The 230,686-nt window shown below is 52.2% G+C and carries 217 protein-coding genes, 1 tRNA gene and 5 pseudogenes (2 of these 223 only partly in view); 38 read left to right on the top strand and 185 right to left on the bottom strand.

Translation table 11 applies throughout. The features are described from left to right. The 30 genes from flhB to sucC all read right to left on the bottom strand — a co-directional run. Positions 1-212: the beginning of a flagellar biosynthesis protein FlhB gene (flhB, locus tag NSQ80_RS09025; protein ID WP_127576368.1), read on the bottom strand. 880 nt of this gene lie to the left of the window's left edge; 212 of the gene's 1,092 nt are visible here — the first part of the coding sequence; the start codon lies at positions 210-212; the stop codon falls past the left edge of the window. A 14-nt stretch (positions 213-226) separates the two neighbouring features. Further along, positions 227-1,015 (bottom strand): flagellar biosynthetic protein FliR, encoded by a 789-nt coding sequence (gene fliR / locus NSQ80_RS09020; RefSeq protein ID WP_339302076.1) that lies wholly within the window; start codon positions 1,013-1,015, stop codon positions 227-229. A gap of 12 nt (positions 1,016-1,027) precedes the next feature. Beyond that, positions 1,028-1,297, bottom strand: coding sequence for a flagellar biosynthesis protein FliQ (gene fliQ / locus NSQ80_RS09015; RefSeq protein ID WP_009223019.1), 270 nt, complete (start codon positions 1,295-1,297; stop codon positions 1,028-1,030). Between the two features lie 37 nt (positions 1,298-1,334). Beyond that, the gene (fliP, locus tag NSQ80_RS09010) at positions 1,335-2,102 is read right to left on the bottom strand and encodes a flagellar type III secretion system pore protein FliP (RefSeq protein ID WP_016312434.1); all 768 of its coding nucleotides are present in this window, start codon (positions 2,100-2,102) and stop codon (positions 1,335-1,337) included. After that, positions 2,099-2,635 (bottom strand): flagellar biosynthetic protein FliO, encoded by a 537-nt coding sequence (locus NSQ80_RS09005; protein ID WP_085168984.1) that lies wholly within the window; start codon positions 2,633-2,635, stop codon positions 2,099-2,101. Before NSQ80_RS09005 ends, fliP begins: the two co-directional genes overlap by 4 nt. Before the next feature lie 8 nt (positions 2,636-2,643). After that, complete coding sequence (locus NSQ80_RS09000; protein ID WP_009223016.1) at positions 2,644-3,009, bottom strand: response regulator; 366 nt, start codon at positions 3,007-3,009, stop codon at positions 2,644-2,646. 27 nt (positions 3,010-3,036) lie between these two features. Further along, on the bottom strand, positions 3,037-4,293 hold the full coding sequence (gene fliY, locus NSQ80_RS08995; protein ID WP_028539383.1) for a flagellar motor switch phosphatase FliY: 1,257 nt from the start codon (positions 4,291-4,293) through the stop codon (positions 3,037-3,039). Continuing rightward, on the bottom strand, positions 4,280-5,281 hold the full coding sequence (gene fliM / locus NSQ80_RS08990) for a flagellar motor switch protein FliM (RefSeq protein ID WP_016312437.1): 1,002 nt from the start codon (positions 5,279-5,281) through the stop codon (positions 4,280-4,282). The genes fliY and fliM overlap by 14 nt, the downstream gene beginning before the upstream one ends. Positions 5,282-5,324: 43 nt before the next feature. Continuing rightward, positions 5,325-5,798, bottom strand: a complete 474-nt coding sequence (locus NSQ80_RS08985; protein WP_016312438.1) for a flagellar basal body-associated FliL family protein — start codon at positions 5,796-5,798, stop codon at positions 5,325-5,327. Continuing rightward, the gene (locus tag NSQ80_RS08980; protein WP_016312439.1) at positions 5,795-6,019 is read right to left on the bottom strand and encodes a flagellar FlbD family protein; all 225 of its coding nucleotides are present in this window, start codon (positions 6,017-6,019) and stop codon (positions 5,795-5,797) included. Before NSQ80_RS08980 ends, NSQ80_RS08985 begins: the two co-directional genes overlap by 4 nt. 81 nt (positions 6,020-6,100) lie before the next feature. Next, entirely contained in the window at positions 6,101-6,925 is an 825-nt protein-coding gene (locus NSQ80_RS08975) for a flagellar hook-basal body complex protein (RefSeq protein ID WP_009223011.1), read from the bottom strand. Positions 6,926-7,017: 92 nt separating this feature from the next. Continuing rightward, positions 7,018-7,398 carry a TIGR02530 family flagellar biosynthesis protein gene (locus NSQ80_RS08970; protein WP_009223010.1) on the bottom strand — a complete coding sequence of 127 codons (381 nt, stop codon included), beginning with the start codon at positions 7,396-7,398 and terminating at the stop codon, positions 7,018-7,020. Then, positions 7,395-7,898 (bottom strand): flagellar hook capping FlgD N-terminal domain-containing protein, encoded by a 504-nt coding sequence (locus tag NSQ80_RS08965; protein ID WP_028539385.1) that lies wholly within the window; start codon positions 7,896-7,898, stop codon positions 7,395-7,397. The genes NSQ80_RS08970 and NSQ80_RS08965 overlap by 4 nt, the downstream gene beginning before the upstream one ends. A 32-nt stretch (positions 7,899-7,930) precedes the next feature. Further along, positions 7,931-9,355 (bottom strand): flagellar hook-length control protein FliK, encoded by a 1,425-nt coding sequence (locus tag NSQ80_RS08960; RefSeq protein ID WP_339302075.1) that lies wholly within the window; start codon positions 9,353-9,355, stop codon positions 7,931-7,933. 40 nt (positions 9,356-9,395) lie between these two features. Beyond that, a complete protein-coding gene (locus NSQ80_RS08955) occupies positions 9,396-10,334 on the bottom strand; it encodes a hypothetical protein (protein WP_009223007.1) in 939 nt (312 codons plus the stop codon). 41 nt (positions 10,335-10,375) lie between these two features. After that, on the bottom strand, positions 10,376-10,819 hold the full coding sequence (fliJ, locus tag NSQ80_RS08950; RefSeq protein WP_009223006.1) for a flagellar export protein FliJ: 444 nt from the start codon (positions 10,817-10,819) through the stop codon (positions 10,376-10,378). A gap of 10 nt (positions 10,820-10,829) precedes the next feature. Then, entirely contained in the window at positions 10,830-12,149 is a 1,320-nt protein-coding gene (gene fliI / locus NSQ80_RS08945; protein WP_339302074.1) for a flagellar protein export ATPase FliI, read from the bottom strand. After that, positions 12,130-12,984: a FliH/SctL family protein gene (locus NSQ80_RS08940; RefSeq protein ID WP_339302073.1), complete on the bottom strand. Its 855-nt coding sequence runs from the start codon at positions 12,982-12,984 to the stop codon at positions 12,130-12,132. The genes fliI and NSQ80_RS08940 overlap by 20 nt, the downstream gene beginning before the upstream one ends. Next, positions 12,977-13,993: a flagellar motor switch protein FliG gene (gene fliG, locus NSQ80_RS08935; RefSeq protein WP_036643741.1), complete on the bottom strand. Its 1,017-nt coding sequence runs from the start codon at positions 13,991-13,993 to the stop codon at positions 12,977-12,979. Before fliG ends, NSQ80_RS08940 begins: the two co-directional genes overlap by 8 nt. 11 nt (positions 13,994-14,004) lie before the next feature. After that, the gene (fliF, locus tag NSQ80_RS08930) at positions 14,005-15,588 is read right to left on the bottom strand and encodes a flagellar basal-body MS-ring/collar protein FliF (protein WP_339302072.1); all 1,584 of its coding nucleotides are present in this window, start codon (positions 15,586-15,588) and stop codon (positions 14,005-14,007) included. Positions 15,589-15,619: 31 nt separating this feature from the next. Continuing rightward, on the bottom strand, positions 15,620-15,883 hold the full coding sequence (gene fliE / locus NSQ80_RS08925; RefSeq protein ID WP_232282207.1) for a flagellar hook-basal body complex protein FliE: 264 nt from the start codon (positions 15,881-15,883) through the stop codon (positions 15,620-15,622). A gap of 89 nt (positions 15,884-15,972) precedes the next feature. Next, a complete protein-coding gene (gene flgC / locus NSQ80_RS08920; RefSeq protein WP_009223000.1) occupies positions 15,973-16,422 on the bottom strand; it encodes a flagellar basal body rod protein FlgC in 450 nt (149 codons plus the stop codon). Between the two features lie 6 nt (positions 16,423-16,428). Beyond that, a complete protein-coding gene (flgB, locus tag NSQ80_RS08915) occupies positions 16,429-16,836 on the bottom strand; it encodes a flagellar basal body rod protein FlgB (protein WP_009222999.1) in 408 nt (135 codons plus the stop codon). 392 nt (positions 16,837-17,228) lie between these two features. Further along, a complete protein-coding gene (gene hslU, locus NSQ80_RS08910) occupies positions 17,229-18,632 on the bottom strand; it encodes an ATP-dependent protease ATPase subunit HslU (RefSeq protein WP_339302071.1) in 1,404 nt (467 codons plus the stop codon). A gap of 35 nt (positions 18,633-18,667) precedes the next feature. Then, positions 18,668-19,210: an ATP-dependent protease subunit HslV gene (gene hslV / locus NSQ80_RS08905; RefSeq protein WP_009222997.1), complete on the bottom strand. Its 543-nt coding sequence runs from the start codon at positions 19,208-19,210 to the stop codon at positions 18,668-18,670. Positions 19,211-19,396: 186 nt separating this feature from the next. After that, positions 19,397-20,719: an FADH(2)-oxidizing methylenetetrahydrofolate--tRNA-(uracil(54)-C(5))-methyltransferase TrmFO gene (gene trmFO / locus NSQ80_RS08900; RefSeq protein ID WP_339302070.1), complete on the bottom strand. Its 1,323-nt coding sequence runs from the start codon at positions 20,717-20,719 to the stop codon at positions 19,397-19,399. Positions 20,720-20,787: 68 nt separating this feature from the next. Continuing rightward, complete coding sequence (topA, locus tag NSQ80_RS08895; RefSeq protein WP_339302069.1) at positions 20,788-22,887, bottom strand: type I DNA topoisomerase; 2,100 nt, start codon at positions 22,885-22,887, stop codon at positions 20,788-20,790. A gap of 109 nt (positions 22,888-22,996) precedes the next feature. Next, positions 22,997-24,085, bottom strand: a complete 1,089-nt coding sequence (gene dprA / locus NSQ80_RS08890) for a DNA-processing protein DprA (RefSeq protein WP_028539394.1) — start codon at positions 24,083-24,085, stop codon at positions 22,997-22,999. Positions 24,086-24,183: 98 nt separating this feature from the next. Continuing rightward, complete coding sequence (gene sucD / locus NSQ80_RS08885) at positions 24,184-25,113, bottom strand: succinate--CoA ligase subunit alpha (RefSeq protein ID WP_028539395.1); 930 nt, start codon at positions 25,111-25,113, stop codon at positions 24,184-24,186. A gap of 54 nt (positions 25,114-25,167) precedes the next feature. Further along, entirely contained in the window at positions 25,168-26,328 is a 1,161-nt protein-coding gene (sucC, locus tag NSQ80_RS08880) for an ADP-forming succinate--CoA ligase subunit beta (protein WP_028539396.1), read from the bottom strand. 562 nt (positions 26,329-26,890) lie between these two features. On the opposite strand from sucC, the gene NSQ80_RS08875 reads away from it, so the two are divergent. Further along, on the top strand, positions 26,891-28,510 hold the full coding sequence (locus NSQ80_RS08875) for a YifB family Mg chelatase-like AAA ATPase (protein ID WP_316010549.1): 1,620 nt from the start codon (positions 26,891-26,893) through the stop codon (positions 28,508-28,510). Positions 28,511-28,522: 12 nt separating this feature from the next. Here the strand turns inward: NSQ80_RS08875 and NSQ80_RS08870 are convergent, their stop codons facing one another. The 9 genes from NSQ80_RS08870 to NSQ80_RS08830 form a co-directional block, all read right to left on the bottom strand. Continuing rightward, the gene (locus NSQ80_RS08870; RefSeq protein ID WP_339302068.1) at positions 28,523-28,915 is read right to left on the bottom strand and encodes a YraN family protein; all 393 of its coding nucleotides are present in this window, start codon (positions 28,913-28,915) and stop codon (positions 28,523-28,525) included. After that, a complete protein-coding gene (locus NSQ80_RS08865) occupies positions 28,908-29,213 on the bottom strand; it encodes an EscU/YscU/HrcU family type III secretion system export apparatus switch protein (protein ID WP_339302067.1) in 306 nt (101 codons plus the stop codon). The genes NSQ80_RS08870 and NSQ80_RS08865 overlap by 8 nt, the downstream gene beginning before the upstream one ends. Continuing rightward, complete coding sequence (locus NSQ80_RS08860) at positions 29,210-31,195, bottom strand: flagellar hook-length control protein FliK (protein ID WP_339302066.1); 1,986 nt, start codon at positions 31,193-31,195, stop codon at positions 29,210-29,212. The genes NSQ80_RS08865 and NSQ80_RS08860 overlap by 4 nt, the downstream gene beginning before the upstream one ends. Before the next feature lie 71 nt (positions 31,196-31,266). Further along, positions 31,267-31,887: a ribonuclease HII gene (locus NSQ80_RS08855; RefSeq protein WP_339302065.1), complete on the bottom strand. Its 621-nt coding sequence runs from the start codon at positions 31,885-31,887 to the stop codon at positions 31,267-31,269. A 246-nt stretch (positions 31,888-32,133) separates the two neighbouring features. After that, complete coding sequence (ylqF, locus tag NSQ80_RS08850; RefSeq protein ID WP_009222986.1) at positions 32,134-32,997, bottom strand: ribosome biogenesis GTPase YlqF; 864 nt, start codon at positions 32,995-32,997, stop codon at positions 32,134-32,136. A gap of 68 nt (positions 32,998-33,065) precedes the next feature. Next, positions 33,066-33,680, bottom strand: coding sequence for a signal peptidase I (lepB, locus tag NSQ80_RS08845; RefSeq protein ID WP_028537779.1), 615 nt, complete (start codon positions 33,678-33,680; stop codon positions 33,066-33,068). A 173-nt stretch (positions 33,681-33,853) separates the two neighbouring features. Continuing rightward, positions 33,854-34,198: a 50S ribosomal protein L19 gene (rplS, locus tag NSQ80_RS08840; RefSeq protein ID WP_009222984.1), complete on the bottom strand. Its 345-nt coding sequence runs from the start codon at positions 34,196-34,198 to the stop codon at positions 33,854-33,856. 242 nt (positions 34,199-34,440) lie between these two features. Then, positions 34,441-34,701, bottom strand: a complete 261-nt coding sequence (locus tag NSQ80_RS08835; protein ID WP_085169016.1) for a hypothetical protein — start codon at positions 34,699-34,701, stop codon at positions 34,441-34,443. Positions 34,702-34,868: 167 nt separating this feature from the next. Next, a tRNA-Pro gene (locus tag NSQ80_RS08830) sits at positions 34,869-34,942 on the bottom strand. 251 nt (positions 34,943-35,193) lie between these two features. On the opposite strand from NSQ80_RS08830, the gene NSQ80_RS08825 reads away from it, so the two are divergent. Both NSQ80_RS08825 and NSQ80_RS08820 read left to right on the top strand, forming a co-directional pair. Next, positions 35,194-35,718 carry a stalk domain-containing protein gene (locus tag NSQ80_RS08825; protein WP_339302064.1) on the top strand — a complete coding sequence of 175 codons (525 nt, stop codon included), beginning with the start codon at positions 35,194-35,196 and terminating at the stop codon, positions 35,716-35,718. 123 nt (positions 35,719-35,841) lie between these two features. After that, entirely contained in the window at positions 35,842-36,768 is a 927-nt protein-coding gene (locus tag NSQ80_RS08820) for a polysaccharide deacetylase family protein (protein ID WP_339302063.1), read from the top strand. On the opposite strand, the gene trmD is transcribed toward NSQ80_RS08820, so the two are convergent. The 9 genes from trmD to smc all read right to left on the bottom strand — a co-directional run bounded on the left by trmD (position 36,743) and on the right by smc (position 46,252). Then, positions 36,743-37,567, bottom strand: a complete 825-nt coding sequence (gene trmD, locus NSQ80_RS08815) for a tRNA (guanosine(37)-N1)-methyltransferase TrmD (protein ID WP_339302062.1) — start codon at positions 37,565-37,567, stop codon at positions 36,743-36,745. The two genes, NSQ80_RS08820 and trmD, sit on opposite strands and share 26 nt — an antisense overlap. A 1-nt stretch (position 37,568) precedes the next feature. Then, positions 37,569-38,087: a ribosome maturation factor RimM gene (rimM, locus tag NSQ80_RS08810; RefSeq protein ID WP_339302061.1), complete on the bottom strand. Its 519-nt coding sequence runs from the start codon at positions 38,085-38,087 to the stop codon at positions 37,569-37,571. 138 nt (positions 38,088-38,225) lie between these two features. Next, the gene (locus tag NSQ80_RS08805; RefSeq protein ID WP_009222978.1) at positions 38,226-38,456 is read right to left on the bottom strand and encodes a KH domain-containing protein; all 231 of its coding nucleotides are present in this window, start codon (positions 38,454-38,456) and stop codon (positions 38,226-38,228) included. Between the two features lie 22 nt (positions 38,457-38,478). Beyond that, positions 38,479-38,751 carry a 30S ribosomal protein S16 gene (gene rpsP / locus NSQ80_RS08800; protein WP_009222977.1) on the bottom strand — a complete coding sequence of 91 codons (273 nt, stop codon included), beginning with the start codon at positions 38,749-38,751 and terminating at the stop codon, positions 38,479-38,481. A 39-nt stretch (positions 38,752-38,790) separates the two neighbouring features. Then, complete coding sequence (gene ffh, locus NSQ80_RS08795) at positions 38,791-40,167, bottom strand: signal recognition particle protein (RefSeq protein WP_016312468.1); 1,377 nt, start codon at positions 40,165-40,167, stop codon at positions 38,791-38,793. Positions 40,168-40,217: 50 nt separating this feature from the next. Then, entirely contained in the window at positions 40,218-40,571 is a 354-nt protein-coding gene (locus NSQ80_RS08790) for a putative DNA-binding protein (protein ID WP_339302060.1), read from the bottom strand. Between the two features lie 182 nt (positions 40,572-40,753). Further along, a complete protein-coding gene (locus NSQ80_RS08785) occupies positions 40,754-41,401 on the bottom strand; it encodes a hemolysin III family protein (RefSeq protein WP_339302059.1) in 648 nt (215 codons plus the stop codon). A gap of 103 nt (positions 41,402-41,504) precedes the next feature. Further along, positions 41,505-42,512: a signal recognition particle-docking protein FtsY gene (gene ftsY / locus NSQ80_RS08780; RefSeq protein WP_339302058.1), complete on the bottom strand. Its 1,008-nt coding sequence runs from the start codon at positions 42,510-42,512 to the stop codon at positions 41,505-41,507. A gap of 167 nt (positions 42,513-42,679) precedes the next feature. Next, positions 42,680-46,252 (bottom strand): chromosome segregation protein SMC, encoded by a 3,573-nt coding sequence (gene smc / locus NSQ80_RS08775; RefSeq protein WP_339302057.1) that lies wholly within the window; start codon positions 46,250-46,252, stop codon positions 42,680-42,682. A gap of 179 nt (positions 46,253-46,431) precedes the next feature. On the opposite strand from smc, the gene NSQ80_RS08770 reads away from it, so the two are divergent. Together NSQ80_RS08770 and NSQ80_RS08765 are read left to right on the top strand one after the other, a co-directional pair. Next, positions 46,432-47,844 (top strand): serine hydrolase, encoded by a 1,413-nt coding sequence (locus NSQ80_RS08770; protein WP_339302056.1) that lies wholly within the window; start codon positions 46,432-46,434, stop codon positions 47,842-47,844. 318 nt (positions 47,845-48,162) lie between these two features. Further along, the gene (locus NSQ80_RS08765) at positions 48,163-48,540 is read left to right on the top strand and encodes a hypothetical protein (RefSeq protein ID WP_339302055.1); all 378 of its coding nucleotides are present in this window, start codon (positions 48,163-48,165) and stop codon (positions 48,538-48,540) included. A 2-nt stretch (positions 48,541-48,542) separates the two neighbouring features. Here the strand turns inward: NSQ80_RS08765 and NSQ80_RS08760 are convergent, their stop codons facing one another. Beyond that, positions 48,543-48,701 carry a hypothetical protein gene (locus tag NSQ80_RS08760; RefSeq protein ID WP_339302054.1) on the bottom strand — a complete coding sequence of 53 codons (159 nt, stop codon included), beginning with the start codon at positions 48,699-48,701 and terminating at the stop codon, positions 48,543-48,545. 179 nt (positions 48,702-48,880) lie between these two features. Here NSQ80_RS08760 and NSQ80_RS08755 point away from each other — a divergent pair, with 179 nt between their 5' ends. Continuing rightward, on the top strand, positions 48,881-49,159 hold the full coding sequence (locus NSQ80_RS08755) for a hypothetical protein (RefSeq protein ID WP_339302053.1): 279 nt from the start codon (positions 48,881-48,883) through the stop codon (positions 49,157-49,159). A gap of 118 nt (positions 49,160-49,277) precedes the next feature. Here NSQ80_RS08755 and rnc read toward each other — a convergent pair whose 3' ends face one another. From rnc to NSQ80_RS08705, 10 genes are all read right to left on the bottom strand, one after another. Continuing rightward, the gene (rnc, locus tag NSQ80_RS08750) at positions 49,278-49,976 is read right to left on the bottom strand and encodes a ribonuclease III (RefSeq protein WP_339302052.1); all 699 of its coding nucleotides are present in this window, start codon (positions 49,974-49,976) and stop codon (positions 49,278-49,280) included. Between the two features lie 13 nt (positions 49,977-49,989). Beyond that, positions 49,990-51,228: a beta-ketoacyl-ACP synthase II gene (fabF, locus tag NSQ80_RS08745; protein WP_157273274.1), complete on the bottom strand. Its 1,239-nt coding sequence runs from the start codon at positions 51,226-51,228 to the stop codon at positions 49,990-49,992. A gap of 129 nt (positions 51,229-51,357) precedes the next feature. After that, the gene (acpP, locus tag NSQ80_RS08740) at positions 51,358-51,591 is read right to left on the bottom strand and encodes an acyl carrier protein (protein ID WP_009222968.1); all 234 of its coding nucleotides are present in this window, start codon (positions 51,589-51,591) and stop codon (positions 51,358-51,360) included. A gap of 71 nt (positions 51,592-51,662) precedes the next feature. Next, complete coding sequence (gene fabG / locus NSQ80_RS08735; protein WP_009222967.1) at positions 51,663-52,412, bottom strand: 3-oxoacyl-ACP reductase FabG; 750 nt, start codon at positions 52,410-52,412, stop codon at positions 51,663-51,665. Between the two features lie 136 nt (positions 52,413-52,548). Continuing rightward, positions 52,549-53,487, bottom strand: coding sequence for an ACP S-malonyltransferase (gene fabD, locus NSQ80_RS08730; RefSeq protein ID WP_260071223.1), 939 nt, complete (start codon positions 53,485-53,487; stop codon positions 52,549-52,551). Positions 53,488-53,561: 74 nt separating this feature from the next. After that, a complete protein-coding gene (locus NSQ80_RS08725; protein WP_016312477.1) occupies positions 53,562-54,551 on the bottom strand; it encodes a beta-ketoacyl-ACP synthase III in 990 nt (329 codons plus the stop codon). A 9-nt stretch (positions 54,552-54,560) separates the two neighbouring features. Beyond that, entirely contained in the window at positions 54,561-55,547 is a 987-nt protein-coding gene (gene plsX / locus NSQ80_RS08720; RefSeq protein ID WP_016312478.1) for a phosphate acyltransferase PlsX, read from the bottom strand. Next, on the bottom strand, positions 55,531-56,127 hold the full coding sequence (fapR, locus tag NSQ80_RS08715) for a transcription factor FapR (protein ID WP_028537792.1): 597 nt from the start codon (positions 56,125-56,127) through the stop codon (positions 55,531-55,533). The genes plsX and fapR overlap by 17 nt, the downstream gene beginning before the upstream one ends. Before the next feature lie 257 nt (positions 56,128-56,384). After that, positions 56,385-56,558: a 50S ribosomal protein L32 gene (gene rpmF / locus NSQ80_RS08710; protein ID WP_009222962.1), complete on the bottom strand. Its 174-nt coding sequence runs from the start codon at positions 56,556-56,558 to the stop codon at positions 56,385-56,387. Between the two features lie 59 nt (positions 56,559-56,617). Then, positions 56,618-57,139: a DUF177 domain-containing protein gene (locus NSQ80_RS08705; RefSeq protein ID WP_016312480.1), complete on the bottom strand. Its 522-nt coding sequence runs from the start codon at positions 57,137-57,139 to the stop codon at positions 56,618-56,620. A 194-nt stretch (positions 57,140-57,333) separates the two neighbouring features. Between NSQ80_RS08705 and NSQ80_RS08700 the strand changes: the two genes are divergently transcribed. Then, entirely contained in the window at positions 57,334-58,575 is a 1,242-nt protein-coding gene (locus NSQ80_RS08700) for a nucleotidyltransferase (RefSeq protein ID WP_339302051.1), read from the top strand. Between the two features lie 55 nt (positions 58,576-58,630). Here NSQ80_RS08700 and NSQ80_RS08695 read toward each other — a convergent pair whose 3' ends face one another. Beyond that, entirely contained in the window at positions 58,631-59,659 is a 1,029-nt protein-coding gene (locus tag NSQ80_RS08695; protein ID WP_339302050.1) for a SepM family pheromone-processing serine protease, read from the bottom strand. 179 nt (positions 59,660-59,838) lie between these two features. Here NSQ80_RS08695 and NSQ80_RS08690 point away from each other — a divergent pair, with 179 nt between their 5' ends. Beyond that, positions 59,839-61,059: a nucleoside recognition domain-containing protein gene (locus NSQ80_RS08690; protein WP_323076423.1), complete on the top strand. Its 1,221-nt coding sequence runs from the start codon at positions 59,839-59,841 to the stop codon at positions 61,057-61,059. A gap of 15 nt (positions 61,060-61,074) precedes the next feature. Here NSQ80_RS08690 and coaD read toward each other — a convergent pair whose 3' ends face one another. The 4 genes from coaD to NSQ80_RS08670 form a co-directional block, all read right to left on the bottom strand. After that, positions 61,075-61,587: a pantetheine-phosphate adenylyltransferase gene (coaD, locus tag NSQ80_RS08685; protein ID WP_009222956.1), complete on the bottom strand. Its 513-nt coding sequence runs from the start codon at positions 61,585-61,587 to the stop codon at positions 61,075-61,077. Continuing rightward, positions 61,580-62,182 (bottom strand): 16S rRNA (guanine(966)-N(2))-methyltransferase RsmD, encoded by a 603-nt coding sequence (gene rsmD / locus NSQ80_RS08680; RefSeq protein ID WP_009222955.1) that lies wholly within the window; start codon positions 62,180-62,182, stop codon positions 61,580-61,582. The genes coaD and rsmD overlap by 8 nt, the downstream gene beginning before the upstream one ends. Positions 62,183-62,483: 301 nt before the next feature. After that, a complete protein-coding gene (locus NSQ80_RS08675; protein ID WP_198136135.1) occupies positions 62,484-62,936 on the bottom strand; it encodes a hypothetical protein in 453 nt (150 codons plus the stop codon). Positions 62,937-63,068: 132 nt separating this feature from the next. Next, the gene (locus NSQ80_RS08670) at positions 63,069-63,782 is read right to left on the bottom strand and encodes a glycoside hydrolase family 73 protein (RefSeq protein ID WP_323076420.1); all 714 of its coding nucleotides are present in this window, start codon (positions 63,780-63,782) and stop codon (positions 63,069-63,071) included. 158 nt (positions 63,783-63,940) lie between these two features. Between NSQ80_RS08670 and NSQ80_RS08665 the strand changes: the two genes are divergently transcribed. Both NSQ80_RS08665 and NSQ80_RS08660 read left to right on the top strand, forming a co-directional pair. After that, positions 63,941-64,516, top strand: a complete 576-nt coding sequence (locus NSQ80_RS08665; protein ID WP_339302049.1) for a hypothetical protein — start codon at positions 63,941-63,943, stop codon at positions 64,514-64,516. 103 nt (positions 64,517-64,619) lie between these two features. Beyond that, positions 64,620-65,297 carry a tetratricopeptide repeat protein gene (locus NSQ80_RS08660; protein ID WP_009222951.1) on the top strand — a complete coding sequence of 226 codons (678 nt, stop codon included), beginning with the start codon at positions 64,620-64,622 and terminating at the stop codon, positions 65,295-65,297. 79 nt (positions 65,298-65,376) lie between these two features. On the opposite strand, the gene NSQ80_RS08655 is transcribed toward NSQ80_RS08660, so the two are convergent. From NSQ80_RS08655 to NSQ80_RS08625, 7 genes are all read right to left on the bottom strand, one after another. Next, complete coding sequence (locus NSQ80_RS08655) at positions 65,377-68,538, bottom strand: MMPL family transporter (RefSeq protein ID WP_339302048.1); 3,162 nt, start codon at positions 68,536-68,538, stop codon at positions 65,377-65,379. Continuing rightward, on the bottom strand, positions 68,535-68,984 hold the full coding sequence (locus NSQ80_RS08650; protein ID WP_260071216.1) for a MarR family transcriptional regulator: 450 nt from the start codon (positions 68,982-68,984) through the stop codon (positions 68,535-68,537). Before NSQ80_RS08650 ends, NSQ80_RS08655 begins: the two co-directional genes overlap by 4 nt. A 193-nt stretch (positions 68,985-69,177) precedes the next feature. After that, a complete protein-coding gene (locus NSQ80_RS08645; protein ID WP_260071215.1) occupies positions 69,178-69,615 on the bottom strand; it encodes a GNAT family N-acetyltransferase in 438 nt (145 codons plus the stop codon). Next, positions 69,600-70,286, bottom strand: coding sequence for a ribose-5-phosphate isomerase RpiA (gene rpiA, locus NSQ80_RS08640; protein WP_260071214.1), 687 nt, complete (start codon positions 70,284-70,286; stop codon positions 69,600-69,602). The genes NSQ80_RS08645 and rpiA overlap by 16 nt, the downstream gene beginning before the upstream one ends. A 157-nt stretch (positions 70,287-70,443) precedes the next feature. Beyond that, a complete protein-coding gene (locus tag NSQ80_RS08635) occupies positions 70,444-71,709 on the bottom strand; it encodes an MFS transporter (protein ID WP_323076414.1) in 1,266 nt (421 codons plus the stop codon). A gap of 81 nt (positions 71,710-71,790) precedes the next feature. Continuing rightward, positions 71,791-74,136 carry an RNA polymerase recycling motor HelD gene (gene helD, locus NSQ80_RS08630; protein WP_339302047.1) on the bottom strand — a complete coding sequence of 782 codons (2,346 nt, stop codon included), beginning with the start codon at positions 74,134-74,136 and terminating at the stop codon, positions 71,791-71,793. 222 nt (positions 74,137-74,358) lie between these two features. Next, positions 74,359-75,381: an aromatic acid exporter family protein gene (locus NSQ80_RS08625; protein ID WP_198136145.1), complete on the bottom strand. Its 1,023-nt coding sequence runs from the start codon at positions 75,379-75,381 to the stop codon at positions 74,359-74,361. A gap of 147 nt (positions 75,382-75,528) precedes the next feature. Here NSQ80_RS08625 and NSQ80_RS08620 point away from each other — a divergent pair, with 147 nt between their 5' ends. Further along, complete coding sequence (locus NSQ80_RS08620; protein WP_009222943.1) at positions 75,529-76,071, top strand: hypothetical protein; 543 nt, start codon at positions 75,529-75,531, stop codon at positions 76,069-76,071. Positions 76,072-76,156: 85 nt separating this feature from the next. Here the strand turns inward: NSQ80_RS08620 and NSQ80_RS08615 are convergent, their stop codons facing one another. Together NSQ80_RS08615 and NSQ80_RS08610 are read right to left on the bottom strand one after the other, a co-directional pair. Then, positions 76,157-77,233: an AI-2E family transporter gene (locus NSQ80_RS08615; protein WP_009222942.1), complete on the bottom strand. Its 1,077-nt coding sequence runs from the start codon at positions 77,231-77,233 to the stop codon at positions 76,157-76,159. A gap of 88 nt (positions 77,234-77,321) precedes the next feature. After that, a complete protein-coding gene (locus tag NSQ80_RS08610) occupies positions 77,322-78,398 on the bottom strand; it encodes a lactonase family protein (RefSeq protein WP_232282197.1) in 1,077 nt (358 codons plus the stop codon). Positions 78,399-78,589: 191 nt separating this feature from the next. Here NSQ80_RS08610 and NSQ80_RS08605 point away from each other — a divergent pair, with 191 nt between their 5' ends. After that, positions 78,590-78,946, top strand: coding sequence for a LytTR family transcriptional regulator DNA-binding domain-containing protein (locus NSQ80_RS08605; protein WP_009222940.1), 357 nt, complete (start codon positions 78,590-78,592; stop codon positions 78,944-78,946). 99 nt (positions 78,947-79,045) lie between these two features. Here the strand turns inward: NSQ80_RS08605 and NSQ80_RS08600 are convergent, their stop codons facing one another. After that, positions 79,046-80,038: an aldose 1-epimerase gene (locus tag NSQ80_RS08600; RefSeq protein WP_009222939.1), complete on the bottom strand. Its 993-nt coding sequence runs from the start codon at positions 80,036-80,038 to the stop codon at positions 79,046-79,048. Positions 80,039-80,168: 130 nt separating this feature from the next. Further along, complete coding sequence (locus NSQ80_RS08595) at positions 80,169-81,431, bottom strand: MFS transporter (RefSeq protein ID WP_260071712.1); 1,263 nt, start codon at positions 81,429-81,431, stop codon at positions 80,169-80,171. 105 nt (positions 81,432-81,536) lie between these two features. On the opposite strand from NSQ80_RS08595, the gene NSQ80_RS08590 reads away from it, so the two are divergent. From NSQ80_RS08590 to NSQ80_RS08575, 4 genes are all read left to right on the top strand, one after another. Next, complete coding sequence (locus tag NSQ80_RS08590) at positions 81,537-82,424, top strand: C40 family peptidase (protein ID WP_009222937.1); 888 nt, start codon at positions 81,537-81,539, stop codon at positions 82,422-82,424. Between the two features lie 176 nt (positions 82,425-82,600). Further along, the gene (locus NSQ80_RS08585; protein ID WP_009222936.1) at positions 82,601-83,518 is read left to right on the top strand and encodes a molecular chaperone DnaJ; all 918 of its coding nucleotides are present in this window, start codon (positions 82,601-82,603) and stop codon (positions 83,516-83,518) included. Positions 83,519-83,618: 100 nt separating this feature from the next. Continuing rightward, complete coding sequence (locus NSQ80_RS08580) at positions 83,619-84,671, top strand: LacI family DNA-binding transcriptional regulator (RefSeq protein ID WP_009222935.1); 1,053 nt, start codon at positions 83,619-83,621, stop codon at positions 84,669-84,671. A gap of 102 nt (positions 84,672-84,773) precedes the next feature. Further along, a complete protein-coding gene (locus NSQ80_RS08575) occupies positions 84,774-87,215 on the top strand; it encodes a glycosyl transferase (protein WP_339302046.1) in 2,442 nt (813 codons plus the stop codon). Positions 87,216-87,303: 88 nt separating this feature from the next. Here NSQ80_RS08575 and NSQ80_RS08570 read toward each other — a convergent pair whose 3' ends face one another. After that, positions 87,304-88,824: a DHA2 family efflux MFS transporter permease subunit gene (locus NSQ80_RS08570; RefSeq protein WP_009222933.1), complete on the bottom strand. Its 1,521-nt coding sequence runs from the start codon at positions 88,822-88,824 to the stop codon at positions 87,304-87,306. Continuing rightward, positions 88,814-89,266, bottom strand: a complete 453-nt coding sequence (locus tag NSQ80_RS08565) for a MarR family transcriptional regulator (protein ID WP_260071716.1) — start codon at positions 89,264-89,266, stop codon at positions 88,814-88,816. Before NSQ80_RS08565 ends, NSQ80_RS08570 begins: the two co-directional genes overlap by 11 nt. Before the next feature lie 249 nt (positions 89,267-89,515). On the opposite strand from NSQ80_RS08565, the gene NSQ80_RS08560 reads away from it, so the two are divergent. After that, on the top strand, positions 89,516-90,766 hold the full coding sequence (locus NSQ80_RS08560; protein WP_036643720.1) for a HAMP domain-containing methyl-accepting chemotaxis protein: 1,251 nt from the start codon (positions 89,516-89,518) through the stop codon (positions 90,764-90,766). A gap of 254 nt (positions 90,767-91,020) precedes the next feature. On the opposite strand, the gene NSQ80_RS08555 is transcribed toward NSQ80_RS08560, so the two are convergent. Then, positions 91,021-93,213, bottom strand: a complete 2,193-nt coding sequence (locus NSQ80_RS08555) for an alpha-galactosidase (RefSeq protein ID WP_339302045.1) — start codon at positions 93,211-93,213, stop codon at positions 91,021-91,023. Positions 93,214-93,333: 120 nt separating this feature from the next. Next, on the bottom strand, positions 93,334-94,746 hold the full coding sequence (locus NSQ80_RS08550; protein WP_339302044.1) for an MFS transporter: 1,413 nt from the start codon (positions 94,744-94,746) through the stop codon (positions 93,334-93,336). Between the two features lie 135 nt (positions 94,747-94,881). On the opposite strand from NSQ80_RS08550, the gene NSQ80_RS08545 reads away from it, so the two are divergent. Then, positions 94,882-95,763: a LysR family transcriptional regulator gene (locus NSQ80_RS08545; protein ID WP_260071719.1), complete on the top strand. Its 882-nt coding sequence runs from the start codon at positions 94,882-94,884 to the stop codon at positions 95,761-95,763. Positions 95,764-96,064: 301 nt separating this feature from the next. Here the strand turns inward: NSQ80_RS08545 and NSQ80_RS08540 are convergent, their stop codons facing one another. Further along, positions 96,065-97,186, bottom strand: coding sequence for a DUF4349 domain-containing protein (locus NSQ80_RS08540; RefSeq protein WP_339302043.1), 1,122 nt, complete (start codon positions 97,184-97,186; stop codon positions 96,065-96,067). Positions 97,187-97,373: 187 nt separating this feature from the next. Next, a complete protein-coding gene (gene fabF, locus NSQ80_RS08535) occupies positions 97,374-98,612 on the bottom strand; it encodes a beta-ketoacyl-ACP synthase II (protein ID WP_009222926.1) in 1,239 nt (412 codons plus the stop codon). Between the two features lie 146 nt (positions 98,613-98,758). Between fabF (NSQ80_RS08535) and NSQ80_RS08530 the strand changes: the two genes are divergently transcribed. Both NSQ80_RS08530 and NSQ80_RS08525 read left to right on the top strand, forming a co-directional pair. Further along, positions 98,759-99,610, top strand: a complete 852-nt coding sequence (locus NSQ80_RS08530) for a helix-turn-helix transcriptional regulator (protein ID WP_009222925.1) — start codon at positions 98,759-98,761, stop codon at positions 99,608-99,610. Between the two features lie 84 nt (positions 99,611-99,694). Next, positions 99,695-100,660: an iron-hydroxamate ABC transporter substrate-binding protein gene (locus NSQ80_RS08525; protein ID WP_009222924.1), complete on the top strand. Its 966-nt coding sequence runs from the start codon at positions 99,695-99,697 to the stop codon at positions 100,658-100,660. 72 nt (positions 100,661-100,732) lie between these two features. Here NSQ80_RS08525 and NSQ80_RS08520 read toward each other — a convergent pair whose 3' ends face one another. From NSQ80_RS08520 to NSQ80_RS08470, 11 genes are all read right to left on the bottom strand, one after another. Further along, the gene (locus NSQ80_RS08520; protein WP_339302042.1) at positions 100,733-103,531 is read right to left on the bottom strand and encodes a glycoside hydrolase family 3 N-terminal domain-containing protein; all 2,799 of its coding nucleotides are present in this window, start codon (positions 103,529-103,531) and stop codon (positions 100,733-100,735) included. 124 nt (positions 103,532-103,655) lie between these two features. After that, a complete protein-coding gene (locus NSQ80_RS08515; RefSeq protein WP_009222922.1) occupies positions 103,656-103,970 on the bottom strand; it encodes a hypothetical protein in 315 nt (104 codons plus the stop codon). A 38-nt stretch (positions 103,971-104,008) separates the two neighbouring features. Further along, positions 104,009-104,635 (bottom strand): NUDIX hydrolase N-terminal domain-containing protein, encoded by a 627-nt coding sequence (locus NSQ80_RS08510; RefSeq protein WP_009222921.1) that lies wholly within the window; start codon positions 104,633-104,635, stop codon positions 104,009-104,011. A 25-nt stretch (positions 104,636-104,660) separates the two neighbouring features. Then, positions 104,661-105,452: a lipid II flippase Amj family protein gene (locus NSQ80_RS08505; protein WP_009222920.1), complete on the bottom strand. Its 792-nt coding sequence runs from the start codon at positions 105,450-105,452 to the stop codon at positions 104,661-104,663. Positions 105,453-105,479: 27 nt separating this feature from the next. Then, a complete protein-coding gene (locus NSQ80_RS08500) occupies positions 105,480-105,707 on the bottom strand; it encodes a hypothetical protein (RefSeq protein WP_009222919.1) in 228 nt (75 codons plus the stop codon). 21 nt (positions 105,708-105,728) lie between these two features. Then, positions 105,729-106,235 carry a GNAT family N-acetyltransferase gene (locus NSQ80_RS08495; protein ID WP_009222918.1) on the bottom strand — a complete coding sequence of 169 codons (507 nt, stop codon included), beginning with the start codon at positions 106,233-106,235 and terminating at the stop codon, positions 105,729-105,731. Positions 106,236-106,832: 597 nt separating this feature from the next. Then, the gene (locus NSQ80_RS08490; RefSeq protein ID WP_036643719.1) at positions 106,833-107,354 is read right to left on the bottom strand and encodes an HXXEE domain-containing protein; all 522 of its coding nucleotides are present in this window, start codon (positions 107,352-107,354) and stop codon (positions 106,833-106,835) included. 12 nt (positions 107,355-107,366) lie between these two features. After that, entirely contained in the window at positions 107,367-107,876 is a 510-nt protein-coding gene (locus tag NSQ80_RS08485; RefSeq protein WP_009222916.1) for a GNAT family N-acetyltransferase, read from the bottom strand. A gap of 39 nt (positions 107,877-107,915) precedes the next feature. Then, positions 107,916-108,653 carry a sulfite exporter TauE/SafE family protein gene (locus NSQ80_RS08480; RefSeq protein ID WP_009222915.1) on the bottom strand — a complete coding sequence of 246 codons (738 nt, stop codon included), beginning with the start codon at positions 108,651-108,653 and terminating at the stop codon, positions 107,916-107,918. A gap of 175 nt (positions 108,654-108,828) precedes the next feature. Beyond that, on the bottom strand, positions 108,829-110,301 hold the full coding sequence (locus tag NSQ80_RS08475) for an amino acid permease (protein WP_009222914.1): 1,473 nt from the start codon (positions 110,299-110,301) through the stop codon (positions 108,829-108,831). An 87-nt stretch (positions 110,302-110,388) separates the two neighbouring features. Beyond that, positions 110,389-111,297 (bottom strand): LysR family transcriptional regulator, encoded by a 909-nt coding sequence (locus NSQ80_RS08470; protein WP_339302041.1) that lies wholly within the window; start codon positions 111,295-111,297, stop codon positions 110,389-110,391. 116 nt (positions 111,298-111,413) lie between these two features. Here NSQ80_RS08470 and NSQ80_RS08465 point away from each other — a divergent pair, with 116 nt between their 5' ends. Continuing rightward, complete coding sequence (locus tag NSQ80_RS08465; RefSeq protein WP_009222912.1) at positions 111,414-112,694, top strand: amino acid permease; 1,281 nt, start codon at positions 111,414-111,416, stop codon at positions 112,692-112,694. Positions 112,695-112,756: 62 nt separating this feature from the next. Here NSQ80_RS08465 and NSQ80_RS08460 read toward each other — a convergent pair whose 3' ends face one another. Both NSQ80_RS08460 and NSQ80_RS08455 read right to left on the bottom strand, forming a co-directional pair. Further along, entirely contained in the window at positions 112,757-113,179 is a 423-nt protein-coding gene (locus NSQ80_RS08460) for an NUDIX hydrolase (protein WP_009222911.1), read from the bottom strand. A gap of 2 nt (positions 113,180-113,181) precedes the next feature. Next, positions 113,182-113,577, bottom strand: a complete 396-nt coding sequence (locus NSQ80_RS08455) for a zinc ribbon domain-containing protein (protein WP_083791395.1) — start codon at positions 113,575-113,577, stop codon at positions 113,182-113,184. 405 nt (positions 113,578-113,982) lie between these two features. Here NSQ80_RS08455 and NSQ80_RS08450 point away from each other — a divergent pair, with 405 nt between their 5' ends. Then, the gene (locus NSQ80_RS08450) at positions 113,983-115,077 is read left to right on the top strand and encodes an IS110 family transposase (RefSeq protein WP_339302040.1); all 1,095 of its coding nucleotides are present in this window, start codon (positions 113,983-113,985) and stop codon (positions 115,075-115,077) included. Positions 115,078-115,252: 175 nt separating this feature from the next. Here NSQ80_RS08450 and NSQ80_RS08445 read toward each other — a convergent pair whose 3' ends face one another. The 9 genes from NSQ80_RS08445 to NSQ80_RS08405 form a co-directional block, all read right to left on the bottom strand. Then, positions 115,253-115,759 carry a GNAT family protein gene (locus tag NSQ80_RS08445; RefSeq protein ID WP_339302039.1) on the bottom strand — a complete coding sequence of 169 codons (507 nt, stop codon included), beginning with the start codon at positions 115,757-115,759 and terminating at the stop codon, positions 115,253-115,255. A gap of 17 nt (positions 115,760-115,776) precedes the next feature. Continuing rightward, complete coding sequence (locus tag NSQ80_RS08440; protein WP_157273271.1) at positions 115,777-115,935, bottom strand: hypothetical protein; 159 nt, start codon at positions 115,933-115,935, stop codon at positions 115,777-115,779. 18 nt (positions 115,936-115,953) lie between these two features. Beyond that, complete coding sequence (locus NSQ80_RS08435) at positions 115,954-116,283, bottom strand: cupin domain-containing protein (RefSeq protein ID WP_009222908.1); 330 nt, start codon at positions 116,281-116,283, stop codon at positions 115,954-115,956. A 117-nt stretch (positions 116,284-116,400) separates the two neighbouring features. Next, a complete protein-coding gene (locus NSQ80_RS08430; RefSeq protein WP_009222907.1) occupies positions 116,401-116,904 on the bottom strand; it encodes a GNAT family N-acetyltransferase in 504 nt (167 codons plus the stop codon). Positions 116,905-116,937: 33 nt separating this feature from the next. Continuing rightward, on the bottom strand, positions 116,938-117,099 hold the full coding sequence (locus NSQ80_RS08425; protein ID WP_009222906.1) for a hypothetical protein: 162 nt from the start codon (positions 117,097-117,099) through the stop codon (positions 116,938-116,940). 46 nt (positions 117,100-117,145) lie between these two features. Next, entirely contained in the window at positions 117,146-117,871 is a 726-nt protein-coding gene (locus NSQ80_RS08420; RefSeq protein ID WP_009222905.1) for a YjjG family noncanonical pyrimidine nucleotidase, read from the bottom strand. A 48-nt stretch (positions 117,872-117,919) separates the two neighbouring features. Then, entirely contained in the window at positions 117,920-118,834 is a 915-nt protein-coding gene (locus NSQ80_RS08415; RefSeq protein ID WP_009222904.1) for an AraC family transcriptional regulator, read from the bottom strand. Next, on the bottom strand, positions 118,831-119,724 hold the full coding sequence (locus NSQ80_RS08410) for a pentapeptide repeat-containing protein (RefSeq protein WP_036643718.1): 894 nt from the start codon (positions 119,722-119,724) through the stop codon (positions 118,831-118,833). The genes NSQ80_RS08415 and NSQ80_RS08410 overlap by 4 nt, the downstream gene beginning before the upstream one ends. 74 nt (positions 119,725-119,798) lie before the next feature. Further along, on the bottom strand, positions 119,799-120,254 hold the full coding sequence (locus NSQ80_RS08405) for a DinB family protein (RefSeq protein ID WP_009222902.1): 456 nt from the start codon (positions 120,252-120,254) through the stop codon (positions 119,799-119,801). 93 nt (positions 120,255-120,347) lie between these two features. Between NSQ80_RS08405 and NSQ80_RS08400 the strand changes: the two genes are divergently transcribed. Further along, entirely contained in the window at positions 120,348-121,274 is a 927-nt protein-coding gene (locus tag NSQ80_RS08400) for an IS3 family transposase (protein ID WP_339302038.1), read from the top strand. Between the two features lie 347 nt (positions 121,275-121,621). Here the strand turns inward: NSQ80_RS08400 and NSQ80_RS08395 are convergent, their stop codons facing one another. From NSQ80_RS08395 to NSQ80_RS08335, 13 genes and pseudogenes are all read right to left on the bottom strand, one after another. Further along, entirely contained in the window at positions 121,622-121,873 is a 252-nt protein-coding gene (locus NSQ80_RS08395) for an ATP-binding protein (protein ID WP_311202285.1), read from the bottom strand. Then, positions 121,809-122,780, bottom strand: a complete 972-nt coding sequence (locus tag NSQ80_RS08390) for a HAMP domain-containing sensor histidine kinase (protein ID WP_339302037.1) — start codon at positions 122,778-122,780, stop codon at positions 121,809-121,811. The genes NSQ80_RS08395 and NSQ80_RS08390 overlap by 65 nt, the downstream gene beginning before the upstream one ends. 6 nt (positions 122,781-122,786) lie before the next feature. Continuing rightward, complete coding sequence (locus tag NSQ80_RS08385; RefSeq protein ID WP_311202287.1) at positions 122,787-123,077, bottom strand: hypothetical protein; 291 nt, start codon at positions 123,075-123,077, stop codon at positions 122,787-122,789. Then, positions 123,074-123,578 (bottom strand): annotated as a pseudogene (locus NSQ80_RS08380) (response regulator transcription factor). The gene NSQ80_RS08385 and the pseudogene NSQ80_RS08380 overlap by 4 nt, the downstream one beginning before the upstream one ends. A 13-nt stretch (positions 123,579-123,591) precedes the next feature. Further along, a complete protein-coding gene (locus NSQ80_RS08375) occupies positions 123,592-124,041 on the bottom strand; it encodes a GNAT family N-acetyltransferase (protein ID WP_036643904.1) in 450 nt (149 codons plus the stop codon). A gap of 42 nt (positions 124,042-124,083) precedes the next feature. Beyond that, positions 124,084-124,710, bottom strand: a complete 627-nt coding sequence (locus tag NSQ80_RS08370) for a DUF4085 domain-containing protein (protein WP_260071398.1) — start codon at positions 124,708-124,710, stop codon at positions 124,084-124,086. A 20-nt stretch (positions 124,711-124,730) separates the two neighbouring features. Beyond that, on the bottom strand, positions 124,731-125,195 hold the full coding sequence (locus tag NSQ80_RS08365) for a putative immunity protein (RefSeq protein WP_260071420.1): 465 nt from the start codon (positions 125,193-125,195) through the stop codon (positions 124,731-124,733). Positions 125,196-125,222: 27 nt separating this feature from the next. After that, positions 125,223-125,477 (bottom strand): hypothetical protein, encoded by a 255-nt coding sequence (locus NSQ80_RS08360; RefSeq protein WP_260071399.1) that lies wholly within the window; start codon positions 125,475-125,477, stop codon positions 125,223-125,225. Positions 125,478-125,586: 109 nt separating this feature from the next. Further along, complete coding sequence (locus NSQ80_RS08355; RefSeq protein WP_009222894.1) at positions 125,587-126,219, bottom strand: NUDIX domain-containing protein; 633 nt, start codon at positions 126,217-126,219, stop codon at positions 125,587-125,589. A 38-nt stretch (positions 126,220-126,257) separates the two neighbouring features. After that, positions 126,258-126,902 (bottom strand): alpha/beta hydrolase, encoded by a 645-nt coding sequence (locus NSQ80_RS08350; protein WP_260071400.1) that lies wholly within the window; start codon positions 126,900-126,902, stop codon positions 126,258-126,260. A 158-nt stretch (positions 126,903-127,060) separates the two neighbouring features. Then, positions 127,061-127,630 (bottom strand): GNAT family protein, encoded by a 570-nt coding sequence (locus NSQ80_RS08345; protein WP_009222892.1) that lies wholly within the window; start codon positions 127,628-127,630, stop codon positions 127,061-127,063. After that, on the bottom strand, positions 127,617-128,153 hold the full coding sequence (locus NSQ80_RS08340) for an RDD family protein (RefSeq protein WP_009222891.1): 537 nt from the start codon (positions 128,151-128,153) through the stop codon (positions 127,617-127,619). Before NSQ80_RS08340 ends, NSQ80_RS08345 begins: the two co-directional genes overlap by 14 nt. A 77-nt stretch (positions 128,154-128,230) precedes the next feature. Continuing rightward, positions 128,231-128,737 (bottom strand): GNAT family N-acetyltransferase, encoded by a 507-nt coding sequence (locus tag NSQ80_RS08335; RefSeq protein ID WP_009222890.1) that lies wholly within the window; start codon positions 128,735-128,737, stop codon positions 128,231-128,233. Between the two features lie 214 nt (positions 128,738-128,951). On the opposite strand from NSQ80_RS08335, the gene NSQ80_RS08330 reads away from it, so the two are divergent. Continuing rightward, a complete protein-coding gene (locus NSQ80_RS08330; protein ID WP_036643901.1) occupies positions 128,952-130,199 on the top strand; it encodes an RICIN domain-containing protein in 1,248 nt (415 codons plus the stop codon). 81 nt (positions 130,200-130,280) lie between these two features. Here NSQ80_RS08330 and NSQ80_RS08325 read toward each other — a convergent pair whose 3' ends face one another. The 5 genes from NSQ80_RS08325 to NSQ80_RS08305 all read right to left on the bottom strand — a co-directional run bounded on the left by NSQ80_RS08325 (position 130,281) and on the right by NSQ80_RS08305 (position 136,917). Continuing rightward, on the bottom strand, positions 130,281-130,730 hold the full coding sequence (locus tag NSQ80_RS08325; protein WP_009222888.1) for a PH domain-containing protein: 450 nt from the start codon (positions 130,728-130,730) through the stop codon (positions 130,281-130,283). Between the two features lie 80 nt (positions 130,731-130,810). After that, the gene (locus tag NSQ80_RS08320; RefSeq protein ID WP_260071401.1) at positions 130,811-131,455 is read right to left on the bottom strand and encodes a pentapeptide repeat-containing protein; all 645 of its coding nucleotides are present in this window, start codon (positions 131,453-131,455) and stop codon (positions 130,811-130,813) included. A gap of 48 nt (positions 131,456-131,503) precedes the next feature. Then, positions 131,504-133,744, bottom strand: a complete 2,241-nt coding sequence (locus NSQ80_RS08315) for a DEAD/DEAH box helicase (protein WP_260071402.1) — start codon at positions 133,742-133,744, stop codon at positions 131,504-131,506. Next, positions 133,741-135,087 (bottom strand): ATP-binding protein, encoded by a 1,347-nt coding sequence (locus NSQ80_RS08310; protein WP_009222885.1) that lies wholly within the window; start codon positions 135,085-135,087, stop codon positions 133,741-133,743. The genes NSQ80_RS08315 and NSQ80_RS08310 overlap by 4 nt, the downstream gene beginning before the upstream one ends. Positions 135,088-135,147: 60 nt before the next feature. After that, entirely contained in the window at positions 135,148-136,917 is a 1,770-nt protein-coding gene (locus NSQ80_RS08305) for a TerB N-terminal domain-containing protein (RefSeq protein ID WP_260071403.1), read from the bottom strand. 125 nt (positions 136,918-137,042) lie between these two features. On the opposite strand from NSQ80_RS08305, the gene NSQ80_RS08300 reads away from it, so the two are divergent. Further along, positions 137,043-137,753: a M50 family metallopeptidase gene (locus NSQ80_RS08300; protein ID WP_260071404.1), complete on the top strand. Its 711-nt coding sequence runs from the start codon at positions 137,043-137,045 to the stop codon at positions 137,751-137,753. 10 nt (positions 137,754-137,763) lie between these two features. Here NSQ80_RS08300 and NSQ80_RS08295 read toward each other — a convergent pair whose 3' ends face one another. Beyond that, positions 137,764-138,396, bottom strand: coding sequence for a hypothetical protein (locus NSQ80_RS08295; protein ID WP_260071405.1), 633 nt, complete (start codon positions 138,394-138,396; stop codon positions 137,764-137,766). Positions 138,397-138,404: 8 nt separating this feature from the next. Next, positions 138,405-139,223 (bottom strand): VOC family protein, encoded by an 819-nt coding sequence (locus NSQ80_RS08290; RefSeq protein WP_260071406.1) that lies wholly within the window; start codon positions 139,221-139,223, stop codon positions 138,405-138,407. Between the two features lie 183 nt (positions 139,224-139,406). On the opposite strand from NSQ80_RS08290, the gene NSQ80_RS08285 reads away from it, so the two are divergent. After that, a complete protein-coding gene (locus NSQ80_RS08285; protein WP_260071407.1) occupies positions 139,407-140,141 on the top strand; it encodes an HD domain-containing protein in 735 nt (244 codons plus the stop codon). Beyond that, positions 140,122-140,904 carry a glutamate racemase gene (gene murI, locus NSQ80_RS08280; protein WP_009222879.1) on the top strand — a complete coding sequence of 261 codons (783 nt, stop codon included), beginning with the start codon at positions 140,122-140,124 and terminating at the stop codon, positions 140,902-140,904. The genes NSQ80_RS08285 and murI overlap by 20 nt, the downstream gene beginning before the upstream one ends. An 84-nt stretch (positions 140,905-140,988) precedes the next feature. Here murI and NSQ80_RS08275 read toward each other — a convergent pair whose 3' ends face one another. The 4 genes from NSQ80_RS08275 to NSQ80_RS08260 all read right to left on the bottom strand — a co-directional run bounded on the left by NSQ80_RS08275 (position 140,989) and on the right by NSQ80_RS08260 (position 144,181). Then, positions 140,989-141,534: a GNAT family N-acetyltransferase gene (locus NSQ80_RS08275; RefSeq protein ID WP_009222878.1), complete on the bottom strand. Its 546-nt coding sequence runs from the start codon at positions 141,532-141,534 to the stop codon at positions 140,989-140,991. Between the two features lie 30 nt (positions 141,535-141,564). Next, entirely contained in the window at positions 141,565-142,143 is a 579-nt protein-coding gene (locus NSQ80_RS08270; protein WP_009222877.1) for a hypothetical protein, read from the bottom strand. A gap of 137 nt (positions 142,144-142,280) precedes the next feature. Next, positions 142,281-143,123, bottom strand: a complete 843-nt coding sequence (locus NSQ80_RS08265; RefSeq protein WP_009222876.1) for a hypothetical protein — start codon at positions 143,121-143,123, stop codon at positions 142,281-142,283. Further along, complete coding sequence (locus tag NSQ80_RS08260; protein ID WP_260071408.1) at positions 143,120-144,181, bottom strand: Gfo/Idh/MocA family oxidoreductase; 1,062 nt, start codon at positions 144,179-144,181, stop codon at positions 143,120-143,122. Before NSQ80_RS08260 ends, NSQ80_RS08265 begins: the two co-directional genes overlap by 4 nt. A gap of 233 nt (positions 144,182-144,414) precedes the next feature. On the opposite strand from NSQ80_RS08260, the gene NSQ80_RS08255 reads away from it, so the two are divergent. Then, on the top strand, positions 144,415-145,992 hold the full coding sequence (locus NSQ80_RS08255; RefSeq protein ID WP_260071409.1) for an FAD-dependent oxidoreductase: 1,578 nt from the start codon (positions 144,415-144,417) through the stop codon (positions 145,990-145,992). Between the two features lie 68 nt (positions 145,993-146,060). Here NSQ80_RS08255 and NSQ80_RS08250 read toward each other — a convergent pair whose 3' ends face one another. From NSQ80_RS08250 to NSQ80_RS08235, 4 genes are all read right to left on the bottom strand, one after another. Next, complete coding sequence (locus NSQ80_RS08250) at positions 146,061-150,797, bottom strand: S-layer homology domain-containing protein (RefSeq protein ID WP_339302036.1); 4,737 nt, start codon at positions 150,795-150,797, stop codon at positions 146,061-146,063. Positions 150,798-150,826: 29 nt separating this feature from the next. Further along, a complete protein-coding gene (locus NSQ80_RS08245; protein WP_260071411.1) occupies positions 150,827-152,362 on the bottom strand; it encodes an extracellular solute-binding protein in 1,536 nt (511 codons plus the stop codon). Between the two features lie 106 nt (positions 152,363-152,468). Then, positions 152,469-153,383, bottom strand: coding sequence for a carbohydrate ABC transporter permease (locus NSQ80_RS08240; protein WP_339302035.1), 915 nt, complete (start codon positions 153,381-153,383; stop codon positions 152,469-152,471). Between the two features lie 19 nt (positions 153,384-153,402). After that, a complete protein-coding gene (locus tag NSQ80_RS08235; RefSeq protein ID WP_339302034.1) occupies positions 153,403-154,377 on the bottom strand; it encodes an ABC transporter permease subunit in 975 nt (324 codons plus the stop codon). Positions 154,378-154,703: 326 nt separating this feature from the next. Between NSQ80_RS08235 and NSQ80_RS08230 the strand changes: the two genes are divergently transcribed. After that, positions 154,704-155,033 carry a hypothetical protein gene (locus NSQ80_RS08230; RefSeq protein ID WP_009222869.1) on the top strand — a complete coding sequence of 110 codons (330 nt, stop codon included), beginning with the start codon at positions 154,704-154,706 and terminating at the stop codon, positions 155,031-155,033. An 844-nt stretch (positions 155,034-155,877) separates the two neighbouring features. On the opposite strand, the gene NSQ80_RS08225 is transcribed toward NSQ80_RS08230, so the two are convergent. The 5 genes from NSQ80_RS08225 to NSQ80_RS08205 are packed head-to-tail and all read right to left on the bottom strand — an operon-like array spanning position 155,878 to position 161,368. Beyond that, positions 155,878-157,473: a response regulator gene (locus NSQ80_RS08225; RefSeq protein ID WP_339302033.1), complete on the bottom strand. Its 1,596-nt coding sequence runs from the start codon at positions 157,471-157,473 to the stop codon at positions 155,878-155,880. Further along, complete coding sequence (locus tag NSQ80_RS08220; RefSeq protein ID WP_339302032.1) at positions 157,418-159,238, bottom strand: sensor histidine kinase; 1,821 nt, start codon at positions 159,236-159,238, stop codon at positions 157,418-157,420. Before NSQ80_RS08220 ends, NSQ80_RS08225 begins: the two co-directional genes overlap by 56 nt. A gap of 32 nt (positions 159,239-159,270) precedes the next feature. Further along, positions 159,271-160,839 carry an extracellular solute-binding protein gene (locus NSQ80_RS08215; RefSeq protein WP_260071416.1) on the bottom strand — a complete coding sequence of 523 codons (1,569 nt, stop codon included), beginning with the start codon at positions 160,837-160,839 and terminating at the stop codon, positions 159,271-159,273. 44 nt (positions 160,840-160,883) lie between these two features. Then, positions 160,884-161,240, bottom strand: a complete 357-nt coding sequence (locus NSQ80_RS08210) for a pyridoxamine 5'-phosphate oxidase family protein (RefSeq protein ID WP_339302031.1) — start codon at positions 161,238-161,240, stop codon at positions 160,884-160,886. Next, positions 161,204-161,368, bottom strand: a complete 165-nt coding sequence (locus NSQ80_RS08205; protein WP_339302166.1) for a hypothetical protein — start codon at positions 161,366-161,368, stop codon at positions 161,204-161,206. The genes NSQ80_RS08210 and NSQ80_RS08205 overlap by 37 nt, the downstream gene beginning before the upstream one ends. Positions 161,369-162,084: 716 nt before the next feature. Between NSQ80_RS08205 and NSQ80_RS08200 the strand changes: the two genes are divergently transcribed. After that, complete coding sequence (locus tag NSQ80_RS08200) at positions 162,085-164,376, top strand: Ig-like domain-containing protein (RefSeq protein ID WP_339302030.1); 2,292 nt, start codon at positions 162,085-162,087, stop codon at positions 164,374-164,376. Positions 164,377-164,389: 13 nt separating this feature from the next. On the opposite strand, the gene NSQ80_RS08195 is transcribed toward NSQ80_RS08200, so the two are convergent. From NSQ80_RS08195 to NSQ80_RS08000, 40 genes and pseudogenes are all read right to left on the bottom strand, one after another. Then, on the bottom strand, positions 164,390-165,379 hold the full coding sequence (locus NSQ80_RS08195; protein WP_339302029.1) for a dihydrodipicolinate synthase family protein: 990 nt from the start codon (positions 165,377-165,379) through the stop codon (positions 164,390-164,392). Continuing rightward, positions 165,363-166,673 carry a hypothetical protein gene (locus NSQ80_RS08190; RefSeq protein ID WP_339302028.1) on the bottom strand — a complete coding sequence of 437 codons (1,311 nt, stop codon included), beginning with the start codon at positions 166,671-166,673 and terminating at the stop codon, positions 165,363-165,365. The genes NSQ80_RS08195 and NSQ80_RS08190 overlap by 17 nt, the downstream gene beginning before the upstream one ends. Before the next feature lie 89 nt (positions 166,674-166,762). Beyond that, on the bottom strand, positions 166,763-168,085 hold the full coding sequence (locus tag NSQ80_RS08185; RefSeq protein WP_260071277.1) for a transcriptional regulator: 1,323 nt from the start codon (positions 168,083-168,085) through the stop codon (positions 166,763-166,765). Next, positions 168,082-168,918, bottom strand: a complete 837-nt coding sequence (locus NSQ80_RS08180; RefSeq protein WP_260071278.1) for a sugar phosphate isomerase/epimerase family protein — start codon at positions 168,916-168,918, stop codon at positions 168,082-168,084. Before NSQ80_RS08180 ends, NSQ80_RS08185 begins: the two co-directional genes overlap by 4 nt. After that, complete coding sequence (locus NSQ80_RS08175; RefSeq protein ID WP_339302027.1) at positions 168,908-169,900, bottom strand: Gfo/Idh/MocA family oxidoreductase; 993 nt, start codon at positions 169,898-169,900, stop codon at positions 168,908-168,910. Before NSQ80_RS08175 ends, NSQ80_RS08180 begins: the two co-directional genes overlap by 11 nt. 49 nt (positions 169,901-169,949) lie before the next feature. Then, positions 169,950-170,765, bottom strand: a complete 816-nt coding sequence (locus NSQ80_RS08170; RefSeq protein ID WP_260071280.1) for a carbohydrate ABC transporter permease — start codon at positions 170,763-170,765, stop codon at positions 169,950-169,952. After that, positions 170,762-171,733: a sugar ABC transporter permease gene (locus NSQ80_RS08165; protein WP_260071281.1), complete on the bottom strand. Its 972-nt coding sequence runs from the start codon at positions 171,731-171,733 to the stop codon at positions 170,762-170,764. Before NSQ80_RS08165 ends, NSQ80_RS08170 begins: the two co-directional genes overlap by 4 nt. 38 nt (positions 171,734-171,771) lie before the next feature. Further along, positions 171,772-173,154 (bottom strand): sugar ABC transporter substrate-binding protein, encoded by a 1,383-nt coding sequence (locus NSQ80_RS08160; protein ID WP_260071282.1) that lies wholly within the window; start codon positions 173,152-173,154, stop codon positions 171,772-171,774. 138 nt (positions 173,155-173,292) lie between these two features. Then, positions 173,293-175,362, bottom strand: a complete 2,070-nt coding sequence (locus NSQ80_RS08155) for an alginate lyase family protein (RefSeq protein ID WP_339302026.1) — start codon at positions 175,360-175,362, stop codon at positions 173,293-173,295. Positions 175,363-175,432: 70 nt separating this feature from the next. Beyond that, positions 175,433-176,509, bottom strand: coding sequence for a dihydrodipicolinate synthase family protein (locus NSQ80_RS08150; protein ID WP_339302025.1), 1,077 nt, complete (start codon positions 176,507-176,509; stop codon positions 175,433-175,435). Next, the gene (locus NSQ80_RS08145) at positions 176,509-177,525 is read right to left on the bottom strand and encodes an NAD(P)-dependent oxidoreductase (RefSeq protein WP_260071285.1); all 1,017 of its coding nucleotides are present in this window, start codon (positions 177,523-177,525) and stop codon (positions 176,509-176,511) included. The genes NSQ80_RS08150 and NSQ80_RS08145 overlap by 1 nt, the downstream gene beginning before the upstream one ends. 169 nt (positions 177,526-177,694) lie before the next feature. Beyond that, positions 177,695-178,270, bottom strand: coding sequence for an ATP-binding protein (locus tag NSQ80_RS08140; protein WP_339302024.1), 576 nt, complete (start codon positions 178,268-178,270; stop codon positions 177,695-177,697). Positions 178,271-178,402: 132 nt separating this feature from the next. Continuing rightward, positions 178,403-178,570: pseudogene (locus tag NSQ80_RS08135) on the bottom strand (GNAT family N-acetyltransferase); the annotation flags it as partial. A 179-nt stretch (positions 178,571-178,749) separates the two neighbouring features. Next, a complete protein-coding gene (locus tag NSQ80_RS08130) occupies positions 178,750-179,292 on the bottom strand; it encodes a histidine phosphatase family protein (protein ID WP_260071287.1) in 543 nt (180 codons plus the stop codon). A 40-nt stretch (positions 179,293-179,332) separates the two neighbouring features. Beyond that, positions 179,333-179,839 carry a GNAT family N-acetyltransferase gene (locus NSQ80_RS08125; RefSeq protein ID WP_260071288.1) on the bottom strand — a complete coding sequence of 169 codons (507 nt, stop codon included), beginning with the start codon at positions 179,837-179,839 and terminating at the stop codon, positions 179,333-179,335. Between the two features lie 115 nt (positions 179,840-179,954). Then, a complete protein-coding gene (locus NSQ80_RS08120; RefSeq protein ID WP_260071289.1) occupies positions 179,955-180,500 on the bottom strand; it encodes a GNAT family protein in 546 nt (181 codons plus the stop codon). Between the two features lie 421 nt (positions 180,501-180,921). Beyond that, on the bottom strand, positions 180,922-181,185 hold the full coding sequence (locus NSQ80_RS08115; protein WP_339302023.1) for a helix-turn-helix domain-containing protein: 264 nt from the start codon (positions 181,183-181,185) through the stop codon (positions 180,922-180,924). A gap of 14 nt (positions 181,186-181,199) precedes the next feature. Beyond that, positions 181,200-182,207, bottom strand: coding sequence for a GPP34 family phosphoprotein (locus tag NSQ80_RS08110; protein ID WP_339302022.1), 1,008 nt, complete (start codon positions 182,205-182,207; stop codon positions 181,200-181,202). A 181-nt stretch (positions 182,208-182,388) separates the two neighbouring features. After that, complete coding sequence (gene helD, locus NSQ80_RS08105; protein ID WP_339302021.1) at positions 182,389-184,764, bottom strand: RNA polymerase recycling motor HelD; 2,376 nt, start codon at positions 184,762-184,764, stop codon at positions 182,389-182,391. 216 nt (positions 184,765-184,980) lie between these two features. Continuing rightward, positions 184,981-185,466 carry a nitroreductase gene (locus NSQ80_RS08100; protein WP_260071293.1) on the bottom strand — a complete coding sequence of 162 codons (486 nt, stop codon included), beginning with the start codon at positions 185,464-185,466 and terminating at the stop codon, positions 184,981-184,983. A gap of 172 nt (positions 185,467-185,638) precedes the next feature. Continuing rightward, positions 185,639-185,812, bottom strand: coding sequence for a hypothetical protein (locus NSQ80_RS08095; protein WP_260071294.1), 174 nt, complete (start codon positions 185,810-185,812; stop codon positions 185,639-185,641). A gap of 97 nt (positions 185,813-185,909) precedes the next feature. Further along, positions 185,910-186,125 (bottom strand): annotated as a pseudogene (locus NSQ80_RS08090) (SDR family oxidoreductase); the annotation flags it as partial. 158 nt (positions 186,126-186,283) lie between these two features. Further along, positions 186,284-186,634 carry a hypothetical protein gene (locus tag NSQ80_RS08085; RefSeq protein WP_260071295.1) on the bottom strand — a complete coding sequence of 117 codons (351 nt, stop codon included), beginning with the start codon at positions 186,632-186,634 and terminating at the stop codon, positions 186,284-186,286. 78 nt (positions 186,635-186,712) lie between these two features. Then, positions 186,713-187,768, bottom strand: a complete 1,056-nt coding sequence (locus NSQ80_RS08080) for a glycoside hydrolase family 88 protein (RefSeq protein ID WP_323076346.1) — start codon at positions 187,766-187,768, stop codon at positions 186,713-186,715. A gap of 25 nt (positions 187,769-187,793) precedes the next feature. Continuing rightward, positions 187,794-189,434, bottom strand: a complete 1,641-nt coding sequence (locus NSQ80_RS08075; protein ID WP_339302020.1) for an ABC transporter substrate-binding protein — start codon at positions 189,432-189,434, stop codon at positions 187,794-187,796. A 26-nt stretch (positions 189,435-189,460) separates the two neighbouring features. Then, complete coding sequence (locus NSQ80_RS08070; RefSeq protein ID WP_085278312.1) at positions 189,461-190,360, bottom strand: carbohydrate ABC transporter permease; 900 nt, start codon at positions 190,358-190,360, stop codon at positions 189,461-189,463. 15 nt (positions 190,361-190,375) lie between these two features. Beyond that, positions 190,376-191,338: an ABC transporter permease subunit gene (locus NSQ80_RS08065; protein WP_085278313.1), complete on the bottom strand. Its 963-nt coding sequence runs from the start codon at positions 191,336-191,338 to the stop codon at positions 190,376-190,378. A gap of 267 nt (positions 191,339-191,605) precedes the next feature. Further along, positions 191,606-193,885, bottom strand: coding sequence for a helix-turn-helix domain-containing protein (locus NSQ80_RS08060; RefSeq protein WP_339302019.1), 2,280 nt, complete (start codon positions 193,883-193,885; stop codon positions 191,606-191,608). 199 nt (positions 193,886-194,084) lie between these two features. Further along, the gene (locus tag NSQ80_RS08055; RefSeq protein WP_339302018.1) at positions 194,085-195,698 is read right to left on the bottom strand and encodes a response regulator; all 1,614 of its coding nucleotides are present in this window, start codon (positions 195,696-195,698) and stop codon (positions 194,085-194,087) included. Beyond that, entirely contained in the window at positions 195,673-197,592 is a 1,920-nt protein-coding gene (locus tag NSQ80_RS08050) for a sensor histidine kinase (protein WP_339302017.1), read from the bottom strand. The genes NSQ80_RS08055 and NSQ80_RS08050 overlap by 26 nt, the downstream gene beginning before the upstream one ends. 70 nt (positions 197,593-197,662) lie before the next feature. After that, positions 197,663-199,357, bottom strand: coding sequence for an extracellular solute-binding protein (locus NSQ80_RS08045; RefSeq protein ID WP_323076336.1), 1,695 nt, complete (start codon positions 199,355-199,357; stop codon positions 197,663-197,665). 118 nt (positions 199,358-199,475) lie between these two features. Next, a complete protein-coding gene (locus NSQ80_RS08040; RefSeq protein WP_339302016.1) occupies positions 199,476-200,366 on the bottom strand; it encodes a carbohydrate ABC transporter permease in 891 nt (296 codons plus the stop codon). Positions 200,367-200,384: 18 nt separating this feature from the next. Beyond that, a complete protein-coding gene (locus NSQ80_RS08035; protein ID WP_323079055.1) occupies positions 200,385-201,347 on the bottom strand; it encodes an ABC transporter permease subunit in 963 nt (320 codons plus the stop codon). Positions 201,348-201,522: 175 nt separating this feature from the next. Next, a complete protein-coding gene (locus tag NSQ80_RS08030; protein ID WP_323076334.1) occupies positions 201,523-203,508 on the bottom strand; it encodes a hypothetical protein in 1,986 nt (661 codons plus the stop codon). A gap of 299 nt (positions 203,509-203,807) precedes the next feature. Next, positions 203,808-205,553, bottom strand: a complete 1,746-nt coding sequence (locus tag NSQ80_RS08025; RefSeq protein ID WP_323076332.1) for a class I mannose-6-phosphate isomerase — start codon at positions 205,551-205,553, stop codon at positions 203,808-203,810. Positions 205,554-205,573: 20 nt separating this feature from the next. Next, positions 205,574-208,036 (bottom strand): glycosyl hydrolase, encoded by a 2,463-nt coding sequence (locus NSQ80_RS08020; RefSeq protein WP_323076330.1) that lies wholly within the window; start codon positions 208,034-208,036, stop codon positions 205,574-205,576. A 23-nt stretch (positions 208,037-208,059) separates the two neighbouring features. After that, a complete protein-coding gene (locus tag NSQ80_RS08015) occupies positions 208,060-208,878 on the bottom strand; it encodes a carbohydrate ABC transporter permease (protein ID WP_323076329.1) in 819 nt (272 codons plus the stop codon). Between the two features lie 26 nt (positions 208,879-208,904). Continuing rightward, a complete protein-coding gene (locus tag NSQ80_RS08010) occupies positions 208,905-209,777 on the bottom strand; it encodes a sugar ABC transporter permease (protein WP_339302015.1) in 873 nt (290 codons plus the stop codon). Positions 209,778-209,802: 25 nt separating this feature from the next. Then, entirely contained in the window at positions 209,803-211,101 is a 1,299-nt protein-coding gene (locus NSQ80_RS08005; protein ID WP_339302014.1) for an extracellular solute-binding protein, read from the bottom strand. A gap of 71 nt (positions 211,102-211,172) precedes the next feature. Beyond that, positions 211,173-212,150, bottom strand: coding sequence for an ROK family protein (locus NSQ80_RS08000; protein ID WP_323076325.1), 978 nt, complete (start codon positions 212,148-212,150; stop codon positions 211,173-211,175). Positions 212,151-212,544: 394 nt separating this feature from the next. On the opposite strand from NSQ80_RS08000, the gene NSQ80_RS07995 reads away from it, so the two are divergent. The 3 genes from NSQ80_RS07995 (at position 212,545) to NSQ80_RS07985 (ending at position 214,945) form a co-directional block, all read left to right on the top strand. Beyond that, positions 212,545-213,720 carry an ROK family transcriptional regulator gene (locus NSQ80_RS07995; protein WP_339302013.1) on the top strand — a complete coding sequence of 392 codons (1,176 nt, stop codon included), beginning with the start codon at positions 212,545-212,547 and terminating at the stop codon, positions 213,718-213,720. 151 nt (positions 213,721-213,871) lie between these two features. After that, positions 213,872-214,042, top strand: a complete 171-nt coding sequence (locus NSQ80_RS07990) for a MerR family transcriptional regulator (protein ID WP_339302012.1) — start codon at positions 213,872-213,874, stop codon at positions 214,040-214,042. A 558-nt stretch (positions 214,043-214,600) separates the two neighbouring features. Then, positions 214,601-214,945 (top strand): DUF3221 domain-containing protein, encoded by a 345-nt coding sequence (locus tag NSQ80_RS07985; RefSeq protein WP_323076319.1) that lies wholly within the window; start codon positions 214,601-214,603, stop codon positions 214,943-214,945. A 99-nt stretch (positions 214,946-215,044) separates the two neighbouring features. Here NSQ80_RS07985 and NSQ80_RS07980 read toward each other — a convergent pair whose 3' ends face one another. The 6 genes from NSQ80_RS07980 to NSQ80_RS07955 all read right to left on the bottom strand — a co-directional run bounded on the left by NSQ80_RS07980 (position 215,045) and on the right by NSQ80_RS07955 (position 222,072). After that, positions 215,045-216,127: a Gfo/Idh/MocA family oxidoreductase gene (locus tag NSQ80_RS07980; protein ID WP_339302011.1), complete on the bottom strand. Its 1,083-nt coding sequence runs from the start codon at positions 216,125-216,127 to the stop codon at positions 215,045-215,047. A 19-nt stretch (positions 216,128-216,146) separates the two neighbouring features. Further along, entirely contained in the window at positions 216,147-217,130 is a 984-nt protein-coding gene (locus tag NSQ80_RS07975; RefSeq protein ID WP_260071307.1) for a Gfo/Idh/MocA family oxidoreductase, read from the bottom strand. A 36-nt stretch (positions 217,131-217,166) separates the two neighbouring features. Beyond that, complete coding sequence (locus tag NSQ80_RS07970) at positions 217,167-218,864, bottom strand: extracellular solute-binding protein (RefSeq protein WP_260071308.1); 1,698 nt, start codon at positions 218,862-218,864, stop codon at positions 217,167-217,169. A gap of 58 nt (positions 218,865-218,922) precedes the next feature. Next, entirely contained in the window at positions 218,923-219,843 is a 921-nt protein-coding gene (locus NSQ80_RS07965; protein WP_260071309.1) for a carbohydrate ABC transporter permease, read from the bottom strand. A gap of 33 nt (positions 219,844-219,876) precedes the next feature. Further along, positions 219,877-220,785: an ABC transporter permease subunit gene (locus tag NSQ80_RS07960; protein ID WP_323076311.1), complete on the bottom strand. Its 909-nt coding sequence runs from the start codon at positions 220,783-220,785 to the stop codon at positions 219,877-219,879. A 396-nt stretch (positions 220,786-221,181) separates the two neighbouring features. Then, positions 221,182-222,072 (bottom strand): hypothetical protein, encoded by an 891-nt coding sequence (locus NSQ80_RS07955; RefSeq protein ID WP_339302010.1) that lies wholly within the window; start codon positions 222,070-222,072, stop codon positions 221,182-221,184. Positions 222,073-222,236: 164 nt separating this feature from the next. On the opposite strand from NSQ80_RS07955, the gene NSQ80_RS07950 reads away from it, so the two are divergent. Then, positions 222,237-223,457, top strand: coding sequence for an IS256 family transposase (locus NSQ80_RS07950; RefSeq protein ID WP_339302009.1), 1,221 nt, complete (start codon positions 222,237-222,239; stop codon positions 223,455-223,457). 240 nt (positions 223,458-223,697) lie between these two features. Here the strand turns inward: NSQ80_RS07950 and NSQ80_RS07945 are convergent, their stop codons facing one another. Further along, entirely contained in the window at positions 223,698-223,982 is a 285-nt protein-coding gene (locus tag NSQ80_RS07945) for a DUF4231 domain-containing protein (protein ID WP_339302008.1), read from the bottom strand. 217 nt (positions 223,983-224,199) lie between these two features. On the opposite strand from NSQ80_RS07945, the pseudogene NSQ80_RS07940 reads away from it, so the two are divergent. Both NSQ80_RS07940 and NSQ80_RS07935 read left to right on the top strand, forming a co-directional pair. Then, positions 224,200-224,586, top strand: a pseudogene (locus NSQ80_RS07940) (manganese catalase family protein); the annotation flags it as partial. Positions 224,587-224,628: 42 nt separating this feature from the next. Next, positions 224,629-224,826 carry a hypothetical protein gene (locus NSQ80_RS07935; protein ID WP_339302007.1) on the top strand — a complete coding sequence of 66 codons (198 nt, stop codon included), beginning with the start codon at positions 224,629-224,631 and terminating at the stop codon, positions 224,824-224,826. 427 nt (positions 224,827-225,253) lie between these two features. Here NSQ80_RS07935 and NSQ80_RS07930 read toward each other — a convergent pair whose 3' ends face one another. Next, positions 225,254-225,802: a hypothetical protein gene (locus tag NSQ80_RS07930; RefSeq protein ID WP_339302006.1), complete on the bottom strand. Its 549-nt coding sequence runs from the start codon at positions 225,800-225,802 to the stop codon at positions 225,254-225,256. A gap of 405 nt (positions 225,803-226,207) precedes the next feature. On the opposite strand from NSQ80_RS07930, the gene NSQ80_RS07925 reads away from it, so the two are divergent. Continuing rightward, the gene (locus NSQ80_RS07925; protein WP_016312179.1) at positions 226,208-227,452 is read left to right on the top strand and encodes an IS110 family transposase; all 1,245 of its coding nucleotides are present in this window, start codon (positions 226,208-226,210) and stop codon (positions 227,450-227,452) included. Positions 227,453-228,316: 864 nt separating this feature from the next. Then, positions 228,317-228,421, top strand: a pseudogene (locus NSQ80_RS07920) (IS3 family transposase); the annotation flags it as partial. Between the two features lie 93 nt (positions 228,422-228,514). Here the strand turns inward: NSQ80_RS07920 and NSQ80_RS07915 are convergent. Next, positions 228,515-230,686: the 3' portion of an adenosylcobalamin-dependent ribonucleoside-diphosphate reductase gene (locus tag NSQ80_RS07915; RefSeq protein WP_036643702.1), read on the bottom strand. Its footprint extends 414 nt past the window's final position; 2,172 of the gene's 2,586 nt are visible here — the last part of the coding sequence; its start codon lies off the right edge, out of view; the stop codon is at positions 228,515-228,517.

Genomic DNA, 230,686 nt, shown 5'->3' with positions numbered 1-230,686 from the left:
ACGTCAACAAACAAGCCAATCAACCGGTCCTTGAAATAACCAGCAAATGCAGTCAAGCATAGGAATCCGGCCATTAATAACAAGGCGCCGGTCAGTTCCTGGCTCTTGGCCACCTGACCTTTTTTTCGGGCCTCCTGACGTTTCTTCGGAGTCGCTTTTTCCGTCTTTTCGCCAGCGAACAGCTGCAGATCAAGCGAATACCGATATGACATAGCGATCCTCCATCCTACTGCGGCCTTTGTCCTATCGTTCCGAGCAGATCATGAAGCGCTCGGAACAGCACCTCGAACAAAGCTTGAAACGCAACGATAAAGCCCGGCACAAGCACCAACAGCACAAATAACCCCACGATGATTTTGACCGGAATCCCGATAACAAAAATGTTGAATTGCGGTGCAGTTCGAGCCAAGAATCCAAGCGCTACGTCGGTGACAAACAGAGCTACCACCAGCGGAGCTGACATTTGAAATGCCAGCATAAACGCCTGGCTGAAGGTTTGAACTAAAAATTCGGACAAGTTCCCGTTATAAATTTGTTGGAACACTTGATTGGATAAAGGGACCCAGTTGTAGCTCCGAATAACCGCATCCAGTAAGTAGTGATGGCCGTTCATGCTGAGGAAGACCAATGTGGCAATGATATACTTGAGATTCCCCAAAACGGGCGCAGACGCACCGGTCATAGGGTCGATCACGTTCGCGATCCCAAAACCAATTTGAATATCGATAAATGAGCCCGCCATTTGGATAACGGAGAAGATCAGATTTGCCACGTACCCCATCAACAGACCTACCAGCACTTCACGAATAATCACCAATATGTATCCCAAGTCGTTTGGTATCGACTGATTCGGACCAATGGTCAACAGAATGACAACCGCGATGATACCGGCAAAGCCAACCTTAAACGTATTCGGCACCGATCGGGATGAAAATATAGGCGAAACTACAAAAAAGGCTGTCATTCGACAAAAAATAAGCATAAAAATAGAAATTCCGTGCAGTATCGTATCCATAACTTCGGCAACCTAACCGATATAACTAGATAGGTTATTTAGAATTCCGTAGGTGAAGTCGACCAGCGTCGTCAAAATCCAAGGGCCAAACAACAACAACGCTAGTAAAACAGCGACGATTTTGGGAACGAAGGCAAGGGTTTGCTCCTGAATTTGCGTTGTCGCTTGGAAAATACTTACCAAGAGCCCCACCACAAGGGCGATCACCAGCATCGGTGCGCTGACCTTCAACACGGTATATACGGCTTGTCCGGCCAAACCGATAATAAATTCCGAACTCATACACCGTTTTCTCCTTCCCTGAACCTGAACCTATCCTCTAGGTATTAAAGCTGACTAATAGTGATTTGACGATCAGATACCAACCATCTACCAGCACGAACAGCAAGATCTTGAACGGCAGTGAGATCATGACCGGCGGCAGCATCATCATCCCCATAGCCATCAGTACACTGGAAACGACGATATCGATAATCAAAAAAGGAATAAAAATCATAAAGCCCATTTGAAACGCCGTCTTGAGTTCACTAATCGCAAAAGCAGGCACCATCACCGAAAGCGGGATGTCTTCATAGCTCTTCGGCTTTTCCATTTTGGTATATCCCATGAACAGCTGTAGATCTTTGGTTCTCGTATGCGAGTACATGAACTTCTTCATGGGAACCGCCGCTTTGTCCAACGCTTCGGTCTGGGTGATTTCTCCCTTGATATAAGGCTGCACTGCCACCTCGTTAATCGTAGTTAGCGTGGGGCTCATGATAAATAATGTTAAGAACAAAGCTAAGCCGATTAATACCTGATTTGGCGGCATTTGTTGCGTCCCTAATGAACTGCGGACAAACCCCAGTACCACGACGATGCGAGTAAAGCTCGTCATCAGCACCAATATTGCCGGCGCGATACTGAGTACCGTAATCATTAAGAGAATCGACAACGAAGTGGTACCTGACGCCCCGCCCGAATCCGAATTACCGATTTGAATGCCGATGCTCGGAATCGGGTCAACCGGTTCGGCCGATGCTACGGAGACTGCGAGTATGCTCCATATCGTCAGCAGCAAGCCGACAATTAACAATTTTCTCTTCATGACTCCCTCGACCGATCTGTAGAATGTTCTTCCGAATCCTGCAAGAGTTCCTCCATTTGTCGTTTTCGGTCCGGCATCTTCCGCAGTTGCGATTGAAACACCTCGTGGAAAGCGACACCGTCCAGTTCTTCTTCCTCCCGAGGTGGTTCCTTTCGAAACCGGGAGATCAAGCCGGACAAAGTCGACGACAATCCGGCAAGTTCCATTCCTTCGTGTTCGAAGGCTTGAACCAGAGAGGCTACTTCGTCCGGGTTGGATATTTTGTCCACCAGCGAAATGTCCTCACCGACACCCACAAGATAGATGCTCCCCCCGAGTTCGATCACTTGCAGGGATTTGTTGGGTCCAAGGCCAATCGCGCCCAAAGTGCGAATCGCATGGCTCTGGGACAAATACCGGTTCCTTTTCCCAAGAAAACGGACCAGTATAATAATTAATGCAATGATCAGGCCAAGAACTACGATGACGGTAAACAAGTTCCCCCAAAGGTTGACGTCCCCAGAAAACGGGGAAGAATCTTGCGAGTTATTCATCGCTCAGTTTACACCCCAAGCGTTTTGTTGATCGCTTCAATAACCCGATCCGATTGGAACGGCTTCACGATGAAGTCCTTCGCACCCGCTTGAATCGCATCGATAACCATCGCTTGCTGCCCCATCGCAGAGCACATGATCACTTTCGCGTTCGGGTCCAGCTTCTTGATCTCTTTTAACGCCGCAATTCCGTCCATTTCGGGCATCGTAATATCCATCGTGATCAAATCCGGATGCAGTTCTTTAAATTTCTCGATCGCTTGCGCACCATCCTGTGCTTCCCCTACGACTTCAAACCCGTTTTTCGTCAAAATATCCCGGATCATCATTCTCATAAATGCTGCGTCGTCTACGATAAGAATTCGGTTAGCCATTGATCTAAAATCCTCCCTAAACTTCTACTATTGTAATTTTTGAATGCGGTCCCACTGGCTTATGATATCCGTGACGCGTACGCCGAAGTTTTCATCAATGACGACAACCTCGCCCTTAGCAATCAGTTTGTTGTTCACCAGAATATCTACCGGTTCACCAGCAAGCTTGTCCAATTCGATGATCGATCCTTGGGACAATTCCAGGATATCTTTAATTTGCCGTTGGGTCCTACCTAATTCTACGGTGACTCTAAGGGGTATGTCCATCAGTAAGTTCAAATTATTTTCGTCAACCTGGTTAAATGATGAGTTCCCCAAATTTGCAAATTGTACAGGTTGTACATTCAAATTTCGCCCAGGTGCCTGCCCATAATGATGGGGTTCGCCGTAAGGTTGACCTTGTGGAGGATACCCGTATGGCGCTTGCTGCCCGTAACCATAACTCTCTTGCATCGGCGGTTGCTGCATCATCGGTTGAGACGGTGCAGGCGGCTGCTGATACGTTGGGGCCTGAGGCGCAGGCGACGGAGCTGGCGTTGGTGCAGACGCTGGTGCAGGAGGCGCGGCCGCTGCGGCGCTTTCCTTCGCGCCGGCTTTTGTTTCTGCCGCTGATCCACTAATCAGACTATCTACCATCTCTTTTGCGAACTTCACGGTTAGCAGCTGCATGATCGTCGAATCGATCAAATCCCCAATCGTCAAACGGAAGGAGATCTTGATTAGCGGGTCCGATTCTGGCAAGCTGTTCAAGCCGTTCCCATTGGACATGTTCAAAATATCAACGCCTGGCGGCGAGATATTGACGAAGCGATTAAAAATGGTAGACATTGATGTCGCAGAAGACCCCATCATTTGGTTCATCGCTTCCTGCACGGCACTGATATGAATCTCATTTAACTCTTCCTCTTCCGGGTTCCCTTCCCCGCCCAGCATCAAATCTGCAATCACTTGGGCATCTCTCGTCTTGATGACCAAAGAGTTCATGCCTTCAAAGCCATCCACATATTGAACGTGAATCGCAACATGCGGTTTTGGAAATTCGGACTCAAACTGGGAACGAGTGATCACGGAAACCTTCGGCGTTGTGATATCCACTTTTTTATTTAACAGCGTGGAGAGCGCCGTAGCAGCACTGCCAAACGTGATGTTCCCGATTTCCCCCAAGGCGTCCTGCTCTAGCGGAGTTAGAACGTCGTTTACCGACAGCTCTTGGGGCGTCTCTTGATTGGCTTGTTTTAATAATGCGTCTATCTCTTCCTGGGACAAGTAATCATTGCTCGTCAAGTTCCTCAACTCCTTCGCTGACAATTTCATCGATTTGGACCGCAATCCGATCCTTTACTGTACCCGGGCTGCCTATATATTTCAATCGATCGCCAACCCGGATTTGCAGTCCTTCCTGGACCGGTTTATTTAATGAGATGACGTCCCCAACGGACAATCCCAGGAATTCACGGACCGTAATCTGTGATTCGCCCAACTCCGCGATGATCGGAAGCTTAGCTTTGTTCACTCGGTTTCGCAACGCTTCAACTTCTTCTGGAGCACGCGACTTTTTCTGAGAGACAAACCAATGGTGAACCGAAAGCTTTGGCATGATCGGTTCAATTACAACATGTGGTATACAGAGGTTGATCATCCCGGAGGTATCCCCGATTTTCGTGCTTAGCGAGATCAGCGCAATCGTTTCGTTAGGCGATACGATTTGCATGAACTGAGGATTGGTTTCCAGCGCCTCCATCCGTGGATTGATGTCCACAACGGTTTTCCAAGCTTCTTGCAAGCTTTCAAAAGCCCGGCTAAAAATCCGCTCCATAATAATTGTTTCGATCTCCGTTAGCGATCCGATTTTCGAAGGAGCTGTTCCGAGACCGCCCAACAGCCGGTCCAGCATAGCAAAAGCGACGTTGGGATGCACCTCCAGCACCATTCTTCCTTCCAGCGGCTCCGCTTCAAAAATGTTCAAAATCGTCATTTTGGGAATGGAGCGGATAAACTCGTCATAAGGAAGCTGCTCGACCTGAACAACGTTAATTTGCACGAACGTGCGCAGTTGAGCCGAAAAATAGGTAGTGAGATAACGGGCAAAGTTCTCATGTATTCGGGTTAAGCTTCGAATATGATCTTTGGAAAATCTCACCGCTCTTTTGAAATCATACGAACGGATTTTCTTCTGCGTATCTTCCTTTTTCAGTTCTTCGGCGTCCATTTCACCCGACGATAACGCAGCTAGCAACGCATCAATTTCGTTCTGCGACAACACATCAACCAACCATCTCACCCCCTTAGAAAAATCTCTATTCGTTCGATATTCGTTAGATCGTTGACATGATGAAGTCAGTAATATCGATCTGAATCAATTTCCCTTCCGGCAGCGATTTGTTGATCAGGTTGAGCAATTTGGAACTCAGGTTGTCTTTTCCCAATGCCCCCGTCAATTCCTCCGGTTTGGTATCCGCCAACGTTTTGATAATAATCGGCTTGATTTTGTAATCCTTGATTTTATCGAAGGTTTCCTTGGAAGTCGCACTATCCAATTGGAACGCAAAATCAATGACTACCACGTAATCCGGATCGGACAAATTCGTCTTGATATCGTCAATCGTAGATGTCACCTGAACGAGTTCGTCGGCCGACAATTTCTTTGGTACTGCTACACTGTCAACAGCAGCATTCATTTCGGTACCTGGTGCAGGTTTATTCATTTGATTCACCAGCAGGAAGGCGGCCAATACGATCAATGTGATGGCGAGCAAAATCGTAATTAACCATGGCAGCATTCTTTTCATGACCATTCCTCCGTTTGTTGCACTTTAATAGTTGCTGCGTGGATGCCGATCTCACGATAATAATCGCTTATCATCTGAATCACATCGGCCGCCTTCTCCAGCACGATAATCCGCTTCCCTGTGACCAGGGTGACGTATGTATCCGGTGTTTCTTCCACGGTCTCAATCATGATGGCATTTAGCCACATTTGAGAACCGTTAAGGCGTGTTACTGAAATCATGATTTCCCTCCTAAGCGATCAAGGAAGCGGGGAGAGCCGTCGGGGAACGGCGGTTAACCCTTTCCCCGACTACCCCTTCGCTTAACGTTTCAGATTAACAACTTCCTGAAGCACTTCATCCGAGGTCGTGATGATCCGCGAATTCGCTTGGAACCCCCGCTGCGCTACGATCATTTCGGTAAACTCGCCCGTTAAGTCGACGTTGGACATTTCCAACTGGCCAACAATCAGAGCACCCGTCCCCTCTTCTGCGTTATTCGGGTTCGTATACGTCAATTCTCCGTCTGCGATGGCATTCAAGGTGACCCGATAAAGGTTACCGCCAATCTTCTCCAGACCTTCCGGGTTCGTGACCCGAGCTACCCCTATAATCTCACCAGGATCTGTTCCCCCTTCAGGGTTTTTCAGCATCATCGTACCATCAGATGCAATCGTAAAGGCTGTTACCGCTTCGAAATCGATTGGCTCCATAACGTCACCATCGCTGTTGCAAACGAGCAAACCGTCCGAAGTGACCAGTTGGCCCGCAGCATCCAGATGAAAGTCTCCCGCACGAGTCAGGAAAGGAACCTCTTGATCGGGCGTCAGTTTTACAAGAAAAAATCCGTCACCGTCAATCCGCATATCCAGCGGATTATTGGTTGTCATCGCACTGCCGCCAGTATGTAATGTATCGATAGAGCCGATGGAGACCCCAAGTCCAATTTGCTTGGCATTCACGCCGCCAGATTCACCATCGACTGGAGCCGTAACCCCGGAGACCGTCTGGCTCATGATATCCTTAAACATAACGCGTCCTGATTTGAAGCCTACCGTATTGACGTTTGCAATATTATTGCCGATGACGTCAAGCTTGGTTTGGAAACCACGCATTCCAGATACGCCAGAATACATTGATCTTAACATTTGCTCTCATCCCTTCCACTGATTAAAATGATTGCTTCGGCCGCTTCAGTCGATCCGCAGCCGATTGGCTCCCGTAACCGGTCCAGCCAATTTTAAGAAATGATGACGGCGCTATCGATTTGAGTAAATACGTTATTCTTCATGCTGCTTCCGTCCATCGCGGTAACGACGGTCCGATTGTGGACGTTCACAATCAGGGCCATATCTTTCAATAAAATAAGGGACTCTTTCGCTCCTTTAGCCGCCGCGCTGTCAATCGCCGATTCAATCTTGTTTAAGTGCTCCGGCTTCAGCTCGATTCCGCGCTGCTCCAAACGTTTTACCGCATGGTTGCTGAAATGGACCAGTCGATCCTCCAGCATCTCCTTAAAGTTACTTTTTGCAGCATTTAGCGGCATGCTTTTATTTGCCGTTAGTGCATTAGGCCCGATTCTGCCCGCATATAGCTGGCCTACTCGGATCGGCTCGTTCATAACAGATCCGCTCCTTGGCCAGCGCCGTCAGACGCGTCAGCAGGTACGCCTACTTGTTCAATATCGGAGATTTTAATCTCCTTATCTCCTACTTTCACGTAGTGGACACCACTGCGAACGATAATGGATTCTACAATGCCACTTTCCTTCTCAATAATGACTTCAGCTTTACCTGTGGAAACATCGTAATTACCTGTTTTGGTCTCAGTCACCCATGTCACTTCTTTTCCGATCAGTCCGGAATCATTGCCTAAGGACTCTCCCAATGCAGCTATCTGTTCTGAAATGTTGGTCAACTGCTCGACAGAAGTAAACTGGGCAATTTGTGCAACCATTTGCGTATTGTCCATTGGGGACAACGGATCCTGATTTTGCATCTGGGCGATCATGAGTTTAAGGAAAGCATCTTTACCCAACTCGTTGTTTTTCGTACTGGCCTTCTGAATGTTATTTTGTGAGTAATTCGGCCACGACACCGAAGAAAAATACGTGTCAGCCACGGAGGTACCTCCTTTCTGCGAATTAAGGTGATTTAAGCCCGAGCAACAAAGGAACTGCCGTAGCTTTGCTCTTTGGCTCTGACTTCAGCTACCCATTCGTTCCATTCTTCGTTCAAGTCATGGATGGCCAGGGTTTCGTCCTCTGTTACGGGACGACGTTTTTCGCTTTGTTGTTGTCCTGTGCCTCCGCCGGATTGCCGGCCATCATGGTACATGTGGGACGACAATGATGTATTTTGTGTCACCTCCAGTTTGTTAACCTGAAGACCCTGAGATTGCAATGCCGATCTAAGTTGTGCCATTTGTTGTTCCAGCGATTCCTTAGCAAAAGCGTGCTCCGTCATAAATTGGGCAGTTAATTGGCCGTTTTGCATCGTAATGCGTACGTCAACCTGTCCCAAATGCTCCGGATACAGTGAAATTCTCGCCTCGGACACACCCTTCAGATTCACGATCTCCAGTTTATTGACCAGGAAACCGCTCATTTCTTTCGCGAAGTTCTCAACTGGAACCGATTTTGCAACATGCTTCACGGACTTGATTCCGTTGTCCCGGAGTGCCAACTGTCCTGCGGTCACGACTTGACCAGTTTGAACGGGATCTTCATGTACTTTAGCTTCCGAGGTCCCCCCGTCAACTGCCGGATCAGCTTTGAATGCCAGATCATTGACGCGGAATGCTGCCGAATTGCTAGATTGTGAACTCGATTGAACAGCACGAGCATCTCCTCTGTTCAGCATGTCCCCATTTTGGCCTGCACGTCCTTGTTGGCTAGCTGTTGCACCTGGATCTGTCGTGAAGGTACGAGGTTGTAATCCTGTTGCTTCCGTCCCTTTTCCGCCATTAGACTTCGCCTCCGCCGAATCCGATATTGCATCTAGCACTTGTTGTAGAGAATCCAGCATAGTAACGGCTTGTCCCTGTACACTTGCGGTCAGCTTAGCGGCACCTCCGTTCGACTCCGCAGCTGCTAATAGTTGAACAAGAGTATCCTGAACCGCAAACCGCATCGTCTCCGGCTGCTGAGCTAGCACAGGCAGGGCGTTGTCGCCCTCAGCTCCTAAACTCGCATTGTCAGACAAACCTGCCTGTTGCAATAGGGGTTGAACACTTTGCAACCAACCTTGCAATAACGAAAACAACGCAGGATCCGCTTGAAGTGCATCGTCCAATTTAGACAATTGCTCCAACAATCCTTCGATTGTCGCGACAAGCGTATTTTCAGTCGCTTCGGAATATATACCTTCCGTACCACTTGGCAATCCAGCTAACGAGATCATCTGTGCTGAGGCTTGTCCTTCCTGCGGCTGGGCATTACCAAGCAACATGGCGAGAAGCTTCTGATCAAATGACAAAGCAGCCGCTTGCCCCGTTTCCGCCTTGCCAGCCGATCCGTACCACAACGAGTTAACCGTCCCGGCTTTGGTTACATTCACTTGCGACATAGATGAATTCATTTTGTTTCACCTCCTTTCAATGCTAAATTTCTTCATTATATTACTTACTTACCAGCTGATTCAGGATCTTCACTGATGTCTTCTCGTCAGACTTCGCCATTTCCGTCAAAATCTTAGAACGAGCAGTTCCGTTTACCGATTTGAGGATTTTCAGCCCCTTCTCGGGACTTAGCTTGTACGTCTGAAGCACCAGCTTGGCGGCATCTGTTGCAGCCATCGAGGAGAAGGTTTGCCCCAGCTCCGTATCGCTTAGCCCTGCTCCATTTGCAGCAGCTGCAGTATCCGCTGTTGATTCCATTTTGAGTCTCGATTGCAGCGCAGCGATCGCCAAGTCCTCGGACGTCTTCACATCCTTCAGCTTAATCGAAAGATCCGCGGCCTTTTGCGGGTCCATCTTCTCCAAAATGGCCACTTTACTCTCATTGTTCATTACACTTAACATCTGCAGCGACTCTTCCGTTGTCAACTTATTAAAAATCGCTGCCGCTTTGCTAGGACTCATTTCCGCATACAGATTGGCCAGCTTCTTAACTTCCTTCTGATAGGCCTCCAATTCTGCCGCTTGCTGCTGATCGTTCTCTTTCTGCTGAACGGAAGCCAGTTGCTCCTGCAGCTCCTTTACCTTCTCCTGCTGTTCGGCTGCTTGTTGGTTCGCGGTTTGCAGCTCAGCCTGCTGCTTAGCCAACTGCTCCTTTAGTTCCTTCACAGTAGCTTCAGTGCTCTCCCGCTGCTTATGCTCTTCCTTCGCAGCATCCTTTGCTTCACCCTCTGGAGCAATTGGATCCGGAACCAGGTTTTTCACCAGCGGAATCCGGTTCCCCCAATCAATCATGGTGTTACGAAAGTCGATATTAAATAAGGTTAATAACACCCCTAGCAGAACAACCGTAAAAAGAATAGGCGTCATGAAGAACAGAAAGCGTGAAAATCCGCCCCCTGTCTCCTCATCCAATTCTTCGTCCACCACCGTTTTTGCCATCTCTATCCCTCCTTCGAACAACCGTATGGGCGCCCGTTACTTTATCGGGCTCTCATGGCGAACCGGACTGTAGCCATTTCATCCAGCTCGTTTTGTTCCCGAAGAAGCATTTCGTGCCGAAATTTATCCATGGCCTTCTCTTTCGCTTTAAGCCATACCTTTTCGTCCAGCATTTTCCCCTTCAAAATCGTCTTCTTATGCTCGACGTTGACCTCCGCTGCGCGAATGTCCGCCAGCTTCCGCTCAATCGCTTGGTCAAGAAAATCCATGTATCGCTGAAGTTCCTGCAGTTTGATCATGGAGGCAGTACTCTCCGCTTCGGCAGCGATTACCGCTGCGGTATTGGCTTTCTCCTCCAGCAACTGCTCCAACGAGCGTTGTTCTGACTGCAATCGCCCAATAGCTGCAGATAACATCCATTCGGCCTGCGTTTTTTCGTTGGATTTCAAATCAACTACTTTCTGATACACGTAACGGAACTTCATTCTCTACGTTTCATCTCCTTGCGAATTCGGAAATTAGCCGTTCCTGGACTTCGGCGAGCGTGACCTTCTCATTAACCTTCTGCTTCGTAAAGTTCCATATCTGCTGAATGGCCCCAATTGCTTCATCAATGTCCGGGTTCGATCCGGGTTGATAAGCGCCGATATTAATTAAATCCTCGGAATCCTTATAAACAGCCATCAACCGTTTCAGATTTTCGGCCGCCTCATTTTGCTCATCCGACACAATATCCTTCATGACCCGGCTAATGCTGGCTAGGATATCAATCGCGGGGAAGTGACCTTTGTTCGCGATCCCGCGGTTCAAAACGATATGCCCGTCCAATATCCCGCGTACGGCGTCCGCAATCGGTTCATTCATATCGTCACCGTCAACGAGCACGGTATAGAAGGCGGTAATCGAACCGGTTGGTCCCGTTCCTGCCCGCTCCATCAGCTTCGGCAAGGCGGCAAACACGGAAGGGGTGTAACCGCGCATGGCAGGAGGCTCACCTACGGCTAACCCTACCTCACGCAGCGCCATCGCGTAACGGGTGACGGAATCCATCATCAGCATGACGTTGAGCCCGCGGTCCCGAAAATACTCCGCAATGGTTGTGGCGATCAAAGCCCCTTTCATCCGGATTAAAGCCGGCTGATCGGAGGTTGCAACGACGACAACAGAGCGCTCCAATCCTTCCGGGCCAAGATCCCGCTCAATAAAGTCAAGCACCTCGCGTCCCCGCTCCCCAACGAGCGCAATCACGTTCACATCTGCTGAGGTATTGCGGGCAATCATCCCCATCAAGGTACTCTTCCCGACCCCAGAGCCAGCGAAAATCCCCACCCGCTGACCTTTACCGATTGTAAGCAAACCATCGATGGCTCGTACGCCTATGCCGATGGGTTCGGAGACCCGCGGACGATTCAGAGGATTCATCGGCTTATTATAGGTCGAATAGTGACCCATCCGAGAAGGAAGCAACGAACCGTCTAGCGGTTGCCCCAAGCCATCCAGCACCTTACCTAGGAGCTCCGACCCCACCTGTACCGTCAAAGGTTTACCGGTCCCAACAACGTCACAACCAGGTCCGATCGACTGCAGTTCACCGAGCGGCATCAGCAATACCTTGTTGTCGCGAAAACCGACGACCTCCGCCTGCAAAGGCTGAGCCCCTTTACTCGGATAGATATAACAAAGATCGCCGATGCTGGCATCAGGGCCCTCGGATTCAACCATCAGTCCGATGACTTGTGTCACCTTCCCGTTGATTCGGATCGGATCAAGCTGTCTGAGATGATCAATGTAACGTTCAGCTTTCAAACTCGTCATTCGCTTGCCCCCGCTCCTCCATCTGTAGAGAAACCCGCAACAATTCCTTCTTAATCTCCGTCAATTGGGTATCAATTCTGGCGTCTACACTGCCGAAGGAAGAACGGATAACACAACCGCGATCTTTGACGGTTGGGTCCGGCAAAATTTGAAGTTCTGCCTGCGAGTCAATCGCAAGACTAAGCTCCTCCCTGGCCGCCTGCACGAACGCAAAATCCTTTGGTGAAACACACAGTGTCAAGGTTCCTTGCTCGCGTTTACGCGCCAGACTCTTCTTGATCAGCTCGATAACGTATTCCGGTTTCAGCTCAAGCTGCTTATCGATGACTTTCTCGGCAATTGCACAGCTTAATTCGACCAGAAACGGCTCGGCTTCCTGAATGATACGTTCTTTCTCCTCATAAGCCTGCTGGAGAACGGAACTCGCTTCATTCATCATCTCTTCGATCTTGGCGCGCATCGTTGCTTCTGCCTGCGCTTTCCCTTCCTCGTAGCCTTGAGTGAAGCCCTCCGCTTTAACGGCTTCGATCATCTGTTCATCCTGCTCACGGCGCTCTTGCCACCAGGCTTCGATTTGCTTCTGTGCTTCGGCCAGCATGCGTTCCGCTTGCTCCGCCGCGTCCCTGACCTGACGTTCGGCGAACTCTTTCGCATCCGCCAACATCTGACGTCTCGTCTCTTCGGCCGCAAGATCTTCAGCGGAAGGACCTTGAACGACCGGATTCTCGGTGTGAGTGGATGACGGGTCCTCGGTTGTCGGATGAACCTTGGCTAAATTCAGCTGCTTCAAGATTTCAACCGGTACGTATTGAGACACCTTGATCAAATTAGACAATGATGTCATCTCCTCCGCCGCGGGCGATTATAATTTCACCTGCTTCTTCCAACCTGCGAATGGTAGCTACGATGCGGGTTTGTGCTTCTTCCACGTCACGCAGCCGCACCGGCCCCATGTATTCCATCTCTTCCTTGAACGTCTCGGACATCCGCTTCGACATGTTGCGGAAGACCGCTTCGCGAACTTCTTCGCTGGCCACTTTGAGGGCAAGCTGCAAGTCGCTGTTCTCGATATCGCGGATAATCCGCTGTATGGAACGGTTGTCGATATTGACGATATCCTCGAAGACGAACATCCGCTTCTTGATTTCTTCGGCCAGCTCGGGATCCTGGATTTCGAGCGAATCGAGAATCGTTCTTTCCGTCCCCCGGTCGACTCCGTTCAAGATTTGGACGATCGATTCAATGCCGCCGGCGCTGGTGTAATCCTGCGTAACCGTAGCAGAGAGCTTCTGCTCCAGCACGCGTTCCACCTGAGCGATGACCTCCGGCGACGTGCTATCCATCATCGCGATTCTCCGCGCTACTTCCGCTTGCTTCTCCTGAGGAAGTGAAGACAAGATGGCTGCCGCCTGTTCAAATTGCAAATAGGATAACACCAAAGCGATTGTCTGCGCGTTTTCGTTCTGGATAAAGTTCAGAATTTGATTTGGATCTGCCTTACGGGCAAAATCGAATGGCCGGACCTGAAGGGTTGCCGTCAAACGGTTGATGATGTCCACCGCTTTGGACTGGCCCAGCGCCTTCTCCAGAATTTCCTTGGCGTAAGTGATGCCCCCCTGGGTGATATACTCCTGCGCCAAGCAGATCTGGTGGAATTCCGCCATAATCATTTCTTTCTCGGCGCTGTCAACTTTACGGACGTTGGCAATTTCCAGCGTGAGCTGCTCGATTTCATCATCCCGCAAATGTTTGAAGATTTGCGCCGACACTTCCGGCCCTAACGTAATTAACAAAATGGCTGCCTTTTGTTTCCCGGTCAAAACCGGACTCGATGTTTTGGACAATACATTCACCTCTATTCATCAGCCAGCCAGGTGCGAAGCAAGTTAACGAATTCGTCAGGCTTCTTCTTGGCCAACGTCTCCAGCTGTTTACGCACTTGGTTCTCATTCGTGACTGTATCCAAATTGATCGATGGAAACTCAGGCGTAAGAGGCAGCGCGATCTCTTCTTCCTCTTCTTGCGCTTGCTTGCGGCGGCGGAACAAGACGATTCCGAGACCGGCCAGCGCCAGCAGAGCTGCACCTCCTACTCCCCATACCAACGGGCTTGATAAACTCAACCCGGCTTTTTGGACAGTATCCGAATGGAATGGCTGAGACAACACTGAAACTTTTCTCTGCAATTCTTCGTCTGTATATGTAGTACCAGAGTCAGCCAAATAGGATCCAACGATATTTTTCAGAATATTTTCGATCGCGGACCGAGTATTTTCATCCAAAGTTTCCTGACCTTCGGGTGGTTCAACGGCCACATTAATGGTTAAATCCTTAATAACATAGGGACTGGCGATAATGTCCTTCGTAATTCGATTAACCTCGTAGTTAATCGTCGACGAACTTTCTTCCGAGGAAGACCCGCCGTTCGTTTCCGACGAAGGATAGTTCACAACATCTTCTTCCCCAGTTCCAGGTACCCCGCTCGTTGGATTCGCCGATCCGGTGTAGCTTTTCTGCACTTTTTGTGCGCTGATCTCGATACCTTTCATGTTTTCGGTATCCACTGGAGTGACCAGATTGTCTTTCTGGCTAACTTGGTCGAAATTCAACTTGGAAGCGACCAGCACTTCAATCTTATCCGGACCGGTCAGTCTGGATAGGAATTGCTTTACGCTTTGGCGTACGTCGCTTTCAAACTTCTTCTGCAACGCCATGTTCTCTTGAACCGCCGAAGTCAGCGAGCCTGTTGTCCCACCTTGACCGCTTGGAAGCAAGATCGTATCATCACTCGAGGATAGCGAGATATTCTCCACCGGCAAGTTAGGGACCGACGTTTTAACCAAGTTGAAATATCCATCAATGGCTTCCTGATTTGGACGATATCCCGGCTTGAACGTGAGGACGATCGATGCCGTCGCTTTCTCCTGTTCATCCGGGCTGGCGAACACGTTTTCTGCCGGCAAGTTAATGAGAACCTTGGCATCGTTAACGCCTTGCATTCTCTTTAGCAGCTGTTCGACCTCACCGTTAATGGCGTTTTTGTACTTGACGTTAAATTCGTTGTCCGTCATTCCGATCAAGGAAGAACTCTCATTAAAAGCTTCCAATCCGATCGAACCGTTCTGGACGATTCCTTGGGAACCAACATCAACCTTAACTCGTGCTGCGTCTTTACTAGGAACCGAAATGGTTGTACCGTCAGGTCCAAGCTTGTACGAGATTCCGCTGGATTCCAAGTAATTGATGATCCCTGCCGCATCAGTCGAATCAAGACCCGTAAAGGCTACATCGTATTCCGTTTTGGAAAATTGAATCGTCAGCAAGATGATCGCGAGCAGGATAAAAGTCGCCGTCGAGACTAATAACGTTTTTTGTTTTTTACTAAATTGGTTCCAGTACCCTAAAAATCGATCCCGGTACTGTGTAATTCTCTCATTCACAATGTCACCTCATCCGAGCATGTTTCAATCCTTAAATTTGCGTACGCATAATCTCTTGGTAAGCTTCGATCACTTTATTCCGGACTTGCGTAGTCAACTGCAAACTTAACAAGGCTTGCTCCGAGGCGATCATCATCTCGTCGGCACTTACTTTTCCTAACAGGAACTGGTTGTTCACTTGTTGGGCATTGGCTTCCTGAGCAGCGACTCCTTCCAGTGCATCGTTTAGATAGGAGCTAAATTGCTTTATCGCTTGCGCAGGCGTGAGGTTCTGTTCATTACCGGACGTCTGCATTCCGGTTAGCGGCTTCAAGGAGTCAAAACTCATTCTCTCGATCAACGTGCAACACTCCCAATCACAAATTATGTAAGTCTACTTTTGGTCTATTTCCCGATTTGCAAGGCTTTGGTAAACATCGCCTTACTGGCGTTAAGCGCCGTTACGTTTGCTTCATAAGAGCGAGTTGCCGAAATCATATCTACCATTTCTTTCAAAATATCAACATTAGGCATATAGACATACCCTTCGCTGTCCGCATCAGGATGGGTCGGATTGTAAACCGGTTTAAGCGGTGAGGGGTCCTCTTGAATTTTGGTAATTTTCACCCCTTGACTGCTCACTTCCTTACCCATTACTGAATTCAAGGCACTGTCGAAATCCATTTCCTTGGGTGCCATGACCACCGTTTTGCGCCGGTAAGGAACGGCCTTGCCGTCTACAATCTTAGCCCGGGTTGTTTCAGCATTCGCGATATTGGAGGAAATCACATCCATGCGAAGACGCTGTGCGGTTAAGGCGGAAGAACTAATCCCAAAACTATCACTGATATTCAAGTCCGATTATCTCCCTTCCACGACAGTGCGTTTCATTTTGATTAAATAGTTCAATTGTTCGATGTACGCATTGTATCTCAGCTGATTTTCGGCAAGTTTGGTCATTTCACTGTCGATATCGACATTATTCTGGTTGTTGTTCATTGCCGTACTCTGATCCACACTTACCACCGGCTCGGGAACCTCCGTCGTTGGTCCTATAACGAAATGCCTCACGTCCGTTCTTCTCCCTTGGAGTGCCGGCATATTACCGTTCATTTCCGCTTGCAGCATGCTTTCAAAGGACACGCTGGAGCGCTTAAAGTAAGGGGTGTCTACGTTCGCAATATTGTTAGCGATAACCCCTTGCCGGAGATTTGCGGCCTGGATGGCAGTCTCAAGCCTGTCAAATCCCAGTCCGTTCAACAACTGCACTTTAATTCCCCCCTTAGGCTCATTTGATCTTAATCATTAATGATTCTACAAACAATAAATAAATCCTCTTTTTTTGACAATTTTTTGCTAATTATGTCTTTCTTTTTGTCTTTCTAACGTCCTAACATGAAATTTGTTTAATAATGTCATATATCCTAAGTTTCATGGAGATTCGACATATTTACAATAAGAAAAAAGCCCTATCTTTCGATACTTTATCTCGTTTTTTGGTCAAAAATGAAATTTTTACATAATCATCGCCATTATCCAACAAAATCCAATAAGAAAGACCACCCGCCATTACGGCAAAGTGGCCTAATTTTCGTCAAAATTGTGAAAAACGGATTAGGTCCTTGAAAAACAAGGCCCTAACCCCACGTTCATGAATCTTTCTACAAAATAAATTGACTGAGGTCTCGATCCTGGGCAATATTTCCTAATTTCTCCCGCACATATTCCGGAGTAATGACCATTTTATCCAACGTCAGTTCCGGTGCTTCAAAGGAGAGATCCTCCAGGAGCTTCTCAAGGATCGTATGCAAGCGTCTGGCACCGATATTCTCGGTATTTGCATTCACCATGGCTGCAATACGAGCGATTTCATGGATTGCAGCGTCCGAGAATTCGATTTCCAGATCCTCTGTACGCAGCAATTCAATATACTGTTTCGTCAAGGCGTTCTCCGGTTCCGTTAAGATCGACACAAAGTCCTCCAGCGATAAACTGTCTAGCTCGACCCGGATCGGGAACCGCCCTTGAAGTTCAGGAATTAAGTCAGATGGCTTGGCAATATGGAAAGCTCCTGCCGCAATAAACAAAATATAATCTGTTTTGATGGGACCGTATTTTGTCATCACCGTCGAGCCTTCCACAATCGGCAAAATATCGCGTTGTACGCCTTCACGTGAGACGTCGGGACCCGAGCCCTGTCCCCGGCTGGCAACTTTATCGATTTCATCGATAAAGATGATCCCGGATTGCTCTGCCCGCGTGATCGCTTCCTGAATCAAATCATCCTGGTCGATCAGCTTCGCCGCCTCCTCCTGCGTCAACACTTTACGGGCTTCCTTGACCGTCAGCTTCCGCTTCTTGGTCCGTTTCGGCAAGAGACTGCCAAACATTTCCTGCATGTTCATGCCAAGCTGGTCGTTGCCCTGACCGGCAAACATATCCATCATCGTTGGCGTGTTGTCCTCAACTTCAACTTCCACGATGTCGTTCTCCATCTGACCGGACAACAATTTAAAGCGCACCTGACGCCGGCGCTCGGTCAGCGTACTGTCTTCCTCCGGCTGCTCCTGAGCGGTGGAGCCTGCTCCGTTAGCGCCCCCAAACAACATCTCGAACGGGTTACGAACGCCTTTGGCTTTATTTTCGGAAGGGACCAAGATCTGAACCAGACGTTCATTCGCAAGCTCCTCCGCTTTATCCTTCACCCTCTCGGTACGCTCGAGCTTGACGGTCCGGATCGCCGTTTCGATGAGATCACGTACCATCGACTCAACGTCCCGGCCTACATAACCAACTTCAGTGAATTTCGTGGCTTCCACCTTTACAAAAGGAGCACCAACCAGCTTGGCGAGACGACGAGCAATTTCCGTCTTCCCCACCCCGGTCGGCCCGATCATCAGGATGTTTTTAGGTACAATTTCATCCTGAACCTCCTCCGGGAGCAAGCTGCGCCGGTAACGGTTCCGTAGTGCAACAGCAACCGATTTTTTCGCTTGTTTCTGTCCTACGATGTATTTATCCAGTTCGGCTACGATTTGTCTTGGCGTTAAATTTTTTTCGGTCATGATTCGTCCCCCTGACACGATAGTATCAACGATACTCAAAGCTCCTCAACAATAATGTTGTTGTTCGTATATACGCAGATTTCCGAAGCGATCTGCAAGGATTCGCGGGCGATATCCTTCGCCTCCAACCCTGTAGCATGGCGTTTGAGCGCCCGCGCAGCCGACAGAGCAAAGTTCCCCCCTGACCCGATCGCCAGCACATCATCATCCGGTTCAATAATTTCCCCGCCGCCGGAAATCAGCAGCATCCCGGTTTTGTCCATGACGATCATCAAAGCCTCCAGCTTGCGCAACACGCGGTCCTGGCGCCAATCTTTGGCCAGTTCAACCGCTGCCCGCTGCAGGTTCCCCGAATGCTCTTCCAGTTTCCCCTCAAATTTCTCAAATAACGTGATGGCATCGGCGACCGAACCGGCAAAACCCGCAACCACTTGACCGCGGTACAACCGGCGGACTTTCTTGGCCGTTTGCTTCATCACGACGTTCTGACCAAACGTGACTTGCCCGTCACCGGCAATGGCGCCTTTGCCATTGTGGCGTACAGCGCAAATCGTTGTAGCGTGAAAAGATAGCTCCATGTGTTTGTTCGCCTTCCTCTCTTGTATGTTCTCAGCCCTTACGTTTTTCATCAATTCGAATTTACGCAGGAGGGACTGAGGCAATGGGTTCGTTTACTACGTATGATAATGGGCCAGTTCTATCATATGAACGTCCTTGATTTCAGCATAACCCGTTTACCCCCTAGATTGCAAAAAAACGGTGGATTAACCCAACCGTTCTTCTGCCATAAAGGATCGCAAGCTATTCAGCGCGCGCTGCGCGAGCGCTTCGTTTTTCTCTGCTTTTTTGCGGTAGCGGGTATCCAGCTTCGGAAACAGACCAAAGTTGGCGTTCATCGGCTGGAAGTGTTCGAAGTCTGCGGTGGTGATGTAACGCGCCATACTGCCCAGCGTTGTGTCCGCAGGGAAGACGATGCCCTCCTGGCCTGCGGCAGCTCGGGCTGCGTTAATCCCCGCAATCAGACCGGAAGCAGCGGACTCGACGTAACCTTCGACACCAGTCATCTGACCCGCGAAGAAGAGCGACGGCCGTGCCTTCAACTGATACGTTGGCATGAGCAGCTTCGGCGAGTTGATAAAGGTGTTACGGTGCATCACGCCGTACCGGACGAACTCGGCATTCTCCAGACCTGGAATCATCGAGAAGACGCGCTTCTGCTCGCCCCATTTCAAATGGGTCTGGAAGCCTACCAAATTGTACAACGTGCCGGCTGCATTATCCTGACGCAGCTGCACCACAGCATACGGGAGCTTGCCGGTGTGCGGGTTGACGAGACCAACCGGCTTCATCGGCCCAAACAGGGCCGTCTGCTTGCCGCGCCGCATCATCACCTCGATCGGCATACAGCCTTCGAAGTAAATCTCCTTCTCGAAGTCTTTCAGCTGAGCTACCTCCGCATGAATTAACGCATCATAGAAAGCGTCGAACTCCTCCTCCGTCATCGGGCAGTTCAAGTAGGCTGCTTCACCTTTGTCGTACCTGGAAGCCAGGTACACTTTGCTCATATCAATCGAATCTTTCTCCACAATCGGAGCGGCAGCATCATAAAAGTAAAAATAGTCCTCGCCGGTCAACTGCTTAATTTGCTCTGAAAGGGCAGGAGATGTCAGCGGCCCGGTGGCAATCACGACAATCCCGTCCTGCGGGATCTCCTTGATTTCCTCATTCACCACTTCAATCAATGGATGCTCTCTCAGCGTCCGGGTGATCTCCCCCGAGAACCCGTCCCGGTCAACGGCGAGCGCGCCGCCGGCCGGTACCGCATTGCGATCCGCCGCTCCCAGCACCAGCGAGTTTAGCATTCGCATCTCTTCTTTGAGAACGCCAACGGCGTTCGTTAACCCGTTGGCTCGCAAAGAGTTACTGCAGACCAACTCGGCAAATTTATCGGTATGATGCGCCGGCGTCTTCACAACCGGGCGCATTTCGTACAACACCACGGGGATGCCGCGGCTCGCGATTTGCCATGCCGCTTCACTGCCGGCCAATCCCGCGCCGATGACCGTTACTTTATTCGTCATGTTCATGTCCCCCTACTAAATCTCATGCTGAATTTCTTAGCTGTCTCAGAACCCGCACAAACGGCGGGCTCAACTTATTCATCTGTTTCGTCGTTTTCTTCAATGGCTTCTACGTAGTCACAGGAGGTACATTGCAGCTTCCCGCCTTGCTTATTTCGCTTCTCTACGAGCATTGAACCACATTTTGGACAAGGCTTTGGTGAAGGCTTATCCCACGAAACAAAATCGCATTCCGGATAACGGTCGCAGCCATAGAAGACCCGTCCCTTTTTACTCCGGCGTTCGACCACATGCCCTTCCTTACATTTCGGACAGGTGACACCGATGTCCTTAACGATCGGTTTCGTATTCCGGCATTCCGGGAACCCCGAGCAAGCCAAAAACTTCCCGAAACGTCCCAATTTATAGACCATCGGTCTTCCGCATTTTTCACAAATCTCATCGGAGACTTCGTCTTCGATTTCGACTTCCTTCATTTCCTCTTCGGCAACCCGAAGACGTTTCTCAAACGATTTATAAAACTCGCTCAGCACTCTTACCCAATCCTCGGAGCCTTCCTCAACATGGTCCAGGTCCTCCTCCATATGGGCGGTAAACTCCACATCGAGGATTTCCGGGAAGAATTGCTCCGTCTGTTCGATGAGAAGCTCGCCTAACTCGGTAGGGACGAACTTCTTGTCCTCAATCGCCACGTAGCCGCGCTTTTGAATGGTTTCTAGGGTTGGCGCGTACGTACTAGGGCGTCCAATGCCGAGCTCCTCCAGTGTTTTGACCAAACGCGCCTCCGTATAACGAGGCGGGGGTTGGGTAAAATGCTGCTTCGGTTCGATCGACTCTTTCGCCAGCTCTTCCCCTTTCTCCAGGGGCGGTAAAAACTTGTCGTCCTCATTGGCATTTCCATCGTCGTTACCTTCCACATACACCTTCATAAAGCCAGGGAAGCGGATCTTCGACCCAACCGCACGGAACGTCGCTTCGCCGGCGGCAATATCCACCGACATCGTGTCCAGCACGGCAGACGTCATTTGGCTGGCCATAAAACGGTCCCAAATCAATTTATACAGCCGATACTGATCACGGGTAGTAAACTCTTTCACCGATTCCGGATCACGCATCGACGATGTCGGACGGATCGCTTCATGAGCATCCTGGGCACTAGCGGCTTTCTTGGAATACTGCCGCGGCGTTTCAGGGGCGTAAGCTTCACCGAATTTCTCCAGGATATATTGCTTTGCTTCCTCTTGGGCTGAAGTGGCGATCCGCGTCGAGTCTGTACGCATGTAAGTGATCAGACCGACGGTCCCTTCTTTGCCGAGGTCAACCCCCTCATACAGCTGCTGGGCGATCGACATCGTTTTGGCTGCCCGGAAATTCAGCTTGCGCGCAGCCTCCTGCTGTAGGGAGCTGGTTGTAAACGGCGCCGCCGGATGGCGGAGACGTTCCTTCTCCTTCACATCGACCACGCTGAATTTGGCCTTCTCGATCGATTTCAGAATTTCCTGTACCTGCTGTTCGTTCTTTAGCTCGATCTTCTCACCTTTGTACTGGTGAAACTTCGCTTCGAACGAAGAGGCTCCCGTCTTCAGCTTCGCCGTAATACTCCAGTATTCTTCCGGAACAAATTCAGAGATTTCGTTCTCCCGGTCCAAGATGATTTTCACCGCTACGGATTGCACGCGGCCAAATGACAACCCTTTTTTGATCTTCTTCCACAGCAGCGGGCTGACTTTATAACCAACCAGCCGATCCAAAATCCGTCTGGCTTGCTGCGCGTTCACCAGATCCATATTGATGGGGCGCGGATTTTTGAAGGCGTCTCTAACCGCTTGCTTCGTAATTTCATTAAATACGACGCGGCATGTATCCTTCTCATCCACGTCCAGCACATGGGCCAGATGCCAGGCAATCGCTTCTCCTTCGCGATCGGGGTCGGCTGCCAGATAGATTTTTTTTACTTTTTTGCTGGCATCCTTTAATTCTTTTAATACAGAACCCTTCCCACGGATTGTAATATACTTCGGACTGAAGTCGTTCTCTACTTCAACCCCAATTTGGCTCTTGGGCAAATCGCGAACATGACCCATTGAGGCTTTCACGATGTATTTGCTGCCTAAGTATTTGCCAATCGTTTTCGCCTTGGCAGGCGATTCCACGATGACGAGTGAATCCGCCACAGGTTCGTCCTCCTCTCAAACAATACGAAACTCTAAAACTGGTGTTCCTTGTATTCAGGTAAAATACTCATATAGTCATATATTCAAGCCACTCTCGGTTAGGAATGGACTATATTAGCTGGTATACTGAGCCGGGGAGTTGAACCGCCGTTTTTTTCATGATTAAAGATAACAGAACTGAATGTAAATGTCCAAAATCCCACCCGGTTTGTACGAGCAGATCATCAAAACTCGTGATGCCCTGCTCCAACATATGGTATATGCGGCGCTCCTCATCTGTCAACTTGTTTCCTGTTACCGCTTCCTTTTTCGTCTCCTCCGCGACAGGCAATAAGGCCTGATATTCCTCCCAAATATCCTTGGCTTCGGTGACGAGTTTGGCTCCCTGCTTCAAAAGCGACAGGGTTCCCTGACTCTTCGGCGACGTAATTGGCCCAGGGACTGCAAACAGGTCACGATTCGCATCCAGCGTCTCATCCGCCGTGATCAAGGACCCGCTGCGAGCGTCGGCCTCTACAACCACCGTACCATAAGAAATTCCCGCAATGATCCGATTGCGCTGCGGGAACATCCCAGGGTGACCAGGGGTACCGATCGGATATTCCGAGATGACCAGCCCTTGCTCGGCGATTCGTCGATACATGGAGGCATGCTCCGGTGGATAAGCTACGTCAATCGCCGTACCTAATACGGCGATGGTACTTCCTCCTGCCTGTAAAGCCGCTTCATGGCAAACCCCGTCAATCCCGCGGGCCATCCCGCTCACAATCGTTACTCCGAAGGAGCTAAGGTCAGCGGCTAAGGCGGCTCCTACCTTTCGACCATAGGCGGTTGGCGTCCGCGTACCTACCATCGCGATATTAAGACCGTTCAGCAACCTAGTATCACCCAGTGAATACAAAACCCATGGCGGCTGAGCGGTCTCCTTCATTAAAATAGGATACTCCAAATCCAGCCTTGTAATCACCTGTATCCCTTTACCTTCATACTGTTCCATTTGGGCCTCAATCCAGTCCCATGTGAACCGCTCCGACAGCCGAAGTGACAGCCCTGGGCCCAGTCCCCGCTTCCTCCAATCCGCTGCCGTAAACTCGATGGCATGCTCCCAGTCCTCATCATATGCAACGATTTGCTGCAGCGTTTTCCAGCCTACCCCGGGGAATTCATGTAATCCCGCGAGTACCCATTTCTTCTCCACAACGAATCCCTCCTTGAAAAATAAAAAAAGCAACCTCCTCGAGCCATGTATGGCTAAGAAGGTTGCTTACCTTTGGGTATGATTATATCAAAAATAGCTTATCGTGTCGTGCACAATTCTAAAAGGCCGCGTTCTTCCAGAACACTGACCAGTGTTGCGCCCATCTCCGATGGGGTCGGCGCGACTTTAATGCCGCAGGACTCCAGCTTCGCGATTTTTTCCTTCGCCGTTCCTTTCCCGCCGGAAATAATCGCACCGGCATGACCCATCCGTTTCCCTGGAGGAGCCGTCACACCGCCGATAAAGCCGACGACAGGCTTCGTCATATTTTTTTGGATCCATTCGGCGGCTTCTTCTTCAGCGGTTCCGCCGATTTCCCCGATCATGATCACGGCATGCGTGTTGTCATCGTCATTAAACCGGCGCAAAATATCAATAAACTCCGAGCCCTTCACCGGATCGCCGCCGATACCAACCGCCGAAGATTGTCCGATGCCGCGAGTCGTCAATTGATGCACCGCTTCATACGTCAACGTGCCGCTGCGCGACACGACGCCGACATGACCAGGCAAATGGATATAGCCCGGCATAATGCCAATTTTGCATTCGCCTGGAGTAATGACGCCTGGGCAGTTTGGACCGATCAGCACGGTCTTTTTCCCTTCCATATAACGCTTCACCTTCACCATATCGAGGACCGGAATTCCCTCGGTGATGCAGATGACCAGATCCAATTCCGCTTCTACGGCTTCCAGGATCGAATCGGCTGCAAATGCCGGCGGTACGTAAATCACGCTGGCAGTAGCCCCCGTCGCTTCCTTCGCTTCGCGAACCGTGTTGAACACCGGCAGGCTGACGGTTTCGCCGTTCTCCAACGTAATATCTACCTTCGTGCCGCCTTTGCCTGGAGACGTTCCCCCGACCATTTGCGTGCCGTAGTCAAGCGCTCCTTTGGCGTGGAACAATGCGGTTTTCCCGGTAATTCCCTGGGTGATGACCTTCGTATTCTTATCGACCAAAATACTCATATTTCGAGCCTCCCCTTATGGATAGGTGATTGCAATGTGAGGTACCACTCTAAATTACGAAACGAGCGAAACGATCTTCTGAGCGCCATCTGCCATCGAGTCGGCCGAAACAATTGCCAGACCCGATTCAGCAAGAATCTGCTTGCCAAGATCAACGTTCGTACCCTCAAGGCGCACAACGAGCGGACGGTCCAAACCAACCTGCTTCGCGGCTTCCACGATCCCTGAAGCAATCACATCGCATTTCATGATGCCGCCAAAAATATTTACAAAAATCCCTTTCACCTTAGCGTCCGACAAAATAATTTTAAAGGCTTCCGTGACCTTCTCTGCCGTCGCACCTCCCCCAACATCGAGGAAGTTCGCCGGGTCTCCGCCATAATATTTAATGATGTCCATCGTCGCCATCGCCAGACCGGCCCCGTTCACCATGCAGCCGATGTTCCCATCAAGCGCAATGTAGCTGAGGTCGTACTTCGAAGCTTCAATCTCCTTCTCGTCCTCTTCTTCCAAGTCACGCAACGCCAAAATGTCCTTATGACGGAACAGCGCATTGGAATCGAAATTCAGCTTCGCATCCAGCGCCAGGACGTTGCCATCTCCAGTGACGACAAGCGGATTAATCTCCGCGATGGAGCAATCTTTGTCCACAAAAGCTTCATACAAAGCCATCATAAATTGCGTGGCTTTGCCTACTAGTTCATTTGGAATATTAATGGAGTAAGCCAATCTGCGGGCCTGGAACGACGTCAAGCCAATAGCCGGATCAATCACTTCTTTGAAAATTTTCTCCGGAGTTGCGGCTGCCACTTCTTCAATTTCCGTCCCGCCTTCCTCAGAGGCCATCATCGTCACGCGGCCTGTACCACGGTCCACGACAACGCCAACGTAATACTCCTTCTTGATATCGCAGCCTTGCTCGATTAAGAGGCGTTTAACCTCTTTCCCCTCTGGTCCCGTTTGATGGGTGACCAGTACCTTGCCGAGGAGTTCCTGAGCATAGGTTCTCACCTCATCCAAGCTTTTGGCCACTTTGACGCCGCCGGCTTTACCGCGGCCCCCGGCATGAATTTGCGCCTTGACCACGACAACCGAGGTCCCCAGCGCTTGAGCCGCTTCGACAGCTTCCTCGACCGTAAACGCCACGCGTCCTTCAGGAACGGCCACACCGTACTGCTTTAGGACTTCTTTTCCTTGATACTCATGGATATTCATGCGTAAAATCCTCCTATCAACAGGCGGTATTTTAGAGGGTCCAAAACCTGCGGCTTGTGGTCCCCCTTCTCGAAAATATCAGCTGAAACCCAGATTATTGTACCACTTTTTTGAAACGCTTTCCTCAAAAAGTTCATCATTTATACACAACTTTTTTATATCATTTTCATCTCAAAGTGAGATGAATACTTGACGCAGCTGGGGAGAAAGTCCGAAGTTCTATAAACCGCTTTCAAAGTATCAAGGAGTTGCAGGGTCAAGAAAAATTCATGCGAATCGGTTTAGCTTAACAACGACATATTTTTCACATGCATCTCATCATGAGATGAATTTCGACGAACATCAGCAATTTCTTGAAATATTGTAAGTTGTGAAAAAATTGCTTGTCAGTTTTCTTCTCTCTTCCATCCGATTGGAACCCAAACCCTCAACTTGACAATCATTAACGTTCGTCCTAGAATACGTGTAGCTAAATGAATAGGGAAAATAAGGAAGCACCTTTTTCCAATTCGGACCTTGCCGAAGCAAGGCACAAATCGATAGGAATGAGGTGTTTTTTGTTATGTACGGTAAATTGCACAGCGCGTGTTTGTACGGGATTGACGGTGTAATCATCGAGGTCGAGGTTGATTTATCCAGCGGCATTCCGCAAACGAACATCGTCGGATTGCCAGATTCGGCCGTTCGCGAAGCGATTGACCGGGTCCGGGCAGCAATCAAAAACTGCGGCTATCGCTTTCCGCTTCAGCGCGTAACGATTAATCTAGCGCCGGCGGACCTGCGCAAGGAAGGCTCGGCCTTCGATCTGGCCATTGCACTGGCGATATTAGCGGCTAGTGACCAGGTGAGATTGCCGCCGGAGGAGCGCTTGTTGATCATCGGAGAGCTGTCGCTGGACGGCACGCTGCGTCCGGTACCCGGCGTTCTGTCCATGGTGGATCGGGCACGACGCGACGGCTTCACAGCCGTGCTGCTCCCGCAGAATAATGCCGAAGAAGCACTGCTGCTTGGCGGCATTCGAGTCTATGCGCTCAGTCATTTGCGCGAGCTTGCTCCTCCTTCTCCCGAAGCCAAGGACCCAGAGGCTGCCCATGCGTTGCCATTGCACTCCACCCACGAGCAAGATGGGCAGGCTCCGCTTATCCTTCAAACATTAAACCATCTTGAGAAAAAGACGGAAGGCCCGGGGACAGCGGCACCGCTTCCTCCCCTGCTCGACTACAGCGATGTAATTGGTCAGCGGCAAATTAAGCGGGCGCTGGTCATCGCCGCCGCCGGGTTCCATAATATCGTGCTGATCGGGCCGCCCGGCACCGGTAAGACGATGCTGGTACAGCGATTGCCATCCATCCTGCCGCCCTTAACGCTGGAAGAATCGTTAGAGGTTACGAAAATCTACAGCTCTGCCGGTAAGTTGAACGACTCCGGGCAAGGGCTGATCCAGCGCCGTCCCTTCCGCTCGCCGCACCATACGATATCTGCCGGCGGCCTGATTGGAGGAGGTGGGATCCCGAAGCCGGGGGAAGTGAGCCTCGCTCACCATGGCGTATTGTTTCTTGACGAGCTGCCGGAGTTTTCGAGGAATGTGCTGGAGGTACTGCGTCAGCCGCTGGAAGATCGCGTCGTCACCATCAGCCGCTCCCGGGCTTCGTTCACGTTCCCTGCTCATTTCCTGCTAGCCGGGTCGTTAAATCCGTGTCCGTGCGGCTACCTCGGGGCCGAACCTCCGCTGCCCGCCTGCACCTGCTCGCCTTGGCGAATCGCCCAATACCGCGAAAAAATATCCGGCCCTTTATTGGACCGGATTGATATGCAGGTGGAGGTGCCTCGCCCGCAGCGTTGGCAGGACGATCCGCAGCCGCTGGATTCCGCGGCGATGCGGGAGCAAGTGATGGCAGCCGAACGGATTCAACAGGAACGCTATCGCGGCTGCCGGATCTCCCGGAACAGCGAGCTGTCCGGCAGCCTGCTGCGTCGATTTGCCCCGCTAGACCGTGATGCGACCAAGCTGCTGCAGGATTGTTTTGCCACGCTGGGGCTGAGCATGCGGGCGTATGACCGGATCATTAAACTGTCCCGAACAATTGCCGATCTGGAAGGAGAAGCTGATATCCGCGCCGAGCATGTCGCCGAAGCGATCCAATACCGGCAGCTGGACCGGCGGCATGAAGTTGCGGGATGAAGCTCCTCGCCGTCAGAAAGCGGCTAGAATATGCTCCAGCGCGATCGTATCGCCATACCCAAACGTTACCGCGATGACATCAAAGCGAAGGTTGGCGTCCGATTGACCCGTACGATGCAAATAAACCGCGGCTGTATCACGAACCTGCTTGATTTTGCGGGCATTCACCGATTCCGCCGGCGTGCCGAAAGCCGCAGCCTGCTGGCTGCGGCTTCGGACTTCTACGATCACGAGAACGTCTCGCTTCCTGGCAATGATGTCGAGTTCTCCGCTGCGGCAGCGCCAATTTCGCTCAAGAATCGTGTATCCCTGTGAAATCAGATGCTCGCAAGCGGCCTGTTCCGCTTTCCGGCCGCGTTCTTTGCGGCCATCTCCTCTTCGCCCATTGATGCCAAGGTTACTCAAAGAACAACCCTCTTTCCACCATTTTATCCGATCGATAAATAAAGGTCAGAATTTCGGCAACCAGGTCATACAGTTCGGTGGGAATCTGTTGATCCAGATCCAGCTTGGACAACACCTCAACCAACGCAGCATCTTCCTGGATTGGGATCCCGTGCTCCAGTGCCGCGTCGAGGATCCGGTCGGCGATAAGCCCCTTGCCTTTGGCCACAACGACCGGGGCCTCTCCCTGGCCGGGATCGTATTTCAAGGCGACCGCTTTTTTGAAAGCCAAGCTGGGCGCTTGCGGTTTCTCCTTCATACGCGGTAATCCACTCCTTTGTATACGCTAGGCGCATAAGACATCGGCTGGCTGAAATCCGCTTCGTTGCTTTCCTCCCCCTCCGGCTTGATCAAAGGCTCCGCCTTGAGCGACAAGAGCCGATAGCCCGCCTTCTCCAACGCCGTACTCACTTCTTCCTGGCGGGATTCCAAAAAGGCTCCGGTCGTTTCCTTTTCGCTGTAGATTTTGAGCAGCACCTTCTTGTCGGCGACCTGTACGTCGACCATGATTTGCCCCAGCGTCTTCATCTGCAAATCGAACCATAACCGGCAATTGGCCGGATCCAGTTCGCCTTTGCGTCCGCGCCGCGACTCGATGTGCACGGCGGCGGTTTGCCGTCCGTCCGGACCGATCAAGGGCAGGAACATCGTCACCTGCGCAAACGGCGCGGTCCGGTCGGTATTGAGCAGCAGCTGCTGCCCGGTCAGCTGCTGTACGAGCTGGCGCGCCGCCTCCTGGAGCGGCGCGGGCAGCTCGTCTGAGGCCATCACCTGCAGGAGAAGGCCTTTCAGCGTCTCGTGCGCAGCCGTGCTCGCCGCCGTCACGTTGCTGCCGCTGCGCACGGCTGCGGCTGTGGCTTCGGCGCCAAGCGGCTGCGCTTTCCCGGGCGGGAGCTCCGCCTCGCCCGGGGCCGCTCCGCCCGCCGCTGCCGCATGGCGCAGCGGCGCTGGCGCCGCCTCCGGCGCGGCCGCAGGCCCGCTGCCGGGCACCTGGCCGCCGGGCGCCTCCGCGCCCCCGGCGGCGGCCCGCGCCGAAGCGCCGGCCGCCGGCGCGGTCGCGCGCAGCGCCTGCTGCTCGTGCTCCGCACCGAGCAGCTTCAGCACGCGCCCCACCCACGGCTCCGCCGCGAGGGTGGGGCGCGTGCGTGCCGCCGGCGAAGGCCCTGCGGGCCCTTCGCCTTGCGGCGCGGCCGCCGCCGGGCCCTTGCCATCGGCGGCGGCGCCTCCTGCCGGGCCGGCCATAGCGCGGCCCGGCAGGTCCGTGCCCTCCGGAAGCACGGACGATTGCAGCTCCGCCAGCACCGCTTGCAGCTTCGCGACCAGCGCTCCGCCCGGTGCACTTGCGGCTTGCTGTCCCTGCAGCCCCGGCTGCGGGGATTGCGGCCCGCCCGAGGCAACCGCAAAAGCGCCCTGCCGGGCTAACTGCACCAACCCAGCTGCCTGATTTGGCTGGGCTCCTCCGCCGCTCGGCAGCGTCCCTGCTTGTGCTGCTCCCCAGGCGGCCGTCCCGGCATTCGACCCGGGCGCTGGAGAAGCGGTGCCCCCCGCAAGCAAGGGGGATGCCGTTTGCCCCGTCTGAGCCGATGAGCCAGCCGCCGAGCCTGAGCCGGTATGTCCTCCGTTTCCGGTCATGTCCGGCCCCGCTTGGCGCAAAAAGCCGGCGATCTGCTCCTCCAGCGAGGACAGCAGGACGTGCAGCGGAGGTCCAAAAACAGCTTGGTGCAACCCCGCTACCGTTTCACCGGTGATCGGAAGCCCCCGTCCAAAAGCAATGCCGGCCGCCTGAATCCACTCCGACAGCGGCACTCCAGCCGGCTTTAGCCCGGAGACCTGCTGCAGGAGCGACAAATTTTCCCGCGTTAACGGAATTCCGCTTTTCTGCATCATCTGCAGGAATTCCCGGTTCGCCGGCGTATTCTCAAGTCCCAGCGATTCGAGCGCCTTAGCAAGAGAAGCGGGAGACAGGACGGTCCCCGGGTCCGAGGAAATTGGCTTCAAGACCGCTAAACCGTCCTTCGATTCCGGCTGCACCTGCAGAAGCGTTGTTTCCCCCGGGCGCATCGGCGTCTCTAAGGCAGCGTGAAGCTTCACGCCCTGGACCTGAATGACGGCCACTTGCCCATCGTCAGAGACGGACAAGACCGTGCCGCGGACCACCTGCCCCGTCTTGAGTTCCAGCGATTTCGGCTCCCCGGAACGAACGTCCCCCATCAAACTGCGCAGCAGCGGTCCGATATTCATAAGCTCCCCCCTTTGATTTCGTTTAGGATATGGAAAACCCGCCTCGATCGAGAGCGGGTAAGGAATGCCAGTTAAAACAACGTTTGTTCTTCCACGAACAAATTGCGCATAAAGCTCTTGCGATGCATCGGCGTTGGCCCCAATGCAAGTAGCTGTTCGCGGTGCAGCTTGGTTGCATAACCTTTATGTACGGCGATTCCGTATTCGGGATAACGTGCATCCCATTCGCCCTGGCACAAACGGTCCCGAGTCACCTTGGCAACGATCGAAGCGGCCGCGATCGACTGACTGGTGGCATCCCCTTTGATCACTGAAAGTTGGGGAATGGGCACATCCACCTTCTCTGCATCGATGAGCAGAAAATCCGGCTGAATCGTCAGCTGCTCGACCGCCTGCTTCATCGCCCGCCTTGTTGCCTGCTTAATATTGATTTGGTCAATTGTAGCCGCATCCACAAATCCGATCCCCACGGCAATCGCCTGCTCCATAATGAGATCAAACAGCTTCTCCCGCTTCTTGGCGCTTAATTTCTTCGAATCGTTCACATCTTCCAGCACGAGTCCTTGCGGCAAAATGACCGCAGCGGCAACCACATCTCCAAACAAGCAGCCTCTGCCCACTTCATCGATCCCCGCAATATGCGAATATCCCGCTTGCCAATACTCGCGCTCATATTTTAATAAATCTTCCATAATGCCTCCCTTTACTCGCGAAACTCCCCCCGTGGTGAGCTGTTCTATGTTGTTCTCTTTCTCTAGATGCGAAAATGAGGGTTCCACGCCTGGAGCGCATCCATCATCCTATCGGTTTCATCTATGTTTTACGATGCTTCCCTTATTTTATCGGCAATCCTATTTCGATTCTACAGCCTTTCGCTAAAAAAACAAGCCGCCGACAATCTGAAGTAGAAACTTCAAACTGCCAGCGGCATGCATTTATTAATAGGGGGATTCTAACGAATATCGGCCCAGCTTGCCGGCTCTCAATTCGCGAAGCAATATCCCCGATGCTTTCTCCAAATCCACGCGTCCACCGCTGATAAGGCAACCGCGTTTTCGCCCCACTGCTTCCATGATCGCAACGATTTCGTCCGGATCGTCGAAGTCTCTCGGCGGTTGATCCAGTTCAAACCGTTCTTTGAACGGTTCCCAGTAATACCGAACTAAATATTTTACGGCAAAAAAAGCGATGTCTTCCACATTCAAAATCTCTTCGCGGATCGCTCCGGTTACAGCCAGTCGGTAGCCGACGTTCTGATCTTCAAACTTCGGCCACAAAATGCCCGGCGTGTCGAGCAACTCCATCTCCGTCCCTACCTTAATCCATTGCTGACCTTTAGTGACGCCGGGTCTGTCGCCGGTCGCCGCAATTTTACGACCCGCTAAACCATTAATCAGCGTGGATTTCCCGACATTTGGGATTCCGACAATTAAAGCGCGAACCGCCCGAGGTTTGATACCTTTGGCGATTTGCTTCTCGATCCGCTCCTTCAGCAGCTCCTTGGCCAAGCGGGGAATTTCCTTTAGGCCTTGCCCGCTTGCCGCGTCGGCTTCAACGGCCAGATGCCCTTCTTCCTTAAAATAAGCGATCCACTGCCGCGTCACCGCAGGATCGGCCAAATCGGATTTATTCAAAACAATCAAGCGCGGCTTGCCTTGCAAAATCTCATCGATCATCGGATTTCGGCTCGACAGAGGCAACCTCGCGTCAAGGAGCTCGATGACCACATCGATCAGCTTCAGCTTCTCTTGGATTTGCCGGCGTGCCTTGGTCATGTGGCCGGGAAACCATTGAATTGTCATATACCTTCACCTCACTGTCCCAAGAACGCGCCTTCTCTCACGTTTCTCCCATTCTACTTTCCCAGCATCTAGTGCCGGATCAACTTCAGGTCCGACAGCGGCCAGAACACCAAATCTGCCCGACCTACGATGTCTTTATATGGTACGTAACCGATCCGTCGGCTGTCCGTACTATTCGAGCGGTTATCCCCCAGTACAAATACGTATCCTTCCGGCACCGTTCCATCCGGAACCAGCTCGTTCGGAAAATTCGCCTCCGTATTGTACAGCTCGTTATTATTATGCTTCTCTACCACAACATCTTTAATGTATGTTTCATCTACAACCTTCCCGTTGACCGTCACCGTATCCCCTTCCACTTGGACGGTATCTCCAGGGACGCCGATGACCCGTTTGATGAAATCCCGGCCTTCCGACGGAACGTGGAAAACAATGACTTCACCGTGTTTTGGAGCGCGGATATCGTAAATGATCTTGTTAACGATGATCCGTTCCCCCGTATGAAAGTTTGGTTGCATCGACGGGCCGTCGACAATAAACGGAGCAAAGAAAAGCCAACGAATCAGGAGAACCAACACAATGGCGATGGCGATAGCTTTCAGCCACTCCAACGCCTCGCTTTTTTCCTTCTTGCCCGCAGGCGGCGTTTGCACCGCTCCTGGCCCGTCTGGCGACTGCTCCACCCGTCCGGAAGACGGCGAAACCTCCGGATAACCCTGACGTTCATGCTTCTCCATGGATCGTGACCTCTCCTTATCTCATAAAATATGTACTGGAGGTAGTGAATCTCGAAACTTCCCGAAGAAAAAGCAAAGGGGCTTGATTGGATACAAGCCCCCTCTTCGTTAACGGAAAATTAACGACGTACTTCTTTAATTCTCGCTGCTTTACCGCGAAGTTCACGAAGATAATACAACTTCGCACGACGCACTTTACCACGGCGAGCCACTTCGATTTTATCGATTTTCGGGGAATGAAGCGGGAAAGTTCTTTCCACGCCTACACCGTTCGAAATTTTACGAACCGTAAAAGTTTCGCTAATTCCGCCGCCACGACGCTTAATCACAACACCTTCGAACAATTGGACACGTTCACGAGATCCCTCGATAACCTTAACGTACACTTTCAAAGTGTCACCAGGACGAAAGCTCGGAATATCCTTGCGAAGCTGTTCTTGCGTAATCGCTTGTACGATATTCATCTAGGACTCCCTCCTTCCACTCAGGTGTTCATGCCTCTTCCAAAGAACCTCTTGTTCTTCTTCATCATCCGCAGCGGACCACCGAATTCACAACAAATTGAATTGTACCATAATCTCATAGGCTTCGCAAGAAAAATATAAGGTTAACAAGGCAAGGGTTATCAGGGGATATCCTTAAATTTATCCTATCCGAATTTGAACAAAAAAATGCCTCCAATCCCTTGGAGGCGAACGTTTTAACCTTAAATTAAAGCAATCGCCAAGAGCGTAAACAGGCTCAGCGTCAAAATTTCGTCGGCCGCTCCATAAGGACCGTACCCGTAGCCACCATAGTAGGGCGGATAAAATGCCGAGATTTGAGCCCGGCCTTTTCCCGATTTTTTTAAATATACGTTGTACCGGTCAACCTTCACAATCGTGCCTTCGTGTACAGCCCCATCACGGGTTAAAATCCGAACACGCTTCCCCATGCATTGTAAGCAATTATAATATATCTCTTCCATTCCCTTGTTCCCCTTCCTTATGCAAGCTAATGCATAGTATGAGAACAGTGGACGAACGGTATGGGCGACTAACGGTTTGAGGCAACTGTCTTGATAGCTTGCGCGGGATAAAAAAGGAACAGGCAAAATTCAATTGAAATTTGCCTGTTCCTTCGGTTGGCTAAAGATCGGAGTAGCGGGATTCGAACCCACGGCCTCACCCACCCCAAGGGTGCGCGCTACCTGACTGCGCCATACCCCGATAATCACATATAAAGGTTAACGATTTGCCGTTCAACGTTAACCGGATGTCAATCGCGTATTACCATTATAAGCGATAGCCGCGCACGCTCGCAAGAGTTTAGATGCAAGCCTAAGACCTATTCTCTCTCTATTAGGGCTAGTCCCTTTGTCTGATCACCTCCCCGTAAAATAACCCACAAAACCTATATCATTAGATAAGCTTCTATGTAATATTTTTAAAGGACGATAAACGATAGGAGGAAACTTCTCATGAAAAAAATCGTACTCGCGGTTGCAGCTAGCGCCTTAATCGGTACGGCATCCGTGGCAGGGGCAGCCCCTGCAGTAAAAACGGTCAAAGCGACCATCAAATACTTCAATTACGTGGTGAATGGGCAAACCAAGCTGACCGCGGATGCGCTGGTCTTTAATGGAACGACTTATGTCCCGATTCGTGAAGCCGCAAGCTTGTTTAATTACAGCACAACCTACGATGGTGCGACCAAAACGATTTCGTTCAGTTCAAAGAAGGAATGGATCACCTTATCCGATCTGATCGCTGCAAACCCGCGCCTTTCCGCTTCGCAATCTGAAGATACCGCCAATGTATACGTTGTTCGCGCGGGAGGCGAAACCGCATTTAGCCTTAATGCCGCAAACCTTAAGGATGGAGAAACGACTTCTGTCGTTACGAACAAGTCTCATTTGATCACTGTTAAGAAAGAGCTGGGGTCGATTGTGTTAAGCAAAAAAGACGTCATCGCCGCCGGATATATCGTCGAATCATTCGAATAAGCAAAACCCTCGGTAAATCTACCGGGGGTTTTTGGTTTTGATGTAGGATAACAAATCGTAACCACTTTTTTAGAGAGAGCAAATAAAATAGATCTATTAGAGAAAATAGGAGTTTGTGGAGAAATGAGCAGAAGATTAGCAAGATATGTACTATTTTTCGCAGCAATTTCGATTCTAGTGTATTCGGTCGCAGTGACCCACCCGAATACGGTTTTGGCCCGTAAGGCTTGCACCTCATGGGATATGGTGAAAACGAAGGTGTTTACTTCAAGCCATACGAAGCATGAGGAATATCCAACCCTGCCGATGGACTTTGCGGTTGCCCCAGGCACCGCCGAACAAGTGCCCGTACTGATGTATCATTACATCACTCCAAAGCAATACAATCAAGAGCCTGGCAACAAGTCGATTATCAATCTTGAGGCTTTTGAAGCTGAGATGGCCTATCTGCATGAGCAAGGGTATTATACAGCCTCTTTAAGCGAACTTGAACAATACGTCAGAGGGCAGATCTCCCTGCCGGCCAAGAGCGTGGTCATTACCTTCGATGACGGCTATCAAAATAACTATATTTATGCTTATCCCATTCTCAAAAACTATGGATTCAAAGCAGCTATCTTTGTCATCGGCAGTAAAATCGAGGCAGAAACCCAAACCTTCGATCCGACGAAGAAAACATATCTTTCAAAAGAAGAAATCCACGCGGCGCGCGATGTATTCGAGTTCCACAGCCACACGTATAATTTGCATTACAAAGGCTTCCAAAAATGCGGAGTTCCGTCATCCGCAGGGCTAGACTCTAAGTTAATTCAGGCCGATATCGACAAGATGAAAGAAACCGGGGTTGACTCTCCGTACTTTGCATACCCGTATGGCGAGAAATCCCGGCAGATGATCTATGAGCTGCAGGAGAACGGCTACCGCATGGCTTTCACCGTTCGCCAAGGCTTTGTCAAGCCCGGTGACCGGCTAATGGCTTTGAACCGCTTGACGGTCACATCGGACACAGACATGGAGAAGTTACTTACTCCTTCTCTTTCGGATGACTAGCTTTGATTTCTTCGAGCCAACGCAATTCCTTGGGAGATAACTCCACCTTTTCGAGCAGATCGGGCCGTCGTTCCCACGTCCGCCGTAACGCTTCCTTGCGCCGCCATTCATCGACATTGGCATGATGTCCACTGAGCAGAATATCTGGCACTCTCCATCCGCGAAACTCAACCGGGCGTGTGTAATGCGGATATTCCAGCAACCCGGTGCTAAACGAATCGGTGATCGCGCTTGTTTCATTGCCTAACACCCCAGGCAACAGGCGCGTCACGCTGTCGATGACCACCATCGCTGGCAGCTCGCCCCCGGTCAGTACATAATCGCCAATCGATAACTCGTCGGTGACCAAGTGTTGGCGAATCCGTTCATCGTAACCTTCATAATGCCCGCAAATAAAAATCAAGTGATCTTCCTGGGCTAATTCTTCCGCCTTCTTCTGCGTAAACGTCTCGCCTTGCGGACACATCAAGATAATGCGGGGCGGGCGAACGGAAGGGTTAGCCGCCAGGTCGGGTTCTGCGGCAACTGCCGGATGTTCCGCCGAATCTCCGGTATCCCCATCAACCTGCCGTCCAAGCAAATCTTCAACCGCACGAAAAATCGGCTCCGGTTTCAGCACCATGCCCCCGCCGCCGCCATAAGGCGTATCATCAACGGTTCCATGTTTATTGCCTGCATAGTCCCGGAAGTTAATGGCGTTGAAGGACACAATCCCCTTGTCCTGAGCTTTGCCGAGGATGCTGCTGCCAAATACGCCGGCGAACATTTCAGGAAACAAGGTCAACACATCCACGCGCATCCTACAACAGTCCTTCCATCATATGCACTGTAATGATTTTCTCCTTCACATTGACGTCCAACACCACGTCATCAATGACCGGAAGCAGCAGCTGCTTGCCATTTGGCAGCTTGGCAACCCATACATCATTCGCGCCGGGCCGCAGAATCTCCACGATTTCACCCAGCTCTTCCCCCTCATCGGAAACCACGCTGCAGCCGATGATTTCATGGAAATAATATTCGTTCTCCGGAAGCTCAACCGATTCCGCCTTGCTCACCTTCAAGTCGCGGCCTTTAAACCGTTCCACATCGTTGATATTGGAGAATTCGGCAAATTTAACAATATACATCTGTTTGTACGGCCGCGCCGATTGCACGGTGACCTCCAGCCGTTCCCCCGTTTCGGGATGAACAATCAGAAGCCGGCTCTTCGGTGCGAAGCGCACCTCCGGAAAGTCCGTCTGCAACAGCACGCGAAGCTCCCCGCGTATCCCGTGTGTATTTACGATTTTGCCTACCGTTAACAATGAATCCGACATATTAACCTCCCAAGTGCTATCTCCTCATCATACTCGCAGCTTGTCCCAACTGCCAGGATCCTTCTGCTTCAGCATGTACGAAAAAGGGCTAGGACAAACATCCTAACCCGCTTTCGTCTATCATTATGAAGTTAACGCTCAAGACATGATATCCACGGTGACCCGCTTATCCATCTTGACCGCTGCCGATGCTACGACGGTGCGCAGCGCCTTGGCGATTCTCCCCTGCTTGCCAATGACCTTCCCTACATCGTCGGGATGCACGGAAAGCTCATACACAATCAGATGGTCCTTCTCCACGACATCTACGCGCACGTCGTCCGGATGATCAACAAGAGCCTTCGCAATAACGCCGACTAATTGTTCCATTTACGACCCTCCGAATCAGCAATTATTTCTGCTGTCTAAGCTCATGGAATTTCTTCATAACGCCTGCTTTGCTCAGCAGATTGCGAACGGTATCGGATGCTTGTGCACCGTCTTGGAGCCATTTCAACGCTTTCTCTTCATCGATGTTAACTACAGCCGGCTCTGCAACCGGATTGTAGTAACCAATCTCCTCGATAAAACGACCGTCACGCGGGGAACGGGAATTCGAAACCACGATACGGTAGAAAGGAGCTTTATGAGCACCAATACGTTTCAAACGAATACGAACTGCCACGAAATTCACCTCCTTTTAAGAATGAACCTTGCATTTAGATTAACGGAAAGGGAATCTCATCCCTTTGCCGGCCTTGCTTAATTGCTTCAACATTTTGTTGCCTTTGCCTTTCGGCCCCATCATGTCGGAGAACTGCTTCATCACACGGCGCATCTCGTCAAATTGCTTGATCAAGCGATTGACGTCGGCGAGTGTGGTTCCGCTGCCTGCGGCGATCCGCTTGCGCCGGCTGTGATTGATCATATCGGGATTTTGCTTCTCCTCTTTGGTCATCGAATGCACGATGGCCTCAACCCGGCTCATTTGCTTCTCGTCCACCTTGACGTTCTGCATCTGCTTCATCTTGCCCATGCCAGGAATCATGTCCATAAGCTGATCCAGCGGGCCCAGCTTCTTCACTTGCTCCATTTGCTCCAGGAAATCCTCGAACGTAAACTCTGCATTGCGCATTTTCCGTTCCATTTCCTTCGCTTTTTCCGCGTCAATGTTGGCCTGAGCTTTCTCAATCAACGACAGCATGTCGCCCATGCCCAGAATCCGCGACGCCATCCGTTCCGGATGGAACGGCTCCAGCGCATCGATCTTCTCGCCCAGCGCAGCGAACTTGATCGGGCAGCCGGTGACCGCCTTAACCGACAACGCTGCACCGCCGCGGGTATCGCCGTCAAGCTTAGTCAACACGACCCCGGTGAGCGTCAGCTGCTGATTGAAGCTCTCCGCAACGTTAACCGCGTCCTGACCTGTCATGGCATCCACCACGAGCAAGACCTCGTCCGGGTTCGTCACCTCATGGATTTGCCGCAGCTCCTCCATCAGTTCTTCGTCCACATGCAGCCGGCCTGCGGTATCGATCAAGACATAGTCGTTGCCGTTATCCTTCGCATGCTGCAACGCCTGACGGGCAATTTCAACCGGGCTGTTGCCCTCTGGCAACGTAAACACCGGCACTTTAATCTGCTCGCCGAGCACCTGCAGCTGCTTGATTGCCGCCGGACGGTAAATGTCCCCTGCGACCAACAGCGGCCGGTGATTTTCCTTCAGCAGCAGCTTGGCCAGCTTCGCCGATGTTGTTGTCTTACCAGCCCCTTGCAGACCCGCCATCATCACGACTGTTGGCGGCCGATTGCTGCGAGCTAGCTTAGCTTGGCTTCCGCCCATCAGCTCGGTCAGCTCTTTGTTGACGATATCGATGATGACCATGCCCGGCGTAAAGCTGTCCATGACCTCTTTGCCGATCGCCTTCTCCTTCACCTTCGCGATGAATTCCTTGACGACTTTAAAGTTGACGTCCGCTTCCAGCAAAGCGAGTCGAACCTCACGCATCGCTTCGTTTACATCGTCCTCGGACACTTTCCCTTTGCCGCGAAGCTTACTGAATACGCTCTGCAAACGGCTTGTCAAACCTTCAAATGCCATACCTCGTCACCTCCATCTCTATAAGATCGTTCCGTATTCCTATAGTCATCTTACAATTGCTCCGCCTCGCGAAGCAAATTTCTTGCCGTTTCTTTATGTAACGGGGACATGTCGCTGGCTTCGACTAGCTGCCCTAATTGGGACAACACGTGGCTCCGCGCTTCGTGCTTCTTCAGCAGGCCCAGCTTCTCCTCGTACGTCTCCAGCATGCCTTCCGCCCGTTTAATATGTTCATATACCGCCTGACGGCTGATCTCGAACTCAGCGGCAATTTCGCCCAGCGAGAAATCATCGAGAAAATAATATTTCAAGAACGTCTGCTGCTTCTCCGTCAGCAGCGATTCATAGAAGTCAAACAAAAGGTTGATTCGGTTTGTCTTCTCCAGCCTATTCTCCTGACTCATCTGGGCACCCCCTCCGTCAAGGAAAAACACTTTACAGGCATCAACTTTTCCTATGATACCGAATGCCGAGATGGATGTCAAGCACTTTTCCTTAACATCAGTTTTGGACATAGCTAGAGCCGCATTTCGATGCAAAAAAGCCGCTCCCGATGCTTCGGAAAGCGGCTTGACGCTTCAGCTTCTTAATGATTTGGCAAGAGATACAGCAAGATCGCAAAGAAATGCGTTACGCTGCCGCCGAGGACGAACAGATGCCAGATCGCATGGTGATAAGGAAATCCCCGCCAGACATAAAAGATCGTTCCCAGCGTATACGACAGCCCGCCTGCAACTAACAGGACAACCCCTTGATGCGGCATCGCTGCAGTCAGCGGACCCCAGGCGATCACGATTAACCAGCCCATAATCAAGTAGAAAAACGTCGACATGAACAGGAATCTTTTGACGAAAAAGGCTTTAAACACAACGCCAAGCAGCGCGATCCCCCAGACAGTACCGAACAGGCTCCAGCCGAGCGGCCCCCGAACAGCTACCAACAGAAACGGGGTATACGTCCCCGCAATGTAAATGTAAATTGAGGAATGGTCGAAAAATTCGAACAAATCCTTCAGTTTCCCTTCCTTGAAGCTGTGCACGAGGGTCGAGCACAGGTATAACAACAACATGCTTGCGCCATATATTGTAAAGCTGACAACGTGCCAAGCTGTGCCCTTCATGCTGGAGAAAACGATCAACAGCACTAATCCTGCTACACTGAGCAAGGCGCCGATACCGTGAGTGATCGCGTTGGCAATTTCCTCACGACGGTCATACGTATGTGTATTCGCCATCCTGTCACCTCCTAAAATTCTCTTGATTAGTTTGTCTTGCCGGGCGATTGCCTATGAGCATCATACGAAAGGATCCCGGAAAGTGTTACTGGAACTGGCCCAATTAAGCCTCATTGGGTTCCCCTTCAGCTTCTTCCTCCTCAGCAATCAAACCGGCAAACAACCCATGTACGAATTGCTCGGAATCGAATTTTTGGAGGTCTTCCATCTTCTCACCCAGTCCAACGAATTTCACCGGAAGGCTGAGCTCTTGACGGATGGCGATGACAATGCCGCCTTTGGCCGTTCCGTCCAGCTTCGTGAGCACGAGACCAGTCACGCCGCTTTTCTCACCAAACAGCTTGGCTTGGCTAAGCGCGTTTTGTCCTGTGGTGGCATCAAGCACCATCAGCACCTCATGGGGAGCGCCGGGGATTTCGCGCTGAATCACGCGGTAAATCTTGTTCAGCTCTTCCATCAGGTTCGACTTGTTTTGCAGGCGTCCCGCTGTATCGCACAGCAAAATATCGGCCCCGCGCTGCTTGGCGGCTTGAACCGCGTCGAACATCACCGCTGCCGGATCCGAACCAGCTTGTTGCTTGATGACATCAACTCCAACGCGCTTGCCCCAAACCTCGAGCTGCTCAATCGCCCCTGCACGGAAGGTATCACCTGCGGCGAGAATCACCTTTTTGCCCTGCAGTTTATAATAATGGGCCAGCTTGCCAATCGTCGTCGTTTTACCAACGCCGTTAACGCCTACGAACAAAATGACGCTGATCCCGTCCGGGTTCAAATGCATTTCGCTGTCCTCGTCCCCGCGCAGCAGCTGGGTCAGCTTCTCGGAGAGCAGCGGCTGCAGCTCCGAAGCGTCTTCGATCCGGCGCTGCTTCACTTCGGCGCGAAGATCATCGATCAGCTTCATGACCGTGTTCACGCCAACGTCGGCGCCAATCAAAATTTCCTCCAACTCTTCAAAAAATTCCTCATCGATTTTTTTGCGCCGGGTTACGAGCTCGGTCACTTTTTCAACAAAGCCTTTCCGGCTTTTCTCCAGCCCGTCCCGGAACTGTTTCGTTACGGATTCCGTTTTAGATGCAATGCTCTCTTTCAGTTTCTTAAAGAAACTCATAGGAATATATCCTCCTTCATCACTTCGAACTCAATTATCTCATACCGCAGGGGGCCTAAGCAATTTTCCGCCCCAGACCGCGTAAACACAAAAACGTGGCAGGAGAGCCAAGCTGTCGTCTTGACCCCCAAGCCACCGTAAATTGTATTTGAGAATGTTCTGTTGGCTTAAGCGATTTCGACCGTATCTTCGTCCTCCAGCTTCACCGAAACGAGCTTGGACACGCCGCCTTCCTCCATGGTCACCCCGTACAGCACGTCGGCTTCTTCCATCGTGCCTTTGCGGTGAGTCACCACGATAAACTGGGTTTGCTCCGAAAATTCGCGCAAGTACTGGGCAAAACGGACCACGTTGGCTTCGTCCAGCGCCGCCTCGACCTCGTCGAGCACGCAGAACGGCACCGGCTTCACCTGCAAAATCGCAAACAGCAGCGCCATCGCTGTTAATGCCCGCTCCCCGCCGGAGAGCAGCTGCAGGTTTTGCAGCTTCTTGCCCGGCGGCTGAGCCACCACATCGATCCCTGTGTCCAGCAGGTTGTCCGGATCGACCAAGATCAAATCCGCCCGCCCGCCGCCGAACAGCTTCGAGAAGACGATCACAAATTCGCGGCGAATGGCGTCAAACGTCGTTTTGAAGCGTTTGGACATCTCCTCGTCCATTTCGCGGATTACCTGGTACAACGTCGTTTTCGCTTCGACGAGATCATTCTTCTGCTCGCTGAGGAACTGATAACGTTCCGACACGCGGTTGTATTCCTCGATCGCGCCGAGGTTCACCTCGCCAAGCAACGTGATCTGCCGCTTCAGCTCCTTCACGTCGGCCTGGGTCTGCGGCACATCCTCCGGCACGGCGTAACGCTGCTTCGCCAGCTCGTAGCTCAGCTCGTAATCCTCAGACAGCTTGCGCAGAATGTTATCCAGCTCCACGTCGAGGCGGTTCGCCTGGATTTCTGTCTGGCGCAACTGCTCCTCTACGGCCTTGAGCCCAAGCCGCTGCTCTTTCGTTTCGCTTTCGCCTTCCTCCAGCTTCTTCACAAGCACGGCGCGCGAAGCGCGTTCCAGCTCCAGCTGTTCGCTGGCCCGTTCCTTCTTCAGCTTAAAGTCGTTGAGCTCTTCCCGTTGCTTCACGGTCTGCTCCTCGTTTTGCTTCAGGTCCGCTTCAATCGACTGCAGGATCGTGCGGGTCTGCCCCAGCTCACGCTCCTGCACCTTGAACTCTTCCTCCGCGCGGCGCAGCTGCTCACGCAGCGACTGGCATTCCTGATCCAGCTTGCCTTCCCGGACCTTGAGCCCGGTCAGCAAATCCTGCAGCTCCTCCTTGGCCGATTCGCTAGCTTTACGCGCGAACTCGGCTGCCCGGATCGACTGCTGCACCGTTTGCTCTTCTTTCTCCAGCTCAACGAGTCGCGCTTCCGCCGCGGTCTTTGTCGCTTCAAGCTCCTCGAGCTCTTTCAGGTAGTGGCCTTTCTCCTGGCCATAGAGCTCAAACTGCTCGGAGACACGGCGCCATTCGTGGTCGATCTGTTTCAAATCACCGGCGCATTCTTGCTCCTCTACCCGTTTGGCATCGCCGGCTTCCCGCAGTCGCGTTAACTCGCCTTCGGCCTTGGCCAGCTGACTGCGTACGTCTGCCAACCCTTTGCGCAGCTTGTCCAGCATTTCCTCGCTTTCGCGAATATCGCCGGCAAGCTGGTCGAGCTGGCGTTTACGCCCCAGCAGGTTGCTGTTCTTGCGATGCTGGCTGCCCCCGGTCATCGAACCGCCGGCATTCACGACATCGCCTTCCAGCGTCACGATCCGGAAGCGGTATTGCAGCCGTGCGGCCATTTTGTTCGCCCGCTCCAGATCGCTGGCAAAGACGACATTACCGAGCAAGCTGCCGACAATGTTCTCATACCTCGGCTCGTAGCCCACCAGATCGGCTCCAATGCCGATGAATCCGTCCGCTTCCTCCAGTAGACGTTTGTCCGCTGCGGAAATCTGGCGCGGACGAATTACGTCGAGCGGAAGGAAGGTCGCTCGGCCCAGCTGCCGCTGCTTCAGAAAGGCGATCGCCTGCCGCGACACCGCTTCGTTCTCCATGACGATATGCTGCATCGCAGCGCCTAGCGCCGTCTCTACGGCGACTTCAAGCTTCTCCGGCACCCGAATCAGCTCCGCGACAGCACCGTGGACACCGGACAACGTCGACCGTTTGGCCGCCTTGAGCACTTCCTTAACGCCCAAGACAAACCCGTCGTAGTCGTCCTCCATCTCCTTCATCGTGTCGCGGCGGGAAACCAACGCTTCGCGCTTCTGTTCCCACTTGCGGATGTTGCTTTGGCTTTCTTCCACAAGCTTCTGCAGCGAATTCACCCGTTCGCTTTCCTGGATGTACTGTCCGCGCAAATCGGCAATCTCTTTGCCCAGCTTGTCTAGCACCTTCTCCAGTTCAGCCTTGCGCGCTTTGAGCCGTTCCAGCTCCTCCGTCCATTTGACGCCTTCCTCTTCCGCGCGTTCCATCCGGCGTTTCACGCTTTCCTTCTGCTGTTCAGCATAATGGATCTCGTTGCGCGCTTGCGCCATCTGGTTCATGATGTCCAGCAGTTGGCCTTTCAGGCCGTCCTCCTGCGCTTGGCTGATGCCGCCGGTCACCCCGATCAGCTTCGCCTCTTCGGCCGCCAGCTCATTACGCAGTTCATGAAGCTGCTGCTCCGCTGCGGCGAATTTGGCTGCCAGCTGCTCCTTTTCCTGCTGCCGCTGGGCGAACCGCTCTTCACTAATCTCCAGCGATTGAAGCAGCTGCTCGCGATTTTGAGTCAGATTTTTAGCGCGTTCCTTCAGCACTTCGCCGTAGCCTTCGCTTTTCTCGTAGCTTTCGCTGTATTCGAGCAGCTGACTTTGCAGCAGTTCGATTTGATCCTCAACCTGACGAAGGGCCAGCCGGTCGCTCTCCAATTTGGCATCATGCGCGGAAACAACGGTCGACAGCGCCAGCTGCTCCTCCTGCAGCTTGGCCAGCTTGGCGTTGGCCTCGCTCCACGATTCATGGATTTGCTCGATCTGATGCACATATAGCGAAATTTCTTTATTTTTTAATTGCTCACGCAATTCCTTGTACTTCAGGGCTTTCTCCGACTGCTCCTTCAGCGGCTCGATCTGATCCTCCAGCTCGGACACCAAGTCGTTGATGCGAAGCAGGTTCTGCTCGGTTTCATCCAGCTTGCGGCGGGCGTCGCGTTTGCGGCTCTTGTATTTCACAATCCCCGAAGCCTCTTCAAAAATGCCGCGGCGGTCCTCCGAGCGTGTGCTCAAAATTTCCTCAATCCGGCCCTGCCCGATGATAGAGTACGCTTCCTTCCCGATCCCCGTGTCCATAAACAGCTCGGTGATATCCTTCAGCCTGCAGGGCTGCTTGTTGATGAAGTATTCACTGTCGCCGCTGCGATGGACTCGCCGGGTCACCGTCACTTCGCTGAAGTCAAGCGGCAACGCTTGATCGGTGTTGTCCAACGTCAGCGATACCTCACTGTAATTCACGGCCTTGCGCGCGTCACTGCCGGCAAAAATGATATCTTCCATCTTCCCGCCGCGCAGCGACTTGGCGCTTTGCTCCCCGAGCACCCAGCGGATCCCGTCGGAGATGTTACTCTTACCGCTGCCGTTAGGTCCAACCACGGCGGTAATTCCGCGGACGAATTCCATCTCCGTCTTATCGGCGAACGATTTGAAGCCCGCTAACTCTATCCGTTTCAAAAACATACGTTCACGATCACCTCTACCGACTATTGTAACATACCCCAAGCCCTGGAGGACAGGCTATCCGTCGCGGAAGATTGCGCGGCATGAAGCTTCTCTCATTCGCTTGAAATTTAAGGCACTTTTTGCTAGTGTGATAGAAAAAAATCCAACCTCTTATATCGGTAAAAGGAGCAACATTGATGAGCACAAAAAAACTTTCCCGCCTGGCCGGCATCATGATATCTGTATGCCTTGGGACGGCTTCCCTCGGATCGCCGGGACTGCCAGTGGCTTCCGCTTCGCAGACGCAGGCGGGGAAATCCGTAACTGTGACCGTAGGGGGGCAATCCGTTGCCTGGACAACCAAGCCCCTCATTTATCGCGGCGTGACCTATGCCCCTTTGCGTGAAGCGGCGGAATACCTGGGTGCAGAAGTACGATGGAATACTACGAAACGTGCTGCCGAGCTTCGGGTACACGGGGACACGATCCTGCACCGCGCGGGGACGGATCTGTTCAGCGTCAACGGAAACCCGCTCCGGATCGGCGTAAATTCGTTAGATCAAGGCGGCGTCACCTTGGTGCCTTTGCGGGCTTTAGCCGAAGTGCTGAAGGCTGAGGTGGATGCCGTGGCAATGTCAGGAACGATGCACGTTGCCTTGACCCCGGACGCAGCGACAATCCGTTCTTCGGAAACCGAGGTAGCTGACCGCTATTTGCAGGCCCAAAAGTATTCCGGGATTGCATTGATTGCTAAAGATGACCGGATTCTGTTGCGCAAAGGTTACGGATATGACGGCGATAACCAGCTCGTTCGGGCCGATTCGAAATCGCGCATTGGTTCTCTGACCAAATCGTTTACAGCGGCGGCCGTCATGAAGCTCGCGGAGGAAGGAAAGCTTCGCCTCGACGAACCATTAGAGTCGTATTTCCCCGGTTTTCCTAGTGGGGACTGGATGACCATCCATATGCTGCTGTCCCACCTAAGCGGCATCAACCCCAACTTTCCACGGGTTGCGGGCATGACCTTGCAGGATACGATCGAAGCGATCCGCTCCAAGCCGCTGCTGAGTGAACCGGGCAGTAAATTTATGTACAGCAACAGCGGTTATGTCGTGCTGGCAGGGATCATCGAGAAAGCCTCGGGGATGAGTTATGGGGAATATCTGAAGCAGAGCATTTGGGAGCCGCTGGGTTTAAAAGACACCGGCGAAGCGAAGCCCTCGATTCCGGTCCTTCAGGGCTACGTTAGTGCCGGGGACCAACTCTGGGCGCCGGCCGGCCCTTATATCTCACAATCCGGGACCGGCACGTTATACTCCACTGCCAACGACATGTTGACGTGGATCGCCTCATTTGAAACGGAACGCGTACTTAGCCAAGCGTCGATCGACCAAATGTTCACCCCGTATTCTGAGAAAAATTACGGCTACGGCTGGATGATTCAGCAGGAAAACGGGACAACACGCGTCTTCCACAATGGCAGCGGTACCGGCTACGCCACCGGCATGTCCCGGGAGCTCGGCGGCGGGTATACGATCATTCTGCTTGGCAATCATGCCGGGATGGATACGCTGACGTTGATGACCGAGCTCAGGATGCAGTTGCCGTAAATCTTAACAGAGCCTCTGAACGAAACATAACTAAGCTTAGGAATTTCTTCTATTTTAGAATGTTACAATTTAATCTTTTAGATCAAAGTCAAACAGAACATTGAATTTTTCTCAATACTTATAACCCCCTTCTTCATACTTAGTAGTAAGATCAACTAGACATAGTGTTCATTTTCGTTTGTAACACGATGTTAAGTATATCAATATATTAATCTTGCAGATGAATTTCTCTTAAATCAGGAAACTGCGGGATACAGTTATCTTGGATTTATATCCTAGGGAAAGCTCACCTGCAATAATCAATAGGTGGGACTTAGGATGGAAAACAATAAGTTAATTAAACTGCAAGTTGAAGAACCAAGAATAAAAAGCGCAACTAACTTTTTACAAGACAAGGGGGTTTCACTCGAACTAAATAGTCCTCAACTTTACAAATATAAAAATACTAAGTATTTAATCTTATCTGCTAAAAGTAAACCTGAACTTTTTGTCCTGTCTTATAACGAAAATGATGAACTAGTGGAAGTAACAACGAAAAGTACACTTCTGAATCAATCGGGGAATGTAATAGAAAATCACTTCACAGCATGCGCTGCAGCTAAAATAAAACCTAGCTTGTGTATCAATATGTGCACCAATAATATTAAAACGTGTGAAACAGACCCCTTTCCTATTGACGGCGGGATACCCACATAATACTAATTTATATTTTTAGCTTCTGCTATTCTTTGCTTCAGTTGGCGCTTTTTTTCTTCTAAACGTAAAATCTTTCGCATTGTAATAAATGACAAAAAACAAAACAGAGTATATTTAGCATTTATAAAGTCCAAATCGTTATCATAAACAAACTTATTCACTCTCTTTCACCTCTTTAGAACAGAACCTGAGCAATACGCTTTCCTAAGAAAAGCTGTTGTTCAGGTTCCTCTTGTAATGAATAAACTTCAAAATAGTAGTATGATGTCTTATCCGTTTTATTTTTTTATTACGTAACATTATATTCTATTTCAAAATCATCTTAAAGGAGAAAATTTCTATGTCAAGTTTATGTAGACATAAACTATTAAAAAGCATTCAGGCGGTTCACGGCGCCGTAATTTCTTATGCCAACTGTGTCTGTGAAGATATTTCTGAAAAGGAAAAGGAAATTTTTTTTAAGTTCGGATTGGAGCTAGCCGTGCAGTTACAAGAATTACGGAGACTTTATATTTCCCTGTATCAATTTGACCCATTAAGTGGGATCCCCACAGTAGATACTCAATGTTGTACCTCAAAAATAAATCACCCAGAACAAAATAAAACCGATAAGGTTTGAATATCTCCAGTGGTTTAAAGTAACTAACAGCACGATCGGTCTGATCTAAGAGAAGAAGGCCTCCCTGATCAATCTTGGGACGCCTTCTTCTCTTCCATATTCACATCTCATGCAATGTTCAAAGATCGGAGCTCTTAAGCAACTCCAACGCCACGGCGGCGGCCTGTTGCTCGGCTTCCTTCTTGGATCTGCCGGTACCCTGGCCAAGCGAACGGCCATCCATGCGGACCTCCGCAACGAATTCGCGTTCATGGGCCGGTCCCCGTTCTTCAATGATCCGGTATTCCAATGTGCCCATGCCATGATGCTGCGTCAATTCCTGCAGCTCCGTCTTGAAGTCGCCGGTCGACAGCTTGCCATCAAGGGTCAATTTAGGGAATACATGGCGATGAAGGAACGCAGTAACTGCTTCCAGGCCCTGGTCCAAGTACAAAGCGCCAATAAAGGATTCGAACACATCCGCGAGCAATGCAGGACGAGTTCGCCCACCCGTCAACTCCTCGCCTTTGCCTAGCAGGACGTATTTTCCAAACTCTAGGTTTTCGGCAAATTTCACGAGCGACGGTTCACAGACGATCGCGGCGCGCAATTTGGTCAGCTCGCCTTCAGGACGATCCGGGAATAACCGATATAAATGCTCCGAAACGGTCAATTCGAGAACGGCATCGCCCAAGAACTCCAGCCGTTCGTTATCCTCATATTGACTGAAGCGATGCTCATTCACGTATGACGCATGAGTGAAGGCTTGTTTCAGAAGCTGCCGATTTTGGAATGCCAGTTCAAGTTTTTGCTGTAACTGCTTCAGATCTCCATTCACCGGACTTAACCCCTTATGCTTCGTATTTCTTCATGATGATCGTGGCGTTGTGTCCGCCGAATCCAAACGAGTTGGACATCGTGACGCGGACATCCGCACGTCTGGCTTCGTTCGGAACGTAGTCCAGATCACATTCCGGATCCGGATGCTCCAAGTTGATCGTTGGCGGAATGATGCCATGCTTCAAGGTGAGCCCGCAAATGACGCCTTCCACCCCGCCGGCAGCCCCAAGCAAGTGGCCGGTCATCGATTTTGTCGAGCTGACCGCCAATTTATAAGCATGGTCTCCAAACGCACGTTTGATCGCAATCGTCTCCGAGCGGTCGCCAACCGGGGTCGATGTCCCGTGGGCATTGATATAATCCACTTCTTCCGGCGCAATCCCGGCATCGCGGATCGCCATCTTCATGCAGCGTTCCGGTCCGTTGGGATCCGGCTCCGTCATATGGTGAGCGTCCCCGCTCAAGCCGTAGCCGATAACTTCACCGTAGATTTTAGCACCGCGCTTCTGTGCATGCTCCAGCGATTCCAAAATCAGAATCCCGGCGCCTTCGCCCATGACAAAGCCGTCTCGTTCCAGATCAAACGGCCGGCTGGCTTTCTCCGGTTCGTCGTTGCGGGTCGACATCGCCCGCATCGAGCAGAATCCCGCCATACCGGTCGGACGGATCGTTGCTTCCGCGCCTCCGCAAATCATCACATCGGCATCACCCCGCTGGATAAGCTTGTACGAATCGCCGATGGAATGAGTTCCGGTCGCGCACGCAGTTACCGCCGTCGTGTTCGGACCCTTCGCTCCAAACATGATCGATACATGGCCCGAGGCCATATTGGCAATCATCATAGGAATAAAAAATGGGCTGACGCGTTTTGGACCTTTCTCCAGCAAAATATTGTGCTGGTCTTCCCAAGTTCCAAGACCGCCGATCCCCGAACCAATCATAACGCCAACCCGTTCCGGATCGGCCGTCTCACCGATGGTGAGTCCGCTGTCTTTCATGGCGCTGATTGCCGCAGCGGCTGCAAATTGCACGAAGCGGTCCATCTTCCGCGCTTCCTTCCGATCCACATAATCCTCTGGATTAAAATCTTTCACGGAGGCGGCAATTTGCGTCGGGTATTCGCTGACATCAAACGCTTCGATTCTCGAAACGCCGGATTTCCCCTGAACAAGGTTATTCCATAGCGTATCGAGGTCTTGTCCTAGCGCCGTCACGACCCCCATTCCTGTGACTACTACTCTATGCTTCAAACACATTCACCTCGTATGGACTTCATGTGTACTAATCATTCTAAGTTCTTAAGCACGAATGCTTGCAGAAGCTGAAGATGAGGAGAAGTCCCGCCTGCTATGTAGGAGGTACGGGACTTTTGGATGACATTAGGTATGAGATTGTATGTAGTTTACAACTTCACCTACAGTCGTAATCTTCTCTGCATCTTCGTCGGAAATTTCCAGATCGAATTCATCTTCCAATTCCATGACCAACTCAACTACGTCAAGCGAATCCGCACCCAAGTCGTCTTTGAAAGACGCTTCCAGCGTCACTTCGGCTTCATCAGCGCCGAGGCGATCCACTACAATGCGTTTTACGCGATCCAAGATATCGGACATCCGGTTCACCTCCTCTTTGGTATTATAAGAGATTTGAAGTTAAAATGCCATAGAAGCGAAAGGCGTGATTTTTACATATACATTCCGCCGTCTACGTGCAGCGTTTGACCGGTCATATATGCCGCGCTGTCCGAGGCGAGGAACAGAACCACGCTGGCGATCTCCTCAGGTTGTCCCAAGCGGGCCAATGGGATATCCGCCAGCAGCTTCTGGCGATACTCCTCCGGAAGCTCGCCCGTCATATCGGTATCGATAAACCCGGGGGCGACGCAATTCACGGTGATCCCGCGCGAAGCCAGCTCGCGCGCCGATGATTTGGTCAAGCCAATAACCCCGGCTTTGGCGGCGACATAGTTCGCCTGACCCGCATTGCCGAGCACGCCGACCACCGAAGAGATATTGATAATTCGTCCCGAGCGCTGCTTCATCATCGGGCGGGTCACGGCTTTGATGCCGTTAAATACGCCTTTGAGATTCGTCTCGATGACTTGATCAAATTCTTCTTCCTTCATGCGCATAATTAAATTATCTCTTGTAATCCCTGCGTTATTCACGAGAATATCGATCCGGCCCCACGCATCCAGCATGGATTTCACCATTTCCTCGAACTGCTCGCTGCTGCCTACATGCGCTTTAACCGCGTAGGATTTCACACCAAGCGCCTCGATTTCGGAAACGACGCGGGCGGCGGCTTCTTCATTCCCCGCATAGTTTACAACAACGTCAGCTCCCGCCTCGGCCAAAGCAAGCGCAATGCTGCGGCCAATTCCACGTGAAGCCCCCGTGACCAAAGCGGTTTTCCCTTGCAGCGGTTTGCTCATACGGTTCATCTCCTTTCGCCTAACCTATGCGAAGCATTTAAAAATCAAAGCTCTAGATTGCCTCTATGATCCTATCGCCATTCTTTGCGCCAAGCGGCACCTTTGCGGCGATGGTAAAACCTAAGGCTAAATCGGCCTATTCGGTTAAAGCTGCAGCCGTTTGTTCCAGGCTGTCCAATCCGCTAACGTTAAACAGCCGCGCCGATTTATCGATTTTTTTGATTAATCCGGTTAAGACGCTGCCAGGCCCGATCTCTACGAACGTATCCACGCCTTGGGAAAGGAGCCAACTCACGCTATCCTCCCAAAGCACAGGAGAATAAACTTGACGAACCAGCAATTCGGCAATCTCTGCCCCGCTTTGTACGGGACGAGCCGTCACATTAGCGACAACCGGCACCTTGGCATCGCTGAACGAAGCAGCGGCCAGCCGTTCGCCCAGCCGTTCCGCAGCCGTCTTCATCAAAGAAGAGTGGAACGGTCCGCTGACCTCCAGGGGAATCGCCCGTTTGGCCCCGATTTCCTTCACCCGCTCAATGACGAGGTCAACCCCTTCTCGGCTTCCCGAGACCACAATCTGCCCAGGGCAGTTCACATTCGCCAGCTCAACCAGCGCACCGCCAGCAGTAATGTCGGCGCACAGCTTAGCAAGTGCGTCACGCTCGCCGCCAAGGACGGCTGCCATCGCGCCTTGCCCGCCCGGCACCGCTTGCTCCATAAATTCGCCGCGCGCCCGAACAAGCTTCACGGCATCTTCAAAGTGAAGAACACCGGCTGCGGTCAGCGCGCTGTATTCGCCTAGACTGTGACCGGCAACATAATCCGGTTGAACGCCTTTGGCGGCAAATGCCTCATATAGCGCCACGCTAGTCGTCAAGAGCGCCGGCTGTGTATTGGCCGTCTGCTTCAGCTCCGTGTCCGGTCCGCCGAAGATCAGATCGGTGAGCTTGAAGCCCAGCTGCTCATCTGCAGTTTCGAACCGCGCCCGTGCTTCCGGCAGCGCGTCATATATATCCTTGCCCATTCCAACGCTTTGGGAACCCTGTCCCGGAAAAACAAAAGCGATTTTGCCCATCCTGTGCACTCCCTATCGTAAAAGTCCGGTGAATGACCATCCATCCTCGCGTATCCGAATGGCGATCGCCTAGATTACCACACGAGCACGGATGCTCCCCAGGTTAGTCCGCCTCCGAAGCCAACGAGCAGGATGGTGTCGCCTTCCTTCATGCGTCCATCCTCTGCTGCTTCAACCAGCGCCAGCGGAATCGAAGCTGCCGAAGTGTTGGCGTATTTATCCACATTGATCACGCACTTCTCTTCCGGCAAATTCAGACGCTCTCTCGCCGATTGGATGATTCGGATATTCGCCTGGTGAGGGACGAAGAGATCGATGTCCTCTTTGGTCTTCCCTGCTTTGCGAAGCACTTCTTCGGTTGCCGTTCCCATCACGCGTACGGCAAACTTGAACACCTCGCGGCCATTCATATAAATGTAATGCTTGCGATCCGCCACGGTCGCCTCCGAAGCAGGAAGGCGAGAACCGCCCGCTTCGAGCTTCAGCAACTCGCCGCCGGCCCCTTCCGCGCCGAGATCAAAGGACAAGAATCCGCGGCCTTCCGGCACCTCGCCGAGCACGACAGCCCCGGCCCCATCCCCAAACAGAACACAAGTGTTCCGGTCCGTATAGTCCGTGATGCGGGACAAGGTATCCACACCGATCACCAGTGCATTCCGGTACATTCCAGTCTGAATAAATCCGTTCGCCGTGGCCATTCCGTAAACAAACCCTGAACAAGCGGCGGATAAATCAAAGGCAGCCGCTTTCTTCGCACCGAGCTTGTCCTGCAAAATGCAAGCGGTCGAAGGAAACGCCATGTCCGGGGTGATCGTTGCCACAATGATCAAATCCAGCTCTTCCGCTTTCAAACCCGCGGAATCCAACGCCCGAACGGCCGCTTCATAAGCCAAGTCGGAGGACGCTTGGTCCGGTGCGGCGATATGCCGTTCTTTAATTCCTGTACGCGAAACGATCCATTCGTCATTCGTATCTACGATTTTCTCCAAATCGGCATTCGTCAGCACCTTTTCCGGAACGTACTTCCCGGTCCCGATAATTCCAACCGAACGTAATTTTGTCACGATCCTCATTCACTCCCCGCTGATTTCACGTGCTATACTTTCCGTCAATTTGCTTTGCAACGCCGTACGCGCTTGGCGTACAGCATTCTTAATGGCACCTCCGTCAGAGGATCCATGCCCCTTCACGACCAAACCACTTAAACCAAGAAGCGGCGCTCCGCCATGCTCCTTGTAGTCCATCGTCTTCTTCAATCCGCGCAGGGACGGCATTAATACGGCTGCAGCCAGCTTGTTCTTTAACGATTTTGAAAATTCCTTCTTCAGAATCGAGAACATCGTGCCCGCCGTACCTTCCAGCGATTTCAGCAAAATATTTCCCGCAAAGCCGTCACACACCAGTACATCGCAAGCACCGGTCAAGATATCCCTAGCTTCCACGTTCCCAACAAAGTTAATCGGCATCGTCTCTAACAGCGGGAAAGCCGATTTGGTAAGCTCATTGCCCTTCTTCGCTTCGGTGCCGACATTCAGCAGACCCACCCGCGGCTTGCTAATGCCGTGCACCTTCTCGCGATAGATGCTTCCCATCAGGGCGTACTGGGCCAGATGCTCCGGCTTGGCATCCATATTGGCACCAAGATCAAGCGCTAACACGCCGCGCTCATCCACCGTCGGGATCATCGGCGCAAGCGCGGGCCGCTCAATCCCTTCCATCCGCCCGACCACCAGCAGTCCCGTAGTCATCAATGCACCGGTGTTGCCGGCGGAGATCATCGCCTCCGCTTCCCCTTCGCGGACAAGCCGTCCGGCGACAACCATCGAAGAGTCCTTTTTGCGGCGAACCGCCTTAACCGGCTCGTCCTCCGCTTCGATCACTTCGGACGCGTGATAAATTCGTAAATTTGCCGGCGCTCCTTGCAGCATCGGCTTCAGCACTTGCTCATTACCAACCAGAATGATTTCGGTATCGCTCCATTCCTTGGCTGCGGCCAGTGCACCTTCGACCGTGCTCTGCGGCGCGTGATCTCCGCCCATCGCATCAATGGCGATTCTCATGCTGACTTCCTCCTTCTGAAGTGTCCTCTCCGGTGGACCGGTAGATGACGAAATTCCCTTGGAATACCATTTCTTCGCCTACGTAAGTAAAGACCTCAACCTTCGCTTTGCCTTTTTGGCCGGAATTGGGTCTGACATAAGCTTTCGCAATGCATTTCTCACCGAGATGCACCGAACGGATAAACCGGATGTCTGCAGAGAATGTCAAAGCGATTTCGTCGTTGATCACAGCCACCGCCAAGGAGTTCGCCTGGGCAAACACATGATGTCCACGGGCGATCCCCGTCCGGGAGAACACATGCTCCTCACGGATTTCAAAGATGGAGATCCCGCTCTTGTCCAGCTGCAGATCGACGATCTCCCCGATGACCTCATGCAGCGGCAAGGAACGAACCTGGTCATACGACCGTTCCGCCATCAGCTTCATCCGCTCCCGGAGCTCCGGGATGCCCAGCTCCATGCGGTCAAGACGGATTGTCTGAATGCTGACTTTCAGCTGACGGGTCAGCTCTTGGTCCGTAATAAACGGGTTAGCTTCTATCATTTGGACGAGCTGTTGCTGCCTCGCCCGCTTCGGCAAACGTTCGATGGGTATCCCCCCCTCTTCAGCAAGCAATGATGGTCTATCTATAATATCAACGTTCCCTTATATGTAATAGTTGGCGAAGCTATTCTTTAGAACCTGGTACTAAAATGTAGTATAAAGCATCCCGTCCCAAAAGAAAAGCGAAATTGCCATAAACCTGACGGAAGGCGGCACGGGAGGCGGCAACAACAAAGACAAAAAAAATAGCACCTCATCGAAATGAAGTACTACTTTGAGTTGTTGCTTTAAGCTTATTGGCCAATAATTTCTCTAGATTTGTAAGTTCCGCAAACTTTGCAAACGTGGTGAGCAAGCTTCAATTCTCCGCATTGTTCACATTTTACCATGCCCGGCACAGCCAATTTGAAATGCGTGCGGCGTTTGTCGCGGCGCGTTTTGGACGTTCTCCGTTGAGGTACTGCCATGGTTCCCACCTCCTTATTCAAGTCAACCCTAACCGGGGCTTTATTTCTTGTTTACTTGCTTATTTCTTGAAAAAATCGCCGAGCGCTGCGAGTCGCGGATCGATCTTGTCCGTATTGCAGCCGCAATCCCGCTCGTTCCGATCCGTTCCGCAAACCGGGCATAGCCCTTTGCAGGATTCCTCGCACAGAGCGGCATACGGAAGATGAAGCAACAGCGTCTCTTCCACGTACGGCACGAGATCGACTTTGTCGTCGGCGACATAATGCAAGTCATCGTCTTCTTCCTGCGCCTGTACGTCTGTCTCGGGATCGTCGCCTTGTTTGAAGCTCTCTGAAAACTCCGCTTGCACGACCTGCTTCAAGGGCTTCAGACACCGGGAACAGGTCATATCGAGCTCTGCGGTCAGCTGACCCTTGACATCGACTACGTCTCCGCCGGCAGCTTCCGCCTGCAAATCGACCTGAAGCGGACTGATCGCGGTAATGTCCCTGCGACCTTTAACGACATGGCTTACGTCCAAGGCTTGATGAATCTTCACCGGAGCTCCGGACGAGTTCACCTGACGTAAATGAATAATCATCAGCATCACTCCAAACAAACAAAAGTTATTATACCGATTTTAAGTAAGTTTTGTCAACAATAAAGCGATAATCCTGCGGAAAAGCTGTCGTTCACTTCCCCCTTGCCGTACCGCGCCGATTTCATGGTATATTGTGGTATATTCATAAATGAAAATTTGAAACTATCACCCCGGAGAATAAGGAGTCGAGTCCTTTGAAGATCGTAGGGATTATCGTTGAATATAATCCGCTCCATAACGGTCACGCTTACCATTTCGCCGAGGCGAAGCGGTTGACGCAGGCGGACGCGGTCATCGCCGTGATGAGCGGCGATTTCCTGCAGCGCGGCGAGCCGGCGCTTGTCGACAAATGGGCTCGGGCCGAGATGGCCCTCCGCCTCGGCGTCGACGTCGTACTGGAGCTGCCGGTCGCCTACGCGGCCCAGCCGGCGGAGTGGTTCGCCTACGGAGCCGTGGCCTTGCTCGATGCGACGGGGATCACGTCGCATCTATGTTTCGGCAGCGAAGCTGGCGCGCTGACGGCGCTGCTGCCGCTGGCCGAGCGGCTGGCCGCCGAACCGCAGGCGCTGCGGGCGGCCCTCGCGGAGGAGCTCGCCACCGGGGCGAGCTACCCCGCGGCCTATGCGGCCGCAGCCGCGCGTACGCTCGGCGGCAGCGCCGCCGATACGTGCGCAGCGCAAGCGCTGCTGGAGCAGCCCAACAACAGTTTGGGGCTGCACTACCTGATCGCGCTGCGGCGGCTGGGCAGCGGCATCGCGCCGGCCACCGTCCGGCGCCGGGCCGCGGGATACGGCGATGTCGCGCCAACGGACGCGAGCATCGCCAGCGCCACCGCCGTGCGGCGGCTGATCGCCGGCGGCGGCCTTGCCGCGGCCGCGCCGTATCTCCCGCCGTTCACGGCGGAGGTCCTCGCCCGCGAGTTCGCGGCGGGACGCGGGCCCGTGACGTGGGAGAGCTTGGCCGCGCCGCTCTTCCATCAGCTGCTCCTGGCGTCGCCGGAGCAGCTGGCCGCCCTTCACGAGGTGACCGAAGGGCTGGAATACCGGATCAAAAAGACGCTGCCCCGCTTGGCAGAGCCCACCGTCGCCGAGCTGCTCGCGCAGCTCAAGACGAAACGCTACACGCATACGAAACTGCAGCGCACGCTGCTGCATATTCTCTTGCAGCATCCCCGCGAGTTGCTGGCGCCAGAGGCGCTCGCCCAAGGCCCGGGGTATCTGCGCGTGCTTGGCTTTAGCGCGGCCGGGCAGCAACTGCTGAAGCGGATGAAACAAACGGCCCGGCTGCCGATCATCACCCGGGCTGCTGAATTGGAGCACCCGCAGCTGAATCTCGACATTCGGGCCGCTGCCGTATATGCGAATGCTATGCCAAAGCGCAGCGCGGAGGAGCTGCTGCGCGAGTACCGTCAGGCGCCCATTCGCCTAACGGATTGATCGCTAAAAGCGCTCTAAGCCTCCCGCCGCCGAACTGGATTCGCCCGCCCTTGGATTATGACGCCTTCGGCTCCAACGAAGCCAAATAATCCAAGGCATCGTCCAGCTTCTTCACCGGGACGAGCTTCATCTTCGAACCGATTTCTTCTGCTTTGGCCTTCGCAACCTTATAATTTGCCTCCGGAACAAAAAATATTTCCGCCTTCTCCCGATCCGACGCCACGATCTTGAACTGGACGCCGCCGATCGCTCCCACGGTGCCGTCTTCGGCGATGGTGCCGGTGCCGGCCACCCGGTAACCTTTGCTCAAGTCCCCCGGCGTCAACTGATTATAAATCTCAAGCGTAAACATCAAGCCGGCCGATGGACCGCCGATCCGCGTGTCAGCAAACTTCACTTCCTTGGCCTGATCCGCTGCCTGTACCTTCCGCAGCTCGCCTACCGATACGCCTAAACCGGCCTTGCGCACGCCGTCAGCCGATTTGATCTCCACGAGCTCCACCTGCTGGTCGATCGTTTTGCCGCCGCGTTCCAGGCGGACATCGACCACATCCCCCGGTTGATTGTCCTGCAGCAGGGCGCCGAGCTCCTCAAACCGTTTGACCGGCTGTCCCTTTACCTCTCGAATAATATCCCCGGAATGAATATCCCCCTTGGGCGGGCTATCCTTAGACAAGCCGAAGATAAACACGTACTCCGGGACGATATCGTACTTGACGCCGGCTTTATTATAAGCCGCCATGATCGCATTCGATTGGGAGCTGCTCATGTAATACCGCTGCTGCGTTTCGTACTCCTCGTCATTGCGATCCGCTTCCTTCTTCACGATCTCGGCATGCTTGTTGAAGCGAGCCGCCGCCAACATCCAAACGTTGGCGTAACTGACGGAAACCGTGGTCAGCATAAAAGTGCCTTTTTCCTCGGGATCTCCCGACGGGATGGAAACCATCGGTTTGATTTCCTCTGCCGTCCCCGGCTGATTGATCATATACGGGGTAGACATGTAGACGACAACATAGACGATCACCGCAAGGATCAGCACATACAGTCCCGATTTTAACGCTTTGGCTCTGGATGGTCGCATCCCGTTCTCCTCCCTTCCTGTGCGGCGGCGAATCCGCGTCTCCCTCAGCCCGCCGCTTCTCTGCATGCACCCGCCATGCGAAACCGGTAGTCTGTCCTTCGCTGCTGATGCATAGCATGTACTATGCGTGATTTTGCTATCGGTTTTTATCTAATGACAAAGAAGGTGGATCTATACATATGAACTTCCAACGTTTGGCCGCCAGCCCGCTCTCCACGTGGCTAACCGGATTTTTGGCCGTTTTGGTCGTCATCTGCGTCGTATATGCCCCCGGCGAAGCGTTTAAAGCTTCGGGGGAAGGCTTAGCCATTTGGTGGCGCATCGTGTTCCCAGCCTTGCTGCCGTTTGTCGTCCTGTCGCAAATGCTCATCGCCTCCGGGTTCGCCCACGGGCTGGGCACGCTGCTGGAACCTCTCACCCGCCGCGTTCTGGGCCTTCCCGGCTCCTACGGCTGGGTGTTGCCGCTTGGGATGACAGCCGGCTTCCCTGCCGCAGCCGAAGCTGCGGTGACCCTGCATAAGCAGGGCAAGGTCACCGCGCGTGAAGCCGAACGTCTCGCCGCGGCAGCTCACTTCTGCAGCCCGATGCTGCTCGTCGTTGTGATTGGCGCAGGCTTCTTAAGCCGCCCTGAGGTCGGCTTGCTCTTGCTCGCCGTGCACTGGATTGCCGGCCTCGCCGCCGGCGTTACGCTGCAGTTGGTGTTCCCAGACCGCTCGAAATCAGCGGTGTCTCCGCCGGTAAAGCCTGCAGCCAGGCCGCGTGAATCCATCCTGCGCCTGGCCATGCGCCGGATGGAGGAGGCCCGCCGCGAAGACGGCCGCAGCTTTGGCAAGCTGCTGGGCGACGCGGTCGCCTCGGGCGTTCAAACGCTGATGATTATCGGCGGATATATGCTTATTTTCGCAGTCGTGATTCACGTTATTCTGCTCGCGTTCCCTAATCAAACAATGGCCGTTGCAGTGAAAAGCGCTCTCGAGGTCCATTTAGGCTCCTATGCCCTGTCCGGGCTGGCCCCTTCCCTTCCTCCGGCCCTCAGCGCCTCGTTACTGGGTGCGGTGCTAGGGTGGAGCGGCCTATGCGCTTACCTGCAAGTGCGTGCCATCCTCGGCCCCGCAGGCATCGGAGAACGGTCGTTCCTGCTCAGCCGTCTGCTCCATGCAGCTTATGCTTATGTCCTGACCCTGCTGCTGTGGAAGCCGGTCACCCGCTGGCTGCCAAGCGTTCTCCCCGCATTTGGCGGCAGCGAAGCCTCCCCAATAGGAAGCGACACCCCGGCCGTCAAGCTGCCCAGCTGGCAGCAAGCGTTCGGGGTGATGGAATGGCAGCTGTGGATGCTGACATTGCTGACGGTTGGCTTCTTGTCCATCGCGCTCCTGTGGCGGCGACAAGAGAAACCTTAAAGCTCTGAGCCTTGCTTAGCTCGGCCCCAGCTTATCCTTGAACTTCTCACGCAACGCCATCTCAACCTCCGGCGGAACGAGATCGCTGACATCGCCGTGGAAGCTGGCTATCTCCTTGACGACGCTGGAGCTCAAATACGAATATTTGGGATGCGTCATCATAAAGATCGTCTCCACCTCACTGTTCAGCTTATGATTCGTAGAAGCCAGCTGCAGCTCATATTCAAAGTCGGTGACGGAGCGAATGCCCCGGACGATTACATGGGCTTGTTTGTAGTCCATGTAATTGACCAGCAGATCCCGGAAGCTGTCAATTTCGACATTAGGAAGATGCCCGGTCACCTCTCTGAGCAAGGCCTTGCGCTCATCGACCGTAAATAACGGCTTCTTGCTCAAATTGTTCAGCACGGCCACGATCAGCTTGTCAAACTGGCGCGAGGCCCGCTGGATGATGTCCATATGCCCTTTCGTTACAGGATCAAAGCTGCCCGGATATACCGCCACTCGCGGTTGCCGCTGTTCACTCATGTTGTTTTTCCTCCTGATCGTCGGTTTGAACCGTGTTCAACTCGGTATCGTAAGTATAAATGGATACGGAAGTCTCCCCGTATTCCGCTTTACGTATTTGCACAAAAGGCCCAAACCGCTCAGGATAAACATACGAGGCTTCGTATTCGAGCACGATCGTGGCCTCCGGCTTGAGCAGCTGCAGCTCGTCCATCTGGGTCATCAGCGCATCCCCGTGTTTCAGGCGGTACGGCGGATCCAAGAACACCAGATCAAATGACGCCTCCCGTTTCGCCAGAGCTTTCAGCGCACGTTCAGCGTCGTTTTTGTAGACTTCAGCCATGGTCTCGAATCCGGTCGCCTTCAAATTCTGACGGATCGTCTCAATGCTCTTAAAATCTTTATCGATAAACACCGCCTTGTCCATGCCGCGACTTAACGCCTCAATCCCGAGACCGCCGGTTCCGGCAAACAAGTCCAGCGCGGAGCCGCCGTCGAAATACGGACCGATCATGCTGAATATCGCTTCTTTGACTTTGTCTGTGGTTGGCCTGGTCCCCATGCCGGGTACGGCTTTGAGCGACCTGCCCCGGGCTCGGCCCGAAATAACTCTCATCGATTTGTTCACTCACCTTTTATGCCTGGAAAATTCCTGTCGATATCGTACCATAATCCGCCTTGGAATGAAAAATGAAAAAATCATCGAACTTTTTTGCGAATGGAGGTATAAAACCCCTCTGCCCGGACACACTTAGAGTATCGACATCACCAAATGTCGTAGACAACCGCGGAGAAGACTTACGTTTCCCCATAAGCTCTTCGTCCGGTTTCTCCTCTCCCATGATGGGCATCCCGCAAGGGATGCCCGGACAAAAGCCCTTGTAGCAAGGAATTCTACGAGGGCTTTTGTCCTTTTTTTATTTCAGCTTTAGCTTCGCGAAGTAACGATCTACTAACTCCTGTCGTAAGTTGCTCGCCTCTTCACCGGATGAAGCCGGGCTAATTAACCAAATCTCCGCATCGGGGAACTTCGGGTGGGTCAACTCAGGAGGGAGCTCTGACTGAGGAATGGACCACGCGATGCGTACCATCTCTGCATCGAAATAGCTTGCCCCAAGCCGAATCAAGTTAGCGCCTTCATAACGATGTCCGGACCCGTTGACGAGGAAGCAATTGTCATACACCTGTCCGTTAATCTTTACTGCACCCTTAAATTGGGCGTTTCGTTTGTCATAATACCCGTCTAACGAAAGATGGACCGGCGGTGCAAAAGTCGGGTCCTCCTCCATCCAGGCCGCACCGTCAAAGGTTTTCGTCACCTTCACTGGAGATACGTTCTCGATATACCACCATGTATACATTGCCAGCAACAAAACCAATCCGGCAACCGCGGATATCCATAATCGCTTGCGAATCGTTACTCCCTCCCTCGCGGCAGTTCCTTAATCTTCCAACTCATCGTACCACCGGGGGACGCTGATGACAACCGTCTAAGTCCTGGCTTATATCCCCTTGTCAAACAAGCCCCGACGGTGCATCACGGTAATGATTCGGTAAAAATCCACGCTGCCCTGCTCCGGGTTCATCAACAGCGGATCGTCTTTGCTGTATTTCACCGCCGCCTCCACCGCTTCCTTGGCCCAGGCGGGAATCCCCGGCTTTGTCCATTTCTCCAACTCGGCGATTTTCTTCGCCTGCGCTTGGACGAGGTCTTGAAGCGCTGCAAATTGTTTTTTCTCCTCTGCAGTCATCGGTTCATCTCCCTTCGTTGCATCATATTGCGTCAAGCTGTAGGTATTCATCAACTGGATCAGCTTGTTGGCATATTGCGGATCCGTCGCGTATCCGGCCGCTGCAACGGCCCGCGCCGCTTCCGGACCTGTCTTTCCAATCGCCCCGGCATAGCGCGGCGCCGATAATAAACGGGCGTGATCCGCAATCGATTCTGCCCATGACCGGTATTTGCGAAAAGCCGCGTTCACCGTCACCGCTTTGCCGCCCCGATACTCGGTTGTGGGCAGAATCAAGCTGCCTGCCGGACCGGTGCCTTTTAACCCAAACAGGTTATTGCCTTGGACAGCAAGACGACTGGTCCCCCAGTTCGATTCCAAAACGGCTTGGGCGATCGTCAATGAAGCCGGAATCCTGCTTTCCTTCGAGCTGGCGACGGCAAGGGGGGCGATTTTCTGAATAAACCCGTTTTTATCCAATCGCATTCACCTCCACCATAGTTTATGTATCCGGTTGGACGAGGGATTGGACCCTTACCTTGACGGCCTCGGGATCTGCTTAATTCGATGTATAGCCGTGAATTCGAGGGGTAACCTAAAGATGGTTTCACAACCTAACTTAACTTTAGGAGGATCCTTAGCAGATGTACAACAATGTCAGTCAACAACTTCGTGAGATCGAACAAACGATGCGCCAGCTGGAACAGCAAACCCGTCAAGCTACGATGATGTACCAGCAAATGCTGCAACAGGAACAACAAAACGCGATGCAGCTGGAAGAGCTGGCTCAACGCGAGCGTAGAGCCGTGCAAGTGATTCAATCCGCACTCCAAGGGCATCAAACTGCGATGCAGCAGTATCAACGCGTAGCACAGCTTGCGAATCAACTGGAAAGCAGCGTAAACTCGATGTCTGGTTTCGGCACGAGTTATACCCAGCCTGGCATCGGTCAAACCTCCTACAGCACGCAAGGAATCGGTCAAAGCAGCTATAGCGGTGGCAGCATCGGCTCTTCCATGAACAGTCACCAGCCAAGCTCCACGCATACCAGTTCTTTGAGCTCCATCGGCTCCAGCGCTGCCAGCTCCATGAGCTCCATAGGTTCCGTAGGTTCCACGGGTTCCGCAGGCTCCATGAACTCCACGGGATCTCACACCTCGGGTTCGATCACCGGTGCAGGTTCGATCGGCTCCACAGGCTCGTTTCGCAACTTCCAATAAATCAATGTGACAGCCGCCTCGAGGCGGCTGTTTTTATTTTTTCCTCGTCCTCCTTCCCCTGTGATATAATTGGAAATTATCATGTGATTGCGGAGGACTTTTCATGAGTAAGATATTCCTGTTTTTTCTCTTGTCTTGGCTGCTAGGCAATCCGTTTCTCGCCATCATCGTCTTGCTCCTCATCCTTTACTTCATTGATCGGCGATATGTTGGGTTGTTTCCGAGCCTGAGCAAACCGATCAAACGCAGCCGCAATATAGGTCGTCTCCGGCAGCAGTTGGCCGCAAGCCCCTTCGACGTCTCTGCCAAACGCGAGCTTGCCCGCTTACTGCTGGAACGCAAGAAATATGCCGAAGCTCATCGCTTGCTCGAAGAGGCGAAGGACTTCTCTGAGTCGTCGGCAGAGTTTTGGGATGACCTCGGGACGGCCTGTTTAGGACTGGGACGGATCGAGGAAGGGGAAGCGCATATTTTGCACGCCCTAAGCCTGAACGAACGGGTGAAATACGGTCAACCTTACCTGCGCCTCGCCTCCGCCTTCCGTGAGCGAGATCCGCAGAAAGCGCTGCAATACGCCGCTCGGTTTGGCGAAATCCAATCCTCCTCCAGTGAAGCGTATTATTTGCTTGGCTGCTTGTATCAGTCGCTGGGCAGCAAGGAAGAGGCAAAACGCGCTTACAAGGAGTCGATTGAGGTGTACCGTTCTCTACCGAAATATAAGAAGCGTCAAGAGCGCGGATGGGCGCTGCGCAGCTTCCTCAAACGCAGCACGCTTGGTTAAGGTCAAGGTATCCACAACAAAACGCCGGCTTCCCTCCAAATTGGAGAAGAATCCGGCGTTGCTTTTGTACACCTGTGGTTTACAGATTTACACTGTTCTCTTGCTGCGTCCCTTCGCCGAAGCGCCGGTGAAACGGCCACCAGTTCGCTTGCCCAAACAGCTTCACCATCACCGGGATGAGGAACGGCAAAACGACTACGGAGTACAGCACCAGGCCGGTTAACACCAGCGTGGCGATTTGCAGCATGGACAGCACGCCGGACGGATACATCGAGGCCATCGTCCCGCCAAGAATGATCGCTGCGGACAAAATCACCGTCCCCATATTGCGCATCGAATGCAAGATCGCGTCGCTGACGTTCCACTCTTTGTTCTCGTTAAAGCGGTCCATCAGGAAGATGCTGTAGTCAACGCCCAGCGCTACCAACAGAACGAAACCGAAGAATGGCGTCGCCCAGCTCACGCCGGAGTACCCAAAGACGTCGACGAAGACCCACTCCGTAAACCCGATCGAAGCGTAGAACGTCAACACCAGGGACAAAATGATGTAGACTGGCATCACCAACGAACGAAGCAATACCACCAGGATAATGAAGATCCCTGCCAGCATTAAAAAGACGGTGCGCGTATAGTCGTTCCCCGAAATCGTCTTCAGATCGTTAAACGTACTCGATACGCCGCCGATCGCGATGTCGGCGTTTTCCAGCGGCGTCCCTTTCACCGCCGTTTGCACCGCAGCTTCCACTGCATCGATCTGGTCAATCGCTTCCCGGCCATAAGGGTTGCTGGAGAAGACGACTTCAAGCTTCATGACTTTGCGGTCCGCGGACAGATACGTATCGAATACTTGCTCGATCTGTTCGTTCTCCAGCGCTTCCTTCGGAACGTACCAGCCGTCCAGACCGTTGTCCGTGCTTCCAACCTCCGTCAAGTAGTCCTTGGCAGTTGTTAATCCGCCGGACACTTGAGCCAGGCCGTCAACGCTTTGATTCAGCCCATCAGTAAGCTGCGTGATTTGACCGGAGAATTCGCTGAATCCGGTTTGTACTTGCTGTTGCCCGTTTTGAATTTGCGCCAGACCGGATTCGACTTCAGGCAGCTGCCCCACGATCTTGCCTTGACCCTTGGCAGCCTGATCCAATCCCGTTTGCAGCTTCGCCAGCCCAGCAACGATTTGGTCCAGGCCCTCAGCCAACTGCTTCCCGCCGGCTGCCGCCTGCGCGTAGCCTTGGTTAGCTTGATTCAGCCCGGCCGCAACCTGCTCAAGCTGTGCTTCGATCTGCTGAAGCCCGGCCGTCAGTTGCTCCAGACCTTTGCCGGTTTCCAATACCGTCGTGCGAATCGTTAAATAATCTGGATCCGACGCTAAATCAGGATATTTGCCCTCCAGGCTGCTGAAGCGCCCCGTCAAGGCGGCTAACCCCTGCGAAGCAGCCCCCAAAGGTTCGCGGATTTCCTTCAGACCGTTACCCAGGCCGGAAACCCCTTGAGCCAACTGCTGATAAGAGTCAAGCAGTTGATTGTGGGCGTTCGCCAAATCCTCAGCGCTCTTTTGCGCTTGTTGTAATCCTTGCTTCAACTGGCCGGCCCCAGCCGAACCTTCCCGAATCCCTTTCTCGATCGCGGTAAGACCTCCAGACAGCTGAGAGATTCCGTCCTTCAGCTTCGCGGTACCGTCCACCAGCTTCCCGGTGCTATCGGCGGCTTCCTTCAGCTTAGGGGCGTTTTCCGACAGCGCCTGGCTGGCTTTCGCTAATCCGTTTTGGATCTTACCCAGCCCTTCGCCGCCTTCGCCTAATCCTTCACCGACGGTCTTCACCTGATTGCTTAATGCGAAATCCTTAAGCACTTCCCCTGTCGGGCGGCTCATCCCCCGAATGCTGGCGACGCCATCCGTTTTCTCAACCTCGCGGCTGATCTTCTCAGCGAGTGCCATATACTCCGCATTATCCATGGGCTCGTCATTTTTGATCACGATGGTGGACGGCAACGACTCACCGGGTTCAAAGCTTTCGGAGATGATGTTATACGCTTTGACCGATTCATATTCGCCGCCGATTTCCTCCATACTGTTGAAGGATACATTGCCGGTGTACGTAATCACGAACGGTACCGTTACAGCAGCAACGATCAACAGAGCTGCCCAGGGACGCTTCAAGGAGAAGCGACCGATGGCGCCCCAGAACCGGTTTTCCTTATGTTCCAGCGAACCGCGGACAGGCCAGAACAGCTTGGTGCCCAGCACGGCCATAAAGAACGGCACGACCGTAACCAAGGCGATAAGCATAACCGCGATGCCGACCGCTACCGCTACCGCCGAGCGGTACAACATAAATTGCGATAATCCAATTGTCGTGAAGCCGACCAGGACGGCGAGCCCGGAGAAGAGCACCGTCTTCCCTGCTTTACGGTACGTCTGGACGATCGCCTCCCATTGGTCATCCGTATGCTGCAGTTCTTCCTTAAAGCGGCTGATCAGCAGGATACAATAGTCCGTCCCGATCCCAAACATCACCGCCACCATAAAGATCTGCGTGTACGTCGAAATCGGGAAATTCACCGTATCCACCAGGAACGCAACGACGGATTGGGACACCAGATAGCTGAGCCCAACCGTCAGCAATGGGATAAACGGTGCCACCACCGAGCGGAATACCACGAACAGGATCAGCAAAATAAAGATTACGGTAAAATATTCCGATTTCTTCAGACCCTGCTCCGAACTGACGATCATATCCTCGTTAATTTGCTTTTGCCCGGTCAGATAGTGCTCGACCTTCAGCGAATCGAGGGTTTGATGAATATCTTGCTCGATCTCCTTGAGCGGACGCTGCTCGTCAAGCACCGACAAAGAGGTTAATATCGTTTTACCGTCCTTGGAGATCAACTTATCTTTCGCTTCCGGCGTGCTGAACGGATCGGTAATTGAAGCGATGCCGATCTCCTCCATATGGTCGCGCAGCGCGGAGATGCCTTGTTCAATCTCTTTCTGCTCGGCATCATCGATGCCTTGATCATCATGAAAGACGAGGGCGATCTGAGTCTCTGCCGCTCCGCCCTTCAGCTTGGCCGCCTCCGCTAATATGGCGGAAGCTTCAGAGGAGGAATACCCGTCCGGAACGGTGATCTCCCCGTTCTCCCGCACTAAATTCCCCATGGAAGGCGCCGTCAGCATTAATGCTGCCGCCAAAGCGATCCACAACAGCAAGATCCACCATCTTGCCTTCAGTATGAATCTCATTTTCCCGAACTCCCCTCTCCGACCAATCTGGCTAATCTCTCAAACGCGCTAATAAATCCTTCCACTTCGTCCGCTTCGAAATGCACCAAATACTTCGAAACGGTGCTGATGATCTGATCTTGGACAATGTCGTAATTGCGCTGCCCCTGCTCTGTCATCGTTAAATAAACGACCCGACGGTCGTCTTGATCCCGAGTCCGCTGAAGCAATCCTTTGTCGACCATCCGTGTGATCATCGCGGTGATGGAGCTTTTGCCTACCCCAAACGCATCTGCCAGTTCCGTCGAGGTACATCTGCCGCGGGAGGAAATGTACTTCAAAATCTGAAATTGCTCCATGGTGATATCCTCTTGAATCATGTCGCGGATTTGCCCGTTCAGCCGCTTCGAGACCTCGAAAAAAGCTGCCATATACCGCTCAATCAACTGCTTCGTTTCAAGATTCACCCCTAAATCCCCCCTTGTCTTCTGAACAAGAAACATGTCCAGTTAGTTCACCAGTAGAATAGTTCGACAATGAAACTACATATGAAACTATAGGCGATTGCCGCCTGAAAGTCAAATCCCTTGAGCGAATTTTTATCACGATGATTACGCAAAAAAAGCCGCGGGGTTCTCCCCGCAGCCTTTCAGCCGGACCTTATTCATCCTCTTCGTTCTCTTCCACTTCATAGATGCAGCGAAACCGTTCTTCCCCGATGGCTTCATCCCAAAACCCGGTAATTTGAAACCCGATGTTCCGGAAAAAATCTGCGCCTGCCTCATCGGTAATGGCCTCCATCCGCTCCGGAGATGCTTCCGTGAGGGCGAGCAGCACCAAGGCTCGTCCATACCCTTTCATCCGCTGTTCTGGATGGACGGCAAGATGGATGATTTCAAGCGTCTGCGAAGCGTTGACACGATAGCCGATAATTCCGGCAATCCCCGCTTCCTCTTCATATCCATACAGCTGATATGTATCCTCTTCCCGGTACAAACGAGCCGCGTCCTCCAGCGCATCCGGGTCAAACATCACCGCATATTCCAGCAGCTCCCGAATGACAGGCTCGTCCACCCTCGCTTTTATTGATTTGAACATGGTGCCTCCTTAATTTCTGTACGCCCATCCTCATAACCAATCACGACGGTTTGCGCAATGCCAACGAACAGTCCGTGCTCGACAACGCCTGTCATCGCCTTCAACTCGTCGCTTAACCGGGCAGGGTCAGCGATTTGTCCGAAGGCCGCATCCACGATGTAGTTCCCGTTATCGGTCACGTACAGCTGATCCCCCTGCATCCGCATTTCGAACGGAACATCGTAACGGCTCTTCAGCTCCCGCAGGGTCCATTCGTAACAAAACGGCACCAACTCAATCGGCAGTTTGAAACGCCCCAATGTAGGAACCATCTTGCTATGATCGGCAATGACGATAAACCGATCGCTGTTGATCGCGACGAGCTTCTCCCGAAGCAGCGCTCCCCCGCCGCCTTTGATCAGCGCCATTTGCGGATCCACCTCATCGGCCCCGTCGATCGCCAGATCCAATCGGTCCACGTCCTTCGCCTCAATTAGCGGGATGTGATATTTCGCGGCAAGCTCCTCTGAAGCCTTCGAAGTTGCGATGGCACGAATTTGCAACCCGTTCCCCACCATCTCGCCGATTTTCTCGATCGCATAATAAGCGGTTGACCCCGTCCCGAGACCAACGGTCATTCCGTCCTTTACCCATTCTGCAGCGCGGTAACCCGCCGCCTGTTTGGCATTCATGTCTACCCCTCCAAAATCATGATGTTCGTACCTTTGCCCGCTCGAACACCTCTGTCCCAGCGGCACTTTCGCTCCTAATCATACCAAAAAAGCCCGGACAATAGAACAGCAGCGTAACCGATCGGTCCGCTGCTGCCGAGAGTCCATGCCCTTATGCCTAGCTGTGATGGAAAGCCTTTACCACTTTCGTACGTTTTCGGGGCTCCTTGGGCTTGATTGCGCCACCGTGCCCGGATTCCGGCTTGACCATCGTCAGCAGCAGGATGACCGCCACCAGCGACACTCCGGCGATGACGAAAAACATCGTCATATGGCCAGCCTTCATCAGCAGCGACATCACCGGCGGCCCCGCCGATACACCGATAAACCGCATGCTGCTGTAGAGTGAAGTAATCGTACCTCGCATTTCCTTGTCGACACCTTCGGTGATCAAGGCATCGGAGCTGGGCAGGACGATGCCGATACCAGCGCCGCAGACGATCAGGCAAACGATCACAAAATAGATGTTGTTGAAAAAGCCGATGCCAAATAAGGCGCCGGTCGATAGGATTAAGCCTGCGACGCCAGACCATTTCATCAGCTTTTTGTCCTTGCCGATTTTTTTCCCGGTCACATAAGAAGCCAGACATAAAGCTGCCAGCGGAATCGCCAGTACCAACCCCTTGATCACACCGTCCAGGCCGTGTTTTGCTTCCAGTTGCTCAGACAAATAAAACAGCACGCCAAACAACAGGAACATCGAAATGCAGCCGATCGCAAAGATGGCATACAGCCAGCGGCCTTTTTGCTTCAGCACCACTTTGACGGCAGAGATAAATTCCCTCAGCGGCTTGGCCTTCTCCCGATCTTTCGGTTCCCGCACCAAAAACAGCACCAGCAATAGCGAGATCAAACATAATACCGGAATCGACAGAAGCGGCACATACCAGATCCAAGCGCCAAGCAGTGCACCTAAGATCGGGCTGAGCACTTTGCCAAACGTATTGGAGGTTTCGATCAAGCCTAAATTGTGGCTGACTTCCTCCTCACTTTCATACAGATCGCCGACCAGCGGCAACACGATCGGGAAGGCGCCAGCCGCTCCGATCCCTTGCAGGAAGCGACCGCCTAGGATCAGCCAGTATACGGCCAGCCCGTTCACAAACCAATCCGCCACGCCAGAAATACAGCCGCCGATTCCCGCGATAATCAAGCTGGGCACAATGATCGCTTTACGGCCGAATTTATCGGAAAGATAGCCGGCAATCGGAATCAGCAAGATCGCAACCACCGCATACACGGTGATCAGCATACTGACCTGAAAGGAGTTGACATGAAGCTCACGGGCAATCTGTGGCAATATCGGAATCAGCATGGAATTTCCCAGCGTCATAATAAGCGGTATGGAGGCCAATGCAATCAAATCGCCTTTTTTGCCGAGCATCTAACCATCAGGCCACCCTTCACGAATGAAGTTTAAACAGACCCGGTTAGTGTGATACATTTAGCCGAAATTATACCGCTGTCAAGGAACCAGAATATAGGTTGATTTCGAAGCTCCCCGGATAAACCGGCTAGGTTCGCCTACGGAGTAAATGCGCAGCAAGTGCATCGATCTTGTGCAGGCCGTATAAAACAACTTCCGTTCGGCTTCTCTCGTGTACTTCCGGTCGGAACCGTCGTAAATCAGTACCGCATCGAACTCCACACCTTTGGCCAAATACGCCGGAATGACATGAACCCCTTTCTCAAAGGATAACGTCGTCTTCTTGATCAGCTTGGCCGGCAGCTTAGCGCTAAGCCGATCGTAGGCTTGCTTGCTTTCCTCCGCCGTTTTACAGATGACGGCAATCGATTCATATCCGTCCGCGCGCAGCTGACCGATCGTTGCCTCCAGCGAAGCGTGGAGCTTATCTGCATCGTCAACCAGGTGAACCTCCGGCATCTCGCCTTCCCGGTTAAACGGAACGATCGCCTCCCCGCCAGGGATCATCTCGCGGGTGAACTCAACAATTTGGCGGGTGGAACGGTAGCTTTGCTCCAGCGTAATCAACTCGCTCTCCTCCGCACCGTACAAATCGCTGAATACAGAAGACTGCTGAAGCACCGAGGCGTGAGCATAAATCGCCTGGTTCAAGTCGCCGAGCGCCGTCATTTTGGCCCGCGGGAACAGCCGCTTCAGGAAGAACAGCTGGAACGGCGAATAATCCTGCGCTTCGTCGATAATGACGTGACGGATCGACGTGTTGGACCGGAAGCCAAGCAGCAGCTCTTTTAAATAGAGGAAAGGCGTAATATCTTCATAGAACAGCTCGCCCCCCGCAATCTTCTGCAGCGTTTGCTCACAGATATCTTCCCACTGATCTGGAAGCTCTTCTTGATGGACTTCCCGGAAGATCGTCAGGTCGCTGAACAGCTGCATATATAGACGCGTCACATCAACGAACCGCAGCGATTTGACCCATTTCCGGAGCGGTTTAAGACGATCGCTGACAACCATTTTGGCCAAAATCGTCTTCTCATCCTCGTAATCGCTGAATGAAGGACTTTTACCATGCTGCTTGCGCCGCATGCGCTGGTAAGCCCGCTGGTAGTCCTCTGCATCCAGCAGCTGAATTTGTTCCTCTACCCAAGGCTGATCCAGCTCGGACTTACCAAAGGCCGCGATGGCCTTCAGCAGCCAATCTTTTAACAGCTCACAACGGTTGGCCAGCCGGATCGCGGGATCATAAGCATAAAATTGCCGGGCAATTTCCTCCACGCCAACAATTTCCTTGCCTTGAAAGCGGAGCGGTTTAAAGATCATCCCTTTCTGCTCCAGCAGTTCCTTATACCGCGTGATCGCATGCAGGAACTGTACCGACGATTTAAAACGGATTCCGCTGACCCGAGCTTGATAAGCCTCATCCTCAGGAGCAGAGAGGACAAATTCGATTTGTACAAACGGGTCCTCAAGCTGAAATTCTCTTCCAAGCCGATGCTCCAGATACTCCTGGAACGTCGTTTGCAGCATATTTTCTTCGCCCAGCTCCGGAAGCACCGTTGAAACATAGCTGTTAAACATCGGATTGGGCGAGAACAAAATCATCTGATCCGCTTGCAGCACCTCGCGGTGCTTATAAAGCAAGTAAGCGACCCTCTGCAAGGCGGCCGATGTCTTGCCGCTGCCGGCGGCCCCTTGCACGATCAGCATCCGGCTGCGATCGTTGCGGATGATTTTATTTTGCTCACGCTGGATCGTGGCCACGATGCTCTTCATCTGCGCATCAGAGCTGCGGCTTAACACCTGCTGCAACAGCTCGTCGCCAATCGTGACGCCGGTGTCGAACATCACCCTGATGCGGCGCCCGTTGATCACGAACTGACGTTTTAGCGTCATCGTCCCTTTGATCGTACCGGACGGCGTCTCATAGGAAGCTGGACCCGGAACGCTGTCATAATAGAGATTGGAAATCGGGGCACGCCAATCATAGACGAGGAACGTTTCATCCCCCTCTTCGAGCAATGAAGCAATCCCAAGATAGATGGCTTCCACCGGTTCGCCGTCTTCAGCGAAATCAATGCGCCCGAAATAAGGAGACTGCTTTAGACGTTTCAGCTTCCCCAACGCGATAGAGGCATGCTGGTGGCTTTTCTCCCGCTCTGCGAGCACCTGGGACTGCTGCCGTAAGCTAGTTGACGTTTCACCGACATCATCCGCTTCGCTGAAGTTCACCGTTACTTCGTCCCAAAAGTTCTTCCGCATCTCAACGACATCGCCGCGTACGCTGCCAACCTCCCGCTCCAGCTTGCGGATTCTGGCGTCGATTTGGTCGGCCACGTACTCCACGCGGCGCTGTTCTTCCTGCCATGCCTGATCTGTATGGTCCAATTAAATCGCTCCCTTGAATGACATCTAACTTTATCTACAGCTGATATCTTGACAAATGATAAAAAGCATGTTATAATTGATTTGGATGAAATCTGATCTGCAACAACGATTGATAGTCTATCTTTTATTGTACCAAGATGAACTTTACTTATCAATCTATGTTTACACGATGAATGACATGAAAGTCCTGCCTTAAAGGCAGGACTTTTTTTGTTATTCCCATTAATCGCCGGTCGCTGCTGTGGAGTGATCTGCCAACCGGTTGAGCCGCTCCAATTGGTGACCGTATTCATACATTTCGGCTGACACAATCGATAAGCGCAGCACGCCTGTGCGCTCGGCTGCATATCGGTCCAGCATCCGCCGCAGGAATTCGTCGTTTTCCGTTTCAAATTGCATCGATTCGCAGTAGCCCGGCTTCAGCTTGTCATCAAACTTCAGCATGACATGCTCGTGGAATTTGGTCAGCTTCTCCAGATGCTCGTCAAATTCTTGATTTAATTCCGGCGTGCGAGCCGCCTGGAAATAATGCTGCTCCACCGCGTTCAGCACCTCAAGCCCTTGGCGAAGCGTGCGCAGCATTTGCTTATACACCACAAGTTGACGATGGTCGCTAAATTTCGGTGCTTTGATTTTCTTCTGATCCTCCTCCATCAGCTTATACTTATCTGCTAATTGGCTGATGGTATCCTCAAGTTTACGCTTATCGGACCGGAACACCGCTTCCTTAATCTCATCGGAAATCGCCGTTCTTAGCAGCAGCGACAGCCGATCAAACGTTTGCCGGACCTGTTGCTCGAACTGTACCTTTGGTTTGGGCGGGAACAAGACGATGTTGATAATAAAAGCTGAAAAAATACCAATTAAGCTCAACAGAAAACGGTTTAACGCAAATTCCCACTGGCCTGACGCCTCCATCACGGACACGACCGTAACCAGTGTAATGCCAATCGTATCCCCCATTTTCAGCTGCAGACAGATCATGATCACTAGAATGCAAACCAGCCCTACGGCGATGGGTTCATTGGAGAAGACCATGCCGCCCAGCATCGCTAACACGGCCCCAAGCGTATTCGTCTGCAGCTGATCGATCAAGTAACGCCAGGAACGATAAATGGTCGGCTGCATGGCAAAAATCGCGGCGATCGCCGCGATCACCGGCGAGGATAATCCCAGTAAAGTACCGGCATATAAAGCCAGTGTAACCGCAACCCCCGTTTTTAGCATTCTTGCGCCAAATGTCACTTCCATTCCCCCTACGTCCCCCAGCACATTCCATTTATTTTAAGCAAAATTTTAACAAATATTAAGGTTCATCTCAGATATCCTGCCTGTTTTTGGTCAAAACTGATAAAGGCAAGGACCAAATAATTCTATACGAAGAGGTGAAAAATGTCCATGTTTATGGAGAACTTGAAACCGATGGCTGGCAAATTGACCCTTGCACTTCTGCTGGCTGCCGGTTCGGCTGCTACGGCGGGCACCGCATATGCGGAAACCGGCGCTCCGGCGGATCAAACGCCGCAGGTGAGTCCAAGTCCGTCGCAGACGGAAACCAAGCCGCATAAGCATCACCCGCACGGCCATTTCCGCGGCGGTCACATCGTCAAAGATACGGCCGAAATGCTGGGAATCGAGCCCAAAGCCCTGGTAGACCAACTGAAGCAAGGCAAGACATTGCTGCAAGTCGTGCAGGCCGAGAAAGGCTGGAGCGAAGAGGAATATCTGAAGAAGCTGACCGAGTCCGCGAACCGGAATATCGACAAAGCGCTGGCTGAGGGCAAAATCGACCAGGAAAAAGCGGACAAAATGAAGTCCAAGCTTCCGGACAAGTTGAAGAAGGTCATCAACCGCAACTGGAAGGACCGGATACCGGGACAGCCTGCAGCGGATTACCAAAATAACAAGGTCAACTGGAGCCATATGGTTCACTAACCCAGGTGAATAACTACGGACAACCGTGAAAAAACCGCTGGGCGGCCTAAAAGGTACGCTCAGCGGTTTTGCATGATCTAACGATTTATTTCTCTTCCGGCGCCCCCGTCTCCACTGCAGGTCCTACCGCTTTATGTGGAGTCCCTCCTACGGGAACCTCAACGATATCCAACAGGAAGATAAAGATCGGTACACCAACGATCAGTCCCCAGACCCCAAGGAAATGCTCAGAGACCAGCAGAATGAGGAAGGTGAAAAAAATCGGCAAATGCGTTTTGTTGGACATGAATTTCGGGTTTAAGAAGTACGTTTCAACTGCATGAACAAGCGCGATCATGATGAGGACATAGACGATTTTGATCAATCCGCCAATTTTAAAAGCGATCGCACACAGCGGAATCAGCGAAATGATAACCCCCATAACTGGAACAAGCCCTAGCAGGAAGATCATGATCGCCAGGGCGATCAGATTCGGAAACCCTAAAATCCATAGGAAAATGGTCGATAATACCGCATTTACCGTTGCAATCAAAAACTGCACTTCAATCACTTTGCCGAAGGACTGAACGAATTTGCGACCGAAGTACTCCAGCTCCTTGAACAACCCTCCGATCCGGCTTTCCCGAAACTGGACGGCAAAGTTCGTGACCTTCTCTTTCTCCAGCAGGAAGAACAAGCTGAGTACGATCGCGATGAACAGATTTAAGCTCCATTCGCCGATATCCGTCAGCGTGCTGAGCAAGAACGTAAACCCGTTGTTAATATATGCCGATAGATCGATATCTTTCAAGTACTCCACGATGTAATTCAAAATCGGGTTATCCGGGAGCACCGGCGGGTTCGAATAGAACGAAATCACCTGGTTGACCAAGTCGGTCAGCTCGGTAAGCAGCACCGGCATATAATAGTAGATGGCGGAACCAAGCAAGGTAATTAGCACGACGTAAATAAACAGCACGGTGACGGTTCGATTGATGCGAATCACCTTGGCTACGTTCCGGCTGATGAAATTGTGCAGCCGATTGATTAAATACGTCAGAATAAACGTAATGAGCAGCATATTCAGCATACTGCGGGCGAAATACAAAACGAGGACGACAAACAGCAGGGCAAGCACCCTGCGGAATCCCGCCATTTGAAACAGTTCCTTAAAAAACGTCATGAGTCACAAACGGCTCCTTCACAGTTACTGGAGGGTATTCCCCTGCGTTAATCTTAAGCGAGCCGTTAAGACTTTGCAAATAAAATAGTTAGAACCATACCGGCTTTACGCAAACCGGCTTGGATACGGATACGGTTCGGCCGGTAAACGTTAAGCGTCCGCTATCGGGATCAACCGTAAAGACAGCCAGCAAGTTGTTATCCCGGTTCGCCGCAATCAGATGTTTACCGTCCGGGGTAAGCGCAAAATGCCGCGGATGACCGCCTTCGCTGGAGACATGTTCAACCAAGGTAAGCCGTCCGCTCTCCGGATCGATTGCAAACTGCACTAAGCTGTCATGGCCGCGATTGGAACCGTACAGATAACGGCCGTCTGCCGAAATGGCTACCTCTGCCGTGGTGTTCTCCCCGGTATAATCAGCAGGCAACGTGGGTACGGTGTCCTGCAAGGCCAGCTCTCCGGTTGTTGCATCATAAGAAAAAAGAGAAATCGAGGAATTCACTTCATTGATGGAATAAAGCCACTGCCCGTTCGGATGGAATGCAAGATGTCGCGGACCAGCCCCCGGCGGCGTAGACGCTTCGCTTCGGTAAACCAGCTGTCCGGATTCAGGTTCAAACGAATAGACGAAAATGCGGTCCAACCCCAAGTCGGCCACCAACGCGTATCGGTTATCCGGGCTGAAAGTAACAGAATGGGGATGCGGACGATCTTGGCGCACCGGATCAGCCCCTTGCCCTTCATGCTGGCGCTCGTCAACCAACTTGCCCACGGTTCCGTCTGCTTGAAGTGCCACAAGGCCAACGTTCCCTCCGTGATACCCCGATACAGCGGCAAATCGACCGCTGCGGTCAAGTTGAATATGCGAGGAGGAAGGGCGAATCGTCACTTCCCGGTTCAATTCACGAAGCTTGCCGCCCGCATCCACATCAAACGCAACAACTTCCCCGATCCGCTCCCCTCCCAAGGTCGTTTCGGAAATCGCGTACACCTTGCGGGAATCTTGATGGATGCCCAGGAATGTGGGGTTCTTTAACCCGGACGCTTGATCCAGGAGACGGAGCTCCCCTGCGTCCAAATCCATTTCATATGTGTAAACTCCGGGATCGCTCGCTTCAGCATACGATCCCACAAATATCAGCAATCGTTGTTGTGAGACTGACAAATGAAATTCCTCCTTCATATGAAGCTTGTTTAAATGATGTCCCCTATATTTTTCCGTAATTCACCCAAAAAGTCCAGTCTCGCCCGGGATAAAGTTAAATTTGAAACTGAAATGAGGCCAGCTACCCAAACCAGATAAAATATGATATACTGTAAGCGCTTCCGAAAGCATCTTCTAAAGGGGGATTTGGAATGATGAACGTCGGACTCGAAGAAAGAGGCGTCTACGAGGATCTTAATCCTTACGAGACGTATTTCTTCAAGATCGGAGCTCACGGACTGGTTTGCTTCCATGGACGGAATTACAGTATTAAACAGAGATTATCCGCCGAACAGACCTCGAAGTTGATCTCAGACCCTCGCTTTTACCGCATCAGCACGAACTGCTATGTGAACCTGACCCAAGTCTCGGAAATTCGCGATAACGTTGTTTGGTTCCGGGATGAACGGCATGGGATCAAGACGATTTCGGTCCCCAGACGTAATCTGGAGCAATTGAAACGGCTGATCCCGTCTCAACGCGGCAAAGTCACTGCCGGAGTGAACTAACCCTCCGCTGAACTGACCTGCCAAGCGGCCAAAGGCAAAAAGCAGCCTGACTCGCACCGTCGTAGACGGCCGGGTCGGCTGCTTTTTCCGTTGTCCCTCTTATTTCACGTATAGACGGGCGCGTTCCTCCCAAATCTCGCCGGGAAGCAGGCTAAACAGACCAATTTCCTCTGCCGGTAAATTCGACTTTGGTGCGTTCACCAGATTGATCTGCGGCTCCGGACAGAAGAAGCCTTCCGTCGCCCCGTTATTCCAAATCATCCATTGCTTGTAGGAGGTCCCTACGTCATACACGAGCGTCTTGCCGAGCTTCGTATCGGTCAGCTCCATCCGGTTTCTGCCGTTTTGCGGTACCGCCGTGTAATGGTTATCCATCGAAGCGAAGAACGGATAGACGCCTTCCCCTTTCATCTGCTCTTCTTCATCTGTCAGCGGCTGGAAGGATCCGGTTGGGAGCATCCGCTCGCTCATTTGCCAACGCTGCCCGATCGTGAGCTTGACCTTGTAATCCTTTGCCGTACTTTCAGGCGCAAACGGTGCATTCACCGCGGTATGGAAGGCTAGCAGACATGGCATCTCTTTGTCGCCGTCATTGCGGATGAACACCTGCTGAGCCAAGCCATCATCGCTCAACGAATATCTCAGCCGCATTGTAAATTTAAAGGGAAGGTACCGATACACCTCGTGGTTCTCGTCAACCGACACTTTGACAGAAACGTAACTTTCCAACGGGGTCTGTCCGAAATCCTCAACCTCCCAGGCCGTCGTATGTAGAAATCCGTGCAAATGGTTGTGAGTTGCGGCCTCGTTCACCGGGAATTGAAGAACTTCATCTTTCCACGGGAATTGTCCGTCTTCATAACGGTTGGGCGGGAACAGCACCGGGATCCCGTGGACGCCGGGATTGCTTTTGAACGCCTCCATCTCCTGTTCACCGGGCTCACGCAAGAAACGGTAACCGCTTTCGACATCGCGGAAAGCGATCAGATTGCCGCCGATTTCCGGCAGCATCACCGCCTCATAACGCCCGGATTTGAGCCAAACTGCTTTTTCTCCTTGATAAGTGCCTTCATAAGCCGTTCTTTGTGCCATGGATGGTAATCTCCCTTCATTGCTTAGCGCTCATCTTGTAATATACCTTAAAGCGCCTCCAAAAGTCACCCCTGTCCATCACAACAGCTTTAGGGTCGCAAATTATCATGTTGTCTCCATCCGCTTTACATCATGCATCGCGCAAGATTTTGCGACCCAAGCTTGCAGCCAAGACGATCATGGACGCCCCAACGAACAGTTGCATGCCAAAGATTTGCGTCCACATCGGCCACGATTCAATCCATTCCAACACCTGCCCGCCGAGCAGCGGACCAAAGAAAGAGGCCACCCCCGTGATCGCCGAATACATCGCCATATACATCGGACGCTCCGATTTGGGCGTGTCGCCAATCATAAAGTTAAAGGCCAGTTGGTTAAATCCGCCGACGCCAACCCCAAATATCATATGGGCCAGGAAGAGCACAGGCAGCACAGGCAACACGGACAGTCCGCCCCAGCATAGAATCGCCAGCGCAATGATCGGTAGCGTCCAGAACAGCAAGCGACGATTGCTGTAACGCGCATTCAGATTCCCCCACACGTAAAAGCTTCCCATCATAAAGACCGTCTGGGTCACATTTAAAAGCGAGATCGTCTGATAATTGATGTGCAGCAGCTCCAACATCACGTACGAGTACAGCGGCACGACAAGGTTCTGCAGCAGCAGGAAGCCGGCCAGAAACAACGTTGCTTTCATAAAGGCTCCGTCCTGGAGCGGTTTACGCAGCATCGGCATAAACTTGCTTTCCGCTGAGCGCTCGAAAGCCGCATCGGGATAGAACATAAACACGATGATGTTGGCGATCGCGCAAATCCAGATCACGATATATAAGTAAAAGAACCCCTGCGCCGCCGGATAATGGTCCAGCACCATCCCACCCAAAAACATCACCAACGTGTTCAGCGCATTAAGAAACGTATTACGGATTCCAAAATATCTTCCCCGTACGCGGGCCGGCACAATATCGCTAATCAGCGAGTTCCACAGCATCGCTCCAACCGTATTAAATATAAACGCCGCGATATATAGAGCGATAAATCCGGCAACCCAATAATGGCGCGGTAAAACAAACGGAACAAGGCCCGTTGCACCCCACAGAATGCGATGCAGCCCAACGAACAGCACCAGCGCCCATTTGCGGCTGGTTAATCGCTGAATGAGAAAAGCAACGGCGATTTGAGCAATATTCACGAAAGTCGTTATCGCCAGGACAAAGCCGATTTGCGCTGAATTCGCCCCGAGATACAGCAGAAATCCCGTCAGGAACTGACCGCCAAGCAACGTTTGGAAGATCGTGGAGGGCACGCCCTCCCAGGTCGCGATCGCCAAGTTGCGGCGCTGGCGGGACGGCTTTCTCGATACAAACGATTTTTGCATAATATTGCTCTTCATTGTTGATGGATGCTCCTTTGATTTCTCTCTCCGAATAGTTCTGTCTCTTTTTTTACATACTTCAAGTGATTCGCTAATCTAAATGAATGGAGTGCTAATGATCTTATGCGGATTTCCTTGAGGTTTGGGATGTTCCTTGTTTGTTTGACCCTGCCGCTGACCATGATCACTTCCTGCGGCCAGCAGGATCGGCTCCGCTCGAATGCTGTCCCTCCATCCGGCAATTCCCCGGTGAGAACAGAAGCCATCACCGAATCCAACGGCACAACCTGGGTGCCGTTAACGCAAGTGGCTCAGAGCCTTGGCCTGCGATTGCAGGAGAACAGTGACAGCGCCAATCTCGGTTATACCGATGTGATGTTTACCGTCCAGCCTAGCCAGAGACATGCGATTTCCTTTGGGCAGCCGATCGCTCTGCCTCAGGCGCCGGTGCGTGAGAACGGTCAGCTCTATATGACGATGGATGCCGTATCCGCCCTGCTGCAAACCAAAGCGAAGATCGATTCCCGCACGGGAAAGCTTAGCTTTGACCGCATTACCCCGGCGGGCGGCAATATTCCACCGCAGACAGGAACGAGCCGGTACGGAGTTCTAGGCGTTGCCGAACATCAGGATGAGATGGTCGCCTATGCCAAGCAGTTTTTAGGCGTACCTTATGAATTTGGCGCCGCACCTTACGAACAGTCCAAAAAATTTGATTGTTCGTCCTTCACCCGTCATGTCTTTAAGAAGTTTGGTCAAGACCTGCCGCGGCTGGCCCGGGATCAAGCCAAAGAAGGCGTGCCGGTGACGCGGGATCAACTGCAAGTGGGAGATTTGATCTTCTTCACGGTCCCCGGCCGGTTTCAATCCGACAAAATTCCCGGCCATGTCGGCATCTATATCGGCGACGGCAAATTTATTCATACCTGGGGTGCTCCCGGAGTTCAAATCAGCCCGCTGGACAGCGGGTATTGGAGCACAGTGATCCTTTCCATGCGCCGGGTCCGTTAGTTTCAACCACCCCAAGGCTTAAAGTAAAGGCCGGGGAACCGCAAGGTTCACCCGGCTTTTTTCCTGCCGATCAGCGATTTCCCTTCGATACAAATACAAAGTATAATGAATGTAGGCATCACTTTCCATATAATATTTATACATTAAAACCTTGATGGATTTAGAGGAGAAAGACGATGGACAACGACAATCTGAAACAGGCTTATGAGGTGCTTGGACTGCCCGAAAACGCTTCCCGCGAAGAACTGGAGAGAGAATTCGACATTTTGCTGCGCAAATCCCGCTCACGCAACCTTGATCCCGGCGAAGCCGAGGAAATCGAGCGTAAGATCCAGGCTTACAAGCGGATCGTGGAGACGGAGGAACAGCGCAAGCTCGCGGAGTTAACCCGCAGGCGTTATGAGAAGTGGGGCAAATTTGCCGGGACCGCTGAGAAGGTTGACGATTTTTTTCGGCTTTATCGCAATTATGTGATCATCGGAATCATTGCCATCGCAGCTATTATTTGGGGGACGAATGCTTATCTTAACCATCTTGAAGAACAAAAACGACTGGCCGCCCTGCCTCCCATCGATCTGTCGATCATCATGGCCGGCAATTATTTGACTGACGACCAGAACGGCGGTGTCGACGCTCTGGAGCAAACGATGACAGCGCAAATTCCCGGATTCCAAAGAGTGGAAATTGAAATGCTGTACTTACCGCCGCAAGGAGAAGCCTTGAGTACCGCGGATATCGCTTATCAGCAAAAAGCGATGGCCGTGATCGCTTCGACAAGTCCGGATATTTATATAACCGATGCGCCTACCTTTGAGTGGTTATCGAATGGCGGCGCTTTTCTCAGCCTCGATGATTTGGTTAACGGTGAATTAAAGGATCTTCTGACGGAAAACAACCTTGTCAAGGATGTATCCGACGAGGACAATACCGAGCATGTGTACGGCATTAAAGTCACCAACAGCACTCTCGTCAAGGAGCTGCCGCTGGGTTATACAGACTTGATTATTTCGCTCCGTGTCGACGCGAAGAACAAAGACAAAGCGATCACGATGATAAAGACCTACTTGGAGAATCTCCCGAAGGCGGCGGAATAGCCGCCATTTTTTCGTGCGTTTTTTCATAATTGATTAATTTCAGGGGATGCTATAAAATAACCCTATAAACGCGCGTTTACGAAAGTGGGGACAAACCTTTATGCGCAGTGAAGACATCGCCAAACTGGCCGGGGTGTCCCGCAGCACCGTATCACGGGTGATCAACAACTATCCGAACGTTCCGGAAGCGACCAGGGCCAAGGTGCTCCGCGTCATTGAGCAGCACCATTACGAGCCGAATAGCTTCGCCCGGGCGCTCGCCGGCAAACGGACGGATACGATCGGCCTGTTCGCCATCAGCATGACAGAGAAAGAAGACACAAGCCGCATCTACCAGAACAGCTACTTTGCCCCGATCGTCGACATGGTCGTCGATACGGCCAATGCCCGCGGATTTTATGTACTGATTCATACCGTTTATTCGCCGGGCGATTTCCAGAAGGTGAAGCAAGCCTTCCTGCAGAAGCGGATTGATGGCGGAATTCTGGTGGGCACGCAGAAGGACATCGAGCTGGTTCGGGAAATGGTGGATCAGGAAGCGCCGTTAGTGCTCGTCGATTATGACATCGCGGAAATCATGACCGAGCGCCTGAACAAAAATCATCTGGCGGTTATCAACTCCAGTGACTATGAAGGCACAGTCCAGGCGATCGAATATTTGATTGAACTTGGGCATCGCGACATCGGCATTTTGAAAGGCAGCATGAATACGTACTCGGGTCGTGAGCGATACTTAGCTTATGAGCACACGCTGCAGAAGCACGGATTGCCGCTGCATGAAGCGTATATCCTTGAGGGCGAATTCCTGAAGGAAAGCGCCTACCGCGAGGCTCAGCGACTGATCGAGCAAGGAAACTGGCCAACGGCCTTATTTTGCGCCAACGACGATATGGCCATCGCTGCGATGGAAGCGTTTGCAAGAAAAGGGATCAGCGTACCGGAGCAAGTGTCGATCATCGGCTTTGACGATGTCGAGTTAGCTTCCCGGGTTACACCGAAGCTGACGACCGTCCGGCTGCCCATCGATGAGATGGCCAAGGCTGCCGTATTCAAAGTGATTGAGCTTTGCGAAGCGGAGCAACCTACCTTCAGCACAGTCAGCTTCCCAACTCGTCTGGTGATCCGGGATTCCTGTCAACCCCCGGCGAAATAACCAAACACCCTACCCTCCTCCCCGATCTTTTAACGATCGCCGGAGGAACCTTTTCTCATCAAAATAAACGCGCGTTCACAAACGAAGGGAGAGTTCCTGTTCATGAAATTTGGAGCATTTGACGATCAGCGTAAAGAGTATGTGATTCATACGCCGCAAACCCCTTACCCTTGGATTAACTACCTTGGCAATGAGCAATTTTTCGGACTCATCTCCAATACCGCCGGCGGTTATACATTCTATCGCGATGCGCGCCTGCGCCGGTTGACCCGCTATCGCTACAACAATATTCCGCTGGATACCGGCGGACGTTACTACTATCTCCGCGACCACGACAACGGCGATTTCTGGACGCCGGGCTGGATGCCGGTCAAACGCGAGCTGGATTTCTACGAATGCCGGCACGGTTTGGGATATACGTCGATCACCGGGGAACGCGGCGGCATTTCGGTCACTCAATTGGCGTTTATTCCGCTGGGCTACAACGGCGAAGTGCATCGCCTGACAGTGAAGAATACGAGTTCCCAGACGAAGAAAGTCTCTCTCTTCTCTTTTGCCGAGTTCTGCCTGTGGAACGCTCAGGACGACATGACCAACTTCCAACGCAACTTGAGCACCGGCGAAGTGGAAGTGCTGGATTCCGTCATCTATCATAAAACGGAATACCGTGAGCGTCGCAATCACTATGCCTTCTATTCCGTGAACCGCGACATCGACGGCTTTGATACGGACCGCGAATCGTTTGTAGGGCTGTATAACGGCTTGCACGAACCGCAGGTCGTTGTAGCCGGCAGAGCTTCCAACTCCGTAGCCAGCGGCTGGTCCCCGATCGGCTCGCATGAAGTGACGCTGAAGCTTGCCCCAGGCGAAACGCAAAGCCTGATCTTTATCCTCGGTTACGTTGAAGTGCCGGAAGAAGAGAAATGGGAATCCCCAGGTGTCATCAACAAAAAACCAGCGCTCGAGATGATCGAGAAATTCGCTACGGACGCCGACGTTGACCGCGCTTTGGCAGATCTTGCTGCGTATTGGGACGGCCTGTTGTCCAAATACCAAATCCAAAGCGGCGACGACAAGCTGAATCGCATGGTAAACATCTGGAATCCGTATCAATGTATGGTGACGTTTAATATGTCCCGTTCGGCTTCGTATTTCGAATCCGGGATCGGCCGCGGCATGGGCTTCCGCGATTCCAACCAGGATTTGCTTGGCTTTGTGCATCAAATCCCGGAACGGGCCCGCGAGCGGATTCTCGACATCGCCGCTACGCAATTTGAGGACGGCAGCGCATATCACCAATATCAACCGCTCACCAAGAAAGGCAATAACGAGATCGGCAGCGGCTTTAACGATGACCCGTTGTGGCTTGTGCTGGGTACAGCGGCTTACATCAAGGAGACCGGCGACATCAGCATTCTGGATGAACAAGTGCCGTTTGATAACAATCCGGACAATACCGCAACGCTGTTCGAGCATTTGAAACGCTCCTTCTACCACGTCGTGCACAACCTGGGGCCGCATGGTCTACCGTTGATCGGCCGCGCAGACTGGAACGATTGCCTCAACCTGAACTGCTTCTCCAAGGAGCCGGGTGAGTCGTTCCAAACTACGGCGAACATCGAAGGCCGCGTAGCTGAGTCCGTATTTATTGCCGGCTTGTTCGTCTTCGTAGGCCCAGACTTCGCTGAAATCTGCCGGATCCGCGGGCTGGAATCCGAGGCGAAGGAAGCGCTGGAGTGGACGGAGAAAATGCGCAAAACGACGCTGGAGCACGGCTTTGACGGCGACTGGTTCCTGCGCGCTTACGATCATTACGGCGAGAAGGTCGGCAGCAAGGAAAACGCCGAAGGCCAAATCTTCATCGAGCCGCAAGGCATGTGCGTCATGGCAGGCATCGGCGTCAAGGAAGGCTTGGCAGCCAAAGCGCTCGCTTCCGTTGAGGAGCGCCTTGATACGAAATACGGGATCGTGCTGCAACAGCCGCCGTATTCGAAGTATTATCTGAACCTGGGCGAAATCTCCAGCTACCCGCCGGGGTACAAAGAGAACGCCGGGATCTTCTGCCATAACAACCCTTGGATCATGATCGCGGAAACCGTATTGGGCCACGGCGATCGGGCGTTTGAAGTATACAAAAAAATCGCCCCGGCTTACCTGGAGGACATCAGCGAAATCCATCGGATGGAGCCGTACGTCTACTCGCAGATGATTGCCGGCAAAGACGCCGTACGTCACGGCGAAGCGAAGAACTCCTGGCTCACCGGGACGGCAGCCTGGAACTACGTAGCAATCACGCAAGCTATTCTTGGCGTGCAAGCTGACTTTAAAGGGCTGAAAGTGGATCCTTGCATTCCGTCGGCATGGGACGGATACGAAATCACCCGCGTCTTCCGGGGGGACACGTACGTCATCCGCGTGAGCAACCCGAATCATGTGGAAAAAGGCGTGGCCAGCATCACGGTGGACGGCCAGCCAATTCAAGGCAACATCATTCCGCCGGTTGGCGACGGCGGCGTTCACCAAGTCGAGGTTGAGCTTGGGTAAGCCCCTGTTCTCAATAAGGTGCGAAAATGAAAAAGGTACAACTGCTCCAATCGAGTGGTTGTACCTTTTCTAATTATGGGAGAACTCACTAAGCCTTCGCAGGTTTCATGCCGGTTTCCTCTTTCCCAGTTCCCTGACCTTCTTTATTTACCTGCACTTTGCGGATAAAGAACGATAAGATGAGAGCCACCAGCGTAATCCCCGTCGCCACGACAAAGGCAAAATCAATCCCGTTGATCGTCGCATCCCGAGTGATCAAGGCGACTTGTTGGGCGTTAGCCGGGTCTTTCGGATTAATTCCGGCCGCGAGAATCATTTCGGCCGCCTTATCCTTGGCACGCGAGGACATGATCGTCACGAGAAGTGCGGTCCCCAATGCTCCCGAGATGGTCCGCAGCGTGTTGGACATCGCGGTGCCATGGGCATTCAGCCGCGCCGGCAGTTGGTTGAGACCGGCCGTCTGAATCGGCATCATTAACATCGACATCCCAAACATCCGTGCGGTGTACATCAAGATGAGATGAGTATACGTCGTATCTACGGTCAAATTGCTGAATTCCCAGGTCGTTACGGTGGTGATGGTCAACCCGATAACCGCCAGCCAGCGAGCGCCAATCCGGTCAAAGATCATCCCGGTAATCGGCGACATAATCCCCATCAAAATTGCCCCCGGCATCAACAGCAGCCCGGATTCCACGGGGGAGAAGCCGCGGATGTTCTGCAGGTAAATCGGCAGCAAGATCATCGCCGCATACAGCGCCATGGTGATCACCACATTGATGATCGTAGTCAGCGAAAACATATCGTAACGGAATACGCGGAACTCCAGCAGCGGCTTATCCGATATCAGTTGACGCCACAGGAACAAGCCCAAGGTGATAACGCCGACAATCAGGCTGACGACAACATCTGTCTCGCCCCAGCTGGTGCTGCCAGCTTCACTAAACCCATACAAGATACCGCCAAAGCCGATTGTCGACAAGATGATCGACAAGACGTCCAGGTTTGGACGGCCAACCTGGGTTACATTTTTCATAAAGATTACGCCAAGAATAATCGAAAGAACCGCAAACGGGAAAATAATCCAGAACAAAACATTCCATGGGTGATGCTCAATGATCCAGCCGGAGAGCGTTGGTCCAACCGCAGGGGCGAAGATCATGGCGATCCCCATCATCCCCATCGCTTGCCCGCGCTTCTCAATCGGAAAGATCGTCAGGAAGACGACGGTCATCAGCGGCATCAGCACACCGGCGCCGGCCGCCTGCACCAGTCTCCCGATGAGCACCATTTCAAAGTTAGAACCGATTCCGCAAATGAATGTGCCCGCCGAGAACAAAACCATGGCGGAAATAAACAGCATCCGTGTCGTAAATCGTTCCATCAAAAAGGCGCTGATCGGAATCAAAACGCCGTTCACCAGCATAAATCCAGTCGTTAACCATTGGATCGTCGTCGCTCCAACGCCCAAGTCGTCCATCATTTTCGGCAGGGCAACGTTCATCAAGGTTTGGTTCAGGAGGGACACAAATGCCCCGATTAATAGCGCCATTACAATCGGCCATCTCTTGAAGTTAACGGCCGGTACAGCAGCAGTATTACTGTTCATAGGTTTCCTCTCTCACTTTCTCTAAGGATGCGATAATTTTGCGGTGGGTTTGCAGCATCTGGTCGATGTCTTCCCCCGCTGCCTCCAGGACCGCCGAGAACGCCCGGGTATATTCGAGGTCCGTCTTCCGATATACCTCCATTCCCTTGTCGGTGATTTGCAAGAACACGGACCTCCGATCGCTGTCCACCCGTCCGCGCTCCACGAGCCCCGCTTTGACCAGACGATCAATCACACCGCTGACCGTGCTGTTCCCCATCCGCATCTGTTCGGCAAGCTCCGTCACCCCGATTTGCGGATGATGATGAATTCGCTTTAAGGCCATGAACTGGATGCCGGTGATGCCGAAGGGCTCGGCTTGTTTGGATAGCAATTGGTAAAAGGCTCTCTTCACCTCGCGGAAGGATTCCACGATCTCATGCATGCGTTGCTTCTGGTCCAAACGGTGCTCATCCTTTAACACTTAGTTCTACTCTTTAATATTTCGTATGCGAAACAATCCATTACTATATTTAACAGAGCATCAAGTTTATTGTCAATATGGGTATCACAAATATTATCAATAGACAAAATTGGATGATTTTCAACCTTCGGATAGCATTTCGCGGAAGATTTCATTCTATACCCCTGACGTGTTGAATGATATAATCATGGTAGAATTCACCTATTACTTAAGGAGGACATGAATCCCATGACATGGTTCAACCGACTTCCCTTATCCGGAAAGATCTCCGCTGCCTGTTATCTTGTGGCCGCGCTCTTTGCCGTACCATCGCTGCTCGCCTTCATCCTGCTGGGACATATCGTCATCGGTATCTTGCTGATCGTCGTGTTGGCAGCGCTTACCTTCCCGCTTTCGCGTTACCTCCAGAAAGCGCTTACGGATTCATTCGATGATATCACCAGCGCTTCGGCCAAAATCGCCAAAGGGGATTTTACCAGTCGAATTTCGGAATCCGGAGGCATGGATGATCTCAGCCGCTCCTTCAACAGCATGGTGGACAAGCTGCGCAAGATCCTCCAGGAAACGTCGGATATCACCCGCAAGGTAATGGATTCCAGCCGGAAGATTTCCGACCGCAATCAGGAGCTGATTGAAGTCATGACCCAAGTCACCCACTCCTCCAACGAGCTGGCTCTTGGTGCCAACGCCATCTCCGAAGATGTCAGCGGCATGAAGGACGCGATTGGCGAGATTGAGCAGAAGGTGAGCAATTACACCGAAGCCTCCCGTGAGATGAATCAGCGTTCCGAAGAAATGATTCAATTGGTAGAGCGTGGACGTGAGTCCGTCTCCCGTCAAGCGAGCGGGATGCGCAAGAACATCGAAGCAACTGAGAAAGTGGCTGAGTCCATCGAGGCTTTGGCGAAAAACGCGCAGGGGATCACCAAAATTACGGCAACCATCTCTGAAATTGCTGAACAGACTAATCTGCTGTCGCTGAACGCTTCGATTGAAGCGGCGCGGGCGGGCGAACATGGAGCCGGGTTTGCCGTGGTTGCCCACGAGGTTCGCAAGCTGGCTGAAGAATCCACCGCCTCAACCAAAGAGGTATTTAATCTAGTTCGCAGCATCGAACAAGACGTGAAGCAAGCTGGACAGAACATTAAAATCAATGAAGAAGTTGTCCGGCAGCAAAGCGAAATGATCCGGGAAGCAGAGCAAATCTTCCAAGAGATCGTGCAAAGCGTGCAGTATATTAGTGAGGAAATCGCCGCATTCGCCAGAGAGAGCGAGGAGATGCTGGAGAGTGCGCAGAACATCTCATCGGCGATTCAGAACATTTCCGCCATCACCGAGGAATCCGCGGCAGGCACGGAACAAGTCTCGGCATCCATGAACGAGCAAATTACCTCGATCCGCGCGATGGCCGAAGAGGCCGAAGCGATGAAAAATGCCGTGTTCCAGCTGCAGAAGACGATACATATCTTCAAGTTTTAATCGAACCACCCACCGCCCAGTCCCTTTTGCATAGGGGCTGGGTTATTTTTCTTTTTTCGATAAGATATGAGGAGTCTAGCGTAAGCACAAATCATTATCCAATGGAGGGATTAGGGATGAAAGTTATCAACTGCTGGAACCGCATCGCCATTTCCACGGGGATGTTCCCCGGCTGCCGTGATGTAGTGAAACCTGCGTAAGCATCATCAAAAAAAGACCTGATGGAGTTAACCTCCCTCAGGTCTTTGCGTTATTTATAACTTCGCTTTCAAGTGAACCATCTTGCTGCTGAAATCGCCGCGCACCGAAGCCATGGACAAGCCAGCGTTCATCAAACGGTCGCCGCCATACACTTCGCCGCTTCCGGCCACCTCGTAATCTTTGGCCGGGTCAAGTCCTTGCAGCTTGACGCTGCGCAGCGGGCCATTAGGTTCCGCAAGGACGCGGAAATAGAACAGCAACGCTTCGCTCTGATCCGGGCTAACGAACATCCACGCCGTCTCATTTCCTTCGAACGGGCTTTGCAGACGGTACAGATCCCCTTGCTGCACCAATCCGCGGATTTCTTTGTAGAGTGCGATCTGGCGTTTGGCCGTCTCCTTCTCTTCTTCCGTAAACCGGGTAAGATCTAATTCGTAGCCAAAATTGCCGGACATGGCCACATCCCCTCGGAACGTCAGCGGGGTCGTCCGCTCTACTTGGTGGTTTGGCACCGCCGAGACGTGCGCGCCCATCGTCGACACCGGATATACGATGCTGGTGCCGTATTGAATTTTCAAGCGCTCCGCCGCATCCGTGTCATCGCTCGTCCAAGTCTGCGGCATGTAGTACAGCATGCCCGGATCAAACCGCCCGCCGCCGCCGGAGCAGCTTTCGAACAAAATCTGCGGGAACTCGCTCGTCAGACGCTCCAAGAGCTCGTAAAGCCCCAACATATAACGGTGGGCGACTTCCCCCTGCCGCTCCGCCGGGCTGACCGCTGAACCAATCTCCGTCATGTTCCGGTTCATGTCCCATTTCACGTACGTAATCGGCACCGTCGAGAAAATGGCACTTAAGCGCTCATACAGATACTGACGCACATCGCTGCGCGACATATCCAGCACCAGCTGGTCGCGGGCTTCTGTCCGCCGCCGCCCCGGAACGTGCAGACACCAGTCGGGATGCGCCCGGTACAGATCGCTGTCCGGGGAGACCATTTCCGGCTCGAACCAAAGGCCGAACTGCAGCCCGGTGTCCTTCACGCGGCGGGCCAGGTCCTTGAGCCCGTCAGGCAGCTTGCGGCGGTCCTCGAACCAGTCGCCTAACGAGCTGTTATCCCGGTCGCGCCGGCCAAACCAACCGTCGTCGAGCACGAACAGCTCGATGCCCAGCTCGCTGCCCGCTTGGGCAATCGCCTCGATCTTGTCCGCGTTGAAATCAAAATACGTCGCTTCCCAGTTATTAACGAGAATTGGCCGCTCCTGATCGCGGAATTGCCCGCGGCAGAGCCGAGTCCGATACAACCGGTGATAGGTTCGGGACATGCCTCCCAGCCCATCAGCAGAATACACAAGCACCGCCTCCGGGGTTTGAAAGCTCTCGCCCGGCTCCAGCTTCCACGTAAAGTCAAAAGGGTTGATCCCGATCTGAACCCGGGTTGTCCCAAACTGCTCAACCTCGGCTTCAGCGGTAAAGCTGCCGCTGTAAACCAAGCTGAAGCCATAAACCTCACCATGCTGCTCCGTCGCATCCGGCCGCAGCAGCGCCAGGAACGGATTCTGCTGGTGGGAGCTCGACCCGCGGCGGCTGCTGATCCCGGTCACCCCCGGTGCGAGCCGTCTGCGCTGCACATGGCGTTCACGAGCCCAAGCGCCGGATAAATACAAGGCGTCGTAAGCCGCGTCCGGGAAATCCACCGAGGCGCTGAGCGCCCGCTCCAGTTGGATCGACTCGCTGCTTCCGTTCGTGAGCCGGGCGGATCTGGCGATGGCGTCAAAATCAGCAAACACTGTATAGCTCAGGACGACGACCAGTCCGGAAACGCGATCTTCCAGCTCCAGCTCCAGCGTTTCTGCCTCATGGTCTTGCTCAACATATACAGCAGGAAGCCCCTTCAGCACCGGCTTACCCGGAACGATCCGGTGGGAGCGATACGTCAGTTCGGTTGCCCGGGTACCGTTCGCAAGCCGCACCTGATATGCCGGGCTCCGGAAGTCACTTGTTCCGTATTGCGGATATTCCTGTGGGAGAGAATCCAGCGAAATCGACTTATCCTCCGGGATCGGGTTCGGACTAAACGAAGCGCGTTCCTGGAAGGTCAGCAGCTGATCGAGGTTGCTGCCATGGCGCAGCTTGGCCCCGAAATAAGCATGGGCAGGATACCCGTGAACCAATTGAATCAAGTAACTTGTATTGCGGGACTGCAAATGGAAAAGGCCTTTCGCTTCATCGAAAAAGATAGGCATTCTCGATCCTCCTGGTAGGTTCTCATCTAAATTGGACTAGCGTTCATCTTCTTCCATTCTACTATCAACCCCAGGAGGAGTAACGAGAATAAAGTGATCTTCTATATGGATATTTGTGATTTATTCATGCTTTGCCACACGGATTCCGTCACTCAGCAAAGACTTCGTCGCACCTCCAAATTGCCGAGCATAATAACGGTAGAACAGCAGGATGCCGATATGCAGCAGCGCCAAAACCAGAGCGACATTGGAATACACGGCGGAACCCTCAAATGGATTTAGCGGATTCCAATGGGACGTCGCTCCGAAATCCACAGCTTTGCCGTAAAGGCTGATCGCGACCGTGCCGGACAAAAAGCTCAGCATGGACAGCATCCCCATGCCTACCCCTGTCTGCTCCTTCGGCAAGGTGCGGGATATCGTGTTCGACAACGCTAACTGCATGAACATCTGTCCCACATTCCCAAGAATCAGAATCGCGGCAACCCAACCCGCCGATGCCCCGGACACCCCGGAGTAAAGCAAGAAGCAACTAATGAGCAACGACGACGCCAGATAAAACACAAAGGCATTGCCCTTGGTGTCCGCCAGCCTGCCTCCTTTGCGGCCAAGGATGGCCGATGCGGCAGCTCCCGGCACCATCGCAAATCCAATCCAGCCAGCAGGAAGCCGGTTCACCTCAGCCAGCAGCTGCGGCGTGAGAAACGGCAGCGCATACCCGATCCCCATAACCAGCACCGACAGCAGGAGACCAAACGAATAGCTTTTATTCCGAAAAAGCCGCGGATTCACAAACGGCTGCTGGGCACGTAGAATGCGCCAAACAAACAGCAGAAACCCGATGAAGCTGCCCAAATACAACTCCCATCCCCCATAGGTCACCCCAAGCAACAACAGGGTAACTGTACCGGCAAGCAAGCCTCCGCCAAGCCAGTCGATTTGGACGGATTGAAGCGGTTCATCGCTGAGGTACTTCCGATAAAACGGCAACGTCACCAGCATCAGCATCGGCACGCAGAATAACCATCTCCAGTCGACCACACTCACTAGCAGCGCGGAGACGACAGGCCCAAGCACACCGCCGATCGCAAGTCCTGTAGCGGTAATTCCGAGCGCGTATCCGCGACGTCCGGCCGGGAAATACCGCACCGGAATAATCATCGCCGCAGCAGGCACTACAGAGGCTCCCGCAGATTGCAGCGTACGGCCCAGCAAGACCATCCAATACGCCTGCGCCGAAAGTCCAATGAGCGAACCTACGCAGAACAGAAGAAATCCAAACGTCAGCAGCTTTTTCAACGAAAAAGCATCGGCCAATTTCCCATAGATCACCGCACCGATGGCATAAATCAGTCCATAAATCGTTGTTACCCAGCTGACCTGAGTCACGGACAAGCCAAATTCCTCTTTCATATCCGGAAGTACGATATTAAAAAGCGTGGCGCCCATGGATGACAAAGTCATCGTAAACGCCAAAATGTGGATCAGCTTCTCACTCGCAGCAGACGTACCGGTAGAAACAGCATTTTTCATCGCAATCTCCTCCTATCGATCTCCTCACAAGTTATTGTATGATTGAATAATAATAATGAAAAAAATATATTAAATTATAGATTCATAAACTTAAGGTTATCGATTCAGAGTAAATCTAAAGGAGTTGGCATCGACATGGAGATGCTGCAATTGGAATATTTTCGCACTGTCGCTCGTTTGGAGCATATGACCCGTGCTGCCCAAGAGCTGCATATTGCCCAGCCTGCGCTCAGCAAGACGATCTCCAGGCTTGAGGAGGACCTGGGGGTCCCGCTGTTTGATCGGCAAAATCGTCAAATTCGGCTCAACGCCTTTGGCAAAGCCTTCTTGAAAAAAGTAGAGGCCGCGCTGGATGTCCTGGAGGAGGGGCGCCGTGAGGTGGCGGATCTGGCGGGAATGGAGCGCGGCAGCATTCATTTGGCCACCAATACGCTGGGGCGGATTACGTCCGCACTGAGGGCTTTTCGCGAAGTCTATCCGGAGGTCAACTTCCGGATTCTCCAGACGTCCCCCGCATCCGCTGCGGAGATGATTCAGCTGCTGGAGTCCGGCGAGGTGGATCTGTGCTTCACCGCTTCCTCACTGGATTATCCCGGGGTGTGTGAACAGCCGGTGCTGAATGCCGAAGTCTTCTTAGCTGTACCGCCCGGCCACCGGCTGGCAGATAGAGAAAACATCCGCCTCGAAGACGTGGCGGACGAATCTTTCATTGAATATAAAACGGGGCATCCGTTTCACAAAATCAACGAGTCGTTTTGCCATGCCGCCGGCTTCCGTCCGCGCATCGTGTGCGAGGTCGATGAACCCAGCGCGTTGGGCAGCCTCGTTCAAGCCGGATTAGGCGTTGCCTTCATGCCGGCCTGCCGGAAGGATGAACGCCCAGCCTACCCGATGCTGCGAATCGAAAGCCCGGATTGCCGGCGGGTCTACTCCGTTGCTTGGCTGGAACGCCGTTATTTGTCTGAAGCGGCGCGGCGCTTCCGTGAGTTTTTAAGCGAATACTTCAGTGAGGCTTAAATCTTGTGATTACCGGTTGCTGCTGAGCGGCGTCCGCTTCAGCATATAGGCGCCGGCCAACGCCACGGTTGCTAGCGGCAAATACTTGATGTCTCTCAGGAGTTATAGATAATCTCTCAGCATCCATCTTCAAACCTTTCACTTCCGCGTTTTGTTCCGTTATCTTAACATAGAACGAAATTGAATTCGTTTAAGTTTAGTTTAAGATGAAGTAAATTGGATCCAGTCCCACACAAAAAAATAAGCGCTAAGGACTTTTTTTCCTTGGGCTTACTTTTTTATTCGTTTCTTGAATTTAATGTTACTCCGGGTGATCCACATGACCCACATCCTCTTGTTTTTCCTCTGTACTGGAGGTAGGCATCGTTTCCCGTTGCGGCGAGGTCGCTTTGGAAGCCTTAAGCTCAGCACGGCGGCGTTCGCGCTGCTCCCGGTTCTTCCGGCGCTTGATCCAGATCGGGATGACGATAAGGGCGGCAATGACAAGCGGCGGCAGCGCCCCTGCTGCGAATACGACAAGCCACTGGAAGAAGAGCGACAAGACGTCGATGCTGCCGGTCAAGGCTTTTTTCATCCGTTCCAGCAAGGGCGTATCATCGCTGGATGCCGCTGTCAGCTTCGACGGATCCGGCTGGAAGACGCGGATATCAATCGTTGAATAGGACACATTGCTGTCGAGGTACCGCATTCTCCCTTTAATTTGCTCGATCTCCGTTTGAATCCGCTCCAGCTCATTAACGTATTCAACCAGTTGCTTGGTCTGGGTCGCTTCCTCGACGAATTTCAGGTACCGTGCTTCCATCGCTTGTTTGACCTTTAATCGGGATTCCAGATCAACATACTCCTCCGAGACATCCTGTCCTTGGATGTTCCGCTGCAATGACTCGGGCTTTAATCCCTCCAGCCGGTCCAGGAACGAGGAGAAGCCAGCCGCCGGTACTTTGAGTACAAAGTTGCCGCCAAGCTCGTGCTGCGATTGGTTCTCGGAAAATTCTACGATGTAGCCGCCCGCCAGCGTCACCAGATTGCGGATCTCCGATTGTGCCTTGGCGTAGTCCTTCACTTCCATCACGACGTGTGCCTGGTAGATCAGCTTGCGGTTGAGCCCGGCATCGGTACTAGCTTGCTGAAGTCCCGACGTGGAGTTCACCGCCTCGCTGTCGTTCCCCACATTCCCAGCCGCCGCTGAATCCGGTGCGACAGAGCCGGTCGCGGGTGCTGTGGCCACATCAGTTGCAGTCTCAGCAGCGCCTGCTCCATCCATTTCGGTTTCCGCCCAGCTGCTTGCTTGATTCATCGCTTCTTTAGAAGCCGACGAATTCGAGGCAACGTCATTGCTTGCACTCCCGCAACCGCTAAGCAGCAGAGGCAGAAGCATAATGATAACGCCCCAAACCGTTATCTTTTTTCCCCTTTTCCCCATCAATATGCCCCCCCTGTGGTTTCAGATTTCAAGACTTCCGCACGATGCCGGCTTTGTCGGATTCATCTGTATTTCATCCTGCGGCGTCCCTTACCTATCCTAACGCGTAAGGGCTACCTAATGTTGCCTGACCTGTGAAATAAAAATAAACCGTCCCGCATCGACGGGACGGTTGGTTGGGTTGAACCTATTCCTCATATTTACGCACGACGATCACGGCGTTATGTCCGCCGAATCCAAATGAGTTGGATAACCCGATCTTAAGCTCGGCCCGGCGCGCCTCATTGGGCACGTTATCGAGATCACATTCCGGATCGGGGTTCATCAGATTGATCGTCGGCGGGATGATGCCTTCCTTCAGCGTTTGGACCAGGGCGATAGCTTCCGCGCCGCCAGCCGCACCAAACATATGGCCGGTCATCGATTTGTTAGCCGTAATCGGAATGCGATGGGCGTATTTGCCAAACGCCTTTTTGATCCCCTTCGTCTCCCCAAGATCGCCGACCGGGGTGCTTGTCGCATGGGCGCTGATCACATCAACCTGCTCCGGCGTGATCCCCGCCGAGACGAGCGCTCGTCTCATCGCCAGATAGGCGCCTGCGCCTTCGGGATGCGAAGCGACCACGTGGTAGGCATCGGAGCTTGCACCGTAGCCGATCAACTCGCCGTGAATGCGTGCTCCCCGGCGTAATGCGTGCGACAGCGACTCGAGTACCACGATCCCGGCGCCTTCGCCCATCACGAAGCCATCGCGGTCCGCGTCAAACGGCCGGCTGGCTTGCTCCGGAGCTTCGTTCCGCTTGGAGAGCGCGGTTGCATTGCCAAAGCTGGCCAGCGCAAGCGGATGCACCGCCGCTTCGGTTCCGCCGGCGATCATCACATCGGCTTCGCCGCTGCGGATCAGCCGGAACGCCTCGCCGATCGACGAATTGCCGATCGAGCAAGCCGTAACCGGAGACAGCGTCTCGCCTAACGCGCCGAAACGGATGCTGATCTGAGCAGCCGCCATATTGGAGATCATCATCGGCACCAGACTCGGGCTCACCCGGTTAGGTCCGCGATTTTCGAGCACTTTAACGTTTTCCGCCAACGTTTCAATCCCGCCGATGCCCGAGCCGACATACACGCCAAAGCGCTCGCGGTCGATCAGCTCCGGATTGAGATCGGCGTCCTGAACTGCCTGTTCTGCGGCGAACAACGCGTATTGGCAGAAGAGATCCATTTTGCGGGCTTCCTTTCGCCCGAAGATTGCCTCGCCGTCAAACCCTCGAACCTGCCCGGCGATCTTGGTGCTAAAATCCGTAACGTCAAAACGTTCGATCTGCGATATCCCGGAGCGTCCTTCTTTTAACCCTTGCCAAAATGTATCTACATCATTGCCCAGCGGGGATACAATACCCATTCCGGTAATAACCACTCGTTCCATAAAACATCCTCCTTTAGGCATTTCATATGCAGGAAGTACAATCTGTCGTAATCTATTGTAGCTGCAGATTATCCTATTACAAGTTTTTAGTTATCCTAGTATAATGGGTAACATATTAAGCCATGATTCAGGGAGGATCTCCGCGGATGAGCACGGAACCGAGATTAGAAGCCTTATCGAAATTTTTAAAAACGCAACGCGCCAAGCTGCATCCCCATACCGTAGGCCTTCCGGCAGGCTCCCGCCGGCGAACGCCCGGCCTGCGCCGCGAGGAGGTCGCCCAGCTCGCCGGGGTGAGCACGACATGGTATACCTGGCTGGAACAAGGCCGGGATATCAAGGTATCCTCCTCCGTTCTGGACGCGATCGCCGGAGCGCTTAGACTAAACGCCGACGAACGCAAGTACCTGTTTGACTTGGCGTCCGACAGCGGCTTTCATCCCGATTGGGTTGAGAAGGAGCCGGTAATTACCCCGTCGCTCCATAAAATTTTGCAAGAGCTGAAATATTGCCCGACGATCATCTCCGACCGCCACTGCCATATCGTAGGCTGGAATCCTGCCGCTGCCCAGGTGTTTGTGGACTTCGAGCAAATCCCAGAGCAGGATCGCAACTTGATCTACCTGCTGTTCGCCAAGAAAGAACTGCGCAGCCTGGCCGTGAACTGGCCTCATTTCGTCAGGGGGTTCCTGGCTATCTTTCGCGCGTATTACGGACAATACGTTGCCGACCCTTGGTATTCACAATTTATCGACCGGATGTCACGGCAATACCCGGATTTCCAAGAGCTATGGAACCAGAGTGAGGTCAGCGCGGCTCCGGAGGTCATGATCGAATTCCGCCATGCCAAAGCCGGCAAAATGCTGTTTAATTTAACCTCACTTCAGGTTCAGGGGGATGCCGATTTGCGCTGCAGCGTGTATACCCCAATCGAAGGAACCGCAACCGAATCGAAGCTTAAGAAATTGCTAGAAGATACCTTTAAGAATGAGTATTGACAAACCGTGAAGAAATTCGTAATGTGGTTCATAGTGTGATAGTGAGAATCATTATCATAAATATGTGAACAAGGAGAATCACTCATGAAGAAGCTGTTTATTCCCCTTATTTTAGCCTTCACGGTTTTGGCTGGTGCTTGCGGCAATGAGACAGCACAGCAGAATTCTGCGGCAAACAACTCATCAGAGACCAATCAGACGAGCGGAAACGACTCCGCGGGGGCGGAGACGGCTTCCGGTACGGTTACATATCAATCGGAGAACGGTCCGATCGAAATTCCTGCCAATCCAAAGCGCATCGTGGCTCTGACGTACGCTCCAAACGTCGTGGCCCTGGGAGGATCGCTGGTTGGCGTTGATACCTGGACGATGAATAACCCGCTGTTTACCGAGAAATTAAAGGACGTCGCCGTCGTGTCCGAAGACAATCCGGAGCAAATCTTCGCTTTGGAGCCGGACCTGATCATTGCCGGATCGCATATGAAGAATCTCGATAAACTAAGCGAAATCGCTCCAACGATCATTTATACATGGGGCAAGCTGGACTATTTAGCCCAGCAAGTAGAAATCGGGAAAGTGCTCAACAAGGAGGCAGAAGCCCAAGCTTGGGTTGAAGATTTTACGAAGCGGGCCAAAGCCGTAGGCGAAGAGATCAAAGCCAAGATCGGCAAAGACGCCACCGTGTCTGTGTTTGAATATGATACGAAGAACTTCTATGTATTTGGGGACAACTGGGCCCGCGGAACGGAACTGCTGTATCAGATGATGGAGCTGAACATGCCGGAAAAAGCCAAACAAGATGCGTTGGGTCCGGGCTACTACACCTTATCAAACGAAATCATTCCCGAGTATGCTGGAGATTACATCGTACTGAGCCAGAACAAAGAAGCCCAAAACGAGTTCTTGCAATCCAATACGTGGAAAAATATCCCGGCCGTCAAGAACGGTCACGTAATCGAAATCGATACCGCAGCTTCTACCTACAGCGATCCGATTACGCTGGAGTATTTGCTGGAAATCTTTAAGGACGGATTCCTCTCGATGCCTTAAAGCTTAACTGGACCAAAATTAAAAAGGATGTGCCCCGCTGTGATGCAGAAGGGCACATCCCTTTTTTATGGGTTAAATAAACTCGATCCAGCCGATCTCCAGCCCCGGCTTGATATAATCAAACTTCAGCTCGTAATCGCCTTCCGTCAGCTCGATCCGGAGCTGCTTCTGCGTGACCCACTTGCCAAACGTACCGTTCGTCTGTACCGTGGTCAGCAGTTCTCCGTTCAGCAGCAGATTGCAGGCCGACTGCGACAGGTTCATCGCTTCGTAACGGATATGCGCTGTAACAGTGTACACCCCAGCTTCCTGAACCTTCACCACCGCAGTTCCGGCATCCGCCATAACCTTAGCGCTTTGCGAATGGGACAGCGTATATACGTCCGTTCCTTCGCCAGCAACCGGCAGATCACCTTGAACAGCCTTGATCAGGCGGACTTCGTCAACCGGTTTCGGTTCCCGCGCTAATGCAGGCACATTCAGTAAAAATCGGCAAATGTTCATGGCACACCGTTGCAGTTCGCCAACCGTCAAGGTGCCGTTAGCCAAGGCTTCCAGCGTATTATCCCCCAGCGAATTGATTTCCGCACCATTGTTGTTAACGACCATATATAGATCGTTTTGCGCGCGTACCATAAAGGACGTGTTCTTCGCGTCGGCCGGACCGCCTTCAACGCAGTCGTTCATAACCGCCCACCAGTCCGTCATGACAATGCCCTGATATCCCCATTCATTCCGGAGAATGGTCGTATTCAGATCATAGTTGGATGCCGCCCAATGCCCGTTCACCGGGTTATAGGAAGTCATGATCGACGAGGCTTCCCCTTCTTTGACCGCCATTTCGAAGCCTTTGAGATAAATCTCGCGCAACGCCCGTTCCGAGACGACCGTATCCACTTTCGAACGCGCCTTCTCCTGGTTATTGCCGGCAAAATGCTTCACGGTTGCGGACGAACCGCCCTTCTTGATGCCCCGCGTCACCGCCGACGCAAAGCAGCCCGTCAAATAAGGATCCTCGGAAAAATACTCGAAGTTTCGCCCATTTAACGGATGGCGATGGATGTTAATCCCCGGGCCCAGCAAGGTGTCGATTTCATTTTGCAGCAGCTCTTGGCCCTCCAGCACATATAACGACTCTACGAGGTCAACATCCCAGCTGGATGCAAGCAACGTTCCGATCGGCAGCTGAGTCGCCTTCAAGCCGCTGTCCATGCGGATGCCGGAAGGACCGTCGGCGCTACAAGCCACCGGGATTCCGTATTCCAACAAGTTCTCCCCCACCCCGCCAAAAGCGGAAGCCGTTCCAGGTGTAACCTTCGGACTGCTCATGCCTTCACCGCGTACAATCGTAGCCAGGTCCGCATCGCTCAGTTGGGCGACAAACTCCTCCAAGCTCGCTTTGCCGGCTTGAACGTCCTTTAATTTAATTCCGCGGTTCCCCGTTTGCGGATAGGCTTCCGGCAGTCTGCTTTCGATGCGTTCCTTCAGCGAAATGGTGCGCTGCGGCACTTCCTCCCGGACGATCTCATACGTCCCATCCGATTTCCGGCTTCCTGGTTTAATCCGGGAAAAACGTTCCGTAGGAGCCGCAGCTTCCTCCAACTGCTCCACAACCACCAGTTCAGCCAAATGGTAGGCGGCTTTCCCGTCCACCGTTACCCGCTCCGTATTTCGGATGCTGTTGCCTACATGAAGCTCATAATTGCCAGCTTCCAGCACGTAACAGGATTTATGCCCGGTATAGCCGCCATCGTCATAGGACGCCATCCGCCGTACCGGCAGTTGCAGGGTCAGCACATCGGTCTCGCCAGGCTGAAGCAGCTTCGTTTTCGCGAACGCTCCAAGCGCCCGGGCCGGTTTGCCCAATACGCCTTGCGGTGCTTCATAATACAACTGAATTACTTCTTTCCCGCTAAAATCCGATCCGGTATTCGTTACCGCCACTTGGACCTCCAGCCGGGCATCTGTATCCGCTCCTTCGAGCTTCACGCCTTGCACCTTCCAGGCAAAGGAGGTATAGGAGAGCCCGTATCCAAACGGAAACAGGACCTTGTCCGGACAAAACGTTTCAAAGTAACGATAACCGACATAAATATCTTCCTCATAGAGGTTCCGTTCTTCACTGCCGAAGTTGGCTGTGGACGGATAATCCTCAATGTGATAAGCGATCGTGTCCGGCAGTTTACCGCTTGGCGTGACATCCCCCGAGAGCAGGTCAGCCACGGCATGACCGCCAATCATCCCGCCCTGCCATACGAACATCACTGCCCGAATCCGGCCTTGGTGGATCGGATCGTTGATCCAGCTCATATCGATGACATTGGCCACATTCATCAACACAGCCACCTGATCGAAATGCCGGGTAACCGTTTCCAGATTCAGCCGCTCCTGTTCCGTTAACCGATAGCTTCCTTCGGTATCGGCGTTATCCTTATCCTCGCCGGCCGTCCGGCCGATGATGACGATCGCCTTGTTTGAAGCTTGCTTCGCTTGCGCTACGATTTCGTCGGTTAGCGGCATTTCCTTCTGGCACCAAGGCTCCGCAGCCCAACCGCCGCCGCCGTTATCAAACGGATTCTCGGAAATCCATTGCTCATATTGCTTCGCCAGCTGTTCATTCACTTGGATGCGAGGATTCGCCCGGAGTCCGTCCAAAATGCTGACGACATAAGGGACGTTCACCGCACCGCCAGAGCCTGTCCCGCTGCGATAGTAATCAATTTGGCATCTTCCGAAAACGGATACAATTTCATGCTCTCGAATCGGAAGCATAGCGTTTTCATTTTTTAGCAGGACGCCGCCTTCAGCTGCCGCGATTCTGCTATACTCGGCAAATCCTTCCAAAGGAACGCCTAACATCAATTTGCTCATCTCTCTGCTCTCTCCTATCCGTTAGTAGATCCCAACCCGGGATGCATCAATAGTAGTCCTAGCTTCTACTATACCAAAACCAACGTGAGGTTGGATAGGAAAACGTACATCTTGCCATGCAAAATTAAGCAAAAAGATTCGCATAAATAAATATTCCGAGATAAGGAATCACCCATAATAACGGCAGCAGATTCCACCAAACTGCCTGTTTGTACTTGCCCTTGGCGAAATAAGTCCAGCCCAGGATCAGCGCGAGCAGCAGACCACCAGGATAAGCCTGAAGATAAGCGAATAATGCTCGCATTCCTAGGTGAACCTCACCGGAATCATGAAAGAGATACGCGGAAATGCCAAGCACAATCAACCATGCCACGGAGAACATCGCATAAATGAGCTGCGACACAATCAGAAAGATTAAGGTTTTTCGTTTAGGAGTCATGGGGTGAAACCCGCCTTCCGTTCAGGAATCGCCTAACGTTAGTCAAACCATACTTCGGTGCTGTGCCGCAAATCAAACAGGCGTTGAATCTGTTTGGGCGTATTTCGTTCAAGCGATAAAGGCGGAAGCTCGTCACGACCGAAAAATCCGACCTCCAACGTCTCCATTCCGGCTTCCGCTTGACCTCCGACCCTCTCGCACAAAATAAATATTTTGTAGATATGGTACGCCTCCGGAGGATGATCGTGGAATTTCTTGTCCAACACCGCCAGCAACCGCACAGGAACGACGGTGAGACCGGCCTCCTCCTTCACTTCCTTAACCGCGACTTCTTTGGGCGAAAGACCGATATCGGCCCAACCTCCAGGCAATGCCCACGCCCCGTCAACCCGTTCCCGGACGAGTAGAATCCGGTCATCCTGGAACACTACGCCGCGCACATCAACCTTTGGGGTGGCATAGCCGGTTTCGCCTGCGAACAGCGTTTTAACCTTCTCCGTCTCGACTTCGGTATAACGGCTGAGAATTTCCACGCTAAGCCCACGCAACATCTCAAAGCGTTCAAGATCGTACATATCTTTGGAATAAGCCAGCCCGGCCTGACTGATGGCCTGAATTTGCTTTGCCCACTCCAGCCATTGCAGCTTCGGAATCGAGTCCGACATCCTATCGCAACCTTTCGGTAGAAGTCTAAATCCACTGCACCACCATGGCAATCATATATGCAGCAGGGAAGATGATGAGTTGTGCCGCTAATGTTCCGATAAATCTGGCGCCCATCAACATAATATAGATCCTCCCCAGCTGCTGTCGGGACTCCTCCTCATGCATCGCCCGATCGGTAATGAGCCCCAATTGCGGATCGATGAAGATCGTCAGCAGAATCGTAGCGATACCGTTAATGATGCCGGAAGCCTGCGAAGCGGTTGTACTCAGCTCCGGCACCAGATAAGCAGCATACAAGGAAGCCAACACGCCAACCGTATAGAAGGCAGTCACCGCGATATTCAGCAAAATAAACCGTTTCGGAACCCCCAGCAAACGATACGAACGGAGGCGAAGGGTTGGTTTACGTAAATGATGCCTGACGTTTTTGAGCTGGGTGATTGTCACGCTCGTTACGAGCTTGGGCAAGGACCCGGTGACCTCCAGCTTCGCGATCACACGTCCAAACAGATTCACACAAGTCGGAAACAGAAGCATCGCCAATAGAGTTCCGACAGAACCAGCGAGCAGAATGATCCGCAAGTAGTTCATGACTTGGAAATCCGGGTGCAGCTTGGAATAATCAATGAATTTGGCGGTCATCGGCGACTGAATCAGATTGGCCGTTCTGGAGACGAGCACAACAATGCCTGTCAAGGACAGCGCCACGGCAATTTTGTTCAGTTTCACACCGGCATAGCGTATAGAATACGACAGCGTCTCCGCCGCATGAATAATCATGGTTAGGACGCACACGATTACCAGATAGGTGGTCACTTTACTTCCCTCTCCAACTAACTTCCACTATTTTTCGTTGCCGTGTTTAAAATGCCCCGTGGCTTTCGCCATGATCAGTTGGACTTCTTTAGGAGTCGCCGCGCTCTGGATACGCGTGATAAACTTCTCCGCTTCTTTCCCCGAGAGTGTGGTGACCCTGCACCCATTCCAAGAAATGAACACTTTTCGGTTTTTCGTCATCTCGTAAGAAAAAATCTCTTCATCCAAACGATTGCGTTTATCTACGTTTCCCAAACCAGGGCCTCCAAATTAAAGTTAAATTTTTTTCACATACTTGGCCATCAACGTACGATAATCGAACAGAACTTCTTCTTTTTCTTCGGTATATACAAATCCATTGGATTTATAAAAGAGCGTGCCGATGTCGTTCTCACGTTCACACCAGGCGTAAATTTCTTTAATTAACGGGTTCAGACGAATCAACTCATTAAGCAATTTCTTGCCGATGCCCTTGCGCTGATGCTCTTTTAAGATATAAAGTCGAGTCAGTTCACTAACCCCTTCATCATCCGCTTCCGTTAGTTGGCCGAACCCGACGATCTCCCCTTCCCATTCCGCGACCAGAAACTTCCGCGCGGCTTGCGCTTCGTCCAGCGTAATGCTTTGCTCCAAGCTGCTTTTCGCATAGGCGTGGGTTAAATACGTGGCGATAAAATGCTCCGGATAAATCGTTTCATAGGTACTGTTCCAGGTTTCCACAGCTACCTCGCGAATGCCGTCGATGTCGTTCAGTGTTGCCGGACGGATCAGCAGTGAATCCATCAGCTTCAATCCTTTCTGTTTCGTAAATAACGGGACCCAGCTTCGGATATGGACCTATCTCCAGCCGGGTCGTATATCAAAAACGCTTCACTATAAAAATTACTTCTTACAAAAACTATGATACACTGACCTCAACCGAGAAAGCTACCCCTATTCATGAAATCGCTTTCTTTATTACCAATGTAATCGGCAAAGCCTTGTCTGATGCGTTTCCAAGCTAAATTTCATCGCCAAGGAATAGACGAATGTTGTCAGTTTCACAAACCATATATATAAGAACAAAGGACTGAACTTGAAGAAAAGCTGGTTTCTAGACTTAACACAGGTATGAAGAACACGTGCTACGCTTAAGTGATGATTCCCATGAACAAAAATAGGAGGCGATCAACTTGCTGGTGAACAGCGTGAATTGGCGGGAATAGCCTTTCATCGTATCCCGCGTATGCTCATGATGAACATGAGCCGTTCCGTCCCATTCGGGTTGGTGTTACGGTGCTGACGGAAAGCGGGCCGTCTCCTTCGTTCAAGCGAATGTTGATGGTGGACGGGGAGCGTGTCGGGAAGGGGGGTGGGTGACCCTTCTTGGTGAGAGAGAGTCTAGGATTTTACCCAGCGCTTCCCCAACTCATGCCCGGCCAGCACCAGGGGCACAACCAGCAGGCCTACCGGGAGGCTGAGCAGGATTTCTCCACAAGTCACTACTTTTTCCGAAAGTAAGCGGTTAAACAGCAGTAACGAATAAGGCAGCACAATAAGGATAGCAGTGACGACGCCCGGGGTGTACATTTTCAGATACAACGATTGGGCGACATGGGTAAACACATGCAAGAAGAATAACGTATTAAACGCCAGAAAAATAAAGTACCTCCCCTGCTCCGCCGCTATCAGCGTAAACGGAACAAAAACGATAAATTCCAGGAGCACGGCTACGGCGAATTGACCGCTAGTGATGTCCAGCATCTGGGTTAACGAGCGCTTCAGGCTCGCCGGGACGGCGGCCACCACCTTCTGGCGATTCCGCTTCGCCCAAGGTCCTACCCAGATAATCTCCTCCATGTCGTGAATCACAAACACCACGAGAAACAGCCAAACCAGAGACGAAAGGCTGATATGGCTCATTTGTGGCACCTCCTATTCAACAAGACTCCAACCGATTGCAATTTCGCGTTTCACCTCGTTGCCGATCTGGATTTCTTTGCTGCTAAAGGGTTTGCCCCCCATGCGAAGGTAAAAGTCAATTGATGGGTTACCCTCCAAAACCCAAGCCATCATCGATGTATTACCTTTGCTGCGCAGGTGATTGATGATATGGTTCAGCAGTTGCTGTCCTAGACCCATTCCTTGGTATTCTTTGAGAATATAGATGGAGTAAAGTTCCCCTTCATAACCTAATTCAGCTTCCCGACATTTCCCACCGTGGGCAAAGGCAACAACGCAATCTCCATCTTTGCCTACTACGATTCTATCGTCATCCTGAAGTGAGGCGAAGATGTCTAACCATAGCTTGACTCGACGTTCTTGGGTGATTGGGTCGAGAAATTCATCAGCAATTAACCCTCGGTATGTGGTTTTCCAGCTTTCAATATGAACGTGTGCAATACCTTCGATGTCCCGCTCTACCGCCTGCTCCAGCCTAATCACGGTCTATCCCCCCTTTTCATAAACCATAATCCAACTAACTCACCCCATCAAAACACCGATGATCGTCCAGACGCCGGAAGCGGCGATCAGCCACAGGGCGATGCGCTTAAACCGCTGCTCGTTGAGCTTCTTCAGTGCACGTATGCCAACGAATACGCCAACCAGCATACTGGGCACGAACCACGCCGTATAATGAAGTGTCTCCGGGGTCAGCAATCCCCCATACAGATAGGTTAAGATCGTCACAATGTTCAGGAAAATGCCGTACACCGAAATATTGGCCCGAAACGTCTCCTTGCCTACGCCCTGATTGGATAAAAACAAAGCAACCGGCGGGCCGCTCATCGAGATGCTGCCGTTCAGCAGCCCGCTCGCTGCACCGACGGGCAGGTAGGCCAATCGGTCCCGCTTGATCGGAAACGTCTTGCCTGCCAGCTGCAGTGCAGCTACAAGGACGATGACTACACCCGTTGCCAGCTTTAAGATGTCCGCACTCAGAAACAGCAAGAGATACGTCCCCAGCGGAGCCGCCAGCAGACTGGAGAGGATCAGGAGCCATATCTTGCGAATATCAGCGTGTTTGTAGCAACCGGCAAATACGATCCCATTGGTGCAAAGACTCAATATCACGACGATGGGTACGGTTTGCTGCAGCGGGATGATCTGACCCAGAATCGGCGTCGCAATCAGCGCAAATCCAAAGCTCGTCAGCCCTTGGGTAAATCCAGCAACAAAGATAACGATGACTCCAAGCAAGATAAGAACGGACAACTCCATGATCCCAGGCTCCTTTTGGGGTAAAAAACTTCCACTAGTTATGCTTCGTCTACTTTACCACCATCGACCATTTCTTTCTATGCTCCATCTCTGGATTCGGTCGAATCACTCCCCGAAAAAAGACCTCCCCCGAAAAGAATCGGAGCAGGTCTTGGATCATAAGCGGCCTATGCTGTTAATTTTTCTTTTTCGTCACGGTCGTCGAGTCCGATGCTTCATCCGCCGTCTCCCGAACATCGCGATTACCGGTGATCTCCTCGGCCGCTTCCATCAGCGGCGCAGGAATCGGGCGTTGACCGGACGCAGCCGGTACTCGATTCCGTCTCTCTTTCACCCAGTAGATCCCGGCGAGCAGCGCAGTTAATCCTAATCCAACCACCAAACCAGTTCCTTGTCCGGAAATAAAGGGCATGCTCACAATGATAGCGACCATGCCGATAAGACCAACCCAGGACGTATACGGGAAACCCGGAAGCTGACATGCAGCTTCCGGAGAGCAAGGCGTTACACGCCGCCAGCGATAGTGGGAGGCCAAAATGATAAAGTAGGAGAACAACAGCGAAAATCCGCCGCAGCTGACTAGAAAGAGGTACACCTGCTGAGGCAGCAGGTACCCCATCGCCAAGCCGAGCAGCATGGCGGCTCCCGAGAACAGGATGCCCTTGTACGGGATATCATGTCGGTCTTTAAGCCATGCGGGGGCGTGGCCTTCCGCGGCCAGCGAACGCAGCATCCGGGCAAGCCCAAACGTCGAAGCCAGCATGGTGGACAGAATCGCCGTAATCATCACGATATTAATCAGTGTCCCGGCCCATCCCATTCCCCAGCGGGTTAAGGCTAAAACTAACGGGCTTTGGTCCGCAACCATTCCTTGCGTCGGATACAACATCAGAATCACGGCGATCGCGGCGATATAGAGGGCTAGCAAACTGATCAGGGTCATATTAATCGCCCGGGGAATTGTCTTTTTCGGGTTCTCCACCTCGGAAGCGGCTAAGCCGATCACCTCAAATCCCGAATAGCTGAACATCACGATAAGCATACTGCCTGCAATCCCTGCAATCCCGCCGGGAAACCACGCTTCGCTTCGCAGCTCGCCTAACCCAGCGGCCGGAGTCCCCGGAATCCAGCCCGCAATCAAGGCCAGGCCAATGACGATGAACCCGACGATGGCCAGCAGCTTCACCGCCGCCAGACCGCTCTCAAGCTTGCTCAGATAATCGGCCCCAAGCAAATTAAGCAGCGTGATCCCCACGATGATGAGCATGCCCATCGCGACCTCCGGAAAGTTCGGAAACCATTCCCTGAGAAAGGTGGACGCCGCGATCGATTCACTGGACATCGCCAGAATCAAGCCCACCCAATATACCCAACCGGTAATAAAGCCAATCCCGCGGCCAAAGCTCCGCTCCGCATACGTCCGGAACGAGCCCGGCACCGGGTCAGCCGCCGTCATTTCCGAGAGGGCATAGAGAATGATGTATACCAGCAATCCGCCCAGAATAAACGATATCAAAATGCTGGGACCCGCTGCTTTAATCGCCACGCTGGAACCGAGAAAAAACGAACCTCCGACAATCGTCCCCAGCCCCAGCATCGTTAAGTGAAACGTCGAGATTCCTTTTTCGCCAGCCTTGCCATTGCCCATAAGCCAAGCCTCCCTCAAGCTCTTAGTAAACTATAGGGAGTATTGGCGAAAATTAACGAAATTATGTTGTATAACCTTATGTCAGGACTACAAAGCGGCTTCTTCCCGCCATCGCTCCGCTTGTTCCCGAATCATCAAGACGAATTGCTCCAACGCAGGGGATCGCCACTTCTTCCGGTGTAATGCCAACTGCGTCGCCACCCGCTGCGATTCGTCATTCCAATTCAGCTTCACCAGCTTGCCTTCCGCAAGCTCACTGCGCACGGTGACCAGCGGTAAGAAGGAGACTCCCAGCCCGGACATCACGCACTGTTTGATCGCTTCGATGCTCCAGAACTCCAAATTCGGGTCGGGAAAAACGCCGTGGCTATTCAAGTAACGCTCAAACAAAGTTCGATAAGAGCAGCCGCTTTCGGTGTGCAGGATCGTCTGATCCTTCAGTTGATCCGGCACAACCTCTGCTTCATGTCTTAACGGATGGTCGGCCGGAGCTACCAACGCCATCGGTTCATGAACCAGCGTTTCGATCTGCAAATCCCGATCTTCCACCTCCGGTTGCAGCAGGAAGGCCACGTCCAGTTCCCCCGAACGCACCAAATCCCTTAATTCCCAGCATTGACCGGGCTTAAGCACGATCTGCACCAGGGGGTAACGTTGCCGGTAATGACGAATCACCTCCGGCAATCGGAACGCGGCCAGGGATTCCGGTGCGCCGATTTTAAGAGATCCTGCCATTTCGGCCGCGGGGTGCAGCGCATTTTTGGCCATTTCGTGGATTTTGGCGATCTCCTGCGCGTAAGGAAGCAGCCGCCGCCCCGCATCGGTCAAGACGATTTTTCTGCCGATTCGATCGAACAACGGCAAGCCGATTTCTGCCTCCAAAGCCTGAATCTGCGCCGTCACACTGGACTGCGCATAATCCAGCTGCTGGGCAGCCCGGGTAAAGCTGTCGGCCTCAACCACCACCAAAAACGTAAACAAATGACGCGATTCCATACGTTCATCCTCTCCCATCGGAAATTCGAATGGATTAAATTCGATAATTCTGTTTTTCCTATGGATCTATTATCTGATACGCTGGAAAAAAACACAACGAAAGCAGGAATCGCTTCATGAAACAAACAAGCAGCAAACTCCAAAAAGGAATTGGCCTGCCGCAGGCTATCGCTTTATACATCGGCGCTGTACTGGGCTCTGGTGTGCTCATCGTACCGGGCCTGGCGGCGGAGATGGCCGGACCGGCCTCCCTGCTCGCATGGGGATTCATGACATTGCTAATCTTACCGATGGCATTGTCGATGGGCCTCCTGTCAGCCAAATATCCAAATGCCGGGGGCGTGTCTCACTTCGTCACATTGGCTTATGGAGATAAGGCGGGGACACTGGTCGGCTGGTTTTTCCTCATGTCGGTGCCGATTGGTGCCCCGGTCGCCGCATTAACCGGTGCCGGGTATTTAACCGCTGCGCTGGGTTGGGGAGAAGGAGCCAAGCTGGCCGTTGCTGCGGCGATGCTGGCTGCCGGCCTGTTGATGAACTGGATCGGCATGCAGCTTGCCGGCAAAATCCAGATCGCGGTCGTCATCGCCATCGCCGCTGTATTAATCTTTGCTTTCGGAGCCGCGCTGCCAAGGATGGAAAGCAACCATTTCACCCCGTTTATGCCAAATGGTTGGCTCAGCGTGGGTCAGGCGGCTTCCATGCTGTTCTGGTGCTTTATTGGCTGGGAGGCGGTATCGCACTTGTCCGAGGAGTTTAAGGATCCGCAAAAAGCGGCGATCAAAGGAGTGACCGCCGCTGCGATTATCGTAGGGATCTTATATTTTCTATCTGCGCTGGCCACGGTTGGCACGCAAAGCTACCTGAAAGGCGGCTCGGAGTCTTCGATGGTCTGGATCATCAGCCAGCCGCTGGGCTCCTGGGGCGGCATTGTCGCGGGGGTCACCGGGTTGTTCATTTGCATGGCCGGAATCATCGCTTATACCGGAGCCGCTGCTCGGGTGGCTTATGCGATGTCCCGCGAAGGAAACGCCCCGAAATGGTGGAACTCGTTGTCACCTCGGTTTCATACGCCAACGGGTTCGCTCTTGTTTCTGATGTTCTGCTTTACGGCAGTCATGCTGCTTTACGGTACCGGGACGGTCTCTCTAAGCACGCTGATCCAGTTTCCGAACGCGACTTTTATTCTGACGTACATGGGCGGCTGCGCTGCGGGAATCCGTCTCCTCAAAGGCAGCCGAACCGGCGTTGTTCTCAGCTGGATTTCGTTTGCGGCTACAGCCGTCGTATTTCCGTTCACCGGTTGGGCCATGCTCTACCCGCTACTTATTGCGCTGCTGTTTCTCGTGATCCAGCTGCGCTTCAGCCGGCGGAAGGCAACTTCACTGGATGCCTAATTTGAGACAGTCGGGACGAGGCTGCGGCAGGACAGCATCCTGTCTGTCCATCGCAGCCTTGCTCATATCCGCCCCTCATCGAAATAGGTGACTTCCACCCCTTTTGCCACGATGGAGCTAATCCCTTTCGGATAATATGGCATCAGTTCGTCCGCGCGCTCCACGTCGACCCATGCGATGTCCAAAATCTCGTCCGGACGGGTGATCTCAAGCTCGCCACCCGTAATTTCCGCCCGGAACGTCAGCAGGATGACATGCTCCTCGTTGTCCATATGTACGAATTCATTGACGGCCACGATCCCGTGCACCTCGACATCCAGCCCTGTCTCCTCTTTCCCTTCGCGGATCGCCGCCATCTGCAGCGTTTCGCCAGGCTCAACCGCCCCTCCAGGCAGCGTCCAGGCTTCATTTTCATTTTGCACCATGAGCACCTTGGTTCTCGTCTCATCGGGAATTAACAGATATACGACATCCGTTCGTTTCATCGTTAGCCTCCAAATAATAAGTCCAATATCGTCGAAAATTTACCCGATGGCTGTCCCCGAAGCACATCCGGATCGTAGATTTCCACATGACCGCAGTTCAGGCAGGAGACGAATAAATAATGGTTATGCTGAATGTCCATCAGTTTACTTAAGCCGGTACCGGTCATGGCCACTTCTTTCACCGCAGCTTCCTGGTTTCCACACTTGCTGCATTTGAACCGACGCTTCAGCACCTCTTCCAAATCGAAGTAATCCCCAACCCGAGGAGGGTCAACAGGATCGCCCGATACCGGTCCGGGGAATCCTTCCAGATGCTCAGGCAGCACCTCATGTTTGCATTCAGGACAGACGTCACCAACCAATATGACCTGTTCTCCGCACCAAGGACACTGAATCATGCTTTCGCCTCCTCGTATAGTATCTTTAAAAAGCTCTTTTAGGTTCATTTCCATCCCCCCGGGGGATGGAAAACAGCCTCCAAATTTCCAGCTTGTTCTTTGAAAATTCCATCAGGGACTGGACTTTCCGGTATGCCTCTGGACAATGGAACGTAGGGTCCATTCGGGGAAATCCTTCTGCCTCCAGTAGCATCGTCTACTCCTTAAGTCTGTTTCTCCGGTACGCGTCTGAGCTTCTTACCCGCTGGCTGTTCCCTTCGGCATCCCATGCCCGGTTTTAGCAGATCCGGGGCAGCTCATGGCCCGAAGTGTGTCCTCATACGCGAGGGTGATAGATCTGCGCGTGCGCCGGAGGCATCCCGGAGCGTCCATTCCCTGAATCCCTAGCGAAAGGAGGAATTTCACTTGAAGCTTTTTGTCGGTATTGACGTGAGCTCGCAAGAGCTCGAAGCGTGTTTCATGAACGCTGACGGTGACAAGCTTGAGACACTCACCGTCAAAAACAATTTGAATGGCGCCTCGCACTTGCGTGACCAAATCGTCGCTGCAGCGAACAAGTTGGCCGTCACCGAGATTCACATCGGCTTGGAAGCCACTTCCGTCTACAGCTGGCACCCTGCCATGTACCTGCATCAGGATCCAGCGCTTCGAGAGCGCAAGGCCAAGGTGTTCACCTTGAACCCCAAGCTCATCAGCAAGTTCAGAGAAGCCTATGCGGATATGGACAAGACCGACCGGCTCGACGCCTGGGTCATTGCGGATCGCCTGCGCTTCGGCCGCCTGACGACCACCATCGTCATGCAGGAGCAGTATGTCGCCCTTCAACGCCTCACGCGCATGCGTTTCCACTTGGTCCATAACTTGGCTCGCGAGAAGCAGTACTTCTTGCAGAACCTGTTCTACAAGTGCAATGCGTTTACAACCGAGGTCGACAGCTCCGTGTTTGGCCATGCGCTCATGGAGATGCTCTCCGAGAAGTTCAGCCTCGATGACATCGCCGAGATGGACGTGGCCGATCTGGCCGACTATCTGCGGGACAAGGGACGCAATCGTTTCCCCGATCCCGAGCGGGTCCTCGACGGCATTCAAGGCGCTCAGTGCTTGCTGTCAGTGCCCGGCATCGGCAAAGTCTATGCAGCCGGTCTGCTCGGCGAACTCGGCGATATTGAACGGTTCAAGGATCAAGCCGCCGTCGCCAAGTACGCGGGTCTGACGTGGCGCAGGCACCAGTCCGGCGTCTTCGAGGCGGAGGACACCGCCCGCATCAAATCCGGCAACCGATTCCTGCGCTACTACCTCGTTGAAGCTGCCAACTCGGTTAGGATGCGCGATGAAGAATTCGGTGAATATTACCGGAAGAAGTATCACGAAGTGCCCAAGAATCAACACAAACGCGCCCTCGTCTTAACGGCAAGAAAACTCGTGCGTCTGGTCGATGTGCTGCTACGCAGCGGCCAACTCTACACGCCTCGAAGGAAGGTGAATAGCGCCAAGGATTAACGCCTCCTTTGCCTTAGTCCTTCACGAATTCCCAGTAAAAATCTGGTATCTGACATGGTTTTTGGCTGGGTTTGGTTTGATGCGCCCTTTTTTCGTGACTCCGCGCTCAACAGGCACGGGAAATTTCCAATTCGATTAAATCAACAGCTTGACATCATACCGCTGGACTTAAGGATTAGGCCTCAAATATTTTGCCCATATAATACTCATCAACGTAGTTTCCATCCACTCGAATCGAATTTCGTTTGACGCCCTCGACTTCAAATCCCATTTTCTTGTACAGGGCAACGGCCCGTTCATTAGGGAGCATCACCGTTAACTCGAACTTGGTGAGCTCCGTCTGCGCACGCCATGCCTCAGCTGCCTGGAATAAGCGTGTTCCTATCCCTTTGCCCGAGTAGGCTTGAGTGATGCCAACCACGATGTAACCCACATGCTTCGTTCGGTTTGCCTGCCCGCCAAACACGGCCAAATAACCAACCAACTGGCCTTGATCCTCCGCTACCAGAATCGTGGAGCCAACCTCGGACAGGATCGATTGAATCCGCTCCCGCTGTTCCTCAGCCGTCGTGGTACGTTCTCCCGGTTCATAGAGCATAAATTTCGTTTCTTGGTCCAGTTGCAGGCATAGTTTCAAAAAACGCTCAGCGTCATCCACTCGAATTTCTCTAATCTCAATCATCTAGATCTCTCCATTGGTTACTCATTCTCTTTCCCGTTCTCCTTCGCTCCCCACTTGGCTGCCACCTGATCCTCGCCTTTGAAATAATCGACTTGGCCGGCGCTCTCGTAAACTTCCTGGTAGGGTAAAATATTGATCTTCCCTGAATCAGGATATTCACAAACGTCCAGCCCCATGTTCGTTCGGATATCCAGTTACTTGCACGGCTTCTCCGTATGGTTAAACAGCTGGTGCGCCCCCGAGGGCCCCATTTCGAAGAACACGATATCCCCGGCATGTACTTCCTGATGCCCTTCCGGCGTCCGAAGCATCGCACTGCCTTCCAGAATGACGAAGAGTTCCTCCGCATTGCGATGAAAATGATAAGGAAAGGAGTACTTCCCCGGATCCAGCGAACGGATATCAAACGTCAAATGCTTGGAACCAGCCAGCTCCGCCAAGCGCTCGCTCGTATGCCAAGCGAACTCTGGAACGGGCGATTGCTTCTGATGAAACTTCACGCGGTCCGCAGAAAAAAGATGCATGATGATCCCCCTTAATACAAAAATGCCCGGCCGCCGATCATTGCTTACTGGGGCCGGGTCATACGTTGGTCTTCTCATTATACATAATTTCAGACCGATTCGAGTATTCGCGTTCGTTTACAACGAGAAAGTTTGAGCTAGAACCTCGTGGAGGCCGGGCAACCCCTCGATTTCCACGCGTTCGATCGTCTCGACGAAAGAGATGCCTTGTTTCCGGTAAATCTTCTTCCAGAAAGCTACGGCAATGGCGTTATTCTGCAACTGCTCCACCCGGATTTGGCCCTTCAAGCGCCGCAAAATTTCGAAGGCGGCCGTCTCCGCCGTTTTTCCTCCGCGATATTTATGAAGCACGAACATCTCCTGCACCGTAAAGTCGATCTCCTCGGGCACAAACGGTGGGGCGCAAACCAGAATGAAGCCGGCTACTTTCCCCGAACAATAGATGAAATAAGGATGCAGTTCTTCCCGCTCCAAGTAAAGGTAAGTGTTCGCCAGATCAAATCGCCCGTCTTCCCCCGGTTCCTCGCCGGTAAACGCCGATAAATCATGCAAGTACAGCTGAAATAAATTAAAAAACAGCGAGCTTTGAGACGGTAAAATGGGTGCGATTCGAACGTCCACGCACTAGCCCCTCCTTGGTTTCGCGATTTCGAATTACCTTCCTCTGTTGTCCCGCAGATAAATATCCAGGGCTTCGATCCCCCGACGGGCCAGTTTAATAAACAGAATCAAGGCATATAAACCTAAGCCGGCGATAACGAGATAGAACAAGAATAGGAGGGCGGGAAGCACCCCAATGATCCCTGCACTGGCCATACCTATCAACTCCTCACCCTAATGATAAACGATCAGATGGTTGTTCTCAGTGGTCCACCGAAGGACTTCCCCCAACTCCGACCAACGTCTTGACTTCGGCCAAGCGGCGAATCTCGTAAGTTGGCCGCAAATTAAGCGTATTCGGGCGGTGATACGGGTTATACCAGCAAGTATCGATCCCGTAATTAAGACCGCCCTTCATGTCAGAAGTCAACGAATCCCCAACGATTAACACCCGGCTTTTGTCCGTCTGCCGAAGCCCCAATGCTTCAAACGCATAGTCAAAAATCCCCGGATGCGGCTTCGAATACCCCGTGTCTTCGGAAACGATGACGGCCTCGAACATCTTCGCCAATGCCGATCCGGCAATTCGGTTTGCCTGCACCTTTTTGATGCCGTTGGTGATGATCGCCAGATGAAACCCGGCTTCCTTTAAATCGCGGCAGAGCTCATAAGCGCCTTCCAGCAGGAAGGTTCCCTCTCCGAGCAGTTCCAAATAACGCTCGCTGATCTCTTCGACTTGAGAGCGGGGAGTTACGCCGAGCTCCTTCACCAGTCTGGTGAACCGTTCTGTCCGCAAAGCGGCCTGCTTCACCAGTCCTTGCTCCAAATCGCGCCACAGTTGCTGGTTAATGGTCTGGTACGCCTTCATCACTTCGTCGGTGCAAGGGATTCCCGCCTCCGTGAGCGTCCGGCTCAAGGCGTGGTTTTCCGCCTTCGGGTAATCAAATAACGTATCATCCGCGTCGAATAAAATATGCGTATAAGACATGGGGCTCCTCCTGTTGTGTTCTCTATCACCTTAAAATATCTCTTTGTCTTATGCCCTTGCTTTGATCGGAATGTATAAATCGACCTTCGCCTTGCCTTGCGGATCCTGCGCCGGATCGTTCATGCTAAACTCCAGGCAGTATCGATCATCCGGATCGTATTCGCTGTCCGGCAGCCAATTTCCGAATATGCTCTGGTACAGCAGCGCAAGCTTATCCGGTGTATCATAAAAATTAAACTTGGCATAAAGCCCTCCAGGCAGCGTTTGGAAGCCGATCTCCGGCGGCGCATCCGCACGGCTTAGCGTATCCGGTACGGTGACGCAGGCATCGTATCGGCATTCCTCCTCTTCGGTTACCGCCGGATCATCCAGAGATATCCCGATAAAAGATTGCTCCGGCGGAAACAGCTGATGCTGCGCCGCCCACATGCCTAACTTTGCCCATGCCTGATAGGTTTCCAGATAACTTCCGACATGTCTCACATACGCGGCTTCCATCAAAGGAAGCTCTACAATCGTGGCTTGCATTTGCCAAACCCTCCTCAATAAATTGTTTTTTACAGTTTGATGATAAGGGTTTGGCGCGGCACCGGCTTCCTGCCGATTGCGGTCCGCTTGCGAAATATTGCGATCTTGCCGGGCTTGCTCTCGCATCTCGGTTGGTGTACGACCAAAGTGCTTCTTGAACGCCGCATTAAAGCTCGAAGCAGACTCAAACCCGCATCCCAGCGCAATTTCCAGCACGGATTGGTTGGTCTCCCGCAAGTAAGCCGCGGCCCGGGCTAAGCGCTGCTTGGTGATGTACGCAAACGGCGTCTCCCCCGTCACCGAGGCAAAAATCCGCGAGAAATGATACTTGGAGAAGTGGGACAATTCTGCCAATTGATCCAAATTGAGCTTGTGATGCAAATGCGCATCGATATATTTGCAGACCTGGTCGACCCTTTCCTGGTAATCGTTCATCTCGCTTCTTTCCTCCCCGAAGCTCCTTCCCAATAGAAGGGCCGTTTGAGGAGGGGAGGCAGCTTGGTAGCCGCGTCTCCTTTGGCGGCATTGATCTGAGCTTGCGTCAGGAACAGGCTCTCTGATAGATCAGCTCCCCTTACATCGGCATCCCGCAGGTCTGCGCCAATCATGTCGGCGCCGCGAAGGTCCGCTCCCCGCAGATCCGCGGCGATCAGGTAAGCACCTCTTAAATATATGCCGCGCAAATCGGCGCCCCGCAGCTTGGCGCTGATCAAGTCGGCACCACGCCCAAAGCTTCTGCGGCGTCCGGAAGCAGTTCCGGCCTTCCGCAGCGCTTCAGCGCGGACGCGCTTGCTCACCTCCAGCAGCAGCTCGTTGACCTTCGCGCGATGCGCTGCCACATCATAGCTGAGCAAGTCGTCCAGCTTGGCGGAGGTCAACCGTTCCGTCTCGTCATAACGAATCCGCAAACGTTCATGTAAATGGCTGACCTGAGGTAGACTTAACGCTTCATCCAAGTACCAGAGCAATTCATGCAGCTGCCACATGACCGGGAACACATCAAACATCGGCTTTGCCGATCCGGGCACCTGACGCCAACTTAACCCGGCGAAAGTCACCTGAGACACTCGTTGCCCTGCGCCAAAGCAGTCATAAAAGGTACACCCCCGGTACCCCTGCTCCTGCAGACTGCCGTGAATCCCGCAGCGGAAGTCATCCCGCAAATGGCCGCAGGGCTGTCCAGCCGCTTTGTCCGCAGCGAAGTCCACCGAAGCCGCAAAAGGCAGGGCCGCACAACACAAGCCAAAGCATTGCTCACAGTCCGCCTGCAGCGTGAAGCGACGTCGGCCATATGCTGGTTCCTTGGTCGATAAATTCTCAGACATCGTAAGATTCCCTCTCTTTTTGCCATCGTTGTGTCTCTAATATAAACAAGGAACCGGGAAAATCATAGGATTTCTTAACGCTTAGGATCGCTGATTTGCCCCAGATGATGACGCGCATGCCGAATATAATCTTCAAGCAATTCCTCAAGAGTCATCGAGATGCCATCCGTAAAAAAACACCGTTTCTCCCAATCCGTCTCGGCAGAACTGCGCAGCGCATTCAGGATTAACCCGTTGAGTTGGTTCCACACCAAGAGAAGCTCCTCACGCCCATAATGATGCTGATACCCGTGACGTCTCACCCATTCATCCTGTACGTATCCTTCGAATGTGACCGGCTCATCCGTGGTCAGGATCCTCATAAACCGCACATGGTTATTGGCTGCGGAATCACACAAGTGTCCGAGGATTTCCAGCTTCGACCACTTCTCCGGCAACGGTTTCTTCTGAAATGCTGCCTCATCGATACTGTTAACCGTTGTTGAAAGCTTCTCCAGCAAGAGCTCCAGCTGTTCGATTCTTTTACTCATCTACGCTTCCCCTCCTCAGATCACCTTCAATTTGCCCAATAATCCTATCTTAGTCTAGAACAAGACTGGAAGTAAATGCCGATTTCCTAACTTTTGCCTAATATAAAAAAGCCTGCCGAAGCTGTAGTTCTGCGGATCTTGGAAATTGCTGAATCGACGTACTACGATCGAAAAAAGCGAGCTGCTACCCAAAAGACGGAGCCGTTACCAACGGACAAACGCGGTCGCCCTACACCTGGGTACTCTCTAACTGTTACAGGGATCCCCATTAGCGATGAACAGATCAAAGAGTGGCTCCTTGAGCTGCTTGAAGGCGAAGAACATGTCTACGGATATAAACTGTTGGGCCAATGCATTCGGGATATTCACCAAGTCATGATTAACAAAAAGAAAACGTATCGTCTTTGCAAAGAACTCGGCATTCTGCAAAAAGCTCGCAAACCTGTCACATCGCACCCGCGTACTCTCCCCAAGAACCGATTCATTACCGGTTCTAATCAATTGTGGCAAATGGACATCAAGTATGGATACGTTGTAGGACAGAAGCGATTCTTCTTTGTTCTTAGCATCATTGATGTATTTGACCGTGTGGTGGTTGGGCAATATCGCGGGCGAACCTGTGAAGCCAAGCATGCCGTTCAAACGCTTATAAGTGCCCTAGAGCGCCGCATTCAGCCGGGTGAAACGTTCCCCGTGATCCGGACGGACAATGGGCCTCAATTTGTCAGCAAGTTGTTTGGAGATACCTGTGAGAGCTTGGGGATGACTCATGAGCGAATTCCCCCAAGGACTCCCAATATGAATGCCTATATTGAATCATTTCATAGCATATTGGAACGCGACTTGTTTAGCAGACGAGAATTTATGACGTTTGAAGAAGCGTTTATAGCACTTGATCAATATATGGACTTTTATAATTATCGAAGAATGCATGGTAGCCTGAAGCGTATGGCACCCATGAAGTTTTCGTTATGGGTCAAAATGCTAGAGGATACCTCAAAGTTCCATAAATCGATGTAAACACACAAGAAAATGAGCTGAACTGCGATAACACAAAACTTGTAGGTCAGGACTCCGGATTTAGGGGGCCTAGCCGATTGCAACGTTGGTTGGGATCGTAACGTCACCCGCAACTGCAAAAGTGCAGTTCATTTTCCGCTGGATGCTGAAAAATGGCCCCTTCGCATGTAAAAGTGCAGTTCATTTCGGCCCAAAACGCCCTTTGGGAGCGAAATCGCCCCATTTCAAATGCACTTTTGCATTTCACCGGCTCAAAACCAGCGGTTATCCTAGAAATCAACTGCACTTTTGCATTTGGATGCAAAAAAAGCCCCGACTTATTCAAGTCTGGGCTGAAATGAGCCAGCTTAGCCACCGTTCTCAGGCTGCGGACGTTCAAGCGGCAGCTCGATCACAAACGTGGATCCTTCGGGACCGGAAGCCGCCAGGTTCACCGAGCCGTGCTGCTTCTGCGCAAGGCTGCGCACCAGCGACAGCCCAAGGCCCGTCCCGCCGTGGGCTCTGGACCGGTCGCTGCTGACGGTGTAGAACGGATCAAAGATGCAGGCCTGTGCCTCCGGCGGAATGCCGATACCGGTATCCCTGACCGTGATTTGCATCCGGCCGGTTATATTTCACCGCGTTATCCAACAGATCCATCACCATATGCATCACATTATCTGCATCGGCCCATACCTTGCCGTCCTGCAGGTCGGTGACGATCTGGATGCCTTGCTGCTCTGCCCTCACCTGCAGGCGTGCCGCCGCCTCCTCCAGCAAGGGCTTCAGGTCCACCGAGGCCGCATGCGTCTCGAATTCATAGACGTCCATGGAGGAGAGCTTCAGCGATTTCTCAACCAGCGCGTACAATCGTTCCGCCTCCATGCCGATCTGGCGGCACGCCTCATCGAGCAGCGCCGGGTCGTCCCGATACATGTCCAACAGATCCGTATAGGCGAGGATCGAGGTCAGCGGCGTCTTCAGCTCATGGCTGATGTTCCCGATAAACAGCTTCTGCTGCTGCTCCAGCTCCTGCAATCGGGTCACGGCCTCGATCAGCTTGCTTTTCTCATCGGTTAACTGGGCGTGGGTCGTGGCAATTTTTCCGCTCATTTCAAAAATCCCCAACGCCAATTCGCCAAGCTCGTCCTTCCGGCGAACTGTTGGCTCACGGAGGTACTCCCCTTCCCCGATGCGCATGGCGGCACGGTTTAGCCGCGTAATCACATTGGCCTGCCGCCAGACATAGAGGTAGCCGAGCAGAAATCCCCCAACCAGTACGGCCGCGCCTACAAGCCAGAACAGCCGCCGAATCCTTTCGTAAAAAGCGTGCTGCTCCTCAAGGGACACATGAAATTGGACCGTCCCTACCGGCTGCTGATCCATCGTATATAGCGGTGCTAGATACAATAGCTGATCCCCTTGCGTGATATACGCCGACTGTCCTTTGGCCGTATAAGCCAGCGCGTCCTGGACGTCCACCTTCGGCTGAAACGGCAACGAGGTGCCAGCAAGCGTCCCGTCCAACTTATATCATGTGACCGGGAGTCCGCTTTCGGCACCTAAATTGACGGCAAGGCCTTGTCCGCTGAGTTCCATAAACGCGTCTGGAGCCGGTGATACGCTCGTCAGCGCTTCTTGACGGACCCGGAGATTCGCGGTTTCCGCCTCTGCGGCCAGCATTTGCTCCAAGCGCTTGCGCTGGTCCTCCCGGATCCCGGCCAATACCAACAGGCTAAGCACAGCGATCACAGCAGCAAGCAGGAAAGCCAGCAGCAGCGCAGCTCTCCATTTCAAACCAAACCCTAGGCCCCGCTGTTTCATGGCGAAGGCTCCACGCTTTTATAGCCGATGCCGTATACGGTTTGTATGCAATCGTTCCACTGGCCCAGCTTCTTGCGCAGCCGTTGCACGTGCATGTCCACCGTTCGCGTGCCGCCCGCGAAATCCATGTCCCACACCTGCTCCAACAGCGCTTCCCGAGAATACACCCGTCCCGGATGACCGGCCAAGAGCGCCAGCAAATCAAATTCCTTTGGCGTCAAATCGATCAGGGTATCTCCGGCATGAACCGTCCGGTTGAGCAGATGGATCGTAAGGATCGCTGGCCGCAATGGCCGCCCCTCCAGCTTGCGGCAAACCTCGTATCCGCTTAGCTTGCATCATCACGTCCAGCACCATCACGTCCGGTTTGAACACCTCAACTTGGTCCAAAGCCTCTTGCCCGTACGCTGCCGTCTCCATCGTATACCCTTCCCGCCGAAGCGCATACGACACGGCTCCGGAAATACTCGCCTCGTCATCCACTACAAGCACTTTGGTCATGCGATAACTCCCTTTACTTCAAGCTCAAAAAATAATGATAAAACTCCGTATCCCGATCATACCCGCTTGTTTCATACAATCGCTGAGCCCGGACGTTCGTGATCGCTGTTGACAGCTCTAGGCCTTTTGCGTCCGTCCGCTGAGCGTGGGATTTTGCTGCTTCCAAGAGCAGCTTCGCCGCACCTTGGTTCCGATATTCCTCCCGCACGTACAAATCATTTAATATCCACACCCGTTTCATCGAGATCGAGGAAAAAGACGGGTACAGCTGCGTAAACCCAATCGCGTTCCCGCTGACCGAATCGATGGCCAGAAATACGACGGATTCGCGCCGGCTTACCCTTTCCGCCAGAAAACTACGGGCTCCTTCGAGATCCGAGGCTTGTTCATAAAATTGGCGATACTCGTCAAACAGCCGTACCAAGGTCTCCAGGTCACCGGATTCCGCTTCACGGACGATCAATGATGTAGGATTCATCGGTTTAGCTCCTTCGTAAATGATAAACTACTCTATGTTCACGCCGCCGGCAACCAGCGAAAGCTCGTGCATTTCCCTCGGAGCTTCGAGCAGCAGCCGGAACTCAAACCAATGGGGTTCGGTCCAATCGATTTCCTCATACAAGCACATGCTGCCCTGCAGAAGCTCAGGCTTTTCCACACGAAGTGATTTCACGTTCTGAAAAATAAGACGCGTGAATTGTTCTTTACCAACCTCATCAAGTACAATCTCAACGGAACCATCATCGCGCGGAGTGAATACCTGGATTCGGGCATCATGAAATCGGACATTCTCCCAAAGTTGCCGAGCGTCTGCAGGAAGGTTCTGCATGATCTGTTCATATCTATCCCTGTATTCGTCGCAACGCCGTTTCCATTCTGCATCCCAGTTGCCTTTCCACTCCCTGATCCAGGCAGCCAATTCAGGACTGGGCCATCTTGTCTTCATGAAGCTCCCATCAAGAACCTGAGGATGAATGCTGGAAGGGAAATGCTTTAACATCAGAGGTTGAATGAACCATTTATACATCTCCTTGGCTTCTTTATCATAGTCCCTGCCTTGCTCGACATACCAGGCTTTGTCTGCCTCCAGGATTTGCATTTGCTCATACATTGCTTTGGTAAAATACTTCAACTCAACGCCCCCGTCATTGCTTATGTCCCCAATTCCAGCAACCGACGGAGCTGCCACTGCCGCTCCTGCTCGGCCCTTGCTTTGGCCGCTTCCGCGTTGTCCGCAGCATAGGCGATCGCCTTGGCGGCGTAGGTGGCGCTATGCGCCGCGTGCCCCGCCACATGCGCGGTAGCCGCCGCGTGGCCGGCGGCTCGCGCCGCAGCGCCGGCGGAGGCATGGCCGGCATCATGCGCCGCGTTATGCGCCGCAACCGCCGCCGCGCGCGCCGCGGCCATGCTGACTTCGCCGCGCACCCAAGCGCGCGCCGCTTCGATCGCCTGCCGCGGCCGCAGGTCCTTCGGCCGTGCCGCCTCGAAGCAAGGCAGCACGCGTTCCGCGCATTCCGCCGCCCATAACGCCAGCGTTCGCTGGTCCATCTGCTCCGCTTGGTCTGCGATGGCCCGTTTGATTTTCACATCAACAAACTTCCTGGATTCCAAGTGGATTTTCCCCTTTCCCCGATACGAAGCTAGTTAGAACAATCCCCAATAGAAAATAAGCAAGAGCGCAAGAATCACAGCGGCGGTAATGGCCAGGTTTGGGATCAAATTTCCGTAATAGCTTTTGAGGTGTGTATAGCATTCCGTTAAGAGTAATAACCCGGCGAAGATCGTTACAATCATGCCAAGAGCGCGTATAAACCCGAAGATGGGACGAAGCAGAAAGAAATCCATCGCCGGAAAAGGAACCGGACAAAAACCAACGCCGACCAGAAAAGCGTATAGCAAGCTCTTTTCCTTGCTCAGCGGAAGTCACCTCCTCGCTTGTTCTTGCGTTCATGCCGCACACGTCTATACCATTTATATATGCTGACGCCCAGCAGAAAACCCGCCGCGTTCAGAATAAGGCGGTAATCCGGTCAAATAACATTTGATAATACTCGTCCGAATTGGGCGTAAAATCCGTGAGCCGCCACGTGGCCTGTTTTTCCTTCAGAACCCCGTTGGCTTCATCCACGTAAACTCCCGTTGACGTCAGCTCGTCGCGTTCCCCGCGGCGCAGCTCCTGAAAAGCCAGCATGCCCACCCAATACAACCCGGTCAGTTCCTCGGTCTGGATGCGGTAATCGAGCAAGGGCTTTTCATTTTCGTAGATAAAGACATGGTTGACCTCACGGTCGATCAAATCGGGTGAAGGAAAATGCTCTTGAGCTACCCTGCCGAGATAAGTCAGATCCTCGACCGGCACCGCTAACCCAAGCTCCTCCTCCAATTCACGGATACCGTCCTTTGCGTCTTCTCCGGCTTGGAGATGACCTGCGCAGGAAGTATCCAATAGCAACGGGAATACGTCTTTGTTGGGATGACGCCGTTGAAATAACAGATAAATCTCACCCTGGGCATCCCGTTTAATGATCCAGCAATGAAAGGTTTGGTGCCACCACCCTTTTGCATGGACCTCTTCTCTAGAGGCTGTACCCAGCTTCTTCATATCCTTCGTGTAGATGTCAAACATTTCAGTTTCGCTCATGCTGTCCTCCAAGTGGGTTCGTTGTCAGCCGTTCTTCTTTAGTCCTGATCCTCCGCTCCACCAAGCAGTACTTCCTTATATAAAACGGTGAGCTTTCGTAAAATTTCCAAGCTTTCCTCCACCCGTTCCGCTTCCAAGACATGGTTAGCGCCGGGGATCGGCACAATCTTCAGCCGTTCGGATGCCTTCAGACGGCTTGCCAATCCGGGTGGAAACACATCATCCTTCGTACCGTATACGACAACCGCTTGAGTTTCATGGATGTACGGGAGGGTATCAGAAATTGGCGTCAGATAAATATGCCGGATTTCCTCTGCTCTGACCCCCAATCTGCGATGAAATTCGCCAGCCACCACCGTCCCCAAGCTTTTGCTGATAAACACAATTTCTTCATAGCTGCCGATGACCTGCCGTATCGCGTGTTCGCAATCCTCAATAACCTGCGGGATCTCCCGATACTCGAGCTCCTTACGGGCGGCCTGATAACCGTACTCCAGCGCCAGAATATCATATCCGCACTCCCGGGCTACAAGCGCGGCATAATGCAGCGTGGGTTTATCGCAAGAGTAATTTTTGCCGGGAAACAAAACCACCAGCTTTCGATTGGAATCCGTGACTTGGATATATCTTACGCTCATCTCGGTCTTCCAATGGGAAGGAAACTTCAGAGTGGATGCTTTCATCCTTGTCCCTCTCCTCTCAATATTAGAGTAACTCCAGAGTACCTATAGCTGAAACCGCTCCTGAATGATTTGAGCCACCTCGTCTGCCGTCTCCCTTCCGCATATAATACAACCCGGCTCTCGTATACGTTTGGCCGGGTCATGCAGCATATCACGTTCTATTCACGGCGGGGCAGCTTAGCATCCAGAAAATTCGTCTGGCAATCGTCCCGCAGCAGTTCCATGTAGATTTCATCGAAGTAGGTATTGTTCACGTAGTAGCTTTGCGATCTGCGGCCAAACACGCGGAAGCCCGCTTTTTCATAGCATCGGATGGCCGGTTGATTGAACTCAAAGACGCGCAGCATGATGTTGTTGAGGTTCAGGATCTTGAATCCGTATTCGCATAGGAGCTGAAGCGCCTCGGTACCGTACCCTTGCCCCCGCTGTCCCTCATCTCCCAAGAAGATCCCAGCCTCAGCCACTCTGCGGACATGATCGATGGCAAATAACGAACAGTTGCCTAGCAGTTGGTCTCCATCCAGCTGAACGATCGCGTAATTTTGGCCTTCCTTGGCCATGTCTTCCAAAAAGCTCTTCTCCCGTTGCAACCCGATCACTTCACGGGAAGTACCGAGCCGGATGGAAACGGTTAGATCGTTGATCCACCGAGCGTAAGTCTCCGCATCCTCCGGATTCACCGGGGACAGGTACAGTCTGGACCCCACCAGCTTCTTAAAATACTTCATCGGTTATCTCCCTCTCTCGTGCGCTTGGATTCACCTTCGTGCCAGCAACCAGATCGTGGCAGGTCCGGCTTCCCTTAGTGGAAAATAATATCACAAGATAAACGATCATTAAACCGTTCGGCAAGTAAATCCAGCCTGGATGAGCCGGCGTTTCCACGCTCCACCAAGGTTCGGGCACCAAAATGATGGCGTGGGTCATCTCCCAGGGAAGCAGGCGCACCGCCGTTCTAGCCAAAGCTTGCCATAACCGGATCGGCTCCCCCCGGCGGTTCGTAACGCGTAGATTAAGCCACTTTTTTCCAAACGTCTGTCCATCGCGCAGCTCCATCACAGTAAAAAAACTCCATACGGGCAACGACATCGTGGCCAGCACCCAAAGCTCAATTTCAATCCCCTTGTCGAAATCGTCGAAGGGAAAGCCGGAAGCGGCGGCATTTATCAGCCATTGCAAAGACACCAAAATGACTGCCAGCATTGTGAAATCGATCCAATAGGCAAATAACCTCTTCAGGGCGAGTATCATGTCTCACCTGCCGATTCTTTTTTTATACAAGATACGCTTTTCGCGACTCCATCTGACCTCGATGGCGGTGTTCATGCTCACTCCAGCCTTAACGCCATATAATCCTCATCAAAATAGGCTCCATCCCATTTCAAGGCTCTTCGCTCGGTTCCATACCTCTGAAACCCGAGAGATTCGTAAAGCCTTCGTGCCGAATCATTTGTAGAGACCACCGTTAAATTCAGCTGTTCCAGCCCTTCCATCCGCTTGGCTCTCGCAAGGAGTTCTTCCATCAGCGCCTGACCTATCCCCTTCCCACGCATCCCGGGGGTTACTAATAAACCAAACACGTTTCCTTTATGCCGGGTTTTTGGGGAACTTTCTCGAATAAACGTAACGATGCCGGCTAAGGTCCCGTGCTCGTCGAACGCGCCTAGCACAAAGCGGTCTTCGGTTGGTTTGATGCGCTCCGTCACCATGTCCATTGTAAAGTCCGCCTCCCGCTCGAAGGTAGAGCCGAAGGCTTCCGGATTTACCTGCAATCCTTGCAAGCGAAGGCTTTGGTAGATCGACGCGTCGCTCTCCTCTAATATTCGCAGATTCATAGCTTTCCCCCGTTCCGTCTTGGATTGATACCAGAATACCAGAACCCCATCAATTTGAAAAACCTGTAAAAAAAGTTGTTGTAAAACAAACCTCTAAATGGTAATCTATGTAATGATAGCGCTATCATATCAAAATCGAAACCGGTTTAGTATGAATTTCGCCTGTGGTAAGTTAGCCCAATCCATTCATTCTTGAAAGGAGCGATTTTTCATGATGCTAAAACGCGGTAAACCGATTCTCCTCTTTCTGGTGCTCACCCTCCTGGTCGTCTTTGTCCCCGTCCCCAACACGACAAGCGCGGCTCCCAACTGGCAGTTGGTATGGAGCGATGAATTTAACGGTTCCTCGTTGAATCGCGGCGTTTGGACGCCCGAAATTGGCACCGGCCAGAACGGATGGGGGAACAACGAACTTCAATATTATACCGACAGGCCGCAAAACGTACAGGTGACGGGAGGCAATCTGGTCATCACTGCCCAACGGGAAAATTATGAAGGAAGAAACTACACCTCTGCACGAATCAAAACCCAAGGCTTAAAGAGCTTCCAATACGGCAAAATCGAAGCCCGCATTAAGCTTCCAACCGGACAAGGCATTTGGCCGGCGTTCTGGATGCTGGGCGAAAACTTCAGAGATGTCGGTTGGCCTTACTGTGGTGAAATCGACATTATGGAACATGTCAACAATGAATCGGTTGTCCATGGTACCGTCCATTGGGACGCCAATGGATATGCCTCTTATGGCCGGGCCTCGGGCAATTTGGATTTCTCTCAATTCCATACGTACTCCATTGAGTGGGACCCGAGCTATATCCGCTGGTTCGTTGACGGCGTTCAGTACAATGAGATCTATATCGCCAACGGAACCGGGAATACAGAAGAATTCCAGAAGCCGTTCTTCATTCTGCTGAATCTCGCCGTCGGCGGCAACTGGCCGGGCAGCCCGAACGGGTCGACACCTTTTCCTGCACAAATGCTTGTGGATTATGTTCGCGTCTATCAGGATCAAGGGGGTTCCTCGCCCGTCCTTGAGAACGGTGCCGTATACACCATCGCCTCCAAAGTCAGCGGCAAGGTACTGGATGTCGTGGATGTCTCCACTGCGGACGGGGCTAAAATTCAACAGTGGACCAACTATTCCGCCAGCAACCAACGCTTCCGGCTGGAATCCACGGGCGATGGCTATTATAAGCTGACCGCCATCCATAGCGGCAAGGTGCTGGACGTCCCTAGTGCAAGCACAGCCGCAGGCGTGCAGCTGCAACAATGGACGGATAACGGCACCGATGCACAGCGATGGCGAATCGTAGATGCAGGCGGCGGATATTTCAAGCTGATCTCCAAAGCCAGCGGATTGGTCATGGATGTGTCTGGCGCTTCAACAGCGGACGGGGCGGCGGTCCAACAGTGGACCGATAACGGCACGGATGCGCAGAAGTGGATGTTTACGAAGGTAAATTAAGCTTGAGCTTCAAAGGGGCGGATATCAATTTCCGCCCCTTTGGTTCTAGGTAAGCTGGCAGGATAGCCCTTTTCCCCCTGCTCAGGATTGATCGGCGATTTGGATGGAGGGGTTCCGGCGAATCAGCTCTTGAATAAACCGCTCCTGATCCACCGGCGAAATGACGACGCTGCCCAGGACACCGTTCCGGTAATGGATTTCGATCGCATCCCGCGAGAATAAGAGCCGATATCCCAACCAGATATTCGGTTGCCGCGTTATTCGAGTGATATCCTCATAACGAATTTTTGAATGAAACATCCCGCCTTTGACAAACAGCAGATCCTCCCTGATCACATAAGAGATATCAAGCGCTAACCAAGCCAGCAATAGGGTGACGAGCGCATCGGGCACGATGATCCCTACAAGCTCCGTTCGCGTTAACGCTTGCGGATCAAGAAGCAGCGGCCAAAGCAGCACTAGATTAGCAACCAAGAGAAAGAATAGCCAAAGGCATACAAACAACGGATCCCGTTTCGTTTTGAATCGCATAGCAACCCTCCTGCAATTCACGTTTACGAGTAACGTCGAGATATCGCCGGATGTATCCGGGTGTTACGTGCGTTTTTGTATTATTTTACGATCAGGCCAAGCAGTTTGGCAAAGCCGATCGCTTGCTCCGGGGAAACCGTGCAGCCTGCCAAGGCATAGGCCGGGATATCTACGCGTTCAAACGTACAGGTGCTGATATCCATTCCCTTCAGTGAGGTATCGTTAAAATCCGCCTCATTCAGATCCGAGTTCAGCAGCTCAACCTCTTTGAATTTGGCGCTGTAAAAATTCGCGTTCTGCAGAGAACAGTCATGAAATCTCACCTGCTTCAAGGAGGCTTCCACGAAGTCGCCTAAATTCATGATGCAACGCTCAAACATCACGGAACCGGCATTCACTTTGGACAGATTCAGCCCCGTCAACTTGCAGTCTTTAAAATGCACCCGGTGGATAATGGCATTCTCCAGCACCGCGTTGGATAAATCGCAATTTTCCAGCACGACGTCGGTCATGTCCATCCGCTCAAAAGTGGTACCCACAAAGGAACAGCCCCGAAGCATCACTTTGGATAAAATACATTTTTCGATACTCCCGTACTCATAGGATGCGCCCGCCACCGTAGCTCCAACCAACTCATGGTCCTCATCGTCCAGCACATCCTCCCAATCGGCTTCCATTAATTCAGCCGTAAGCTGTGGGGGACTCATTTTCGTTTTTTTGCTCATCAAGTTTCCTCCCGGATGACGTCTTCGCCAACTCATTCACTTCATCGATCAAGCTTCGGAGTTCTTGGATGCTTTCGCGGAGTGTAAATCACTTGGCTTCTGCGCCGCTTCCAAAGCTTCGGCTAATCCCTTTACATCCAGCCCGTCCACGGCAAAAGCGCGCCGTACCAGCTCATGCGGCACAAACTCGTCGTATTTGCCCAGATAAGGGGCTTCCGACGCAGCTAGCAGCGCCTCCGGGTGAGGAATCGAGGCGAGTTCTGCCTCAATGGCAGCAAGCAGCTCCTTGGCGCCTGCTCTCCCCGACACGACCATATAATAGGGTTCCATCGGCACGACCTGGCGCAGGCCCATTGGATCCGACAAGTTGTGCTTCAGCAATCGTTCCAGGGTGCGAAATTGCTTGCTTCCCGCCCACGGTAAAATAAACAGCGAATCGCCGCCTGCCGGAATCACAGGACTGTTAAGCAGCCCGCTCTCCCGGGCTAACCGGCGCGCCCGTTCCAAGCGATTGGCCGCGCCCGGAGCAAGATACGGGTACAAAGTATGCACCTCCAATACCTGGCGCATCTTCTGCATGACCCGGGTATGGACATCTCCCCCGGCGCCAAGCCATAGCGTATCCACCTTGCCGCGCGAGGATTTGACGTACACCGCTTTATGCTTGCTGTCCACTTCCTCGACCTTCCACAGCTTCCCGGCCAAAGAGAAGCAATAGCCAGGCGGCGGCACAGTGGTGATGCTGCCAATTTCCTCAGAGCCGTTGTAGACGACATGCTCCTCGTCATCTTTAAAGACAGCGTAGAAGCGGAAGTTATTTACGACCTTCTCTCCGCCGAGTCCGATGATCAGCGTGCCTTCCTCGGTCTGCTGGATATGGTCGGTTTGCAGCAGGTACTGTAACAACGCCTTGTACTCCTCGGGCTCAACGCCGCGAAACGCCGGCAACGTCAGTACAGCCCGGGCCAAATCCGCCGGTTCCGCTTCGCCGATGCTCTTAAGCGTGCTCATCGTCTGATGGTACAGCACGCCAACCGGCTTCTTGCGCAGCTCGACCGGCTCCACCCAGCGCTCGCGCACATACAGCTCGATGACGGCGATCGCCCGCAGCAGCGTCCACGGCATGCGTGCCGGCAATTGGGCGTCCTCATCCTCTTCCTCTGCGCAGAGGAACATCATCTCCGACGCCTGATCGCCGCGCCGGCCAGAGCGGCCCAGCCGCTGCACGAAGCTGGAGCAGCTGTACGGTGCACCGAGCTGGATGACCCGCTCCAGCTCGCCCAGATCGATGCCGAGCTCCAGCGTCACCGTCGCTGCGGCTACCGCCGGGCCGGGGCCGGAGCGCAACGCGGCCTCGGTCTCTTCACGCAGCATCGCAGAAATGCTGCCGTGATGGACATGGAACACATCACGCTCCTCCCGCTTTGCCGCAATCCGGCGGAGCTCCAGCGTGGTCAACTCGGCGTCCGTGCGGCTGTTGGTGAAGACGAGTGCTTTTTTGCGATGGGTGTTGTCGTAAATGAAGTTATAATACTTCTGCTTGGCCAGCTCCAAATGCTCTGCTTCCCGTTCGTCGCGGGCATCCGGGAAGGAGAAATGCTCCACCGACAGCTTTAGCTTGCGTCCGCCCGGCGGGGAGACCACCTCCACCGGCTGCGGCGTCCCCGCCCCAAGCCATCGGGCAGCGATCTCGTAATCACCAAGCGTAGCTGATAAGCCGATTCGTCTCGGCTTGCAGGAAGCCATACGCTCTAATCGGGTCAGCTGGCTGATAACCTGAATCCCGCGATCGGCCCCCATAAACGCGTGCACCTCATCGATCATGATATATCGCAGATCATGGAACAACGCCGGGATCGCATTCGGGCGGTTCATGAGCAGCCCTTCCAGCGATTCGGGGGTAATTTGCAGGACACCGCTGGGGCGCTGCATCAGCTTGGTTTTCTCCGCTTGGGCGACGTCGCCGTGCCAATGCCAGACCGGCACTTCCCCGTCTCGCAGCAGCTCCTTGATCCGCTCGAACTGATCGTTAATCAACGCCTTTAACGGTCCGATGTAAAGAATGCCAACCGACTCCGAAGGCCGATGATAGAGCTCCGTAAGCGCAGGGAAAAAGGCCGCTTCCGTCTTCCCCGACGCGGTGCCTGATGCGATGAGAAGATGGTGCGGCGTGTCAAACAACACGCGGCAGGCTTCGATCTGGGCGTCACGCAGCGAGTCCCATCTTTTGCGGTAAATGTATTCTTGAATAAACGGCGCCAACCGGGAAAAAGGGCTCGTCCCGCTCATAACTCAAACTCCGCCAAAAAGTCGTCCAGCTCGTCGGTGCCGCCCTTGTTCTTGTCCCCTTGGTTCGCAGACGCCGCATATTCCTGCTCCCGTTCGCCCATCAGTTCCTCGAACGACAGCTCCGGCTGCTGGTGCATCAGGTGCAGCACATCCATAAAATCGCGCACGACCTCCCGGGTCGTGAGCAACTCCTCGGCACCCAAGCGGTTCACCGCCGCCTGCATAAAGGCGATCAACTGCTCATCGGTCAGGCGCATCGTGTAACCGAAATGGATCGCGTGAATCTCGCGCAGCTTCTGCAGCAAGAGCAAAATTTCCTCATGCGACAGCATGTCCAGCTTCAGGATCGGCGACGTATACGAACGGCGCGTCCCACTGCTGTAGCGCCCATCGATCAGCCGCGAGCGCAGGGCATCGTAGCTGAACAGCCCGCGCCGCTCGTCTTCCACGAATTGCGGCGTGCCGCCCAAGAAGATGCCGAGGTACTGGGCTTTCCCCTGCATCGTGTCGTTGAACATCGTCAGGATCTTCTCGTAATTGCTTTGGCGGGAGATGCTGTTTGTGATTTTGTACAGATTGACGCCCTCATCGATGAACAGCAGCAGCCCGCGATACCCGATGCGCACTGCAAATTCCGCCCACAGCTTCATGTAGTCGTACCAGTTGTCGTCGTCGATGATCACGCCGACACCCAGCTCCTGGCGCGCCTCCGTTTTGGTTGGCACCTCGCCGCGCAGCCAGCGTAAAGCCGCGGCTTTCCGGTCATCGTCGCCAAGCTTGTAGCCCGACCAGTAGGCTGCCAGCACCTTGGCGAAGTCAAATCCGTGCACGAGGCTTTGCATCTCGTTGGTCACCGCATAAATTCGCAGCTCCACCGCATCATGCAGCTGCGGATCACCGGGACGCAGGCCGGTGGCCTGCATTTGCTCCTGCTGGAGAGCGGCGATCCACTTCTGCAGCATCGTCTCCAGCGCGCCGCCGTCAGGCCGCGTTCGGGTGGATAAATGCATCATCAGCTCCCGATAGGTTGCCAGCCCCTGCCCTTTTGTGCCGACCAGCCGGCGCTCCGGCGAAAGATCGGCGTCAGCCACCACGAAATCGCGGTCCATCGCATAGTTGCGAATCATCTGGAGCAGGAAGCTCTTCCCGCTTCCGTAACGCCCTGTGATCAAACGGAAAGCCGCCCCGCCCTCCGCAATATTGTCCATGTCCTGCAGGATCGACGCCACCTCCGGTTTACGCCCGACCGCGATATGCTCCAGCCCGACCCGCGGCACGACCCCGGCCGTCAAGGAATTGACGAGCGCGGTGGTCAGCCGCTTGGGGATTTGCACCTGTTTCATTCTCGTTCACCTCATCGTTCCAAACTTATCCTATATCCTACAATGTATCTCTCTTATCGCTTAGCGTTGACTTGCAAGCCACCCGTCAAGCTCTGCGCGGTAGTCATCTACAACTTCGTCTCCGTCGATTAAGAGATCCCCGATCTGCTCCATCGCCAGCTCATTGATCTCATCGATCAGCAGCTCAGGCATGGAGCCAGCCTGCTCGGCAATCGCTTGGCGTTCCTCAGCACTTTGGCCCTGGAGTAGAGCGGCCAACATCTGCGCCTGCGGAGCCGTCAAGCCAGCGAACAGTTCCTGCCATTCCTCCGGCAAGTTCGTGATCGCCCCGCTTTGGAACTGCTCAGCATCGCTTCGTTCCTCGGCCAATGGCTGAGGAACTTCTTCAACCGGGTGCGGGGACTGCGAATCAATGGCCGTCTCTTCCCTACGCTCCCCAAACGAATCTGCTCTATCGGATCGCGCCGCCTCTGCCTCTTCCAGCACCTGTTCATATCCCCGTTCAAAATCAAAGGCGGGCTGCAACGGTTCCACTTCGACAGGCGATCGTCCTAACGAAATTGCAGCCTGCTCCAGCGGCATTCCCGGTGCTTCCGGCGCAAAAGCCAGCGTCTGCTCCTCGCTAAGCAGCATGTCCCGCACCTCTTCGGACTCCTGCTGCAGCTTGCGCAATTTGGCGGTGTTAATTTTCACTTTGGGTGCCCGTGCTTTCGCTTCTTCTGCCCTCTGTCGTTCAAATTCCTTGCTCAAATAACGGCGGACCAGCTGCTCGATCTCCGGCCCCACGTCGATCCCCCGCAGCTTTCCCTTAAACCCGGTTAACTCCCGCAATTGGTTCTCGGTTAGGCGTACGAGCTGGGTCAGAAAGGCTCGCAGCGGCGGATGCCCGCTATAAGGCAAGACGGTGACTGGCTTCGTGCGCCCATACAATTCATGATCATACACCGCGCTGCGGAACAGGTAACGGGCGATTTGAGTCTCCTTCGGCTTATACAGCTCCAGAATCCGAATGCCCTTGCTTCTGGAAAGATAGCCGTCGACCAACGAAATGACCCTCGGCACGTAGTTTTGCATGTCCTTGCGCCCTTGCTCCTGGTAAAAGCGGCTCTTTTCCACATTATAATCCACCAGCTTGAGCAGCAGCTCCCAGCTCAGGTCCAGCGGTTCGGCGGTGAATCTTCTGCGCCATTCCAGCTCCTTCAGCTCCATGGACAGATTGCGTGGCAGCTTGGCCATCGGTTCAGTGGGACGTTCCTCCAGTTGGAACACCAAGGCCAAATCGAATAACCACTCCCGTACGTAGAGATCCAGCTTAGGATAACGCTGCCGGTATCCCTGCCAAACCTGCTCCATTAAGGCATATCCTTCGGCCGGCTCCGACCAGCCGATCCCATGGATCAGCTCGTACAAATAAACGAATACGTAAGACAGATCAGTATCCGGATAACGTCCGGAACGGACCTCCCCGCGCCAGAACAAATACCATTTCAGCTGCCTTGGCTGCATCTCATCATAGGTCGGCCAATACGTCTGAAAAGGAACAAACTCCGCTGCCCCCTCAAAGGCTGTCTCCAATTCCTTCGCCTTCTGGACAAACCGTTGCTCCCGGGAAATATAACGAAAATCCTGTTGCCAATCCGTAGTACGCTCCCAAAGATCCGGCGCAACCACCCGGCTCACCGGCTCCTTCCTGCCTTCCTCCGGCTTGTTTCCGTCCACCACTTCCAATTCGGCGAAGGTTAGCTGGTGTTCCGGGTTCGTCTGTCGTTCCCGATTATTATGTAGATGTCGGCTGAAAAAGCTGTGTTTTTCATCCGTTCCGTCGTTCATCGTTCCTAAACCTCCGTCACGTCCATTATACCACCCGACCGAAAATTTGTTCGCCTTTTGAATACTATTTTGCCCTCCCTTATAATGAAAAGCAACTGCAAGTTGCCGGGGAGGGCGAAGGTTTGATGAATCAATGGCTGAAAGCTTGTTTTTTTCTGATCGGAGCGGCCGTTTTAACCCGATTGATCCCGTTCTCCGATTGGTTCCGCATGCTGGACACGATGGTGCATGAGTTGGGCCATGCCGTGGTTACCTTACTTGCGTCCGGACAGGTGCTTCGCATCGAACTGCACCCGGATCACAGCGGCGTCACCTATTCGGTACTGGCATCGGGATGGAGCCAATTCGCCGTATCCTTGGCTGGATATACCTCGGCTTCCCTGTTTGCGGTCGCCATGTTCTTCGGCTATTCCCGACAACAACAAGCCGCCGGCCTCGTCTTGATCAATATGCTGGCGTTGATCTCGCTGCTGCTGTTTGTACGCTCGGGCTACGGCCGGGGATGGTTAATCTTGTTTCTGCTGGTGAACGCAGCGTTTTTCCTGTGGGGAGGACGAATTCGCAATTTCTATTATCTGTTGCTGGCGTTCTTATGCTTGGAAGAGTCGGTGCTGGGGCCGGTCACGCTGCTGCTGAATTCCATCGTTTCGCCCAGCCAGGCGGGAGATGCGACCAATCTGGCCCAGCTTACAGGAGTTTCCCCTCTGGTATGGTCGCTAATCTTTCTAGCCATTTCACTGCTATGCGCCTTGTCCGCGCTGCAACTGTATTGGAATGACCGCAGACGGAACCGGGAGAAGCGCAGAATGAGCCGTTCGAGCTCGGTGAGCCCGTAGAGGGCTCCCCTCATCGATCCTTAATGATCGTACATCTCAAGACATGAACTTCCTGATTGTCACGGATCAATGCATCGACATCATCGCTGGACTCCATATGGCCCTTCCCTTTATTTCTCGCAATTACGCCCAATACGGCCGTTTCATTTGGGTTCGCGGTAATGGACGTCATGGGATGGGTCATGGCACTATCATAATCGCTCTTGGGCATTTCCGCTTTGGAGCTGACCACGTTTCCTTTCTGCCGGAAAGCAATCGTCCAGACCTCGTCCCCGTTCCTCATGCCAAGGGTCGTTAAATACAAGCGAAAGGTGTCTTTGACCTGTTCCAGAGAAGTTTCCAGCCCGAGCAAGGATCCCACTTTCTCCCCATTCACATACTGATCAACCCAAAAATGAACCCGATCGGCTTGAACCTCACCTAAGTTCACGTCAAATATCAATGAACTATCCGATCCTGTCGCTTTCAGAATGGCATACTCTTCGTCGTCCATCGGCAGGGGTTCAATCTTGATGCCCTCGATTACCTTCTTTGGTAAATGGTTCTCTAGGTCAACCGTCTCCGAACGACTCCCTTCGCAACCCGAGAGGACCAAGGAAGCAACTAGAACACAAGCCAGGATGGGATAAAAATATTTTCTCATTCTACACCTCACAAACTACGGATATTAAATCGATTTCCGTCCGGATCATAGAAATGAAAACTTACTAATCCCTGGGTCAGATAGCCGCCGATCCCGGAGGTTTCGATTCCGCGTTGTTTTAAATATTGATGATACTTGAAAAAGTCTTGACGGTCCTGAATCCAGCACACCGGCTGAACCTGCCCGTCCACTTTGCCGACGTACGCCTCATCACTTTTTTGTTCAAGCACCCAAAGCGACTTCGCTTCGGAATGATTCAGCGGCAGCTCCATCACTGCGTAGCCGTCGGTCGGATGATGCTGGGTACATTTCATGCCCAGATGTTGTCCGTACCATTGAATCGCCTCGTTTAACCGGCTGACGCCTACCCTGGTCCAAGAGGGCGCTAAGTCGGAAGATGGCAACGTCAAATCCTCCTGCAGCGTTAACCGGATGCCTTCGGCGGTAGCCCATACATCAAAATATCGGGATTTGGGCCCAGCATATACGGCAGATACTCGCACGCCATCGGTGACAAAAGCTCGCCGCAGACGATCCAATTCCCGGGTTCGAAAGCAAACCCGAAGGTCGGCATCCACGGTCCCTCGTTCAGCATAGTGATGGGGGAGCCGGGTATCCGTAAGATAAGTCACCAGCCAGGTTCCAAGAGGCAACTGAATCATTTTACCTTGGGAACAGCGGGGATCCACCTTCCAGTTCTCTTGCCGAAGCACCTTCCAGCCAAAGTACTTCTCGAACCACTTCACCACTTGATCCTGATTATCCCACAACACATCGATCGTTTGCCCGTCAAAATAAAGCTCGGGGATCTCCTTGCCCGCTGCCATAGGGAGCCTCCTTCATTCATTCATACAGAACTTTCCAATCCTATTATCGCTGAACCTGTCCGCAGGATAAAGGTAAATATTTGCACTTTGCGCCGCTTCCTTCTGAATCTTTCGTTCATATAATGCGACTGGGACTCACAAACAAGTTTAAAGAATGGCGATTTTGCGGTAAGATGGTATTCGATGTTTCTAGGAACTAGGGATTGGAAAGGAACGGTGCAGATGGATCGGCAGCAAATCATCGAACAAGCCGAGCACTTTGTGCAAAACGTGCACAGCGGGGACGGGAGTGGCCACGACTGGTGGCATATCCATCGGGTGCGGAATATGGCCTTGGCCATCGCCCGCAAGGAGCAGGCGGATTTGTTCGTATGCGAGCTGGCGGCCCTGCTGCACGACGTCGCCGACGAGAAGCTGAATCCGTCCAAGGAAGCGGGATTGCATCGGGTTTGCAGCTGGTTGGAAGCACATATCGAGGATCCATCCGTCATCAGCGAAGTCATGGAGATTATTTCGACCATGTCATATAATGGCGGCAAAAATCCCCCTATGGCGACGCTCAACGGACAAATCGTTCAGGATGCCGACCGGCTGGATGCCATGGGAGCGATCGGCATTGCCAGAACATTTGCTTATGGGGGCTCCAGAGGCAGATCCATGCATGAACCGGGGCAGGATTTCTCCGATTTGGATTACCGCAGCCATGAGAAAACGACGATTTATCATTTCTACGAAAAGCTATTAAAGTTAAAAGATTTGATGAATACCCGGCATGCCCGGAAGCTGGCCGAATCACGGCATGAATTTATGCTGCGTTTCTTGGAGCAGTTTTACCGGGAATGGGATGCCGCTGACGAACATCAGGATGAACAAACCACAACAAATTCAGGTGATATGAGTGAGAATCGCATTTTTTGACTCAGGGATCGGCGGCTTGACCGTGTTAACGGAGGCGATGAGGAAGCTGCCGAACGAGGATTTTCTTTATTTTGCCGATACGCTCCACGTGCCTTACGGGACCAAAACGCTGCCCGAAGTGAAACGGTACGTCGAGGAATCGGTAAGTCTTATCATGCAGGGCGACATTAAAGCCTTGGTCGTGGCCTGCAATACCGCAACGAGCGCCGCCATCGAGGAACTTCGCCGTACGTACGACATCCCGATTGTCGGCATGGAGCCGGCCGTGAAGCCGGCCGTGAAACGAAGCCAAGCCGCCGGCAAACGGGTCTTGGTTTTTGCGACCTCGTTGACGTTAAGCCTTTCGAAATACACTGACCTGGTGGCCCGGGTGGACGACCACAAGGTGGTGGATTCGATGCCGCTGCCGGAGTTGGTGCAATATTGCGAACAACTGCAGTTCGATCGGGACGAAATCGAGCGTTATTTCAGCCGCAAGCTCGCGGGGATCGATTTGTCGCAATACAGCACGATTGTGCTGGGATGCACGCATTTTCCTTATTACAAAAGCATCCTGCAGCAAATCCTGCCGCCCCATATTGAGCTGATCGACGGCAGCCATGGCACGGTAGAGCGGCTGTGTTCGCTGATTGGCAGCTCGGCCAATCCCGGTCAAGCTTTTAAAGGGCATATCGAGTTCAAATGCTCCGACGAAAACCCGGCTTATCTGGACAAAATGGCCCGGGCGCTGGATTACCTGCAAACGCAATATTCTGCTCAATAATGCGCGGTAACGTATAAAAGCCTTGTCCCGGCGGTGAAATCGCTTAGGACAGGGCTTTTTTAGCTGCGCGGGCATGGGGTTTAATTACTCCATCTCCTCATTGAGCAGAACCATATGAATATGATCTTCCCACTTCCCGTTAATTTGCAGGTACTTTTTCGAGATTCCTTCATTTTGAAAACCTAACTTCTGCACCACGCGAAGCGATGCGTGATTTCTTGGCATGATGTTTGCCTCAATCCGATGCAAGTGCAACTCGCGGAACGCATGGCCAACCACCGCCTCGACGGCTTCCGTCATCAGTCCCTTTCCTTGCTCCTGCTCATCGATTCGATACCCCATGTGGCAGGACTGGAACGCCCCTCTGACAATATTGCTGAGCGCCACCGAACCTATAATCCGGCCATCTTGGAATAGCCAGAATTTCCGGAGCAAACCTTGCTCCATCTTCTCGGCTTCGTCCCGCAGGATTTCCTGTTGAACGGAGTAAGTGTAGAAATCTTCCGTCCTTAGCGGTTCCCACGCCTTAAGGAAGTCTTTATTCCGAACGACAAACGCCAAGACCTGATCCGTATAGGTGTCATCGATGATTTTAAGCGTCATGCGTTTCGTGGTGATTTCATTTTTCATAGATAATCCTCACTTTTCTTATACCTCAATCTATGATTCCGATATCTTGGTACTGATGATTTCTTGGTCTTCTGTTTGCGCTATCAGTTTAAACCTTGTCCCCTGCTCTTCGGAAATATAAAGATACCACAATCGAATACCCGGACCCCCTGTTTCCATAACAGACGCAGTAAAGCTCTCATTGGTCGCATAGCTGTAGACATGGATCGCATCGATCTGCGCGCTTTGGATCACACCAAAGAGAAGCGGAAAGGGGGAATCGGCATCTGTACCTTTTGTTGATGGAAAATATTGCTCTGTCCAAAAGCTGTCAGGATCGTTATCAGAGACGTGAGGCACGGTATGCCCTCCGCCCCATCCCCACTTCCAGCCCAGTAACGGCGTTTTTTGGACGTATTCGGCATTGAGCGTTTGCCCGTTTTGCAGATGACGAAGCATGAACAACACCTTGCCTTGATCCGTCTTGACCTCGTGTAAGAGTTGTCCATTGATCTCAGATCTAACTCTCTCGACTGCCTCCATGGGTGTAGACGAATATTGGTTGCTTATGTAAAAATAGCCGAACCCTAGTGCAATTAGGACTAACGCAAAAATCGCTGTTTTCCTCATAGTTCCTCCCGCAAGAGAGCTTTGGGATTCAACCCTTCCAACATTATACATTCTTATCTCGGAAGATCACTAGCCTCTGATTCAATCATCTAAAAACCCACCTTCAGGCGAAGGTGGGTCGTGTCAATCAATTATGATTAGGAGGATGGCAAATCCAACCATATCCCTGGTGTTTCCGCCGCCTTCAATCCGTACTCGATTACGGTGATCACGGCTACAGTTTCGGCCGGGTCAACTGCGGGCTCGCCGGTTTCAAAGAAGGTCACCAGGTTCCGGATAAACGGATCAAAGAAATTGGAGGCCGCCGTGGCTTGCTTAAAGGTTCCATTATCGTATTTGATGCCAAGGGTAAAAGGACAATTGTCCCCCAAATGGTGGATCGATGCTTGGCGGCCTTCCCCGAAGTCGATGAGAAGCGCGGGGGAATCCGGCGTTCCGGTGTACATGACGCGCTTGGGATCGGCCCCCATCAGACGGATGATCGGCTCGATTTGATGAATCGAATAGTTGTCGAATGCGCCGGGCCCCCAGCTGCAAATCGTTTGAATCCCTGCCTTGTCAATCTCCGCATATTCGCTGGCAAAACGGAGGGCAGACGTCGAATACATCGGCGTTCCGTGCTGCGCGGCCAGGTCGAAGAGGCGTACCGCCGTCTCCCGGTCCGGAGCAAACGTCTTATCGATGTAGGTCGGCTTGCCCGACTGCAACGGAAGCTGCGACAATTCCTCATGGAACTCCGGATTGTCGGGAGATAACACGATCAAGTAATCGCTCCGCTCCACGACGTCTTGAATGGACGGCAGTAATTCGATGCCGTGCTCCTTGCACCACGCCTCGTTTGTGAGTCCGTTCTCCTTGTCTCTTTTCCCATAAGCATACGTTACCTTCATGGCGCCATCGGAAGCCTGCTCGATCCACCCGGGATATTTGTTGGCATGGAACTGGTCGAGGTGCAGGTCGATAAACCCGATTTTTTTCATGAGAGCGCGATTTCCTCCCCTTTGTCGGACGAGTCATAAATCGCCTGAATGATGCGGGAGGACAGGATGACGGTGTCGATATGCGAAGGCTGCTTCTCCCCCGTTTGGATGCACTCCAGGAACCCGTCGATTTCCTGCTGATACATATTGCCGGAGATAAATTTTGGCGTCGTCTCGGTCAAAGCACCGTCTTTCGCCGTATAGAAGGTAAAGTCCCCGCCGTAGTTCAACCGAATGCCACCTTTGTCGCCCAGGAAGTCGATAAACATCTCCTCGACTCCGATGTTCTGCGCCCAAGCTCCGTTCAAGGAGATCGTTGGGCCTTCGGTGCGGATCAGCGCGGTTACGAAGTCGTCGACATCATAGGTGCCGTTATAGTCCGGCGGTCCTGCCCACATTTTGAGATACGTATAGTTTTCCATATCTTTCCCCAGTTTGGAGTAGGCTTGACCGGTGACGGTCTTTGGCTTGGGATCGCCCGCACAGTACATGACGATGTCGATAAAATGAACGCCCCAGTCGATCAGCGCGCCGCCGCCGGCGATCGCCTTCGTTGTAAAAGCCCCGCCTAAGCCCGGAATCGATCGGTGTGCGCGGAAGCTGGCGTACACATGATACAACTCGCCAAGCTCGCCGTTTTGAATCATTTGTTTGATGCGGTTGACGCTTTCGTTGTACCGGTTAACCACCCCGATATTCAACACTTTGCCCGTCTCATGCTGAACCTTCTGCATTTCCAGAGCTTCTTCGTAAGTCCGCGCTGCCGGTTTCTCGCACAGGACATGCTTGCCCGCACGCAGGCAATCAATGGCGATCGTAGCGTGCGAAGCATTTGGCGTACAGATGGATACGGCATCCACCTCCGGATCTTCAACAATCTGCCGGTAATCCGTGATCGCCTGGCCGCATTCGTATTTGGTGACAGCCGCCTCTGCACGTTCCTTCAGGATGTCACAGAAATACTTGATTTCTACATGCTTGTGATTCAGGTAAGACGGGATGTGGGCGTGGTTTGCAATCGTGCCGCAGCCAATCACGGCAATGGTGATTTTGTTCATCAGCTTCCCTCCTGCTAACGTGAAATCGTCGGATCAAGATAAGTCTATGATGATTCCTAGCATACCAGATCAGAAGCAAATTGGAATAAGCCGGAAGGCGAAACCACATCAAATTACCATAAAAGGTCACCCGCTTCCCGTACCGTTCTCCTGCCCAACCATCTACAATGAATGCAATCACGGGCAACCTGTCGTCAAACGTTTAATCTCAAAACAAAAGGAGAATTGAAGCGATGAAACGCGAAATGAAGGCGGATATCGTCATCCTTGGGGGCGGCACCGGAGGAACCGCCGCAGCCCTGGCCGCGGCAGCTTCGGGCAAAACCGTCATGATGACGGAGGAGACGCTTTGGATCGGCGGGCAGCTGACCAGTCAGGCCGTACCGCCGGATGAGCACCCCTGGATTGAGCATTTTGGTTGTACAAGAACTTACCGGAGATTCCGCGAAGGCGTACGCCAGTACTATCGAGAGCATTATCCGTTAACGCCGGCTGCCAGAACCCTACCCGAATTAAATCCCGGCGGCGGTATCGTCAGCCGGATTAGTCATGATCCCCGCGTTGGCCTGGCCGTGCTGCAACAGATGCTGGCTCCGTACATTCACAGCGGCGGGCTGACGATTCTGCACCGCTATCGAGTCCAACAAGCTGAAACCGATGGAGATGCCGTCCGCAGCGTGACGGTGCGTCATCTTGACACCGGGGATGAACTGGTGCTGGAGGCGCCGTTTTTTATCGATGCCACCGAACTTGGGGATTTGCTTCCGCTCGCAGGGATCGAATATGTAACCGGGGCCGAATCGAAAGCACAAACCGGCGAGCCTCATGCGGTCGATGGAGATCCCGCACCGCAGGACATCCAAAGCTTTACGTATTGCTTTGCCGTAGATTATGCAGAAGGGGAAGAACATCTCATCGACAAACCTGAGATGTACGAATTCTGGAGGCAATACCGAGCCGACTTCTGGCCGGATCGGCTGTTAAGCTTAACCGGCGTGAGGCCAGCCACAAACGAGCCGGTTGAATATGAGGTTTTTCCGGGTTATGGAGGCAAGTTCCCGCTGTTTCAATACCGGCAAATCCTCGATCCCACCCATTTCGACAGCCGCTTCGGCTTTCGTCCGATCTCCCTGATCAACTGGCCGCAGAACGACTATTGGCTCGGCTCCATTATCGACGTCCCGGAGGAGGAAGCCGCGCGTCATCTCCATCAAGCTAAGCAGCTAAGCCTGTCGCTGTTGTATTGGCTGCAGACTGAAGCTCCTCGGCCGGACGGCGGGCAAGGCTACCCTGGTTTGCGCCTGCGCCGCGACGTCGTCGGAACGGAGGACGGGCTGGCGATGGCTCCGTATATCCGCGAGTCGAGACGAATTCAAGCGGAGTTTACGGTGCTGGAGCAGCATGTCGCCACGGCCTCCCGTCCAGACGGTGCAGCCGAGTGGTTCCCGGATTCCGTTGGGGTCGGATGTTACCGCATCGATCTGCATCCGAGCACGGGCAACCGGCCGTACATTGATATCTCTTCCTTGCCCTTTCAAATTCCGCTGGGCAGCTTGATCCCGAAACGGGTCAAAAACGTGCTGGCAGCCGGTAAAAACATCGGGGTCACCCATATCACCAACGGCTGTTACCGGCTCCATCCCGTGGAATGGAACATCGGCGAAGCTGCAGGAATGTGCGCCAGCTTCTGCTTGGATCGCAACCTCTTCCCAACGGACGTTCGCAATCATGATGAAACCTTATCCGACTTTCAACAGCGCCTCCTCAGCCAAGGCGTTGAATTACAGTGGCCCAAGCTGCGCCCAGTTTGATATTTCAAGGAAAAAAGAATGCCAGCCAGCGGATGAAGCCTTCCGCAGGCTGGCATTTTGCGTTCCATTTACGGATTGATCAGCCCCGCCATCCGCAACATTCGGGCAAGCACCGTCGCTGCTTCTGCACGGGTAGACGATGCTTCGGGGGCAAAATCGCCATCCCCGCGCCCTTTCATTAAGCCCGATTCCACGGCGATAGCTGCGGCTTCTTTAGCCCAAGCTCCAATTTGGCTGCGATCCTCGAATCCAGCCAGCGTGGAACTCGGGTTTCCAAGAGGAACCTCGGCTCCTGCCAGCTTCAACGCACGAACCAGCAGCACACTCATCTGTTGACGCGTAATTTGCTCGTTCGGACGGAACTCTCCGCCGGCAAAACCTTCAATTAACCCGTGTTCTACCGCCGTCGATACCGCACTCGCATACCACGCACCCGGGTTTACATCGGTGAAGCCCCCGCTCGGATTCGGCTGCTGTCCTGTCAAACCGAGGGCACGGACAAGCATCGCCGTAAATTGGGTTCTCGTAATCGGTGCATTGGGGCTGAATTCCGTATCGGAGGTGCCTTGGATGACCGTTTTGGAGGCTAACATCCCTACCTCGTCAGCCGCCCAGTGGCCGTTCAGATCCGTAAAGGTCTTCCGGTGCGCGATCGCCGCATAAATGCCGCTTGCCTTCAACCGGAACGTGATCTGGGCCTTACCGCCTTCCTCCTTGATCACCGCAGGCACAAACGTGTAGCTGCCCAAAGAAGGCTGCAGAAGAAGAACGGTGGTCGTACCGGCAGAGACGGAACCTGACAGCGGTGCAGCCGTAAACTTGGCATTGGCTCCCTTAAAGGCTGGCAGTTCAGTTAAGGTGTCGCCTTGCTCCCAAAAGAAGGACACCTCCAGCAGCGATCCAAGCGGTGCAGCCTGATCCGGCAACAAGCGGTGAAGCTCTTCTTCCTGCGCTTTCGCAGGTAGACTGAGGCGAATATGCAAGCTGTCCGCAGATCCCCGCAGTTGCAGAGACTCGCTTAACGCCTGAACCGGCAGCTCCAGCCTGCCTACTAACGGCGACTCCAGCAGGATAACGCCATTTGGCAACTCCTTCACCGCTGCCTCCAATCCCGCGGTTGGCAAGTGCAGGGTGAGGACGTCGGCGGATTCAGTGAAGCTGTATTGAAGCTGCTGCGATTGGGCCGGTTTCGTTTGAAGACTTTTGACCTCCTCAAGCATCCGCGACAATTCGGCCTTAGCGTCTACGAGATGCTGTCCATTCTCCGCCGTAGTCTTCACAACGTCCAGCCGCTCCGGCTTCACCGGCTGGGTTGGCGTCGTACCGCTGCTGCTGCCGCCCGACGATCCCGGCTGGCCAGGATTGGAGCCGCCATCCCCGGTGGATGTGCGAATGATCTGCACGGTCTGGCTATTCGTTTTCAGATCATCCACATATACATCCACTTGGACGAAATTGATCCCTGGCGATAACGGGACGTTTGCTGAGAAAGTTCCGGTCGGGGTAACGGACGCGGACTCCCCATTTACTTTCACGGAAGGCGTTCCTGGGCCAAGCACCTCAACCGTGCCTTCCAACGGATAATGGCTGTCCCGTGTTTCTCGCAACGCATCATCCATCAGGCCGCTTAAGACGGCGGAACGAACCTGATCGCCAACCTCATAAGCGTTGGCCACAAGTTGCCGATTGGTTCTAACTCCCGATGGATCAATGGTCGAGATGACGAAGCCGCCTGGCGGAATGACGCTGTTATTCTCCTCCGGCGCTCCCCAACTCCAATTGATCGCTTGATTGCGGTTGGCCACGCGGGTGACGACGCCCGTATCATCCACAACCACCTCAACGCCAAAATGATTCGTTCCCGTTGTCGTTCCAAACGCGTCCGTCAGCACATTAATGTTACCTTCCACCCGGTTCACGTTGTAATAATGGCCTTCGAGGAACGTATCAGGACGATCCGGCAAGCTCATGCCCAGTTGGTAATCCTTCACCCATTCGCGGTCCTCCAGCGACGCCTTGGCAATCGCCCAGTTAATTTGGGAAGCGTCGAACAGCATGAGTCCGTTTGTCGTTCTCAGGCCCGCCTGGAACACCTCCCGCTGAACGGCTGGAAGCTGTACATTGTTTAGGGCAATCCCCGCATACAGTGGAATCTCGCCATTCGTCACGATGTTCCCAAGGGTAATGTACTTCTGAATCTCCTGACTGGTCGTCTGATAAGCGCCAATCATCAGAAAATCTAGATATTCGATGTACCCGGTATCGTAATACTCCGGTGTATAAATCGACTCAACCGGCAAGCCCAGGGAAGGATGGATACGGAAATTTTTGCTCGCCCAGTTCACCCCGTTGAGATAATACGTCTCATACCAGGAACCGACGTAGGAAGACACCTTGATCGTTCTTCCCGACCCAGCCTCGTAGGAATCCACCAGCGACTTCACTTCGCCAAAAAAGCTCTGGATCACACCTGACCGGAACTCCCACCAATCTTGGATGAGCGGGCCATCCACTCTGACGTTATTTTCATAATAAAAAATGTCATTGGGCCAGTCGTTCAGCTGCTTGCCGCGCTGGAGCAAGAACTGCTCAAACTTGACCCGCGTTTCCTCGCTGAAATCTGCACCTTCATTGTCGTAGCGTCCACGGTCATGTACGACGCCATCCACGTCATAATTTTTGAGAATCTCTTCAAAAGTCTTCAGCTCGAACTCGCGCACCTCATCGTTTGCCGGATTGACGAAGGCGACCAAGCCCTGCTTCGCGCTTTCCCGCAGCCGTTTGATTTCACCGTTGTTTTCCGCGTAGTGCACGCGCTCTTCCCAGTCCAGGTGATCATTCAGCACGGCGTACTCGTTATAGGCGATAGACCCTTCGGCAAATACGTTAACCACCGCATGGATTTCCAACCCTAAATCATGGCCATGATCGATGAATTCCTGCAGCAGATCCAAGTCCGGATTGGCTCCTGCTCTTCCGGGAGCTTGAAGTTCGCTGACGTAGGGCCTTCCGGTCAAGTCATTTTTCTTGTACGAGACATAGCCTTCTACGCCCTTCACATCCAAGGCGATGGAGGTGACTCCGGTATCCTTGGCCTTTTGAAGAAAAGCGCGCACCTGCTCGCTGGTTTGAAACTTTTTCGCATTGGAGGCCTGATCGACCCATAAAATGACTTCTTTGTCCGAGGCAAGATGATCCCGGGCAAACACCGCCAGATCCCGACGGTCCTGCTCGATCTCGTTTTTTAATACCCTCATTTCGATATAGTTGGTGCCTTTCGTTAAAGGGTAAGAATAGCTAAAGGATCCATCCGCCTCAAAAGGAACGGAAGTCGCATTCACCAGCAGCTGGATGGCCGCCGGATCGTCGATATTCTCGATGATCCCCGACAGGATCGTGTGGTCCTCCGTCACCGTATACATCCGCTGATTGTTTACCTTGAGACGGGCGATCGGGCCATTCCCGCTCATCAGATCCCGGACGGATACGACTTCTCCGTTCTTGCGAAGCTTGATGATGTCTCCCGCTTTGAAATTTTCTGCGAGGAAACGCTTGATGTAATTGCCAGCATAACTGTCGTCCTGCGCCATCAGTACATAACCTTCCTCCGGAATTTCAAGGAGGGTCGGCCCGGTCCATACGGGAGGCTGACCGTTAATTGAAGGGTTAATCACCTGCAAGACCCGGTTGTTAGCATCGACCTGTACGGCCACATTGAACTGTGGAATTTCGATCGATTCGCCGTAATCTCTAGTAAACAACGCAACGATATTGGGCACGCCAGTCACGTCTTTATCCACGTAATCGATCTTGATCCGCGGTCCATCAATGTCGATGGAGATATCTTTGGGTGCGGCTTCAACTTCGATATAGTCCTGATTCTCCGACGGCTCATACATAATCGTCAATATCTCCCTTTCCAATTCCTCCCCGGCCTGAAGTAAGATGACCGTTACTGCGTTCGCTCCCGCACTTAAATACACATTTTCACGAAAAACCCCATCCGCTGATAACTCGACCTGGTCCCCATTTACCGTAACGCCAAGCTCCAGCTGCTCATCATAATTCGCCACAAACCCGGCAACTTCGATGACAGGAATGTCCACGATCGTCTGGTCTTCCGTTAACAGCATGAGCTCGGGAAGCGCTGGCTCCGGATCGGGGTCCGGTTCAGGATCAGGTTCCGGTTCGGCGGCAGGTGGAGGCTCTGGAGCAGGTTCCGGGTCCGGATCAGGCGTTGCCGGAATAAAATCCGCCGCGGTCACTTCCACCCCCGCACGCATCAGCTTCACCTGATCCCCGAGGTGATACTCCTGAAAGAGCGCCGGTCGATATGCCGACTCGTCCCAAGAGCTCTTCCCTCCAGCCAGCACGAGGTATCCCCCTTCCGGAATCGGGAGCATTCGCTCCGCATCCCATGTTGTGGGAGGATCATCTAGGGGACCAACGACTTCCTGCACGATCCCTTCGGCATCAACGGTGACGGCCACTTGCCCTTCCGCAACCCGTACCTCCGACACAGGCTCATACGCGGCATCGGTTACGGTCGCCCCGCTCGTGAACAAGGCAAGGTAATCGGTCTTTTCCTCCAGCGAGGCACCCGCTGCGTTAATGTCCGTGAATTCAAGCGAAATACCGCCTTCTTCTTTTACAAACTGAACCGGTTCCCCTGAAGTCTCTTCCGCCCTCGGAAGTTCCTCCGTACCTGCGGCCGAGGAGGCGATGGGCATCCCTGGCCAGAACAACGCCGCCAGTAAAGTGAGACAAATCACCCCGGCCATTCGCCTCTGCAACATACGTTTCATCCAGATGCCTCCTTTTATCCGAGGATGGCTTATTTCGTTGACTGGAACCATTCGTTCGCCGCAGCAACCATGTCGGCTCCGCCTTCCGCTCTCCATTGCGCCAGGAATTGGTCGTATTGCTCAATCGGCTTCGCACCGGAAATAAACTGCAGCACATTATCATCTAGCATGGTCGTCAGCTTCAGCAGATTTTTGGACACGGCTTCAATTGGCGGCGCGGTAGACATCGGGTCTACGACAACCAGACCTTCCGCATTTTTCTGGAACGCTTCAAAATGTGCCTGAAGCACCGGATCCTTCCGCACGCGGGCTTGCCAGTAGATCGGATATTTCTCTTCGTCCACGCCGGTCAGGAAGTTGCTCGCATTGTTTAACTGTTCATTAAAGATCGGGAGAATCGGGTAATATTTGTCGTCCTTCACTTCATAATGAACCCCTTCTTGACCAAGCGCGATCCCTTTGAAAGTCTCCGGCTCCAGCTTCGCATTCAGGAAATCCATCGCCGCTTCTTTATGCTTGGAGGATTTCAGAATGCCGATGTACCACGTCACATTTGCTTTTGCGCCAACGACAGCTTTTCCGTCCGGTCCTTTCAGATAAGGAACGATCGACGTCTTGGCCTCAGGGAAGTTCTTCTGCAACGCCGCGATCGCAGATCCCGCATTCCACCACGCCAACTTATACATCGCTGCTTTGCCGCCGGAAAACTTCTCGATCGATTCCTGAGCGGTATTCAGCGGTGTTTCGGTGTCCAATAATCCTTCCTTATACAATTTGTTCATGAAGGTAATGTATTCTTTCATCTCCGGCTGTTCCGCCCGGTGCACCAGCTTGCCGTCGACTTCCTTCCAATCGGTAAGCACGCCAAAGGTGGCCGCAATATCGCCGTAAATGGAGTCCTTGCTCATCGTCAGCGGGATGACATTTTTCTTCTCCTTGATCGTCTTGAGCACCGTGTAGAGTTCATCGCGGTTCGTTGGGATGGACAAGCCCAGCTCATCCAGCCAATCCTGGCGAACGACCAGCTCTTCACCGATGCTCACGCCCGCACCAGTTTCGGGAATCCCGTAAATCTTCCCGTTGATCGTGGCGCTGGCGAAAGACTCGGGCTTGATCGACTGTGTAATATAGTTCCCATGGGCCTCCAGCAGCTCATCCATCGGCTCGAGCGCCCCCGCCGAAGCCAGATTGTAGAACTGGGCGGCATTCAGCTTGGCGATGTCATAATTTTCTTTACTGGATACCATCAAGTTCAGCTTCTCATCGGCGTTCTCCGCCGGCAGCAATTCGTATTCCACATGAAACCCGGTTCGTTCCTCGATGTATTTCGCCACGTATTCGGTCTTCGGATCAAACAACCCGTATTGCATGATCATCCGCAAATCCGGTTTGTCTGTGCTTCCCCCGCTGTTATTTCCTTCTGTTGATGCGTTGGTCGTCCCCCCCGAAGGCTCAGTCGCATCAGGCTCTGACGTTCCTCCTCCGCCGCCGCAACCGGACAGCACCAGGGCAAAGCCAAAGATGGCGGTAAGTACCACTGACGTTTTTTTCATTTTTAAATTCATATATACCCTCCTTCAAATCGGTTGATTTTGGGTTTCTACTGGGGTTCTACTGCAAGCGGAGCACATCACCTCCCTTCAGATGCAGCCTTAACCGATCCATGCCGCCTCAGCCTTTCACTGAACCAACCAGCACGCCTTTAACGAAGTATTTTTGCAAGAAAGGATACACGAGCAGAATCGGAATGGTCGCCAGCAAAATGGAAGAAGCTTGGATCGACTGCGGGGTAGTGTTAATGGCCGCATCGATGTTATCTTTCAGGAAGTCCCCGCTGGAGGAGACGAGCAGCTCCTTCAAATACAGCTGCATCGGCTTAATGGCCGGATCGCTGATGTAGATCATGGCGGTGAAGTAGTCGTTCCAGAACGCCACGGCAAAAAACAATCCAATCGTAGCAAGCACCGGCAGCGACAAGGGGAGCATGACCGACATGAGAATCCGGATATTCCCCGCCCCGTCCAGTTTGGCCGATTCCTCCAGTTCTTCCGGAAGGCCTTCAAAGTAGTTTTTAATAATCAGCATGTTGTAGACGTTTACCATCGCCGGGAGGAATAAGACGGGAAAGGAATTGACCAGGTTCAGGTTCTGCATCAGCAGGTAGGTGGGAATTAACCCGCCGCTGAACAACATGGTAAAAACGAAAATCAACAAGATCCCTTTTCGTCCGCGCAGCCGTACTTTAGACAAGGGATAAGCCGTGAGCGTCGTCAGAAACAAACTGCATGCTGTCCCGATCACCGTCAGGGCGACGGACACCTTGAGCGAATTGAGAAACATGGAGTCTTGAAGCACATAGTGATATGTCTCAAATTGAAGCCCTACCGGCAGCAACCCCACTCTTCCTGAGATCACGGCGCTTTCGCTGCTTAAGGACTTGGCAAGCAAATTGACGAACGGAAGCAAGGTCGTCAGGCCCAACAGAATAAAGAAAACGTAATTAAAAACGGTAAAACATTTTTCGGAAAACGAGGTTTTGATCACACCGCGCGGCTGCAATCCTTCTAAGGCCTGTTTATGATCCATGTCATGGGCTCCCCCTTTCCTACCAAATCCCGCGCTGCAGATATTTGCGGCTGGCTGCGTTCCCTGCAATGACCAGCGTGAAGGAGATCACTGCCTCAAACAGCCCTACCGCCGTGGAAAAGCTGTAATCCTGACTGCCCAGCCCTCGGCGGTACACATACGTGCCGATGACATCTGACACCTGATAGACCACAGGATTGTACATCACCAAGATCTGTTCCGTTCCGGCTTCCAGCACGCTGCCGAGCCGCAAGATAAACATCAGGATGATGACCGGCGCGATCCCCGGCAGGGTAATATGCCACAGTTGCTTCCATCTGCCGGCTCCATCCATCCTTGCGGCTTCATAGAGCATCGGATCGATGGTGGTGAACGCCGCCAGATAGACGATCGTACTCCAGCCGGTTTCCTTCCAGCCCGCCGAAGTGATCAGGACGCTGCGAAACACGCTGTTGTCCAGAAAGAAAGCGATCGGTTCCATCCCCATCGCAGTTAGCGCCTTGTTGACAATCCCTCCGTTCGTCGATAGTAAATCCATAAACAACCCGCCAACGATCACCCAAGACAGGAAATGAGGCAGATAGATCACGGTTTGCACCGTCCGCTTGAAGATCATATTTCGCATCTCATTGAGCATCAGAGCAACCACGATAGGTAATGGAAACAAGACGACAATCTTCAGAAAGCTGATGATGACCGTATTTCTGAATACTTGGGCAAAATCCGGCGACGTAAACAGCCGCTCGAAATGCTTCCACCCTACCCAAGGGCTGTCTGCAAAACCGCTGAAAATATTAAAATCCTTGAAGGCGATCGTAATTCCGTACATTGGTGTATACTTAAACAGCAAAATAAACAAAATGCCCGGCACGAGCATGAGATAGAGATCCCATTCCTTCCGGATGTCAAGTCCTAACCGCCTCCAATAGCTTCGCTTCACTTGAGGTGTTTTGGTTTGGGTCGATTCCACCCCGGCTCTGGTCTTTACTTGCATCCGCTTGCCCCCTTTCGCTCTCCATCGTCCACTTGTGACCATCTTGTGAACATATTGTAAAATCCGACCGGCGGGCTGAATAGGAGAGTTCAATTACTATTTGTGGTAAAATGATGGCTTCTGAGTCTTTCATGGGCAAAAAAAAAGAAGCCTTGCGGCTTCCATTAGTGTGGAGCATATATTTAATTTCACGGTTTGGCCTAGGTTATACATAATAGCCTCGTAAAGAAAATCTAGTATTTGATTCGCTCATCGGATTTGTAAGTGAAAGCAATAAAAGTCAGTAACTCGAATTCCGAAAGAATATTATGAATAAGGGGACCTGTATGAACGATTTTTCGCAACATAATAAACCAATCGTAGTGACTTTATGTGGTTCAACAAAGTTCAAAAAACAATTCCGTGAGGCAGAAGCTAATTTGACCCTAAAAGGCAGAATTGTACTTAGTCTTGGTTTTTTCGAGCAAAGCGATAATATCGAAGTAACCGAAGAACAAGTTAAACTCTTTGAATATCTTCACTATCACAAAATCGATATGTCAGACGAAATCTTCGTGATCAATGTCAATGGATACATTGGTGAAAGCACAAGAAGAGAAATTGATTATGCTACCCAACAGGGCAAAGAAGTAATCTATCTTGAGCCAATTACATAAAGTAAACCTATGAACTTCAAAATCTGAATCGGTCTACTTAGGGTGAATTATTATCTATGACGTAACGTAAGAGTTAAGCACACTTGTCAGCTGTTTCTGCCCAGCGTCGGCATGCTCCCTGCGTGTTCATATCTCGCTAACGCTTGCCCTGGTGCTTATTTCGGGAAAATCGGGGGGGTTCAGTTTCTAACGCTTGCCAGAGAGCTTATTCACGGAAAAACCGCCCCTGTTCCGCCGAAAATCGGGAAATAAGCTTTCTGATCAGCGTTAGATTTCAAACCACGTCGAAAAGACCCAAATAGCGTTGCTCACAAGCGTTAGAACTGAAACTGCGGTTGCAGACCTGAAATACAGCTGTTTCGGTAAGCTCGCTCCGTGCTCATTTCCTACCCAGGTCCGACACAGCCAGCTGCCCGGTAAGCTCTCTCCGTGCTCATGTCTCGCTAACGCTTGTCACGGCGCTTATTTCGGGAAAATCGGGGGAGTTCAGTTTCTAACGCTTGCCAGAGAGCTTATTCACGGAAAACCGCCTCTGTTCCGCCGAAAATCAAGAAATAAGCTTTCTGATCAGCGTTAGATTTCAAACCACGTCGAAAAGACCCAAATAGCGTTACTCACAAGCGTTAGAACTGAACTACTGTCGCGAACCCGAAACACCCAGCACCTAACCACCAGCACCACACCACATTTACGTACCCAACAGCAGCTCCACGCACCAAGTGGTCCCCAACATCCTGCCACCGCCCTTGCATCAGACTTCTAACAACTGGTACCCAGCACCACACATCCCCCGCCCCAAGCCAGGCACAGCCCGGAGTCGGGCCAAGCCGAAGCTTAACCTAAACTAACCCTTACACTCCCCGGGGTTTACTCCCCAGTACTTGCGGAACACCTTGGTGAAGTAACTGACATCCCGGTAACCCACTGAACGCGCGGCATCATAGACCTTGTGCCCTTCCTGCAGCAGCGCCTTGGCTCGCTCCATCTTGCGCTCGAGGACGTAATCTGAAAAGGCTACTCCCATCTCCTGCTTGAACAGCCGGCTGAGGTAAGAGGAGTTGATATATATGCGATCCGCTACCATGTGCAGTGTCAGTTCCTGATCCATTTCCTCGTTCACCAGACGAAGGACCTCCTTCACCACCTGGTGGCTGCTCGCTTTCCGCTGCTCCTTCACGTAGGCTATGATGCGTTGCACGATTCTCGTCAGCAGCGCCCAAGTTTGCGTTTGGGTGCTCAGCAGACTCACATTCTGGATATACTTCGCCTCGTCGCCAAGCACCTGCTTGGTCGTCCACCCCCGCTTTTGAATCATCCGGGCAAACAAGCCAAGCACAAAAAGCACCGCCTCGTGAAAATCGTCCGAGGACGCCATTCTCGAAACCAGCGCATCCCATATCCCCTGCAAAGCTGTCATCGCCTTGGACTCATCTGCGGTCTCCAGCCCGATCTCCAGCTCCTTCTCCAGATGGGGCTCGATCGCAAAAGGCCGAACGGTCTCCCCGGCGGTTTCACGATATGGGATCACTAAGTCATGCCCGTACACAACTCGCTCCTGCAGGGCATGACAAGCCTGCCGGTACAAGGATGACAGGTCCTCCAACGGACCAACCGCCGCACTAAGGCCCGCACTGGCAGTCCGTTGCAGCACTTCCTTGGTTCGCGAGAGCAGCTGGGACAAGTCCGCATTCATGCGCAGCAACGCTTCGCTCGCATCGGCCTCGGGGCCAATCACGTAGACCATCATCAGATTCATGTCTGAGTTGGCGGCGATCCACCAATCCGGTGGAGTTAGCAGCTCCTTGGCCAGCAGCTGGAGTGTAAACTTCTGAATTTCCGTCGTCTCTTCCTCCTTCGGGGAAGGGTCCAGTTCCACCGCCGCAACCGCAATCCGATCCTCCCGATGCAGCGGAACGTGCAGTTCATGGCTTTTCGCCAGAATTTCCTCCCGTCCCATCTTGCCGCCCGCCCACTGAAGGAAGAACAGATTTTGCAAATGCGGCAGGTTGGACCACCACTGCTTCTCCAAAGCGGCCTGCCGCCGCCACTCTTCGAGATCCTGTTGCAGCTGGCGTCTGGCATCCAAGACCGCTTCCAAGATCTCCGCCTCGCCTGCCGGCTTCAGTAAATACCGTGAAACCCCATGCTTAAGCGCAATCTGGGCAAATTCAAAATTGTCGTGTCCGCTTAAAATAATGATTTTCATCAACCGGTTGAGTATGCCCCGACCTTTAAGCTCCCGCAATAACTCCAATCCGTCCATGCCCGGCATTTGCACGTCGATCAGCATGAGATCCGGCTTCTTGCGCTCCATGAGCCTAAGCGCATCCAAACCGTTTGCTGCGGTACCAATCATGTCGATCCCGTGCGACTCCCACATGATATTATAGGCTAGCGCTTGCCGCAGCCGGGGCTCGTCCTCCACGATCATCAGATTCATCCTGTCCCTCCTTTAATGGAATCGATAACGTAACGGTTGTTCCTTCCCCCGGAGCGCTTTGTACGGTCAGCCGTGCCTCCGGTCCGTAGTACAGCTTCATCCGGCTCAGCACATTCCGCAGGCCAAATAAATCTTTCACCTGCTCTTCATCCTGTGAATAGGCCACGATCTTGCGGAGATCCATCCGGTCAAGCTCCTGTTGAATGTAGCGAAGCCGTTCTTCCTCAATCCCCGGCCCATTGTCCTCCACGCGGATGTGAAGCGTATGCTCCTGTTCCACCCAACTGGAGATAACTAAATAACCGCCCACTTCCTTTCCCTCCATCCCATGGATGATGGCATTCTCCACAATCGGCTGCAGCAGCAGCTTGAGCAGCGGAATCCGCTTGCTTTGCTCCGAAATCCGGTATTCCACTTGGAAGTTATCCATGAAGCGAAGCTGCTGAATCCGTAAATAATAGTTCAAGTGAGCGATGCTCTCCTCGACCGTAAACTCCTGCCGTCCTTTGTTCAGGCTCAGCCGGAAAAAGCTGGAGAGATTCATTACCATCTCACTGATTTCCTCCGCATCGTAATTCTTAGCCATCCAGTAAATCGAATCCAGCGTGTTATATAAAAAATGCGGGTTGATCTGCGACTGCAGAAACCGGAGTTCGGTTGTTTTCAGCCGCAGTTGCTGCTCGTAATGGTCCTCGATTAAATGCTTCTGTACCAGGGCCATGCGATTAAAAGATTGAATCAAAAAACCGAATTCATCCTTCCGGTTCGTGCGGACATGTGCGTTAAGCTCGCCGTTACTTAAGCGCCTCATCCCCTTGGCCAATTTCAGTACGGGGGAGGCAATTCCGCTATAAACCACCCAGGAAACGATCAGTGCCAGAATTAAGCTCAGCCCAATAATTGAAAAAGTAAACAGCCGCAGTTGATCCGTCTCCCGGTACAGCTCGCTTTTTGGCTGAACCAATGTCAGCTGCCAGGGCGAATAGGAGGAATCGATGGTGACGGTCATATCCTGATCCGGCAGATGCATCGCCGAAGGCTTGCCCGCTTCCAGCAGCACTTCCCCCCGTTCATTCGACAGGACGATCCGGCTGTTTTCGGAAGGCAGCAGCGTTTTAATAATGTTTAATAATTTGTTCTTGCTGAACGACACGACCAATAAATTGGCTTGCCGATTGCTGTTATACAAATCCATCGCTCTTAGCAGCGAGATACTGTCGGAGTTCGTTAATTGCCCAAAGGTCACTTCGTCCGTCACGGCATAATCGGCCTTAACGTAAGAAATCCCTGTCCCGTTGCGGCGGGCAGTTTCCACAAACCATTCCTTCTGCGCGTCCCCGGCCAGTTGCTTGCCTCCGTAATGGGTGGAGATCAGCATCCCCGAGGCGGGATGATAGACGGAAATTTGTGAGATATACCGGTTCACTGAGACCGAATTCGACAACTGTTCCAAAATGGAAGAGAACGCCAAGATGGATTGCGGCGAAAAATCGCTGCCGCTTTCGTTCAGCAGCGCATTCATTGCCGGGTCGCCGGCGATCAGCGTCGAAATCTCCTCGACGTTCTGAAAGACCAAGTCGAAATGGTTCATTGCCGAGGAGAGGGCCGTTTCGGTCCGCTGCACCGCCTGATCATAGAGAATATCCCGCGACCGCTCCACCGCAAACAGACTGATCAAGACCAGCGGAAGCAAAATGAGAATAAAATATCCGGTCAACCGGAATTGAATATGGTGCGAAAACCGGTTCACAATCCATCGAATCACCGTATTCCCCCTTCCAAGCCGAGAAGCTTGCCTTATCTCCTGTTCTCGCTTTCGTACCAGCGATTCACTTCTTTCGTAATTTCACTCCCTCCTGCCGCCTTCCACTGCTCGACATACCGGTCGAACGCATCCAACGGTTCGATGCCTAAAATAATTTTGACAAATACGTCCCCCAATCGATTTAGATTTTCGTTGTATTTTCCCATGGCTGGGGTCGGAATTCCGTAAAACGCGTTCGGCATAATATTGCGGTGGATGGTCTGGATATTGTTATACAGGTTAAAATCCCCCAGAGAATCCAGCCGCTGCTTAAACAACGTCTCATCGGGAACGTCCACCAAGGACTGATAGATCCCGCGGTACAGACTCTCGTCATGCAGAGCGAAGTCCGTCACAATCCGATCCCCTTCCCGCCGCCAAATTTCATTCTCAAAGCCAAGCTTCAACGTTTTATAATCGCTGGCGATAAAGTCCAGCAGTTGAATGACCTCAGCCGCATGCGGCGAACTGGCAGGGATCACGTTGTATCCACGGATGACATCGATCCCGTATACCCCTTTGTCCCCCTTTGGTCCTGTCGGATATTCTAAGGGAATCCAGCGGGCGTTCGGGTCGCGTTTCATATTGGCCGCAATCGGGCCGCGTGTATCGTACCAGGTTGCGGAGAACAGCCCCACCTTCCCGTACTCGATCTTCTCAGACAGGTTCGTCTGAAGGTTTAACGGAAACTCCCGTTCCAGCAATCCTTCTTGATACAACCGGGCCAGAAAGCCAAGCGCTTCCTTCGTTTCCGGCAGGATATTGCCATATACTAACCGTCCGTCCCGTTCAAACCAGGTATCCAGCTGCGTTCCGAAGGCGCCAAAAAACGGTGAGGACCGTCCAAGGTTGGCCGTGAACGTCAAACCCACGGTATCCTGCAGACCGTTGCCGTCCGGGTCGTCCTGAGCAAAGGCACGAATCACCTCGTAATACTCATCCAGCGAGTTCGGCGGATCCAGGCCCAGCCGGTCCAACCAATCTTTTCGCGCGTACATCAATTCGATGCCCGTCACTTCATTTAAGCTGGGAACGGCATAAATTTTGCCGCCGTATTTCACTCTGTCCCATACTTCAGAGGGGATTTTCGCTTTCAGGTGGGGGCCGTACTGATCAATAAGATCATCCAACGGCAGGAGCGCCCCTTGCTTGACATAATTGTCGAACCATACAGGCTCATAGGCGTGCAGCATGTCGGGGAGATTCCCCGAGGACATGATGACATCCAATTTCTCATCATAGACCTCGGTGGGGGGCGTATTGACCTGGACGTCCAGGCCGGTTTGCTCTTCGATATAGTTCAAATAGCGGTTATCGTTCTCGTCCATGCCTTCGGGGAAGGTCATGCCGAGGTTGGAGATGACGATGCTAACCACAGGACGATCCCGCCCATCGCCAGACGGAGAGGGGCTTTCAGAAAGATCGGTGAATCTACACCCCGTTACACTAATGGACAGCACAATGGATAAAGGAAGCAAGCAAGCGGCCCAACGGCAGGGACGGATTCGTGATCTTGTTGTTTTCGATTTCCCTTTCCATGTATCGGTCTGATTCATCGACATGTCATTACCGCTCCCTTCATCTGGTTCGTGAAAGCATGACTTGATCAATACAACCGGTTCTTATAGCTGTCCTGCAACGATTGTTCAATTTCCTGTTGCGATTTGCCCAGCTTCTTCGTATGTTCAGCCAGAATCGCTGCCGGGTTTGGCAAAGCATCCTTCAATAACCACGTGTTTGTCTCCCATACCTGCGATCTCATGAATGCTTTGGCACAATGGATGTAACATTCCTCGACCTGCACGCCAATTCCAAGTAACGGCACCTTGTTTTTGGCTTTCATTCGCTCCATCAGCTTCGGATCCTTGACGATGCATGCACGTCCATTAATGCGCAACGTTTCTTTCAACCCGGGGATGACAAAGATCAGCCCAATCTGCGGGTTTTCCAAAATATTGTCCAAAGAGTCAAACCGTTTGTACCCGGCCGTTCAGGAATGACCAAATGCTGGTCGTCCAAGACCAATACGAAGCCAGCCTCATCCCCTCGCGGAGAAACATCGCAATTGCCCGCAGCATCACTCGTCGCCATAAATAGCAATGGGGACTTTGAGATAAAATCGCGGATATGATCATCTAAGCGCGGGACCGCTTTATGGTTTACCAGTTCATTAGGTACCCGCATAGCGCATGGATTCCTGTTTGGAGCGGATGGTTTCTTGAAATATCGTTGGATTCATTGGTGTCCTCCCTGTTCTGCAAACCCTGGGCTTGTTTTCTCTTAACGAAATTATACACACTCTCGTGCGGGGAAATTGTCGAATGTTGAAAATTAATCTTTTTGAGGTAAATCATTTTAGTTCATGTTAGATTCGGGAGGAATAGATCAATCCTTTATTAGGAAGGAACATCATGGAGTCTAAAGTTGAAAAGCTCCCCCGGTATCGCATCGTTCGGTCCCGGAAACGTTCAAGTGATGGAGCAGATCGTTGGGGCGTGGAGTGGAACTTGCTAAATCATTTACTTCTCCTAAAATATAGCACCTCCTTAATCTGTGTGAGTTTTTTTCTATTCTTCGTTTTTGCTTATTTTTAGGAGAATCAAAGAATAGCAAGCGAATTGAAATTACTAATCATGAAGCGCCTCGTGAATAGAGGCGTCTTTCTGTTCTTCTGCGGCAACCTCTCTGTTGTGAACTGGACAAGCCTTCTTTTTCGGACGATTTACGGAACTATTCACTTATTTGTAAAGCGTTTACAATGGTAAAAAATGTCTCATCATTTTAAAGAAGGAAGTGAGGAGATCAAGATGTTTGCGTTATTTGCTAAGCAAAAAAGGTTTGTTAAGCTGTTCGCCGCTCTTTGCATCGCTTCTCTACTTCCGCTTTATCCGCTTGGCTCCCTACCAACGGTCTCAGCTGCTTCCCTCGTAACGATTGACACCCCTGCCCACGGAGATGAAGTGGAAGTAGGAACGCTCACCGTATCAGGCCAATACACGGAGGCGTACAACATCGTCCTGATCGTCAATGGCACCGATCAACTGCCAACCCGGATCAACAGCGAACAAGGCGAGGCCTCGGGCGTATGGGTTGCTGAACTGGATACCAGCCGGTATGATGGCGAGATTACGTTGCTGGCCAGAGGGACCCAAAGCACAACCCGATACGGGGTATCGAGTCAGCCCATTACAGTCCACGTCGATAATCCCCAGATCGCAAAACCTCACGTCACGATCACGAACCCGCTTGACGGGGCGAAGCTGAAAGGAAACTCCACCTCAATTCAAGTCAGCGTCAATTCCAGAAACCGCATCCGATCGGTTGAAGTGAGGATGAACGGCGGAGTCTGGCAACCCGCGAAAAAGACCGGAAACGTCTACAAATATGTCTGGAATACGAAAGGGCTCGGCGACAAAACCTCCAGTCTGGAAGCCCGAGCTACCGACGAATATGGCAATATCGGCCGCAGTATGACCGTCTATGCCTCCACAGGCAAAGGAACCCACGAGCCAATCACGCTGGAAAGACAAGATCGAGCGATGTGGATCTGGGAAAAAGCTGCCTACAACCTCTTTCTGAACCCCGGCTCCCGATCCGCGCTCAAAGCCCTTGCCGACGACACGGCGACGTTTGATTCCGACCCCATCACAACCTTCTATATCGGCGTGTTCCCTTACGGCGGGGTGGATATCCTTGAAGAGTCCCCCGACAAGGTACGCGATTTTGTACGCTGGGCCCATGATAACGGCTATCAGGTGCACGCCTGCATCGCCGGCGGCACGACGCCGCCCTACATGGGAGCTTTGTCGCCGTTTCATGAACATGCCGTACGAGAAATTGAGAGAATCATCAATTACAATATCGCTGCTGCGCCAGAAGAACGCTTTGATGGCGTTAACGTAGATATCGAACCGTACATCCTGCCGGAGTTTAATGCGGAGAAGCCTTCCGTTCAACTGCAATACCTGGATGTGCTGCAAAAAATGATCGATCGCCGGAACACCGCCGGCATTGGCCTGCCCTTTGGCCCGGCGATTCCCCGCTGGTTTGACAGCAGCGAAGGCGCCAAAGAGATTACATGGAACGGGCAAACCAAATGGCTCTCCGAGCATGTTCAGGATCTCAGCGATTATATCTCGATTATGGACTATCGCGACGTAGCGGATGGCGGAGTCGGCATCATTGCCCAAGCGCAAGGCGAGCTCAGCTACGCCAATGCCATCGGCAAGCCCAATTCGGTGGTCATTGGCGTGGAAACGCTGGATATCGCAAACAGCGGTGATCCGGAAACGATCACGTTCCGCGAAGAAGGGCGCACGTATATGGAGGCCGAGCTGGATAAGGTGTATGCGGCGTTCCAGGACGATCCCGCCTTCGCCGGCATCGCCATGCATCACTACGACTCGATCCGCTGGCTGCCATCCATCTGGGGCCCGGGCGGCTACCTGTGGCGCGTGGATCCCGCAGATACGGAGCCGCCTTCTGCCCTGCCGGGTCCGCCGCTGGTCACAAGCATTGACGACCACACGATACAATTAAGCTACGGGCGGGCGACGGACAATTCCGACATCGAGCATTATTTGATTTATCGCGGAACGGAACCGGACTTTACGCCGGATGAGGCCCATGTGGCCGGAAGCTCCCGCAATTTGACGTATATGGACACGGGGTTGCTGCCGAATACAACTTATTACTATAAGGTCGCGTCCGCGGACATCAGCGGCAATATCGGGCCGGCCACCACGCCGGCGGTATCCGCCACGACGGCAGCCTCCTATACCGATCTGCGGCCGATGATCGTTGGCGGAATGAACGTGACCTATGACGGCACACGGGCCGTCGTCCAACTGCAAGTTGTCGATCTGGAAACCGGCGAAGGCGTGCCTGCCACGGTTTACGGACGGTTTACGCAGAGCGGAGGCCGCTACATCGAAATGGTGACCGATGCGGACGGCATCGCCAGCGGTTCGTCCGAGGCGCTGTCCTTCCCGTCCGGGGAAGTTGGGTTTCTGCCGCAGCGGATCGTGGCCCCCGGCTACTACTGGGCTTCGGCCTATGACCTAGACCGCTACATCACCGCCGTTTGGCCGCAGGACTAACCGCAGGCATGGTTTAATACAACCGATACCTTTGAATGGCCCGGTGAAGAGAGGTGATCTCTTGCCGGGTCATCTCGTATCCGGCGAGGTCATTTGCCGCCTCCTCCGGGATCACACCGGACAATACGAGACACCAAAGCATGCGCAAAATATACTTATCCATCGGGCGGAAAAACGTTCGTTCCGCATAGCCGTCCACCCGGGCGGATAACTCCATAAACCGCTCGAAGTCCCCCGATGCATACGCCTGCATCAAATCATGCTGGATGTTCGGATATGCAGCACCCAACCCCACTAAAGCGCCGCGAGCCCCTCGCATCAAGGAGTAGCCAAACATCCGGTCCTCCCCTGTGAGCAGCAGCTGCTCCGGGAACTCTTCAGACATTAGCGCGGATACGTCCTGCAGCGTCATGACGCTGTCGAGCGTCGCCAGTTTGATTCCTGCCGTCATGTCCAGAGACAGCAAGGCCCGCAATACCTCAGCGGAATAGCCAATCCCCCCGGCCTCGTCATACAAATAAAATAAAATGAGCGGGACGCCTAACCTCGATAATTCGCGATGATATTCTACGATAGCTTCATCCTGTTCTGCGTCCGGGAGCTCCCGGAACAGCGAAGGCGGAAAAACAAGCAGCGCATCCGCTCCCCCCTGGATCGCATCGGCTGCCATGGCCAAGCTGTCCTGCTGCCATTGGCTGATCTTCGCAGAGCCCAGCCGCCGGGGATCGGTAAGCGCGCCAACGCCGGCAACCAGCAGCTTAGACGCTCCAAGCGCGGATTTCCACTGCTTCAACACCGCCATTCGCTCGAAACGTTCCATATGTAAGCCGCGTCCTGTATGTGCCCAAACGGCCACCCCGGCAATCGATTGCTCCGCAAGATACCCGGCGTAAGCTTCCTGCGCCTGCAGGTGAATTCGCCCCTCGCGGTTTCGCGGCACCGGAACGGCGGGTATAAGCCCCCATTCCAGGGCTTGTCTAACCTCATTAACATTGGCGTTCATGAATCATCCCCCTTAGGAAGAAATCACGTCCCTGTTTTTGATACCAGGTGGTCACGTCGCGGAAAGCAGCGATTCCTTCCCGATATCCGATCTCCCCGGTCTCTCTTAAATGAAGCATCCAAGTCACCAACCCGTTCTCCGGATGAAAATACAGCTCATGCAACGCCCGCTGCGTCTTGCTCCCGCGGGTCATGCCATACGCGCTGGAGGGGAGTTGGAATAAGGTGTGCATCTGCAAGCTTGTCGCACCGCGCAGCGCGTATTCCAAGGCCATCTTGCCGGAGCGAACATCCCCTGTCCCCGAAATGACCGGAACCGGAGCTGATAGTTTTCCTTGCAGCTCCAGCCTGCGTAATCGGGATAGCATGCACAGATTCCGCCGGCTTAGATCGGGCCCGCCGTAGGCAGCCCCGCCTCCCCCGGAATCCAGACGCGTGCGGTCATATAATCGGTTGGCATAAATCAGGTAATCCGGCCGAGCCTCGCCTTCCTCAATCAACGTCCGGATCGTTTGAAGCTGGAAGTCATCATCAAACACCGTATTCATCAGCTTGATGCCCAGCAGAATTTCGCCCGGCGGCAAAGCCGATCGGATCAGCTTAGGCACCTCGCGATACCACCGCAGAATTGCCTCCTGCTGCATCGCCCGGTCCGAGCCGGCCAGGGTTGGGCTAAAATCTTTTTCCAATTGAAGCGGCCCCGCTTCTCCGGCTTGCTGCCATACCTGAGCCAAGCTCTGCGTGCTGTAGTGATATTCCTCCAACGCGAAATCGTCGTCCCCTGCCGGCAAATGATATTTGCAGGAGGGCACGACAACGGTTCCCCATTCCCGTCCAATTTGCAGGGAGGCGGAGACAAAGCGCAAGTATTCTGCAAAAGTCCCATGCCAACCTCGTCCGTTCCAGGTCACGTTCCAACCGGTTTCGCCCGTTTCCTTCCCTACGATGGGCTCCACCTTCATCCGTGTATCCTTGATGGCCCAAGCCTCCATCGAACGCTGGCCTTGTCCGTTTTCCGCGATCACCGTCTTAAGGACGACAAACCCCAAGCCCGTCTGCGCATCGGTACGGACTTGGGAATCATTCAGCGACAGCTGACCGGCGGCTTTCCCAAACGGGTTCTTGATCGGGGCCGGTCCATAATTCGAGGATACGTCGATGCCATATTCCGCCAACAGGTATGCCTCAACCCGGTCCGGAAGACCGGTATGCCGGAACCGTTCGTAGTCGCGACGGATTCGCGCCTCATCGCTGGGGCGGATGTTGGGCACGGCGGGCAGTATCAGGCGGTCCATCGGCTTCATCCCCTTTGCATCGTGTATATCCCCAATTGTATGCCGACCGAGCGCCCGTTTTATCCGTCGAAACACCTATTTTTGCCCCGTCAAAAAAATCCGTCGATATGCAGCGCATATATCTGCCTTGGACGACCGCGGCCCACCGGCTGCTCCTCCCCAACGATCGTGGCCAGTTCGTATTTCTCCAGCGCGGCCATAATCCGCCGGGCACTGCGCAGCGTAATCCCAAACCCTTCGGCCAGCTGGGCGGCGGTTAAGGTGGAGCTGTCCAACCTTCGACACAGGGAAATCAAGCGGTTGAGCGTCCCGACACTTAACCCGGCCTTCTTGGCCATCGAGATCAGTTCGGGATCTTCGCTGCGCGCCGAATATTTTAGCGTCAGCTCCGACCCCATTGGCCCGTAGACCTGCCCGTCCTGCATCATCAGAAAGCAGTTACCGCCTCCGCTCGTTTTGGCTTTCAGGAGCGCCTCGCGGGCCTTCCCTTCCGCCTCATTTGCCGTTCGACCTAACCCGATCCCGATGCTCGCCTTCCACTGCAGCCGTTCCATCACTTCCAGCAGCAGCGGGGCCTGTTCAAATTTGCGGGTCACTTGTTCAATGATTCCGCGTGTTGTAATGAAGGAGACCTCATTGGAGTCCGTCCAATTAATCAAGGATTGGGTCTCTTCGCCAAAGTCGATCAGGATTTGCTGGAGGATGATTTTTTTGCGTTGAATTTCGTAATCGGAAGCCGCCTCCTTCACCACCCGCTCAAAGTGGTCGATACTCAAAATGCCGATGGCCATTTGGTTGCTGGATAACCGCAGGCTCTTCCCCTCAAGTAACGCCCGGTTCAAGGCGTCTCGAATCGCGGATTGCGTAGGGACGACGCGAAAGGCCGGAACGCCAAGCTCAACTAGCTGCTGGTATACCGAAGTGAGGCAAGTGACGGTGGCATGAACGAGTCCGCGGCTCCACAAATCATAGTGAAAGGCGACCAAATCTTCATGATGGATTCCGGTACTGTAGGGTTTGACATAAATTTTCCGATGCATCAGCCCCAGCTCGCCGAGCTGCTCTTCCAGTTCATGCAGTAAGAGCACGTCCGCACTGATGCGTATTTCCTCCTCCAAATCGAACAGGCGACTCCGATAAAAATCAAACAATACCTTATACAACGCCGTCCCGGAATATTGCACATGCAGCATCGGAACGCCAGGCTCACGATCCAGCGCCAGATGATAGGGGATCGGTCCCGTAAATAACAAGATGTCCGCCTGCTCCCGAACGCGGGCGACAACCCCTAACGTTTCCTGCTCATGCGAATAGGGAGTCGGGATCATCGTGAGCTCCTGAAACAAGCTGCCCACTTCTACGACCTTATCCACCAGGTCGCTTGGACCGATTACCGCGACATTCAGATTCACGGACGTTTTGCACCTCCGCCGGAGAATTGATTTGCCACTTCGAGATAGGACAACCGCGTTAACTCCAAGACCTGATCGCCAAAATATTCAAACGAGACGAATCCGCCATACTCCAGCTCCACCAACTTTTGCAGAATTGTACGCTGGTCGCTGTCTCCCTGCAGCACGGGAACGGGAACGCTTTGAGCCCAGTCGTGGTGGTTCCATTTGTAGTTTTTGACATGAACGTGCGTGATTCGGGGATAGAACTTCAGCAACGCCGGTAACGGGTCCAGCTGATCCACGAAAAAATTAAACCCGTCGAAAATCAGCTCCACCGAGGGTCCCCCGAGCTCCAGCAGTGCTGCGAGGCTCTCCTCCGTATCAGCTAGCGTATTGTTGTGCATTTCGACGGCCAGGCGAATGCCAAACTGCGCGCAAACCTCCGACGCCGCACACAACCCGGATTGAACTTGCTCCCATAACGCAGAGTTCGCCTCACGGGAAGGCAGATGTCCGGCGAACGTGCGAACCCTTGGGCAGTCCAGCTCTGCCGCCCAGTGGGCTGCCCTTTGGATGTGCTGGAGATCCTGCTCCCAATCTTCTTTGCTTTTGGAAAAAGCAGCATACGTGCTGATCGCCGGTACTTCAAGCTGGTGCGCGGTGAGTTGCTGCCTTAACTCCGCAAGCGAGCCGCCGCTGTCCAGATACGCCTCGATATGGCCGTCCCACAGCTCAACGCCATGAAGCTGCAGCTGGGTTGCTGCTTCCAGCACTTTTTCGAGGATCATCCCTTTGAGTCCGGTGGAGCAGATGCTGAATTTCATCGCGGGGGTTCTTGGGTTATTTAACAACCTGCTCCGCCCCCTCCTCCTGCGAACGGTACACCGCCTCCAGAACAGAAATCACGGACTTGGCGTATTCGCCGGAGCACTCCGGCTCGGTGTGATGCTCGATCGTATCCAGCAGATCATCAAGCTGTGCGGCAAAAGGTTCTTCGGCCTCTTGAGCCTGGAATTCCTCTGCCGGCTCGTATTGCCCATCACGGCTGATCCATAGTCCCTGGTGCGAAACCAGCCTGGCCATTCCGCCGGTAAAAATCAGCTCCGTCTCATCTTTCGCCACACCGGGATAGCCAGATTGAACAATCACTGCACCGATGCCGCCTTCCGTTTCCGCCAGGACCACACCGCTGCCCTCCACATTACCGATCGGCGCTTCGTAGCTTAGGACCGCCTTAACCTTGGTCACCCGGCTGCCGGTGAGCCATTGGATTTTGTCGATCGAGTGGGCGCCCAAATTCATCAGGATGCCGCCGCCCGCCTTCTCCTTCTCCAGGAACCAACGCGGCCGGTCCTCTTCGAAGTAGGCTTTATGCCGGGTGTCGTGAATCGCCACCAGCTTGCCCAGCCGGCCGCTTCCGATTAAGGCTTTCGCTTGCCGGTTCTCCGGCAAATAATGCTGCGTGTGCCCGACCATCAATGTGACGCCCGCTTCCCTCACCGCGTTCAGAATGACGTCGCAGGACGCCGAGCTTAAAGCCATCGGCTTCTCCAGCAGCAGATGGCTGCCGTTTGCCGCGCAGAAGACGGCACATTCCTCGTGCAGATGGTGCGGCAACGCAATAATGGCGATGTCCGGCTGTTCCTGAATGATCATCTCCCGATAGTCGTCGTACCATCTCAAGCCATATTCCGTAGCCACCACCCGCCCCTTCGCCTCATCCGGCTCCGCCACCGCCACCGCGGTCAGCCGCTCCGGCCCCAACTGCCGGATCGCGTCCAAATGATGGCGCGAAATGCCGCCAGCCCCGATCAATGCAACCCGGTAACGCATAAGCTCCCTCCTTTTCCGTGAATTGCTGCCTTGGCAGAAATCCGCTGCCTTATTTAATACCCGCGGAATTGCTCCCTTGCACAAAATACTTCTCCGCAAACAAGAACACGAGCAGGATCGGAATCAGACTCATCAACGCGGCGGCGACCATATATTGTTCATTACCCGACCATTGGCCGGCCATAGACAAGATGCCAATCGGCAGCGTAAAGTTTTCCTTCGAGGTTAAGAAGATGGCGGGGGACAAAATCTCGTTCCATTTTGTCATAAATGTAAATACCGCCAGCGTCGCGAAGGTAGGCTTACACATCGGTATAAAGATCCGCCAATAAATCTGCATCGGATTGCAGCCGTCCAGCCGGGCCGACTCCTCATAATCCCGGGGGATGCCCAGAAAGGCTTGCCGCATCAGAAAAATACCAAACGGCTGAGCCAACCATTCGATGAGCCAGAGCGGCGTCAACGTGTCGAGCAAGTGCAGCGACTTGAAGATCACGAATTGCGGAATGATCAGTACGACCGGCGGAATCATCATCGTACCGAGAACGACGAGGAACAGGGTGTTTTTGAACGGAAACTTGAGCCGGGCAAACGCAAACGCCACCATGGAGCAGGAAATCAATGCGCCAATCACCGACAGCACCGTGATGATGACACTGTTCATCGTATACTGGCCAAACGAACCGAGCTTCCACACTTCGGCATAATTGCTCCACTGCACCGGCGAAGGCAGCCATTCCGGCGGAAATTTGGTGTATTGGGCATAGCTTTTCAAGGAGTTAAACACCGTTGTGAGAAAAGGCAAAAACATAATCAGCGAGCTGCAAATGATGACGATGTAACCGGCGATTTTTTTCTTCTTCATTCGTAATGCACCCACTTTTTCTGCAGCGTCATTTGGACGACCGTCAGCAAGAACAGGATCACGAACAGCACCCAGGCGATGGCGGAAGCATACCCCATGCGCAGGAACGAGAAGCCCTCCTGATACAAGTAAATCATCAGCACCAGGCTCGCTTTGTTAGGCCCGCCTGCGGACGAAGCGTCCATCGCCCCGCCGGTCATGACGTAGATTTGCTCAAACGCCTGGAACGTTGAGATCGTACTCATGATCAGCACAAGGAAGGTGGTGCTCGAAATGAGCGGTACCGTAATCCTGCGAAACTTCTGGATCGTCCCCGCACCGTCGATTTCAGCCGCCTCGTATACCTCGGAGGAGACGTTTTGCAGTCCGGCCAAATAGATCACCATAATGTACCCGATGCCCTTCCACACCGCGATGAGCACGAGCAGCGGAATGACGAGATGTTCGTCCTGGAGCCATTTTTGCGGACTTAGGCCGATCGATTGCAGCAGTGAATTGGCAAACCCAAACCGCGGGTTGAACACCGCATCCGATACGTACATAATGACCGTCCAGGAGGAGATGACCGGCAAAAAATGCGCCAGCCGGAACAGCTTTAATGCCCGCAGCTTCTGGTTTAACGCCACCGCCAGGACGAGGGCGAAAAAGGTTTGTAGCGGCACGAACAAGATCGTGAAATAGACGGTGTTCCACAGCGCTTTCCAGAAAACCGGCTCGTTCAGCAGTTTGGTGTAGTTGTCCAATCCGGTCCATTTCGGCGGATTCAGGATGTCATACTCGGAGAAGCTGAAATACAAGGAGGCCAGCAGCGAACCTAGTACAAACACGAGAAAATGAATGATATAGGGGGTCACCATCAGGAGCCCCCATTTGCCGTCGTTATGCAAGCGACTTCGTCTTCGGCGAATCGGAGGAGACTCGACCTGAGTCACGTCTCCCGTCCGAAGTTCCACCGATTTTTCAACCATGTTCATCACGCTTTCTTATCGAAATGTACAACCCGGCCTTATTTCTTATAAAATTCGTCCAGCACCTGCTGCACATCCTTATCCGACTGAGTTAACGCCTCGTCGACGCTGATCTCGCCTTCGAAAGCCCGGTTGATGCTGTCTCCAAACTTGCCGACCCATTCGCTCCAGACCGCGTTGACGTCCAGCGTTCCGGCGAATTCGAAGCTGTCCAGGAACGCCTGCTTGTTGTCGGGCTTACCGCTTAAGAATTGCTCAGAGTTGGCCACCGATTTTTTCACCGGCACCGCTTCGCCTAAGCTGGCCCATTCTTTTTGTACGTCGTCTTCGGTCGCCCAATATTTCACCCATTCCCAGGCTGCCTCGCCCTTGGCGCCTTCCGCCTTCTTATTGATGACCCAGGAGTTGGCGATTACCGGGGAGAACCGCTTGCCTTCCGGACCCTTAGGCAGCAAGGTCACGTCGTAATTAAGCCCTGCCGCGTTGGCGTCGATCGTGCGGGCGTAAATCCCGATGCGCATCGCTGCCGCTTTGCTTGGGAAGGGGGCCATGTTGCTCTGGAAGCTTTTTAAATCGGAAGGGGTTGTTAACAGCTCACGCTGCATGCCGTCTACGATCCATTCCATCGCTTGCTTGTTCTCCGGGGTATTGATGATCGACTTCGTCAACGTTTCGTCCAACACGCCGCCTCCGTACGATTTCAGCACCGTCATCCAGCCTTCTGTTATGCTGAAGAACGTTAGGCCGTATTGCGTCACTTTGTTTTTGTCAAAAGCGGGATCGGTCGCATACACGCCGCTCGAATCCTTGGTCAGCTTCTCAGCCGCTGCTTTGAGATCGTCCCAGGTCCAGTCTTCGGTTGGGTACTCCACTTTTGCTTCATCGAACATGTCCTTGTTATAGTAGAGAACCGCGATTTGAATGCCCTGCGGGACGCCCCAATATTTCCCGTTCGCGTCCTTGTTGAAGTCAAGTCCGTAATAGTCGTCCTTCTGCAAATCCCGTTCAATCCATTCGGTTAAGTCCTTTAACACGCCACGCTCTGCGTATTTCGGGACAAGCACGCCGTCGGACAACCAAAGGTCGGGCGCGCTTTCGGCAGCGATTTGCGTATCGAGCTTCTGGAAGAACTGATTATACGGTGAAGACTCCGTCTTGATCTTAATATTCGGATGCTTCTCCTGAAACTTGGCGATCAGCTCCTGCATCTTGGCATCGGTTTGCGCCGAGGAATAATAGCCGAGTCTCAGCTCCACCGGTTTGTCGGCCGCCTCCTGCGGTTGATTTTGCGGTTGTCCCTCACCGCCGCCATTGCTGGACGGAGCCCCGTTCCCTCCTCCGGAACAAGCCGATACGACCAACATGAACGTCAATATGACGATAGCCCCTATGCCTTTCCGCTTTCTACCCAGACGTCCCATTTCCATCCCCCTTGCTTATTCCACCCCGTGTAAGCTTTTTCAAGAAGGTCGATGAGAGTGGTGTTGTGGTTATCTTCAAAGTAATGGACGCCGAATTAGAGTTCAACGTCCTTAAATCGCCCCAAAATCGCATGCACGCTAGACGTTAACGATATACGATTCAATGGGGGATGCTGCCGCGTTAGATCGGCGTACCAGCAGCACATCGCCGCTGAGGTGAACGCCGGCAAATTGATAACTTCGAGGACCCTGGTGCGAAAATAACACCGCATCCTCCCCGCCGCCATGCGTAATCGACAGGGCCGTTGCCAACTCCTTTGGAACGGTATTACCGTAGCTGTCCCGTACGTCCAGCAGACGGATGACCGGCGGTACCTCGCTCTGCCGCTGGGCAGGGTATAACACCGTAACAAACTGCGTCAACCCTTGGCCAGATTGGCGAAGGATCACTCTGCAGGACGGAGTTCTTTCGTTATAGTTACGGGAAATCCAGCTGGGTTCCACGTCGATCTTCACCGGGTGAACCGGTAAAATTCGCAGCACGGGTCCCTCGCCGTCGCCAGCGTCTCCGATGACGAGATGGCCATCGGCTTGAAACCGCACTTCAAGCCCTTCGGCCAAATGAAAGGGTAGCGCATACGCATGCTCCGCGTCTCCATGGGAACGGCAGGTGTCGACGACAACCCAATAATCCGGCTTGACGAACAGGATTTGCCGCAGCACTTGAACCGGATGGGACAAGCGCCAATAGCCGTCATGGCCCCCTTGGGCATAATCGTATTCCGGAGCGGTCCGCCATACGCGGCCCAGCGAACGGGCGACGTTGTTCCACTTCCAGGAATCCACATAGTCCGAAATCGTCTGCCCGTCGACAGAGACCGTATTATGCTGGAGCGATTCCTTAAAATACTGACGATCCCGGTTCTCCATATAGGTGCAACGCCCCGGATCAACCAGAAACTCGCGGCCGTAAGCAAATAGGCTGATGTGCAGGGCATCGTCATGACCGTGGGCCCGAATCACATCCATATGCCCGTTATCAAACCAAAGGTAACGGGCCGCCCGATGCCAATCGCTGCGCATGAAGGCATACCCGCTTTGCGCCAGCTCCTTGGAGACGAAATCCGGCGCTTTAGCTTCAAGTTGCTCGTAAAGCTCGAACCCTTTTTGCGTGAAATACCAGATCCCTTCGTAATCCAGCACAGCGTAAGCTTGCGACTTCAAATCCCTCCGTCGGTACAGCACCGCCCCTCGCGCCAGTACATCGCGGATATCCGTACTGTCGCTGTCGCTAAAATTCGGCTGGCGTCCATCCGGCTGAACGATCGTCAGCGAGGCGGTGTACATACGGTTTAAGGTATCGCGCAGGACTGAAGGTAACGTAATGCCGTTAAGCTCCGCAAGCCACACCGATTCAAATAAGCAATGCAGCACCTCATGGTGGTACATGCTGCTTTGTTCATTTTGCAGGCCGTCGTCATAGACTTGGAGCGGACACATTTCAGCCAGTCGTTCAATCGCTGTTTGCAGCCAGTTTGCTGCTTCCTCCAGTTCAGGGAACAAGAGCGCCAGTTGAAATAAGCCGTTCGTTTCGAGAAAGCCCCAGTTGCTTTGCCGGTCATGCGGCGTATAAGCGATGTTCAGATACATCCCGTGACGTCGGACCGCTTCGAGGAATAACGCTTCCTCTTCCGCCCCCCAATGCTTCGAACCGCGCACACAATAATAGCCCTTGAGCCAATGCGTGATCCGGATGCCGCTGTCCAGCTTCCGCCAAGTGTCCTTGACGTTATAGCTTAGGTCCGCGCTTTCCCGCACTTCGTCTTCCGTCAGTGGATTCTGCGTCATCCAATCCTTCAGCAGCCGAATATACGCCAGAGCGTACGATTCATCGCCGGTTAACCAATACGCTTGCCCCAGCTCGCCCATGTACCTCGCGCGGTTCAGCATCACCAGCCATTCCAAATCCTCGTTATGCCGGTAATACCAATTGATCCCGTTCTCGAAGGTAACTTCCTCTTCGCATCGTTCCATATCCCAGCGATGGGTGAAAATAAACGTGTTCCGCGCAGCCAACCTGGCCCGGTGCAGCACCTGCTCCACTTCCTCCGGCCAATGCCTGCGGCAGGCATCCACGATAAATGTTCGATCCTCCTCATTCCAATAAAAACGCCGTGTTTCCAAGCTTCCCTGCTTCTTAAGCGCCATGGATTCTGCTTGCCTCCCTCATGTCTCCTCATTCGGCCAAGGGTTCCTGACCGCTCTCAAGCCACACACGTTAATGACCCAGCCATTGCTGCAACCCGGCTTGGACAAACTGATCATCATTAAGATCAGGATATGCGCGATAGACGCGATCAATTTCTTCAATTTGTCCCGGCGACAGCTCTTCCTCCGGATCGAGGCACCATCTCCCGTACAGCAAGCCTTGGCGCCGCAGCACTTCATGAATGCCGGGAAGACAGCCCTTAAACCCGTTCGCCGCATCAAAAAAAGCTGCATTCGCATCGGTAATTCGGATGCCGCGGGTTAGCAGCTCCGAAGGAATCGGGGCTCCGCTTTCACGGAGAGCGAGGATTTCCTCTAGCAGCTCCACCGCTTTGGACGTCCACACTGCCCAGTGACCCAGCAGGCCGCCAACGATTCGCTTCTCCACCGTTTGCCCCGCGGCGGTGCGGCATTGGTAGACCGTCAGCAAATCGGCAACGATGTTATCGTCATTCCCCGTATACAAGGCAATGTCGTCCCGGCGGCTGGATTCGCAAATCGCCCGTACCACATCCAGCGTTTGGTAACGGTTAAAGGGGGCGATTTTGATCGCCTTCACCCCCGGCAGCTCGGCCAGTTCGCGCCAAAACGCAAAGCTAAGCCGCCTTCCCCCCACGGCCGGCTGCAAATAGAAGCCGCAGACGGGAAGCACCTCCGAGATCGCTTCCGTACGGCGGAGCAGCTCGGCTTCGCTGTAGTCCGCCAGCCCGCCGTTGCTGACCAGCCCCAGGTCGTAGCCGAGCCCGGCGGCCAGCTCGGCTTCGCGAACGGCCTGGTCGGTTGGGCCGCAAATGCCCGCCACCTTGAGGAACGGGCGCTGAAGCCCGGCGGCATCCACCTCCTCGGCGGCCAGGCGGAGCACCGGTTCAAACAGGCCGATCTCAGGGTCGCGGATCTGGAATTGCGTCGAGTGGACACCGACCGCGATTCCGCCGCTGCCGGCGGCGATGTAATACCGCGTTAACGCGCGTTGCCGCCGCTCATCCAACCGGCGCGCCGCGTCCAGCGCCAGCGGGTGCGCGGGGATCACGGTTCCGCGATGCAGCAGCTGGTTCAGTTCAGGTTTCAACTGCGGTTGCTTGCCCATCAGAACACCCCTCCCCTTTCCTGAAAATGCGTAGGTTTGCCTAAAGTTGCGCCCCCGGCCTCAATCCACTCGACCGTCCAATGCATCATTTGTCTCAAGGAAACTAGCGGATACCCCCATAAAGCATGGGAGGTGGAGGCATTGCTCAATAATGCGGTCGGCTGTTCCTCCCCGGTGAATATCGGCTGGATCCCGAAGGCTTCGCCAAACCGTTCGGCCAGCCAACGGATCGATACGGTCTCCGGTCCGGTGACATTGATCGTCTTCGGCGGTGAAGCACAATGGAGCAGCGAGCGAATCGCCATTTCATTGGCGTCCCCCTGCCAAATGACGTTGACCATGCCCATATTCAGGTCGATGGGCTCCCGCTCCTTCACCGCTTTGGCGACCTCCAGCAAGATGCCGTAACGCATATCAATCGCATAATTCAGCCGGAAGTTGACCAGCGGAGTACCGTTTTTACGAGAAAAATACTCAAACACCCGCTCCCGCCCCAAGCAGGATTGCGCGTATTCACCAATCGGCGCAGGCGCGGTTTCTTCGGAAGCCCCGCCTTTCGTGATCTCCGTCAGCGGATAAATATTGCCGGACGAGAAAGCGACGATCCGCGACGCCTTAAACTTCTCCGCGACCCGCCCTGGCAAATAAGCGTTCATTGCCCAGGTATAATACTCGCGCCCGGTCGTTCCAAACTTATGGCCAGCCATGTAAATCACATTTGGCGCCTCCGGCAAGTGCGACATCGCGGTTTCATCCAGCAGGTCCGCTGAAATGGTGCGAATGCCGGCAGCCTCCAGCTCTTCCCGCAGCGTTCCTGAAGAAAACCGCGACACGCCGGTGACCTTCGTGGTCTTCCCTGCGGCGGCCAAGCCCCGGGCGAGCAGCTTCGCCAAGCTGGGGCCCATTTTTCCACCGACCCCAAGAATCAGCACATCGCCGTCCAGTTGGGCCAGATCCCGAATCAGCCGGTCTGAGGGCTCGCTTAACCGCTGCTCCAACTCCGATATCGTTTTCATTTTTCGTCACCTCTTCTATGCAAGGGATTCGCAAGACGGACTAAGAAGCCTTACTGTTTCCCCTTTATGGTAGAAGCGGGAGGAATTCCAGACAACGACCTTATATCGCCCCAAAAAAATCGGAACAGGAGGAAACCGGCCGTTGCCGATCCCCTCCTGTACTTTTGGGCTATAGCTTTTTGGGCAAACTCACTTCGTTCAATGTAATGAGTTTCTTGATCTGCGCAATGATTGCAGGGATGTCGCACGGATCCTTGATGACAAAGAAATAATCCGCTTCTTCTGGAGTCGGTCGATCCAGTTTTAAGCCTCTTTGTCGATCTAAGACTTCCTGAAAACTAGATGCACTGCGAAAGATCGTTTTATTTCTCTGCGTCCTATTGATTCGTTCCTCTAACAAGTTCAAGGGCAGATCAAAGTAAACCAGAATACGCTTAAACCCCTTCTCCTGAAAAAAGCGAAGCACATCCCTTCGCGAGGGTTCATGCAGATTCGAATTGCTTAAAATGATGTGCATGGAACTATGATCTACCGCATACGTCACAATCGTGTTAGTGATGGAGAATTTTAACGTGTTTGGCCCTTCTGAGGGTCGCAGCTTCCGATAATGGGCGTTAATAAATGCTGCATGATTATCCTGATCAATGACGACTGCATCAGGCTCCATGGCGATTTCCAGCTCCGCGGCAAATGTCGTTTTTCCGCTATGCGTCATTCCGACCGTCATAATTACAAAGCGATTCATGAGTGCTGCTCAAACTCGCTTTTTAATACACTCATGAAAATGCTATAGTCCAAGTCCGAATCACGATATTGTCTAAAAACCACTTGCTTTCCGATGAGATGGGACATATTAATTCATCCTTTCCTTTCGAGGTCAATCAATGGCTTTAATAAACGCCACGATTCTGCCAGCTTCCCTAAATCCAATGCGTTGATGAAACGCTTGACTCCCGCGATTGTCCTGCTCCGTATCCGAGCCGATCTCCTTACAACCCAGCGATTTGGCCCAAGCTTCTCCCGCCTCTACCCGTTTTCTAGAGACGCCTTGGTTTCGGGTATATGCTTAAAAGGTTCTTCTCCTCAAAGTAAAATAGATCAGGCCTTCTTTTAATTCGCTTTCCGAACTGTTCCCCCTACTTTCACGACCTGATTGACGTTTCCACCGTTTAACATTTCTTCGTGTCCAGACAAGGCTTACACCTCCTTCGCTTCGTTGTCAGTCTAGATCCAGAAACGTTGGATATCCGTCCCCCCGCTGCTAGAGAATTCAAGCAGGTACACATCTGGATTCGTCAGCCGGCTCCATGCCTTGAACCCAAATGAACCAGTATAGTGTTTCAAGATTAAGGACATCAAATTCCCGTGGGTAACGACAGCCATATTCTCCTCTGGCCGTTGAATCAGGTCCTTGATGGCAGAGACTCCCCGGTTCATCGCCTCACGTGAAGATTCCCCTCCGGGCAGCTTCAAATCGAGATCGTCAAACGATTTACTTAAATGATCCATCCAGTCCGGCAATTCATGAGAAGCCAAAACTCGCTCACAGAGCCGATCATCCTGATAGATAGGTAAGCCCAATCGTTCTGCTAACGGTTGGATCGTGGAAACGGCTCGAAGATAAGGGCTGGTAACGATGCGGTCAATCGGTCTGTCATACAAAACATCAGCCAGTTGCTCCGCTTGCTGACGTCCCTCTTCTGTGAGTTCCGCCGAGGGCTCCTGCCCATTCGCTTTGCAATGCCTAATTAGATAAAAACGTTTCATCTCATCCCTCCGTTGTTGTTATTTCGCAGGATGGCCCATGTTACGCCTCAGGCACGCGATATACTTTGCTATAAATAAGCGCTCTGCACGCGAGGAACTCCTCTTGAGTGAGAGGTTTCGGGTAACTCATAATTTTCAGAGGAAGCTCGGCTCCACCGGACCGCAGCGGCGGCTGGACATAGCTGTAATCGTTGAGATGGAAGCCAAGCCGTTCGTAAAACCGGATCCGTCTGCAGGAGACGTTATTTTCCGGAAGTTCCACCTCTAATATGGTCAGTTTGTCAGAAGACTTCAAAAATGTATCTACCAACCTTTTCCCAATTCCCCCTCCTCTCACAGAGGGATCTACGGCAAGATGCTCAATAAATCGAAAGGTCGGAAATTCCCAAGCCGCCAAAAAAGCGATAATCTGTCCCTTCTCATCCGACTCGGTGATCAGCCGATATTCCGGATGCCACAACAACTCCATTTGCCCGGATTTGGTTCGATATTCGATCTCCGGAAAGGATGCGGACATGATCTCATATACACGCTCAAAATCATTCATTCTGCGAACAACACTTCCTCCTGGCTCATTTCTCAAAAAAGGCCTTTGGATAGTGGAGGTCCCCCTGAATCCGTTCAATTCGTTTGGACATCTCTAGGTTCTTCCGCTCTGATCATCATATGCCTGGATTCCACTCCTCTTTTAAGAGCCCGTAAATCACTTTATCGATGTAACGGTCAATGAACCATTCCGCTTGACGCAAAATCCCTTCCTGAACAAATCCGAGTCTTTCCGGGATTTTTCGACTTCTTGCATTGTCGGGGTGAACTCGAAGCTCGATTCGATGAAGTGCCAACTCTTCAAATATATACTTTATGACTTCACGGCACGATCGGATGATAATTCCTTTCCCTTCATATTCCTGCGCGAGGTAATACCCGATTTCGGTTGTTTGATCCTTCCGGTTGATTTGTACTAACCCAATGGCTCCGATTAATTGGTGCTCCTGCCAGATGCCGCACCAACCTCCATTCCCAGAGGCCTGTTTCTGTATCGTTCTAGCAATGAACGCTCTGGTATCGTTAACGGTATGGGTGTGATGAGGGAATTCAAGCCACTTGCCAAAATGATCCCGGTTCGATTGAATGAGCTTAAACAAAGCTTCGGAATGACTAAGCTCGAATAGTTCAATCCGAAGCTTCTCATCTACGTTTCTTCGCATGTAAATTCCCCCTTAACATCGATCATACGATGAATTGACTCAGGTCATATTTCGCAATGCCCAATTCATTCACTAATTCGGATCTAGATTTCATATCTAGGGCTGGCGGGAAAGAAGTTAATGATTTGGTCACCTGAAGACCGCGCTTCATTCCGCAGCATCCCCCTTTCTCATAATAGGATTCTCTGAAATTCCTGTAGAGGCTGGAGTCTTCCATAATTATACAACCGATCCTGAGGGGGCGATAGCAACGATTCTGTTATAAGAAAAACGTTTATCGACGTACATTCAAAGTAGACAGACCGCGTTGATCGGAAGTTTTTCTTGCGATATCAGGATGCCAATGCCCCGAAGTGTATACTTTCTGATATCTGAAAAAAGAAAACCCCGCCATTCGCAGGGTCATTCTTATCATATGCTTCTAAGATTCCGTCATCAGCTTCGCCTTGACCTCCGGGATGGACATCCCCTCGGAACGCAGTTGCTTGATCCGAAGGATCCGCTCTACCGTCTCTTCCCGCCGGTATCGACGCGTCAAATTCTCTTCGGCTTGCTCGAACGGCAGCATCCCTTCCTCTGTGTAGAACTTCAACGTGCTGTAGCGGGTTGCCGTCAATCGAGCCAGTTCGCCAATCGTGACGAATTCCGAAGCTTGAATGACTTCCATGGATCGTTGTCTGGACATGGGGCAGAACTCCTTTAGATCGGGCGTTTCGGAATCAGCCGCACCCCTTGAATCGGAATGCGCACCGTCACAAAATGCGGGACCGCTTCATACACCAGATTGTTGATTTTGATCATCGGAATCTCCCCGTCCTTCAGCACGGTAAATATATGGCCTTGCGACTCAAGCCGCTTTCTGACGGCTTCCAGCCGGTGCTTGGAGTCGGAGAACCAGGCCTCCGTCTCAATAAAAACCGCTTGCGAGCGATCCAGCAACGGAAACAGAAACAGCAAGCCGGTGCCGGCCGTCGTGCGAATAAAGCTTCTTTTTATCCGCAAAGCATGTTTTATTCCTAATTCCCATCCCCGGTAGATTTGAAGCGGTAAGATGGTTTGGGCCAGCGAAGAGTTTGCGTTCAACTCGTTAATTCTTAACGCCACAAGATCCAGCTCATTCCGCGAAAAGAGATCCGGCAAACAGCCGCTTTCGCGCAGCAGCCACAACAGGCAAACCGCATCGTCGCTGATGGGCCCCTCCTCCAGAATCTCTGCCCGAAACTCCTCTGTAATCCTCGTATATTCATGAATCGGACAGCGGTATTCTTTCACCGAAACGCCTGCCGACTCGTAAAACATATCACACCCGAGCAAATCCGGGATCTCCTCCAACCTTCCTTGATCGGAAAGGGTCTTGGCCATGACAAGCTCCAAACGGGACATGGTCCGCTTAGGCAGCGAAGAGGCTCGCTTCAACCACCACGTGAGCGGAAGTTGACGTCCACGCGCTTTCGATCGAACGGACTGCAAAATCAATTCCCGGTAAGCCAAGTCTACGTGCAAATTGTCCTTCCCCGGCACGGGTGCATCCTCGATGTTGCCATTCGCAGCGGCGATGCCGCCTTCCAAGTGCACCTCCAGGATGACCGCTGCCGCCATCGCACGGAGCGAGATTTTCTTCACGGTTGTCATCATGTTGCTTCGCTGTGCATTCAGCGCAATCATCGAGAAACGCTGGACCAAAGTAAGCTCCTTCGACTCTGCCATCGCTAAACTCCCCTCTCGTTCAGGAATCGATGAGATCCACCAACACGAACCACATTTCAAAGTTCCGAGATTTGACCATTCACTTACTACTTACTACTTATCACTTACTACTTCCAATATATTCCTCCTATAACGAGATGTCAATGGGATCACGCCTAATTCATCCTTGGCTTCTCCCGCCTTACGGCTCAACCAACACAAGCCCCTGGGTAATCGCCGGCTCCATAAACGGACTTGCTGCACCTACACTAAACAACTGCAAATGATGCATTGCCCGGGTGCACGCCGTATAAAACAATCTCCGCACGTTTTCCTCTCCATAAGAGCTTGCCGAAGCATCGTAAAGGATCACCGCGTCGAACTCGATGCCTTTGGCTAAATAAGCAGGGATGACCACCACGCCTTGCTTGTATTCGACTGAATCACGGGTGACCAGCTTGAGCTCGGCGATTCGGTCTCCCCGCAAGTCCTCATAAGCGGCTGCACTCTCCGCTGCCGACCGGCAGATGATCGCGATCGTAGCTGCCCCTTGCTCTTTCAATTCAGCGACTCTGGCTTCAATACGTCGGTGCAACTCATCCGAATCAGCCACCTGCGTCAGCACCGGCAGCTCTCCGTTTCGGTCAAACGGTTCAATGTGTTCGCCGCCGGGGATTAAGCTCCGCGTAAACTCGACGATCGGCCGGGTCGACCGATAGCTTCGCCGCAACTGGATCGTCTCCGTTTGCTCTGGCCCATAGAGACGCAGCAATCCCTGGAAATCCGCCGTTTCAGCGGCATGAGCAAAGATCGCCTGATGAAAATCGCCGAGTACCGTCAGTTTCGCGGCCGGAAACAGCCTTTTGATAAACTCAAACTGAAGCAGGGAGTAATCCTGGGCCTCATCAATCAAGACATGGCGGATGGATACGTTCGCCTGGAACCCAAGAATCAGCTCATGCAGTAGCAAAAATGGTGTCGTATCCTCATAAAACAACTTGCCCTTATCGAGGCTCTGAAATGTGATGCGGCAGATCTCCGACCAGGCATCTCGAACCTCCGGCGTCTCCGTCTCCAGCCAAGCACCGGAATGAGTTGGATCTTCAAAGAGCTGCTTATACACCCCGGTCAGATCGATAAACCGCAGTTCCCGGATCTGTTCTCGGATCGGCTTCAGCTTTCTGCGCACGACCATACGTGCAAGCTCCCTCACCAAGCGTTCGCCATCGATCTCCTCGTCGGAATCCACGGTTAAGCCGTATTTTTTCCGAATCCGCTCATAGGCCCGTTCGTATTGTTCGTTACTGAGCAGCTCAATCGCGTCCTGCACCCAGGGCTTGCGGCGCTCCTGCTTCTCGATCTCGCCTATACGTTCATTCAACCATGTCGTCAGCCGTTCGATCCGCCCGGACATTCTCAGGGACTCCTCCCCGCCGTAAAAACGCTCTGCCATTTCTTCCGCCGACACCAAGGTCTCCCCGCGGAATTGGATCGGCTGGAACTTCATGCCGCCTTGCTCCAAGGACGACCGGTAAGCCTGAATCGCCTCGAAAAAGGACACCGACGCCTTTAACCGGATCGCGGCCAATCGCGCCTGGTAATCCGGATCCTCCTTCGCCGTCAGCACGTATTCCAACTGCGCGTAAGCATCCTCGACCTCGAACATCTTGCTAAGCCGGTGATCCAGGTATTCCTGGAACGTCACCTGCTGCATATTTTCCTCTCCAAGCTCGGGAAGCACGCCGGATACGTAAGTCTGAAACATCGCATTGGGTGAAAATAACACGATCTGATCGGCCGTCATCCGGTCGCGGTATTTGTACAGCAAATACGCGATCCGCTGCAAAGCCGCGGACGTTTTCCCGCTGCCGGCGGCGCCTTGCACGATCAGCAACCGGCCTTGATCATGCCGGATGATCCGGTTCTGCTCCTGCTGGATCGTAGCCACGATGCTGCGCATCTGCGTATTGGCCGTACGCCCGAGCACCTGCTGCAGCACCTCGTCCCCAATCGTCAGCGAGGTGTCAAACATCGATTCAATCCGTCCGCGGCGAATGAGATACTGCCATTTCCGCTTCAGTTCCCCGCGGATCGTCCCGCCGGGCGTATTATACTGGGCTGGACCCGGCCCGTAATCGTAATACACGCTGGAGATGGGAGCCCGCCAATCGTAGATTAGAAACTTCTCCCCGCTTGGATCCATTAAAGAAGATACGCCAATATAGACCCGTTCCGTCTCCGGCTCCCCTTCCTCCGCAAAATCGATCCGTCCGAAGTAGGGGTTCTCCTGCATCCGCAGCAGCGCCGCCCGGCGTTTGGAGGCTTGGCGATGGCTGCTTTGGCTTAATGACAATACTTCGGCCTGCTGGCGCAAGCTGATCACCGTTTCCAGAAAATCGTCGAAATTATCCACGTTCACCGTGACGTCCTCCCAGAAATGCTTGCGGAACTCGACAACCTCCTTTCTGCGGCGTGAGGTATCCTCCTCCAGTTCGCCAATGCTCTCTGCGAGGACTTCCATGACACGGTCCAACCGTTCCTGCTCCCGCTCCAGCTCTTGGTGAAGCTCCTTCTCCATAACCAGCACTCCTTTTTGTAAAAATGGGGGTTGACGCGGCGCTCTTTTTTCTGTAGAATAAAATTAGGGAAAATTTAAATTTATACATTAAATTTGCGCGCATGCTATACCAATATAGCACGCTTTTTTGCGTTTATCAATATGAAAAAATGCCCAAAGCCGCCCCTCTCCAATTGGAGCAAAGGCGGATTTGGGCATTTACGCATCTATAAAGGGTTACGGCAGCGTCTTGATTTTTTCCGCGATGGGTGTTCTTGGCTTGGCCTCCGGAATTTCGGCCGGATACCCGATCCCAAATACGCCAATGACCTCGTAGCCTTCGGGTACACCAAGCACTTCCCGGTTTTGCGCCGAACTTCCGACGGATGACCAGAACGTACCGACACCTGCTTCATGAGCAGCCAGCAAAAAGTTTTGTGCAAAACAAGCGGCAGCCATCACATTCTCATCCCGCGCGAGCGGAGTGGCTCCCGGCTTGGACAACAACGCGATCACAACGGGAGCTCCCCAGAAATCACTCTTATGCTTCAGCTTCGCTCGCGTCTCCGGTCCAACGCGCAATAGCTCCCACGGCTCGTTAAAGCGATGGTTTGGCGCGTAGCTTGCAGCTTCCAGCCAGCCCATGAGTGCTTCCTCATCAATCGGGTCGGGTTTGAACGCTTTTATATTTCTCCGGCTTTTGATCAAATCGATCGTAGACATTGGGTATGTACCTCCTTAAGTAACGAACAAATGGAATAAATGACCTTAAACTCTCCCTCTTGTTTTTATACATATCCTGAGCAAAAGTCAAGCTCGCCCAGATCTACACCCTCAAAACAAAAGACAGCCCCGAACAAAACAGGGCTGCCTTGAGTCGAGAATCTATTGTCGCCTAGTACAAACGTTCCTCACCGGTGACCGGATTTTTAAAAGCCGATTGAATATCGCTTTGGGTCAATTCATCGGCAAATTCCGTATCCTCGGCACGTTTTACGGGGGTTGCCCGCTTCTTTTCCGGGGTTTGCTCCCGGGCTGCTTTGGACGTATCTTTGGATGGATTCGCCATCACCTATGCACACTCCTTCTGCCTTTCATGTTAGGCCTGCTTATGTGCGATAGGTTGCGGCCTAAAGCCCTTTTTTATTCCTATGTAAGCGAATGGCTTAATACGCCGTCCATCCGGCATCCGCCGTAAGCGTCGTACCGTTAACGAAGCTCGAATCATCGGAAGCGAGGAACAAGGCTACCTTGGCAATTTCCTCAGGTTGGCCCGCGCCGGGATTTACACCGATTCCGACTTGCGCCCGCTCCATGCCAAACGGATTGATCGCCGTAAGGGTTGAACCAATGTTCGTTTGTACCGCGCCTGGCGCGATCGCTTTGCCCATTCCGGATGCTGCACCTGTGACGACCGCAACTTTTCCACGTTCCCGCCGTTAATGATAACGATCAGATCCGCATCCTGAATGGTGCTTAACCGATGGGCAATAACGAAGCTGGTACGCCCCTTCCACATCTCGCTACCCGATCCTTTCAGCTACGCTTGTTCGTCGGAGCCATCCGTTCCATCCTTCATTTCATGCAGGCCAAACAGATGGATAAACTCCTGAATCAACTCGTCAACCGCTTTCAGCTCTCCGCTAATCACCGGCTTAATCGCCTCAAATTCCGCCTGACTTAGCTGCCTCTGCAAGGTTTCGCGTTTAATTTGCATCCGTTCCAGAAAGGCGATCGCCTTGCCGCGCCTAAAGGTTTGGGCGCTGCGCAGCTGCGGCTCGGCTTCCTCATGAAATCTTCGCTTCTCCTCTCTACCGTGTCCTCGCCCATCCCGATGCTCATGATGAACGCGTTCATAACGCCCTCCGGGTCCGTGTCTACCGTCTCGCATGTGGCTCCTCCTTATTGTATACATTCGTATACGTTATTTTTGTTATGTATACAAATGTATACTAAGACTAGCAAAAAATCAACTTCTACCAAGCTCATCCAAGCCGTCGTCTTCGAGAACAGCCGCCAGCAAGGCCAGCGTCAGCCCTTGCCCCCAGCCCTGGGCCCATTTCTTATCGATGCCCAGATATCCTTCGATGTCCTTCATCACTGCGGTCCCGCCGGAAACGTTGAGCACCCGCCCACGATCGGTGACGTTCTTGAGCACGCCCTCCAACGCTTTCTGCACATATTTGGCATGCAGCGGATTGCCCTGGATGACCATCGCCGCCGCGATGCCCGCCGTAGCGGACACTTCACCGTAAGCGTCCGGGTAATCCAGCACCGTGCCCCATAAACCGTCCTCGTGCTGTAATTTTTTCAACGCAGCAAGCTGATCGCGCAAAGAGCTCCATATATGCATCATTGGCGGATACAAATAAGCTTCCGGCAAAATCTTGGCCGCACGGGACATCGTGTACGCAGCCCAAGCGTTGGCGCGCCCCCAGTAGATCCCGGACATATGATCTTTGCCGATGTGATTGTACCCATGATACCAGAGCCCGGTGTCCTCGTCCTGCAAGTAATTGATATGCCAGAAGAACTGATGCAGCGCATCATCGATAAGCGGCTTCTCGCCCAGCAGGATACCGGTACGCAGCATAAAATACGCCGCCATAAACAACGTATCTGCCCAGCATTGCTCCGGAAAATCATTGCCCGCAGATACCGTATGCTGAAGCACCCGGTCCCCGAAACGGGGAGCTTGGTTCTGCAGATAGTCGATTTTGCTCAGGATCAGATCGAGATATTTCTGCTCCTTCGTTTGTTCATATAACGTCAGCAGCATATGCCCCATCGCGCAGGAATTTACAGTCCACACCGGAAGTCCGGCGTCGATGTACTCGTCGCACCACTGGGCCATTCGCTCCACATAGGCCTTCTCCCCTGTCGCTTCAAAGGCCCGGCTGATCCCGTAATAAGCCACGCCGCACGGCCAATCCCAGGTCAGGTCCATCCCGAAGGTGTACTCCACGATGCGCCCGGCAATTTGCTTCAACTCGGAAGGGGCTGCCTTTAGTTTCAATCTTTCCATCTCCCTTCGTGTGAACGGCTAACTCCTACTTGAAGTTCCCGGCATCAATCGCCGCTTGCTTCTCATCCAAAATCTCCTGGTAACCCGCATTAAGGTACGTTTTCTTCGCGGCCTCGTAGGTGGCATCGAACTCGCTTTCCGGCGCGATCGCAATCTTGACATACAGCTCCTGGAACAGCGAATTCAGATCTGCCTTATATTCATTCACTTTCTCAAGCACCACGCTGAACAAGGCGTCCGGTGTGCGGTACTCCGCATACTTGTCGTAAAAAGCTAACGAATCCTTCGCCAAATTTTCATACCCTGGAGGCGACATGCTGCGGAGGTACGCTTCACGCATTTTTACCGGATCATCGTATTTCACCGTTTCAACCACAAGGCACCAGTAGTCTTTGTTGTTATTTTGCGAGAGGACGGATTCCCCTTTAAAATCCGGATTTTTCACCGCGATTCCATCGGCATCCAACGTATAGTTTTGGCCCTCAACACCGTTTTGCAGGAAGAACAGGTTCTCTGGCTGGCTCATCCATTCCAGATACATCCACACCGCGGCGCGTTCCATGTCAGAGGATTCATAGTTGATGCCCATGATCATCCCAAACGGCCAGTAAGCGCGTCCCTGCGGCTTCCGTCCCTCCGGTACCCCGGCTTGCGGGTCCAGTACCGCGAACTCGGCATCCGGATTATTTTTTAAGGTCGAGGTGATTACGTCAGTGTTGCTGGAGAGATAGAAGCTGAAGGTACCGGTTTTCCCTGCTACAAATTCAGCCTTGGCTTTGTTCTCGTCGTCGCGCAGATAAAATTCTTTATCAATCAGGCCGTTATTGTATTGATAGTTCAGGTTGCGCAAGTAACGCTCCGTATCGGCGGTGGTCAGATCGGCAACGCCCAAGTCGGAGTAAAGAGCACGGTATTTCTCGTCGATCGGCCAATCGCGGAACGCGTAGTTAAACGTGTAGTTGTTCTTTTTCAACGTTTCGCCGCCGACGCCAAGGCCTGCATCACGCCATTTGCCCAGCAGCTCATTATATTTTTCGAGGGAAGTCAGATCTTCGACCTTCATCCCCACCTTCTCAACCCAATCCTTACGGATCAGCGTCGTGAAGCTGTCCAAGCTGGGGCGTTCGCCGAAGAAGAACACGTTTTTCTTATCGACCACGCCATACTGCTGAATGGTGTCCCCCATCGTTTTCCAATACGTAGGCGCATAATGCTCGATTTCGTTCCAATCCAGCTCCTGCATCACGCCTTCCCCGTAGTAGGCCAGAGCCTGAGGCATATCATAATGGAAAATAATATCCGGCGCCTTATGCGAAGCCAGCAGCTGCTCATAATCCGTTACCTCGTTACTGCGGGTGATCGGAATAAATTTCACGTCAACGTTGTACTTATCGCCGAATTCTTGTTGAATCCAACGCGTGTAGTAGTTGTCGGTCACGTTCCAGCCTTCGAAAGCCCTTTCATAAACAGGAAGCTCAAGCGTGACCCTCTCAGGAAAACCAGCCGAATAATCGGGATATTTGCCATCGGTGTTCGTGTTGGAGGAAGGAGACGGCTCCGTGGTGTTGTTGTCCGAATTGGCGCTCTTGCTGCTGCCTCCCATACAGCCTGACAATAAACCAACGATCATCACCAAACTTAAGATCCAAGTGAACCTTTTACCCATATCGATTCCCCCTAATGAATAGATGGCTACTCCTTAACCGCCCCGAGCATGACCCCCTGGACGAAATACTTCTGGATGAATGGATACACGAACAAGATCGGCAGGGTAGCGAATACAACACACGAGGCTTTGAGTACCTCGGGATTGCTTAACGATACTTGTGTGGCTTCCAGTTGGAAGCTTTCGCTCGCCTGAATGACCAGGTAATACAATTTGAGCTGCAATGGCCGTAAATCCACCCGTTGTTTAATGTAAAAGAGAGCGTCTTGATAAGCGTTCCAGCGGCCAACCGCGTAAAACAGCGACAACGTAGCCAGGATCGGCTTGGAGAGCGGGAGCACGATGCTCCACAGGATGCGGAAATGCCCCGCACCGTCGATCCGCGCCGATTCCTCCAGACTGACCGGAATGCTGCTGGAGATCGCCGTCTTCATGATCAGCAGGTTAAAGGCGCTGAACGCCTGGGGCAGAATGAGCGCTGACCACGTATCCAGCATGCCGAGATTGCTAATCAGCATGTATTCGGGAATGATCCCGCCGCTGAAGTACAAGGTGAACATAAAGAGGAAGGTCAACGTCGTGCGGCCCTTCAACTGCTTACGGGATAAGGGATAAGCTGCACAAACCGTAATGATCATGCCAAGCAGGGTAAACAGCACCGTCACCACCACCGACACGTACAAGGAGCGCAGGATGCTGGCGTCGGCAAAAATTTTACGGTACGCCTCCAAGGTAAACCCTTCGGGCCATAAGAACACCTTGTTTGCAATGACATACGCATCATCGCTTAACGATTTGGCGACGACGTGGAGAAACGGCAGCAGGCATACGAGCGAGGCGAGAACAATAGCGAGATGGATGAGGACATCCCAGATATCATAGCGTTTGCTGCGGCGCAGCGGCAGCGTGTTTGCGGATGCTTTCATGGTTCGCCTCCTTTCTTAGAGCAACCCGTCTTCGCCAAGCTTCTTGGCGACCCGATCGGCCATCAGCACGAGCGCGAGTCCAATGACGGACTGGAACAGCCCCAGCGCGGTGGCGCGGCTGAAGTTCCCGCTCTCAATCCCCCAGCGGTACACCAGAACCGGGATCGTCGTCGTGAATTCCGTGGTCGCTTTATTTTGCAAGGCAAAGATCCGTTCAAAAGATCCTTCCATGACCCGCCCCAAATTCATAATGAGCAGCGTCACGATCGTTGGGCGAATCGAAGGCAGCGTTACATTCCATACTTTCCGCCACCTTCCGGCGCCGTCCACGGTAGCTGCCTCATACAGCTCGGGGTTGATGCCGCTCATGGAGGCCAGATAGATGATCGTTCCCCAGCCCATGCTTTGCCACACGCCAATGGCCAGATAACTGACTAACCAGTTGTAATCTTCTTGCAGGAAGGGAATCCGCGTACCGCCCATCATCGCAATCAGATTATTGATGACGCCGTTACTTTCGCTGAGCAGTTGATATGCGATGGCACCGATAATGATCCAAGACAGGAAGTGCGGCAGATAGAGCAGCGTCTGATTAATCCGTTTGAACTTCACGTTCTTAATTTCATTGAGCAGGATGGCAAGAAGCACGGGAATCGTGAAGCTAAAAACCAGGTCCAGCGTATTCAGCAATAACGTATTACGGACGGCGCGACCGAAGTCGTGTTTTCCGAAGATCTCGGCAAACACTTCAAAGCCCACCCATTCGCTGCCCCAGAACCCCCGGGCGATTTTATAGTCTTTAAAGGCAAGCACAAGCCCGGACATCGGTGCGTATTTGAACAGCAATACAAAGGACAACGGAATCAGTAGCAGCACATAAAGCTCCCAGTCCCGCCGAAGATAAAATGCGGCCCCCCGACCTAACGAAGGGTCCAGCTTTGGCTTGGACTTCACATTTGAAGCGCTTACAAATTTCATAACATTCACCTCCTCGTACATTCTGGCCTGGCTCGTTTCGGACTCGGTTCCATCTCATCTTGCGGTTTAGCGATGGTGAGTTTGTGTCAAATCATACCGCCCCGCCCGGCCGCCGTAAATCATGAGTTTTGATACTAAGCTTCATTTTTGATTCTAAAGCCTGCAAATCGCTTGTTTCCTGCAGCAAAAAGATCAAATTTGATAGGTTGTAGCAAAAATGGAGCTATATGCCTCGGCTCTCTCCGAAGCAATACAGCTCCACCGTATCTATCCCGAGCTCCGCAGCTTGCTTGCCTTGTAACCGCTCGGCGGCATCCCTTCATATTTCCGGAAAAACCGGTTAAAGCTCTGGACGTTCCCGTAACCCACTTCCGCCGCAATCTGCTTCACGGTCATCCCGGACTCCAACAGCAGCTCCTTCGCTTTCTCGATGCGCCGCAGGTTAATGTAATCGATCAAGCTGGTCCCCGTCATCTCGTAAACGATCTTGCGCATATAGGAATAACTGATGCCAATCTCTTTGGCCATCTCCTCAAATACGATTTCTTCGCAATAATGCGAATCCAAGTAACGAAGAATGCGTTCCCCATACCCCGCATCGCTCTCTGGCTTGCGGGCCAGGTACTGGAGAATATCGCGGTAGAACTCGCGCATATACGCATCCAACTCATCCAAAGTGTCCATGGACGCGATGGAGGAATAGATGTTGCCCCGCCCGGTAAAAATCCGCGTCGGATTGATTTGATTTTCCCGGAGCTGCTTAATCGTAACCCCAACCAACTGATGATATATAAACATGATGTTGTCGTAGGAAATCGACGGGGACGATTGAATTTCCTGACGAATCACCGTTAATTCCTCCATCAGGCGCTCAAGCTCACCCGCAGCCAAGTAATTGAGAATCCGCCTCTCGCTATCCGCGGGATAAAGATAATGCTTGCCGCGCCCACATTCATCCTCCTCGCTCCAGAAGGAGATCCCGCCGCCACCGCTCACCATACGCTGCTTGATGACTTCCATCGCCTCCGCTGCCCGATCCTGAAGCTCGGAGCAGCTCTCCGTCCGGCTGCTAACGCCTACGGTCACGGAATGACCCAGCAAATTGCCTGCATACTGGCTAAGCGTCCCCAGCGCTTCCTTCATCCCTTCGTATCCGCCATCCGCTTCTCCTTCTCCGAAATTGACCACCACGGCGAAGCATCCCTCGCCTTGATAAACGCACCGCGCCGATATCCCTGGTGGAAACACAGTTTCGCTATGGGTGACGATCAGATACCGGTGATAGCTGCGGGTTTCCGGGTTCGTCGCGTCCACATAGCTTCGGTACCGGTCAATCGAGAGAACGGCCACCAGGTAATAAGCTTCGGGAAACATCTCTTCGACGTGTTGCACCTCTTCCCCTCGCAGCAAACGGTGAACCGCCAGACTGCGGGCATCCTGCTCCCGTTCCCGCAGAAGCTTATAGAGCTGCTCCTCTTCCTCTTGCATCCGGTTGAAAACCGAGTTGAGGAAGGCCAGTTCATTTTTGTCCGATACCCCCCGGCTGCCGCGGGATCTTACGGTCCTCACCAATTCGCGCAGCGGCTTGGACAGCCAAGTCGCGAGAAACACCGTCAGCACTGAGCCGGCAAATATAACGACAGCCGTCAGCCAAACGATATTGTGCTGCAGCTTATTCGTTTTGGTCATCAGCGCGTCCATGGAATAGACGTTAACATTCCACCAGTCAAACAGCTTGGAATGGGACCACGTATATAACAGCCGCTCCCCGTCCAGCTCATGGAAGGCATACCCTTCCTCCGCTTTGCTCTCCAGAATCTTCTGAATATAAGGTTGATTGCGCCCATCGGTAAGCAGCAGTGACTTATCGTTATGCGATAGGATCGTCCCGTCCGCGTCCAGCAGCATATAACCTTGCTCCCCAGGTTCAGTGGACTGTAAATACGTCCCAATCTGGCTTTCCCGCAAGTTGACTACGATGGTGCCGCGGGTTGTCGTGGACAAGCGGCTGAGCGGCAAGACATAAGATACAACGGTCTCCCCAGTGGCCAGCTTGCGCGGGAACCATACGCCGCTAATCCCTCGGCGCCCGGCCAACGCTTCATCCAGCCAGTCTATCGATTCATAGCGGTCCAGTGTTGTGATGCCCTTGTCGGTTGAGATCACATAATTCGCGTCACTCAGGTAGAAATAAGAGGAATACACCCCGTTCACCCGATGATTCAAATTCACCAGTTCCCGGAGCACGACCAGGGCTTGGCTGACATGTTGATAGTTCTCCTGCAGCTGAGCATAAGTTTCGAACGAACGAATGCGGTCAAATACCCGGTTCGCAGTCAGACGGACCGTATCTTGCGCCAGATTATTTAAGGCCGTTTCATTGAGCCTTCGGTTCGCATCCAGCCCCGCCAGGGAAGATTCTGCAATCGCCTTTTCTGAGTACCGCAAAATCTGCGTACCGCTGTACAACGTCAGAATGATCGCAGGAACCGCCATGACGCAGAACAGGATGATTCCCAACTGAAGCATCATCGGAATCCGTTTCATCTTCCCCTTCATCCCCTCCGAAATGGTCTTTTCCGCAGCAGACTTCTGGGCCAAGGAAATAAAGCGCTTTCATCGCACACTTGGATAAATTATACAACATCGGTGCTCTTAGGGTCTATTTCTATCATCTAAAATCTAATCATTCTCCAAAAAATTAAAAGCCCGCACCCTATAGGTACGAGCCTGATGAATCGGATTTTCACTCGCCGTCCGTGGGGAGGTCGGCTCCTGCGAACCGGGCGTTGCCGGCCACTAACTTGTCTCGATACTCCTGCGGAGACACGCCCTCCAGTTCTTTGAAGACGCGGGAGAAATGACGGGTGTTCTCGAACCCGACGGCATTGCTGATTTCCGACAGCTTCAGCCAACCCTTTCCGAGCAGTTCCTTCGCTTTGCGGATTCTTACTTTTTTCAAGTAGGTCACAAAGCTTTCGCCAGTATACGCCTTAAACGCCTCGCTGAAATAGGAGTAATTCAGGGATACATGGTTGCTGACGATCGCCATGTTCAGTTGCCGGTCGTAATGGCTCTCGATATACGCCACCGCTTCTTTCATATCTCCGTGCTCACTATGAGCGGATCGGATCTCCTTAATGTATTCGTCGAGGTCTGACAACAGCTGCTCCAGCGACCGGAAGTAGTCGTGAAAATGGCAGAAGTTCGACATGTCTCCCACTTTGCGATACAGCTTCAGCACGTCGACGGAGGCTTCGCCGTACACGCGGAACACTTCGTCCAGCACCTCCTCATTCATATGCCGGCTGACCGCTTCCAGGTATGACATATCGATCTCAGGCAACTGGTCAACCCGAAAAATCTCATGGAGGAGCGCTCCTATCTCCTTCTCCCGGTTCGTGCCCAGGATATTGCCCAGCTTACGGATGGCCTCCCTCGGCACGGGATAAGACAACCGCTTCATCTGCAAGTCCTCATACCAGATCAATCGAGTCTTCGGATAAATAAAGGTGTATTTCAGCGATTCGCACGCCTGGTGGTAGCACAACGGCAGATCCGTGAGCCGGCTCCCCTCCTGGCTGACACCGATCAACATCCCGTCAAGCTCACGTTCCGCCGCCAGGAGCGACAAATCCTCAAACTTGCTGCGCGGCCCCCCGACAAGGATCATTCGCCCTTCAAGATCCAGCAGGGAAGCGCTAAGTACGCCGTCCACGCTTTCAAACATATGCTGCGCGAGCGACTTCAAATCCTCTTTCTTCATCCGGCTTCCGTCCACGTTCTTGTACGTCAACGCCGCAACCGAAAAGGGGAAGGTATATTGATCGAAACCGATTTCGGAACTCCAGACGCCAAGATCCTCCGCGGCCAATTCCCGTTGCAGCAGAAGCTCCTGCAGGCGAACGGACTGAACCTGCATCCGGTAGTTCTCCGTAGCGGCCAATTGCTCCGCCAATTGGGAGCGCTTCGCCAGATTGTCCTGGCATTTGCGCAGCGCGGAAAACAGTTCATCGCGGCGGATCGGCTTCAACAGATAGTCGACAGCCTGGTACCGGATCGCCGCCTTGGCATATCTAAAGTCCTCGTAACCGCTGAGGATAATGATCTGAGGCCGACCGGCTTGCTCGGCCGGCTGCGGTCCTTCTGACACATTCTCGATCAGCGCAATCCCATCCATCACGGGCATCCGAATATCCGTTATGATAATGTCCGCGCCGTGGGCCCGGTACAATTCAAGGGCTTCCGCCCCTTGAGCTGCCGTGGTCAGTTCGTATTGGTCCGGGAATTCGCGTTCAATCATGGTTTTTAGTCCGAGCCGGATATTTTTCTCGTCATCCACGATCAGTAGTTTTATCATCTGTGCCACCCCTCCCTGTTAACAGCACCTTCGGCATAATCATCACTACCTCCGTGTACTGTCCTTGATCGCTGAAAACCTTCAGGCCGTATTGTTTACCATAATATAACCGAATGCGCTCTTGAACATTGCGAAGGCCAATCCCGTATTGGTTTGGCGACTTCGGCGCAAAATTCCCCGGAACCTTATCCGTAAGCCCCACCTTATCCAATTCCAGGTTCAGTTCGGACAGCGAAGCTTCGTCGACCCCTCTACCGTTGTCTGTGACAACGATTCGGATGTCGCTTTGCGGCAATTCCTGCACCTGAATCGAGATGTTCCGCGGCCCCGTCTCATCCCCTGCCCAAGCGTGCTTCACCGCATTTTCGACGATTGGTTGAAGCGACATTTTAAGCATCTCCATATCCAGGAGATCACTCGGAATATCCAGCCGCAGCTCGATCGGTTCATCAAACCGGATATTCATCACATCGATATAATTTTCGATGTGGCGAAGCTCATCCCGCAGCTTGACGTACTCCCCGGACCATTTGAAATTGTACCGCATCATGCCTCCGAGAGAAGTCAGCGCATCCGAGATTTGTCTTTGATTTTCGATCTCGGCCAGCATTTTAATGTTCTCTAACGTATTATACAAAAAATGGGCATCAATCTGATTGTGAAGCGTACGCAGCTCCGCTTCTTTCGTGAGCGCTTCTTTGTATACGGCTTGAGCCACCAGCGTATTAATGGTGTTCATCAGCTTGGAAAAATGATGCGCCAACTCCCCAACCTCGCCGCCGCCGCGGATCGTGATGCCGCTGTAGGCCTCACCGCGCCGGACTTTCTTCATCTCTTCGGTCAGCACGCGGAGATTCTTCAGGATAAACGCATTGAGGATATAAGCAATGACCGTTACCAACGTAATAAATCCGATATTGGCGCCAATCAAAATATTTCGCATATGTGAAATTTCTTTAAACACGCCGTCCATCGAGACGACATTCACCAAATCCGCGTTGATTCGCTCGATGGGCTTGTGCAGCAGCAGAAATGATTTTCCGTTCTCTTTATAGTCAATATTCCATTCGCCCGTTTCTTGATAATTCATAAGACGCTCCCGGATCGCCTGCTCCAACCCCGGATTCGCTTGGAGATAGGAGCCCTGAGCGCGGGTAAATATTTGAGCTTTGTTGTCCATCAGCACCATTTGCGAGTCACTATTCGGAGCCGCCGCGTAAGTTCTTGGACTGAACTTTTCGAGCAGCATATCCACCTGCACCATTCCGACATGATGATTTGCCGGAATGCTCATTTCCCGCAGCAGCGACACTTTGGGCGTTGGGGCGGGGGTCTGCCCTTGGTACCGTTCCATGATGTCTGGATCATTGTGCAAAAACGACCAAGACTCCATGCCCTTTAATTCCTTCGCTTCTTGATACCACGGCTCATCCGCTACCCGGTTCTCCCGGAAAAAGATCGGCCAAATTTCGGTTACGTTGCTGCTTGAGAACAGGCGCAAATGCTCCACATTCGGGTTGTAATATTGAATGCGTGTTAGGCTTTTAAAGCTGTGGTTACTGAAATTCACCAGTTCCTCGGTGCCGGGCTCGGTGGTATTCGCTAGATAATCTCGAACTTCGATATCATCATAGGCGACCTGCACCGCCCGTACCATCGATTCAATCTGCGTCTCGATATGCTGGATTTCCATCTCCAGCAACGAGTTGTTCTTGTCCTCGGCATCCCGGATATACATATTGTTGATCAATCCATAGGAATAATAGGACACCAGCGCGCTGGGTCCCAAGATGATAAAGATATACGAAGCGAGCAGGCGGCTCTGAAGTGAGCGGCGCCCAAACCAATACTTAAATGACTCCCACCATGCTGTCCAAGGTTTGCTTCTTCCCATATGCCGAGCGACTCCTTTGAATAAAAGCCCAAAAGCCCGCGAAATGCGGGCATTTTTGGGGCATTAACGATTATTGCATGCCAAGTTTTTTCTTGTTCTCTTCATACTTAGTTTGCTGGAACGCTTGGACTTTGGCAAGCCCCAGATCTTCTTGCTTCTTGATGTAATCCGCCCAGATCTTATCGAATTCAGCCTCGGACGATGCCATCAACAGCTTCGGCAATGTTTTGCCGCGAAGATCCTTGATTTTGCTGAGGATGATGCCTTCTTCCGAGTTTGCCAGCGGATCAAGCAGGTCGAACTCGGATACGCTTATCGTTTTACCGCGAGTCCAGTCTTCCAATTGTTTGTACGGTTCTACCGATTCAGGCTGCCATTGTTGGATAATGTTCGTATCTTGCATCATCCAGAACGTGAAGGAGGAGCCATATTGCTTATCGAAAGCGGAACGATCCTTGTTCATGAGATCGAAGACTTCCGGTTTGAATTGATCTTTCCCGTCAATGGTATCGTAGCTGACGCCTTTTTCACCCAGATACAGGTCTTTCTGTCCTTCCTCACTCATCAGGTACGTCAGGAATTTGATCGCGCGAGCTTTATCCTTCACATCCTTAGAGATCAGGGTGACTGTCCAGCCGGAGATCGAAGGGCCGTTTAATGTAGGCGGATCCAGTTTGGAGTTAGCCGGACCGTCCACGGCGATGTAAATCTTGTTTGGATCTTGTTGATACAAGGTACCTTGTTGAGCTGCAAAATCGGTGCGTTGATACAGCATTGCGAAGTAACGGCCTTGCGCAATTTTTTCTTCCATTTGAGCGCGTTTGTCGATGAAGATGTCCTTCGCCAACAAGCCTTCTTCGTTGGCTTTACGCAGCGTTTTCAACCAAGTAATATATTCCGGATCCGTTTCGCGGTTGTACAGCTTGCCGTCTTTCTCTCTCGGAATCGCCAGGAAGTTCTGCAAATATCCTTCCAGGGAGTCGTTGCCGGAAGCCGTGAACTCATGCAAGCCAAGCGGAATCAGCGGCTGGCCATTCACTTCAGGGAATTTCTCTTGAGCCGCTTTCAGAGCGGCGATGAAGCCTTCCGGAGTCCGCATGTCCGGGCTGCCGATCGCTTCATAGATATCTTTACGTACGACAAACGTTTGGTTGGATACATATTTGTCGCCGTATTTCTCATAGTCTTTCGGAGACGAGGAAGAGTTCGGATAACCGTATACGTTCCCGTCTGGCTGCGTGTACCAGCCCAGTTTATCCGGGTCGGCCACCTTGAAGAAGTAAGGATCGTATTGTTCAGCCAATTTGTTCAGTGGCTCCACAAGTCCGCCCTCGATCATTTTCTTCACGCCGTCTTCCCACCAGCCCAGCGTAATGAAATCAGGCAGCTTGCCGGAAGCGATCAGCGTGTTCAGCTTCTCGTTCTCATTCCCGGCAGGGACGATGAAGTTGATGTTAACCCCGGTTTTCTTCGTGACGTATTGGGAGGTTGGATCAACGCCCCATTTATTCGGGAACCAAGCAAAGTTCAGGTACCAATCGAAGGTGATGGGGGACGTATCGGATTTCCATCCCGGTTCGTCTGCCGATGGTGTTGCAGCCGGATCGGTGGTGTCCTGCGTGCTGGTATTGTTGCTGTTAGTAGCAGCGTTGTTAGCGCTTTCTTTGCTGTTATTGCTGTTGCCTCCGCAAGCAGCCAGGGACAGGACCATGATGGCCGCCATCAGCAGCATCATCACTTTTTTGGACTTTCTTTTCATGCCCATGCTTTTTACCCCTTTTCTCATTTGATGTGATTCCATTTATGTGCAACTCCAGAGCCGCCGTAATGCGGCACGGAGGAGTTACCAACTGTGAGATGGCGAATTCGCCAAAGACGGTCTCTTAACCTTTGATCGAACCAATCATCATCCCTTTAACGAAGTAGCGTTGCAGGAACGGATAGGCAAATACGATTGGCAAGGTTGTCACGACCATTGTCGCCAACTTGATCGATTGGGAAGTGACCGTTTTGGTTATCGCACTGCCCTGCACCGCTGTCGTCATGATATTGGAGCTGGACTGGGCCACAACCCGGTACAGGAATGTCTGAATCGGCTGCAGGTTCTCGTTGTTGACATAGATGATCCCCGTAAAATAGTCATTCCACTGATACACCCCGTGGAACAAGGCGATGGTGGCGAGAACAGGCAGCGATACCGGCAGCACGACCCGCAGGAAGACGGTCCAATCATTCGCTCCGTCGATCCGGGCTGCTTCCTCCAGGCCATCGGGAATCTCCCGGAAGAAGGTCATGAAGATGATCAAGTCGAAGAAGCTGAACAACACGGGAATGATATAAACGATAAACTTATCGAGCATATGCAGATCGCGAATGAGCAGGAAGGTTGGAATCAGCCCTCCGGAGAAGATCATCGTGATCGTTCCCATCAAGATATAGAACTTTCCTGCAATCAGGTCTCTGCGAGAGAAAGCGTACGCGACCATCGCGGTAAAGAAGACGTGTGCTATAACCCCAATGACGGTCTTGGCAACCGTGAGTCCCATCGCCGTCATGATGCCGGGATTATCAAAGACCGCTTCGAAGTTCTCAAAGCTGAACTTCCGCGGCCACCAATAAATGCCGCCAAGCATCGCGTCCTTCCCGTCGTTAAAAGCGTTCACCAACACGTACCAAATCGGATATAGCGTGACAAAACATACGACGAGCATGACCAAATTGTTAACTGTATCGAAAACGACATCGCCTTTGGTTCTGCGGCGTAATGAAAACATAAGCAGGTCCCCCTTGGCCTAAAACAACGAAGTGTCGTTGAGTTTTTTGGTTACTTGGTTCGCAATCAGCAGCAGGGCAAGTGCAATCACAGATTTGAACAAATTGATTGCTGTTGAGTACGAATAACGGCCAGAGGATATCCCCGTGTAATAGACATAATAATCGATTACATTACTTGCACTATCGTTCAGTGAGTTACGCAACACCAGAATTTGATCAAAGTTGGAGTTCAGCACACCGCTGACAGCCAGGATGAACAAAATACTGATGGTCGCTTTGATAGCTGGAAGCGTCACATACCACATTTGCTGAAAACGCCCAGCTCCGTCAATGGTTGCCGCTTCGTACATCTCGGGCGAAATGCTCGTAATGGCCGCCAAATAGATAATTGCTGACCATCCCAGCTCCTTCCAGACATCCGAGGTGATGACGATCGTCCAGAAGTACTTCGGCTCCGCCAAGAAGGAGATCGGCTTATCGATAATATGCAAAGCCATAAAGATCTCGTTAATAATCCCTACATCCGACAACCAGGTTGCCAGGATCCCGCCGAGCACAACCCAAGACAGGAAGTGAGGCAGGTAGGAGATCGTTTGGATCGCTTTCTTGTACCGGAGCGAGCGAACTTCGTTCAGGAACAAGGCGAAGATAATCGGCAACGGAAAAGTGAGCAGCTTCAGGAAACTGATCCCCAGCGTATTTTTGATCACATAGCCGAAATTTTCATCGGACAGAAACTCTTTGAAATGTTCCAAACCGACCCATGGAGCTTCTGCAATCGTTCGAATAATGTCGTAGTCCTTAAAAGCGATAATGACACCGTACATTGGAATATAGTTGAAGATGATCATCCAAGCGATGCCGAGCAAAGCCATAATTTGAATATGCCTTTGCGAGTAAAGTTTCTTCAGCCATTTCCGCCTTGACGAGGGCGGCGTTTCTATCTCTTGCATGGCTGCGGGTTGCGTCGACGGCTGCATATCCATCCCCTCTGACCTCCAAGCTGTTCTAGTCTATTAATGTAAGCACTTTCACCTATCTGTATCTATTGTACTTGGGATCGGATCGTAGGGATATGCTCCAGATTTCGTCTCGGTGTATTCGTTTTTCGGCTAAAAATGAAAACCCGTACTTTTCGGTACGGGTTTTCAATGCTTACTTAATAATCAGCTCTTTTGGCTGAACATCGTACGGCTCTCTTTTCCCTAGAAGCACGTCCAGCAATCCCTCATGGGTGGCCTTGATTTCCTGCACAAAAGCTTCATAGGGCCGGTGGCAGACATCCACGATCCCGATTTGGTAGTTCTCCCCGTCGAATCGGCCAAGCGTCGCTTGATCATTCAGAATAAAATAATGCGTACCGACCAAATGCTTCTGACTCGCCGCAAACTCCGTGTAATACCGGTAGGCTTTGCCGCGATCCGCCTGGGTATAGACGCCCTTCAAGCCGGGGCTTAGCAGCCCGACGTCCGGGGCCCCAAAGTGGAACTCCCCGATCATCACCGGCTTCCCGGTCTGTTCATAAATGTACCTGATATCCGCCTCATCCGGTCTGAACTTGTAGCAGTTATAGGTATAAACATCAAAATATTCGCTCCCTTCCAGCACCAGCTCCGACGATATCCAGGCGTACCGGATGCCGAGGTTCAAATGATTCGGGTCTACCCGCTTTAAAGCTTCAGCTGGAACTCGAATAAACTCATGCGCCATCCTGCGGGAAAATTCCAATAGATCCGCATCGGCCGCATCAGTAAATTGATCATAATGAAGTTGCCGGACCCCGCCGAAATCGGCGAGCTCCATCGCCCATGCCTCGCTCAGCGCCTGGGGATCTTCTTGATATTTGTGCTCAAGGTAATGAATCAGCTCCTCCTTGCTGGCAAAAGCATGCGCGCTGCGAAACATTTCCCGCGCCAGGTTCACCCGGTCCCCAAACGCCCAATGCGGTTCGTTGGACATAAAATATCCGATCAGGCAGCGATCTTCCTTAAACGGTTTCAGCTGCGCGGCATACCGCTCCGAGGCCTCCCGGTATTCCTCGCTGAACACATCCGGGAAATCCCGGTACACGGGCACTTCTGTCATCGGAAACTCGGCCAGCGGGATTACATAGGGCAGCTTCGCCCATTGGGCAAAGTTCAGATCCGACCAGTTTCCGATCGTATTAAATCCCCAATCGATTAGCCGGGAGCGGGTCATTTGGCTCCAAGCCTCATCATAATTCTCGCCGAAGGCCCGAATCAAATTGCTGACGGCATAACTATAATATCGCTCCCCCTTCCGCCCCCCTCTCGTTTCGAACGCAGGGCGGAAAGGCCCCTCCTCATCCGGGAGCCACTCGAAACAAGGCTCGATACCGTCGATCCGTCCCGTTTCCCCGGGAGCGACTACATCCAGCCCTTTGCTGTAAAAAGCATACCCGTCCGGGTCCACCAGCCAAGATCTGCCGTCATGCTGCACCACCCGAAAGTATCCCGTCGGTTCAAAGGAAATGGATTTGTACCCTCCGTACACACTATATTCCGGTCCAAAATCCGCTGCCGGACCGGCTTCGGCTTCCTTCCGCAAATATTGAACCAATTCGTCCGCCGAACCCGTTTTGCCGCTCCAGTCCTTCATCTTCAGCTGTCCCAGCTCATCGACGATCGGTTCCACTTCTGCTCCTAGGCTGCAATCGGGCTTCTCGTCCGCCAGATACAAATCATGCAAGATCAAGGAACGATTCGTATAGAAGGGCAGAAAAATCATCTCGAAATGCTGGGCTTGCTCCGGCTCCAAGGCGGCTCCCTGCAGGAACGACTTCAGTTTGCCTGGCGTTCGTTCCAGATAGATGCTTTGGGCATCTAGATGTACGAGATCAAAATAAGTACGAATCCGAATTTGGGGCAAGAAGCCGGTCATGCAATACAAATCCGGCACACCCTGCTCCGAACCGGGGTCACGCTTGGAGAATCCCAGCACCATTTGAAACTCCGTGATCGATTGAACCGTCAGCTCCATCACCAGGTACTGGCCTTTCTTGAACCGCAGGCCGGCAAAATGGAGTCTTCCCCCATCGGGGGAGATTTCGATGACACGCCCGCCTTCTGGAAGCGATTTCAATTTAATGCCGCCGCTTACGTTCACCTGTGTAGGTCTCATGTCTACAGTCGCTCCTTCGGAATGGTCAATTCTTAGAAATTATACGACATTCCGAAGCGCTTCCTGCGATTTTCCGAAATTGCGTAACCTCTTCCGAAATTAGGAGACCTCTTTCATAAAGAAAACAAGTGAACGATCCAGTTCATCATGGAACGGGATCGTTCGCCTGCCAATGGCATAGAGATTGCTGCCGAAATCAACATGGCCAAAGCATCCGGCTCCAAAGTACTTGTAAGGAATGTCGATTTAAGCTCCGGCACCAGCTCGGCGTAATCTGCCATCATTCGATGGTAGCGAACTCAGCGGACCGATGCAACGATGATCATGACCTTCTCCCCTTCCGAAACTCCCGAGGGCCGGACCGAGTATGTCCCCACGGCTGCTGGAACAATGGCAGTTTCGGCATAATGAACATCGAAAGGAGGAAAAGCATCGGTTTTGCTGTAGATCGTAATTTGCCCTCCTTCAACTAGGTTCAGCACCTGTACGCTGTCCTTGCAGGCGATCTCTACCTCCTGCGAAAAGGTGTAACGGAAGGTCTCGATAAATTGCCGCACATGCAGGCCGGTTCGCTCCACTTTAAGGTGTTCGTTTTCCTCCAGCACTTTCCCCTGTTGAATGAGATTCTCCTTGACCCAAGCGGTGTCCCAATCCCATTGGATATTCTTTAACCCATGCTCCAAATGGGTAGGACGAGGGAGACCATCCAAGCCTACACGTCCCCAATCCCAAAGCTTAAAGGTAAAAATATAAGGGGTCGCGCTAATCTCCAGCACCATCGTGTCCTTGCCTGAGCAGTGGATCGTACCTGCAGGAATAAGCAAATGATCATGCTTTTTGACCGGGATTTTGTTGACATACTCCTCTGCCGGAAAGGGCGCCTCTCCACTTTTCGCGCGGTACAGATCGCTCGCCATGCGTTCGCTGTCCACATTTTCTTTGAGTCCCAAATATACGTAAGCCTCTCCGTTTTCAGCTGCATCCAAAATATAATAGCTCTCATCTTGGGTATAGTGCATGCCAAAGGTCTGTTGGATGTATTCGGTCAGCGGATGTACCTGAAGAGACAAGTTCCCGCCCCCCATTGTGTCCAGCAAATCAAAGCGGATCGGGAATTCCGCCCCGAATCGGGCGTGTACTCGCTCACCCAGCAAAGGACGGGGGCAGAACAGCACCAGGTCCATCGCCGGAATCTCCAAGGTGACCTGCCCGAAGCGAAACTGAAGGCTATTCTCTTCGGGTACCCCGTCAAAACTCCAGGCATAGTTCGGCGGTCCGTCGGGGAGGCCAAAATTCTCCCGCATCCACTGCCCGCCCCATACCCCCGGATCAAAATATGGCTTTAGACGGAACGGTCGCGAAGCCGCCGATTGAAGAGCGGCACGAAAGGCGTTCCCGGTAACCATGTTGGGCTGCCCCGGCGTGGTGGTTTCTATCAGATAGTCCAAACTTCCCAGCAACTTGGCTTTATGCCGGTCCGCCATGCGCCATTCGACAAAGAAGCCGCGTTTGTATTTTTCCAGAATGGGCGCATCGGGATTGTCGGCTAGCCAGTTCGTCATTCCCCGGCGATAGCGCAACTGGATTTCCCAACGGGGCAAATCGAGGTATACGAGCAAATCTCCTTTGGTGACGAGCGACGCGCCGGTTCCATAGAGAAAGATTGGCCCATCGGATCGTTCAATTTCTGTCCGCAATGCATCCAGAGAGGCGGGGTCAAAGCAATAATCCAACTTGCCGTAAAACATCACACCAAAAACCGGATCCGGCGGAAGGCTGGGGGCAAAGAGCTGTTCTAGCTGCTCCTGCGGCAACAGGCAGGTTTCGCAGTCCACCATCCGCGCTGGAGACAAAAGCGCCAGCTCCCTAGCCACTTCTTCTTTGTCCGTGCCTGGATAACAATCAAAAACGAATATACGGCATTGATCCATTTGCCGCCTCAGCTCTTCCCGGATGGCTTCCCATCCCGAAAAAGCATGGTCATCCCAGCCCGGGATGTCCAATACCGGCTCCAAGTCATAATTGCGGTATTTCGTGTTGTTCATATCTAAGTGCTCCTCAACGATTAGATGTAGAATGCGAGCAAGCCCTCGTTATAAGCCTCGCAAAGGCGCATCGCTGCTTCGGTTGTCTGTTTTTCCTGGCTGGACAGTGTAAAAGCAAATTCATAAAAGCCGCCCAAGTCAACCTTGAAGTTGGTCTCCCAGTAGTTGTTCATGACCCAGGCAAAGGTTTCCCCTCGGTTCAGCTCCCAATTGTTGCCGTCGCATAGCTGGATCGGTTTTGCTTCCAGGGGGCCAAACGTCAGCAAAGGCGTGTCTTTGACAGCGACCAGAACCTGCCGTTCGCCAGCTTCCATCACCAATCCGTTTTGGATCAGATAGAATTCCATATTACTGCCGGGCAGCTGATCAATGCCCGGACGAAGGATGCAGCCGGTTTTGTCCACATACTTCACCTCATCGTCGCCCGCCGTAAATGGCAGTGACACATAAAGGTTTTCCGGCTCCCACACGCTATCCTTGTGGATGCGCACCATCGCTTCGATTTTATTGATCTCCCGGTACAGCTTCAGGAACACCTTGTAGAACCGCGTGCCCTCCAGGCTGTAGTCGAGCTGCAGCGAGACAAACAACGGCCCGCTCTCAACAATTTGGATATCGGTCAGGTGAGCTTCATACCGTCTCGTTGCCGGGGATTTACGGTTGCGTCCCATTCGCCGGCGTTCCTCCGTCGGGGAGGTGCGGATATCGGTCACCTCGTAGATTCCGCTAAACGGGGCGTAGATCGCGTCCTGCCGGACCAGATTTTTTCCGGTCTTCCGATCGATGATCGAGGTAATCCCCCGCTTTTGATCAAACTCCACCCGGTAGAACGCCGTCTCCACGCAGGCCACATCCTCGCGCAACACCCCAGGCTGCAGCACATCTTCAACCCCCTCCGCGCCAATATGGGCATGGCTCTGGGAGGTGCCATTCGGATAGCGACCAGTCGCACGAACCCCGACGTTGCGTTCCTCCTTGGGCTGCACCTTAAGAGGGATTTCGATTTCGTAGGCCCGGGCGATACGCTTCACCTGATGCGGGATCACCTCATTTGTTGCCAAATCAAACACTTCGATGGGAACATCCAGGCTGTAGTTCAACCCATCAACATACTCCCAAAACTCGATATAGATTTTGGCGGTCGTCTCCAGCGGAATGTCGTGGGGATTGATAATTCGATAGTGCTGCGGCCGGTCTTGCCGGATGGCCACCTCCCCTTTTTTCGCTAAAATCCGGTCCAGATTATCCGCTACCTCAGTGTTGCCATTGATCGCGTAAGCAGATTTTTTGTGCTCCAGTTCCCCAACCAGAGTTTCCCAAGGTTCCGACACGGAGGAGGAATAACCCCAGGTGTGCTCGCTGTAGAGGATCAGATTTTCCGCCGCTTTCTGCATCAACCCCGCATCCCCCAGAGTGGAATCGGGATCCAGCTTTTTGCAGAGATCGTACTTGCGTTGCCCCTCCCGATACACCTTGACAACCGCCGGTGTGGAGCCCACGCCATCCGCCCACCAATCGTTCCAATCCCCCTGGTACACCGGAATGTCCTTCCATTCTGCTTCCAGACGATCGAAAAATTGGTCCAGAGTAACCATCCGTACTTCCAAGGTTCCGGCGTACTTCCGGTTCAGCAAGTCAACCCGTTCGGCAATCTTGACGTTTGGCGGGGCATTGTCCGTGATCGCGCCCGAAACCATGAAGGGCACAAAATCGCCTGGATACCCCTCGGCCTCCAGATTTTGCAGATAGCGCTCCAGCCGTTCATCGAGAATGGCTAACTCCGTTTGCTCCGTATCCTCGGGGCTGGTCGTAAAGAGCTGATTGCCTCTCATTTTCTTGCTGATTTCATCGAAAATCATATAAGTCGAAGCTGCGTGCGGCGAAAAGCAAAGCTCATTTCCAAAGTGGTAATGCTCTCCGTTCCAAACCAGCACCTTCTTCCCAGACGGCCCTTGCCAGTAGAACGGGGTCTGTTTTTTATAAAGAGGGAACATTCCGTGATGGGGATGCAGACAGGAAAACAGGCGTTCCACGCCGCACTCCTGCAGCACATCCGCATATCCCCAGGCAAACCCGTTGATATCGGCGCTCATTCCGCTGCGGATGGGATAACCGATCTGCTCGCCATACTTCTTCGCTTGAATCGTACAATCGTAGAGAATATCTCGACTAACCAGCTCGGTTAAATTTAAATAGTTGCCTGAAAGGCCAATCCGTCCTTCCCGCACATATTTTTCAAAGTCCGTAATATAGTCCGAAGGCGCATGGTCATAGAAGTTTTTGACCTGCCAATGGTTTTCACACTGCCACACAAAGCCTTGGCGAGCTTCATTGCCGGTGCGATCAATCTCTCTCAGAATATCCACGGCCTGTTTAATAAAATCGCAATGATAATGGATAATTTTATCCTGCCGCTCGGTGTAGCCAATATCGGTGTGTGAGTGATGAATGAGGAAGACTTTCCATTTTTTCGATAGTTTCATAAAGCCACTCCGTTCATTTAGGATTACTTGCTCTGGTAAGCATAGCCAGCCTCAAAATGTTTGTTCAGCAAGAAAAATAACAGCAGCGTAGGAATCGATGCTACCACGCAGGCCATAAGAATCACCGGTACATTCGCTTTGTCCATTAATGAAATCGCAGCCATCACTGGACGAATCTCCCGGGATTTCGTGAAGGTCAGACCAAACATGAGCTCATTCCACACCCAATTGAACTGGGTAAGGAAGATAACAGCCAACGGGGCGGTAGACATGGGGACAAAGATATGCCCTAAAATTTGCAGGCTGTTGCAACCATCGATTTTTGCCGATTCACAAATTTCCTTCGATATGCCAAGAAAATAATTCCGGAGCACAAACATGCAGAAAGGCACGCAGATTGCCGTATAGAACAAAATCATCCCCAATTGGGTATCGTACAGCTTGGTGGCCGTCAGTCCCTTGTAAACCGGAATCAAATAGATCTGGAACGGGAAGATCGTTCCACTGTAGATAAATAGGAACCAGAACATCGGCCGTTTGATCTTGAGATGGGAAATGGCATAGGCGGCCAGGATGGCGATGAGGACGGCTGCCCCCGCCGAAACAGAAGCATATAGGAGACTGTTGACCATCCCCTTCACCATGCCGAAGGCGCCGGCAATTCCCTTTAGATTTTCGGCCAGGCTTATTCCCTTCGGCAGATCCCAGAAGTTCCCCAGATTATATTCCTGCTTCTTCTTGAACATCCCGATGATGGCGAACAAAGCCGGGAATATCCAAAAAATCGATAGAATGATCAGCACCGAATTTACGGCGATTCTTCCTTGGCTTACTTTTTTCATAGGATGGGCTCTCCTTTCACGCTTCCTCAGGCCGTCCGGTCGGTGTCTCCGAAGGAGTTGCGGATATTAAAATAGGAGACGATCAAGATCATGATGGTGAGCACCACAGCCACTGCCGCACCGACACCGAATTTACCGTGGATAAAGGACTCCTGATACATCGTCAACGCCAAGGTTTCGGAAGTTCGGTAAGGCCCGCCTTTTGTCATGACCCAGATCGAGTCAAACACCTTAAAGCTGTTCACCAAAGACATCAGCAACACCACCATCGTGGTAGGCTGGAGAAGCGGGAAAATCACCTTGGTGTAAAGCTGAATCGTCCGCGCGCCTTCGATCTTGGCAGCCTCAATAGGGGAAGCGGGAATGGTGGTCAGCCCGGTAATGAATAGAATGGTGTTCAAGCCAACGCCCTGCCACGTTCCCATCAAAATCATGATGAAGGTATTGACATAAGGGATGGCTAGCCAATCGCGAACCCAGCTCTTAAATCCCAGTAAGCCAAACAGCTGAGGAATGCCGTATTTCGAGAGAATGGCCACCATGATAATGCCCCCGATGGTGCTCGACAGTGCCGTGGGATAGTAGAAAATATTTTTAAACCCGCCAACCCAGGAACTGTTCTTAATAAAAACGGCCAACAGCAGCGGCAGCGCTAAGGTAAACACAAGGGAAAACACAACCCAGATGACCGTGTTCATAAAAGAAATTTTGAAGTTCACATCCTGAAACAGATGGCGATAGTTTTCTATGCCCACAAACCGCATAGCGGAAAATCCGTCATATTCATAGAAGCTAAGACGAACTGTGTACACTATGGATGTGGCAAAGAAGACAGCAACCAGCAAAACCGCCGGCAGCAGATAAAGATAATTCGTCCAAGCGAAGCTGCTTTTCTTCAAAGGAACCCCCTCACTCCTTCGTAATTTAACCGAATACTTCATCCGCCTTAGCCTGGATGGTATTCAGCACATCGTCAATATACGCGCCGCTGTACATAAAGCGAGAGAGCTCATCAATGGCCGTATTGCGTAGATCCTCGGGAGTATTTTCATAGAAGCGAAGCAGGAGCTGGTACTTGGAAGAATCTCCGGTCATATCCAAAATGCGCTGAATGGTTTGATTTTCCACGGATATCGTACTAATGTTGGCAATGCCGTGGTCGTTGACCATCACCATTTGGGTACCCGGTTTGTAGAAGCTGCGCAGAGCGGTGAGAGCCTGTTCTTTGGAGGAGCTAGCCTCGGTCACGACAATTGGCGAAGCTTCAAAGAAGATCGTCCCCTTGCCACCCCTCATGCTAGGCAGGATAAAGGCATCAATATGGGTTCCGGGCTCCATGCCGTAATCGTTCTGTAAACCAGTAACGGTTGGGCTATCCTCCAACATCATCGCAACGACGCCTGTCGCAAATTCTTTATGGAGATCGCTGTAGACAATGGGTTCTCCAAAATAACCTTTATTAAACATGTCTCTCCAGATCGCCATTACTTCCTTCACAGCCTCATCCGTATAGGGCTTGGTGCCATTGCAAATATCGATATACAGCTGAGGATCGTAAGCTGCAATTAATTGCTGGAACCAGATGAAGCTAGCCCAGGAGTCGTTCTTCAAGCCAATCGGGGTGACGCCGCTGGCCTTGATCTTCTCGCAGGCCTCTAGAAACTCTTCGAATGTCGTAGGAACTGCCACGCCGGCAGCCTCAAATACTTTCACATTATAGAGTACGGACATGTAGCGGAGACTGTAAGGAGCAGCGTAGACCTTGCCGCCCACCGTGAAAGCTTCCTTAATATCTGCGGAAACACCGTCAGCGATGTAGTGATCCCATTCCGCAGACAGATCTGCCAGCTTGCCGTTTTTGGCCAGCGTTTCCAATTGCGGACCGCTCCACCAGGTGAACAAGCCTGGAGCACCGGGGTCATCGATCGTTTGTTGGATAGAGGTCTGATAGGCGGCTACATCAGGGTAATTGGTGAACTCTATCTCGATCCCCGAATCCTTCTTCCAGGCTTCAGACAAACGAGCCGCTTTTTCCGCATCGCCCAGTTTATCCAGCCAAAACTCTACTTTTCCGCCAGTCTGAGTAGGTGTATTCTCGGATTTAGCTGTATTTCCGGTGTTTCCAGAGGTGTTATCGGAGGCGTTCCCTCCACCACATGCTGCAAGGATTCCCGTCATTAGGAACATGGTAAGAAATAAGGACATCATTTTTTTGCCAGACATCGATTTATCCTCCCCTTGTTTGATCTGTACAATGACCCCGCGGCACGATGTGCATCAAGCGGGTTTGTAGACTAAACGCGTTTGATTCCTTGCTTTACTGCCGTTGCCTGATACCCGTGCAAGTAAGCTGCGCCAATGAGTCCGGCATCATTGTTTAGTTTGGCAATCGTAATTTGTGGCAGCGGAACTTGCTTGCAGTACACCCCCTTTTTTACATGGGCAAGAATGGGCTGCAACAGATAGTCGCCTTCGCTGCTAATTCCACCCCCGATTACAATCATCTCAGGCTGAAACATATTAATGATGTCGATAATCCCCTCTGACACAAAAAAGTAGTATCTGTCCAGCAGCTTTAAGGCTGCGGGATCGTTTTGTCTGGCGGTATCAAAAATGTTCTTCCCGTTAAATTGCCCGGAGCGCCTCTTCACCTCGGCCAGAAGGGAATGCGGAAATTGCGCTGCCATCTCCTCAGCCATACGAACCAGTGCCGTGATGGAGGCGTAGGATTCCCAGCAGCCTCGTCGCCCGCAGGTGCACGACACCCCCCCGGACACGATGACCATATGCCCGATCGCATTTGCCGCCGAATTAAATCCGCTATGAATTCGTCCGCCAAGGATAATCCCCCCGCCAACCCCGGTGCCAAGCGTGACGGTAACCGATGAGCTTGTTCCTTGGGACGCTCCGCAGAGATACTCGCCCAATGCAGCGCAATTGGCATCGTTGTCGATATAGACTTCCTTGGGTACATAGTTCTGCAGCGTTTTTACAAGCGGTACATGCTCCCAGGCAATATTGTTGGAGTAAATCACTTCTCCCTTTTGCTGATCCAAAATTCCCGGGCAGCCAAGGCCAATCGCCTCAACCTCATCGAGTCGGATTCCAGCTAGGTCCAGAACAGAATAAATGGAATCCGCGATATCACGCAGCACCTCCGTATAGGGCCGTCCCCCCCTTGTATCAAAGCTTACTTTTGAAAGAATGGTCTTATCCTCTCCTACCAGCGCACAAGATACCTTCGTGCCGCCAATATCCACTCCTATCCGCATAACAAAATCCATCACTCCATTCGTATCCCCGCAGGTTATAGGCAGATTGCTTGATGAACTCGGTTCCGAAACCTTAAAGAGGCTGCGATTTCATACGGGAATAGCAAATAGTAAATATCTCTTACTAATTGGATTATAAAATCGCTTTCAACGGGATGTCAATACAAAATCAGAAATTTTAAAACATAATATTTTCTTCGTTATAGCGCATATTTTAAAATCCAACCGCAATTAATAATCCACGTTTACTATTTGTCCTCTCGGATGCGATATAAACTGCAGAAGTGTTGAGAAAACTGCTATAGCACGAACCTCACATAACTGTGATATAATACGAGTAATATACTTTGAAATTGTAAAGGAATACCTATTCTTACATATGGAGATGGCATCAATGCGGGGCGTAAATCATCAGAACATGATCGAAACGAATAAGTTTCTCATCTTAAAGACCATTGCCACATGTGGTCCAATATCCAGAATCGAGCTGAGCAAAAAAACTCAGCTAAGCAAAATGACCATCACTTCGCTGATTGCTGATTTTTTGGAGGAGGGAATCGTCCGCGAATGCGGGACTAGCGCTTCAACCTCGGGACGGCGCCCAACCTTGTTGGAAGTCGTCCCCGACAGTTTGCTGACGCTAGGCATCAGCGTAGGCCGGGATTATTTGCAAGTGGGAATTATCAATCTGACCGGCGCGATTGTTCTTCACAATCAGGTTCCGATCGGGCAATTTACGACCGAGGACAGCTTTATCAGCGGCTTGCTGGCCATGTGCGAGGTCATCCTCCAAAATGTCCCCATCGAGAAGGTCTGGGGCATTGGGATTGCGAGTATTGGCCCCATCAATATGACGGAAGGCGTCATCATCGATCCGCCTGATTTTAATATCGACATCATTCATATCGTTCCCCGGTTGAAGGAACGTTGGAATCTTCCCGTTTATATTGAAAACGATATGGCCGTATCCGCCTTGGCGGAGATGTATTATGGAGGCGGGAAGCAGTATAACAACTTCGTGTATGTGGGGGTCACGGCCGGGATCGGCGGAGGAGTGATCCTCAATCAACGCTTGTATAGCGGCACGAATGGATTGGCTTCGATTATTGGTCATATGATTGTGCAAACCGATGGGGAGTTATGCGCATGCGGGCAGCGCGGTTGTCTGGAGGCCATGAGCAGCGTCCGCGCTACCCTCCATTGGGCGCATCAGAATGGCGCGCCGCACGACTTAGATTGGATGCAGCTGCTCATCAAGGCAGAAACTGGCGATGCGATCTGTTCCGCCGCATTGGAGCGAATGAATCATTATCTTCTGAGCGGCCTGATCAACATCGTGAACCTATATGATCCGGAGTGTATTTTTATCGGAGGTGACCTGTGGTTTGCTAAAGACCAACTGTTTCAGCATTTTGAGCAGGAGGTTAATGCCCGCATCATCGCTGCAGGCAACCGCCGTAAGGTCCAGATCGCACGTTCAAAGTTCCCTGGAAATGCGTTTTTTATCGGTAACGCCGCCCTTGTCATGGAAAATAACCTCGAGTACCGTAGAGTCAATAGAAACGGATGATGTTACACCCTCTACCGCTCTCTCATACCGCAAAAAAACGCAAAGCGACGGCTTTGCGTTTTTTGTATATCCCCCCCTTGACTTTCCACTGCGATGGAGAGTTTATAATGGGTTCACGATCATTTCGTTAAGATGAGAAAGGAATATGAGGATGTTCAAGATCAGCGAATTCTCCAAGTTGAGTCAAGTTCCTGTCAAAACGTTACGCTTCTACGATCAGCTTGATTTGCTGAAGCCTGCTTATAAGGACCAGCAAAGCGGCTATCGCTATTATACAAGCGAGCAATTGCTTGTCCTGCATCGGATCTTGGCGTTGAAATGAGAGGGATGTTTCGACTCAAACAAGCAGAAGTGCAGTCCTTGATCGAGTCTGAAGTCAATCGATTAAGACGGATCGAGGCCAGACTGGAACAGATCGAACGAGGCGGAACACCTCATCATGAGATCTTGGTGAAAAAGGTGGAGCCTTTAAGGGTCGTATCCGTGAAAGAAACGACGAGCAGAGCAAACATCCCTTGTTTGTTTGAGGAGATTGTTTTAAGACCAAAGTGCTCCCGGAAGTGACCGTTGCTTCGGTTAAGCATCGGAGCCGTCCGGATACAGATACGCCGGTTAGCGTTGATCTGGGTTCCTGGATTGAGAAAAATGGCTACGAAATCAGTCCGGAACTTCCCAGTGGATCGGCGTGATGAAACAGATTCAGCCTCTGCCCCGACCAGAAGGCATGTCATTAAAAGGGCAGCTACGAATCTTTAATGTTGACCACTGCTAAGGTCGCTATAATGGAAATGCCGTATACTCCTATATCGGAAATGTACTGAATGCAATACCTGTGCAACCAATTTTAAACTAACTCTCAACCCTTCAAAGGAGAAAGTCCATGTTTAAAGAATCTAGAACTATTGTTAAATGGACACTTATCTTTGTTTTTTTCTTATTAGTCATTGCCTGTAGCAAGAACAATGAAGTTTTGAAAGGGATTGTACACACGGTAGATGAAGAGAATAAAAAAATTTTAGTAATTTCACACTTAAAAAAGGAAGACCTGAGCAAGAATTACAAAGAAGTATTGGAATCCAATGAGTATTCTCAAGCCATCTGGGTAAATAAAATTACACCTTCAAAATATAAAAAAGGTGATGAGGTTACAGTGTTCTTTGAAGTAAGTGATGATTCATTTCCAGCACAAGTTACCGCTAAAAAAATTACAAAAGACAAAAATTAGGCAATGGCAGATACAACATCCATTGAATCAAACAATCACAAAAAAGTCCGTGAAGCTGTCGCTTCACGGACGGATTACGAGATTTATTATTTCGCGTACTTATTCCTGATCAAAATAAACGATTTTCCCCGTTTCCGCGGATTGATAGACCGCCTCCAAGATCTGAGACACGATCATCGCTTCCCTTGGTTTCACCAGAGGGTCGGTGTCGTTGACGATGCTGTGAATCCATTGTTTGGCTTCATACTCGAAATCGGTCAACTTCTCCCCGCGGAACAGTTCTCTTGCGTTTGGGTCCACGTCGATTTCATTCACGAACAAGCTTCCGTCTCTTTCGCCGTTGATCCGCAGTTTACGGTTATTAAAGTCCGCCCCGCCCTTCGTGCCGCACAGCAGGTTGCCTCCGCCGTCTGCAATATTCAGGGCCCAGCTCGTTTCAATAATCACCGTAGCCCCATTTTTGAATTTCACGTAGCCAAATGCGGAGTCTTCGACTTCGAACTCATTGGGATCCCAGGAGCCCCATTCGTTTGCGGCATTTTCGGTGTATTTCAGCTTATAGAACACACTGCCGACGACGCTTTCCGGTTCGTAGTTATCCATCAACCAGAGGATCAGATCCAGGGAATGGGTTCCGATATCGATCATCGGACCGCCTCCCTGCTTCTCTTTATCCAAGAACACGCCCCAGGTCGGCACGCCTCTTCTGCGGGTAGCCACCGCTTTGGCAAAATAGATGTCTCCCAGCTCGCCATTTTGGATCATCTTTTTGAGCAGTTGGCTCTTGGCGCTGGATCGGCTCTGGTAACCGACGGTGAGCTTCTTGCCGGTTCGTAAGTGAGCCTCGTACATCGCTTTCGCCTCGGGACCGGTGACGGCCATGGGCTTCTCGCACATGACATGCTTGCCGCTTTCGAGCGCATCGATGGAGATCGAGGCATGAGAACTGTTGGGGGTTAACACATGTACAACCTCGATCTCTTCCATCGCCAGCAGATCCTTGTAATTCGTGAACACCTTGGCATCTGGCGTACCGAATTTTTGCGCGGCGGCCTCAGCTCTTTCCGGGATCAAGTCGCAGAAGGCCACCATCTGTACATTGTCCACCTTCGCTAAACTCGGCATATGCTTGTCATTCGCAATTAATCCGCAACCGATGATCCCAACCTTTACCGTTCTCATCCGTTTCCCCTCCTCCGCGCTATTTGAACTCCACCGTTCGGTTTTCCCTGTGGGCGATATAGGCTGCTTCCAGGAGCTCCGTCAATTTCGTTCCATCTTCCAGTCCGAACGGCATCGGCTTATCCTCAAGCAAGGCATCCGCCCATTGAATGATCGGAAGCGGCTGCGCTGCAGGGAGCTGTGTTGGCGTAATCCATCCGGAGAAGGGGGAATTGAACTTCTTCGAGATGACTTTCACGTTCGAATCCGAGATGATCAACGTGCCTTCCGTGCCGTAAATTTCAAGCGCAGAAGGAGTCCGATAGGTGATTAGGCTAGTTTCGACCAGAGCAACCGCATTGTTGGCAAACTCGATGGAGCATTGCGCATTATCTTCCACGGCGCGCTGGGTGAAGTAATGGAACATGGAGGTGATCCGTTTCGGCTTCCCTAAGTACCAGTTGGCGAGATACATCGGATGACAGCCTAAATCCATCATCGCTCCGCCACCGGCTTGCTTCTCATCATACCAGTACTCCGGAAGCCAATTGTTCAAAGCCCCGTCATGGCCGTTCCGAATACGCAGAAGCGTAACATCCCCTAGGATCCGGTCATCGATCAGCTGCTTCGCGAACAATTCTTGCGGTCTCGTGCGGGCAGGGAAGGAGATGCAGAACTTAACGCCAGCCTCACGTACCGCTGCCGAAATTCGATCGCATTCCTCCGTAGTCAGCGCCATCGCTTTCTCGGTGAAAATATGCTTGCCGGCCTGAGCAGCAGCCACCATGACGTCGGCGTGCATGCTCGTAGGAGCATCTACCACAACGCCATCCACATCTTCCCGCCGTAAAAGAGTGTCCAAATCCGCCTCAAAGTCCGCGTCTAAGCGGGCCGCCCATTCTCTGCCGCGTTCAGGTTGTTCGTCCCAGACCGCGGTGATCTTCACGTTCCCATGGGTTTGCAACTTTCTGGCATAATCCTCTGCATGCACATGCCATTTGCTTAACATCGCCACGTTTAACATCCTCGTTCCCTCCTTCATCTTCAGGATGAGTAGGGGTTAGAACCCTACATCATCCCGTTCTGCCGCTTTTTGCGCCACAAACTCTGCCATTTCCTCTACGCCCGCATCTCTAAATTTCTCTTGAACTTTATGCAGCATATTTAAGGCTTCTTCATCCGACGAGGCAAACAGTGCTTTCTTAAATTCATCATCAAAATTCAAGCTGCTGGTCTTATTGACGTATTCCTCATATTTTGGCCATTCTCTCGCGAGGTAGCTGGCGCTGACCTTGTCGATGATTTTGATCGGCATTCTGGCCGAGAAGCTCTCCTCCAGCTTTTGCCACTGCGTTTTTTGATCCTCTGGCGTTGGCCAAGTGACGGAATCGGAGAAAGCGCCAATGAATCGTCCCGGAAGGAAATTCAGCCCTGCGTCTCTCTTCAGATCCGGATTCTCATCAAATTGCTTCTTCACATCCGGAATCCATTGCGGAATCCCGTTTTCCAGCGTGTAGTGCGTGCCTTCAATGCCGTAGTAGGCAAGCAAACGTCCTTCCTCACTGTTCACATAATCAATGTAACGCAACGCCGCATCAGGATCTTTGATGTTCGCGCTTAAGAACAGGACGGGGAAGCCGGAACGTCCGGGTTTCTCGACTTGCGTCCGAATTTCTCCGCGCTTATTCTTCATCGGTCCAAGCAGCTCATATTGCATTTCCGGATTCGTCTTATACAGCGTCTTGGACAACTCCGCTAACATCGGTTGAGCTCCGAATACAGCGAGCTTGCCTGTCGTCAGCTTTTCGTTTGCGGTTGTGCTCGTATTACTGAAGGCTTCAAGGTCAAACAAACCTTCGTTTAACAACTTTCTCATGTAGAACAGCCGCTCTTCATGATCCTTGGATTGCGTCCAATGGATCAGCTTACCGCCTTCTTCACGGTAGTCCGAAATGTTGTAGTCTGACCAACCGGCAAGGAATTGGCCATAATCCCAGCCATTCCACATCGTACCTGCCGGAATGACCGGTTTGCCGGCAATATCCTTAAAGCCGCCGTCTCTGATTTTAACCAGCAAATCATACAGTTCTTCTTGCGTATCGATATCCTCGGCTTTGACATTTAACGCCTTCAGAATATCTCCCCGGGCATAAAGGCCATAGTTCCAGTTATGAATGCTCTCAGGGGTTCCGTCTGGAGTTTCTGTAGGAATGAGATAGGTTTTTCCTTCAAAATCCGGGCTATTCAGATCGAACTCGTTAAAATCCTTGGCGATCCCGGTTGTCACCAGTCTTTTTACATTCGGGTACTTATCCAGATAAGGTGTTAAGTCCAGAATCTGGCCTTCCATGGCCGCCTTCTTGATAACTTGTCCTTCTCCCCCGGTCGTCGACCAGAATGGGGCATTCACGATATCCGGAACTGTGCCGGAAGCGAAGATGGTGTTCAGTTTCTCTACTTCGCTGGTCGTGATCGATTCTAGTTTTAAAGTGACCCCGGTTTTTTCCCGGATTTTTTGAGCTACGGGATTATTCTCCTGATCTTGCGGGAAGGCGCCTCCGCCGCCATTCCAGGCGCTGAGGTACGTTAAGGTGACAGGCTTAAATTCTTCGGCACCCGTCTCATTCACGCTACCCGGTTCGTTCGAACCCGAGTTAACCGTGCTAGCCTCCTTATTCCCGCCTGACCCTGCGCATGCCGTCAGCAGTAAGGCGATCAGTGTGATGATAAAACCGCTCCTCAACCCGTTTTTGCTCATACGCTACTCCCCTTTCAATGAACATTTTTTATATAAAAGGCTTAGCCTTTTATACCAACTACTCCTTAAGCGAACCAACCAATACGCCTTTCACGAAATACTTCTGGAGAAATGGATACACACAAATGATCGGTGTGGTAATAATGATGACGAACGTCATCCGCAAGGCTTCCGGAGTCACTCCCCGCAGCTCCAGCTGGGATTCGGTCATGTTTTGAATCGCAGAACCGCTGTTCCCCGACGACGAGGTCATCGACTGGAAGGAAGCTTCACTGATCATTTTGTTCAGGAATGTCGCGGCAGGGTGTAATTTCTCATTTTGGATAAAAAACTGCCCGGTGAACCAGTCATTCCACACCCCTACCCCAACAAACAAGGCAATGGTCGCCAGCACCGGCATCGAGAGCGGCAGGATGATTCTGGCGAATACGGATAACTCGCTGGCACCATCGATCCGGGCCGACTCTGACAAAGCCTCAGGAATTCCGTCAAAGAAGGTTTTCATAATAATCGCGTTAAAGAAGCTGTAAAGGGAAGGCAGCACCAATACCCAAAACGTGTTGAGAATGTGGATTTGCCGGAACAGGATAAAGGTTGGGATCAAGCCCCCGCTGAACAGAGTGGTAAAGAAAAAGAAGAAGACGATATACTTTCGGCCCGGCAAGCCTTTCCGCGAAAGCGCATAAGCCAGCAAAGCCGTCAACAATACCGAGCCAACCGTAACGATAACGGTTCGGGTCACCGAAATATAAAACGAATTTAAGATCAATGGGTTGGTAAACGCTTTTGCATAGTTCTCTAACGTAAAGACTCTAGGAAAAAAATAGATTCCGCCCTTCATCGCGTCGTAGCCGTCATTAAACGAAAGGGCCAGGAAATAGATAAAGGGATACAGCGCCGTGGCGCAAAATATAAACAACACCGAATAGTTAAGCACCATATAGATTCGGTCCGCCGACGTCAGCCTTTTTGCCCCCATGCGCACAACCTCCTCATGCTTGCCGTTGGCTTATTACCATAGCGATACCTCGCTCACTTTTCTGGAGATATAATTGACAAGCACAATGAGCCCAAGTGAGATCGCTGATTTGAATAAACCGATGGCAGTGGAATAAGCTAATTGCCCTTGCTGGAGTCCTGTTTTAAGCACATAAGTGTCCAATATCTCCGACACGCTTAAAGTAGCCGGGGTTTGCATCAGCCAAATCTGGTCAAAGCCTGCGTTCAGAATGCCGCTGAGCGAGAAGATGAGCAGGATCGCGATCGTTGGCGTCAGGCTCGGAAGCGTAATTTTAAACAGCTTACTCCACCTTCCGGCCCCGTCGATTTCCGCAGCCTCATACAAATGCGGATCGATGTTCGTTAACGCAGCCAAATAAATGATCGATCCCCAACCGACCCCTTTCCAGATGTCGGATATGACGACCAGCGGATAGAACAATTCCGGCTTACCCATAAAGAAGATCGGTTCCAACCCCATTTGATACCGGATGTCATTAATCAGCCCAACGTTCGGGGACAGGATTTTTTGCAGCAAAGTCACGACAACAACCCACGAAACGAAGTGCGGCAAATAAGAAATCGTTTGGAACACTCTCTTGAGCCTCCGGTGCATCACCGCATTGAGCATCAAGGCCAGGATCAACGGCGCTGGAAATCCGAAAATCAGTTTGAGCGCGCTGATGGACAAGGTATTGCGGAGGACATCGTAAAAGCTGGAATCGTTTAAGAACTGTTCGAAATACTTAAAGCCAGCCCATGGGCTCCCCAATATGCCCAGATTGTATTTGAAATCTTTGAACGCTATTAAAATGCCGTACATCGGATAATAGGCAAAAATGAGATACCAAATGATCGCCGGAAGTAAAAACAAGTAGATGTGCCGGAAATACCAAATTTTGCGTAATTTACTGGATCCCATGCTGTGTTCACCTCCTAAAGCTTCGTTGGATGGATTCTAGTGACTTGTACTCCTAAGCTGCTAACTTTGCGATAGACTCCCCCCTTAGTTGCAAGCGTTTTCTTTTCTATGTGTTAATAATATTCGATATAAATGAATATATTCAATATGCTATAAGAAAAATTCCAAGATATTTTTTGTAAAAGTCACCTCTAAGGCTTAATATGTGTAAATTTCTAGGAATAAATTGGTTTATATATCCATTTTCGTGTAACATTCAATATGACATAATCAATATATGTAATAAGTTTTAAATGTAGAAAAAAGCCTAAGCTTGTCAGCTTAGGCTGAAGTAATTCCGATATACTCATAAGGTCATATGACCCGAGAGGTAGCCTCTATAGGATAGAGAATCGATTAAATGCCCATGCCTTCTATCAGCTCTCCCCAGTCAATTCCATCCGTCCATTTTAGCGCCGCCGGCGAGTCTTCGCTTGTCCAATCCAACACAAACGACGTTCCTTCGCAGCTCACATGGTGGTCTATCCCCCCATATATCTGGAGATAATATTGCTGTCCGTGAACGGTTACTTCGGTTAATAAGATGATGAAATCAGGTATATAAACGACTCTATACTCACGTCCGTTATATATCTCTTTTGATTCGCTTATATTTTGCCCATCAAAGTCGAATTTCGTTTTACTTATCGATATAGAGACGCCTCTCCCATTATCGTTTTTGTAGATCAATCCCAAGCCCTCGATATCTTCAGTCGTGATTTCAGATTTATATTTATAAACTTTGTTTAACTCTGTGCCATTGAAATCGTTGGTCTCAGTATTGGGAAACGTTAAGCTGACAACGGCGGAGCCAAAAGCATATTCACCAATCTTCGCAGGCAACATCAAGCCCACCACAGCTTGTTCCGCAGAACTTTTATCAGTGAATGTTTCATTCGATCCAATCACCAGCAGCGGCTGTTCATCCGGACCTATCAGCTTGTATTCTCCCAATCGCAAACTCTCACGCTCTTTTTCAGCTTGTTCTAGCAGCTCACTCATGGTTGCCTGTTGTTCAGACGTGAGTGGAGAGATTTGCGATTGAACAGTTTGATCACCATGAACAAACTCAGGAGAATCCCCTTGTTCCAGAATAAAATTGGATAAGACCTCGACATATTGATCAAGCAGCTTTAAAATCGAGATGATCCGGGGTATCGTCAGTTGTATGGAAACCTTGGATATTTTCCTGTGTAATGGTGACTGCTTCAAAACCAGATTCCAAAAATGACAGATGATCACTCCCACCATAGGTTCCTTCGGTTGTTGACGATATCCCTCGTTTCGTCATGTAAGTGTTTAAAGCGGAAATCAAAGGGCTCGATGGGTTCCCGACCAACAGTCTGTAAAATAGTTTGTGTAAACTCCTAAACCCAGTAAAATGGAAGACATAGAAAGGTTGGGGAGAATACATGGGACTTTGGACGAAAGAGCAATTGCGAGCCTTCATTAAGGAGAACAAGCTGGTAACAGCACAAGACGCGCAGAATGCTTTGAAAGAACTGTTTGCTGAAACTCTTCAAGAAATGCTGGAAGCAGAGCTCGATACGCACTTAGGCTACGAGAAGCACGAGGTCAAAGCCAAGATGACGCCAAATAGCCGAAATGGCAAGAGCAAGAAGACGGTGGTCAGCGAATACGGAGAGCAGGAAATTGCAGTTCCACGGGATCGGATGGGTGAGTTCGAGCCCGTTGTTGTGCAGAAACACCAGAAGAATGTAACTGGCATTGAAGATCAGATCATCGCCCTGTACGCCAAAGGTGTCAGTACACGAGAGATTCAAGACCATCTGCAAAACCTTTACGGTATCGAAGTCTCGCCTACGCTCATTTCCAATGTCACCAACAAAATCGTGCCTCTCATTAAGGAATGGCAGAATCGGCCGCTTCAAGGCGTCTACGCGGTCGTCTACATGGATGCGATTCACTTTAAAGTGAAGCAGGACGGGGCCATAGTTAACAAAGCGGCCTACATGGTGATTGGCATCGACCTGGACGGGAATAAGGATGTACTCGGTATGTGGATCGGGGAGAATGAATCCAGTAAGTTCTGGCTCAGCGTGCTAAATGACCTGCGAAATCGTGGTGTCCAAGACATTCTCATCATCTGTGTGGACAATCTGAGTGGTTTCTCCGAAGCGATTGCGGCCTGCTATCCAAAGACCGAGATTCAAAAGTGCATCATTCACCAGATCCGCAACTCCACTCGTTACGTGTCGTACAAGGATTTGAAGAAGGTGACTGCCGACCTCAAGCCCATTTACAAAGCCGCAACCGAGGAAGGAGCGCTGCTAGAGATGGAGCGCTTCGAGGAAGTCTGGGGCGCTAAGTATCCGCTTATAGTCCGCTCTTGGCGCAACAACTGGGAGGAGCTCTCCACCTTCTTCAAGTATCCGCCTGAGATCCGCAAACTCATCTACACCACAAATATGATTGAGAGTTACCATCGGCAGCTTCGCAAGGTGACCAAGGGGAAGAGTATTTTCCCTACCGATGAAGCCCTGCTGAAAATGCTCTACCTGGCCACGATGGATGTGACACGAAAATGGACAGGCCGTGTCCAAAACTGGGGGCAGATGCTCCTTCAGCTTTCGGTCTTCTTTCCGGATCGGGTCAGTAACTATTTACGTTAGAAGCGCCAAATCCCCCTCGGGGGGATTGCTTGGAATGAGTTTACACAGAAATCTTGACAGACCCGAGTAGTGTACAAAAAAAGTTTAACTATTTTTTTGCTTCAGGTTTTTTTGAATTTATATTGGCCCAGTTAACATTTTCTCTCGAAATAATGTTTTCTACTCGCTCAACTAGTAATGCAAATGGGTTCTCAGTTTTGTAGACTCCTGTTCTCGTTAAGTATGTGTACTTTTCTTGTTTCAAAGTCTCACAAATGCTTCTGTACTCGATCCGTTCTCATGGTGTTTTGACAAGCTCATAAGTCCTTCAATAACCGCTATTGCAGCACCCAATATACCAACAGAAATAGAAATGAACGAAGTATCTTTTGAAAAACCTGATAATAGTGGGATGAGAGCAGCTAAGACAAACTCAATTCTCTTGGCCCATTTATAGTTTTTTTGATGATTTTGGCTCTTTTTATCGTACCATTCTATCTGTTGATCAAGCCTTTCTTTAAAGTAATCTTTTTCAGTGATGTCCATGGCATCCCCTAACATATGACAAATTTACTAGTTCTTTTCGATTTAATTCTACAGTAAAAGACCTATATTGGCGATATGTGGAAATGAAATCATAGAAAAATCATGATATTTTATATAAATGCTTAATATACATAAACACGCCTAAGACTATAGACCTGTGTTCAATGGGGTATTTATCTCCTTTTAACGATTAATCCATAAACGATAACTAATGTGTACAGAAGAATTCGCCCATCTTGAAATGATCGCCACGATGGTCTACCAGCTGACGAAGGACGCTACTGTGGAACAACTTAAGGAAGCAGGAATGGCTCCCTATTATGTGAACCACGATCGTGCCTTGTTCTATGAGAACGCTGGCGGCGTCCTTTTTACGGCGACATATATTGCTGCAAAAGGCGATCCGATTGCCGATTTGTATGAGGATATTGCTGTGGAAGAAAAGGCGCGGGCTACATACCAGTGGCTCATCGACATGACCGACGACGTGGATATCCAGGACAGCCTGAAGTTCCTGCGCGAACGCGAAATCGTGCACAGCTTGCGGTTCCGTGAAGCGGTAGAAATTCTGAAAGAGGATCGGGAGCATAAGAAATTCTTCTAATTTTTGAAATGAACTTATTTTATCGTTGAAGGGGATCTGATCATGGCCAAAAATAAACGTGGAAAATCGCTTTGGAACTTACCTTCGCGCGGTCGTGGAACGTGTCCAGTGTGCGGAAGCACACGAATCAAGCTGCTGCATGTCAAAAACACCAGTGCAGGGCAACAGCTGAAAGTTTGCAAGAAGTGCTCGAACGCCTCGCAGGAACGAATTGATGCAGCAGGCCAGCAGGCGGGTTGAAGTGAAGAGATAATAGGGAGCGCGGTAACAGGAGAGAAACGGCGATTTTCTGTTTCTCTCCTGTTTTTACGTTACTGCATTCTTTCAAAGTCTATGATTCTTCTTCCTCTTCTTGAACTTTTCTGAAAAGGTACATGGTGAAGCTGACCAGTGCTAATCCAAGTGAAGTTTTGAAATATGGGAAAACCTGATCCATATTTAAATTGAAAACATATAAATAGCTAATGTCTGTTGCTCCTTGCATCGTTTGAATATATCCATAAAGAAGTAATATAGAATTCAGTGTAAATAGAACCCCGAGTATTAAAAATAAGTCTCGAAGTTTATGTTTGCTTCTCATCAAAAATACAGCTTGAAAGAGTAAACAAAGCAGTAGAACAAAGCAACCGAACATTCCCAATGTGATAACCTCCACTTTCTAGGTAAATTAGCCTGATGTATAGGAAAAATACATATTGCTGGTTTTTTGGCCCACAGCAGGGCTATAGATATTTTGAGCATTCCAAACATAATAAGTCCACTTTAAGTTTAACTTTTTTTGACCTGGGGAGCTATAGTGGCCGATACTAAAATTTACATCAAAAGTATGGGAGGTAGTTTCTAATCTATTATTTTTAGAAAGCTCTGCTTTGGTTTGTCGTACTTTTGTAGTCCCACTATTATCAAAGTTTTTAAGTGTTTTGGCAGTATATTGTGTAGAATTAGTATGAGTGTTAATAATGCTTGAAACTAATGATAAACCTGAAATGACTCCCAACACACGAGAAGATGAGATTTTTATAAGTAAAGAAGAAATAGACGAACCAAATAAAAATGTAATGAGCAAATCAATCCATATAATTGGGATAAAATTGTATGTTTCATCCACAGTTTGTTGAACTCGAGTTTGATAATTAAAAGAAATAATTGCAAATATAACCAAACCGACCAACCAAATTATTTTCCAAATATAAGATGATAATTCAGATTTTTTCACTTAAGTACCTCCTCGTATAGTATCTTTAAAAAGCTCTTTTAGGTTCATTTCCATCCCCCCGGGGGATGGAAAACAGCCTCCAAATTTCCAGCTTGTTCTTTGAAAATTCCATCAGGGACTGGACTTTCCGGTATGCCTCTGGACAATGGAACGTAGGGTCCATTCGGGGAAATCCTTCTGCCTCCAGTAGCATCGTCTACTCCTTAAGTCTGTTTCTCCGGTACGCGTCTGAGCTTCTTACCCGCTGGCTGTTCCCTTCGGCATCCCATGCCCGGTTTTAGCAGATCCGGGGCAGCTCATGGCCCGAAGTGTGTCCTCATACGCGAGGGTGATAGATCTGCGCGTGCGCCGGAGGCATCCCGGAGCGTCCATTCCCTGAATCCCTAGCGAAAGGAGGAATTTCACTTGAAGCTTTTTGTCGGTATTGACGTGAGCTCGCAAGAGCTCGAAGCGTGTTTCATGAACGCTGACGGTGACAAGCTTGAGACACTCACCGTCAAAAACAATTTGAATGGCGCCTCGCACTTGCGTGACCAAATCGTCGCTGCAGCGAACAAGTTGGCCGTCACCGAGATTCACATCGGCTTGGAAGCCACTTCCGTCTACAGCTGGCACCCTGCCATGTACCTGCATCAGGATCCAGCGCTTCGAGAGCGCAAGGCCAAGGTGTTCACCTTGAACCCCAAGCTCATCAGCAAGTTCAGAGAAGCCTATGCGGATATGGACAAGACCGACCGGCTCGACGCCTGGGTCATTGCGGATCGCCTGCGCTTCGGCCGCCTGACGACCACCATCGTCATGCAGGAGCAGTATGTCGCCCTTCAACGCCTCACGCGCATGCGTTTCCACTTGGTCCATAACTTGGCTCGCGAGAAGCAGTACTTCTTGCAGAACCTGTTCTACAAGTGCAATGCGTTTACAACCGAGGTCGACAGCTCCGTGTTTGGCCATGCGCTCATGGAGATGCTCTCCGAGAAGTTCAGCCTCGATGACATCGCCGAGATGGACGTGGCCGATCTGGCCGACTATCTGCGGGACAAGGGACGCAATCGTTTCCCCGATCCCGAGCGGGTCGCCCGCTGCATTCAGCAAGCTGCCCGCGCCTCCTATCGGCTGTCCAAGGTCGTGGAGGATTCGATTGACCTGGTGCTCGGCACCTCCATCGAATCCATCCGCAGCATCCAGAAGCAGCTCAAGGATCTCGACAAAGCGATCGAGCGGGTCCTCGACGGCATTCAAGGCGCTCAGTGCTTGCTGTCAGTGCCCGGCATCGGCAAAGTCTATGCAGCCGGTCTGCTCGGCGAACTCGGCGATATTGAACGGTTCAAGGATCAAGCCGCCGTCGCCAAGTACGCGGGTCTGACGTGGCGCAGGCACCAGTCCGGCGTCTTCGAGGCGGAGGACACCGCCCGCATCAAATCCGGCAACCGATTCCTGCGCTACTACCTCGTTGAAGCTGCCAACTCGGTTAGGATGCGCGATGAAGAATTCGGTGAATATTACCGGAAGAAGTATCACGAAGTGCCCAAGAATCAACACAAACGCGCCCTCGTCTTAACGGCAAGAAAACTCGTGCGTCTGGTCGATGTGCTGCTACGCAGCGGCCAACTCTACACGCCTCGAAGGAAGGTGAATAGCGCCAAGGATTAACGCCTCCTTTGCCTTAGTCCTTCACGAATTCCCAGTAAAAATCTGGTATCTGACATGGTTTTTGGCTGGGTTTGGTTTGATGCGCCCTTTTTTCGTGACTCCGCGCTCAACAGGCACGGGAAATTTCCAATTCGATTAAATCAACAGCTTGACATCATACCGCTGGACTTGTATTAAGCTAAGTTTAGAAATGCACTAGTCTCATATCACCTAATAAGTTTGATTACATAACTTTTGTAAATATATCTTGGCGTGTCGACAAACATGCTAATTCTTTACATATATCTCATTTTACACCAAACCACATGTCAGTACAATCCATTATCTACATCTAAAGTTCATGTGCTTGCATTAAAGGAAACAAGACGCAAGATATCTGTACATACCGTATAAAGCGATAGATGTTCCGTGGTGCTTACTCCTCAACTTTTTATTACGACACGCAGATGTAATAATCCGGGTCGCCTGATTCGAGGTACATTTTGGAGTATCGTGAGCAGCACTCCACTTTTTATCCCCATGCATTCACATTTTTGCAAAGTAAAGGTCAGATTTTAACGATTCACCGAAAATCCGTTCGCTAAAGATTATCTGCTCAATCAACATATTGAAGTTTTTTACGTCGAGACTTTTCCCGATCTTCATTCAAAAGTATTTCCTCTAACTAAATGAACTTACTTCCTGCCGAAAAAACAAAAGCCCGAAGCGGTATGTTTTGCTTCGGACTTTTTGCCCCCATGATCACAGTGCGGGAATTTTCTAAAAAATATGCATTTTAATGCATATCTATGCGTTTCTCATTAATTATGAAATTTCACTCTCATCATTTTTGAAATAGTTCTCAACGATTCTGACAACACACACGTTGAGCAGACCACTCGAGAGTATATCACATACTATAACGTATTTCGAATTCAAGCGAAACTAAACAACCAGTCACCGATTGAATTTCGGCAACTGGCTGTTTAGTAAAGGTGTTTTGACCCCTGTCTCAAATCAGGGGGGCAGCCCCATTTTGCTTCGGGCTTTTTGCCTTTTCGAAAAAATTCATTTATCTAATTCTTACGAGCACTTGCTATACCCGCAGTTGCTGCAAGTTTTGCAGCCCTCGATGTTGATCAGCGAGGCGGAGCCGCAGGATGGGCACAGGTCGCGCGAGGTGGCCGGTGCGCTGCCGTGGCTGTAGCCGCCATGCGAGCCGTCTGCCGTGCCGTGAACGTGTGCTGTCTCCTGTGCAACCGTTGCGGCTACCGGCGCTGGGTCGTGGTCGCCGTAAGGTCCGTTTTGTACGTGCGTCTCCAACGCTTTGGCGACGGCGTCCGCGATCGATTCAACGCGGTTAGGACCAAAACCGATCGCTCCCGTACCGCCGATGCCTTTGAGATGCTTAATCAGCAACTCAACCTTCTCGCCATGGTCGCCGTAACGCAGGAACAGCGAGCAGACGCGGCCAAGGGCTTCTGCCATCGCGAACACGTCAGAACCAGCTTTACCTACGTTCAAGAAGATCTCACCTGGAGTCCCGTTCATGTCATTGATCGTGATATAGGCCATGCCAAACGGCGTGTTGATTTTATACGTTGCTCCATGCAGCACTTGCGGGCGTCTCTTGTATTGTTCGCCGGTTTTTGGGCTGCTGGCTTGAACCGAAGCATTTGCCGGTTGTGGAGTTGCCGCTGCGCTAGGTTGAGCAGATGCTTCCTCTTTCTTCTCTTCCTTCTTCTCCGTTTGCAGAACTTGCACATCGCGGCTGCCATCGCGGTAGATCGTTACGCCTTTGCAGCCAAGGTCGAAGGCCAGCTCATACAGCCGTTTCGTATCTTCAACCGTAAAGTCGGACGGGCAGTTGGCCGTTTTCGAGATCGAGCTGTCCACCCAACGCTGAATCGCCGCTTGTACGCGGATATGATCTTCCGCCGACAAATCCATCGCCGTTACGAAGTAATCCGGCAGCGGTTCGCCTGGATGCGCGTCCATCCATTCCTGCGCGATCGGCACGAATTGCTCGTCGAAGCCGAGACGGCTTTGACGGTAATATTTGAAGGCGAAGTACGGTTCGATCCCAGTCGAAGTGCCAACCATCGTCCCTGTGCTGCCAGTTGGCGCTTGGGTAATGATCGTGACATTGCGAATCCCTTTGGTGCGGACAGCTTCACCAACTTCTGGATACACTTCCGTCATGTTCTTCATAAAGCCGCTTTGTAAAAATTTATCTGCTTCAAATGCCGGGAAGGATCCTTTCTCTTCTGCGATATCTGCAGAGGCCAGGTAAGCTTCCTTCGCAATAAAGCCATACAATTTATCGAGGAATTCCAGCGATTCCGGGCTGCCGTAACGGATGTTCAGCTTGATCATCAGCTCGGCCAGACCCATCGTTCCAAGGCCAACGCGGCGCTCTTTCTTCTGGTTCTTCTCGTTTTCTTCAAAATGATAAGGTGTCTTGTTGATGACGTTGTCCAAGAAACGAACTGAATAACGCGTAGTTGTCGCCAGTTCATCCCATGCCACATCGTGCTTCTCTTCATCGTAGAACTTGGACAAGTTCATCGCCGACAGGTTACATACGCCCCAGCCCGGCAGCCCTTGCTCACCGCACGGATTCGTACAGATGATCGGGTTAAAGTACCAGCTGTTGGACATTTGGTTGTAGTATTCCATGAAGACCACGCCCGGCTCAGCGGATTTCCAAGCCGATTCGATGATCGTATGCCAGATCTCACGCGCTTTGACGGTACGGTAGTGGATCACTTTACGTCCATCGGCTTTCCATTTATCGAGATCGCCGTCCCACACCTCGTTGTAATCCTCGTAAGTTGTATCCGGGAATACCAGATCCCAATCGAGGTCTTCTTTTACAGCTTTCATAAAAGCATTGCTGACGCAAACCGACAAGTTCGCGTTGGTCACTTGGCCCATCGTCTGTTTAACAGTGATGAAGTCCAGCACGTCCGGATGCCAGTCGTTGATCATCAGCATCAGCGCACCGCGACGACTGCCGCCTTGCTCGATCAGGCCGGTTGTGTAGCTGAACAAGCCGCCCCAAGATACAGCACCGCTGGAAGAGCCATTAACGCCACGAACGATCGCACGACGTGGACGCAGGGAGCTCAAGTTAATGCCTACGCCGCCGCCGCGAGCCATGATCTCGGTCATTTCGGACAGCGTCTCCATGATGCCGCCCCGGCTGTCCTTCGGCGAAGGAATAACATAACAGTTGAACAAAGTTAACTCATC

Origin of the sequence: Paenibacillus sp. FSL K6-2441 (assembly GCF_037964765.1) — a bacterium.
GTDB lineage: Bacteria > Bacillota > Bacilli > Paenibacillales > Paenibacillaceae > Fontibacillus > Fontibacillus phoenicis.
This window is presented reverse-complemented; position numbering and strand designations above follow the sequence as displayed.

Bases quoted from the DNA above. Each gene is read 5' to 3' on its own strand.
- fliR (WP_339302076.1), bottom strand. From the start codon at position 1,015: ATGGATACGATACTGCACGGAATTTCTATTTTTATGCTTATTTTTTGT.
- fliQ (WP_009223019.1), bottom strand. From the start codon at position 1,297: ATGAGTTCGGAATTTATTATCGGTTTGGCCGGACAAGCCGTATATACC.
- fliP (WP_016312434.1), bottom strand. From the start codon at position 2,102: ATGAAGAGAAAATTGTTAATTGTCGGCTTGCTGCTGACGATATGGAGC.
- NSQ80_RS09005 (WP_085168984.1), bottom strand. From the start codon at position 2,635: ATGAATAACTCGCAAGATTCTTCCCCGTTTTCTGGGGACGTCAACCTT.
- NSQ80_RS09000 (WP_009223016.1), bottom strand. From the start codon at position 3,009: ATGGCTAACCGAATTCTTATCGTAGACGACGCAGCATTTATGAGAATG.
- NSQ80_RS08985 (WP_016312438.1), bottom strand. From the start codon at position 5,798: ATGAAAAGAATGCTGCCATGGTTAATTACGATTTTGCTCGCCATCACA.
- NSQ80_RS08980 (WP_016312439.1), bottom strand. From the start codon at position 6,019: ATGATTTCAGTAACACGCCTTAACGGTTCTCAAATGTGGCTAAATGCC.
- NSQ80_RS08975 (WP_009223011.1), bottom strand. From the start codon at position 6,925: ATGTTAAGATCAATGTATTCTGGCGTATCTGGAATGCGTGGTTTCCAA.
- NSQ80_RS08970 (WP_009223010.1), bottom strand. From the start codon at position 7,398: ATGAACGAGCCGATCCGAGTAGGCCAGCTATATGCGGGCAGAATCGGG.
- NSQ80_RS08960 (WP_339302075.1), bottom strand. From the start codon at position 9,355: ATGAATTCATCTATGTCGCAAGTGAATGTAACCAAAGCCGGGACGGTT.
- NSQ80_RS08955 (WP_009223007.1), bottom strand. From the start codon at position 10,334: ATGGCAAAAACGGTGGTGGACGAAGAATTGGATGAGGAGACAGGGGGC.
- fliJ (WP_009223006.1), bottom strand. From the start codon at position 10,819: ATGAAGTTCCGTTACGTGTATCAGAAAGTAGTTGATTTGAAATCCAAC.
- fliI (WP_339302074.1), bottom strand. From the start codon at position 12,149: ATGACGAGTTTGAAAGCTGAACGTTACATTGATCATCTCAGACAGCTT.
- fliE (WP_232282207.1), bottom strand. From the start codon at position 15,883: ATGCAGACGTCCGGTAATGAACAGAACCTCACGCCTGCGCAAGCGATA.
- hslU (WP_339302071.1), bottom strand. From the start codon at position 18,632: ATGACCGAAAAAAATTTAACGCCAAGACAAATCGTAGCCGAACTGGAT.
- hslV (WP_009222997.1), bottom strand. From the start codon at position 19,210: ATGGAGCTATCTTTTCACGCTACAACGATTTGCGCTGTACGCCACAAT.
- trmFO (WP_339302070.1), bottom strand. From the start codon at position 20,719: ATGAACATGACGAATAAAGTAACGGTCATCGGCGCGGGATTGGCCGGC.
- sucD (WP_028539395.1), bottom strand. From the start codon at position 25,113: ATGAGTATTTTGGTCGATAAGAATACGAAGGTCATCACCCAGGGAATT.
- sucC (WP_028539396.1), bottom strand. From the start codon at position 26,328: ATGAATATCCATGAGTATCAAGGAAAAGAAGTCCTAAAGCAGTACGGT.
- NSQ80_RS08875 (WP_316010549.1), top strand. From the start codon at position 26,891: ATGTACGGTAAATTGCACAGCGCGTGTTTGTACGGGATTGACGGTGTA.
- NSQ80_RS08865 (WP_339302067.1), bottom strand. From the start codon at position 29,213: ATGAAGGAGAAACCGCAAGCGCCCAGCTTGGCTTTCAAAAAAGCGGTC.
- NSQ80_RS08860 (WP_339302066.1), bottom strand. From the start codon at position 31,195: ATGAATATCGGACCGCTGCTGCGCAGTTTGATGGGGGACGTTCGTTCC.
- NSQ80_RS08855 (WP_339302065.1), bottom strand. From the start codon at position 31,887: ATGGAAGATTTATTAAAATATGAGCGCGAGTATTGGCAAGCGGGATAT.
- ylqF (WP_009222986.1), bottom strand. From the start codon at position 32,997: ATGACAATTCAATGGTTTCCCGGCCACATGACCAAGGCACGCCGGCAA.
- rplS (WP_009222984.1), bottom strand. From the start codon at position 34,198: ATGAATATCGTACAAGCGATTACGCAAGAACAGCTTCGCAAGGATATT.
- NSQ80_RS08835 (WP_085169016.1), bottom strand. From the start codon at position 34,701: ATGGAAGAGATATATTATAATTGCTTACAATGCATGGGGAAGCGTGTT.
- NSQ80_RS08825 (WP_339302064.1), top strand. From the start codon at position 35,194: ATGAAAAAAATCGTACTCGCGGTTGCAGCTAGCGCCTTAATCGGTACG.
- NSQ80_RS08820 (WP_339302063.1), top strand. From the start codon at position 35,842: ATGAGCAGAAGATTAGCAAGATATGTACTATTTTTCGCAGCAATTTCG.
- trmD (WP_339302062.1), bottom strand. From the start codon at position 37,567: ATGCGCGTGGATGTGTTGACCTTGTTTCCTGAAATGTTCGCCGGCGTA.
- rimM (WP_339302061.1), bottom strand. From the start codon at position 38,087: ATGTCGGATTCATTGTTAACGGTAGGCAAAATCGTAAATACACACGGG.
- NSQ80_RS08805 (WP_009222978.1), bottom strand. From the start codon at position 38,456: ATGGAACAATTAGTCGGCGTTATTGCGAAGGCTCTTGTTGATCATCCG.
- ffh (WP_016312468.1), bottom strand. From the start codon at position 40,167: ATGGCATTTGAAGGTTTGACAAGCCGTTTGCAGAGCGTATTCAGTAAG.
- NSQ80_RS08790 (WP_339302060.1), bottom strand. From the start codon at position 40,571: ATGAGTCAGGAGAATAGGCTGGAGAAGACAAACCGAATCAACCTTTTG.
- NSQ80_RS08785 (WP_339302059.1), bottom strand. From the start codon at position 41,401: ATGGCGAATACACATACGTATGACCGTCGTGAGGAAATTGCCAACGCG.
- ftsY (WP_339302058.1), bottom strand. From the start codon at position 42,512: ATGAGTTTCTTTAAGAAACTGAAAGAGAGCATTGCATCTAAAACGGAA.
- smc (WP_339302057.1), bottom strand. From the start codon at position 46,252: ATGTTTTTGAAACGGATAGAGTTAGCGGGCTTCAAATCGTTCGCCGAT.
- NSQ80_RS08770 (WP_339302056.1), top strand. From the start codon at position 46,432: ATGAGCACAAAAAAACTTTCCCGCCTGGCCGGCATCATGATATCTGTA.
- NSQ80_RS08765 (WP_339302055.1), top strand. From the start codon at position 48,163: ATGGAAAACAATAAGTTAATTAAACTGCAAGTTGAAGAACCAAGAATA.
- NSQ80_RS08755 (WP_339302053.1), top strand. From the start codon at position 48,881: ATGTCAAGTTTATGTAGACATAAACTATTAAAAAGCATTCAGGCGGTT.
- acpP (WP_009222968.1), bottom strand. From the start codon at position 51,591: ATGTCCGATATCTTGGATCGCGTAAAACGCATTGTAGTGGATCGCCTC.
- fabG (WP_009222967.1), bottom strand. From the start codon at position 52,412: ATGAGCAAACCGCTGCAAGGGAAAACCGCTTTGGTCACGGGGGCTTCA.
- fabD (WP_260071223.1), bottom strand. From the start codon at position 53,487: ATGGGCAAAATCGCTTTTGTTTTTCCGGGACAGGGTTCCCAAAGCGTT.
- plsX (WP_016312478.1), bottom strand. From the start codon at position 55,547: ATGAGAATCGCCATTGATGCGATGGGCGGAGATCACGCGCCGCAGAGC.
- rpmF (WP_009222962.1), bottom strand. From the start codon at position 56,558: ATGGCAGTACCTCAACGGAGAACGTCCAAAACGCGCCGCGACAAACGC.
- NSQ80_RS08705 (WP_016312480.1), bottom strand. From the start codon at position 57,139: ATGATTATTCATTTACGTCAGGTGAACTCGTCCGGAGCTCCGGTGAAG.
- NSQ80_RS08695 (WP_339302050.1), bottom strand. From the start codon at position 59,659: ATGCGACCATCCAGAGCCAAAGCGTTAAAATCGGGACTGTATGTGCTG.
- NSQ80_RS08690 (WP_323076423.1), top strand. From the start codon at position 59,839: ATGAACTTCCAACGTTTGGCCGCCAGCCCGCTCTCCACGTGGCTAACC.
- coaD (WP_009222956.1), bottom strand. From the start codon at position 61,587: ATGAGTGAACAGCGGCAACCGCGAGTGGCGGTATATCCGGGCAGCTTT.
- rsmD (WP_009222955.1), bottom strand. From the start codon at position 62,182: ATGAGAGTTATTTCGGGCCGAGCCCGGGGCAGGTCGCTCAAAGCCGTA.
- NSQ80_RS08670 (WP_323076420.1), bottom strand. From the start codon at position 63,782: ATGCGATTGGATAAAAACGGGTTTATTCAGAAAATCGCCCCCCTTGCC.
- NSQ80_RS08665 (WP_339302049.1), top strand. From the start codon at position 63,941: ATGTACAACAATGTCAGTCAACAACTTCGTGAGATCGAACAAACGATG.
- NSQ80_RS08660 (WP_009222951.1), top strand. From the start codon at position 64,620: ATGAGTAAGATATTCCTGTTTTTTCTCTTGTCTTGGCTGCTAGGCAAT.
- NSQ80_RS08655 (WP_339302048.1), bottom strand. From the start codon at position 68,538: ATGAGATTCATACTGAAGGCAAGATGGTGGATCTTGCTGTTGTGGATC.
- NSQ80_RS08645 (WP_260071215.1), bottom strand. From the start codon at position 69,615: ATGTTCAAATCAATAAAAGCGAGGGTGGACGAGCCTGTCATTCGGGAG.
- rpiA (WP_260071214.1), bottom strand. From the start codon at position 70,286: ATGAATGCCAAACAGGCGGCGGGTTACCGCGCTGCAGAATGGGTAAAG.
- NSQ80_RS08635 (WP_323076414.1), bottom strand. From the start codon at position 71,709: ATGCTCGGCAAAAAAGGCGATTTGATTGCATTGGCCTCCATACCGCTT.
- NSQ80_RS08620 (WP_009222943.1), top strand. From the start codon at position 75,529: ATGTCCATGTTTATGGAGAACTTGAAACCGATGGCTGGCAAATTGACC.
- NSQ80_RS08615 (WP_009222942.1), bottom strand. From the start codon at position 77,233: ATGACGTTTTTTAAGGAACTGTTTCAAATGGCGGGATTCCGCAGGGTG.
- NSQ80_RS08605 (WP_009222940.1), top strand. From the start codon at position 78,590: ATGATGAACGTCGGACTCGAAGAAAGAGGCGTCTACGAGGATCTTAAT.
- NSQ80_RS08600 (WP_009222939.1), bottom strand. From the start codon at position 80,038: ATGGCACAAAGAACGGCTTATGAAGGCACTTATCAAGGAGAAAAAGCA.
- NSQ80_RS08595 (WP_260071712.1), bottom strand. From the start codon at position 81,431: ATGAAGAGCAATATTATGCAAAAATCGTTTGTATCGAGAAAGCCGTCC.
- NSQ80_RS08590 (WP_009222937.1), top strand. From the start codon at position 81,537: ATGCGGATTTCCTTGAGGTTTGGGATGTTCCTTGTTTGTTTGACCCTG.
- NSQ80_RS08585 (WP_009222936.1), top strand. From the start codon at position 82,601: ATGGACAACGACAATCTGAAACAGGCTTATGAGGTGCTTGGACTGCCC.
- NSQ80_RS08580 (WP_009222935.1), top strand. From the start codon at position 83,619: ATGCGCAGTGAAGACATCGCCAAACTGGCCGGGGTGTCCCGCAGCACC.
- NSQ80_RS08575 (WP_339302046.1), top strand. From the start codon at position 84,774: ATGAAATTTGGAGCATTTGACGATCAGCGTAAAGAGTATGTGATTCAT.
- NSQ80_RS08570 (WP_009222933.1), bottom strand. From the start codon at position 88,824: ATGAACAGTAATACTGCTGCTGTACCGGCCGTTAACTTCAAGAGATGG.
- NSQ80_RS08560 (WP_036643720.1), top strand. From the start codon at position 89,516: ATGACATGGTTCAACCGACTTCCCTTATCCGGAAAGATCTCCGCTGCC.
- NSQ80_RS08555 (WP_339302045.1), bottom strand. From the start codon at position 93,213: ATGCCTATCTTTTTCGATGAAGCGAAAGGCCTTTTCCATTTGCAGTCC.
- NSQ80_RS08550 (WP_339302044.1), bottom strand. From the start codon at position 94,746: ATGAAAAATGCTGTTTCTACCGGTACGTCTGCTGCGAGTGAGAAGCTG.
- NSQ80_RS08545 (WP_260071719.1), top strand. From the start codon at position 94,882: ATGGAGATGCTGCAATTGGAATATTTTCGCACTGTCGCTCGTTTGGAG.
- NSQ80_RS08540 (WP_339302043.1), bottom strand. From the start codon at position 97,186: ATGGGGAAAAGGGGAAAAAAGATAACGGTTTGGGGCGTTATCATTATG.
- fabF (WP_009222926.1), bottom strand. From the start codon at position 98,612: ATGGAACGAGTGGTTATTACCGGAATGGGTATTGTATCCCCGCTGGGC.
- NSQ80_RS08530 (WP_009222925.1), top strand. From the start codon at position 98,759: ATGAGCACGGAACCGAGATTAGAAGCCTTATCGAAATTTTTAAAAACG.
- NSQ80_RS08525 (WP_009222924.1), top strand. From the start codon at position 99,695: ATGAAGAAGCTGTTTATTCCCCTTATTTTAGCCTTCACGGTTTTGGCT.
- NSQ80_RS08520 (WP_339302042.1), bottom strand. From the start codon at position 103,531: ATGAGCAAATTGATGTTAGGCGTTCCTTTGGAAGGATTTGCCGAGTAT.
- NSQ80_RS08515 (WP_009222922.1), bottom strand. From the start codon at position 103,970: ATGACTCCTAAACGAAAAACCTTAATCTTTCTGATTGTGTCGCAGCTC.
- NSQ80_RS08510 (WP_009222921.1), bottom strand. From the start codon at position 104,635: ATGTCGGACTCGATTCCGAAGCTGCAATGGCTGGAGTGGGCAAAGCAA.
- NSQ80_RS08495 (WP_009222918.1), bottom strand. From the start codon at position 106,235: ATGGATTCACTGCTGATCCGTCCGGCAACACTGAACGACATCGACGGC.
- NSQ80_RS08490 (WP_036643719.1), bottom strand. From the start codon at position 107,354: ATGAGCCATATCAGCCTTTCGTCTCTGGTTTGGCTGTTTCTCGTGGTG.
- NSQ80_RS08480 (WP_009222915.1), bottom strand. From the start codon at position 108,653: ATGGAGTTGTCCGTTCTTATCTTGCTTGGAGTCATCGTTATCTTTGTT.
- NSQ80_RS08475 (WP_009222914.1), bottom strand. From the start codon at position 110,301: ATGGGCAATGGCAAGGCTGGCGAAAAAGGAATCTCGACGTTTCACTTA.
- NSQ80_RS08470 (WP_339302041.1), bottom strand. From the start codon at position 111,297: ATGGAATCGCGTCATTTGTTTACGTTTTTGGTGGTGGTTGAGGCCGAC.
- NSQ80_RS08465 (WP_009222912.1), top strand. From the start codon at position 111,414: ATGAAACAAACAAGCAGCAAACTCCAAAAAGGAATTGGCCTGCCGCAG.
- NSQ80_RS08460 (WP_009222911.1), bottom strand. From the start codon at position 113,179: ATGAAACGAACGGATGTCGTATATCTGTTAATTCCCGATGAGACGAGA.
- NSQ80_RS08455 (WP_083791395.1), bottom strand. From the start codon at position 113,577: ATGATTCAGTGTCCTTGGTGCGGAGAACAGGTCATATTGGTTGGTGAC.
- NSQ80_RS08445 (WP_339302039.1), bottom strand. From the start codon at position 115,759: ATGATTGAGATTAGAGAAATTCGAGTGGATGACGCTGAGCGTTTTTTG.
- NSQ80_RS08440 (WP_157273271.1), bottom strand. From the start codon at position 115,935: ATGGGGCTGGACGTTTGTGAATATCCTGATTCAGGGAAGATCAATATT.
- NSQ80_RS08435 (WP_009222908.1), bottom strand. From the start codon at position 116,283: ATGCATCTTTTTTCTGCGGACCGCGTGAAGTTTCATCAGAAGCAATCG.
- NSQ80_RS08425 (WP_009222906.1), bottom strand. From the start codon at position 117,099: ATGGCCAGTGCAGGGATCATTGGGGTGCTTCCCGCCCTCCTATTCTTG.
- NSQ80_RS08420 (WP_009222905.1), bottom strand. From the start codon at position 117,871: ATGTCTTATACGCATATTTTATTCGACGCGGATGATACGTTATTTGAT.
- NSQ80_RS08415 (WP_009222904.1), bottom strand. From the start codon at position 118,834: ATGAACGATTACCAGGAAAGGGTCGACCAGGTCTGCAAATATATCGAT.
- NSQ80_RS08410 (WP_036643718.1), bottom strand. From the start codon at position 119,724: ATGTCTGAGAATTTATCGACCAAGGAACCAGCATATGGCCGACGTCGC.
- NSQ80_RS08405 (WP_009222902.1), bottom strand. From the start codon at position 120,254: ATGAGTAAAAGAATCGAACAGCTGGAGCTCTTGCTGGAGAAGCTTTCA.
- NSQ80_RS08395 (WP_311202285.1), bottom strand. From the start codon at position 121,873: ATGCAAATCACGGTCAGGGATACCGGTATCGGCATTCCGCCGGAGGCA.
- NSQ80_RS08385 (WP_311202287.1), bottom strand. From the start codon at position 123,077: ATGAAACAGCGGGGCCTAGGGTTTGGTTTGAAATGGAGAGCTGCGCTG.
- NSQ80_RS08355 (WP_009222894.1), bottom strand. From the start codon at position 126,219: ATGAGCGAAACTGAAATGTTTGACATCTACACGAAGGATATGAAGAAG.
- NSQ80_RS08350 (WP_260071400.1), bottom strand. From the start codon at position 126,902: ATGAAAGCATCCACTCTGAAGTTTCCTTCCCATTGGAAGACCGAGATG.
- NSQ80_RS08345 (WP_009222892.1), bottom strand. From the start codon at position 127,630: ATGAAGTATTTTAAGAAGCTGGTGGGGTCCAGACTGTACCTGTCCCCG.
- NSQ80_RS08340 (WP_009222891.1), bottom strand. From the start codon at position 128,153: ATGATACTCGCCCTGAAGAGGTTATTTGCCTATTGGATCGATTTCACA.
- NSQ80_RS08335 (WP_009222890.1), bottom strand. From the start codon at position 128,737: ATGAATCTGCGAATATTAGAGGAGAGCGACGCGTCGATCTACCAAAGC.
- NSQ80_RS08330 (WP_036643901.1), top strand. From the start codon at position 128,952: ATGCTAAAACGCGGTAAACCGATTCTCCTCTTTCTGGTGCTCACCCTC.
- NSQ80_RS08325 (WP_009222888.1), bottom strand. From the start codon at position 130,730: ATGCGATTCAAAACGAAACGGGATCCGTTGTTTGTATGCCTTTGGCTA.
- NSQ80_RS08320 (WP_260071401.1), bottom strand. From the start codon at position 131,455: ATGAGCAAAAAAACGAAAATGAGTCCCCCACAGCTTACGGCTGAATTA.
- NSQ80_RS08315 (WP_260071402.1), bottom strand. From the start codon at position 133,744: ATGAGCGGGACGAGCCCTTTTTCCCGGTTGGCGCCGTTTATTCAAGAA.
- NSQ80_RS08310 (WP_009222885.1), bottom strand. From the start codon at position 135,087: ATGAAACAGGTGCAAATCCCCAAGCGGCTGACCACCGCGCTCGTCAAT.
- NSQ80_RS08305 (WP_260071403.1), bottom strand. From the start codon at position 136,917: ATGAACGACGGAACGGATGAAAAACACAGCTTTTTCAGCCGACATCTA.
- NSQ80_RS08300 (WP_260071404.1), top strand. From the start codon at position 137,043: ATGAATCAATGGCTGAAAGCTTGTTTTTTTCTGATCGGAGCGGCCGTT.
- NSQ80_RS08295 (WP_260071405.1), bottom strand. From the start codon at position 138,396: ATGAGAAAATATTTTTATCCCATCCTGGCTTGTGTTCTAGTTGCTTCC.
- NSQ80_RS08290 (WP_260071406.1), bottom strand. From the start codon at position 139,223: ATGGCAGCGGGCAAGGAGATCCCCGAGCTTTATTTTGACGGGCAAACG.
- NSQ80_RS08285 (WP_260071407.1), top strand. From the start codon at position 139,407: ATGTTTCTAGGAACTAGGGATTGGAAAGGAACGGTGCAGATGGATCGG.
- NSQ80_RS08275 (WP_009222878.1), bottom strand. From the start codon at position 141,534: ATGAAAAATGAAATCACCACGAAACGCATGACGCTTAAAATCATCGAT.
- NSQ80_RS08270 (WP_009222877.1), bottom strand. From the start codon at position 142,143: ATGAGGAAAACAGCGATTTTTGCGTTAGTCCTAATTGCACTAGGGTTC.
- NSQ80_RS08265 (WP_009222876.1), bottom strand. From the start codon at position 143,123: ATGAAAAAAATCGGGTTTATCGACCTGCACCTCGACCAGTTCCATGCC.
- NSQ80_RS08260 (WP_260071408.1), bottom strand. From the start codon at position 144,181: ATGAACAAAATCACCATTGCCGTGATTGGCTGCGGCACGATTGCAAAC.
- NSQ80_RS08255 (WP_260071409.1), top strand. From the start codon at position 144,415: ATGAAACGCGAAATGAAGGCGGATATCGTCATCCTTGGGGGCGGCACC.
- NSQ80_RS08250 (WP_339302036.1), bottom strand. From the start codon at position 150,797: ATGAAACGTATGTTGCAGAGGCGAATGGCCGGGGTGATTTGTCTCACT.
- NSQ80_RS08245 (WP_260071411.1), bottom strand. From the start codon at position 152,362: ATGAATTTAAAAATGAAAAAAACGTCAGTGGTACTTACCGCCATCTTT.
- NSQ80_RS08240 (WP_339302035.1), bottom strand. From the start codon at position 153,383: ATGGATCATAAACAGGCCTTAGAAGGATTGCAGCCGCGCGGTGTGATC.
- NSQ80_RS08235 (WP_339302034.1), bottom strand. From the start codon at position 154,377: ATGCAAGTAAAGACCAGAGCCGGGGTGGAATCGACCCAAACCAAAACA.
- NSQ80_RS08230 (WP_009222869.1), top strand. From the start codon at position 154,704: ATGAACGATTTTTCGCAACATAATAAACCAATCGTAGTGACTTTATGT.
- NSQ80_RS08225 (WP_339302033.1), bottom strand. From the start codon at position 157,473: ATGAATCTGATGATCGTGGAGGACGAGCCCCGGCTGCGGCAAGCGCTA.
- NSQ80_RS08215 (WP_260071416.1), bottom strand. From the start codon at position 160,839: ATGTCGATGAATCAGACCGATACATGGAAAGGGAAATCGAAAACAACA.
- NSQ80_RS08205 (WP_339302166.1), bottom strand. From the start codon at position 161,368: ATGGCGACGAGTGATGCTGCGGGCAATTGCGATGTTTCTCCGCGAGGG.
- NSQ80_RS08200 (WP_339302030.1), top strand. From the start codon at position 162,085: ATGTTTGCGTTATTTGCTAAGCAAAAAAGGTTTGTTAAGCTGTTCGCC.
- NSQ80_RS08195 (WP_339302029.1), bottom strand. From the start codon at position 165,379: ATGAACGCCAATGTTAATGAGGTTAGACAAGCCCTGGAATGGGGGCTT.
- NSQ80_RS08190 (WP_339302028.1), bottom strand. From the start codon at position 166,673: ATGGACCGCCTGATACTGCCCGCCGTGCCCAACATCCGCCCCAGCGAT.
- NSQ80_RS08175 (WP_339302027.1), bottom strand. From the start codon at position 169,900: ATGCGTTACCGGGTTGCATTGATCGGGGCTGGCGGCATTTCGCGCCAT.
- NSQ80_RS08170 (WP_260071280.1), bottom strand. From the start codon at position 170,765: ATGAAGAAGAAAAAAATCGCCGGTTACATCGTCATCATTTGCAGCTCG.
- NSQ80_RS08165 (WP_260071281.1), bottom strand. From the start codon at position 171,733: ATGGTTGAAAAATCGGTGGAACTTCGGACGGGAGACGTGACTCAGGTC.
- NSQ80_RS08160 (WP_260071282.1), bottom strand. From the start codon at position 173,154: ATGGGACGTCTGGGTAGAAAGCGGAAAGGCATAGGGGCTATCGTCATA.
- NSQ80_RS08155 (WP_339302026.1), bottom strand. From the start codon at position 175,362: ATGGCGCTTAAGAAGCAGGGAAGCTTGGAAACACGGCGTTTTTATTGG.
- NSQ80_RS08150 (WP_339302025.1), bottom strand. From the start codon at position 176,509: ATGGGCAAGCAACCGCAGTTGAAACCTGAACTGAACCAGCTGCTGCAT.
- NSQ80_RS08145 (WP_260071285.1), bottom strand. From the start codon at position 177,525: ATGAAAACGATATCGGAGTTGGAGCAGCGGTTAAGCGAGCCCTCAGAC.
- NSQ80_RS08140 (WP_339302024.1), bottom strand. From the start codon at position 178,270: ATGAATCGCTTTGTAATTATGACGGTCGGAATGACGCATAGCGGAAAA.
- NSQ80_RS08130 (WP_260071287.1), bottom strand. From the start codon at position 179,292: ATGAAACGTTTTTATCTAATTAGGCATTGCAAAGCGAATGGGCAGGAG.
- NSQ80_RS08125 (WP_260071288.1), bottom strand. From the start codon at position 179,839: ATGAATGATTTTGAGCGTGTATATGAGATCATGTCCGCATCCTTTCCG.
- NSQ80_RS08120 (WP_260071289.1), bottom strand. From the start codon at position 180,500: ATGCGAAGAAACGTAGATGAGAAGCTTCGGATTGAACTATTCGAGCTT.
- NSQ80_RS08115 (WP_339302023.1), bottom strand. From the start codon at position 181,185: ATGTCCAGACAACGATCCATGGAAGTCATTCAAGCTTCGGAATTCGTC.
- NSQ80_RS08110 (WP_339302022.1), bottom strand. From the start codon at position 182,207: ATGGCAGAGTCGAAGGAGCTTACTTTGGTCCAGCGTTTCTCGATGATT.
- helD (WP_339302021.1), bottom strand. From the start codon at position 184,764: ATGGAGAAGGAGCTTCACCAAGAGCTGGAGCGGGAGCAGGAACGGTTG.
- NSQ80_RS08100 (WP_260071293.1), bottom strand. From the start codon at position 185,466: ATGTCTACGATCGATTTGATCAAAAGCCGGAGAAATATAAAAGCGTTC.
- NSQ80_RS08095 (WP_260071294.1), bottom strand. From the start codon at position 185,812: ATGGCGAATCCATCCAAAGATACGTCCAAAGCAGCCCGGGAGCAAACC.
- NSQ80_RS08085 (WP_260071295.1), bottom strand. From the start codon at position 186,634: ATGCGAGACGGTAGACACGGACCCGGAGGGCGTTATGAACGCGTTCAT.
- NSQ80_RS08080 (WP_323076346.1), bottom strand. From the start codon at position 187,768: ATGGAAAGATTGAAACTAAAGGCAGCCCCTTCCGAGTTGAAGCAAATT.
- NSQ80_RS08075 (WP_339302020.1), bottom strand. From the start codon at position 189,434: ATGGGTAAAAGGTTCACTTGGATCTTAAGTTTGGTGATGATCGTTGGT.
- NSQ80_RS08070 (WP_085278312.1), bottom strand. From the start codon at position 190,360: ATGAAAGCATCCGCAAACACGCTGCCGCTGCGCCGCAGCAAACGCTAT.
- NSQ80_RS08065 (WP_085278313.1), bottom strand. From the start codon at position 191,338: ATGAAATTTGTAAGCGCTTCAAATGTGAAGTCCAAGCCAAAGCTGGAC.
- NSQ80_RS08060 (WP_339302019.1), bottom strand. From the start codon at position 193,885: ATGAAACGGATTCCGATGATGCTTCAGTTGGGAATCATCCTGTTCTGC.
- NSQ80_RS08055 (WP_339302018.1), bottom strand. From the start codon at position 195,698: ATGATAAAACTACTGATCGTGGATGACGAGAAAAATATCCGGCTCGGA.
- NSQ80_RS08050 (WP_339302017.1), bottom strand. From the start codon at position 197,592: ATGGGAAGAAGCAAACCTTGGACAGCATGGTGGGAGTCATTTAAGTAT.
- NSQ80_RS08045 (WP_323076336.1), bottom strand. From the start codon at position 199,357: ATGGGCATGAAAAGAAAGTCCAAAAAAGTGATGATGCTGCTGATGGCG.
- NSQ80_RS08040 (WP_339302016.1), bottom strand. From the start codon at position 200,366: ATGTTTTCATTACGCCGCAGAACCAAAGGCGATGTCGTTTTCGATACA.
- NSQ80_RS08035 (WP_323079055.1), bottom strand. From the start codon at position 201,347: ATGCAGCCGTCGACGCAACCCGCAGCCATGCAAGAGATAGAAACGCCG.
- NSQ80_RS08030 (WP_323076334.1), bottom strand. From the start codon at position 203,508: ATGAGACCTACACAGGTGAACGTAAGCGGCGGCATTAAATTGAAATCG.
- NSQ80_RS08025 (WP_323076332.1), bottom strand. From the start codon at position 205,553: ATGAACAACACGAAATACCGCAATTATGACTTGGAGCCGGTATTGGAC.
- NSQ80_RS08020 (WP_323076330.1), bottom strand. From the start codon at position 208,036: ATGAAACTATCGAAAAAATGGAAAGTCTTCCTCATTCATCACTCACAC.
- NSQ80_RS08015 (WP_323076329.1), bottom strand. From the start codon at position 208,878: ATGAAAAAAGTAAGCCAAGGAAGAATCGCCGTAAATTCGGTGCTGATC.
- NSQ80_RS08005 (WP_339302014.1), bottom strand. From the start codon at position 211,101: ATGTCTGGCAAAAAAATGATGTCCTTATTTCTTACCATGTTCCTAATG.
- NSQ80_RS08000 (WP_323076325.1), bottom strand. From the start codon at position 212,150: ATGCGGATAGGAGTGGATATTGGCGGCACGAAGGTATCTTGTGCGCTG.
- NSQ80_RS07995 (WP_339302013.1), top strand. From the start codon at position 212,545: ATGCGGGGCGTAAATCATCAGAACATGATCGAAACGAATAAGTTTCTC.
- NSQ80_RS07990 (WP_339302012.1), top strand. From the start codon at position 213,872: ATGTTCAAGATCAGCGAATTCTCCAAGTTGAGTCAAGTTCCTGTCAAA.
- NSQ80_RS07985 (WP_323076319.1), top strand. From the start codon at position 214,601: ATGTTTAAAGAATCTAGAACTATTGTTAAATGGACACTTATCTTTGTT.
- NSQ80_RS07980 (WP_339302011.1), bottom strand. From the start codon at position 216,127: ATGAGAACGGTAAAGGTTGGGATCATCGGTTGCGGATTAATTGCGAAT.
- NSQ80_RS07975 (WP_260071307.1), bottom strand. From the start codon at position 217,130: ATGTTAAACGTGGCGATGTTAAGCAAATGGCATGTGCATGCAGAGGAT.
- NSQ80_RS07970 (WP_260071308.1), bottom strand. From the start codon at position 218,864: ATGAGCAAAAACGGGTTGAGGAGCGGTTTTATCATCACACTGATCGCC.
- NSQ80_RS07965 (WP_260071309.1), bottom strand. From the start codon at position 219,843: ATGGGGGCAAAAAGGCTGACGTCGGCGGACCGAATCTATATGGTGCTT.
- NSQ80_RS07960 (WP_323076311.1), bottom strand. From the start codon at position 220,785: ATGGGATCCAGTAAATTACGCAAAATTTGGTATTTCCGGCACATCTAC.
- NSQ80_RS07950 (WP_339302009.1), top strand. From the start codon at position 222,237: ATGGGACTTTGGACGAAAGAGCAATTGCGAGCCTTCATTAAGGAGAAC.
- NSQ80_RS07945 (WP_339302008.1), bottom strand. From the start codon at position 223,982: ATGGACATCACTGAAAAAGATTACTTTAAAGAAAGGCTTGATCAACAG.
- NSQ80_RS07935 (WP_339302007.1), top strand. From the start codon at position 224,629: ATGGCCAAAAATAAACGTGGAAAATCGCTTTGGAACTTACCTTCGCGC.